This window comes from uncultured Roseobacter sp. (genome assembly GCF_947496515.1).
Lineage (GTDB): Bacteria > Pseudomonadota > Alphaproteobacteria > Rhodobacterales > Rhodobacteraceae > Roseobacter.
Genome location: NZ_CANMDB010000001.1, coordinates 108814 through 335530, shown reverse-complemented (window position 1 = coordinate 335530; position 226717 = coordinate 108814). Strand labels below are relative to the sequence as shown.

The window sequence follows — 226717 nt, the reverse complement described above, 5'->3', positions numbered from 1 at the left end:
TGTCGCGCTGGCGGCGCTGCCCCTGCAGATCAAGGGCTTCGGGCCGGTGAAGCAGGCCAATGAGATGCAGGCTGCCAAACGCCGCGAGGAATTGCTGGCCATCATCCGCGCGGGTGGGTCCGAAACGGCACAGGCAGCTGAATAGGGCGCCCGCTACGGTCATCGGACTGACATACTCGCTGGGCATACTGCCGCGTCAGAGCTACACTGCCCGCGGATTGCAGAGGACACGACGGCCATGGGTCGGCCCAACATCGCACGTGACATCAGCTATGCGTATTCGGCGCAGTCCCGCGGTGGGCGCGCCATGATCCGGGTGCTGGAGAATACCACCGGGCGGCTGCGGCTGATCAGACGTGCACGCGGTTACGAGGATGAAGTCGCCGCGGGCCGTGATTTCTTTGACGTAATGGTGGACCGATACGGGCTGAGCCTCGATGTGGTGTCGGGGTCGCTGGACCTTGTTCCGCGGCAGGGGCCGCTGATCGTGATCGCCAACCATCCTTATGGGATTCTCGATGGGCTGATGCTGGGGCATATGCTGGCGCGGACGCGGGGGGACTTCCGCATCCTCGCCAATTCGGTGTTTCGCAAGGCCGAAGATCTCAACCGCATGATCCTGCCCATCAGCTTTGACACGACCAAGGAGGCCCGCGCGCTCAACATCGAGACGCGCAAGGTGGCGCTGAAGTATCTGGGCGAGGGCGGCGCCATCGGCGTCTTTCCGGGCGGCACGGTGAGCACCGCGGCGCGGCCCTTTTCCCACCCGATGGACCCGGGTTGGCGCAGTTTCACAGCCCGCATGATCGCGAAATCACAAGCGACGGTGCTGCCCGTGTACTTCGATGGCCACACCAGTCGGCTGTTCCAGATCGCGAGCCATATGCACACGACGCTGCGCATGGGATTGCTGATCAAGGAGTTCCGCGCCCGCGTCGACACACCGGTGCGGGTTGTGATCGGCAAGCCCATCGGGCGCGACCGACTGGATCCTCTGGCGCGCGAGGGCAAAGCGATGATGGATTTCCTGCGCAAAGCAACGTATGAGCTTTCCACAAGTCCCCGAAAACGCTTTGATCTGGGGTATGAATTCGAAGAGCGGCACCGCCAGTGACCCGGTGCCAAGAAGGCACCGAAGACCATGGCAGTTGGGATTTTTGATAGCGGTTTGGGTGGGTTGACCGTGCTGGATGCGGTTCAGCAGCGTCTGCCCGACGTACCCTTTGTCTACCTCGCCGACAGTGCGCATGCGCCTTATGGGGTGCGCACTGCCGATGACATCTTTGATCTGACCTGCGCTGCGGTGACGCGCCTTTTCGAGGCGGGGTGCAATCTGGTCATTCTGGCCTGCAACACCGCCTCGGCGGCCGCGCTGCGGCGGATGCAGGAATCCTGGATACCGGGTGACAAACGGGTGCTGGGCGTCTTTGTGCCGCTGATCGAGGCAATGACGGAACGGCAATGGGGCGACAACTCCCCTCCGCGCGAGGTCGGCGTGAAGCATGTGGCGCTCTTTGCAACCCCCGCGACCGTGGCCAGCCGCGCGTTTCAGCGCGAGCTTGCCTTTCGCGCCATCGGCGTCGATGTGGAGGCGCAGGCCTGCGGCGGGGTGGTGGATGCCATCGAGGACGGCGACATGATCCTGGCGGAGGCGCTGGTGCGCAGCCATGTGGACGCGCTGCGCCGCAAGCTGCCACAGCCGGATGCGGCCATCCTCGGATGCACGCATTACCCGTTGATGCAGGACACGTTTCAGGACGCACTGGGCGCGGAGGTCCGGGTCTTCAGCCAGGCCCGGCTGGTTGCCGACAGCCTCGCGGATTATCTCGACCGGCACCCGACGATGTTGGGTGCGGGAGAGGCGGGGTTTCTCACAACGGGCGATCCGCGCCGGGTCAGCGACCGCGCGACACAGTTTCTGCGACGACGGATCGTGTTTGACGCCGCCTGACCCTTTCTCCTTTTCGACACGGGATATCCCATGACCTATTCCATCGCCATTCTTGGCGCCTCCGGCTACACCGGGGCCGAACTGATCCGGCTGCTGGCCCAGCATCCGGACATGACCATCACCGCGCTCGGCGCTCATGCCAAAGCCGGACAAACCATCGCCGAGGTCTTTCCGCATCTGCGGCACCTTGACCTGCCGACACTGGTCAAGATCGACGAGATCGACTTTTCACGCATCGACCTGTGCTTTTGCGCATTGCCCCACAAGACCAGCCAGGCTGTGATCTCCGGTCTGCCGGACACGCTGAAAATCGTGGATCTCAGCGCTGATTTCAGGCTGCGCGACCCCGACGCCTATACGGCGTGGTACGGCAATGAGCACACCGCCACGACGTTGCAGAAAGAGGCGGTCTACGGGCTGACGGAGTTCTACCGCGAGCAGATCCGCGCGGCCCGGCTTGTCGCGGGCACAGGCTGCAATGCAGCCACCGGACAATATATGCTCAGACCGCTGATCGCCGCTGGCGTCATTGATCTGGACGAGATAATTCTGGATCTGAAATGCGCGGTCTCTGGCGCCGGGCGCAGCCTCAAGGAGAACCTGCTGCACGCGGAGCTTTCGGAGGGCTACCACGCCTACGCGCTTGGCGGCACGCACCGGCATCTGGGTGAGTTCGATCAGGAATTCTCCGCATTCGCGGGGCGGCCCGTCCAGATCCAGTTTACCCCGCATCTGATCCCCGCCAACCGCGGCATCCTGGCAACCGGATACGTGAAAGGCGCGGCCGATGCAGTCCACGCGGCGCTGACGGCCGCCTATAGCACCGAACCCTTCATTGAGGTGCTGCCGCTGGGCGAGGCGCCCAGCACCCGGCACATCAGAGGCTCGAACTTCTGTCATATCGGCGTGGTGGCAGACCGGATCCCCGGGCGCACGCTGGTCGTGGGCGCCCTCGATAATCTGACGAAAGGGTCCAGCGGGCAGGCGTTGCAAAACGCCAATCTGATGCTAAATCTGGAGGAGACCACGGGGCTGATGGCCCCGCCGCTTTTTCCGTGAGGCCATATGAAATCGCTCAAGAAACAGCGCCGTATTCAGGTGATCGCCGTCGCGGCGGTGGCGCTGGCGCTGTCCACGGCCCTCATCGGCTATGCGATGCGCGACGGGATCAACTTCTTTCGCGCGCCGAGCCAGGTGCTGGCCGAACCGCCCGCGCCCTCGGAGGTGTTCCGCATCGGCGGTCTGGTCAGCGAAGGCTCCATCGTGCGGGGGCAGGGCGAGACGGTCCGGTTCAGCGTGACCGATGGCGGCGGTGTCGTGCCGGTCACCTATACCGGCGTGCTGCCGGATCTCTTTGAGGAAAATCAGGGGATGGTTGGGACCGGGCGCTACATCAACGGCGTCTTTGAAGCCTCTGAGATCCTTGCGAAACACGACGAGACCTACATGCCGGCGGAGGTTGTGGACGCGCTAAAAGAGCAGGGCGTCTACAAGGAACCGCAGGGCTGAGCGGAGCGATCCCGCCGACACGCGACCGACCATCGGCGCAACCATAGAGCACGCCGGTTTGGGCAGGCCTTTGCCGCAAGGGAGCCCCACCACCGCACGGTAGTTTTCACCAGTATTAACCCGCAGATGCGCATATCCGCCCCGATGACATGCGAGCGGAGGTCACAGCGGATGCAGACGGTCAGAGAGATTGCCACGGAGATCGTGGCGCGCGAGGGCGGGTTCGTGAACGACCCCGATGATCCGGGCGGTGCCACCAACCACGGCGTGACGATCCACACGATGCGGGCGCTCGGCATTGATCTGGACCGCGATGGGGCCGTGACGGTCTCCGACGTCCGGGCGCTCAGCCGCGAGCAGGCCATCGAGATCTTCGAAAAGCACTACTTTGAAAAGCCGCTCATCGCCTTGCTGCCGCCCGCCCTGCAGGCCTCCGTATTTGACATGTACGTCAACGCGGGGCGCAACGCGGTGAAGATCCTGCAGCGGTTGTTGCAGGATATGGGCCATGCCATCGCGGTCGACGGGGTGCTGGGCCCCCAGACCATTGCTGCCGCCCAGGCCGCCTATCTGATCGCAGCGGAGCATCTGGCCGATGCCTACGGTATCGCACGGCGGAACTACTATTTCCGCATCGCTGACCGGCGCGCGGCGTCTCGCAAATACGCGCGCACCCGCGCTGGCCGCAAGGGCGGCTGGATCAAGCGAGCGGAGGAGTTCATCTCCGAGCGCTACCACATGACAGATAGCGAATTTCAACGGAGGGTCTCCGCATGGGGTTGATTTCAGGGTTGCTCAACATCGTCTTTGGCAATGACCGCAACGTGATCATGGAGACCGCAGAGGTTTTTCGCGAGAATAGCGAGGGCGGTGCCCAGCGGGCGCAGGAAGTCAAACTGGAGGCCATGCAGCAGTTCGCCGCCGAATTCGAAGGTCAAAAGAACGGCTGGTTTGATCGTTTCATGGACGGGGTGAACCGCATCCCGCGTCCGGCGCTGGCGCTCGGCACCATGGCGCTGTTTCTCGCCGCGATGGTTGATCCGATCTGGTTTGCCGCGCGCATGCAGGGCATTGCGCTGGTGCCAGAGCCGCTGTGGTGGCTTTTGGGGGTCATCGTGTCGTTCTACTTCGGGGCACGGCATCAGGTCAAAAGCCAGCAGTTTCAGCGCTCTATCGCGCAGACCATTGCCTATGTCCCCAAGGTGGTCGAGAACCTGGCGAGCTTGCGCGCCTTGCGGGCAACCTCGCCCGGGCTGGCAGATACGGGGAGCGACGCACGCCTGTCCGCCGTCTCTCTGATGCCCGACAACAACCCCGCGCTGAGCGAGTGGCGCGCGCGCAAGGCCGAGGCCGCGACAAAGTGATCACCTGATGGCGCCGATTGCCGTTGGACCGGGCCGCAGGGCATCCTATACTGCAATCCATGATCACAGAGTTCGGACATTTCGCCCTCATCCTCGCCTTTCTGGTGGCCATCGTTCAGGCGGTGGTCCCGCTCATCGGCGCGCATAAGCGCTGGCCTGCCTGGATGGCTGTGGCAGAGCCTGCGGCCTCGGCGCAGTTCCTGCTGACGGCCTTTTCCTTCGCGGCGTTGATGTATGCCTTTATCGTGTCTGATTTCAGCCTGCGTCTGGTCACACTCAACAGCCATTCGGCCAAGCCGCTGATCTACAAGATCTCCGGCACCTGGGGCAATCACGAAGGCTCCATGCTGCTGTGGGTGCTTATCGTGACGCTCTTCGGCGCCATGGCGGCGTGGTTCGGGAGCAACCTGCCACCCACCCTGCGCGCCCGGGTGCTGGCGGTGCAATCGGCCATCGCGGTGGCGTTTTTCGCCTTTATCCTCTTTACCTCCAACCCGTTCCTGCGCCTCGCGGTGCCGCCCTTTGACGGGCAGGATCTCAACCCGCTGTTGCAGGATCCGGGCCTCGCCTTTCATCCACCCTTTCTTTATCTCGGCTACGTGGGTCTCAGCATGGCCTTCAGCTTTGCCGTCGCCGCCCTGATCGAGGGGCGCGTCGATGCCGCCTGGGGTCGCTGGGTGCGTCCCTGGACTCTGGCGGCATGGGTGTTTCTGACCATCGGCATCGCACTCGGCTCCTGGTGGGCTTATTATGAGCTCGGCTGGGGCGGGTTCTGGTTCTGGGATCCGGTCGAGAATGCTTCCTTTATGCCTTGGTTGCTGGCCGCAGCGCTCCTGCATTCCGCCATCGTGGTGGAAAAACGGGAGGCGCTGAAAAGCTGGACGATCCTGCTCGCCATCCTTGCCTTCGGCTTTTCGCTCATCGGCACATTCATCGTACGTTCGGGCCTGCTGACATCCGTCCACGCCTTTGCCAATGATCCCGAGCGCGGTGTCTTCATTCTGATGATCATGGGCTTTTTCATGGGAGGCGCGCTCATTCTCTTTGCGCTGCGCGCGAGTGCCATGGAGGCCAAGGGCGTCTTTTCCCTCGTCAGCCGGGAGAGCGGCATTCTGGTCAACAACATCCTGCTGGCGGTGTCCTGCTTTGTGGTCTTCGTGGGCACCATGTGGCCGCTGGTGGCCGAGATGTTCTTTGACCGCCGCCTGAGCGTCGGTCCGCCCTTCTTCAACATGGCGTTTTCGCCCTTCATGCTGGTGCTGGGGCTGGTGCTGCCGGTGGCCTCGGCCATGCCGTGGAAGCGGGCACGGATCGCGCGAGCCATGCGGCCCTTGCGCTATGTCTTTGTCTTGGCGCTGGCAATCGGTGGCCTGGCCTATGCGATGCAGACCGAGCGGACGCTGCTGGGGCCAATCGGGATGTTCCTGGCGGCCTGGGTGGTCATGGGAACCATGGTGGATCTGGCGCAGCGCACCGGCCGGGGGCCCGGGCGGTTGCGGCGGCTCACACGGTTGCCGCGTGCGGACTGGGGCAAGATGACCGCACACGCCGGGCTCGGCGTGACAATGATGGGGGTCTCAGGGCTCATGGCCTGGCAGCAGGAGGATATCCGCGTGGCGGAGTTCGGCGTGCCTTTCGAGGTGGGTGGCTATTCCCTGACGCTGGATCAGGTCACCAACACCGAAGGACCCAACTATTTGTCCACAACCGGCTATATCACCCTGGCGCAGGACGGACGCGAGATTGCGCAGTTGCGTCCGGAAAAGCGGATTTACCCGGTGGCTCAGATGCCAACGACCGAGGCCGCCATCGACTATGATCTCGCGCGCGATGTATATGTGGTGATCGGCGATCCGCAGGAAGGCGGCGGCTGGGCGGTGCGCACCTACATCAAACCCTTCACCAACTGGATCTGGATCGGCTCGGGTCTCATGGCGCTCGGCGGGTTGCTGAGCCTCACCGACAGGCGGTTCCGCGTGGCCGCAGGTGCGCGCAAGACCGTGGCCAGCCCGGTGCCTGCGGAATGAAGCGGCTGGCGTTGATCCTGATGCTGCTTGCGGGGCCTGCGCTGGCGCTCGATCCTTCCGAGATGCTGTCGGACCCCGCGCTGGAAGAGCGCGCGCGCGCTCTTGACCACGCGCTGCGCTGCGTGGTGTGCCAGTCGGAATCCGTGGCCTCCTCCAATGCCAACTGGGCGCAGGACGCGCGCCGCACCGTGCGCGAGCTGATCTCCGATGGGGCGAGTGATGCGGACGTAATGGCGTTCTTCGAAGAACGCTATGGCGAGTTCGTGCGCATGAACCCCAAGATGAGCGGCTCCACCTGGTTGCTCTGGGCGGCACCGGCGCTGATGCTGTTACTGGCTGCCGCGAGCGGCTACGGATATCTGCGGGGCAGGGCGGGGGCCAGCGCACCACAGGACAGGGCGCTGTCGGAGGCGGAACAGGCCCGGCTGCGTGATATCCTCAAGGAGTGACGCGCAGTTGCCCTTTTCCGGCGCGGCCAGTCTGCTAAGACGGTCAGGCGCGGCAGGAAAAGGACGCCCCCCATGGAATACCAGACGCTGATCTACGGCCTGAAAGCGGACGTGGTCACCATCACGCTCAACCGGCCCGAGAAGATGAATGCGCTAAGCACCCAGATGCGCGCGGAAATTTCCTATGCGGTCTCCGAGGCGGGCAAGAGCGCGCGGGTCGTGGTGATCACCGGCGCGGGGCGCGCGTTCTGCTCCGGTCAGGATCTGGGCGACCGGGTGAGTGCCGCCAACCTCGATATGGAGCGGACGCTGCGCGATGAATACCAGCCCATGTTGCACGCCATCACGACCTGCCCGGTGCCCACGATTGCCGCGGTAAATGGCCCCGCCGCCGGTGCCGGTGCCAACCTGGCCCTGGCTGCGGATGTGGTGATTGCGGCGGAGAGCGCCTATTTCATGCAGGCCTTCGCTCGCATCGGGCTGATCCCGGACGCGGGCGGTACCTATGTCATGCCGCGCACCATGGGCACGGCCAAAGCCATGGGGGCCGCCTTGTTTGCCGACAAGATCACCGCCCGGCAGGCCGATGACTGGGGGCTCATCTGGGAGGCGGTGGCCGATGACGCCTTTGAGGCGCATTGGCAGGCGCGCGCGGCCCATCTGGCGCAGGGGCCCACAGCCGCCTATGCGGCCATCAAGAAGGTCATTCGCGGCAGCTGGGACAATTCGCTCGAAGAACAGCTGGCGCTGGAGGCACGACAGCAAGGACAATGCGGCAAGTCCCGCGATTTCAAAGAAGGCGTCCTGGCCTTTACCGAAAAGCGCCCCGCGTCCTTCGAGGGTCGATGATCCCGCGGGAGCACGGGTGACCACGGAAAGGGCAGTATGCCGTTGTATCCTGTTAACGCCTTATAATTACTGAAAGAATATTTGACTTGGGCGGTCTGCGCATTATCCCTCCTTTCATCAACGGAGCTTTGCATGTCGCCCATCACTGATCATCCCCTGCGCTACAAACTGGCCAATGAGCTGCACGCGCGGCCTTTTCCCTCCATGCGGGCGCCCTGTTCAGCGGCCTATGTGGCCATCAAGCAGCCCGAAGATGCGGTCAACCGGGACCGCTCGCTCGATCTGGAACACCTGACGGCGCTGCTCGACCGGCACGGCGCGCCGCATCCCCAGCCCGGTGCCACGCATTACTACGGCCAGATCGGGCGCTACTGGCTCAAGTGGGAGCAGCACACCGAGTTCGTCACCTATACGGCCTTTGGCGATGGGCCGGTGGCACGGCCCTTTGATCCGCGGGAATTCGATGTTTTTCCGGCGGACTGGCTGGCCGACGCACCGGGCCAGCGGATGACGTCCGTTCTGGTCAATGTGGTGCCGATGTCACCCGGCAAGACCGACGAGATCGAGGCGTGTCTGAACGACTGGTTCGTGTCCGAAAGTCTTGCGGTGTCGTCGGTACTGGACGCATCAGCCGTGATTGCGGGCGATTTCCGCATCGACCCCAACGGTCATCTGCGTTTTGCGGTCTTTGCGGGGGGGGAGACGGGCTCGCGCCGGACAGGCCGGATTGTGCAGCGGCTCTGTGAGATCGAAACCTACAAGATCATGTCGATGCTGGGCTTTGCCCGCGTGCGCGCGTTGCAGCCCCAGCTCAATGAACTCGACACCAAGCTCACCGGGCTCATGGGGGCCATGAGCGACGATGGTGCCTCCGCCGAGACGACATTGCACGATCTGCTGGAGATCTCCGCCGATCTTGAGACGCTGGCCGCGCGCTCGTCCTTCCGCTTTGGCGCGACGGGGGCCTATGAGGCGCTGGTGGACGAACGGATCACCGCGCTGCGCGAAGTGCGTTTTCTCGGGCGTCAGCATTTCGGCGAGTTCATGATGCGTCGCTACGCGCCTGCCATGCGTACGGTCCAGTCTGCCCGGGCACGGCTGGAGGCGATGTCGGAGCGCTCGATCCGCGCGGCCAACCTTTTGCGGACCAGGGTCGACGTGGAACGCTCGGCCCAGAACCAGACCCTGCTGGAGAGCATGGACCGCCGGTCCGATCTGCAGCTCCGTCTGCAGCGCACGGTCGAGGGGTTTTCGGTGGTGGCGATCAGCTACTACGCCGTGTCGCTCGGGGGATATCTGCTCTATCCCGTTGCCGATGCGGTGGGGGTGTCGCGGGGCCTGTTGGTGGCCGCATCGGTCGTGCCCGTGGTCTTGCTTGTCTGGAGCATGATCCGGCGCCTGAGACGGTCGATCGAATAGGCCACAGAGATTCGCCTCCCATCCGCTGGATGACCGTCGGGCATTCCATGGCAGATCAACAGTTTTTCTAGCCCGACGCGAACAATAGGCGGTTTTTGACCGCTCGCTTCGACCTGCGATTGAGCCTGAACGCGAAAATTTGACAGGAAAACCTCATAACCATCTGAAACAATTACAATCTTCTGCTTTGCCTTAACCTTTTGTCAATGATTAGGATTGCGGCACAGTTTTGCTCATGGTAAAAATGCCACGTTGAATAGTAGCCGCGTCATTTCCTGACAGCGGTGTACGATAACGAGAGGGTTTTCAGGGTGAAACAGTTTTTAGCCGCTGCGGCAGTCGCAGCACTTTTTGGTGGAGCAGGCGCAGCGCAAGCTGCCAGCTTCACCGTCGATTTTTCCGGAAACACGGTCCCGGCACCGTCGCTGTCTTTCAATGACATCGGTGGAAGCGGCGTAAACGTGACCGTGACTGCAGACGATCACAACCGGTTCAACGGCGATCTCGGCGGAGAGTCCTTTGGTGTCGGCCAGTACTCTGGCGGTCTGGGCATCTGCAGCGGTACCGTCACAACGACCGGTGACTACTGCCGTCACGACGACCACCAGGTCGACGGGGGTGGCTCCGGTGCCAGCGACGAAATGGCTATTTTCACGTTCAGTGAGACAGTCACGCTGCGGTCTGTCGGATTCAGCTTCATCGGCTCGAACGATGAATTCGATTTCCGGATGTATGATCCGCTCGGGCAGTTCTTTGCCAGCCAGGAGCCGGGCGTCGGTACAGGGCCCAACAACGAAGTCGTCTACAGTTTCTCGCAGATCTGGACCGGGAGCATCTTCGGTATCGGTGCGCAGGACAAAAACGACGAATTCAAGATCAAGAGCCTGACCTTTGACTTTGACGAGCCCGATGACAACCCGTCTCCGGTGCCACTGCCCGCGGCGGCATGGATGCTGTTGGCCGGTGTCGGCGGTCTGGGCGCGATGAAGCGTCGCAACAAGAAACGCGCTGCCTGATCCATCGGCAGCGAGAACAGACAGGGCGGCTCCTCGCGGAGCCGCCCTTTTTCATGTGAGGTCGCAGTCTGAGCCTGCCCCGGCATGGACCGCCGGGACCGCGCGCTTACTCCATCACCGGGATGGAGAATTCGCCGCCCTCCTTGATGCCCGACGGCCAGCGGGCGGTCACGGTTTTGGTGCGGGTGTAGAATTTGAACGCATCCGGCCCGTGCTGGTTGAGATCACCGAAGACGGATTTCTTCCAGCCGCCAAACGTGTGATAGGCCAGCGGCACGGGGATCGGGACGTTGATGCCCACCATCCCCACATTCACCCGGTTGGCAAAGTCCCGCGCCGCATCCCCGTCCCGGGTGAAGATCGCGGTGCCGTTGCCGTATTCGTGGTCCATGGCGAGGCCAAGCGCCTCCTCGTAGCTTTGCGCGCGCACGGTGGACAGCACGGGACCAAAGATCTCGTGCTTGTAGATGTCCATGTGCTTGGTGACGTTGTCGAAGAGATGCGCACCGACAAAGAACCCGTCCTCGTAGCCCTGTAGCCGGAAATCACGCCCGTCCACGACCAGCTTGGCCCCCTGATCAATGCCGGTCTGCACCAGCCGCTCGATGTTGGCCTTCGCCGCGGCGGTCACCACCGGGCCGTAATCCACGTCATTGCCGCCCGTATAGGGGCCGACCTTCAGTTTCTCGATCCGCGGCACCAGCTTGTCGATCAACCGGTCGGCCGTGTCATCGCCCACGGGGACAGCCACGGAGATGGCCATGCAGCGCTCGCCCGCCGCGCCGTAGCCCGCGCCCACCAGCGCGTCCGCCGCCTGGTCCATATCCGCGTCTGGCATGATGATCATGTGGTTCTTGGCACCGCCGAAACACTGCACACGCTTTCCCTGCGCGCAGCCGGTGCTGTAGATATATTCCGCGATCGGGGTCGAGCCCACAAAGCCGATGGACTGAATCGTTTCGTCGTACAGGATCGCGTCCACCGCTTCCTTATCGCCATTGACCACCTGAAGGATCCCCTTGGGCAGCCCCGCTTCCTCCATCAGTTCTGCCAGCATCAACGGCACAGAGGGGTCTCGTTCGGACGGTTTGAGGATAAAGGCGTTGCCGCAGGCAATCGCCGGGGCGAACATCCACATTGGGATCATCGCAGGGAAGTTGAACGGCGTGATGCCCGCCGTCACGCCAAGCGCCTGACGCATGGAATACATGTCGATGCCGGGGCCTGCGCTGTCGGTGTATTCCCCCTTGAGCATCTGCGGCGCGGCGATGCAGTATTCCACCACTTCCAGGCCCCGCTGAACGTCGCCTGCGGCATCGGGCAGGGTCTTGCCATGCTCCCGGCTCAGCGCTTCTGCCAGCTTGCCCATGTCTCGGTTCAGCAGATCGACGAATTTCATCAGCACGCGCGCCCGACGCTGCGGGTTCACCGCGGCCCAGGCCGGTTGCGCCGCGGCGGCATGGGCGACGGCCTGCGCCACCTCATCCTTGGAGGCGAGCGGGCAGTGCGCCTGCACCTCGCCCGTGGCCGGGTTCATCACATCGGCAAAGCGACCGGAGGTGCCGTTGACGTGCGCGCCGTTGATATAGTGGGTGAGCTCTTGCATAGGGATCTCCGCCGTTGGTGTTCTGGCCCTTCGGACCTTTGCCCAACCCTAGTCGTGCAAAAACACCTCTGAAAGAGGCAAGTTGGCAAAATCATCCTGCAGAAACGCAAAGCACCAGCCAAAGGCTTCTCCCCATGCAAACCAATTGGGACGATCTGCGCCTCTTTCTTGCGGTCGCACGCGAGGCCTCGCTGTCCGGTGCCGGCAAGGTACTGCGGCTGGACCCGGCCACCGTGGGGCGGCGCATGCAGCGGTTGGAGCGCGCGCTGCAGGCGACACTCTTTGCCAAGTCCCCGCAGGGCTATGCCTTGACCGACGCGGGGCTGTCCCTGCTCGGCCGGGCGGAGGCGGCAGAGCGGGCCATGCGTAGCGCCGTGGCGGACCTGCCGCCCGACAGCGACCGGCTGAGCGGTCAGATCCGCATCGGTGCGCCCGACGGCAGCGCCAACTACCTGTTGCCGCAGGTCTGCGCCGCACTGGCCCGCGACAACCCCGATCTCGACATCCAGATCGTCGCCCTGCCGCGGGTCTTCAACCTGTCGCGGCGCGAGGCGGATACGGCCATCGCCGTCAGCGCGCCCACCGCGGGACGCCTCGTGGTGCAGAAGATCACGGACTATCACCTGCACCTTGCCGCCTCTGACGCGTACCTCGCGCGCCACGAACCGTTGCGCACCCGCGCGGATCTCAGCCGCCACCGGCTCGTGGGCTACATTCCGGATATGATCTTTGACCGGGAGCTTGACTATCTCGGGGAGCTCGGGCTCGACCGGGTGGCGCTCGCCTCCAACTCTGTCTCGGTCCAGACCAACTGGATCCGGCAGGGCGGGGGCGTGGGCATCGTCCATGACTTTGCCGTCCCAGCCATGCCGGGCGTGCGGCGTATCCTCACCCGGGAAATCAGCCTGACCCGCAGCTTTTACCTCATCCGGCACATGGACGACCGCCGCAATCTGAGGTTGAGCCGCTTTGCAGAAGCGCTGACCACAGGTTTGCGCGCAGAGGTTGCACGGCTCGAAGCGCTGGCTTGACAGAATCCGGCTTTGCGGTGACGCTGGAGAGATGATCGACGTGTCCAGGGAGGTTTGATATGTTGGTGTCCCAGATCCTGAAAACCAAGGCTTTATCGGATGTTGTCACGGTGAAACCCGGACTGTCCGTCGCCGAAGCGGCCAAGATACTGTCGGAAAAGCGGATCGGGACGGTGGTTGTCTCAAAGGATGGCACCAACGCCGAGGGCATCCTGTCGGAACGCGACATCGTACGCGAAATCGGCGCGCGGGGGGCGGGCTGTCTTGTCAATCCGGTCTCCTCGCTGATGACGACCAAGCTGGTGACCTGCGGCAGCAACGACGCCGCCGACGCGGTCCTGCAGCAGATGACGGACGGTCGCTTTCGCCACATGCCCGTGCTGGAGGGGGGGCGGCTGGTTGGCGTTATCTCTCTCGGTGACGTGGTCAAGGCCAAGCTGATGGAACTGTCGATGGAGAAAAACGCGCTCGAAGGGATGATCATGGGGCACTGACGCGGGCGGCCTTTTCGGCCCCACGCCACCCCGACCATCTGCCCCCTTGCAATCCGCGGGATCCGGTGATCGTCTGCGCGGACATTTCACGACAGGAGAGCCCGCATGCGCGTTGGTCTCTATCCCGGCACCTTTGATCCGATCACGCTGGGGCATCTCGACATTATCCGGCGCGGCGCCGTGCTTTTGGACCGTCTTGTGGTGGGGGTTGCGATCAACCGCGACAAGGGTCCGCTTTTCCCGCTGGAGGACCGCGTCCGCATGATCGAGGCGGAATGCGCGGCACTTGCGGCGCAGACCGGTGTCGAGATCGTCGTCCATCCCTTTGAGAACCTGCTGATTGATTGCGCCCGGGACGTAGGCGCGCAGGTCATTGTCCGCGGGCTGCGGGCGGTCGCGGATTTCGAATATGAATACCAGATGGTCGGCATGAACCGTCAGCTTGACGACACGATCGAGACGGTTTTTCTCATGGCGGAAGCCCAGCACCAGGCCATCGCCAGCAAGCTCGTGAAAGAGATTGCCCGGCTCGACGGGGACATCAGCAAGTTCGTCACCCCGCAGGTCCGCGAGGCGCTGCTGGCACAATTGGGCAAGAGCTAGGCTGGCTGGCACAGACTGTCAGGTGTGCCACGAGAGTCGCGCAGGGGTCGGCGCTAGCGCCAGAAGGCGACATAGTCGATCAGCGCCAGCAGTTTGCGACCCACAAAAACGACGTGGTCCATGCCAAAAACCATCACATCAATCGCCACCAGCCCCAGCAGAACGAGCCCCAGCACCAGTGCAATTCGATTTGTCATTCAGAGCCCTTCCCGCTCAGGCGCGGATGTGACGCTCCCTATGGCAGGCTGGTGGGCGCGCCGCAAGCGGGCAGGGGGGTGGTCTCGCGTCCGTGGCTCAGCCCAGATGCCCCATGCTGACCGCCACATCGGCCATCCGTGCCGAGAACGCCCATTCATTGTCATACCAGGCGAGCACGCGCACGGTGCGCCCGCCCACGACCTTGGTCTGATCGGGTGCCACGACGCAGCTGTGCTCCGTGTGATTAAAGTCGATGGAGACCTTGGCCTCGGGATCATAGGACATCACCCGCGACATGGCGCCTTCGGCCGCAGCACGCAGGGCTGCGTTGACCTGCTCGACCGTGACATCCACCTTGGCTTCAAAGGTCAGATCCACGGCGGAGACATTGGGTGTGGGCACCCGGATCGCGGTGCCGTCGAGCTTGCCCGCCAGATTGGGCAGCACCTCGCCAAGCGCCTTTGCCGCCCCGGTCGAGGTGGGGATCATCGCCATCGCCGCCGCACGCGCGCGGTAAAGATCGTCGTGCCGCCGGTCCAGCGTCGGCTGATCCCCGGTGTAAGAGTGGATCGTCGTCATGATGCCCCGCTCAATCCCGATGGCCTCGTCCAGCACCTTGGCCAGCGGTGCGAGGCAATTTGTCGTGCAGGAGCCGTTGGAGACAACCGTATCGCCCGGCAAAAGCTCCCGGTGATTGACGCCGTAGACAATGGTGCGATCAACCCGCTTGGCCGGGGCTGAAATCAGGACACGGCGCGCGCCGCGGTCCGTATGCGTCCGGGCCGCGTCACCGTCATTGAACTTGCCGGTGCATTCCAGCACCACATCCACGCCCGTCCAGTCGAGCGCATTCAGATCGTAGCTCGACATCATGCGGATGGGACCGCGGCCCAGATCGATGGAGTTCGCCCCTGTCACCACCTTGCCCGGAAACCGGCCGTGAACCGAATCGTATTTGATCAGATGCGCCGCGGTTTCCAGAGGACCCGTGGCATTGATGGCCACCACATCGATGTCGTTGCGCCCCGATGTGGCGATATGCGCCAGCGTACAGCGCCCGATCCGTCCAAACCCGTTGATGCCTACCTTGATCGTCATCGCCACTCTCCTGACACTCGCCTGATCGCTCTATAGCCCGAATTGCTGCACTGCGGAATTCTAAAAGATGTTTAATGACGGTATGTTAGCGTTAAACTCGCCGTTAGCGCCAACAGGCTCTCCTCATGCGTGTGGCATCTGCGGCATTGCCAAAGTGTCGCAGCCACCTAGCTCTGCCCCAGGATGGTTGATCAGGAGGAACCGGCCCCATGAGCGGATTGCTTGCCTTGCTGGACGATGTTGCCGCGATTGCCAAGGTGGCCGCGGCCTCGGTCGATGATGTGGTGGGGCAGGCGGCCAAAGCGGGCTCCAAAGTGGCGGGTGTCGTGATCGACGATGCCGCCGTGACACCCAAATATGTCACCGGTTTCAAGCCGGACCGCGAACTGCCGATCATCTGGAAGATCACCAAAGGGTCGCTCTTCAACAAGCTGATCGTGCTGTTGCCCGCGTTGCTGTTGCTCAACACCTTTGCCCCCTGGGTCATCACGCCCTTGCTGATGCTCGGGGGGGCGTATCTGTGTTTCGAGGGTGCCGAGAAGGTCTTTCACTGGCTGTTCCCGCATGCGGATGCCCATGTGGCAGAGGATATGTCCGTCGGCGATCCGCTCAAGCTGGAAGAAAAGCGGGTCAAAGGGGCGATCAAGACAGATTTCATCCTCTCGGCGGAGATCATGACCATCATCCTGTCGAATATCGAGGCGGACAGCTTCTGGTTCGAGGCCGCGACACTGGCTTTCGCCGGGGTGGCGGTGACGGCCTTTGTCTACGGTGCTGTCGCGCTCATCGTGAAGATGGACGATCTGGGCGTCTGGATGGCCGCCAACGGGCGCACCGGATCGGGTCAGGCCCTGGGCCGTGGTCTGGTCAAGGGGATGCCTAAACTGCTGAAACTGCTGACCATTATCGGCACAGCCGCGATGCTCTGGGTCGGCGGATCGATCATCATTCACGGGCTGGAGGTGCTGGGCCTGCCGTGGCTCTATGACAGCATCCACCACATCGCTGTGGCCGTCTCTCCGGGCTCGGGCTTTGGCGAATGGCTGGTCACGGCGATCTTTGACGGGATCTTCGGGCTGGCGCTCGGCGCGCTGTTGATCCCGGTGGTGACCCGTCTCATCGCCCCGACCGTCGCCAGCCTGACCGGCAAGGAGAGGATCCCGCACTAGCGGTCAACCGCCGCGCGACCCATCCAGCTGCACCCCGGTCGGTGCCGGGCAGGACGGTGCCGGGAAGGCGCTTCGAAGCGCCTTCACCCCCGCGGTGCCCGCGCTTCACTTGATCAGCGATTTGACCTTAGCGGCAACGGCCTCTGCGGTGATGCCGAGCTCCTTGTAGAGCGTGGCAGCGGGCGCGGAGGCCCCGAAATCGTGCATGCCCACGAAGCCCGCCTTCTCGCGCCGACCGCGCTCGCCAAAGAGCCAGCGGTCCCAGCCAAACCGAATGGCCGCCTCAACCGCCACCCGCACCGGACCGCCGGGCAGCACCCGCTTGCGGTAGGCCTCGTCCTGTTCCTCGAAGAGCTCCCAGCAGGGCATCGAGACCACCCGCGTGCCGATGCCCTCGGCCTGCAGCAGATCACGGGCGGCCAGGGCAATCTCCACTTCCGACCCGGTGGCCAGCAGGATCGCCTGGCGCTTGCCCTCTGCGTCGATCAGCGTATAGGCGCCCTGAGCTGTGAGGTTCTTTGTCTTGTGCTCGGTCCGCACCGTAGGCAGGCCCTGCCGTGTCAGCGACAGAACTGACGGCGTCTTCTTTGCCGTCAGCGCCAGCTCCCAGGCCTCCGCCGTCTCGATCGTGTCGGCAGGGCGGAAGACATAGGTGTTGGGTGTCGCCCGGCTGATCGCCAGATGCTCCACCGGCTGGTGCGTCGGGCCATCCTCGCCAAGGCCGATGCTGTCGTGGGTCATCACGAAAACCGTGGGGATCTTCATCAGCGCGGCCAGCCGCATCGCGGGGCGCGCGTAATCGGTGAAACACATGAACGTCCCGCCATAGGGCCGGATCCCGCCGTGCAGCGCCATGCCGTTCATGGCCGCAGCCATCCCGTGCTCCCGGATGCCCCAGTAGACATAGCGGCCCGCGCGGCTCTCCACATCGAAGACGCCCAGATCGGCGGTCTTGGTGTTGTTGGAGCCGGTCAGATCGGCCGAGCCGCCGACAGTCTCCGGCATCACCGGGTTGATCACCTCCAGCACCTTTTCGGAACTGGCCCGCGTGGCGAGCTTGGGTGCTGCTTCGGACATCTGTTTCTTGAAGGCCTTGATGACGGCGCTCAGCTTTTTCGGTGCCTCCAGCGCGTGGGCGCGGTTGAAGGTCTCGCGCTTGCCGCGGGGCAGGGTGTCGAACCGCTCTTCCCATGCCTTGCGCTGTGCCGCGCCGCGGGCACCGATCTCGCGCCAGGCTTTTTGCACGTCATCGGGGATCTCGAACGGCCCGGTGGTCCAGCCATAAGCCTCCTTGGCCGCGGTCAGCTGGGCGGCATCCGTCAGCGCGCCGTGACCCTTGGAGGTATCCTGAGCCGCGTGACCAAGCGCGATGTGCGTCTTGCACGCGACCATGGTGGGCTTGTTGCCCTTCTTGGCCTGGGTGAGGGCCGCGTCGATTTCCTCTGGATCGTGACCGTCGATCTCCAGCACCGCCCAGCCTGCGGATTTGAACCGCCCGATCTGATCGGTGCGGTCCGACAGGGTCACAGGCCCGTCGATGGTGATGTTGTTGTTGTCCCACAGAACAATCAGCTTGGACAGCTTGTGCCGCCCGGCGAGGGTGATGGCCTCCTGGCTCACCCCTTCCATCAGGCACCCGTCGCCGGCGATCACGTAGGTATAGTGATCCACCACCTTCTTGCCGTAGGTCGCGCGCAGGATCTCCTCGGCCATGGCAAAGCCCACCGAATTGGCGATGCCTTGCCCCAGCGGGCCGGTCGTGGTCTCGATCCCTGCCGCATGGCCGTATTCCGGGTGACCCGCCGTACGCGATCCCCATTGGCGAAAATCCTTGAGCTGCTGCAGCGTCATGTCCTCATAGCCCGTCAGGTGCAGCAGCGCATAGAGCAGCATGGAGCCGTGCCCCGCCGACAGGATGAACCGGTCGCGGTCAGGCCAGTCCGGCTGGGTGGGATCGAACCCTAGGTGCTTTTCGAAAAGCACCGTTGCCACATCCGCCATCCCCATCGGCATGCCGGAGTGTCCTGAATTGGCCGCCGCCACCGCATCAAGCGCCAGCGTCCGAATGGCGGTGGCCTTGGACCAGTGATCAGGGTTGGCAGAGGCGAGAGCTTTGAGATCCACGGGAGAGGTTTCCTTTGTCGGTTCCGATTGGCTGCCGGGTCACGAAACCGCGCCGCAAGAGCCTTTCGGCGTTGCATATCAGTCACCTCGCAAAGATCAAGGGCCGCCGCCATGGCGCGGCGCGCGGTTGGGATGAACACCGCCTGCCAAGCGCTTGATCGGAAACAAAGGTGTATTTGTTGCGCTCGGTGAATAACGTTACCTTCAGGCAAGCCGGGCGATTCGGACCCGCAAGCAAGCAGCGGACGCCAAACCCGCGGGACAGGACGAGGTGGGCATGAGCGAAATCGAAGAGCTGAACAGCCGCATCATGGCGGCGATGGACAGGATTGCCCGCGGCGTGGACGGCATGGAGGCGGGCGGTGGCGAAGAGGTCGCGGCGCTCGAACAGGCGCTGAGCGAGGAAAAAACCGCCAACGCCCAGCTCAATGAACGGATCCGGACCCTGGGCACCCGTCAGGCCGAAGCCCTTCAGGCGCTCGAAGAAAAGGCAGGCGAGACGGCCGCGCGGCTGCAGGAGTTCGAGCTGGCCCTGCAACGGCTGCGGGGCGCCAATACCCAGCTGGTGGAAAGCTGTGAGGCGCTGCGCCAGGCCAACGCCGACGGGGTGGGAGACCCGGATCTGATCAACGGTGCGCTCCAGGCCGAGCTTGACGCGCTCCGGGCCAGCCGCGCCGCGGACGTGGCCGAAACCGCCGAGATCATTGCGGCACTGACGCCGTTGCTGTCCGAAACGGCAGGCTCGGACGCTGCGTCCGGCACACCAGAGGAGGCGCGCTGATGCCAGAGGTTACCATCACCATCGGCGGACGGCAGTTCGATGTGGCCTGCCAGGTGGGAGAGGAGCACTATCTGCACACCGCCGCCAAGATGCTCGATGATGAGGCGCAGGTGCTCTCGGATCAGGTGGGCCGTATGCCCGAGGCGCGGATGCTGCTGATGGCGGGGCTGATGCTCGCGGACAAGACGGCCAGCGTGGAGGACAGCGTGGCCGAAGTGCAGGCCCAGCTGACCGCCTGCGAGGCGGAACTCGCAGCGCTCCGCGACAGCACGGCAGAGCCCGAGCGCATCGAGGTGCCCGTTGTGCCACAATCGGTGACCGACACGCTGGCCGAACTGGCCGCCCGCGCTGAAGCCTTGGCCGCGTCGGTGGAAGAGAAAAACAGCTGAAGGATGAGGTCACCCTGAAAGGGCACCCCCGACAGCGGGCCGGCGTATCTGCGGCAACGCCGCGGATGGACAGACACACCGGCTGAATTTCCCCGACAGCCGGTCGGCAATGCGACTGGCTCGCGGCAAACACGATGCCGGCATCGCTCAAGGCGCTCTGACCGATTGTCCGGCATCCGACATAGGTCTCAGCGCAGCTCATGCGATACGCCTATCGTCAGGCGCAAAAGCCTTCGAAGGCTTTTGATCCGCCCCGCCAAGACGTCGGAACTCGCGCCACCACATCTGACCCCCGCAGTGGAGAAAGGCCTTCGAAGGCCTTTCGGGCCCGGTGACAGAACGGATCGTTCAGGTCGGCTGGTTCAGCCGTTGGCTTCGCGGATCTTGTCGGCGGCTTCCTTGTCGAAGGCCACGCCATTCTCCTCGAAAAGCGTGTCCAGCTCGCCCGACAGGGTCATTTCAGTGATGATATCGCATCCGCCTACGAACTCGCCCTTGATGTAGAGCTGCGGGATCGTCGGCCAGTCCGAGAAGTCCTTGATGCCCTGCCGGATGCCCTCATCTGCCAGCACATTCACGTCCGAATAGGGCACGTTCATGTAGTTCAGCACGCCCGCCACCCGGCTGGAGAACCCGCATTGCGGCATCTCCTTGGTGCCCTTCATGAACAGGACCACGTCATGGGCTGTAATTGTCTCTTTGATCTGGGTTGCTGCATCACTCATCGGTTTGGGCCTTTTTCTGGTTGAACGCGCGGTGGTAGCGCGCGGCATAGGTTTCATCGTCTGCAAAGGCGCGGGTCTGCGTCTCTGCGTCCTCAAGCGCGTAGCGCTGTCCCGAAAAGGGGCGGAAAAAGGTCGATACCCGTTCCAGCCCGGCGTTGCGGCGGTTGACGCTCTGTATCAGGTCAAGGTCCGTGGCTTCCATCCCCAGCGGCACGGTGCGCGAGGCCGCACGACCCTCAGGCTGCCGGTGCGAGAGCGGCTGGCGGGCCTTGCGCCGAAACGGCGCCATCAGCAGGGACCACAGGCGCACGACGGTCAATCGGGCGCCTTGGTGGTCAGCGCCAAGGCATGCAATTCGCCGTTGGCGCCATCCATCTTGCCCTTGAGTGCAGCATAGACGGCACGCTGCTGTTGCACCCGGTTCTTGCCGCGAAAGCTCTCATCCACGACCATCGCCGACATATGCACACCGTCCTCGCCTTCGACCCGGATCAGCGCGTCGGGAAAGCTGGCGCGCAGCAGGTCTTCAATTTCGCGGGCGTGCATCGGCATGGTCTGGCTCCGTTAACCTCTGTCCCAGATGTAAGGGGCACGCGGCGCGGGGACAAGATGCCAATTCGCGCGCGTTTTTCGGCAGACAAGCTCCCGCAACTGGTCGATACTTGCCCCAGAGCAGGAGGTGAGGGGATGGAGATCTTTGAGGGCGCGCCCGAGCAGGCGCTGGCCTGGCACGAGGCGGGGCGCGGTGCGGTGCTGGCGACGGTGGTGGAGACCTGGGGCTCGGCCCCGCGGCGCACCGGCGCACAGCTGGTGATCGCGGGCGATGGCGAGATGCAGGGCTCCGTCTCGGGTGGCTGCGTCGAAGGTGCCGTCGTGCTGGAGGCGACCGAGGCGCTGGAGCAGGGCAGCCAACGCCTGCTCGAATACGGGGTCAGTGACGGCGATGCCTTTGCCGTCGGGCTCGCCTGTGGCGGCACCATCCGCGTCCTGGTCGAGCCCGTGGGCAGCGTCCTGCCCGAAGAGCTGCTGCGCCAGTTGACACAGGCCCGGGCAGAACGTCGCCCCGTGGCCTATGAGATCAACCTCGAAACCGGCGCGCGGCAGCTGCGCACGGACGGCTACCCGGACCGTTTCGCCATGGACCGCTCGGGGTTCGAGGCAGAAGGCGCCGTCTTTGTCGCCATCCACAACCCGCCGCTCAGACTGGCCATCGTCGGTGCCGTCCATATCGCCCAGGCGCTGGTGCCCATGGCGCGCATCGCGGGCTACGATCCTTTCATCGTCGACCCCCGCGCCGCCTTCGGGTCAGAGGCGCGGTTTCCCGGCGAGCGCATCCTGTCCGACTGGCCCGACGAGGCGCTCTCGGAGATCGGCGTTGACAGCCGCACGGCCGTCCTCCTGCTGACCCATGACCCGAAGCTGGATGACCCCGCGCTTCAGATCGCCCTCAAATCGGATACCTTCTACATCGGTGCCCTGGGCTCGACCCGCACCCATGCCGCCCGCCGGGCCCGGCTGAGCGAAGCGGGCTTCTCGGAGGCTGATCTGGCACGGATCCACGGACCCGTGGGCCTCGACATCGGCGCTGCCAGCCCGCAGGAAATCGCCGTCTCCATTCTTGCGCAGATGACCCGCGTGCTGAGGCGCGGCGCGTGAAATTCGGCCCCGTCCCGACGGAAACCGCCGTGGGCGCAGTGCTCGCGCATTCCGCGGCACTCGGTCCGGGACACCGCCTGCGCAAGGGCCGCGTTCTAAGCCCCGAGGACATTGCCGCGCTGCAGGCCGCGGGGATCACGCAGATCACGGTCGCGCAGCTTGGCCCCGACGACGTCAGCGAAGACACCGCTGCCGCCCGGCTCGCGGAGGCGCTGGTGCCGGACCCAGCCGCACACCACATCCGCATCACCAAGGCGTTTACAGGGCGTGTCAATCTGATGGCCCGGGGCCCGGGCGTGGTGGTGCTCGATGTGGCCGCTCTCGAAGCGGTCAACGCGGTCCATCCCATGATCACGCTGGCCACGGTTCCGCCGTTTCAGCAGATGGCCGACGGTGGCATGATCGCCACGATCAAGATCATCTCCTATGCGGTCCCCGACGCCGCCCTCGCCGAGGCCTGCGCGCGGGCCCGTGCCGCCATTCGTCTGGCCCCCCCGGTGCTGGGCAGTGTCGGTTTGGTCATCACGGATATTCCAGGCGGGGCAGGGGCCAAGGGCCAGCGCGCGATCGCCGACCGTGTCGCAGCCTTCGGCCTGCCCCTGACCGAGCCCCGGCTCGTACCGCATGACATCGCCCCCTTGTCAGACGCGCTGCGCGACAGCCCCGAGGACCTGCTGCTCATTCTGACAGGCTCCGCCACCTCGGACATCGAGGATGTGGCACCGGCCGCCGTCCGGGCCGCCGGCGGCACGGTGGACCGCTTCGGCATGCCGGTCGATCCCGGCAATCTGCTCTTCACCGCCCGGCTGTCGGATCGTCCTGTGATCGGGCTGCCGGGCTGCGCACGTTCGCCAGCGCTAAACGGCGCCGACTGGGTTCTGGCGCGAACGCTCTGCGGCATTGCGGTCAGCGACCGGGACATCGCGGGCATGGGCGTGGGCGGTCTGCTGAAAGAGATCCCGACACGCCCGCAACCCCGCGCAGGCAAAGCCAAGTGATCACCGCCCGCAGGGTTGATATTATATTTACATAATTCTGATTATCCGTAAAAGACTTGTACGCGCAAAGTTAAAGTGTCCCACATCTGCAAAGTAGTATCCGTGTTGATCAAGTGTGATTTTCGGACCATTTGCGGTTGTCCCTGAGAAGCGCGTTCGCAATGACGACGAGCTTTCTCATGATAGCAGTCAGCGCAACTTTGGGCGGTTTTCCTGATTTCACCAACTGATCGTATTTCCTTTTGGCGCTCAGATTGTGACGGATCACACACAGCGCAGGCATGTACATGGCACGGCGAAAGGATGCGCGCCCGCCCTGGATACGTTCTTTGCCTTGCCATTTGCCCGATTGACGCGAGATTGGTGCAAGCCCGGCGAGGCATGCGGCCTGTTTCCCCCTCATCTCCCCGAGTTCAGGCATTTCGATCAGCATCGAAAAGGCGGTGACTTTCGAGATGCCAGGAATGCTTTTCAGAATGTCGAAGCGCGCGGTCAGATCATCGTCCTGGGAAACAAGGTCCAAGATGGCCTGGTCGATTTGCTTAAGATGCTGCTCAACTTGCACCAGTCGCTCTTTCAGGTGGCGCTTCAACAGTTTCTGAGTGGTTGTCTGCATCCGCGTACGAACTGTGACGCGATCCTTGATCAAACCGCGCCTGGCCGTCATCATCTCTCTGAGACTATTGAGATATTCGGCTTTGGGTGCTTGCGGTTCGAGCTCCAGAACAGCACCCATCTTGGCCAAAATCGCGGCATCGACCTTATCGGTCTTCGCAATCTTCCCTGTCGCCTCGACAAATCGGCGGGCTTGCCGCGGATTCACCTTCGCGTAAGGAACAGCCTCTCCAGACAGGCTGTTTTCCAGGCGCCTGTGGTACACGCCCGATGCCTCGAACACGACCAAACTGGCGGTGCTGGTCTCTACCCATCGATGCAGCGCGCGCAGGCCCTTGCCATCATTGGCGAACCGCCTGTGTTCGGCGCGCACCATGCAATAAGCGTCAAGCCAGTCTTTCGACACGTCGATCCCAATGGTATCTTTCATCAGTCTTTTCCTCACCTCGTCTTGTCATGCGGGCTTTGCGCCCCTGTATCCGTTCAGGTCGATAGAAAAGACGGGGGCGATCACACTGCTTTTCGGTCCTTGCACGACCTGAAATGTCCCGATCCGTCCCCCGCCGCTGTCCGGCATATTTGAGGTGCCGGTCAGCGGCTCCAGTATCGCATGGGAGCCAGGGATCAGCCTAAGACAAGAAATGTCACACTCTGCCCCAATGAGAACAGGCAGAGGTTGCGGGCATGGGATGGGTGATGATGAGCAAACGCGAGCTGAACCGGGTCGAGGTGTTGAGCCAGGTAATCCAAGGCCGGATGACGGCGACGACTGCTGCGGACGTTTTGGCTTTGAGCCGCAGACAAGTTCATCGGCTTCTGAGGAAGTTTCAGTCAGACGGTCCGGCAGCGATCCGGCATAAAGCGCGCGGTCGCGCTTCGAACAACCGGACTGATCCGGCGGTGCGCGAGTTCGCGGTCACGCTGGTTCGGGAGAACTACATCGACTTCGGGCCGACCTTCGTAGCCGAGAAGCTCGCCGAGGAACACGGGCTGAAGGTGTCGCGCGAGACGCTGCGCAAATGGATGCAGGACGCTGGTATCTGGCTCTCGCGCAAGCAACGCCGCCAGTTCCACCAACCGCGCTTGCGTCGGGAATGCTTCGGCGAGCTGATCCAGATCGACGGGTCTGACCATCACTGGTTCGAGGATCGCGGACCGTCCTGCACCCTGCTCGTCTTCATCGACGACGCGACCAGCACACTGATGCATCTGGAGTTCGTGACGTCCGAGAGCACCTTCAGCTACTTCGGCGCGCTGGAGGCTTACCTGCATGCGCATGGGCGTCCCGTCGCGTTCTACAGCGATAAGCATTCGGTGTTCCGGGTCTCGAGCGAGGCCGCCAAGTCAGGCCACGGTATGACCCAGTTTGGCCGTGCCCTGAACGAGCTCAACATCGAGATCCTCTGCGCGAACAGCTCCCAGGTCAAGGGCCGCGTCGAACGCGCGAACCGGACGCTGCAGGATCGGCTGGTGAAGGAACTGCGGCTGGCGAGCATCTCGGATATGGACGCCGCGAACGTCTTCCTTCCGGTCTTCATGGAGCGCTACAACCCGAAGTTCGCCAAAACCCCGCGGCGCCCGGACAACCTGCACCGGCCCCTCAACACCGAGCCGGACCGGCTGGCAGACGTTCTGTGCTGGCGTGACGAGCGCTATGTCGGCAACCAGCTGGCCTTCTCCTACGACCGGCAGCGGATCATCCTCGAGGAGAACGAGATCACACGCGGCCTGCCCGGCAGATATGTCGACAGCTATGAGTACCCAGACGGGCGCTTGGAGTTCCGCTGGAAAGGTGTCGCGCTCCCCTACTCCGTCTTCGACAAGGACCAGCGCATCACCCATGCGGCGATCACCGAGAACAAGCATCTGAGCGCCGTGCTGGAGCACATCAAGGCAGAGCAGGACAAAGCCCCGCCGAAGAAACGCCGCGCGGGCAAACAGCGCTCCCGCTACAAGCCGAATGGCCGCCGCAACGACGGCTGGAACTCACTCGCCGCCCGCCGCGCCAAGGAGGCCCGCAAAGCCAGCCAGGGCTGCGATATCTGAGGTCTCCGCCCTGTCAGGCTTTGCCCCCCTCAGCGCCCAGGTAGGACATTTCTACTTTGCGGAGGAAGGGACATTTCTACTTGGTTGCAACAGCGATCGTTAGCCCGCAACGCTTGAACACGCCATGAACCATTCACGAATGTTACGTTGCCTTGAACGGCAGATGAAGACGAGCGAACGTCAGATGGATGACAATGAGCGAGCGCGAGTTGAACCGCGTGGAGGTTTTGGCGCAGGTCGATGATGGTAGGCTGAGCGTCGACAATGCAGCAAACATGCTAAACCTGACACGTCGGCAGATTTTCCGGCTTTTGAAGGTGTATCGACAGGATGGCGCGTCGGCGATCAGACACAAGGCGCGTGGCAAACCTCCGAACAACCGCATCCATCATGCCAGGCGCGACTATGCGTTATCGGTGATCAAAGAGAGTTATGCGGATTTCGGGCCGCCCCTCGTAGCGGAGATGCTGGCCAAACATCAAACAGGAACAGGAAAAGGCTGGACCGCCACCGAGGGTCAAACCCCTCAGCGCAAAGAACGGCTACAAAAAGACCGGACGCCGTCCGCCAGGACGTCCCTCAAAGATGGCAGCGTACTATGAACACAGGCGCGCTGAACGAGCTGCTGAAGCAACAGCACAACACGATGGCCAGTAGTCACATCAAAATATCCGAGAGACGAGTAGTACGACAATAAAGACAACCGTGCCGACCAAGAACGCCCACCCAAGCACGAGATACAAATCTCTCAACCTGTCAGAGAAAAGCACTCTCATCCCGTCTACATGATCTGTCGGCTTGTCGTTCCAAGCTTCAAAAATCCGAGGAAAAACAGCGGCCAAGCCGTGTGCTATCCCAAATGGTAGCAATAACACGATAACGCTCAGGCGAACGGCACTAGCCCAAACCCCACCAAGCGTCCAAGCATCCGATGACGCGTTTATGACAGTCATCACGATAATGATTGTGCAAAAAGTGGAGTTGATCGCCATCAGACCAGCTCCAAATCGCTGCATGCGCGTTTTGGGCGCTGTCCTAGCCCAGAATCGAAGAATGCGCCGAAAACTTAGGTGCACAAGCCATCCTCACCAACAAAGTAACGTCAGCATAATCGTCATCGTAAAGTATGTGACATCGTAGACCGCAAAGCTAGCCAGGGCTGCGATATCTGAGGTCTCCGCCCCGTCAGGCTTTGCTAACGTCAGCGCTGTTGGCGACACTTCTGCTTTGCAAACCCGGTGACATTTCTACTTGGTTGCAACAGACTACTGCCACTGAGCAATCCCCCCCAACGACTGAGAAACACACGGTATTCTAAGTTGCCCAGGAAGAAGACGCGCGAGGCGTGCGGATCACCCTGTCCGGCCAGGTGGCAAGGTCGCCCCTTGGGTTCGCGAGCGATGGAAAAGACCGTGAAAGCCGCATGACAGACGAAAACGACCGGAAAAAAACCCATCTTCAGCAGCGCCGCCAAGCCTCAGGAAAACTCCTGAGTGACTTCAATCCTGCCAATGATTGCATCGTTGAAAGCGCTCATTTCTTCCGCAGGAATCCAGTATTCCAAATGCGCGCGCCCGCCAGCTTCTTGAACGTCATATGCATCCAAATATGACTTCAGGACTTCGAAACGTGTCACGAACCCGGAGCCGCTCGCCTTAACATTCCAGTCTCGCGCAATTTTAACCGCGTATTCCTCCGTCAAAACCGGATAAAAAATCGGTTGCTCCGGCAGACGCGGAGGGAATTCACGCATGTCGGTTTGCCGGATCAGCGCAAGCTCCTCAGGACCAACGGGTCTCCACAAGATTACAGTTTCAGGTTCCGACGTCATCAGCTGATGTTACCGAAATTGTTTGAACCACCACAAGCATGTTTGGCTAAGCGACATCGGCCCATAAGGCTTATCAGCCCTGCGATACCTGAGGTCTCCGGGCTGCTGAAACGTGCTCTCGTCGTTCTCTTTGGTGACACTTCTGCCGTGAAAATGCCGAGGGTCACGGACCCGGTTGATCAGCAGCCAGGGCCAAGCGTGCGCCAAACTCCTACCGTTCGACGACGCTCTGTCTAAGCCCCAATGGATTACGTCGGCGCACACATGAAAAATGAACCGTAAAGTACTGTTAAACATAATAAAAACCACCTCACCCGGAAAGTGCCCCCTCAAAGCCATCCCAAGAACCGGTTTCCAAGCACCAACGGGCTCAACTATTTCTGACCGGGGCGCTGTCCCTGCTTCCCTGCGCCGCTACCTGTAAGCAAACAGCCAGACCAAGACATCATGCCAAAATCACCCCCCGGGTTCGACCATCTCGATCTCAAGCTGATCGCCGCCCTCATCGCCCTGATCGAGGAGCGCTCGACGACGCAGGCGGCACAGCGGCTCCATCTGGCACAATCCACCGTGTCGGGCCTGCTGGCACGGCTGCGCACCGTCTTCGATGATGAGTTGCTGGTCCGTCAGGGACGCGATCTGGTGCCAACGGCCCGCGCGCTCGATCTGCTGGAGGCGGTGCGCCCGCATTACGACAGGCTCGCCGCGGCGCTCGGTGCCGTGCGCGACTTCGATCCCCGGCAGGACGCACGGGTGTTTCGGCTCGGCTGCACGGACGCTTTCGCACTCGCCGCCCTGCCGCAGCTGACCGCGACGCTGCGCGCGCAGGCCCCGCACTGCGATCTGTCGGTGCGGATCGGCGACTACCGCACCCTGCCCGATATGCTCTCCACCGGTGAGGTCACAACCATCGCGGGCTATCTGCGCCACGATCCCGCCGCCACCGCAAAGATGCGCGTGCTGCGCAGCGCCTCCTGGGTTGTCCTGCGGGACGCCTCGGCCCCCGCCATCACGGGCATCGATGATTTCTGCGCCAGACCGCAGGTGTTGGTCACGCCCATGGGCGATCTGTCAGGCTTCGTCGATGATCAGCTTGCCGCCATCGGGCGCGCGCGGCGCATCGTCGTGGGGCTGTCGAGCTTTGCCCTGATCCTCGCCACACTGCCCGGGACGGATCTGATCACCACGGTGCCCGATTTCGTCGCCCAGGCCCTCGCGGGCCATGCGTGTCTCGCCCATGACCCCTGCCCTGTCGCTGTGCCGCCCGTCGAAAACACCCTCGCGTGGAGTGCCACCGCACATCGAGACCCCGCGGAAGCATGGTTCCGCGAGACCGCGCTGCGCGCCTTTGAGCCGCCCCGGGCGCCCGTCTCGTGAGCCTATCGCGCCAGCCGATTTGATCTATCGGGGGTTCCGATTTCCCGAACCCCGGCGGCGCGCCTAGATAGCAACTCAATGAAACGCAAAACAGGAGACGACCACATGAAACAGATTCTGATCGTACTGACATCGCACACCCGCCTCGGCGATACCGGTAATCCCACCGGCTTTTACTTCGAGGAGCTGGCAGCCCCCTACTGGTCACTGGTGGACGCGGGCCATGAGGTGACCATCGCCTCCATCAAAGGCGGCGCGGCGGTCCACGACCCCGGCAGCCTGCCTGACGACCCGTCTGAGCGTGCGGCCCCGGTGCAGCGGTTCCTCGACGACGCGGCAGCCATGGCCAAGCTCGCCGACACCCCCGCGATCGACACGGTGGAGGCGTCGGATTTTGACGCGATCTTCCTGCCCGGCGGTCACGGCACCGTCTGGGATTATCCTGACAACGTAGCGCTCGCGCAGGCCATCGGTCAGATCTACGCTGCGGGTGGCATCGTGGGCGCCGTCTGTCACGGGCCTGCGGGTCTGGTGAACGCGACCCGGGCGGATGGTGAACCATTGGTCAAGGGTCTGCGCGTGGCAGGCTTCACCGATGCCGAGGAAGCCGCGGTGGAGCTGACAGACGTGGTGCCGTTCCTGCTGGAGAGCCGCCTGCGCGCGCTTGGCGCCGTGTTCGAGCCTGCCCCGAACTTCACCTCTCACGCGGTGCGGGACGGTCAGTTGATCACCGGTCAGAACCCGCAGTCAAGCGAGGCCGTGGGCACGCATCTGGTCGAGGCGCTGGCCGAGGCGGAGACACGGACCCACGCCGCCTGACGGCGACACGGGCAACCCGCCAGCCGACGCGCTGGCGGGCGTGCCTGCGCAAAGATCAATCGCCGTCCGCCACACCTTCGGCACGTTTCCGGGCGATCCGCGCCCGGTAGCTCGGCAGCACCACCAAAAACACCGCCACCGCGAGCAGACCCAGCGTCATCGGCCGCTCCCAGATGAAGGACACCCCGTCATAGAGCTGCATGGAGCGGGCGAAGTTATTCTCCATCATCCCGCCAAGGATAAACCCGATGAGCAGTGGCGCCAGCGGGTAGTCCGCAAATTTGAGTGCCGTGGCACAGACCCCGAAACCCACCAGCAACAACAGCTCCGTGGCGTTGTTCTGCCCGATATAGGCCCCCATCAGCGTGAAAAACAGAATGAACGGGATCAGATAATTGCGCGGCACCGCCAGCACCTTGGCGATGTAAGGGATCAGCGGCAGGTTCAGGATCAGCAGCACCAGATTGCCGATGAACATCGACATGATCACGGCCCAGAAGATCTGCGGCTCGTCGATCATCAGCCGTGGCCCCGGTGTCACATTCAGCGCAATCAGCGCCCCCAGCAGGATCGCCGTCGTCCCCGAGCCGGGAATGCCCAGCGTCAGCAACGGCACGAAAGACCCCGTGCAGGCGGCGTTGTTGGCACTCTCCGGCGCCGCCAACCCCTTGATGGAGCCTTTGCCGAACTCCTCCTGCTCGGCCTTGGGCGCGATGTTGCGCTCGACCGCGTAGCCCAGAAAACTGGCAATCGTCGCCCCTGCCCCCGGCAACACGCCGATAAAGAACCCCTGCAAGGATTGGCGTCCGATCACCGGTGCAATCGCGCGCGCCTCGGACCGGCTGATGCGCAGGTCCTTGATATCGCCCTCACCGCCCTTCATGTCCTTGGGCTTGAGCACCAGAAACAGCGCCTCGGGCAGCGCAAACATCGCCATCGCCAGCGTGATGAACCCGAAGCCCGATTGCAGATCCATGATCCCCATGGTGAAGCGTGGCAGGTTGAACAGCGCACCCTCGCCCACGGTGGCCATGATCAGCCCCAGAATGGTCATGATCAGCGCCTTGGCCACCTGCCCCGTGCCCGCAAAGGCCGCGATGGCCGACAGGCCCACCACCATCAGCGCGAAATACTCCGCCGAATGGAACAGCAGCGCCACAGACGACAGCATCGGCGCAAAGATCATCAGCAGCAGCGCGCCGATGGTGCCGCCCGCGAAACTGGCGATGGCCGCGATGGTCAGCGCCTTGCCCGCCTTGCCCTGTCGCGCCATCGGGTAGCCGTCGAAACTCGACGCCACCGTTCCCGCGACACCCGGCGCGTTCAGCAGGATGGAAGAGGTCGAACCGCCGAAAATCGCCCCATAATAGACCCCCGCCAGCAGGATCAGCGCGGCAGAGGGATCGCCCATGGAAATCGCCACCGGGATCATGATCGCGATGATCGACATCGGCCCCAGCCCGGGCAGCATCCCGATAAACGTCCCGATGAGACATCCGCCGATGACCATCAGCAGGTTTTGAACGGAGAGGGCCGTTTGCAGACCGATCAACAGACCTTCGAGCATGTCAGCCTCCCAAAAAGCCGGGCAAGGGGCGCATGTAGATGCCCAGAACCTCTTGCACCAGATACCACACGCCACCCGCCGCGATCAGCGATACCGGCAGCATGATGTGCCACTTTCGCTCGCCCAGCAGAACCGAGCCGAGGATCAGAAATCCGGACGTGGACAAAAGGAACCCCAAAGGTCGCAGGCACAGCGCATAGCCCACCATCAGGACCAGCAGCAGCACCGCCTGACCGAGGTTGTACTCATGCAACCGGCGGTAATCGATGTCGGCGTCCTTCGGCTGGGATGTCTCGAACCCCAGCAGGATGACCGTGCAGGCGACCACCCCCATGACCGACAACACCTTGGGGAAGGTGCTGGGCCAGATCGGGTTGCGCTGCATGAAAGGGGCAAGGCTGCCGTCCATCGTGAACCAGGCCGTATAGCCGTAGGCCAGACAAATCCCCAGTAGGATCAATGCGATCCAGCGATCCAAAGCCATCATGGCGCCCCCCCCCTGTTCATCCGGCAGGGCGCCCCCGCGCCCCGCCGCTCTCCCGGTCTTTCTCAGAGAAAGCCGAGTTTTGTCATCAGATCGCCGATGGCCTTTTCCTGCGCTTCGAGGAAGCTCAGGAACTCGTCACCGGGATTGTGGATGTTCACCCAGCCATTGCGCGCACGCACCTCTTCCCACTCGGGCGTGTCGTACATCTTTTCAATGGCCTGCTGGAACTGCGCCACTTTCTCCTCGGGCATGCCCGGAGCGCCGAAGAACCCGCGCCAGTTCACAAAGGTCGTGTCGATCCCCTGCTCTTTCATGGTGGGCGCATCCGGTGCGGCCTCGACGCGCTCGTCCGAGGTGACACCGATGATTTTGACCTCGCCTGCATTGGCCAGATCGATCGCCTCTGACAGACCTGTGGACAGTGCCGCGATCTCGCCCGAGAGCAGGGCCGCCATGGCTTTGCCGCCTGCATCATAGGGGATGTATTTTACATCGAGCGCATCGCGGCCCGCAGCCTCCATCACCATCGCGGCCACCAGATGGTCCATGCTGCCCGGCACCGAGCCACCACCGATGGCTGTCGCGTTTGGATCCGCGTCAAAGGCCGCCAGGAGTTGGTCCATGGAGCTGATCTCGCTGTCCTTGCCGACCACGAGGGCCGCATAGTCACCGATGGTGCCAGACACCAGCGTCAGGTCGCGGAAGCTGTGCGGGAATACGCCCGTCAGCGACCGGATCACGATGGGTGTGGAATTCACCATCAGCGTGTCCTGGTTGCTGTCGGCGTTCTCGATCAGGAACCCGATGGCCTTGCCGCCACCGCCGCCCGACATGTTCTCGTAGGACGCGTTGCCCACCAGCCCGGATTTCGTCAGCGCCTCGCCGGTGCCACGAGCCGTGCCGTCCCAACCGCCGCCGGCGCCGCCGGGGATCAGAAAGTGAATGTTTTCGAGGACCTGATGGCCCTCGGCTGCTGCAGGCCCCGCAAGGCCCAGTGCGGCGACAGCCGCGATCAGGGCGCGGCGGCCCAGCTTCAGTTGTGACATTATGTCCTCCCGTTATTGGATCTGACCGCTTTGCGGCTCAGCTGCGACTATCTACAGCACACCACCCCGATACAAACCAGTCCCGAGAGGTGATTGCCCCCAAAAGCCTGTATCAGCCACCCGTCTGCCACGGCCCTCGCACCTCAGTAATTACATTAATAACTACCTCTACTATTATGATTTTGAAAGGTTATAATTTCTCATCACAACGGGCGTCACTTCCACGGTAAACGCGCTGCTCTCTCACACGATCACATGCCTGATCACAGCTCTCCCGAACGCCAACCACCTCACGGGGTGCAGGTCGGGTCTGCCGTCGCTGCCGCACATCGAATCGCTTCCATGCACCGTGTCTGGTGTCCTCAAAGCGGTCTGATCCCGCCCGCCTCGCCACACCCACGGGATCCAATCGGCGCTCCGGCGACGAAAGGCCTTGCAAGGCCTTTCCCCCGGCGGCACCCGCCGTGCGCGGGGTCGGACCGGGACACCGGTCGCACCGGTCACGCTTCGCTCAGGAACCACGCCGCGCGCCCTGTTACCGCACCCGGCCACCGACTTCCCACCGACACAATACCGACGTTATACCGACGTGATACCGATGCGGGTTTTTCCCGTGAAATCAGTTCTTAACGCCGCTGCCCCGACCAACCCGCCGCCACATACACCGCCGTTGCGCGCCCGCCCCGTTAACCATGATGCGGGTGCCTTTCGCTCCCGCTGGCTTTTGCGCTACGGTCCGGCCATGGTCCCGGATCTGCCCATCCTCCTGCTCGCCGCAGGCCAGTCCCGCCGGATGCGTGGACGCGACAAGCTCCTCGAGGACGTCGACGGGGAGCCTCTGCTGCGCCGTCAGGCCCGGATGGCCTGCGAGGTCACCGATGCCCCGGTGCTCGTGGCGCTTCCCCCCGCGCCGCACCCCCGGGATGCCTGCGTCAGCGATCTGCCCGTCGAGATCGTGCGGGTTCCCGACGCAGCAGAAGGGTTGAACGCCAGCCTCAGGCGCGTTTTTGCTGCCGTCCCGGACACTGCGGAGGCAGCGCTTTTGTTCCTTGCCGACCTGCCGGACCTAACAGCCAATGACTTGAAGTCCGTCCTGCATACCGTTGATCTAAAGTCGGAAAATCTTGTCTGGAGAGGTGCGACTAGCGATGGGAAGCCCGGTCACCCCATTGTCTTTGCCCGGCCGCTGTTTTCCGCCTTCGCCGGACTTGAGGGCGACGACGGCGGCCACCCCGTGATCGCCCGGGCCAAGGGGCGGGTTGTGCTCGTTCCCCTGCCGGGCACTCGTGCACGCCTCGATCTCGACACCCCCGAAGACTGGGCTGCGTGGCGTGCCACGCGCGATCCTCAACCCGGTAAAACTTCAGGAACGCCCGGCAAGGCTCTGAAATAGCGTTCTTAATAGCGCCTAAGAATGCGCTTCAGAGGCTGCGCGCCAGCAGTGCTGCTTCAAACCGCTTCAACGAACGGCGCGCGGCCGCATAGTCCCGGACCCCCGCCGGATCGGCAAATTCGGGAAAGAGATATTCCAACTCGGCCCGCTGCGCCTGCGCGATGCCAGCAAGGCTGTAGTCGCCCGGCTGAAAGCTCTCGGTCCACAGCCCGTCCGACAGGATCACCTCATGCTGCTCGAACATCACATGCACATAGGTTGTGGACCACAAATGCTGCACCACAACACCTGGTACGCCCACCAGATGTTTCGCCGCCACGAGCACCTCGCGCTCGTCGAAATAGAGCTGCGTCTGCTCGTTGGACACAAGCACCCTGTGGTTCGGGCTGACCTTGATGTCGCGCTCCGGCATCCCGGGTCCCAAAGCGTCTTTCGCAATGCGAATGGGCCGCAGATCAGGCCGCCGGGCAAAATCAGCGGTTGTCATCGGCCGCGTACCTTTCCAGCAGACCGTCTGAATGCCGTTATCGCGGGTCAGGACCCGGTCCCCCTGCTGCAGATCCTCCACCGATCTCAACCCCTGCGGTGTCGCGATCCGCACGCCGGGTGTGAAGCATATGGGGGTTGGCCCGCCGACGATCTGCTCAATCTCGCGAAAGACCAGCGTGCCTGTTTCAACCCCATCAGCGTCAAAGAACGTCAGAACACCGTCTTCGCGGTCGTCGCTGGTAAAGCGCAGCACCGCGCCGTCCAACCCCGGTGTCCCGGTCAGATCGAGCGTGTCGAAATCATCGCCACCGCTTCCACCGTCGACCCTATCCCCTTGACCGACATCAATAATCCGGTCCCGGTCCGCGCCCCCAAAGAGGACATCGCGACCCTCGCCCGGCCCACCGCTGAGCACGTCTGCGCCTGATCCGCCCGAGATCCTGTCATCGCCTTCGCCACCCAGAAGGGTGTCGTCCCCCTTGCGACCCAGCAGAATATCATCACCCAGCTCGCCGATCAGCGTGTCGTTCCCGTCGCCGCCATCGATCAGGTCATCGTAGGTAGGCGGGACGTCAAAATAGATGTCACTGACGCTGATGCCCGACGCGCCCCGCCCGCCTTGGGCGTGCTGGATGACAATGCGCGAGACGGGGCCGTCAATATCGACCAGAGCAGAGTATTCCGGACTGGCGTCGCGTCCGCCCCCGCCCAGGCTGCGCGCCGTGTCGTTGCCTGTAGCGCCACCGCTGTCGCTCAGCCCCACCCTGCTCCCGGCGCTGAGATCAATTGGCACCTGCGCACCATTTTCGTCAAAAGCCAGGATCCGCACCACGCCGGTGCTGTCGATGTCATTGACCCGAAAGCTGACATTCTCGACCGGGGTGTCAAACCGCCATTGGTAGGCGAGATTCTGGCCGTTGCCGCGGGTGGTGCTGGACAGCGCGCTTTGTGTGTTGATGCTGTCATCGCCGGTGTCGATATCGCGGACGTTCTGGCTGTTTTCGGAAAACCGGGTCTCGCCGCGGGTGCCGTCCAGCACGGAAAACCGGACAGTGGCCGACCCCGTATCCTGTTGAAACCCGGCGAGCAGGCTGTCGTCGTCCTCGATCTCGTCATCGCCATCCGGCCCGGGTGCCTCGCTCCAACGGAACGCCTCGCGTGGGGCTGGTGCGCTGCCCGGTGCAGGATCACCGCTCAGCGTCCGGTCGCCGTAGATCGTGTCATCGCCGTTGGCGCCCGCCAGCCTGTCAGAGCCGGCACCGCCGTAGATGACGTCGTTGCCCCTGCCCCCGAAGACCCGGTCATCGCCCGCGCCCGCGTCGACAATGTCATCATTCGGTCCGGCACCGGGTTGCGTGGCGTCGCCCGCGTCGATGCGGTCGCCCTCTGGATCGTCATCGTAGCCAACGTTGATCGTCTCTGCCCCGTCGGTGCCCGAGACAACCCCCGGGCCAGCGGTTTGCCCAACGATATCAGCGTCGTAGATGGCCAGCCGGGTTACGGACCCATCCTCGGGCTCAGTGTCCTCCGGCACCGACAGCTCCAGCCCTTGGGTGTCGTAACTGACAGCCTGCGTCACACCGGAGCTGAGATTTTCGACTTCAAGACGCGCACCCGTTTGTGCGGACCAGCCATATCGCACAGTAACGTCATCGCCGGGCTGAAAAAGATCCGCCGCAGTCTCGATTGTCGCGCCTGTCTCCCCGGTTCCGTGGCTGAGCAGGATTCGACCATCATCCGTTGCCTCGACACGCAGAGCGCCGGTGTCGCTCTCAGAGCCGCTGGCGAATAGGACGGTGCCAGAGCTCTCCGTTGCTCGGAAAACAAGGACAACCGCGCCTTCCATCAGCCGTCCGCCTGCGGGCATCCGCTGATGCCCCGGCGTACCATCCGCGGCCACCTGCTCCTGCTGGTCGGGGCGCTCTGAAGGCGCCCACAGCCCGATCAGATGATCCGCGTGGGGATCCATCCGTTGCTCTGACATAACATCGTACCACATTCTCATGCGAAACGGCTTTCAGGCGACCGTCGCACATCTCCCCCCGGCAGAACGCCGTGCTGATCTTTGTAGCGAAGACAACTCATTGAACAAAGAAAGAAATTCGATAGATCGTTGCAAACGGGATTATCTTGCGAATTTCCGCCGATGGCTGAGCAGAGACGGGTGGCTGAAACGGCACGTGGTTCGTCGGAGACGCGCGGGTTATCAGTGCTGATCACACCCCGCCGCTGTGTGCCCCCGGTGGCCTGAGACTGGCAGACAAACCCGATGTGATGGCCCCGGGCGACGGGACATTGTGGCTGTGGACCACACTCCTGATGCAACAATGGACGCGCAGCACCGCGTCGATCACCACTGGAGCCGGGAAAGACTGCCTTGGATCGTTGCCGAGGCATCTCGGGGGACATCCACAGCGCATCCAGAAGCACGTTCCCGGAAACTGGGCAAACATGAAAACCGCGCGAGCGCCAAATCTGCTAAGTGCCTGGTACCCAAGGCCGGACTCGAACCGGCACGGTATCACTACCGGCGGATTTTGAATCCGCTGCGTCTACCATTCCGCCACTTGGGCACGGTTGAGTGCTTATCCAAGCAAGAGCACGGCGTCCAGCCCAAAGGTTCAATTCAGCGGCACCCATGCCGCGGACACGCGTTCTGACCGGCTGATCTGGTGCGCCTGCCCGCAATTTGCTAGGCGGGGCCAAAGCGTTCATGGCGCCACCTGACGCGCCGACCAAAGGAGATACCCGCATGACGGCCCCTGCCATGACAGACGCCGCGATTTCCGACCGTCTCGACCAGTTGGCGAAAAACGCAAACGGCAGCGCGGTGACGCTGGCCTGGATTCTGGATCAGCTTCACGAGCGGGCCTTTGGCTTCTTTCTTCTGGTGCTGGCCCTGCCCTGTTGCATTCCTTTTCTGTACGGAATTCCCCAGATCGTGTCGTTGCCGCTGATGTTTGTCTCTGCGCAGATCCTGCTGGGGCGCAAAACGCCGTGGCTGCCCGCCGGGTTGGCCGCACGTACCGTTTCAAGCGAAGGGCTGCAGAGCCTTGCACGCCGGGCCGGTCCATGGCTCCACCGGATCGAGGCTGTCAGCCGACCCCGGCAAACGGGGCTGACACGCCCGCCTGTGGACCGGCTCGTGGGGCTGTCTCTGGTGCTCTTCAGCGCCTCGATCCTCGTGCCGTTGCCGGGCACCAACACAATACCCGGTGTCGCGGTCGTTCTGGTCGCGATGGGTTTTTTGCAGCGCGACGGCATTCTGGTGATCCTTGGCATGGTGCTCGGCACGGCGTGGATCGCCTCCCTGGTCTTTGCCGGGGCCACGCTGGCGAGCCTGATCAAGGGCTGGATGGGCCTTTGACCCGCCGGTGGGCTCTTTTCCTCGCGACCGGGGGATCCGCGGCGCTGCTGCTGGGCGCCTTTGCCTTTCAGCATATCGGCGGGCTGGCGCCCTGTCAGATGTGCCTCTGGCAGCGCTACCCCCATGTCGTGGCCATGGCAGCCGGTGCGCTGGCGCTGGCGCTGCCCGGCAGGCTTCTGCCGCTGATGGGCGCGCTGGCCATGGCCACAGGCGCCGGGATCGGGATCTTTCATGTCGGGGTTGAGCAAGGCTGGTGGCAGGGGCCCAGCACCTGCAGCGGCGGATCCGCAGCCGATCTCAGCGCCGACGCGCTCTTTGACCAGATCATGGCCGCCCCTCTTGTGCGCTGTGACGAAATTGCCTGGCAGCTGGCCGGGATCAGCATGGCGGGCTGGAACGCGCTGCTCTCCGTGGCGCTGATGCTGCTGTGGCTCCATGCCGCGCGCCGGGTCCAAAGCGTTTCGATGTAAGCCTCAATCGGGTATTTGCTCCCGCTCCCTTCGGTCCAACGCAAAGGGCTATACCTGATGTCTCACGTCGAAGTCGAAACGCTCTAGCTGTCCTTGCGGGTGCTGAGCAGCAGGCTCGTCTCGCTCGCTGTCACCCCCTCCAGCCGCCGGATCTGAAAGAGCACCTGGTCAAACCGTTCCAGCGTATCTGTGCCGATCTCCACGATCACATCCCAGCGGCCATTGGTGGAATGGATCCGCCGGACCTCGGTCTGGCCTTGCAATTGACGGATGATGCGGTCGGTGCCGCGCCCCTCGATGGCGATCATCATCAGGCCACGCACCGGCTCGCTCAGCATGTCCTCACGCAGCACGACCGAAAACCCGACGATCTCTCCGGTCTGCTGCAAACGGCCCAGACGCGCCCGAACGGTGGTGCGCGACCAGCCCAGATCACTCGCCAGCTGTGAGATCGACGCCCGCGCGTCGCGGCGCAAGACACCGATCAGCTGCCTATCCAATTCGTCCATTCAAGCGATCCAATGCGGTTGATATATACGCAATATGCGCAATTTGGTCCCTTGTCCATGGCCCGGACCGCGCAGTAGCCATAGATCATACCCCATCCGGAGTTTACCATGACCGACCCCACCATCCTTTTGATCGGCGCGCCTGTTGATAGCGGCAAGCGGCGCCGCGGCTGTCTGATGGGACCAGATGCGTACCGCACCGCCGGCCTGGCAGAAGCGTTGAGCGATCTTGGCCACCGGGTCGAGGATCGCGGCAATGTTGCGCCCCGCCCCTTTACGGCAGAAGCGCACCCCAAGCTGCACGCGCTGGAAGAAACCATCGCCTGGACCCATGCGCTCTCGGATGCCGCTGAGGCAGCACTGGCCGACGGGTTGCCGATCTTCATGGGCGGCGATCACGCGCTGTCGCTCGGCACCGTGCGTGGCGCGATGCAACATGCCCGTGGCGTAAACCGCCCGCTTTTTGTGCTCTGGCTCGATGCGCACAGCGATTTTCACACGCCCGACAGCACCGACAGCGGCAATCTGCACGGCACCCCGCTGGGCTATGTGACGGCCCGCGGCGCCTTCGCGGGCTTTCCGCCCATCTCCACGCCCCTGCCCCATGAGAACGTGGCGATCATCGGGCTGCGCTCCGTCGATGCCGCCGAACGCGCCGCCCTTCAGAGGACACAGATACACCGCGTCGACATGCGTGAGATCGACGAGCGTGGCATCGCCCGCCCGCTCAGCCGCTTTCTGGAGCGCGTGGCCGCCGCTGATGGCCTGCTGCATGTCTCGCTCGATGTGGATTTCCTCGACCCGTCGGTCGCCCCCGCTGTCGGCACCACCGTGCCCGGAGGCGCCACGATCCGAGAAGGCCATCTGGTGATGGAGATGCTGCACGACAGCGGCCTGATGACCTCACTCGATCTGGTGGAACTGAACCCCGCCCTCGATGAGCGGGGCCGCACCGCACGGGTGATGGTCGATCTCGCCGCCTCCGCGCTCGGGCGTCGTGTCTTTGACCGGCCCACCAACGCCTACTGATCCCGCGAAAGGAGCCACCTCATGACCTCTCTTGCCCCCTCCGACAAGGCGCTTGTGCCCTTCGTCTCCGTCGATCACATGATGCAGATCATCCACCACATCGGTATCGAAGAGATGCTGCGGGGGCTGGCCGCCGCCATCGAGACCGATTTCAAACGCTGGGAGCTGTTTGACAAGACACCGCGGGTCGCAAGCCACTCACCCGAGGGGGTGATCGAGCTCATGCCCACCTCTGACGGGGAGCTTTACGGCTTCAAATATGTGAACGGTCACCCCAAGAACACCCGCGAGGGGCTGCAGACCGTGACCGCCTTTGGTCTGCTGGCCGATGTGGCGAGCGGCTACCCCGTGCTGCTGAGCGAGATGACCCTGCTCACCGCCCTGCGCACGGCGGCCACGTCGGCGCTGGTTGCGCGTACCCTCGCACCAGAGGACGCCCGAGTGATGGCGATGATTGGCAACGGCGCGCAGGCGGAGTTTCAGAGCCTGGCGATGAAGGCCGTCTGCGGCGTGACCGAAGTGCGGCTTTATGACATCGACCCCGTCGCCACCGCGAAATGTGCGCGCAATCTGCGAGGGCACGGGCTGACCGTGACGCCCTGCCAGACCGCCGAAGATGCGATTATGGGCGCCCAGATCATCACCACCTGCACGGCTGACAAGCAATATGCGACGATCCTCACGGATAACATGGTGGGCAGCGGCGTGCACATCAACGCCATCGGGGGCGACTGCCCCGGCAAGACGGAGCTGGCCCCCGCAATCCTGCAGCGGTCGACGATTTTCGTGGAGTACCCAGAACAGACCCGCATCGAAGGCGAAATCCAGCAGTTGGAGGCCGATCATCCCGTGACCGAGATCTGGGAAGTGCTCACCGGCCAGGCCGCGGGCCGCACCGCGCCCGAGCAGATCACACTCTTTGATTCCGTGGGCTTTGCGATCGAGGACTACTCGGCCCTGCGCTACATCCACGAGCGGCTCGCTGGGACCGAGTTTTTCTACCCGCTGGATCTGCTGGCCGATCCCGATGACCCGCGCGATCTCTTTGGCATGCTGGCGCGCGCCCGACCGGTGTAGCGCCGTTTTGGGCGTATTCCGTCAAAAACTCTGTCCTGATTGACGCTTAGGTCGCTGGTTCAATTCCTCGTACGAGGAAGGGTTTGCGATGATGGTACCCAGACAGGACGCGCAAGTGGCGCTGTTCCATGAGTTCTCATTGGATGAAGACGTTCCCCAAGATCATCTGCTGCGGTCGATTGATTGGTTCGTCGATCTGAGCATCAGCTATGCGAAAAAGTGCATCCGAACCTGGCATACCGCTGGTTCTGCCGCCTCGAGTTGAACGACCGCATCCTCGATCATTCCACATGGTGTGATTTCGGCGGTCGCTCTCCGGCGGCGAAAGAGGTCCGGTATGTTGGCCTCATGGATAAAAGCCGTGAGGAGAACGACCATAAAGCACTTTGCAGGTTTAGGTGCTTATTTGAAAAAGATGTCCATACACGTTGTCGATGACGCGGGAGGTCTCGTCTTTCGTCGAAGCTTGCCCTTTTGTCCGCTGGCCGTCCGGGATGGCTTGGGCGAGCAAGAGGTGGCGCCGCACTGGATCGTGCATGAAAGCGGACAGATATCGATCTGGCTTCAGCGGCAACTTGAAGGTTTGGGGCTACCTGCCATCTGCGTCGATGCGAGGTCAGCCCACAGGATGCTTTCGGCAAAACCCAACACATCCGATCGTTCAGACGCAGAAGGATTGGCTCACTTGGCCCGGAGCGGCTGGTTTACAGCCGTCCACGTCCGCAGCGTAGATGCGGATCGCCTGCGTGTAATCATTGGGGCTCGGGATCATTTTATGCGTCTCAGAATGGAGATTGAGGCTCATATGCGGGGGATCCTGAAGACACTTACACTCGCCTGACCGCAACCGGCAATGGGCGGCAGCGACAGCGGTCAGTTGTGCGGAAATTCGACCTGGCGCTGGTTTTCGTCATTGATCGTGTTCTCCCATCGCATGAGGGAGGTATGTTCAACGGTAGCTGCACTTGAGGATGAGATCGCCGCTATTGCCAGATGCCAAGATCTGTCGCGTCGATTGATGACGATCCATTCGCCATCGTGCTTGAACCAATGGCACACTCAATGGCTCATCGCAGGCCCAGTTGTCGCCCTGAGCTTTCTGGCACTGACCGACACTACCGGGCGGTTTCCTGAAACAACAAAAGTTGGAGCGTTCCCGGGCTTGGCGCCGAGGTAACATCAGTCCGGTGAGGTCGATCATTCTCTCCGCATATCCAAGCGTGGCGATGCTACCATGCGTCGCCTTCTGTACGAAGCAGCCGGTACGCTGATCGGCCGTGTGAAGCGATATCCGCCTTTGAAATCCTGGGCTATCCGGCTCGCGGTGAGGCGCGGTTTCAAAAAGACCGCCGTGACGACCGCCCGAAAACTCACCGTTCTTACATTGACGCTCTGGAAAACCGGAAGAGAATTTCATTGGACTACGGAGGCCGCTACCTGATCTGGATGTCCACCAGAAACGGCAGGATGCGAAGTCCCTGCGGGACGGAAGGCAGATCAATCTCTTTCGAGAACATGAGGCAAAGAAAATCCCGCATTCGACATATGGAAGCGGTCAGCCCCTCAAGCCCTTATAGGGCGGCACCAGTCTACCTCGGAGAGAACAGTGCCCCTCAGGTACAACGCCGACGCCCGTTGCCATCCCCGCAATCAGAGAACGTTCTCGAAGAACCGTCATGGCCGTTTCCCTGAGAGCGAGTTGCTACGCCACTCGTTCGAGATGACCGTGGCGCGGTGCATCGACGAAGGTCTGGTCAGCGGCCAACGCAGGGCTGTCGACGCTAGCTTCATTGAAGCTGGCGCCAACAGGCAGTTCTCCGCATCCAAGGAAGAATGGGATGCTGGCAGGATAGATCAAGTCGTCGTGCCGAGGGCTGTGAAGGAGTATCTCGACACACTGGATAATGCCGCCTTCGGCGCTGCAACTTCTGTGAAGCCGAAGTTCACATCCTTTTCCGATCCCACCAGCCCATGTACCGCTACCTGCAAAAGCCCTGCATTCTTTGCCTACTCTGACAACTACCCGATCGACACGGACCATGGTGTTATCCTCGACGTCGAAGCCGCACGCTCGATCCGGCAGGCCGAAATGGGATCGACAAAAACAATGCTGGAACGGGTGAAGACGAAGTTCGAACTGCACCCGGAGCGGCTGATTGCGGATACCGCCTACGGCATCGGGCCTGCGCGTAGCTGGTAAGAGGACCGCAAGATCACGCCGCACATCCCACTCATCGATAACGCTGGACGGACAGACGGAACCCGGGCCCGTGCCGACTTCGAATGGGACGCCGAGAACAACCAATACATCTGCCCAGAGGGCGAAGCGCTCAAACAGTTCCACCGGAAAAATTTTGACCCAAACCGTGGCCCGACCGGCAATGATGTCGCCAAATACTAAGCGCTCGAACACACCTGCCTGGCATGCCCATCCAAGATCAAGTGCAATCCCAAGGCCGATTGCCGCAAAATCACCCGTGAAGAACATGAAGATGCCTGCGACGTGCCCGCGCCATCCGCGAGACAGCGCAGTACAAGGTCTCGGTGGAGCTCCGAAAGAAGGTCGAGATGCTCTTCGCGCACCTCGACCGTATCCTCCGGTTGGAACGGCTGCGATTCCGCGGGCCAAGCGGCGCAAACGACGAATTCCTCCTCGCCGCCACCGCCCAGAACCTCCGCAAACAGGCCAAGATTTTCCCTGCGCCGCGGCAAACGCGCAAAGCCTGATCAGACAGGCGCACGCATCCCTTTCAACACGTCATTTTCCGCGCCAGCAACACGCTGTTTTTCCGCAGAAACGGCACCGCCCAAAACATGACGTGCGCGTCACCGGATCAACTCTGCGAGCTTTTCGTCACGTCGTGACCGTAGAGCCAGTCGAACTGCCGCATCATCGCACCCGGTGCCACACGGCTGCCCAGGCTGAGGCCGAGATGCGCCAGCCGCCGGATGGGGCCGTCGCGCAGGTGATACTTCCACGCGTTGCCGCTGGCTGTCTCGATCACACGGATCGCGCGATCCCGTCGGATGTCCTGGTAGGTGTCCAGTTCGCCGCGCATAAGACAGCTGCTCAACACCCAGGCATCCTCCAGCGCCAGATTGGCTCCCTGTGCCAGAAACGGCAGTGTCGGATGTGCCGCATCGCCCAGTAGCGCCACATTTTCCCGTAGCCAGCACGGGGCGACCGGATGCCGAAACAGGCCCCAGACGCGCGCTGCGCGGACCTGCTCCAGCAACCTGCCCGCAGGTCCTCCGAAATCCGCAAAGACCCTGCGCAGATCAGAGGGATCCGCCGGATGTCGCCAGCCCTCCGCCGCCCATTCCGCGCGCTCCTGCACCGCGACGAGGTTCATCAGCCGACCCTGGCGCAACGGATAGCTGACAATATGGCGTCCCGGCCCCATGGTCACCCGCGCCTCAGCAGGGTCCGAGCCGTCGGCAGGCACGGTCGCGCGCCAGGCCACCTGCCCTGTGAAAAACGCCTGACCTCCGGGCGCCACCGCTTGTCTGCCCACGGAATGCAGCCCGTCCGCACAGAGGATCACCTCCGCTGAGATCGCATCACCATTGGCCAGCACCGCGCGGGGAGGCGTGCCGGGCAGCACCTCGCGCACGGGCTTCCCGAAGTCTACCGTCACGCCCGCCGCAAAGACAGCCTCGGCCAAGAGGTCGATCAGGTCGTGGCGGTGCACAAAGAAGTAGGACTGATCCGCCAGCCGCCGCAGATCCAGCCGCGCCACCTCGCGCCCGGCCTTGTAATCCGCCAGCACCACGGCCTGCGCCTTGACGGCGCCGCGCGCGACCAGCTCCTCCGCCAGACCGAGCGCGCGCAGCACCGCCAGGCCATTGGGGCTGATCTGTAGACCTGCACCGACCTCGGCAATCTCGGGCGCCTGTTCGATCACGCGAACCGCTACGCCACGCTGCGCCAGCGCCAAGGCGGCTGCCAGCCCGCCGATCCCTGCCCCGATCACAATGGCTTTCTGGATCCCCCTAGGGCTCATACGCAAAACGCCGGAGCCACGGCCCCGACGCTCTCATACCTATCCAGCAGATCCGCAGCATCGCGGGATCAATCGTCCCGGTGCACTTTCTCGCGGCGCTCATGGCGCTCCTGCGCCTCCAGGCTCATGGTGGCGATGGGTCGCGCATCAAGCCGTTTCAGCGAAATCGGCTCGCCGGTCACGGAACAATAGCCAAACTCGCCTTCCTCGATCCGGCGCAGCGCGCTGTCGATCTTGCTTACCAGCTTGCGCTGACGATCCCGGGTGCGCAGCTCCAATGCCCGGTCGGTCTCCTCGCTGGCGCGATCCGCCACATCGGGAATGTTGCGGGTGCCGTCCTGCAGACCTTCGATGGTGTCTTTGCTGCCCGCAAGCAGCTCCGCCCGCCAGGTCAAAAGCTTACGACGAAAATACTCGACTTGCCGGTCATTCATGAACGGCTCGTCCTCGGCCGGGCGGTAATCCTCCGGCAGGAACAGTTCCTGTTTCATTTGCTTCCCCTCAACGTGGCTAACGTCTCTCATGCGCGACTTGTCCTCGGCTCAAGTGACCCCCATGGCGCAGCATCTATCCCACGTCCTTTCGATTGTCACTACACAATCCTGCGCAAACACGGCTAAAAGCGTCCTGTAATAGCGCGCCACAAAGGGTTGACAGCACATGAAATTCCAGGGCACCGACGATTACATCGCCACGGAGGATTTGACGGTCGCGGTCAATGCTGCCGTGACCCTAGAACGCCCCTTGCTGGTTAAGGGCGAGCCCGGCACCGGCAAAACGGAGCTTGCGCGTCAGGTCAGCCGCGCGCTGGAGCTGCCGATGATCGAATGGCACGTAAAATCCACCACCCGCGCGCAACAGGGCTTGTACGAATATGACGCGGTCAGCCGCCTGCGCGACAGCCAGCTGGGCGAGGAGCGCGTGCATGACGTGGGCAACTACATCCGCAAGGGCAAGCTGTGGGAGGCCTTTGAGGCCGGACAAAAGACCGTCCTGCTGATTGACGAGATCGACAAGGCCGACATCGAATTTCCCAACGATCTGCTGCAGGAGCTCGATAAAATGGCGTTTTTCGTCTACGAGACCGGACAGACCATCACAGCGCGGCACCGGCCCGTCGTCATCATCACGTCCAACAACGAAAAAGAACTGCCCGATGCCTTCCTGCGCCGCTGCTTTTTCCACTACATCCGCTTTCCGGAGATCGAGACCCTGCGCGCCATCGTGGAGGTGCATTTTCCCGGCATCAAGGAGCAGCTGCTGAGCACGGCGCTGACCCAGTTCTACGAAATCCGGGATCAGGCGGGGCTGAAGAAAAAACCCTCTACCTCCGAGGTCCTGGACTGGCTCAAGCTGCTGCTGGCCGAAGATCTGACCGCCGAGGACCTCAAGGCGGGTGGAGCGGGCGCGCTGCCGAAACTGCACGGCGCCCTACTGAAGAACGAGCAGGACGTGCATCTGTTTGAACGGCTGGCCTTTCTGGCCCGCCGCGGACAATAGCGGCGAAAGGGCAAGATGATGACAGACACCACCGGGCCGACCGTCAGACCGCTGCGCCAGGAGGACAAACCGCAATGGTCCAGCCTCTGGACGGCCTATCTGGCCTTTTACGAGACCACCCGGCCCCCGGAAATCTTCGATCTCTACTTCGAGCGATTGCTGGGCGATGACCCGCAGGACTTCAACGCCCTGGTTGCCGAAGAGGACGGCAAGCTCCTTGGCCTGACGCATTACGTCTTTCACCGGCACGGCTGGTCAGAGGAGAACGTGTGTTACCTTCAGGATCTCTACGCTGACCCGGAGGTGCGCGGCACAGGGATCGGGCGGGCGCTGATCGAGGCGGTCTACGCCGCCGCAGATGCCGCCGGTGCACCGTCAGTTTACTGGCTGACCCAAGATTTCAACACGCAGGCCCGCAAGCTCTATGACCGCGTGGGCGTGCAGACCCCTTTTATCAAGTACGCCCGCCGCTGACCCTCCCGGCTGGACAGATCGCACCGGCCACGCTAGGCCAAACAGAACCGCACAAACGGAAAATATCTTCATGATCGTCATCGCAGCAGCCCTTCTCGGCGCGCTCATCGGCGGGGTGACCGCCGCCCGCCGCAAGGGCAACCGCAAGGACATCGCGCAATATGCCGCTGGCTACGCCATGGCCTTTGCCATCGTGGGCATGATCGCCACTGTGATTGTCCACCGCATGCTGGTCTAGGCCATGTTCCTGCCCTTCTTCGAGGCGCTGCGCGGTCAGCGGGTGCCGGTGTCCCTCCGGGAGTTCCTGTCCTTTCTCGAAGGGCTGCGGGCCGGGCTGGTGACCTACGACGTGGAGGCATTCTATTATCTGGCGCGGCTGACGCTGGTGAAAGACGAGCGCAACATCGACAAGTTCGACCGCGCCTTCGGACAAAGCTTCTCAGGCCTCGACGAGATCCCCGCGGAGGCGGTGATGAAGGCCGTCGATCTGCCCGCCGACTGGCTAAAGAAGATGGCCGAAAAGCACCTGACGCCGGAAGAACGAGCCGAGATCGAGGCGCTCGGCGGGTTTGAGAAACTGATGAAGACCCTGCAGGAACGGCTCAAGGAGCAGCAGGGCAGGCATCAGGGCGGCAACAAATGGATCGGGACCGCGGGCACCTCGCCTTTTGGTGCCTACGGCTACAATCCCGAAGGCGTGCGCATCGGTCAGGACCGCTCGCGCCACCAGCGCGCCACCAAGGTCTGGGACAAGCGCGAATTTCGCAATCTGGATGACACGGTAGAACTGGGCACCCGCAACATCAAAGTCGCGCTCAAACGTCTGCGCCGCTGGGCCCGCGACGGTGCCGCGCAGGAGCTGGATCTGAACGGCACCATCCGCGCCACCGCGGAGCACGGGTATCTCGACGTGAAAACCCGGCCCGAGCGGCGCAATGCGGTCAAGGTGCTGTTGTTTCTGGATGTGGGCGGCTCCATGGATCCGCATATCAGGGTGGTGGAGGAGCTTTTCTCCGCGGCCCGTGCGGAGTTCAAGCACCTTGAGCACTACTACTTTCACAACTGCATCTACGAAGGGCTCTGGCGCGACAACCGCCGCCGCTGGGACGCGCAGATCCCCACCCACGAGGTGCTGCGGACCTTCGGCCCTGACTACAAGTGCATCATCGTGGGCGATGCGTCGATGTCGCCTTATGAGATCGCCTACCCCGGCGGCGCCAATGAGCATTGGAACGCCGAGAGCGGTGCGGTCTGGCTCTCCCGGCTGCGCGACCAATGGCCCGCCACGCTCTGGATCAACCCGGTCCCCGAGCAGCACTGGCGCTACACGCAATCCATCGGCATGATCCAGGAGACCGTTGGCGCAGAGGCGATGGTGCCCATGACCCTCGCAGGGCTTGCGCGCGGCGTGAAAACACTCAGCCGTTAAGGCGCACTGCGGCGTTTTGCGCCGTGAAATGTCACCGCTGGCACTATCCAGCGCTTGCCGCAGGCCCCATGGCCGCCCATATCTACTCCATGATCAAGCTCATGCCCATCCTGCTGGCCGTGCTCTACGGGCTGGTGATGTACCGCTTTTCCGCCTGGCGCACGGCCAAGGCGCTCGATGAGCAATCGACGGAACTCGCCGATCCAAAGCTCAAGCGGCTGATGGACAGGATGGCCGCGGCGCTGGAGCTGCCGCGCATTCGCGTGCATATCTACGAGATTGATCCGGTGAACGGTCTGGCGGCCCCCGATGGGCGGATCTTCATCACCCGCGGCTTTTACAACAAGTTTCGCGCGGGCGAGGTCACCGACGAGGAGATGGCGAGCGTGATTGCCCATGAGATGGGTCATGTGGCGCTCGGCCATTCCCGCCGCCGAATGATTGATTTCTCGGGCCAGAACGCGCTGCGCACCGCCCTCGGCATGGTGCTGAGCCGGTTTATCCCGGGCATCGGCGTGTGGATTGCCGGGATGCTGACCTCGCTGCTGGCAGCAAGGCTGTCGCGCTCGGACGAATACGAGGCCGACGCCTATGCCGCTGCCCTGCTGACCAAGGCAGGGATTGGTGTCGCACCGCAGATCAGCCTCTTTGAAAAGCTCGAAGGGCTGACGCGTACCAATGGTGGCACGATGCCCGTGTGGCTGATGAGCCATCCCAAGACAGCCGACCGTATTGCCGCCCTGCGCGCGTTGGAGGCAAAGTGGATCGGTGCGCCACCCGCGCGCACCTGAGCCCCCTACCCGACGGCCTTCGCCAATCGAGGCAGACGCGCTTTCTTGAGCAGCGCCCGCATCTCCCACTCCGCGCCCGACAGCCGCCGCGCATCGGCCAGAACCGCGGCGGCGGCGGCCTCGACCGACGCCGGATCCGATTGCCAGCACTGATAGAGGTATTCATCGGGGGCCAGCCGCGCGATCCCCTCTTCGGCCAGCACGCCTTTTGGAAAATCCTTGGCGTTCAGGGTCAGGATCGCATCGCTGGAACTGGAAACCGCCGTGGCCAGAACGTGGATGTCATTGGGGTCCGGCAACCACAGCCGCGACGTCACATGGGGCGCCTCCGCGCGCTCGGCCTCCGGCCAGGCGGCGCGCAACAGCGCAATCTCCGCCCGCGCCTGTGTCTCTCCGGTGGGTCCCAGTTTGATCGCGGCCCGTGCCCATTCCTCCAGGATGCGCGGCGACCATACCGGCTCGAACGCGCCCGTCGCCGCCACGCCCAGCAGCATCGAGCGCATCACCGTTGGGTAAAGGACGCAGGCATCCAGCGTGATCCGCACCGCTCAGACCCGGAAGAAGAGCGATTTGAGATACCCGCTTTGCGCCAGTTGCGGCAGCTGCGGATGGTCCGGGCCAGCAAACCCTGTGTGGATCAGTGCCGCCGATCTGCCCGCCCGGCCGATACCGCGCAGGCTGGCGCCGCGAAACGCCTCCAGATCCGCCGCGTGGGAACACGAACACAGTCCCAGAATGCCGCCATCCACGACCAGCCCCGCAGACAGCCGCGCGATCCGCTCGTAAGCGCGCAAGCCCGCCTCCAGTGCCGGGCGCGCAGGCGCAAAGGCGGGCGGATCGCAGATTACCACGTCAAACCGCGCGCCCTCGCCCGCCAACGCCTGCAGCATGTCAAAGGCGTCACCCTGGCGGGTGGCAAAGCGCGCGGTCATCCCCATCTCTGCGGCACCCGCCTCCGCCAGATCCAGCGCGGGGCGCGCGGCATCCACGGCCAGCGCCTCCGCCGCACCGGCTGCGAGCGCGGCAAGCGAAAACCCTCCCACGTGGCTGAAGACATCCAGCACCCGCGCGCCGCGCGCGAGGGTCGCTGCAAAGGCGTGGTTGGGCCGCTGATCGTAAAAGAGCCCCGTCTTCTGACCGCCGGTCACATCCGCCCTGTAGCGGGCGCCATTCATCGGGACCGTCAGTGGACCGTCGGGTGCGGTCCCGGCCAGCACGCCGGACACATCATCGAGCCCTTCGAGCCCCCGGGTGCGGCCACCGGCATTCTTCAAGACCGTCGCGACCCCCGTGACCGTTTGCAGCGCCGCCACCAGCGCGGGCAGTTGCACCTCGACCCAGGCGGCATTCGGCTGGATCACACAGAGATCCCCGAAGCGATCGATCACGACACCCGGCAGCCCGTCCGCCTCTGCATGGATCAGCCGGTAATAGGGCGCGTCATAGAGCCGTTCGCGCAGCGCCAGCGCTCGGGCCAGCCGCGCCTCGAACCACGCGGCATCAATCGTCGCCCCCGGATCGCGGTCGAGCATGCGCGCGATGATCTTGGAGCCGGGGTTCACCGCCACCACCCCCATGTCGCGCCGGGCGTCATCCTGCAAGCGAGCGAGACTTCCCGGCGTGAGCGCCTTGGTCCGCCGGTCGGTCACCAGCTCATTGGCGTAGACCCAGGGAAACCCGTGGCGGATCGCCCGGGCATTAGCTTTGGGCCGCAGGCGAATGACCGGCAGGTCAGAGATCGTATCGGGAGAGGCTGTTGTCATGGCGCTGCTCTACCCGGTCGTGTGCCGCGGCGAAAGAGCCTATCGGCGCCGTCCGCGCCAACCACCGCGCCGGGTGGGCTGTGCGGCCTTGGCCAGACCTTCCTGCATGACGGCTGTCATGGGATGATCCGGATCGGCCTCTCCATAGCGCGCCAGCAGATCCCGCAGCGCGGCACCGGCCTCTTGTCCCTCAGGCAGGCTCAACGCCCAATCGAGAAAGATCGTCCGGCATTCCGCAAGACCGATGCCGTCAATCCGGTAGGCCTCGCGGATCAATCCCTTGGGGTCGTGCAGGTCCCCGGTCATGATCCCGTCACCGCGTCATCGATTAGCACCACCGCCCGCCGGTATCCCGCCTCCAGTCGCGTCTCAACCGCTTCCATGGTCTTCTCCTCCAATGTGCGCAACACGAACGCCCGGCCCGCGGGACCCAGATCCGCCGCCACCAAGGGCGCGTCCGACAGCAGACGGACGATCTGGTGCACCCGGCCAAGAAAGCGGGCAAGCAGGCTGAGTTCCGCGCCGTCTTCGGCGCTCAGCAGCCCGGCTGCGACTACCGCTTGCAAGCCTGCATCCGTTTCGCTGTGCGACATGCCCTGCGCCAAGGCGCCTGCCTGTGCGAGCAATTCGATCTCTTGCAGGCGGCCGGGGCCGATCTTGACCTCCCACAGGCTGCCGGGCCGTTTGGCCGCCCGGATCCGGTCCCGCATTGCCCCGACCTCTTGCCGCACCTCAGCGACGGGCCGTGCCGTGCTCAGCAACGCCGTGCGAAAACCGCTCACATCCTGCGCCAGATCGCCGGGGCCTGCGATAACAGCCGCGCGGGTCAGGGCCATGTGTTCCCACACCCAGGCCTGCGCGCGCTGGTAGTCCTGAAAGGCGGCCCAGCTGGTGGCCACCGGCCCCTGATTTCCCGAAGGGCGCAGCCGCATATCCACCTCGTAAAGCCGCCCCTGGGACATCGGCGCCGTCAGCGCGGTGATCAGCGCCTGAGTCAGACGGGCGTAATACGGGCGCGTCGCGAGCGGCTTGTCGCCGTCGGAACTTTCGGCATTCTGAGGGTCGTATATGACGATCAGATCAAGGTCAGAGCCTGCGTTGAGCTGCCCGGCCCCTAGCGAGCCCATCCCCAGCACAACAGCGCCGCGACCGGGCGGGGGGCCATGACGGCGCGCGAATTGCTCGGTGACCAACGGCCATAGCACGGCCAGAACCGCCCGGGCGAGATCCGCATACTGGTGCGCCGCCGCCTCTGACTGGATCAGCCCGCGCAGCAGGTGCACCCCGATGCGGAAATGCCACTCCTTGGACCAGCGCCGCGCGGCGTCCAGCGCCCGTTCATAGTCCGCCTCGGCGTTCACTGCGGCTTTCAGCAGCGTCTCCAACCCCGCCTGCCCCGGCCAGTCGTTAAAGAAATCCCCGGCGATCACCGCATCGAAAACGCTGGCGTTGCGCGACAGATACCGGGCCAGCGACGGCGAGGTGCCGGTGACGTCGATCAGCAGATCCATCAGCGTCGGATTGGCCTCCAGCAAGGAAAAGAGCTGCACGCCAGACGGCAGCCCCGCCAAAAAGCCGTCAAAAGCGAGCACCGTCTCCTCCGGTCGGGAGGACTGCGCGAACCGCGCCAGAAGCTCCGGGCGCAGCCGTTCAAAGAGGGTGCGGCTCCGCTCGCTCCGCAGCGCTGGATAGCTCAGCCAGCGCGTCTGCATATCGTCGCTCAGTACGTCCGGTGCGGCACTCTGCGGCTTGGACGGTGCAAAGAAGCCTTCGGTCAGCGCATGCACCTCTTGCAGCCGCGCGCTCAGATCTGCCTCCAGCGCGGCGCGCTCACAATCCATCAGGCAGGCCAGCCGATCAAAGCCTTCGTCGTTGCGCGGCAGGCTGTGGGTCTGGGCGTCCTGCACCATCTGCAACCGGTGCTCGACCGTGCGGTGGGCGGTGTAGTGTTCCGTCAGCACCGCTGCCGTTTCCGCCGGTACCCACCCTTTCCGCGCGAGTGCGGCCAGCGCGGCAACCGTTCCGCGCGGCCTGAGATCCGCGTCACGCCCACCTGCGATCAACTGGCGGGTCTGGGTAAAGAATTCGATCTCGCGGATGCCACCGCGCCCGAGCTTCATATTATGGCCCGACAGCGTAATCGGCCCGCCGAGCCCCTTGTGCGTGCGGATCGCGAGCCGCATGTCGTGGGCATCCTGAATGGCCGCGAAATCAAGGTGCTTGCGCCAAACGAAGGGTGTGAGATCCTTCAGAAAGCGTGCGCCGCCCGCCCGCGTGCCTGCCGCGACCCGCGCCTTGATGTAGGCCGCGCGCTCCCACGTCCGGCCCAGGCTTTCATAGTACCTCTCCGCCGCCTCCATCGCCATGCAGACAGGGGTCACCGCGGGGTCGGGCCGCAAGCGCAGATCCGTGCGAAAGACATAACCTTCGGCGGTATTTTCGCTGAGCGTGGCACTCATCTCGCGGGTTGCCCGGACAAAGGCGGTGCGGGCATCGTGGAAGTCCTCGGGGTCAAAACGCGTCTCGTCAAAAAGGCAAATCAGATCGATGTCGGAGGAATAGTTCAACTCGCCCGCCCCCATCTTGCCCATGGCGAGCACGCACATGCCTGCCGCGTCGTCCAGATCATCCAGCGTCTTGCCCGGCAGCTTGCCCCGGCGGATCTGGCGACCGAGTGCGGCGCGGAGTGCTGCGGTGCAGGCCGCATCAGCCAGATCCGTGAGCGCCCCCGTCACCCGTTCCAACGACCATGCGCCGCCCAGATCCGCCAGAGCCGTCAGGAGCGCAACCCGCCGCTTGGCCTGCCGCAACGTCACCGCTATGTGATCGGGCGGCGCCTCCCGCGCTTGCGAGATCTGCGCCTTGAGCGAGGTCACGGGGGTCTCGAGGGCCATCGGCAGCCACGCGGCTTCCTTGGCAATCAACCCGGCAAGATAAGGGCTGCACCCCGCCGTCCCTTCGATCAAACCGCACAGGTCGCGCGGCAATGCGGGCAGCAGATCCAGCGCTTCGCGCCCGCGGTCCGGATCGAAGGGGCGCGGGCAGCGGGTCAGGGCGGCGGCAAAGCTCATGGCGCAGCATTTGCCGCAGGGCGCGCGGAGGTCAATGGCTGTTTTCGCGACAAGACAGGGTGAAGGCGACGCAAGATTTGCACGACACCAAGGGGAATGTCAGCCGCAACCAGCTGATAAGAAACAACAAAGAAGAAATATGTGAAAAAGATTTACATTTCCTCTTGCGCAGGCCGCCCGGCATCCCAATCTAGGGTATGTGAAAGGCATTCACATAACCAAGACCCCGCAACCGAAACAGAAAGGCATCCCGATGAACACCGCGACTTCCATGACCTCCCTGCCCGCTCGGCCGAGCTGGTTCTCCCGCGCCGAAGACTGGCTCGACCGAAAAGGCAAAGGCGCCTGGATCGCAGCCATGGTGCTCGGGTTCGTCTTTTTCTGGCCCATTGGGCTCGCCCTTCTCTTCTACATGATATGGAGCAAGAACATGTTCAAATCCTGCAGCCGCAAGACCGCCGCCATGCGCACAGGCATGCGCTCCACCGGCAACGCCGCCTTCGACGCCTACAAAAGCGACACGTTGCGCAGGCTCGAAGAAGAGCAAGAGCAGTTTGAAGCTTTCCTCGAGCGTCTGCGCGAGGCAAAAGACAAGGCGGAGTTCGACCAGTTTATGGACGACCGGGCCAACAAGAGTGGCACCACCGCCGACGCCTGATGATGGATCGGTGCCGGGCACGCTCCCGGCACCGCCCTTTGACCACAGAGAAAGCAACACAGCACGATGACGATCCCCGATCCGCAGAACCAGCCCGAATTCTACAAGGACGTGCCCCTCAAGCGCCTGCTGGCCTGGGGAGTGGATGCGACACTGACCTTTGTGCTGTGTCTGCTGGTCCTGCCATTCACCTTTTTCACGGGCATCTTTGTTTTTCCCCTGATGTTCCTGATCGTCGGGTTCATGTACCGCACGGTCACGCTGGCCAATGGGTCGGCGACCTGGGGCATGCGGCTCCTTGCGATCGAGCTGCGCAGGACGGACGGCGAGCGGCTTGATGTGGGGGGAGCTTTTGCCCATACGCTGGGCTACACGGTGAGCTGGGGTGTCTTCCCGCTGCAATTGATTTCAATGGTGATGATGGCCTCTACCGAGCGCGGCCAGGGGCTCAGCGATCATGTTCTCGGCACGGTCGCCGTCAACCGCCGGGCCGCGTTCCGCTAAAGTTGTAAACTTCATCTTGGCGGCTGGGTCATCGCTTGTTATCGTGATGTGTATAATCCTTGGAATCCCATGCGCCACACGTTGCCCATCGCTCCGCAGTTCTACGTGACTGCACCGCAGCCCTGTCCGTATCTGGACGGCCGGATGGAGCGTAAGCTGTTCACCGCACTGCAGGGAGATAACGCCGACAAGCTGAACGACAGCCTGTCTCAGCAAGGGTTCAGACGCTCGCAAAACGTGCTCTACCGCCCCTCCTGTGTCGAATGCTCCGCCTGCCTCAGCGCCCGCATCGATGTGGCGGCGTTCCGGCCCTCGCGCAGCCAGCGCCGCGCCATTTCGCAAAACCGGGATCTCGAACGCCGCGCGACCTCACCCTGGGCCTCCGAAGCACAGTACGAGCTGTTCCGCGCCTATCTTGACAGCCGCCACGCCGAAGGTGGCATGGCGGACATGGACGTGTTCGAATTTGCCGCGATGATCGAAGAGACGCCAATCCGCAGCCGCGTGGTGGAATACGCGGAGACCAAGAGCGGCACGCTAACGGGCGTCAGCCTGACGGATGTGCTGTCGGATGGGTTGAGCATGGTCTACTCCTTCTACGCGCCCGATGAACCCAAGCGCTCGCTTGGTACCTATATGATCCTCGATCATGTGGAGATCGCGCGTGAAGCGGGGCTTCCTTACGTCTATCTTGGCTACTGGGTGCCCGGCAGTCAGAAGATGGGGTACAAGTCCAAGTTTTCCGGGCTGGAGGTATACTTCGGCGGTGCGTGGCAAAAGATGAAGGACCCGGAGGCGTTCAGCGCCGATACGCACCCCCTGTCCACCGATCCCATCGCAGAGCAGGTGGCCAACATCCACCTGCCTGATACCAGGCCGACCCGCTAGGCGCTGCAGATCCATCCCTGATCCAGAGAACTCTCCGTGACACAGAATACCAACGTAAGGGCGTTGCTGCTGGCAGCACTCGTGACTATACCGGGCTATGTCGCTGCTGCACCATCGCCCGAACAGACCTGCGCCAGAATGATCAGCGACGGACGCGCCAACGGGATGGATCAGGCGATTTGCCTGTGCGTATACCGTGTCGCGGAAGAGGTGCTGGACGCTAACATTCGCGCACTGCTGTTCGACTCCTGGTACACGGGCCGCGACAACATGGCTGCCGTTCAGCAATTGCCGCGTCAGGGTCGCGTCACACGGCAAATGGGCAAGATGCAACGCACGGCTGCGCGCAGCTGTCCCGGAGCATTTTGAGCACCGGCGGACCTGTCTGAACGCCTGTCTTGCGTTTTGCGACGGAATAGGTGCCGCTCAACGAAGCTCGCCGCACTCTGAGGCCCGTGCGGCCCGCAGTCGGGCCCGGATGACCTTCGCCGCAGATCGGTAGTGGCTTGGACCCGCTGCTTCGGCCCACCGCCCGGGCGTCCAGCGGTTGTTCGCGCCTTTCATGGGCTGGCTGTAAAGGGCCGCATCGGTTTTGCTCTCCATAAAGGTGACGAGCCGACCGTGAGCCTGTTCCAACCTATTCACAGCCTCGGGCCAAGGGGTGCCAGCGTGGCGCGCGCGCAGATCGGCGTTGTAGCGTTTGAGCTCGTTCCACTTGTAGCCCTTGGCCGGAAACCAAACGGTCTTGCCCGCCTGACCGTTGGCGTACCACCCCAGAAACAGATCGATCCAATGCGCCCGGTGGCAGAGGATGTCGGTGATGGAGGTATCCTCTGCATCCTTCACATCCACCATCGCCGGATCCAGCGTGGCGATGAGATCCGCGAGCTTGCGATATTCCTTTTGGGTCACTTCAAGCAACTGGGTCTTCGTCGTCGCGGCCATTGGTCCTCTCCCTCTTCAGCGGAGTGGATCACGGCGCGCCGCACCGTGCCTTGCTCTGGATCAAATTGAGCGGGATCTCCCGACACATGAAAAAGGGGGCCAGTGGCCCCCTGTCGTCACATAGATGGCGGTGATCAGTTCGGGATCAGATCCGGCACGATGGTCACGATCCCGGGGAAGGTCCACAGAAGCGCCAACCCCGCCACCTGGATCAGCACGAAGGGGATGATCCCACGGTAGATATGCCCGGTCGTGACCTCTTTGGGGGCCACGCCCCGCAGATAGAAGAGCGCGAAGCCAAAAGGTGGTGTCAGGAAGGAGGTCTGCAGGTTCACCGCGATCATGATCGTCACCCATTTGGGATCGAAGCTGCCGCCGTAGATCACGGGGCCGACGATGGGGATCACGATGTAGATGATCTCAAGGAAGTCGAGCACAAAGCCCAGCACGAAGAGCACCAGCATGACGATCAGGAAGACGGTGAACTCATCGTCAAAGCTCTTGAGGAACTGCTGGATATAATGCTCTCCGCCGAAGGAGATCACCACCATGTTCAGAAGCTGCGAGCCGATCAGAATGGTGAAGACCATGGAGGTAACCTTGGCCGTCTCCCGCACCACCGGGCTCAGCACGCCAGAGCTGTAGAGCACCCAGCAGGAGAACAGCAGCCCGAAGAGCGCGTAGAGATACGCGGCATAGGCAACGATAAAGGCGATCCATGTTTCGGCACTGACACTGTTGGCATTGACCCGCAGATCAAAATTGATGCCCACGAGAATACAGACAACGATGGCCAGCGTGGACCAGATGATTACCTTTGGCGTGCGGTCCTGATCCTTGAGCTTGCGGTAGGCGGCCAGCATGATGGCCCCGCCTGCGCCCAGAGCCGCGGCAGGTGTCGGATTGGTGATGCCGCCGAGGATAGAGCCCAGCACGGCCACGATCAGGATGAGCGGTGGAAAGACCACGCGAACCAGCTCGTTACTAGCGCACACCTTGGTCGCGTGGACCACCCCGTACATCAGCAGGACAAAGGGCAGGAACATCAGCGCGACCATGATCCCAGAGGAGGTCGCAGGCCCCACCAGCACGATGTCCACCAGGATCATCCCGATGGCACCGATGGCGCCGACAATAAGCGGTTGCGGTGATTGGGAGGGCGCAATGCCGCGGGCTGAGGTCAGAATGAGCCCTGTCAGAACAAGGATGATCGCGATGCCGGTGCCGATGGGCGCTGCATTGGCGATCTTGTCGACCCGGGCTTGCGCGAACTCTTCGTCGGTCAGCCGTTCCGAGGCCTGCACGCCACCGGCGTCAGCTATGGCCTGTTGCTCTGCGACGGCGGCATCCCAGGCGGCCTGCCCGTGCAGTTCGATCATGGAGGCCTGGCACTCGGGGCCCACATTGGTGCGCAACGAGGCCCCTTCCCCGATGTCGGAAAAACGCGAAACGGTGGTCGACTGGTCGCCGATGACGCCAAGGTTGCCGAGCAGGATGGCACCGACCACCAGCGCCACGGGGGCGCCCAGGAACCAGGTGAACGCCTCGGAGCGGGTGACCGGCTCTGCGTTGGTGCTGCCCATCTCGACGGCGGGGGCCTTGTCAGGGTTCAGCAGCGCGTAGCCAAAGGCATAGAGCGCATAGAGCAGCGCCAGCATGATGCCGGGCAACAACGCTGCTTGGAACAGCGTTCCCACCGACAGGACCGCCGGTTCACCCAGATAGGTCAGAGCGTCGGTACATCCTTCGAGCTTGGCCCGGTCCTCCTGCGCGCGCGAGTAGAGATCCCCCGCCAAAGTGCCCAGAAGAACGATCACGATGGAAGGCGGGATGATCTGCCCCAATGTACCGGAGGCGGCGATGACACCGGTCGACAGCTCCGGCGAATACCCGTTGCGCAACATGGTTGGCAAAGCCAGCAGCCCCATGGTCACGACCGTGGCGCCCACGATCCCGGTGGAGGCGGCAAGGAAGGCCCCCACGACGACGATGGAAACCGCCAGACCGCCGGGCAGCGGGCCAAAGACCCGCGCCATGGTGGTCAGCAGATCATTTGCGATCTTGGAGCGTTCGAGCGTGATCCCCATGAGCACGAACATCAGCACCGCCAGCAGTGTCTCGATGGACTGGCCCGCAAGCACCCGCTCGTTCATACGGTTGACCACGAAGGAGACATTGCGGTTCATGGCGTCTTCCCAACCACGCGGGAACACCGCTTCTTCGATCCGCGGCAACTCCGGGTATCGGAAGACGGAAATCGTGTCGGCCTTGACCCCGGAATTCACCAGATCCCGGTAGACCTGACTGCCGGTATCAATCGCCTGGTGGATGAGCAGCCCGGCGCTGTCCAGTGCTGCGATGATCCCAAAGGAGATCACCCCCGCCCCGGCAATGGCGAAAGCCACCGGAAAGCCTGACAGGATGCCGCCGAAGAGGCAGATGAAAACGATGATCAGGCCGACTTCGACGCCATCTAGTCCGAAAAACATAAACCGTCCCTCATTGCGCTGCGTGTATCGCGGCGTCTCTTAGTGTGTGCCCTCATAGGCTTCTTCGCCGTCGCCCAAGCTATCGCGGTCGAGGTATTTGTTTTCGCTCTCAGGGCCTTCTTTCCACTCCAGATAGGAGCGGAAGAGCATCGACACCGCCTGCAGGAACAGCATCGCCGTGAAGGCGCAGAGCAGGACCTTGAAGAGGAAATACGCGTTGAAGCCGTTGGGGCTGAAGCCGATGGTCTCCACGTTCCAGCGCAGGGCGCGGGACTTCATCAGCAGCCGGTCGAGCGTGTCGGAGGCAGACGGGTTGGGCACGATCAGATGGCGCCAGAGGAAGAACCAGCCGTACATCCAGATAAGCACCGCCACCGGCATCATGAAAAACACGGCGCCGAACATGTCGATCACCTTCTTGGTGCGGAACTTGACGGCGGAGTAGACCAGATCAACGCGGACATGGCCGCCCTGCACAAAGGTGTAGGCCATGCACAGGCAAACGACCAACGCATTGTAAAGCTTGAGCTCTTCGGCAAACCAGCTGATATCGAACTGCAAGGGAATGCCAAACCCGATGGAGATATCAGGCCGCGTGAAGATCCGCTGCATAAAGACGATGATGATTTGCTGGATCACCATCAACAGCCCGGCCCAGGCAAAAAAGCGCCCTGTGGTATTGGCAAAGCTTTCCAGCACGCGCACGCAGCCCCACATGAAACCGTTGCGCCACAGACCGATGCCGAACAGGACCAGCACGGTGGTCAAAACGACAAAGAAGAACTCCACCGATCCGCCGTAGTAGACGAAGCGGGTGATGGCCTCCTTGTTTGACCAGTCCAGCCAAAGCGACGGATGGGTGATCGCGTAGGCTAGATTGTAAAAGGCCATGGCGATGTTGACAAAGAACCACTGGATCCCTTCAAGGATGATCCAGACTCCGCCTGATGCTTCGGCCGCGTCATTTTCCATATATGTCCCTCACCCGATGTGCCCGCCCCGGCACTGACCAAGCCACACTGGTCAGGAACCGGCGGGTCTCGGTGTAGCGAGAGGGCAAGAGCCGTGGCCCCCTGCCCTCTCGCTGATCTTGGCAGATCGCCTAGCCGTTGGCCAGCACGCGGTTGCGTTGCTCGACGTAGAAGCCGTCGGACTTGAGCAGCCAGTCGGAGCTTTGCGCCAGCGATTCCTCGAAGGAACCCCGGATCTTAGCAAAGAGCTCGTCGCCCATGTTCTCGTCCAGCACGGTCTTGGACGCGGCACCGAAGGCATCCCAGACATCGTCGGGGAACTGCAGCGCCTTGACGCCCTGTGCCTGCAGACGCGCGAGCGCGGCGCCGTTGTTGGCGAGCGTTTCGGCCAGCTGGTAGTGGGTGGTGGCCATGGCCGCATTCTCGATGATCGCCTGATGCGCGGGTTCCAGATCGTTGAACACGTCGAGGTTCACAGCCGCTGTCAGAGCCGAGCCCGGCTCGTGGAAACCGGCGGTGTAGTAGACTTTGGCCACTTCCTGGAAGCCGGCGCGTTCGTCCGCGAAGGGACCGACCCACTCCAGACCGTCCAGCGCGCCGGAGCTCAGCGCCTGATAAAGCTCGCCGCCGGGGATGTTCTGCACGGAGGCACCAAGCTCGCCCAGCACCTTGCCACCCAGACCCGGCATGCGGAATTTCAGACCATTGAAGTCTTCGGCGGAGTTGATCTCGTTGCGGAACCAGCCACCCGACTGCGATCCGGAGTTGCCGGCGATGAAGGATTTCAGATTGAAGATCTCGCCCAGCTCATTGTGCAGCTCGTGACCGCCGCCGTGGTGGTACCAGTTGGTGACCTCCTGAGCTGTGCCGCCAAAGGGCACCGCGGTGAAATACGCGTACCCAGGGTGCTGGTTGATGAAGTAGTAATCCGCGGCGTGGTAGATGTCCGCCTGACCGGAGGAGACCGCGTCAAACACCTCAAAGGCGCCGACGAGTTCACCGGGGGCTTTCTTCTCGATTGTCAGCGAGCCGCCGGACATCGCGCCGACCATCTCTTCGAAGTAGGTCGCGGCATCGTCCAGAACCGCGAAACCGCGGGGCCAGCTTGTGACCATTGTGAGGGTCCGGTTGCCTTGGGCAATCGCGGGTGCGGCCAGAGTGGTTGCCGCAGCGGCCGAGCCGCCGAGTGCAGATGTCTTCAGAAATGAACGACGATCCATGTAGGTAGTCCTCCCAGACTATTTCGCCCACGGCGCAGATCCGCGCGCGGGTCGTTTCAAGTGGCGCCACACTAGCGATGCCTCTGCCAATTGAAATACCAACTACTGCGTAGATTTCGATCATTTTGATACACGGACGGTCGGTTGTGCGGCAGTTTGCCGAATGCAGCGGGGTGCGGCGTCCGTGTTTGACAGCCCGGTGGTGGACCGATCAAGGCTTTGATTCGCCCGGGTTTGAGCGTAACCAAAGGGCGATGAAAAAGCTTCTCAGCCCTCTGATGCGCCCCAGCTACGCGCAGAAGTTGTCCCTTGTCGCCACGGTTCCGCTGATCGTGGCGGTGGCAGCCATTGCGGTGCTGGTGGCCTATCAGTCACGGGCGCTGGCCGAGCGCGAGATCAAGCTGCTGGAAACGCAGCTGCTGGAGGCCAAGAAGGCGGAACTGCGGAATTACGTCACACAGGCCCGGAACGGTTTTTACTTCATCTACGGCTCCGCCGCCCCCGACGATCAGACCGCCAAGGATCAGGTCGCCCAGATCCTGTCGGCGATGATCTATGGCTCTGACGGGTTCTTTTTCGTCTACGACTACGACGGCACCAACCTGGTCAGCCCGCGCCAGACAGAGCGCATCAACCGCAACTGGAGCGGCGAGACCGACAGCGAAGGCACCGCCGTCGTGGATGAGCTGATCCGCATCGCGCGGCAGGGCGACGGGTATCTGACGCATCTGTGGCCAAAACCCTCCACCCGCGACGAGGCGCGGATGATCACCTATGTGACCAGCTTTCCCAGCTGGCGGTGGGCCGTGGGTACGGGGGTTTTCATTGACGATGTGCTGGCCACCGTCGCCTCCGCCCGGGCCGAGGTGGAGGAACGGGTCCAGCAGACGTTTTTCTACATCGGGCTGATCACGCTGGCGGCCCTGCTGGCGGTGTTTCTGACCGGCATGGGCCTGAACATCCGCGAGCGGCGTCTGGCGGACATCAAGCTCAAGCGGCTCACCCAACGGGTGCTCGACGCGCAGGAGGAGGAGCGTGGGCGTGTTGCGCGCGAACTCCATGACGGGATCAGCCAGTTGCTGGTCGGTGTGCGGTACGCGCTCGATACCGCGCGGCGCAAACTTGAACGCGGCGATCCGGAGGCCAAGGCGCCGCTCAACAAGGGCATCGACACGCTGGGAGAGGCCATTCACGAAGTGCGCCGGATCAGTCGCGATCTGCGACCCGGAGTTCTGGATGATCTGGGGCTTGGCCCGGCGATCAAGGCGCTGGCGGAGGATTTCTCCGACCGCACCGGGGTCGAGATCGATTTTGAGACGGTGGTTTTCCGCAACCGCCTGGACGAAGAAGCCAAGATCGCCATGTACCGCATCGCGCAGGAAGCACTGACCAATATCGAACGCCACGCCAAGGCCAGCCACGTACGCATCGACCTGCGCGGCCACAAGAAAGGCGCCACCCTGCGGATCGAGGACAACGGCTGCGGCCTGCCCGACACGCCCACGGGCGGTCTGGGGCTGCGCAACATGCAGGAGCGGATCGACCAGCTTGAGGGTCGGTTGCGCATTACACAGCCACGCCGCGGCGCCGGAACCACCATCGAAGTCACCGTGCCGCTGTCGCATCTTTTGCCGCCCGGACCGGAACGGCACCAACGCCCCGAGGTCCCCGTATGAGCACTCTGAACCAAATCCGCATCCTGATCGTGGACGATCACCCGATGGTTGCCGAAGGCATCCAATCCATCCTGGAAAGCTACGATGACATCACTGTGGTGGGCACCCGCAACTCCGCTAACGAGGCCATCGCCGATCTGAAGACCCTGGATCCGGACGTCATTCTGATGGATCTCAACATGCCGGAGATGGGCGGGCTGACCGCGACGGAGATCATCCTCGAGCAACGGCCCCAGACCCGCATTCTGGTGCTGTCGATGCACGACAGCCCCGAATATATCTCTAGTGCGCTGAGCCATGGGGCCATGGGATATGTACTCAAGGACGTGCCCACCGACGAGATCAAGCAGGCCATCGACGTGGTGATGGGAGGGGATCGGTACTTGTGTACCGGCGCGCGTGGGTCGCTGGCACCAAAAGAGGATAACGCCCGGGAGGCGCTGACGGGGCGCGAGCAGACGATCCTGTTGCAGGTGGCGCAGGGCAAATCCAACAAGGAGGTGGCTCAGGCGCTGGATATTTCGGTCCGCACGGTCGAGACGCACCGCAAGAACATCAAACGAAAACTGGGTATTTCCAGCACCGCCGGGCTGACCCGTTACGCCATGGAACATGGGGTGCTGCAAGGCACGGGGGCGCAGTTCTGATCACGGCACCGACGCTGGCCCTTTTTTGCGTTTTTTGAAGCTTCGGGTTGAGGGTTTCTTAAGCAACGCCGGGCTATTCAAACCGCATGAACATGCAAAGCCAGATCACCGCGCCCGATGCCGCGACACTCGACACCCTGCCCTACCGCAAGGCGATCGACCGGGTTGCGATGTTGCGCACTCTTTCCATGCAGATTGCACTGAATGTCAGCCAGCTCGCAGCGGACGAGACCTCGACCCGGCACGGACAGCTCACCTCCGATCTGAAGGACCTGTCCGCGAGCCTGAAGACGACGGCAGCGGTTCTGAGCGGTGAGCAGACCTTTGACGATTTGCCGGAGGCCTTGGGTCACTGGCTGGCCTCCATCGCCAAGCAGAACACCAAGGAAGCTCATGTGATCGCGCATATGGCGGACAAGGCCGACAAATTGGTTCAACAGGCGCTGAGCGGCGATGGCGTCGAAGCCACAGACCTCGCGTCCTTCATCAGCTTTGCAGAGGACGATTTTCTCAGCGCGGTCAGCCGTCTGACCGATCGGATCTGGGCCACCATTGAAGATGGCCGCGCCGAACAGTTGGAGCGGGCCATGCAGTCTGCCGCGCGCCTCAACGAAGGGCTCACCCGGCTGGAACGCATCGGTAAATACGTGCGTTCGATGTCGATCAACGCCTCCGTCGAGGCGTCGCGCGCTGGCGAGGCAGGCAAGGGCCTCGCAATCATCGCGCAGGAGTTCAAGACACTCGCCGAAGAGGTGCAGCAGCTGACCGTTTCGGCGCGCGAGGATATCGAAAGCATCGAAAGTTCCTGATCTCTCGAAACCGGCTCGATCCTGGTGTCCGGAATTGCGAAAATGTCTCGATACCGGCGCTGGCTGCAATGATCTGTCATGAAACCGCTGTCTCAGGACATATTTTTTTCTGCAGAAGGCGCTTGACGCTATCTGTACCCGCTTCTAATGTCGCCAAACATGAAGAAGGGGCGTTCCATGGCTGTTCTAGTCGTCATTGTAGGAAAGTTGCGCATGGGCCGGTAGCGGAGACCATCTTCTGACCCTTGCGCCCCCGCCAAAACCGGGGGCTTTTTTATGTCCGAAAGGTAAAAGCGGCCTGGCACAGGCCACAGCGGAGTTCAAAGATATGACACGGCAGATGTCCGGCGCAAAGATGATTGTCCAGGCCTTGATCGATCAGGGCGTTGACACCGTATTTGGATACCCCGGCGGCGCGGTCCTGCCGATCTACGACGAATTGCACCAACAAAATGCGATCCGGCACATTCTGGTGCGCCACGAGCAAGGCGCGGTGCATGCAGCAGAAGGATACGCCCGTGCGACCGGCAAACCGGGCGTCGTCATTGTGACCTCCGGGCCTGGTGCGACAAATGCCGTGACCGGCCTGACCGACGCGCTGATGGATTCCATCCCGATCGTCGTGCTGACCGGCCAGGTGCCCACGTTCATGATCGGATCGGACGCCTTTCAGGAGGCCGATACCGTCGGCATCACCCGCCCCTGCACCAAGCACAATTGGCTGGTGAAAGAAACAGAGCGCCTCGCCGGTGTTCTCCACGAGGCATTTCACGTGGCCACGCAAGGACGGCCCGGTCCGGTGCTCGTCGACATCCCCAAGGACGTGCAGTTCGCCACGGGCAGCTACGCGCCGCCGAAACCCTCCGCCTCGCGGTACCAGCCGAGGGTCAAGGGCGACATGGAGGAGATCACCGAGCTGGTGGCGGCCATGGAAAAGGCAAAGCGGCCCGTCTTTTACACAGGCGGCGGTGTGATCAATTCGGGCCCCGCCGCCAGCCAGCTGTTGCGCGAGCTGGTCAAGGCCACCGGATTTCCGATTACCTCTACACTGATGGGGCTCGGCAGCTACCCGGCGTCAGGCGAAAACTGGCTTGGCATGTTGGGGATGCACGGGCTCTACCAGGCGAATATGGCGATGCATGATTGCGATCTGATGATCAACATCGGCGCGCGCTTCGATGACCGGATCACCGGGCGCATAGATGCCTTCAGCCCCAAGTCGATCAAGGCACATATCGACATCGACCCCTCCTCCATCAACAAGGTCATCAAGACCGACATCCCCATCGTTGGCGATGTGGGCCATGTGCTGGAGGATATCCTCAAGGTTTGGAAGTCGCGCGGGCGCAAAACAAATTCCGAGGCGCTTGCCAAATGGTGGCGCCAGATCGAAGCCTGGAAAGAGGTCGATTGCCTGAAGTTCAAGCAGACCGGCAAGACCATCAAACCACAGCACGCGCTCGTGCGGCTGGAAGAGCTGACCAAGAAGCACGACCGCTACATTTGCACCGAAGTGGGCCAGCATCAAATGTGGGCGGCGCAATACCTGGGTTTTGAAGACCCCAACCGCTGGATGACCTCCGGCGGCCTGGGCACCATGGGTTACGGCTTCCCTGCCTCCATCGGCGTGCAGATGGGCCATCCGGATGCGCTGGTGATCAACGTCGCGGGCGAGGCGAGCTGGCTGATGAACATGCAGGAGATGGGCACGGCCGTTCAATACCGCCTGCCCGTCAAACAGTTCATCCTGAACAACGAACGTCTCGGCATGGTGCGCCAGTGGCAGGAGTTGCTGCACGGCGAACGTTACTCGCAAAGCTGGTCCGAAGCGCTGCCTGATTTCGTGAAGCTGGCCGAGGCCTTTGGTGCCAAGGGTATCCTGTGCTCGGATCCCGACGATCTCGACGATGCGATCATGGAGATGATCAACCACGATGGCCCGGTAATCTTTGACTGTCTGGTGGAAAAGCACGAAAACTGCTTCCCCATGATCCCGTCGGGTAAAGCGCACAACGAGATGCTGCTGGGCGAAGCGGAGACCCAGGGTGTGATCGACAGCAAGGGGAGCGTGCTGGTGTGAAGCCACGAGCGACGTTTCTCACCGGCATCGCGGTACTACTGGCCATGGGCTGCACGCCGGTTTCTGACAGCCAGTCCGGTCGTTCCCTCCAGGTATTCTCGACCATAGAGCTAGGGCCGACCGGCACGGCGCGGTTCCGAGAATTCAGGCAGAGTACCGACTTTTTCGGCGCGATGTATGTCACCGAAGACGGTCGCGGTGGCGGACGGCAGGGCGCGGCCCCAACCCTCGCAGACGCCAAAAGAGCGGCAAAAGCAACCTGCGACGACATCAGTGCCAAGCATGCAGATGGCATGGCTTGCGTGCTTTACGCGACCGTTGAACCGGTCGATCCCACCGCGACCGACGGGCTTCCGGCTGCCGCATTCCAATCCTTGGAACGTGCGCGGTCACGTACTGCCGCTGGCAGGTTCGCTGCTTTGTCCATGAATACGGACGGTGCATTCGCAACCGCCGGAAACGCAGCCTCGCAGCGCGAAGCAAATCGTACCGCACTTGAGGGGTGCAATGCGTCTGCCGGGAAAATGCGCGTGCGGGATAGTCCTGCAGGAAGGGCGACGAAAACCCGCTTCGGCGCCTATAAGTGCCGGGTGTTGGTTGAGGACAGCCTGTAAATGAACCGGTCGGATGTCTTCCTCATCTCGGCCCGCGTTCGGGTCGCGTCATCCTATTGTCGTGAGGACCAATCGTCCCACGTGCGAGCCGGCCTCGGCCGTAGAAAAGACGCATGCAATGGTCGCCTGACCAAAACCTGGGATGATCAAATGGTCAGCTCTGCACCATGTTCCTGTTTCGTAGGTGTGCTATGAGCGACCGGACTGGCGCCTCGTGTTTGGCACATACTTTGCCACCAAGACACTCACTCCACCAACACCTCGTCCAGCAAGTGGCCCACGTTCTCTACAATCGCGTCCGAAGCGTCCCAAGTGCTACCCGGCGGCACAGCCCCCGGAAAGGCCACGCAGGAAGCACCCGCACGACGGGCCGCTTGAAGGCTTTCGGGCGTGTCTTCCACCGCCACGACATCGCCCGGGCTGACGTTGAGCTCGCGCATCGCGAGACGGTAACATTCGGGGTCGGGTTTGGGGTTGTTGACCATGCTGCGGTCCACGATCAGATCAAAATCATGGGCCGAGACCTTCCCGCCCAACGCATCCAGCGCCGCATCAATGTTTTCCCGCGACGTTGTCGTCACCCACGCCAGCGGGATCCGCTGCGCTTTCGCCGATCCAATCAACTCGGCAACACCGGGGCGTGGGCTCAGCCCTTCGCGCCGCATGCGTGTTTGGAAAATCTCGGATTTAGCGGCGTGCAACGCTGCCACATCAACGTCTTGCCCACGTTCCTGCGCATAGGCCGCGATGCGGTTCTTGCCGCCCACCACCGCCAGCAATTTTTCGTAAACAGGCCAATCCCACGACCAGTCCAAGCCCGCGCGCTCAAAGGCTGCGTTGAATGCCTGACGCTGCAGATCAGAGGTGTCGACAACGGTGCCGATGGCGCCCAGAAAAATTGCTTTCGGTTTCATGAGGTTTCCCGTTCAAAGGCCGCGCCGCGCGGCAGTTGCGTTCAACCTCTCCAACGTCTCAGCTTCAAAAAGGTTCGCCATGTCCCCGCTAAAAATCAAAAAAGGTGCTACCAGCCATTCCGCCTACAACCTGCGCCCCACATTCTCGGATGTGGTGGAGCGGCACACACTTGCGGTGCTGGTCGAGAACGAGCCGGGGGTTCTGGCGCGAGTGATCGGTCTGTTTTCCGGGCGTGGGTACAACATCGACAGCCTGACCGTCGCCGAAGTTGATCACACGGGGCATCTGAGCCGGATCACCATCGTGACGTCCGGCACACCGCAAGTGATCGAGCAAATCAAGGCGCAGCTGGGCCGAATTGTCAGCGTGCACGATGTTCATGACCTGACCGTCGAGGGCGCCAGCGTCGAGCGTGAGCTTGCCATGTTCAAGGTGACCGGCACCGGTGACAAACGGGTCGAAGCCCTGCGGTTGGCCGACATCTTCCGGGCGAGCGTCGTGGATAGCACGCTCGAAAGCTTCATCTTCGAGATCACCGGCGCGCCGGAAAAGGTCGACGCTTTTGCGGATCTCATGCGCCCGCTGGGCCTGACCGACGTGGCACGCACCGGTGTCGCGGCACTTTCGCGCGGAGAGTAGCCGCCTTAGGCCTTTGATGCCTGACGGTAGGGCGCAACACTCTCAGCACAGCGCGGTTTGAACGGGATCACCTTTGCCCCGAAACCGTCGGGCGCGGGCGGCTGTGAAGTCCCCCGCTGCCGCAGTGTCTCTGGCAGTTCGCATCCCACCTGCTCCAACACGAGGCGCGGATTGCGCGCCCGTCGCATGGACGCATGTACCTCCATCTCGAACTGCACCATGTCTCCTGCATCAAAGAATGACCCGGAGTGCCACGCATCGTCGCCGGCGTTCAGAAACGCCAAGTCGCCTTGGTCTTCGCACCAAATGACCGCCTTGCGGTCAGATGGGTCGCTCCAGAGAACAACGCCCATCATAGTCGTACCCACTTATTTTTTTTCTACTCTCAAGCGTACCAAGAAGTTAACCTCCCAGCCCATCATAAAAACAGGAGCGTACGCTTGGAATTTGTGTCGCGGATGGGTATAATTGACACAAAGTTGAGCGATTTTTGACGCTGTTTCGCGTCACATCGGTGCTAAACCTTTCGGATAAATGGCGCAGGACCTGTTTCTGCCACAAAATGAAGTGCCAGCAAGATGGCTGAAGGAACAGAATTGCTTTGACGGCAAGATCACCCTCTGAATTGCGCAACATGTTCGGTGCCAACCTGCGGGTCCTTTCATCGGACTACCCGTCGGTCTCCGCGCTTGCGCGGGACCTTGGCATCAACAGAACGCAGTACAATCGCTATCTCAGCGGCGAGAGCTTTCCGCGCCCGGACGTGCTGGCGCGTATCTGTGATTTTTTCTCGGTGGACGCCCGTGTGCTGCTGGAATCGGTGGATGACATCCGCGCGGGCAATGACCCTGCCGCCAGCGCCTACATGAGCGAATTCATGGGGACCGGCGTTCAAGTCGTCTCCGAAGAAGCATTGCCGAGCGGTTTTTACCAGTTTGCCCGCCGCAGTTTTGTCAACAACGACGAATACGCGCGCGGCGTTGTCCTGATCAAACGCCAGGGCGAGAACACGTTTCTGCGTGGTTTTGAGCCCAAGATCGCCATGGCCATGCAAGGTATTCCGGCCGATGCAAAGGCCCGGGAATACCGCGGTTTTGTCATGAATATCGAAGACGGCTTTGCGGTAACTGTGGCGCGGCGCAATGCGATGACGGCATCTTTCAACTATCTCAGCCGCGTCACCTCGTTTCAGAATAACTTCTGGGTTGGATATGTGGCGCGCACCGTCCGCGAGAACTCCGCCAGTGTCCGCATGACCCGGCTGGTCTATGAATACATCGGTACGGAAATAGCGCGGATATTGCCGCTCGCCCGGCGATCGGGCTTCTGCAAGCTCGAAGACTTGATGCCGTTTCATCAGCGTCTGCTTCAGCCCGAGGACAGCTTTCGTTAGGACACGGACCCGTTGGCGCGGCTAAACCCCCAGGTATTGATCGGCGATCTCATGCGTCACCGCATCCATGGCGCCGGACCAGACCACGCTGCCGCGCTCCAGAATAACGCCGCGATCCGCGATCTGCCGCAGTTCCGTCAGAGATTTGTCGACCAAAAGGATGGTCATATCGCCTCTGGTTTTGAGCGCTCGGATCGCGGCCCAGATCTCCTGGCGGACAACCGGCGCGAGACCTTCGGTGGCCTCATCCAACAGCAAAAGCCGCGGGTTGGTCATCAGCGCCCGTCCGATCGACAGCATCTGCTGCTCCCCACCGGACAGAGAGGCGGCAGACTGGCCTTGCCGCTCCTCCAGCCGCGGAAACAGTCGCGCCACTGCCGCAAAATCCCACGACCCAGGCCGCGCCGCGGCAATCAGGTTCTCAAACACCGTCAGATTTGCAAAACAACGCCGCCCCTCGGGCACCAGCCCCAAACCGGCGCGCGCGGCCTTGTGGGCCGGAAGGGCGCCAAGGTCTTGTCCTGCAAAGCTGACCTCTCCTCGGTCATGTTTCAGCAAGCGGCAGATCACCTTGATCGTGGTGGATTTGCCCATGCCGTTGCGGCCCATCAACGCACAGACCTCGCCTTCGGCCATGTCCAGATCCACACCGAAAAGGGTCTGTGACGCACCATAGGAGGCCTCAACGCCCCGCAGCGTCAGAAAGCTCATGCGGGATCCTCCTCCCCCAGATAAGCAGCGCGCACATGCTCATTGGCGCGGATTTCAGCAGCGGTCCCCGTGGCAATGATCTGACCGTAAACCAGCACCGAAATACGGTCCGCCAGCGCAAAAACCGCATCCATGTCATGTTCCACCAACAGGATCGGGGCTTGCGCGCGCAGCGTGTCCAGAAACGCCGTCATCCGTTTGGAGCCCCGGGTGCCCAATCCCGCCATGGGTTCATCCATCAGGAACGCGCGGGGCTTGAGGGTCAGCGCCACCGCAACCTCCAGCAGCCGTCGCTGACCGTGGCTCAGCTCTGCGGCGCGGGTGGTCGCCTGTGCCTCCAGCCCGACGCGGGCCAGCGCATCAAGCGCGGTTTGGCGCAGATCCGCATCGCCCATGACCGGTCGAAAGAACCGCCAGACGGTGCCCCGCGCCCCGAGCGCGCCGAGCATCGCGTTCTGCAGTGCGGTATACTCCATCGCCAGCGAGGAAATCTGAAATGTCCGCCCCAGCCCTGCTCGCGCGCGCGCCACCGTCCCCATGGCAGTCACATCCCGACCGTCGAACCAGATGCTGCCCGCGTCGGGTGCCAGCCCGCCCGCGATCTGCTTGATCAGGGTGGATTTTCCGGCGCCGTTCGGTCCGATCAACGCGTGGATCTCACCTGGATGCAGCGTCAGCGACACCGCGTCCGTTGCCCTGAGTGCGCCAAAGGACTTGACCAACCCCCGCGTCTCCAGAAGCGCTTCAGTCATGGGCCACGTCCCGCCCGGCCAACGCTCCGATCAGACCGCCACGGGCAAAAAGCACCACACCGAGCAGCAGCAATCCCAGATAAACGTGCCAGAAATCGCTCAACCCGCCCAGCACATGCTCCAACAGGATAAAGAGCGCGGCCCCTGCCACAGGGCCAAAGAGCCGCCCGACCCCGCCCAATATGACAAAGATCATGATCTCGCCCGACATGTGCCAGCTGAGCATCGTCGGGCTGACAAAGCGGTTCAGATCGGCAAAGAGCGCGCCTGCCAGCGCCGTGATCGCCCCCGAGATCACGAACGCCAGAAGCCGCAGCCCGTAAGGCGACAGGCCTATCGTCTCCACCCGTTCGGGATTTTGCCGCGCCGCTTGCAAAGCGAGCCCGAAAGGCGATGCAGCCAGTCGCCCCGCGATCAGCAACACAACGCTGAGTACAGCGAACGCAATGACGAAGAACTGGATGGGATCGAGCGTGTTCATCCCGGGAAAGCCGTTGCGGACGTAGATGGACAACCCATCCTCCCCTCCGTAGGCGGGCCAGCCGACAGCAAAGTAGTAAAGCATCTGCCCGAACGCGAGCGTGATCATGATGAAGTAAACACCCGTGGTGCGCAGGCTCAACGCTCCGATCGCAAGGGCTGCAAGCGCCCCCGCAACCACCGCCACAAGCCAGATGATGGGCATCGACTTGGTCCCTTCGATAACGACGGGCACCTGCATCAGGGGTGTGAAACTCTGCGCGTGTGATGCGAGAATGCCCATGGCATAGCCACCGATCCCGAAGAACGCCGCATGCCCCAGGCTGACCAGCCCACCAAGGCCGAGCGCGATGTTAAGCCCCACCGCCGCCAGCGCCAGGATCGCGGCCTTGGTCGCCAGCGTGATGATAAACGGCTCATCCAGCAGCAGGGCAGCCACCGCCGTGACCGGCAGCATCACGAAAAGAAGGATGTTCAGCAGTCCTGCGCGGGTCATCTCAGGCCCGCCCGTAGAGGCCCGTGGGCCGAAAGATCAGCACCGCGGCCATGAGGATATAGATCGCCATCGAGGCGAGCGACGCGCCTACCGCTGTAGCCGCAGCAGGGTCCATGAAGGTCGCGAAAAGGCCGGGCAGAAGAACACCGCCCAGCGTATCCGTCAGCCCCACCAGCAGCGCACCGACCAGCGCTCCCTTGACCGACCCGATGCCACCGATGACGATGACGACAAAGGCCAGGATCAAAACCGGCTCTCCCATGCCGACCTGTACGGACTGGATCGCGCCGACCAGCGCGCCCGCGAGCCCCGCCAGCGCGGCGCCAAGCGCAAAGACAGCCGTGTAGAGACGCCAGATGTCAACGCCGAGCGCTGCGATCATCTCCCGGTCACTCTCGCCCGCGCGAATACGGATGCCCAGACGGGTTCGGCTGATCAGCAGGAACAGCCCCACAGCGACCGCGAGACCAATGGCGATGATCAGCAGCCGGTACGCCGGATACTGGATCCCGCCAGGCAGGCTGACCGGGCCGGCAAGCGCCGCAGGAATGTCGAGAAACAGAGGAAAAGACCCAAAGATCCAGCGGGTCCCTTCGGAAAAAATCAAGATGAGCGCAAAGGTCGCCAGAACCTGATCCAGATGGTCGCGGTCATAAAGCCTGCGGATCACCACAAGCTCGATCAGCGCACCCGCCGCTGCAGCCGCCGCAAGGCTCGCCACGAGCGCCAGCAGGAACGATCCCGTCGCGCCCGCCACCGCCGCCGCCGCGAAGGCGCCGATCATGTAAAGCGAGCCATGTGCCAGGTTGATCAGCCCCATCACGCCAAAGATCAGCGTCAGCCCGGCCGCCATCAGAAACAGCATGACACCGAATTGCAGACCATTGAGGATCTGCTCGATCAGCAAAAGCGTGGTCATGTGCGAACGGCTCCGCAGGCAGGTCGGGCAGGCTGCCGCCCCTGAAACGGGACGGCCGCAGGAAGGATCAGTAGCTGCACTCTGCCGCGTAGACATCACCGTGATCGGTCAGGCTGGCGCCGATGATCTTGTTGGTGAAGACGTCGCCTTCCTGAATGACCTCGCGCACGTAGTAGTCCTGGATCGGATGCTGGTTGGGGCCGAAGCTGAAATCACCGCGAACACTGTCGAAATCGGCCTCGGCCAGTGCCGCACGGAAGGCGTCGGTATCTGTCACCTCAGCCTTGGCCATGGCACTCAGGATCAGATTGGCCGCGTCATATCCCTGGCTTGCGTAGAGCGACGGCAGGCGGCCATATTCGGCCTGAAACGCCTCGACAAAGGCCGCATTGGCCGGGTTGTCGATGTCCTTGTTCCATTGCGAGGTGTTCTTGATCCCCAGGGCCGCCGCGCCTACCGCTTGCAGGATCCCCTGGTCAAAGCTGAAGGCAGGCCCCACCACGGGCAGATCAATCCCGGAGCCCGCGTATTGCTTGAGAAAGGAAATGCCCATGCCGCCAGGCAGGAAGAAAAAGACGGAGTCCGCCCCGCTCGCCCGGATCTGCGCAAGCTCCGCCGCATAGTCGGTCTGTCCCAGCGACGTATAAAGCTCGCCTGCCAGCTCGCCCTCATACATCCGCTTGTAGCCGGTCAGCGCATCCTGGCCTGCCGGATAGTTGGGCGCGAGGATAAAGGAATTGCTGTAGCCCGCGTCATTGGCATAGGCCCCTGCGGCCTCGTGCAGATTGTCGTTCTGCCAGGCCACGTTGAAGTAGAGCGGATGACACCCCCGACCGGCAAGAGCGGACGGACCTGCATTTGGCGAGATATAGAACTTGCCCTGCGCCGTTGCCGCGGGGATCACGGCCATGGCGAGGTTGGAAAAGATGATGCCGGTCATGATGTCCACCTTTTCGGATTGGATCATCTTGTCGGCCAGTTGCACGGCGATCTCGGGTTTGCGCTGATCGTCCTCGATCACGACGTCCAGCTTGTCGTTTCCGGCCATCTTCGCGGCCAGCATGAAACCATCGCGCACATCGATGCCAAGACCCGCGCCACCACCTGACAGGGTGGTGATCATACCGACCTTGACGGACCCCGCATGTTCGTCCGCGATGCCTGACGTGGCCGTGGCGGCCAGTGCCGTCGCGAGGATCAATGATTTGAAGTGCATGTGGTCTCTCCCTTTGTCTCCGGGTGTCTTGGTCACCCTTCGGATTCTTTTGCGCAAGTTTGAACAGCCGAGCCTGGATTGTCCATCGTGCACTGAAGTCCTCTCCCCGACCCGCGCTACCTTGGCTTTCAACAGGTTGATTGTTTGCCCTTACGCTGGAGTATGTGGGGTTGGTGCCGTGCAACGACCGGGCCAGCTGTGTGGAGGCACCTCGGTCACGGGCCGTCGTGTGCGACCTGTGCTGAAATCCAGAGCATTTAGCGACCTGTCCATCAGCACAGGTACGATGTCTTCGCCAATGAGAACGGTTGCCACGCCAACATTGCCGGTTTTATGCGCGTTTCACACCGCTTGAACGCATTTTCCGCGGTCCAATACTCTCAGGGTGTGATTTTAGGGCGCCCATAGCACACCGCGATCACAGGGACCATTTGGAACGCGACCTGCCGGGCGCGGCGCGAGATCGTCATCGGCCGCGTCGGGAACCTATTGCACCCGGCCCTTGCCAAAGACGCTCTTTGAAATCGATGGTGCACCCAAACAGGCAAATCAGTCCGGCTGGACAGCCACGTGATCGGTTGTCACCGTGAAAAAGGCCGTGGAACTATCCAGGGCCTTTTGCCATGAGGCTGCTCGCCGTTTACTTTGCGAACAGTTCGGTCAGCGTTACTCTGCAGCACTCGGGACGGCAGCCTGCGCTTCCAATTCCTCGGCCTTACGCTCCACCTGTTCGACGATGTGCTCGATCATCTCGTCATTGCCCATCTTGTGGCTCTGCTTGCCCGCAAGATAGACCATCCCGGATCCCGCGCCCCCCCCGGTAAACCCGACATCTGTCATCAACGCCTCGCCTGGGCCATTCACCACACAGCCGATAATGCTGAGGCTCATGGGCGTCTTGATATGCTCCAGCCGCTTTTCCAGAGCCTCGACCGTCTTGATGACATCAAAGCCCTGACGGGCGCAGCTGGGGCAGCTGATGATGTTGACACCGCGGTGGCGAAGACCAAGCGATTTCAGGATCTCGTAGCCTACCTTGACCTCCTCAACCGGATCGGCAGAGAGGCTCACACGGATGGTATCACCGATGCCCATCCAGAGAAGATTTCCCAGCCCGATGGCCGATTTGATCGTGCCCGACATCAGGCCTCCCGCCTCGGTGATGCCCAGATGAATGGGCGCATCCGTTGCCTCGGCCAGTTGCTGATAGGCCGCGGCGGCCATGAAGACATCCGATGCCTTGCAGCTGATCTTGAACTCGTGAAAATCGTTGTCCTGCAGGATCTTGATGTGATCCAGACCGGATTCCACCATCGCGTCCGGGCATGGCTCACCATATTTGTCGAGCAGATGCTTTTCCAGGCTGCCCGCATTGACCCCAATGCGCATCGAACAATTATGATCCCGTGCCGCCTTGATGACCTCGCGAACGCGCTTTTCGTCGCCGATGTTCCCGGGATTGATGCGCAGACACGCGGCGCCAGCTTCTGCTGCCTCGATCCCGCGCTTGTAGTGGAAATGGATGTCAGCGACGATCGGCACCGATACCTCGGCCACGATCTCCCGAAGGGCCTTTGACGAGGCCTCGTCCGGGACCGAGACGCGCACGATGTCCGCTCCCGCGTCTGTCGCCGCCTGGATCTGAGCAATCGTCGCCGGCACATCTGTGGTCAGCGTGTTGGTCATGGTCTGCACGGTGATGGGCGCATCCCCCCCAACCGGGACATTGCCAACCATGATCTGCCGGGAGGTCCGCCGGTAGATGTTGCGCCACGGGCGGACATGGTTGAGGGACATCGTGGCAATCCTATGCAGTAAAGGTGCTGCTAGGATAGAGGCTCCGGCGGGGGGTCGCAATGGCTTCATCGCGTCAGGTGGTCGCGGTAGACTGGCGCGCAAATCGGGCGGTTGGCTTGGGATGTCAAAAGCGATGCACAGTCAAAGATCGGGAGGAAGTCTAACCGCCGGTTCCGAAACCATCTCAGTATGGGTCGGCAAATGCCCATGACACAGACCAGCACATGTGCTGGGCAGTTGATATCAAGGGAGATGATCGCCACACACTGCCAGCGCGTACCTTTTGATCACGCACTCGGTTGGGCCTTCCCACCGATGAAATAGCCTTAGCGCTACTCCGATGGGGTAGCGGCAGGTGTCTGCAACTCCACCACTGTTGTCGCAAGGGCTTCGTCGGAGGCCAAATCTGCAACAGTGTAGCGGGACTTCAGCGTCTCCACATCAAGCGCCAGGCGGGATGTGACCGTACCGGTTTCGCCGACGGGTCCGTAGTACTCGCCGCTCATGGAGAAATAGATCGCACCGCTTTCGCCGGTGCGCAGGGTGGCTGGCGCCTCCGAAGCAGGAGCGTCCCATACTTCACCGGGTTCCATAATTGTTTCGTAAATGACGGTGCCATCGGCCGCCGTGATCCGGACCCAGGAAGGGCGGACAGCAACCATGCGCAACGCAGGACCTCTATCCTTGACCACCTGCGGCACCACGCCGGGTGCCTCTGCCAGAGACTGCGACACAGCGTGATCAATGGCGCCCGCAAAGCTTTGCTCGGCTGGCACGTCGGGCTCGGGCGTCTCTGCGCGCGCAAAAAGGCCAGAGGAGCGAGGATCAATGGTCGAGATCGGCGCATCACGCGCCACCAGCACCGGCACATCAAGGGCTTGTGGGCGGTAGAGCCTGTCCAGCGCCTCGGCCCGGGGTTGATCCATGGCGGTGGGGGCTGCTGTGCTGGTCGCATCCGGTGCGGCCGACAGAACGCCGTCCAAAGGATCAAGGTCCGACAGCACGATCGGCGCCTGCTCAACCGGTGCGACCTGCACCCGCTGCACCTCTTGCAGGACGGAATAGCTGCCAAAGCCAATCGCGCCAATCAGGGCGAGCAAGACCAGCGACGATCCAATCGCGCTTGGCTCGATCCCGGCAAAGAACCCTTCTCGCGTGGGCACAAAAGGCGTGCCGGGCCTGTTGAACATGTCTGCGTCCATAGAGCGCCCCCGCGCCTCCTCTCGACCCGATTTCTTAATGACCGACGCCTTGGAAGACATTCCATGGGCGACGGCAAAATTACTCTCAGCGCAGAAGGTCTCGAAGGCCTCGTCAGGATCCATGCCCAGATAACGCGCATAGGATCTGACGTAGCCGGCGATGAAACCGGGGGTATCAAAAGCATCGGGATCGCAGTTTTCAATGGCAGCGATATAGGCGGCCTTGATCCGCAGCTCGCGTTGCACATCCAGGAGCGATTTGCCCATGGTGGCCCGTTCACCGCGCATGACGTCACCAAGCCGAAGTTCGAAGTCATCGAACCCCTTACGCTCAACATCGTCCTTGACACTCTTGGAGTGCTTGCGCCCAATCATAGTCTTGCCCTATGTCCCCGAAGCTGCCTAACGCCTCCGTCAGGCTGAGAATCGTCCCCACGATTCGTACCTGACCTGTTGTTTATGCTAGGTTAACACAAGACAACTGCAAATTCATCCCGCGGGATGCTAGCCAACCGCTTCGGCGCGATTTAGCGCACAATGCGACCACAGCGCGTCCATTGCTTGCACCAAAGCATCCATTTCCCGCGGACCGTGTACCGGCGACGGGGTAAACCGAAGCCGTTCCGTGCCTCTTGGTACGGTCGGGAAGTTGATGGGCTGGACGTAAATTCCGTGATCTTCCAAGAGCATATCGCTCAGCATCTTGGTATGGACCGGATCACCGACCATCACGGGAACGATATGGCTGCCATGATCAATGATCGGCAAACCCAACCCTTTGAGCCGCATTTTGAGAATGCGCGCCTGGGTCTGATGCGCCTCGCGCAGGTCGGGCGCCGTCTTCAGAAAAGCAACCGATGCAGCAGCCCCGGCGGCCACCGAAGGCGGTAAAGAAGTCGTAAAGATGAACCCCGGCGCATAGGAGCGGATGGCGTCGCACATCTTGGCCGATGCGGCGATATAGCCACCCATGACACCGTAGGCCTTGGCCAGCGTGCCGTTGATGATGTCCAGGCGGTGCATCAACCGGTCCCGTTCCGCGACCCCTGCCCCGCGCGGGCCATACATGCCGACGGCATGCACCTCATCGATATAGGTCAGCGCGTTGAACTCGTCTGCCAGATCGCAGATCGCCTGGATCGGGCCGAAATCACCGTCCATCGAATAAATCGATTCAAAAGCGATGATCTTTGGCACCGCCGGATCATCCGCCGCCAGCAACTCTCTGAGGTGCTCCACGTCGTTGTGTTGAAAGATCCGCTTGGCACCGCCGTTGCGCCGCACGCCCTCGATCATGGACGCGTGATTGAGCGCGTCCGAATAGATGATGAGACCGGGAAAGAGCTTCGGCAACGTGGACAGGGTGGCATCATTGGCGATGTAGGCAGAGGTGAACAGCAGTGCCGCTTCCTTGCCGTGGAGATCTGCCAGCTCCGCCTCCAACCGTTTGTGATAGACCGTGGTGCCCGAGATGTTCCGGGTGCCGCCGGAGCCTGCGCCAGTGGCATCCAGCGCCTCGTGCATGGCGGAGAGCACGACCGGATGCTGGCCCATACCCAGGTAATCATTGCCGCACCAGACCGTGACCGACTGACGGCTGCCATCGGGGCGTGTCCGGGTCGCGTGCGGGTAATGGCCCTTGTGCCGTTCGATATCGATAAAGGTCCGGTAGCGGCCTTCATCGTGCAAACGTGCCAAGGCCTGATCCAGCTTGTCGTCGTAGCTCACCCGAATTCTCCTCGCCGTGATCCCGGGCCGCGGGACCACAATTGGAATCTTTCTAAACCCAATATAGGCGCAGGAATTAAGGTTCAATGACCCTGCGCTGCGCACCATGTCGCAGGCTAACGCTCGGTCGGGTATTTTCAGCGTTTTTCCCAAGGTCGCAGCACTGGGATCCAGCGCTTGCCCTCACCCGCGCCGCTGCTAGGCTGCGGCAAAATTCAAAGGAGCCGCCCCATGTCCATCGACGCAGTCCTCGCCCGCATTGATGCCGATCTGCCCGCTGCCATGGCGCGACTGATGGCGCTGCTGCGGATCCCGTCGATCTCGACCGATCCGGCCTATGAGGAGGCCTGTGACCGTGCCGCGGACTGGCTGGTTGCCGATCTGCAAAGCCTCGGGGTCCACGCGGAAAAACGCACCACCCCCGGGCATCCGATGGTCGTCGGTCAAACGGACGGCACCGGGCCACATCTGCTGTTTTACGGGCACTATGACGTCCAACCGGTTGATCCAATTAAGTTATGGGAGAGCGATCCGTTTGATCCCAAAGTGGAGGAAACCGCCAATGGCCGGGTGATCCGGGGGCGCGGGTCCTCTGACGACAAAGGCCAGCTGATGACGTTTATCGAGGCTTGCCGAGCCTGGAAGGATGTCTATGGCAGCCTGCCGTGCAAGATCACGTTCTTCTTCGAGGGAGAGGAGGAGAGCGGCTCGCCCTCTCTGGTGCCCTTCATGAAAGAGAACGCGGACGAGCTGAAATCCGATCTTGCGCTGATCTGCGATACCGGGCTTTTTGAAAGCCGCACCCCCGCCATCGTGACCATGCTGCGCGGGCTGCTCGGTGAGCAGATCACCATCACCGGACCGCGTATCGACCTCCATTCGGGGATGTACGGTGGCATCGCCATAAACCCCGCACGGGTGATGGCCAAGGTGCTGGGCGCACTGCATGATGAGCAAGGCCGGGTGACGGTTCCGGGCTTCTACGACGGCGTGCCGGACCTGCCCGACGACATCGAGGCGCAGTGGCAGGGGCTCGCATTTGATCATGCGAATTTTCTCGAGACCGTAGGTTTGGCGGATCCTGCGGGCGAGCAGGACCGCACGCCGCTGGAGATGATCTGGTCCCGGCCCACCTGCGAGATCAACGGCATGTGGAGCGGCTATACAGGCGAAGGGTTCAAGACGGTGCTGCCGTCAAAAGCACAGGCCAAGGTGTCGTTCCGGCTGGTGGGGGATCAGGACCCGCTGGCCATCCGTGACAGCTTTCGCACCATGGTCCGCGACATGCTGCCCGCCGATTGCGAGGTCAGCTTTGATGACCACGGGGCCAGCCGGGCGTCGGTCACCTCCACGCAAGATCCCGCGTTTGACGCCGCGCGCCGCGCGCTCAGCGCAGAATGGGAGGTGCCAGCGGCCTATGTCGGCTGCGGCGGCTCCATCCCCATTGCAGGCCATTTCCACAACATTCTCGGCACGACACCGATGCTGATCGGCTTTGCCAAGGACGACGACGCGATCCATTCACCCAATGAGAAATACGACGTGGAAAGCTTTCACAAGGGCATTCGCAGCTGGGCCCGGATCCTCGCGGCACTGGCACAGGACGGCGCCGGTGACTGACCCGTTCACCCCGCAGGTTCTGGAGGCCGCGGGGCAGCGGATCTGCTATGCGCAAACAGGCAAGGGGCCGCCACTGATCCTGTTGCACGGGTTCCCGCAGACCCATGCGATGTGGCGCGCGGTGGCGGGCAGCTTAAGCACGGATTTCACGGTCGTTGCACCGGACCTGCGCGGCTACGGTGACAGCGGCAAGCCCGAGGGCACCGATGCCTACAGCTTTCGGCACATGGCGGAAGATGTCTGAAGGCTGATAGACGCGCTCGGTCACGACAGGTTCCACCTGGCGGGACACGACCGCGGCGGGCGGGTGGCGCACCGGCTCGCGCTGGACGCACCGGAGCGGGTCGAGACCCTGACTGTCATGGACATCGTGCCCACGCATCTTTTGCTGAATGATCTGTCGCGCGAGGTTGCCGCCGCCTATTATCACTGGTTTTTCCTCGCCCAACCCTACCCCTTCCCGGAACGGATGATTGTGGCGGATCCGGACAGCTACTTTGAACGCTGCCTGCTGGGGTGGGGTGCCGCGACGCTGGAGGATTTCGACCCGGACGCGCTGGCAGCCTACCGGCATGCCTGGCGCCAGCCCGAAACGATCCGCGGCATGTGTGCCGATTACCGTGCGGCGCTCACGCTGGATTTCGATCTGGATGCGGCGGATCTGGGGCGGCAGGTCACCTGCCCCGCGCTTGTGCTCTACGGTGCGCAGGGCGTGATGGCGGATCACTACGATGTGCCCGCCACCTGGGCCCAGCGGCTCAGCCAGATGGAAAGCGCCGCGATCTCAGGCGGGCATTTTTTCGTGGATCAGTCGCCGGACGAGACCGTGGCGACACTGAAGGATTTTCTGATGCGCCACTCTCAGACGCGCGGCTGAGCACCGGCCAAAAACTGAAAAAGGGACCCGAGAGGATCCCTTTTCAAGCAGCGGTGGCGCGGTTGACGGGGCTCGAACCCGCGACCCCCGGCGTGACAGGCCGGTACTCTAACCAACTGAGCTACAACCGCCCACTGCACGCGCCACAGCACTCTGCGCCGCGTTGGGACGTCTTAGGCGGCGTCCGTGGGCACGTCAAGCAGATTGGCGCCTCGTTCCGTCACTTTTTTGGTGTGCGGTGGCCACGCGTGCTGTCAACGGACCACGGGCCCGTCCCGCAGGATCTGCTGTGCCAGCGACTGGCCCCAGCGGGCGTAGATCGCAGCACCGGGGTGAAAGCCGTCGCGCGCCATCTGAGCGCTGTCCAGCCCCCAGTCCGGCACGAACAACCGCACCGAAGGGTCATCGGCACAGTCCGACCGCAATGCCTCCCACATGGCCCTCGCCTGAGCACCGAGCAGGTTGGCCAAGGGTTGTGGCAAAGCGGGAAACGCGTCCAGAGGCGGCATGGCGGTGACATAGATCCGCTGCACACCAAAACGGCTCCGCAGCACGTGGTGCAGCGCTCGCGTTTGCGCGACCCAGCGGCGCGGGGCAACCAGCCGCGTGGCGTCATTGACACCTAGAGCCGTCACCGCGATCACGGCCTCTTCGGGGGCGGATCGGTCCAGATAATCTACCATGCGCGCGGTCGTCATCCCGGTGCGGGCCACCAATTGCCAACGTACCGAATAGTGATCGGCGAGACCTCGGGTCAACTGCCCCGACAAGGCGCTTTCTTGGTCGGAGACACCAACCCCGGCAGCCGAGGAATCCCCGACAACCAGCAAAGAAAGCGGCTCTCCGGTACCAACCTCTCCGCTGCGGGGACCCGCCGCCTCCGGCAGCCGTGGCGTGCGCCGGATCACCTGCACCGCTTGAGCGCCAAGCACCGGAGCCAGCAATATCTGGCGGACCCGCTGGATCATGCCGGGGCTCTGGGTTCCAGAGCACCCGAAATCACGGTCAGCACAGGTATTCGGCTTGCTTCACGTACATCGTGGCCAGCCTGTCTCAGCGCGTTGGCAGCGGGATGAATTCATCCTCATCCCCCAGTGGCAGTTGAAACCGCCCGTGCGCCCAGTCGCCCGCCCGCCATGCTTCCTTGGCGGCGTCAATACGGTCCTTTGAGGAGGCCACGAAATTCCACCAGATGTGACGCGGCCCCTCCAACGTCGCCCCGCCCAGCAGCATCAGCCGGGCACCTGCGTCGCCCGCCACAAGCGTTATGCCGTCGCCCGGGCGAAAGACCATCATCTGCCCGGCCTCGAACCGCTCTCCCGCGACCGTGATTTCGCCGGAGACGACATAGACGCCCCTGTCCTCGTGATCGTCCGGCAGGGGAATGCGGGCGCCCGGCTGCAACAGCGCGTCGGCATAGAACATCTCCGAATAGGTCTTGACCGGGGCCGTTTCGCCGTAGGCCGTCCCGAGGATCAGACGCACCTGTTTGCCCTCCCCGTCGAGCATTGGCAGGCTGTCCTTGGGCGCATGCTCGAACGCGGCGGCATCATCCTCCGCCGCCTCGGGCAGCGCCACCCAGGTCTGGATCCCGAAAAGATCATGCGGGCGCGTGCGAATGTCACCATCGGTCCGTTCGGAATGCGTAATGCCGTGGCCCGCCACCATCCAGTTCACCGCGCCCGGTTCGATCCACTGATCCGTGCCAAGACTGTCACGGTGATGGATCTTGCCCGTGTAAAGATAGGTGACAGTCGCCAGCCCGATATGCGGATGCGGACGCACGTCAATCCCCTTGCCGGTCACGAATTCCGCGGGGCCCATCTGGTCAAAAAAGATGAAGGGACCGACCATCTGCCGTTTCGGTGCAGGCAAAGCGCGCCGCACCTCAAAGCCACCGAGATCACGCGCCCGGGGCACGATGACCGTCTCAATCGCATCCACGGCATCGCCTGTCGGGCAATCGGGATCAAGCGCGGGGTTCCAGCTCACCGGGTTTCTCCTCTGCCAGCCTCCTTGAAAACATACCGGACGCAGCAGCCAGCGCAACGTCGCACTCACATCTTGTGCATCGCCGATCCTTGATGGGCGAGCGCTGTCGCCCGCTCGATCCGGCGCGCGGCCTGGTCCAGCTTGGCTGCCATATGGATAATCTCGGACACGTCGCAGGCGCCCTGTTCCAACGCCATCTCGAAGGCCGCGTATTCAAGAAACTGTGCTGCGATCTGCATGGACAGCCGCACCCTGTCCCTGTTGGGCAAGCCATCGAGAGCGGCCAGCGCCGCGTTCAGGTCCACAACCTCGGAGGAAATGTCAGCCGTCGGCACGGTCATATCGTGTCCGCTCTCAACTCTTATCCGAAGGTGCCGCCACGATCTCGCGGTGTGCACATCCGCCTCACAAATGAACTGTGGGGAACATAACGACGCGGAAAGGCACCAAATGACCGCCCGCCATAGCTCGTTGCATTCCTAGGACTTGTCCACAGGCCTGAGTGTCAATGGAAGCTGGGCATCTGTCAACCCACGGTATAACGCTCACGCGCATTTGCATCTGCAGAGATAAAGGCTGCGCGCGGACCCCGCACAAGGCATGGTGGGTCGTGAGAGGCTCGAACTCCCGACATCTTCGGTGTAAACGAAGCGCTCTACCAACTGAGCTAACGACCCGCTGCGATGGGGTTTAGCCAAAGCCGTGCCGCGCTTCAAGCCCCCATCGACAGCCGCTGCATCGTGCCACGGTTCAGATGATAGATCACGCCCTGCCCCCCCGGCAGGGCCCCGATTTCTCTGATGTCCATGTTCAGGGCAATGACGCGCAGCATGCGCGAGGTGATACCATGGGTGACAAGCACCGTCGGGCCAGAGAGACTATTCATGAACGACGCACAGCGCGCCCGCAGCGCTACAAATCCCTCTCCGCCCGGTGCCCGATCATAAAGATCAAGCGCACTCTCCTCGCTTTCATCAACCACGCGATCCAGTGTCAACTCGGTCCGCTGCAAGCCCTCCCAGGCACCAACCCCGATCTCGGCAAGCCGCGCGTCCGTCTCGATGTGGGTAAAAAGGCCCTCCAACGCGATCGCTGCGGTCTGAAAGGCACGCCCTTGGGGGCTGCAAAGGGCGCGATAGCCTTCCAGGTCACAGTCTTGCAGCAGCTTGCGCTGCGTCCGGGCCTGGGCGCGTCCCAGCTCGGTCAGAGGCGAATCCAAGCTACCTTGAATCCTGTGCTGCGCATTCCATTCGGTCTGCCCATGGCGCATGATGTAGAGTGGGGGAAACACGGGCTGAAGTCAGGCCTTCGGTGCGCCGACCACCTGCGCCTGTTCAGCGCGTGGCAGCGGTGGAAAATGGTGGGTGATAAGAGATTTGAACTCCTGACATCTTCGATGTGAACGAAGCGCTCTACCACTGAGCTAATCACCCGTGGCGCGTGATTTAACCGTGCGGGCGCGGCCTTTCAAGGGGAAAACGCACGGTATGAAGGCTTGCGCGGGTTTTGAAAAGGTGAGGCGTCGATAGACACAGGAGCGCGCCGATGATCGCGAGACGGCGCGGGATCCGGCGTTCGAGACCATGCAATTCGTCGCCGTGACCCGGCGGAGGCTTCACACCCTGCCAGAGCATAAGCGGCAAAAGAAACCCCCCGTCCGATTTTCGAACGGGGGCTATGCTTTCAGGAGAGGTTTGGATCAGTGTGCGGTGGCCGGATCGCCGGTTCCCGACTTGGCTGCCAAAGCCGCGGCGGCCGCTGCGTCTTCGGCCTCCTGATCCCACTCAATGGGGTCGGGCCGACGGGTCAGCGCATGCTCGAGCACTTCCGACACATGACTGACCGGAATGATCTCCAACCCCTCTTTCACGTTGTCGGGGATCTCGGCCAGATCCTTGGCGTTTTCCCGTGGAATCAACACTTTGGTGATCCCACCCCGCAGAGCTGCCAGCAGCTTCTCCTTCAATCCGCCGATGGGCATCGCATTGCCGCGCAGACTGACCTCGCCGGTCATCGCGATATCCTTGCGCACCGGGATCTTGGTCAGCACCGACACGATGGAAGTCACCATGGCCAGCCCCGCACTTGGTCCGTCCTTGGGCGTGGCGCCATCGGGGACGTGGACGTGGATGTCCAACTGATCGAACTGAGGCGGTTTCACGCCGATCTGAGGGCTAATCGAGCGGACATAGGAAGCGGCCGCATCGATGCTCTCCTTCATGACATCACCCAGCTTGCCGGTGGTCTTCATCCGACCCTTACCGGGCAGGCGCAGCGCCTCGATGCTCAGCAACTCACCTCCCACGGAGGTATAGGCGAGCCCCGTGACAACACCGATCTGGTCTTCCTTCTCGGCCAGACCGTAGCGATACTTTTTGACGCCCAGAAAATCATCGAGGTTCTCGTCGGTCACCACGACCGCGTCGGCCTCTTTCTTGATGATCTTGGTCAGCGACTTGCGCGCGACCTTGGCGATCTCGCGCTCAAGGTTCCGCACACCCGCCTCACGCGTGTAGGTACGGATCATCTCCGTCAGCGCGCTTTCCTGCAGGTCAAATTCCTTGGCTTTCAGCCCGTGGTTCTTGATCTGCTTGGGCACCAGATGCTGCCGCGCAATCTCGCGCTTTTCGTCCTCGGTGTAGCCTGCCAGCGGAATGATCTCCATCCGGTCGAGCAGCGGACCGGGCATGTTGTAGCTGTTCGACGTGGTCAGGAACATCACGTTGCTGAGATCGTATTCCACCTCCAGATAGTGGTCCACAAAGCTGCCGTTTTGCTCCGGATCCAGCACTTCGAGCATGGCGGAGGCAGGATCCCCCCGGAAATCCTGACCCATCTTGTCGATCTCGTCGAGCAGGATCAGCGGGTTCGTGGTCTTGGCCTTTTTCAGCGCCTGGATGATCTTGCCCGGCATCGAGCCGATATACGTGCGCCGGTGACCGCGGATCTCGCTCTCATCACGCACACCGCCGAGGCTGATGCGGATGAACTCGCGTCCCGTGGCCTTGGCCACCGATTTACCCAGGCTCGTCTTGCCCACGCCGGGAGGGCCGACGAGGCACATGATGGGACCTTTCAGCTTGGTCGAGCGCTGCTGCACCGCCAGATACTCGACGATCCGCTCCTTGACCTTTTCAAGTCCGTAGTGGTCGTCATCGAGCACTTTCTGCGCGCGGCCAAGGTCCTTTTTCACGCGGGATTTCACGCCCCAAGGGATCGACAGCATCCAGTCGAGGTAGTTGCGCACGACCGTCGCTTCAGCGGACATCGGGCTCATGTTCTTGAGCTTCTTGATCTCGGCGTCTGCCTTCTCGCGCGCTTCCTTGCTGAGCTTGGTCTCGGCGATCTTGGCTTCCAGCTCGGCAACCTCGTTCTTGCCGTCCTCGCCATCGCCCAGTTCCTGCTGGATCGCCTTCATCTGCTCATTCAGGTAGTACTCGCGCTGCGTCCGCTCCATCTGGCTCTTGACGCGGGTCTTGATCTTTTTTTCCACCTGCAGCACGGACATCTCGCCCTGCATCAGGCCATAGACCTTCTCCAGCCGCTCGCTCACGCTGAGCGTTTCGAGCAGATCCTGCTTCTGGTGCACTTCAATACCCAGATGGCCCGCAACCAGATCGGCGAGTTTCGCGGCTTCGGTGCTCTCGCCCACGGCGGAAAGCGCCTCATCGGGGACGTTCTTTTTGACCTTGGCGTAGCGCTCAAACTCATCGGACACGGTCCGCAGCAGCGCCTCCGTGGTGGCGACATCGCCGGGCATCTCTGTCAGATACTCGGCACGGGCCTCGAAAAAGCTGTCATTCTCTAGGTATTCCGTGATGCGGACCCGCGCCTGACCTTCGACCAGCACCTTTACCGTGCCGTCCGGCAACTTCAGAAGCTGCAGCACATTCGCGAGCACGCCCGCCTTGTAGATCCCGTCACTGTCGGGATCGTCCACGCCCGGGTCAATCTGGCTGGACAGCAGGATCTGCTTGTCATCGGCCATGACCTCTTCGAGGGCGCGGACGGATTTGTCGCGGCCGACGAACAAGGGCACGATCATATGGGGAAAAACGACGATATCGCGCAGTGGCAACACCGGGTAGGACGCATTCAGAGGCTCTTGCATGCTCTTTCCTTATTTTGGCAAGATGGCACCGGTCCCGCTCTTGCAGCAACGCTCGACCATCTCCGACTTGGACGTCACAGGTGGGGCGACTGCCGCCTGAAATCAACCTTGTCATTCTCTTTGCTGGCGCCAACATGGCCAGAGCCACCGGAAATCACAAGCCTCCAATTACCCAAAAACGGTGCCGCGGCCCTCTAGTTTCGGGCGTTCCGTTCCGTCAGCGAGACCGACAGCGATGATACGCGCGACGACAATGCCTTGACCTCATCGGCGATCACGGTGAAGCCCTTGCCAGCGTCGCCCACCCGCGCCGCCTCAATCGAGGCGTTGGTGGCGACCATATTGATGACCCGACCGATCTTGCCGATTTCCATCGCGATGGAGCTGGTATGATCCAGCGCGTCTGCCCTGCCCTTGTCATTGAGTTCCAGGAAAAAATACCCTAGCTCGGTGCTGAAATCACTGACGCCATTGGCCACGCGCAGGCAGCACAGGTCATACATCTTGGCCGACGGATTGAACCCTTTCACCTTCTTGTCGTCCAGAGAACATCGTGAGGTGATCCGCACCAGTTCCTGCAAGGCCTCCGTCAGATCCGCCAGCTTTTCCGCCAGGACAGTCGGCAGCGTCAGATCATGGGGGGCGAAGTATTCAGCCTCCAGCGCACGGGCCGCTGCACATCCGGCATCAAGGCTCGCGGCGGCGGCCATGAATTCTTCGTCCGTGACGTGCCGGTCTTCCTCGTCCGGCCCCTCGATGTGATAGATCAGAATCTGCAGCGCGGCGACGCGCAATGGCGCGAACTGCCCGAGTATCTGGTGCAAGGTATGCTCCAGCGATCCCTCTTGATCGACCTCAGCGCGTTTCGCATTTGCAGACATCCAGACACCTCTAACTTCCGATGCCTTGATGTATGCGTGACCGGGTTAAGCCCTTCTTAATGTGGCCGGACAAAACGCAAAAAATTGCAAAACCGGATCCGTCACAGAGGGTCGATGTCGCCCTGCGCGCGCACCGCGTGAAAGTCGCGCATCCACGGCACAAACCGCGCAGCCGCGATCGCGTCGCGCATCTGCTGCATGATATCCTGATAGTAGGTCAGGTTATGCCACGTCAGCAACATCGACGAGATGATCTCTTGACTGCGGAACACATGGTGCAGGTAGGCGCGGCTGTAGTCGCGGCAGGCCGGACAATGGCAGTCCTCGTCCAGCGGGCGTGGATCATCCATATGCCGCGCGTTCTTGATGTTGAGCACACCGCGCCGAGTAAAGACCTGCCCCGTACGCCCCGATCTGCTGGGCAGCACGCAATCCATCATGTCGATGCCGCGGGCCACGGCGCCGACGATGTCATCGGGCTTGCCCACACCCATCAGGTAGCGTGGCCTGTCCTGCGGCAGATGCGCGGTCGCATGATCGAGACAGCCGAACATCGCTTCCTGCCCCTCGCCCACGGCAAGCCCGCCGACCGCGTAGCCGTCAAAGCCGATCTCCACCAGCGCCTGCGCACTTTCGGCGCGCAGATCAGGCTCCAGCCCGCCCTGTTGGATGCCAAAGAGCGCGTGTCCGGGCCTGTCGCCAAAGGCCTCCCGCGACCGCTGCGCCCACCGCATCGACAGCGCCATGCTCTCGGCAATCCGGTCGCGGTCCGCGGGCAGGGCGGGACATTCGTCAAAACACATCACGATGTCAGAGCCCAACAGCGCTTGGATCTCCATGGACCGCTCCGGCGTGATCTCGTGTTTTGACCCGTCGATGTGGCTTTTGAATGTGACCCCCCGCTCCGTCAGCTTGCGCAAGGCGGCAAGGCTCATCACCTGAAACCCGCCGGAGTCGGTCAGGATCGGCCTGTCCCAATTCATAAAGCTGTGCAGCCCGCCCAGCCGGTCGATGCGCTCTGCCGTGGGCCGCAGCATCAGATGATAGGTATTGCCCAGGATCACATCCGCCCCGGTTTCCCGGACCGATCCCGGCATCATCGCCTTGACCGTCGCGGCGGTGCCCACCGGCATGAACGCGGGCGTGCGAATATCTCCGCGTTGGGTGTGGATAACCCCGGTCCGCGCACCGCCATCCGTGGCCTTAAGATCGAAACGAACACTCATGACGCCCCCTTCGCCCAAATCGCGGGTCATTCCAAGACCCTTGATCGGTTTTCGACCCTGCGCCAGACTTCAAGTATTGCAACTAAGAGTTATTACATGACGGATGACACAAGGCTTTCCCGCGTACAGGCGCTTACCGCCAACGCCCGCAATACCTGGTTCATCCTGCTGGCGGTGCTGATCTTTGTGGGCGTCACCATGCTGGGCGTGCGGCCCATTGACTTCTACGGCGTTAGCCGCGACACGGAGCTGCCACTGGTCGGTGTCTCGGTGCCCACGCGGCTTTTCTTCTACACGGCCCCCATCCTGACGGTCGCGGTCTACGGCTACTTCCACCTCTACCTGGTCCGTTTGTGGGACGCTTTGGGAGAGCTGCCGGAGAGCATCAAAGACCGCCGCTTGGGCGATGCGGTCACACCCTGGCTGATAACCGACACGGCGCTGACCCTCCGCCGCCACCTGCGTAAGGATGGCTGCTGCCAACCGCGCGCGCTAGAGTTCCCATCGGTCTTCTGGAACATCGTCTTTGCCTGGCTCGCAGGCCCTGTCGTGCTGCTCTACGTCTGGTTTCAATCCCTGCCAGCCCGTGATCTGGCGCTGACCGGGGTTGCGGCCGCCATGTTTGTCTTTTCCCTTATATTCGGATTGGGCTCGGCCATGATGATCTTCTACCGGATGCGCGGCGGGGCGGGCGATCCGGCCCATCAGGTGAAAAAAGCGGGATTTTTGAGTGCTCTGATCGGGACTTTGGCGGCCCTGCCGATCGGCGCGCTAAGCTGGTTAGTGACCGAAAGACCGGGACATTATCTCGCCCGTCTCGACCTGACAGCGGAGAACATCGTCGAACGCCCCGCGGGTTGGTTGCCCTATGAGATCGCGCGCAATGAGTTTCTGGTGGTTTGGTGCAAGCGCGAAGAAGAAACACCTTGCACATTGATAGGTTTGGACGAGCCGCAACGCAAAGCCTTCAACAACGAATGGTGGGCTCGGCATAGAACCCTGTTAGCAGATATGAACAGGCCACTCTGGGAAAGGGAGGGAGCAGATAGGCCAAACTTCAACAATGCTATTCTGCGTTTGGTTTTCCTCGCAGGCGCAAACATGAGAGGAGAGGACTATTTGCTGCGAGGAACGATACTGACACGGGCGCAGTTGGAAGGTGCAAACTTGCGCAAAGTAACCATGAAAGACGTGGTACTGCGAGGAGTTCGAATGGCAAGGGCCAATATGACCCGTTCAACTCTGGAGGATGTCGATCTGCAGGGGGCACTTTTAGATGACGCGATCTTCCGCAACGCTGAAATGGTAAGGGTGCAACTGAGAGGGGCATTCATGAATGGGACCGATCTGAACGGAAGTGTAAACAACGGTGGCCTGCTTAGAAATATTGATCTGACCGCAGTGGTTTTCGACAAAAGGACAGATTTCCGGAACGTTTTTCTCGACGGAACCGTCCAACTGCCCGAAGGCTTCCAAAACCAGATGGGCCACCCCTGCCAATGGGTTGATCAGGACTTGGACGACGAAGCGTTTTTTGGGCGCTGGCGCGGGTGGATTGAAGCGGCACCGCCAGAGTATGCGCCTCCTGCTTGGGAACAGATTGCTCCCGACGATTATAAGGACACCTCCGCCATCCCTCCGCCCCCGGGCTGCACATGGAAGACCGGGCCGCTACCACAGTGACCCGCTTGTGAGGCCGGGTCCCGCCTGTTACCCATGCAAGCCAGCGAGGGGGCGATATGGACGGAAAACTCACATTTGGTTGGGAGGAATGGGTGGCCCTGCCCGACCTCGGTCTGCCCGCGATCAAGGCCAAGGTGGACACCGGTGCGCGCACCTCGGCGCTGCACGCCCACGACATCGAGGTCTTCGGCCCCGCCAAACAGCCCAAGGTCCGCTTCAACGTCCACCCCATCGCAGGCCGCGCGGACATGGCCATCACCTGCTCGGCCCCGCTGGTCGACCGGCGCGAGGTGACCTCGTCCAACGGCGAGACAGAACAGCGTTTCGTCATCTCCTCCACCCTCGCCGTCGCAGGCCAGAGCTGGCCCATCGAGATCACGCTGACCAACCGCCAGCAAATGTCCTCGCGGATGCTGCTGGGCCGGCAGGCCCTGACCGATCACATCTCCATCTCGCCCACGGAGAAAAATCTCCAGCCCGAACTCAGCTACGACGACTATCACACCGCCGCCCTCAAGCAACGCGCCCCCAAACGCGCACTCCGCATCGCGGTGCTCAGCCGGGAAGACAACTATTCCACCCGCCGCCTCGTCGAGGTGGGCGAGGCGCGCGGTCACGCGGTGGAGGTCATCGACACCACCCGCTGCTACATGGCGATCAACGCCATGGCGCCCGAGGTTCACTACGACGGCAAACGCCTGCCGCGCTATGACGCGGTGATCCCGCGCATCGGTGCATCCGTCACCGCCTATGGCACCGCGGTCATCCGTCAGTTCGAGACCATCGGCACCTACTGCGTCAACGGCTCCGCCGGTATCACCGCGAGCCGCGACAAGCTGCACGCCCACCAGATCCTCGCCTCCAAAAAGATCGGCATGCCCACCACCGCCTTTGCCGCCTCGCCCAAGGACACGTCGAACCTGATGGGGCTGGTGGGCAGCGCACCGGTGATCGTCAAGCTGCTGGAATCCACTCAGGGCAAGGGTGTGGTGCTGGCCGAGACGAAAAAGGCCGCAGAGAGCGTGATCGACGCCTTCCGCGGGCTCAAGGCGAACTTCCTCGTGCAGGATTTCGTCAAGGAAGCGGCGGGCGAGGACATCCGCTGTCTCGTCATCGCGGGCAAGGTCGTGGCGGCCATGAAACGCACCGGGGCGGAGGGGGACTTTCGGTCCAATCTGCACCGGGGCGGCTCCGCCAAGGTGGTACGCATCACCAAGGAGGAACGCGACACGGCAGTGCGTGCCGCCCGCGCCTTCGGTCTGGGCAAGGCCGGGGTCGATCTGTTGCGATCAGAAGCAGGCCCCAAAGTGCTGGAGGTCAACTCCTCTCCGGGCTTCGAAGGGATCGAAAAGGCAACGAACAAGGACATCGTCGGCAAACTCTACGACGAGATCGAGGCCCGCGTAAAACCGCAGCCTGCCCGCAAACGCGCCCGGGGCTGATAGGCCAAGCGTCCCGCGCGCGGACCCGACCCGTTCGCGCGACGAAGGTCGTGCCGAAAGGCTCCCGACGGACCAGGACGGCACCAATGAAGAGACACGACCGCCGAGATCATTAACCTTGGCTGCTGTCGGCGCTTTATAGGGACGTATGCCGTTGATAAGGGCCCGGTCCACGCAGGGTGGACGACCCCGAGCGGACCCATACCCGTACCCAAGGAGTATTGAATTGAGACCGATCATTGAAAAACTCGCTCTTTTGCTGTCGGTCGCCATCCTGGCAGGCTGCGCCTCGGGTGCGAGCCCCATCGCGATGAAACCCACCTCCATCGCGCCCGTATCCACCTCGAGCATTTACGCCAAGCAGATCGGATCGACCGACGTGACCGGCGGCCGCGAAACGTCGCCGCTCTGGACGTCCGAAATCTCGGATACCGCGTTCCAATCCGCACTCGACAGCGCCCTACTGGAAGGCGGCTACATTCGCGATGGTGGCCCGCTGCGGGTCGCGGCCGACCTGATCGCGGTGGAACAGCCGCTCTTCGGCGCCTCCATGACGGTCGAGATGACCGTCCGCTACAGGGTGTTGAACAGCGCTGGCCGCGCGCTCTTTGACCAGACGATCCGCACACCCCACACCGCCGCCTATAATGAGGCCTTTCTGGGCGTCGAGCGGCTGAGACTCGCGAATGAAGGAGCTGCCAGAGCCAACCTCGCCGCATTTCTGACGGCGTTGCGCGGTGCCCGTCCAAGCTGACCCTTCGGATCGGTCCGCAGTGGTCTTCACGGATGACTGCGTGACCGGCCCAATGCGACGTCCAGCAGGCTGAAAGATCGCCGAACCAGCGGGGTGTTGTGCGCCGCGTCCGGCGCACCCGACAGGCCAGGCGCGACATTGGCAAGCTCATCGGGATCGCGGTCACCAAACCTTGGCTGGCCCGCAGCCGCCCGTCGCGGGCGGAGAGCGTGCGGGACCGGTCCGATCGCATCTTGTGCTGCGCCAGAGGCTGCATAGATGAACCTCACCGGAATCATCATTCCAGCGGAGGGGCAGTCTTGTGAAGAACATCGTGATCGCCAGTGATTTGTCGGAGCGGTCGCGCCCGGCGCTCCGCCGGGCCGTGGACATGGCCGCCGAGACAGGCGCGCAGCTGACCGTGCTGCATATCGTCGATGCCGCGTTGCCTGAACCGCTGTCCCAGCCCGTGGAGGTCGGCGCCCGGACGATGCTCTCGGGTCAGGTGGCAGAGGACGCAGGCAAACGCCCCCTATCGGTCGAGATCACCGTGGCCAAGGGCGACGCAATCCAGCAGATCACCGAGACGGTGGCCCGCGTCGAGGCGGATCTGCTGATCGTCGGGCTGCACCGCCGCCGCGCGTTCCTTGACCAGATCCGCGAAACCACCATGGAGCACCTGATCCGCTCCAGCACCGTCCCGGTACTGCTCGTGACCGGCAGCGCTGAGCAGGCATATACCCGGGTCCTCGCAGGTGTCGCACTCTCGGACGTCTGCGCCGCTGCACTCGGTCATATTGCCGCCCTCGCCCCCGGCGCTGATCTGACCGTCTTTACCGCCCATGAGGTTTCTTTCCGCGAGGAGGCGGAGCGTGATTACGAGACCTGGAAGGCGATGCACCCGCTGCCGCAGGACCTGCCCTATCCTGTCTTTATCGAGGCACGGCCGGAGGAGGCGCTGCAGGACATCATGGCGGATCAGAGTTTTGATCTGCTGGTCATCGGCGGGCACACCCGCTCGGGCGCAGGCCGCTATATCCTGGGCAGCCTGTCCGCCACACTGATCCGTAAACCACCCTGCGATCTGCTGATCGCGAAATAAGCACGAGGCTCCTTCCCGGCGTCGACTTGCGGTCCGGCTTGGGGCACGCGTCCTCCAGCCATCTCCGACAACGCATGTGGTGCAGACCGTAGGCGAGCGGACGCTTGCCTTGGCTTCACGATTGGCCAAGCCCGATCAAACGACGCTGGAAGCTGGCATGTCCATGACCGGTCGCTGGCGGCAGGCTGACAGCAGGTCGTATGCTCCCGGGCACAACCTCATCTTCTCACCCGGCGGCTTTCGGCAACCGGCGGTTGTCTTTGACCTTGACCTGACAGTGCGCAAGCGATGAAGACCGCGCGACGGCGTTAACTTTTCACTGGGATTTCGGGCGCCTCGAAATATAATGTAACAAATGTATGACAGTCACCCATCCGACCTTGGCACCCGAGCGGAGTTAAGCCCGCCAAAGACGCTGCGGCTGACCCAGAGCCCGTTTATCGAAATCCTGATAACCGCAGGCGTGCTGGTCATCGCCATTGCTCTTTTGATGGCCATTCACCTGCGCGGTGGCGATGTCGCCGTTGCGCTGAGTGACCCCGCGACCTACGCGGGTGGCCCGTTCTTTCTTGGCGCAATCTCCAACGGCGGGATCGTGGTGCTGATCATCGCCGCGACGACCACGATGATGGCCACCGCCCTGCGCGCGCCTCGGGCAAGGTTACTGGGTTGGGTGTCGCTGCTCTCCGCGCTGCTGGCTCTGGACGATCTCTTTTTGCTCCACGACGGGCCGATCCGCGACCTGTTGCCGTGGTTCGAGATGGTCATGTTTGCCCTCTATGGCTGCGCGGCGACGGCGATACTATGGATGCAGCGCGCTTATCTTGCGCAGGTGCGACATCTGCCGCTGGTGCTTAGCGTCCTGTGTCTGGCGCTGTCCGTGACGCTGGATGCCATGCCCGCCGCGATTGCCGTCCCGAACGCAACCGAGGACCTTTGCAAATTCGCGGGTTTCCTGCTGTGGTCGAGCTACTGGAGCAAGCTATCCTTTGAAGCCATCACATTGCGGTTCTAGCCGAGGCGACAGACCCCAATCGCTATGACGAGGCGCCCGTCCTCAAGAGGACCGATACGCATCATCTACCGGCTACGAAGCCGCTCCGCCGGCGCAAAGCGCCATCTCGCCAAGCCCACGCATCATCTGCCGATGGGCCCCTGTGTGACGTAGGCCGGAGCAGCGCACCCGCTCCAGCCTATTGAGAGACGACAGGCTCAGCGGCCCGAGTGATGCACCTCCTGCAGACCGTAGACGGGCGTGTCGATCCCTTCCATCCGCGCCTTGATCTGCAAGGACAGGAACTGCGAATAGTGCCGCGACTGGTGCAGGTTGCCGCCGTGCATCCAGAGGTTCTCCACCTGCGTCGGCTTCCACATGTTGCGCTGTTCGCCTTCCCAGGGGCCCGGATCCTTGGGCGTGTCAGAGCCCAGACCCCAGACCTTGCCGACGCGGTCTGCCGTCTCCTGCCCCACCAGATCCGCGACCCAACCGTTCATGGAGCCATAGCCGGTGGCATAGACGATCACATCCGCCTCCAGCTTTGTGCCATCATCGAGGATCACACCGTCTTCGACCACTTCGGTCGCCTGACCGGCCTTCAGCTTGATCTTGCCGTCGATGATCAGCTGACTGGCGCCCACATCAATGTAGTAGCCCGACCCGCGCCGCAGGTATTTCATGAAGAGCCCGGAGTCGTCCGCCCCCCAGTCCAGCTGGAAGCCCGCCTTCTCAAGTCCTGCGTAGAACTCCGCATCGACCTCCTTGATCTTGTCATACACCGGGATCTGGAACTCATGCAAGATCCGGTAGGGCAGCGAGGCAAAGATCAGATCCGCCTTGTGATGGCTCACGCCCGCCTCCACCGCGCGCTCGGAATAAAGATCCCCGAGCCCGTATTCCATCAGCGGCTCTGACCGCACGATATGGGTGGAGGAGCGCTGCACCATGGTCACATCGACGTCATGCTCCCACAGGGCAGCACAGATGTCATGGGCGGAGTTGTTCGACCCGATGACCACCGCCTTCTTGCCCTTGTAGGCATCGGGGCCGGGGTGTTTCGACGAATGATGCTGGTCGCCCTTGAAGCGCTCCATCCCGGGAAAGTCCGGCACATTGGCCTTGCCCGACATGCCGGTGGCAAAGACCAGCTGCGTCGGCCGCAGCGTCACCTCTTCGCCGTCGCGGTTCACCTTGACGATCCAGGTGCCCGCATCTGCGTCCCATTCCGCTTTCTGCACCTCCGAGCGGGTCCAGTAGTTCAGCTCCATGATCCGCGTGTACATCTCCAACCAGTCGCCCAGCTTGTCCTTGGGGGCAAAGACGGGCCAGTTGGGCGGAAACGGCAGATAGGGCAGGTGATCGTACCACACCGGGTCATGCAGGCAGAGCGATTTGTACCGGTTGCGCCAGCTGTCGCCCGCGCGCTCGTTCTTCTCCACGATGATGGTGGGGACCCCCAGCTGCCGCAGCCGCGCGCCAAGGGCAATGCCCCCCTGTCCACCGCCGATGATGACCGTGTAAGGCTGGGTGGTATAGCCAAGCTCGGTGCGCTCCTTCTCGATCTCCTCAGCCCAGCTGAGACGATGCTTGCCCGCCCCGTGTTTGGTACCCAGAGGCCGTTCGTAGCCCAGCGGTTCCTCGTGGCCCTTCAGCTCCACCATGGTGGTGAGCAGCGTCCAGATGAGCCCGTCCTTGAGCCGCACCAGCCCGTAGCCTCGCGCCGCCTTTGTCTCAAAGGTGATCCAGGCGGTGACGATGCCGCCCTCTTCGGTGGGCAGCTCGCCCTCGGCCAGCTGCCAGGCGGTGGGTTTGGTGCTGCCCAGCTGCGCCTCCAGCATGTCGCGAACGGCGTCGCGGCCTTCCATCGTCTTGATGTTCCAGGTAAAGCTCACCAGATCGCGCCAGTAGCAATCGGTCTGGAACATCTCTACAACCGCGTCGATGTCCCCCGCCTCGAGCGCTGCGCCAAAGCGATCGAGAAACGCGCTCATCTGATCGTTGGTTACTGTGTCAAGCATCATCTACCTCCCGTTAGACGGTACCACTGTGGCAGAAGAAGCGCCGCCGCGCGACACCTTCCTTGGTCTGCCCCCTCCTCCACCGGCGCCGCGGCGACCCAAGGGGCCGCGCGGCCCCTTTTTACGTCGCACCAGGAACCCCGCACCCGCCCCGCTGCGGGCGCCACCGTTGCCAGCCCCCCGCCCCGGGGTGCCGCCCGGGCACCAAGGGGCCGCGCGGCCCCTTTAACTGCGGCACCAAATGACCTATGTAAAAACTCAGGAAGCGACCGAGAGGCCCGATGATGAACAATGCACCCGAACCGCTCGAAGGCACGCCGCTGATCGCGCCCTCCTCGACCGATCACCCGCTCTATGAGCAGGTGGTCGAGGCCTGTCGCACCGTGTTCGACCCGGAGATCCCGGTCAATATCTACGAGCTCGGGCTGATCTACACGATTGCCATCAACGAGGCCAACGAAGTCGACATCAAGATGTCGTTGACCGCACCGGGCTGCCCCGTGGCGGGCGAGATGCCCGGATGGGTCGCCGATGCGGTGGAGCCCCTGCCCGGCGTCAAGCACGTGGATGTGGCGCTGGTGTGGGAGCCCCCCTGGGGCATGGACATGATGTCGGACGAGGCGCGTCTCGAACTGGGCTTCATGTAGACACACGCCGTGCCGACCGAAAAACAAAAGATGATCGCCGGAGAGCTCTACCGCGCGGGCGATCCGGCACTGGTGCAGGAACGCGCGGCAAGCCAGGCGCTCCAGCAACGGTACAACGCCACGACCGTCTCGGACGTCGAGGACCGAACCGCGATCCTGGATCAGTGGATCGGCAGCCGCGGTACGGGCTGCGCGCTGCGATCACCGTTCTATGCGGATTACGGCTACAACATTCATCTGGGCCGGGACGTGTTTTTCAACTACGGGTGCGTGCTGCTCGATGTCTGTCCGATCCACATCGGCGATATGACTCAGGTGGGCCCTTACGTGCAGATCCTGACCGCCGACCACCCACGCGACGCCAAAACGCGCGATACCGGGCTGGAGTTCGGCCGCCCCATCACTATCGGACGCAATGTCTGGATCGGCGGTGGCGCATTGATCCTGCCCGGGGTCAGCATCGGAGAGGATGCAGTGATCGGTGCAGGCGCCGTTGTCACCCGCAGTGTTGCAGCAGGTGCGACGGTCGCGGGAAATCCCGCGCGCCCGCTTGTCTCACCGGCTTCCAGCGCTTAAATTGGCGGTCAAAGGAGAGCATACATGTTCGGCATCCCCGGCAAGCAAGCCGTCACCCTGACCCCCAAGGCCGCCGCCCAGGTGGCCAAGCTCATGACCTCCGCCGGTCACGCGGGCCTGCGCATCGGTGTCAAGAAAGGCGGCTGCGCGGGCATGGAATACACCATGGAGTATGTCGAGGCGACCGATCCCAATGACGAGATCGTCGAGCAGGACGGCGCCCGCGTGATGATCGCCCCCATGGCGCAGATGTTCCTCTTTGGCACGGAGATCGACTACGAGACATCGCTGCTCGAGAGCTGTTTCAAGTTCCGCAATCCCAATGTGACCGAGGCCTGCGGCTGCGGCGAATCTATCAAGTTCGGCTGACCGCCTCAGAAACCTAGGCAGAAGCACGCATGACCGCCGGTTGATTTACCGCCTTGGAAGACAGGTCGCCCCGCTGCATTCGTTTGTAGAGCCGCCCGCAGCTTGCTAACAAGATCGCATTCAACAACGGGAGAACACGATGCGGCGCAAACTGGCAGCAGGCAACTGGAAGATGAACGGGTCGATCCCCGCGCTGGACATGATCCGCAAGCTCAACCTCGCGCATCCTGAATGCCCCGTTGACGTGGTGCTGTGCCCGCCAGCCCCCCTTCTGGGCCACGCGCTGCAAAACACTGCTGGCAGCCCCGTGATGATCGGCGCACAGGATTGCCACGCTGAGGAAAAAGGTGCGCACACCGGTGACACTGCCGCACCCCTGATCGCGGAAATCGGTGCCACCCACGTCATCGTCGGCCATTCCGAACGCCGCGCGGCCTACGGTGAGACGGACGCACAGGTCGCCGCAAAAGCCGCCGCGGCCCAGGCCGCAGGGCTCATCGCCATCGTCTGCATCGGCGAAAGCCTCGACGAACGCGAAGACGGCCGCGCCCTCGACGTCATCGAGACACAGCTCGCAGGCTCCATCCCCAGCGGCAGTGCACCGGAGACACTCGTCGTCGCCTATGAGCCGATCTGGGCCATCGGCACCGGCAAGACCCCCACCATGGACGAGATCGCCGATGTGCACGCGCGGATGCGGGCCAAGCTCTCCGACCGCTTCGGCGCGGCCGGAGAGAGCATGCGCCTGCTCTACGGCGGGTCCGTCAAACCGGACAACGCTGACAATATCTTTGCGCTGGATAACGTTGACGGTGCGCTTGTGGGCGGCGCAAGCCTCTCGGCGGAGGATTTCTCCCCCATCATCACCGCACTGTCGGAAAGCTGACCGCGCAACCGGCGATGAAGACGCTGCACCAGTCCCCGCTGGATCCTGCCTTCGTGCAGGAACCCTACGCGCTCTATGCAGATGTGCTGGCCGAGGATCCGGTGCAATACTGGGACGACTACGGCATGGTCGCCGTGTTCGACGCGGCAACGGTCGATGCTCTTCTGCGCGACCGCAGACTGGGCCGCGCCACCCTCGATGACCAGCGCAGCCCCCCGGAACCGCATCTGACGAATTTCGCCGCCCTCGAACGCCATTCGCTGCTCGAACTGGAACCGCCCAGCCACACCCGCCTGCGCGGGCTCATTCTGCGCGCCTTCACCTCGCGCAGGATCAAATCCCTGACCCCGGATATCGAAGAGATCTGCGCCGAGCTGCTGTCGGATCTGCCGACCGGCCCTTTCGATCTGATCCCCGCCTTCTGCACCGCCCTGCCCGTCCGGGTCATCGCCCGGCTCCTCGGTGTCCCGGAGAGCATGTGGCCGCAGCTTCTGAACTGGTCCAACACCATGGTCGCTATGTATCAGGCGGGCCGCACCCGCGCGACGGAGGAGGCCGCGGACGCCGCCGCCGCCGCTTTCACCGCCTATCTCAGCGATCACATCGAAGCCAAGCGCCGCGACCCGCAGGATGATCTGATCACCCATCTGATCGCCGCAGAAGCCGAGGGCGAAAAACTCACCCGCGCGGAGATGATCGCCACCTGCGTGCTGCTGCTCAACGCGGGGCACGAGGCCACGGTCCATACGCTCGGCAATGCGGTGAAGGCCCTCACCACCCTGCCCGATCCCGCCCGCGCCCTGACGCCTGAGGCCATCGCAGGCACGGTCGAGGAAATCCTCCGCTTTGACCCGCCGCTGCACATGTTCACCCGCACCGCCTACGAAGAGGTGCAGATCGGTCCGCACAGGCTGCCCAAAGGGGCCGAAGTGGCGCTGATGCTCGGATCCGCTGGCCGCGATCCCGCCCGCACAGCAAATCCCGACCGTTTCGACCCGTTCCGTCCCGCACCAAGCCACGCTGCCTTCGGTGCAGGGCTGCACTTCTGCGTCGGTGCACCGCTCGCCCGGCTGGAGCTGCAAATGGGCCTGCAGGCCCTCTTTGCCCGCGCACCGGATCTGACGATCACGGCGCCGCCCGTCTACGCGGACACCTACCACTTCCACGGCCTGACCGCGCTGATGGTGCAAACGCGGGCATGATTGGCTCACGGACCAGCCAGCACCCAGCATAGGCATGCGGCGCCAGCCGCACCTTCGGATCAAGCCCCTAGAGTGGCAGCATGGTGGTGGATTTGATCTCTTCCATGGAAAGCAGCGCCGTGACGTTGTGCACCCGCACCTCCGCGATCAGCGCCTGATAGAAGGCATCATAGGCGCGCGCATTCGCCACGCGTACCTTCAGGATATAGTCGATATCTCCAGCCAGACGATGCGCCTCCTGCACCTCCGCCCGGTCCTGCAATGCCTTCAGAAACGCCGCCTGCCACTCCGCCTCATGCTCTGAGGTGCGGATCAGCACAAAGAAACACGCCTCGAACCCGAGCGCATCCGCATCCAGCACCACCGTCTGCTGACCGATCACCCCCGCCTCCCGCAATTTGCGGATCCGGTTCCACACCGGCGTCTTGGAAGAGCCCACTTCGGCGGCAATTTCCTCCAGCGACTGGCTTGCATCCCGCTGCAGCGCACCAAGAATTTTCCGGTCAGTCTCGTCAATGCGAACGCTCATTCTGTCTCTGCCTCATCACAGGGGTATCTGTTCTATCCTCCAGTTAAATCAGAACGAACGTCCTTTTCAATGCTCAATACTGGTCAATATACAGAACTATTTCCTATATTACCTTCAGGAATTTGCAAAGGCGTTGACACCATGGACCACTTCCCGATCTTTCTGCACCTGGCAGGCCGCCGTGTCGTGCTCTCCGGTGGGGGCGAGGCTGCCCTTGCTAAACTGCGCCTGCTGCTCAAGACCACGGCCCATATCACCGTCTTCAGCGCTGATCCCGCGCCTCAGATCACCGCCTATGCGGAGGCGGGCAAGCTCACCCTGATCCGCCGCGCCATGGCCCCCGGTGATGCGCTCTGTGCCGCTCTTTTCTACGCCGCAGATGAGGATGACGCCGAAGACGCCCGCACCGCCGCCCTCGCCCATGCCGACGGCGCGCTCGTCAATGTGGTCGACAATCTTGAGGACAGCCAGTTCATTACCCCCGCCATCGTGGACCGCGATCCCGTGACCGTCGCCATCGGAACCGAAGGTGCCGCCCCCGTGCTCGCCCGCGCGATCAAGGCCGATCTGGAAGCGCGCCTGCCCGCAACCCTCGGCCCCCTCGCCCGCATCGGCAAGGCGTTCCGCAAAGCAGCCGAAGCGCTGCCCTTTGGCCGCGCGCGCCGCGATTTCTGGCGCGATTATTACTTCTCGGCGGGCCCGGCTGCGATCAAAGGCGGCGAGGCCGCCGTTAAAGGCGCGCTGGACACCCTGCTCACCGAGCATCTTTCCCGCCAGGCCCGCCCGGGCCATGTGCATTTTGTCGGCGGCGGTCCGGGCGATCCCGATCTTTTGACCCTGAAGGCGCGCCGCCTGCTGGATGAAGCGGATGTGGTCATCTACGACCGGCTCATCAGCCAGCCCATTCTGGAACTTGCCCGCCGCGAAGCGGTCATGATCGACGTCGGCAAGGAGGCCTACGGCCCTGCCACCGCGCAGGAAACCATCAACGATCTGATCGTTCAGCACGCAAAGAACGGTGCCCAGGTGGTCCGTCTCAAATCCGGCGACGCCACCGTTTTCGGCCGCCTCGACGAGGAGATCGAGGCGCTCGACACCCACGCCATTGACTGGAGCATCGTACCCGGGATCACCGCCGCCTCCGCCGCTGTCGCAGGCATTGGTCAGAGTCTGACACGCCGCGGCCGCAACGCCTCCGCCCGGCTGCTGACCGGCCATGACATGAAAGGTTTTGCAGATCACGACTGGGCGGCCCTTGCGCGCCCGGGCGAAGTCGCCGCCATCTACATGGGCAAGAGATCAGCCCGCTTTATCCAGGGCCGTCTGATCATGCACGGTGCGGATCGTCAAACGCCTGTCACCGTGGTGGAGAACGCCTCGCGCCCCAATGAGCGCATCCTCGCCACGACCCTCGACGCGCTGCCCGCCGCCCTCTCTGCGGCGGAAATGTCGGGCCCTGCGCTCACGATCCTCGGTCTCGCCCCCCGCGCGGCCACCGACGCCGCGCACCGACGTAATACCGATGTAATACCGACGTTGTACCGACACGCTGAATCCCTACAGGAGGCCCGCTGACATGGCCCGTGTTTTCACTCCCAAAGTCGTGACCGCCAACGCCCTGTTGGAAGGTGACGTGATCTACCAGACCGCCACCGGCTGGACCGGTGATCTGGCCGAGGCCGAAGTGCTCACCGATGAGGCCGACGCCGATCTGCGCCTGATCGAGGCGGCCCAGCAAACCGGTCATGTGGTCGGCGCCTACCTGATGGACGTGGATCTCTCGACCGAGAGCCCACAGCCGGCCCACTTCCGCGAAGCCTTTCGCGCCCGCGGCCCCTCCAATTACATCCATGGAAAACAAGAGGTTGCGCGCAATGTATAGCTATACCGACTTCGATGCCGCCTTCCTGAAGGAACGCAACGCCCAATTCCGCGCCCAGGTCGAACGCCGCATCGACGGGTCGCTGACCGAAGATGAGTTCAAACCCCTGCGCCTGATGAACGGTCTCTACCTTCAGCTGCACGCCTACATGCTGCGCGTCGCGATCCCTTATGGCACGCTCAACAGCCGCCAGATGCACAAGCTCGCGGACATCGCGGACAAGTGGGACAAGGGCTACGGCCATTTCACCACCCGCCAGAACATCCAGTACAACTGGCCCAAGCTGCGCGACGTGCCCGATATGCTCGATGCGCTGGCCGAGGTGGACATGCACGCCATCCAGACCTCCGGCAACACCATCCGCAACGTCACCGCCGACCATTTCGCTGGCGCCGCGGCGGATGAGATCGCCGACCCGCGCCCCGTGGCCGAGCTCATCCGGCAGTGGTCCACCGACCATCCGGAATTCCAGTTCCTGCCGCGCAAGTTCAAGGTTGCCGTCACCGGCAGCCCCAACGACCGCGCCGTCACCCGCGCGCATGACATCGGGTTGCGCATGGTGACTCGTGACGGTGAAGCAGGTTTCGAAGTCATCGTTGGCGGCGGTCTGGGCCGCACCCCGATGATCGGCAAGGTCATCCGCGAGTTCCTGCCCCGCGCCGACCTGCTGCCCTATCTGGAAGCCATCGTCAGCGTCTATAACCTATTGGGAAGACGCGACAACAAGTACAAGGCCCGGATCAAGATCACCGTTCACGAAAACGGGCTCGATGACTTCCGAGCCCGGGTGGAAGAGCGCTTTGCCCTGATCCGGCCCCAGTTCACGGGCGTCGATCAGCAGATGCTGAGCGCGATTGAGGCCGAGTTTGCCCCACCTGTCTTTCGCGACGCGCCGGTCACCGCGTTTGAGGACGCGCGGCGTCACTATCCCGCCTTCCGCAGCTGGGCTGATACCAACCTGACCGAGCACCGCGCGGCGGGCTACGCCATTGTTACCGTCAGTCTCAAGGCTCATGGTGCGACGCCCGGTGATGCCACATCCGCGCAGATGCGCCTGATGGCCGATCTCGCGAAACGATACGGCCATGACGAGCTGCGCATCAGCCACGAACAGAACGTGATCCTGCCCCATGTGCACAAAAGCGACCTGCCGTCCGTCTACTCAGCTCTCGCAGCGGCGGGTCTGGGCACAGCCAACGTGGGGCTGATCTCCGACATCATCGCGTGCCCTGGCATGGATTATTGCGCGCTGGCCACGGCCCGCTCGATCCCGATCGCGCAGGAGATCGCAACCCGCTTCGAAGAATTGAAGCTCGAGCACGATATAGGCCCGCTCAAAATCAAGATATCGGGCTGCATCAACGCCTGCGGTCACCACCACGTCGGCCATATCGGCATTCTCGGGCTCGACCGCGCGGGGGTGGAGAACTACCAGATCACCCTGGGCGGCGACAGCACCGAGGACGCCGCCATCGGCACCCGTGCAGGGCCCGGTTTCTCTGCCGAGGACATCATCCCCGCCATCGAACGCCTTGTCCGCGCCTATCTTGAGTTGCGTTCCGAGCCTGCGGAAACCTTCCTGCAAACCTATCGCCGCCTCGGGCTCGAGCCCTTCAAGGCTGCCCTTTACCCGGAAGCCCGCGCCAATGCTGCCTGACAGCCTCCCCCGTCATCTTGCCAGGAAAACTCCCCCCGGACGGCCCGTCAGCCAAAGGGCCGGCACGTCAAGTACCGCACGTCGCGTCAAGCAGTCAACGCCGCGCGCGCGGCGTTCGCCCGGCTCCGCCGCCATCATCCGCAGCACACCTCTCGCCTATCACCGCCCCCACCTCGGAGGTTTTCAATGAGCATTCTGGTCACCGACACAGGCTTCGCACCCGATAACTGGGCCGAGCCGATCGTTACCCTGGGCGTTGCCAATGACGCCACCGCCCTTGATGTGCCGTCCGACGCGGATCCCGCGACCATTCCCCTGTGCGATGGCCTGCAATTGATCCGTGTCGATTTCCCCTCGTCCGCAGACGGTCGCGGCTTCACCATCGCCCGCCAGCTTCGATTGCGCGGCTTCACAGGTCGGCTGCGCGCGCGGGGTCACGTGCTCGCCGATCAATACGCCATGGCCCGGCGGAGCGGGTTCGACGAGGTCGAGATCTCAAAGGAACTCGCCGCCCGTCAGCCCGAAGATCAGTGGCGCTTTCGTGCGAACTGGCGCGAAAACGATTATCAAACTCGTTTGCGTACACATAAACCTGCCAAAGCCTGACACTCCTCTTGTCTTTGCCCTACCGCTCCTTTTAACTCTGGCCCAGAAGGCGCAGACCCCCTCTGCGACACCATCATGACCGAGCACCTACCCGTGACCGAAGCCTCCGCTGTCAAAGTCCCTACTCTGCCCGATGCACAGACCGTGACCGCCGTTCAGCACTGGACTGACCGTCTGTTCTCCTTCCGGGTCACGCGACCGGCCTCCTTGCGCTTTCGCTCCGGCGAATTCGTGATGATCGGGCTGATGGGCGACCCTGATCCCAAGACCGGTCGGCAAAAGCCGCTGCTGCGCGCCTATTCCATCGCCTCCCCCTCTTGGGACGAGGAACTTGAGTTCTATTCCATCAAGGTACAGGACGGCCCGCTCACCTCGAAACTTCAACATATTCAGCCCGGGGACGAAATCATCCTGCGGCCCAAACCTGTTGGCACGCTGGTGCATGACGCGCTGCTGCCCGGCAAGCGGCTTTGGTTCTTTGCCACAGGTACCGGCTTTGCCCCCTTCGCCTCCCTGCTGCGCGATCCTCAGACCTACGAGGATTACGATCAGATCATCGTCACCCATACCTGCCGCGATGTGGCCGAACTGGCCTACGGTCGCCAGTTGATCGACGATTTGCGCGGGGATGAGATGATGCTCGAACTGCTGGGCGAAGAGAACCTCGCAAAGCTCACCTATTACCCCACGACCACCCGCGAAGAGAGCCCCAAGATGGGCCGCATCACCACATTGCTTGAGGATGGGACGGTCTTTGCGGACCTCGGCATAGACCACATCTCGCCAGAGACCGACCGCGCGATGGTCTGCGGATCAATGGGGCTCAACACGGATCTCAAGAGAATTTTGGAAGGCTTCGGTCTGGAAGAAGGGGCGAACTCCGATCCTAAACACTACGTGGTAGAGAAGGCGTTCGTTGGATAACGCCCAAGAGTGTCTTTCAATATCGACGTGATAGACGGGGTTTCCGCAATCATATCCGGTGATGATGCCCGCGCGACGAACGCGCGGGCACTCCACAGTCAGGGCGTACCGAGTGCATCGCGCAAGCGGGTCAGCGCGGCTTCCAGCAAGGCCGGATTATCCTGAGCCTGCTGCACCGCTGTTGCCAGCAGCGTTTTCTGGGTCTCACCAAGATCGGAGTTCTCGATCATTTCCTGGACCCTGCTCAGATCGAACCCTTCAACCGTGAGCGCCTCGGGCGTCTGCTCCGTCACCGCGCCGTCTTCCGCCGCAGCAACCTCGGCTGTTGTATCTTCCGTAACCGGCGTCTCCGCCGTCGGATCAGTGTCAACGGTTGCCTCCGCGGCGCTGTCAGCACTGTCGGCCGCGGGTGCTTCGCTTGTCGCCGACGTGGCATCAGCTTCGGACGTTTCAGCGGCGGGCGCCTCATCGGTCACCGCACCCGTTACCTCCGCCGCCGTATCATCGGCATCCTCGACCAGATTGGCGGCCCCGTCCTGAACGCTGTCCACCGCGTCACCGGCCAGATCACCGGCAGCCTCTACCGTGTCTGCAACCGCGTCCGCCGCATCGTCCAGCATCTCGCCCGCTGCCTCGGTTGCATCGCTGGCGGCATCCGTCGCCGCAGCCCCGAGCGCGGCGGCACCTTCCGCCACATCGTCGACCGTTTCCTCGGCGAGAGCCGCCGCATCTTCCGCAACCTGTCCGGCAGTATCGACGACTTCTTCAACGACATCACCAACCACCTCGGCGGCATCGCTGGCCGCTTCCGTCGTTGCCTCCGCAGCTGCTTCCGCTGCCTCCGGTGCCCCGCTCTGATCAACGGCGTCAACGACATCCTGCACGACCTCCGCCGGTTGCCGACCGGAAAACAATAGATACCCCCCGCCAACGATGACCAAGGCCAGGACAATCCAGATCAGATTTTTCATGCTACACCCTCTTTCAATTCAATCGGTTACCTGCGCCGCCGATGTCACATCTTTTTTCAATAGATACAACGGTTGCGGGAAAAAACCAATTGGATTGCCCTGCTCCGGCCCATTTTGCGGCTTGAAGTGATACCGCTCTGACGTTACTTTTGCCAATCGAGATTATCAACAAATTAAGGAAGATCACCATCGCTCGCAGACCTCACAACGCACCGCCACAAAGAGATACTGGCCCACGCGTGAACGACAAGATCCGAAGCTCTGAAATTCGCCTGATTGGCGCCGACGGCGAAAATGTGGGCGTCGTGACGCCCGATCGCGCCATGGCCATGGCAGATGATGCAGGGCTCGATCTGGTCGAAATCTCGCCCAACGCCAATCCGCCGGTGTGCAAGATCATGGATTTCGGCAAATTCAAATACGAGCAGCAGAAACGCGAGAGCGAAGCGCGCAAGAAGCAGAAGATCATCGAGATCAAGGAGGTCAAGTTCCGCCCGAACACCGACACCAACGACTACGATGTCAAGATGCGCAATGTGTTCAAGTTCCTTGAGAATGGCGACAAGGTGAAAGTTACGCTGCGGTTCAGAGGACGCGAGATGGCGCACCAGAACCTCGGGCGCGAACTGCTGGAGCGGGTGGCGGCTGACACGAAAGAAGCCGGCCGGGTCGAGAACTTTCCCAAGATGGAAGGTCGTCAGATGGTCATGCTGATTGGGCCGCTGCCGAAATAAGCGCGCTTCATGCGATGTGACCGGTTCTGGCTCTGCGCTTTGCCGGTCACAGCAGGTCCAGATCCGACGTCGCCTGACAGAAGAGAAATCAAAAAATGACTTCAATGTCCGGTACACCGTTCGTGTGTCCCCCGCCGTCGCTCAGCACCTTGTCCGTTGACGGGACGGATGCCCGGTTTCCGGTCCGCCGGGTGTATTGCGTCGGTCGGAATTACGCTGCCCACGCGGTGGAGATGGGCCACGATCCTGATCAGGAGCCGCCCTTTTTCTTTCAGAAAAATCCGGACAACCTGATCGCTGACGCCACGCATTTCCCCTATCCCAAAGCCAGCAAAGATGTGCATCACGAGGTGGAATTGCTGGTCGCACTGCAGACCGGTGGCGATGACATTGCCGTCGAGAATGCATTCGAGTGTGTCTTCGGCTACGGTGTCGCGCTCGATATGACTCGGCGCGACCTGCAAGGTCAGATGAAACAGATGGGACGACCGTGGGAGGTCGGCAAGGCCTTTGAGATGTCCGCACCTGCCGGGCCGCTGGTCCCCAGCACGCAGATCGGCCACCCCAGTGCGGGCGAGATATGGCTCAAGGTCAACGATGATATGCGCCAGTCCGGAGACCTCAACCAGATGCTTTGGAAGACATCGGAGGTCATCTCGATCCTGTCGGGCTTGTTTACCCTGCAACCCGGTGATGTGATCCTGACCGGGACGCCCGCAGGTGTCGGGCCAGTGGTGCGCGGCGACAGGCTGCACGCGCATGTGGAAGGTGTTGGCGATTTGCAGATCACGGTTACCTGACGCCACATCGACCGGTGCAGTTAGGGTGCGCAATCGGTCTTCGTGGGCCGGGCGTTCGGGCATGCGGCAGACATCTATGGCGGACCTGCTCCGGCGGAAAGGATGCGACATCCACGGTGTCCTGCAACTGACCTGGCTTTTTCTGCGCAAACTCATGTCCGGGCTTCATCGACCAGATACCTGCGCGGGGCTCTTAGGGTAGATGCGCGTGCGCCCGCGATGAAAAGGCTCGGTTTTTTGTCCGATTATGTACGGCGGTGTCCCTACGGACGTCGAAACGACACTGTAAGTCTGCATCAGGAGCCGAGCGTGATAAACGCTCAGTTCCACATTGCCAATCCCGGACGAAGACGCAAACGTTTTAGGATCCAAGGTGTGCATGCTGAAGCTGATGTCCACAGATCAACGCCGTTGTCAGTCCGGACAGGCGGACCAACCTCACTTGCCACGGTGGCGCGCCTTTTCGCGTAAACGATCCCCCGATTGTCATCTCTGGCACATGCGGTTGATCGCATTATCCCGACAGGGCACCGGGCAAGGACATCTGAAGATCCGGCAGCAACGCGTTGGCCAACGATGCCGTCGACGAGACGGCATTGGCACCGGCAGGCAGTCCTGTAGCGGATTCCGACTGACCAATCGAAACACCGGGCCGGCGGAGACAAGATCCCCACTGGCGAACGGAAAAACTCTTCTTTTGCCGCCTTGTTGCTGGCAAGCATTTTGGCACGAAAACAGTGGTCAACCGCCCGTATCAGGGCAGCTACCAGGGTGATCGGACGGCAGTCACGACGCAAAACATCCCAGGGAAAGCCGCCCTATCGCTGGACCTGGTCAGATCAACGGCAGTCGGCCTCAGACAGCGCCTTATCAGCGGAAGGCGATCTGTCCCAAATCACCGCATGCCGCGATTGTACACTTAGAGCGTTGGGAAACGCCATCAGCGCTCCCCTTCTCTTGGCTCGGGGCTGCGGATCCTTCCCCGTGTCCATTGGATCCCCGTCCGGCATCAGCCAGGCCATGACAGCAGGCCCCAAGGCTAAAAAAGCTCGAGGTCGTTGCCCTTGGTTGTTGGTGCTTTGACGTCGGCCACCTTCTCTTCGACCACGCTCTCGCTGCGGACCTTTTGCATAACGCGCCCCGTCGCGGGCCAGAACCTCAACTGACGCGCTGTTTCACCGCCCAGCGAGTGGCCCTCGCAGACGATGCCCTCCTGTTCGAGAAACTTCAGAATGAAGGCGCTGTTTTGCTTGCCGATCTCACTCAGCCCCGCGACCATGCGCGCGCCACCGAATGCCTTTGCCCGCAATCGGTTACGCTGGCCACCCTGCTTGAGGATTTCGTTGATCAACAGCTCCATCGCGTTGACACCGGCGAAATTTGCCACACCGCTTGCGTCGCTACCGGAGGTCAACAACATATGGTTCATACCGCCTACACCCGCGTCCGGATCCCATAGACAACACGACACGCACGATCCCAGCAGCGTCGAAATGACCATGTCCGGATCGGAGCCCACCGCCTGTTGTCCTTGGGTGATCAATACCCGCTGATCGCTCATCCCTAGCGCTCCGCAGCCTGGGCGGCACCGGCCCGCGTCGTGCTGCTGACGCGACTGTCGCGGATGGCGGCACCGATCCGGTCAACCGACATCTCCTTTTGCACGGCGCCGAGCGCTTTGGCAGCGCGCGGCATCCCGTAGACCACGCAGGTATCCTCATTCTGGCCGAAGGTTGCCGCGCCACCTTCGGACAGCTTCAGAAGACCGTCGGCACCATCCCGCCCCAGACCGGTCAACAAAGCAGCGGAGATCTGTTTCGCCTGAGCGACAGCGGACAGAAACATCACGTCGACCGACGGACAGTGCAGCGCCGGAGGATCATTGGGCACGAACTGACAGAACCACTGTCCGCCGCGATAGCGCAGCTCTGTATGCCGCCCGTTGCCCGGCGCCAGCACGATATCGCCTTGCTCGAGCGGTTTGCCCTCTTCGGCCAGATAGACATTCTGGGCCAGTTGCCGGTTGAGCCGCTCCGCAAAACTGGTGAGGAAATTACCCGGCATATGCTGAACGACCATCACCGGTGGGCCCTGCGGATCCAGCGTCGGCAGGACCGTTTCAAGCGCGGCCACACCACCGGTGGACGCGCCGATCAGGATGATGGCGCCGCGGCGATAGACGGCACGAGTGGTCGGGGCGGTAGCGGTCGGTGCGGGCGGCGGCGTGTTCGGGCAGGACTGCGCGCGCATCTGCAATTGGGACGGCCGTGTGCAGGCCGCATGATAGACCCGTTCGCAGATATCGTGCGTCACATCCTCATTATAGCCATCGGTCGGTTTGACCATGCAGTCGATGGCACCGCGCGACAGTGCCTGAATGGCGGCTTCACTGCCCTCTGCCGTCAGGCTGGACATCATCACCACCGGCATCGGACGGGCGCGCATCAGCCGCGTCAGGAATTCCAGGCCGCTCATCCCCGGCATCTCGATGTCCAGGGTCACAACATCCGCCGGCGCACGTTTGATGAAGTCGCGCGCTTCGACCGCGTCAGCGGCCTCGCCTACCACCTCCAGCCGTGGATCTGCCGACAGAACCGACCTGAGCCAGGCACGCATCACCCGGGAATCGTCAACAATGAGTACTTTTTTCGCAGCGGCTGAGTTGATGCCTGTCACCCTACCATCCTATGCCATCCTGTGGCAGACCCTCCCCGGATCCGCCTGCCTTCGCTCTTCGTATGGCAAGGAAATATGAAGCGAGACTTAATGGGCGGGAATTTCCCGGATCAACGGGCCGCCTGCTCGGCGATCATCTGGCGCGAGACGATGACCCGCATGATCTCGTTGGTGCCTTCGAGGATCTGGTGCACCCGCAGATCCCGCACGATCTTTTCCACGCCGTAGTCCGCCAGATAGCCGTAGCCACCGTGGATCTGCAGCGCGTCATTGGCCACGGCAAAGGCAACATCGGTGACGTAAACCTTTGCCATGGCACAGTATTTGGTGGCATCGGGCGCGCAGGCATCCAGCTTCCAGGCCGCCTGTCGCAAAAAGACGCGCGCCGCCTGCAGCCGGATCTCCATATCCGCCAGCTTGAACTGCAGTGACTGAAACTGGTCGATGGATTTGCCGAACGCCCGGCGCTCACCCGCATAGGCCAGTGCTGCCTCCAGCGCCGCCTGAGCGCCACCCAAGGCAGAGGCCGCGATGTTGAGCCGACCACCGTCGAGCCCGGCCATGGCGTAGCTGAACCCGCGGCCTTCCTCGCCGATCAGGTTCTCACCGGGCACGGCGCAGTCATCGAATTGCACCTGCGCGGTGGGCTGCGCGCGCCAGCCCATCTTGTCCTCCAGCCCGCCAAAGGACAGCCCCACGCTGCCGTCCTCGACCACCATGGCGGAGATGCCCTTGGGCCCCTCCTCACCGGTGCGGACCATGGCGATATAGGCATCAGAATAGCCGCCGCCTGAGATAAAGGCCTTGGTGCCGTTCAGCACATAGCCTGCGTTGCTGCGCGCGGCCCGGGTCCGCAAGGCGGCGGCGTCCGAGCCCGATCCCGGCTCCGTCAGGCAGTAGGAGAATACCGTCTCCATCGTGCAGATGCGTGGCAACCATCTGTCGCGCAAGGCATCAGAGCCAAAGCTGTCGATCATCCCGCCGCACATATTGTGGATCGACAAAAAGGACGCCACGGACGGGCAGGCCATGGACAGCGCCTCAAAGACCAGCGTGGCATCCAGACGGCTCAGCCCCGAGCCGCCGTGCGCCTCACCTACGTAGATGCCTGCCAGCCCCAGCTCCGCCACCTTGGGCCACAGATCCCTGGGAATGGTACCCTGAACCTCCCAGTCGCGCGCGAAAGGGGCGATATGCTCCTGCCCAAAGGCGTGGGCCATCTCAAAGATGGCCTGCTGCTCCTCGCTGAGTGCAAAATCCATGGCGCTTTCCTCCCTTTGGGTCTTGGATAGCACCCTCCGCGGCACCTGCAAGGCCGGTCAGTAACCCGTCATCTCCAAATAGCCGCGGCCCGCGTGACTGCCGGTGATGGTGACGGGTCCTTCCCAATAGGGGATCGACGTCGCCATCCAGGCCTGCGGATTGATCGCCTCGACGGTGACGTCCACGCCTTTCTCAGGCAGGTAGGCCCGCCAGCGGGTGGGCACGCTGCGGCCCGCCACATCGCTTTGGGTCAGCGGCTCGGCAGTAAAGGCACCGTCGGCAAAGGCCGTGGTTTCGCCCTCCGCAGTGATCCATGTGGCGGCGGTGTAGTCGGGCCCGGCGCTGTCCCTCAGCGTAAAGCCCATGAGCCGATTGCCATCCTCGAATGCCATCGAAAACCAATCCCAGCTGACCTGCGAGGCACCCAAGGGTTGCGATGCCCACTCCCGGTCAAGCCACGCGTTGCCACTGACCTCGATATCCCCTTGCGGCAGGCTGAGCGTGCCCGTGATCTCGAAGAACGGCAAAGAATAGTAATAGCTCGCCCGACCGGAGGCGGACTTCTGGGAGTAGCCCGCCTCACCGTGAAAAATCAGCGGGCCAGTAGCGATCAGCTGCATGTCATAGGAGAAATCATCGCCACTGGCGGTCATGCGCATCTGCTGCATATCCGCGCCCGCCATCTGCCAGTCGTCGATCCATGCCTCAAAAGGGTCCGCAATCACCCCAGCCTGCCCGATGCCGCCCCGCGCCCGCCGCTCTGCCACGAAATGCGCGTCTTGGGTCGTCACCGCCGCGTGGCCGAGCCACAGCTGCGGGCTCTCCCAGCCGGGGCGTTCTTCGGGCGCCATGGCGCTGCGAAAGAGCGTCCACTGGAGACCGTAGGGGGTGCCGTCCTCAGCTTGCAGATTGGCCGTGAGGTACCACCATTCAATGCGGTACTGCGGGTGTGCGCCATGATCGGCAGGGAAATCGAAGACGTAGCCGCGCTCCGGCTGCGCAAACCCCTCTGCATCGCTGCCAAGGCCTGCGAAGCTTTGCGCGGCGACCGGAGAGCCCACAACTGCCAAAAATAGTACCGAGATCACGCGCGACAGCAGAAATTTGAACCGGTGCCACAAAACAGAAAGGGCATCCCCCGACCGCGGGTGGGGGAGAAGCCCCGGCCCATCTAACCCAAGGTTTGTCTTCGGCAAAACGGGGCGGGCGGGGGCTGCCCGGCGTTGCCGCCAGGCACGCCAACTGCATCTCAAGCGCTCTCGCGTTCTAACGCTCATTGCTAAACACCCTCAAAAGCCGGTCGGGCGGCGTCCGCGCCAGCCGCACCGCGGGCCAGAGCGCCGCGAGAAACGCCGCCAGCAGCGTCAGCACCCCAAGCCGCAGGTAGTCCAGCGGAAAGAGGAACATGGGCAGCCGCCAGCCGAAGGCTTCCACATTCACCACCGCCAGCAGGACCCATGCCAGCGCCAGACCCAGCGGCACCGCCAGCACCGCCGTTAACACCGCCAGCGCCAACGCGCGCAAAAGCTCCAGCACCGCCAGATGCCGCCGCGTCAGCCCAAGGGCCCAGACCGGTGCGAGCTGCGGCAGCCGCAGGCTCGCCAGCGTCAGCAACCCGATCAGCAGCGCCAACCCCGCCACCGACAGCGTCAGCACATTGAGCGCCGTGGTCACCGCAAAGGTGCGCTCGAAGACCGAGAGCGAGAACGCCTTGAGGTCCGCCTGATTGATGAGCGCGTCGCCATCGAGCGAGAACCGCTCCCGCAGCGCCTCGGCCACCGCCCCGGGATCCTCCGTTCTCAACCCGAACTGTCGGGGCTCGATACCCGGATACCGCGCCTCGAAGACCGCAAGCGCGATAATCACCTGTCCCGCGGGGTTGCCGTAATCGCCGTAGACGCCCAGCACCCTCTCACCGGTCTCCAGCCTGTCGCCGGGCGCCAGCCCACCCCGGCGGGCAAGCTGCTCGTTGATCAGCGCACCGTCGCCCGCGGCAAGCTGATCCCACACGCCCGGTACCGCCTCCAGCAGCGGCCAGTTCTCGCGGTAGGTAGCGTGATCCCGGATCCCGAAGACCTCCGCTGGCAAGCCGCCGATGCGCAGATCCTGCGAGACGATTGGCAGGACGGTCACGCCCCGGTCGTCAAGAAACGCCGTCACCTCTGCTGCTTGCTGTGCCGTGGCAGCCCTCAGATAGAGCTCCGAGGAGAGCCGCTGATCGAGATAGCCGGTAAAGGTCAGCCGGAAGCTCGACACCATGGTGGACACGCCGATATTCGCCGCCATGGCGAGCAGGAGTGCCATCAGCGCCATCGACAGACCCGGCAGTTGCTGGCGGCTGTCGGCCCAGAACCACTCCGTCAGCGGCCCGCGTGCACCCCGCCCCGCCAGCCGCAGGATCGCCGAGAGCACCAGCGGCAGACAAAACGCGGCCCCGATCAGCAGGCAGGCAAGCAGCGCGAACCCCGCGAGCAGCCCCTGCCCCAGCAGCGCCAGCGCCGCCCCTACGGCGAAAAGGCCCGCAGCCGCCAGCGCCATCCAGCGGGCGGCCCGGTCCGCCTGCATCCGCATGGCGCGCGGGTGGTTGAAGGACAAAAGCGGCATCCGCGCCAGTTTGATCAGCGCGGCCGTCCCGGCCACCGCGGTGCCCGCCAGCGCCATGCCCAGCCCCGACAGCCACCACACCGGACGCAGCTGCAGCTGCCCGGTGATCTGCGCGCCGTAGAGCCCGCGCAGGGTCGCCGCCACATCCGGCAGCAGTGCCGCGGCAATCACATACCCCAGCCCCACACCGAGCGCCCCCGCCAGCAGCGCAAAGCTCCCCAGCTCCAGCGCCAGCAGCACCAACAGGCGATTCAACGGCATACCCAGAGCCCGCAGCGTCCGGAACATCGCCCGGCGCTGCTCAAAGGCGAGACCGACCGCGCCGTAGACGATAAAGATGCCGACCGCGAAGGACAAAAGACCAAAGGCCGTGAGGTTGAGATGAAAGCTCGCCGTCAACCGCGCCACATCGGTCTGCGGCGCGGGTGTGGCAATCCGGTAGGCGTCGGGCAGCGATCCGATGCCTTTCGGCTGGGCCTCCGCCACCAGCAGCCGGGTGATCCGGTCCTGTGCGTCCAGCAGCCGCGCAGCGGTGGCGATATCAGCCAGCACCGTGCCCGGCGCGCGCGCCGCATCCGTGCGCACCGTCACGTTCAGACCTTCGAGCAGCGCCGCGTCCTCGGGGTTGGCCACCACCACGTCACCGCCACCGACGAGCCCCTCCTGTTCCTCGTCATCAAAGAGCCCGCCCGCGCCCGCAGCCTCCACCGTCTGCGCAGGCAGGGTCAGCGGTTCGATCCCGAGAAGGCGCAGATCCCCGCTGTCGCGCGTCAACCGACCCTCCAGCACGGGGCTGACCTGCCAACCCAACCGGCGCAGGGCGACGTATTCAGCGACGCTCAGATCCGCGCCATCGGCCCGCGTCAACTGGCCCAGACCCGCGCCGGTGACCACGTCCGCGGCCTGATCATAGCTCGCCCGGGCTTCGGCGTTGATCGCCTGCACCCCCGACCACAGCGCGGTGGCCAGCGCCAGCCCCGCCACCAGCGTCACGCATTGCCACGGGTTGCGACGCCAATGCGACAGCAACGCGCGCAGCCCGGCACCCATCATGCGGCAGCCTCCGGGCGGGCAATCATCCCGTGCGACAGGTGCAACTGCCGCTGCATCTTGGCCGCCTGCCGGGCCGAATGCGTCACCATCAGGATCGCCGTGCCCGCCTGCGAGGCAGCAGTCAGCATCAGATCCAGCACCGCGTCCGCCGTGCTTTCATCAAGGTTCCCCGTGGGCTCGTCCGCCAGCAACAGCCGGGGCCGTGCCGCCAGCGCCCGGGCGATGGCCACGCGTTGCTGCTGCCCGCCCGAGAGCGCTTCAGGGTATTTCGCGAGATGCGGCGCGAGGCCGATGACCTCTGCCAGATGCGCGGCCCAATCGGCATCCTCGCGCCCTGCCAGACGCGCGTGCAAGGCGATGTTGCGCGCGACGCTGAGGCTGGGGATCAGGTTGAACTGCTGAAAAATCAGGCCCACGTCGCGCCGCCGCATCGCCGCCGATTGCGCATCCGAATAGCCGGTGATCTCCGCGCCGGCGACCTCGATACTCCCCGAAGACGCCGCATCAAGCCCCGCTATCAGGTGCAACAGCGTGCTCTTGCCGCTACCGGATTCGCCCGTCAGCGCAAGGGTCTCCGCCGCCGCCATCTGCAGCGAGACATCCCTCAGCACAGGCGCGCCGCCCGGCGTGTAGACCTTTGCCAGATTGGTGATCTTCAGAACCATTGCGCGCCTATCCGTTGCAGGTCCTTGGATAGATGGCGCGCCATCGCCGCAGCGCAAGGCGGAATGAGCGCTGCGGCGTCAGGCCGCGCTAGCCGCCGTAGAGCCCGGCTGATCTGCCGCGCAACTGGATCAGCGCCAGCACCGTGTCGATGGTCGGCGTCGGTGTCTGCGTGATCCGCCCCAGTTCCTGCACGGAGCCCACCAGCGCGTCGATCTCCATCGGTCTGCCAGCGTCCAGATCCTGCAACATGGAGGTGCGATGCGCACCCACGGCGGCCCCGCCTTCAATCCGGCGATCCACGTCGATGGGGAATTTGACGCCCAGTTTCTCGGCCACCGTCTGCGCCTCCACCATCATGCCGCGCGCCACGGCCCGCGTGCCCGGGTCAGTGCACAGCACATCGAGCGTCGCATGGGTCAGGGCCGAGATGGGGTTGAAGCTCAGATTGCCCCAAAGCTTGATCCAGATCTCATCGCGCAAGCGCGGCCGCACCGGCGCCTTGAGCCCCGCGGCCATCAACGCCTTGGAGAGCGCCACCGCGCGCTCCGATTTGGACCCGTCGGGCTCGCCCAGGCTGAACCGGTTGCCCTCGATATGGCGGATCGTCCCGGGCTCGGACACCTCCGCTGCCGGGTAGACCACACAGCCCAGCACCCGGTCGGGGCCAAAGCCCTCCCATTGCGCATTCCCGGGATCGACGGTTTCCAGCCGCGTGCCCTCCAGATCGCCGCCCGTCTTGTGAAAATACCACCAGGGTACCCCGTTCACACCGCTGACGATCGTGGTGTTGTCCCCCATCAGAGGCTGCATCTTGGGCACCACCGGCGGCACCGAATGCGCCTTGAGCGTGACGATCACATAGTCCTGGGGTCCCAGATCCGCCGGGTCATCGCTTGCGGTCACGGGCACCGTCACCGGGTCTGCGTCCTCCTCGATCAGGGTCAGCCCCTTGTCCTTCATCGCTGCCAGATGCGGGCCGCGCGCCACGAGGCTGACATCCGCACCCGCCTGTGCCAGCTTGACGCCCATATATCCACCGATGGCGCCAGCGCCGAAAATACAGATCTTCATGGGTCAGGCTTTCTCAACAAGGCCGAGTTTCTCGGCCAGACCGATGCGCTGCATCTTGCCCGTGGCGCCCTTGGGTATTTCGTCGAGGATGATCACCTTGCGCGGCACCTTGAAATCAGCCATCCGCTCAGTTGCGAAGGCGCGGATGTCCTTTTCGGTCGCCTGCGATCCTTCTGTCAGCACGATGGCCGCTGCCACCTCCTCGCCCAGCTTGGGATGCGGCAGGGCAAAGGTGACCACCTGCGCCACCTCCGGATGATCGAGCAGCACGCCGTCCACCTCCAGCGGGCTGATCTTTTCGCCGCCCCGGTTGATGATCTCCTTGAGCCTGCCGGTCAGATGCAGATAGCCGTCGTCGTCGAAGGCGCCCTGGTCACCGGTGCGAAACCAGCGTGCACCCTCTGCCTCGAAAAAGCTCTTAGCGTTGGCTTGCGGGTTCCCTTCGTAACCCGGTGTGACGTTGGGACCGGAGATCACGACCTCTCCGGTGCCCTCCATCAGATGGTCCTCGGTCTCATGCGCGATGCGCACCTTGGGGCCCGCTTCGACCCCCACGGCCCCCGGTTTCTGCGCCCGTGGCGGCAGGGGGTTGGAGGCCATCTGATGCGCGGCCTCCGTCATGCCATAGCCTTCGATCACCGGCGCGCCAAAAGTCTCCTGCAGCTTGACCATCACCTGAGCGGGCAGCGACGCGGAAGACGACCGCAGGAAGCGCAGGTTCGCCGCCTCGATCACCTCCGCGTTGCGGCCCGCCCGGCTAAGGATCGCCTGATGCATGGTCGGCACGGCGGTGTACCAGGTGGGCTCGGCTTCCTTCATCCAGGTGAAGAACCGCAGCGCGTCGAACCCCGGCGCGCACCAAACCGACGCCCCTGCCGCCAGCGACGCCGAGACGGCGGCGAGCAACCCGTGGATGTGAAAGAGCGGCATCACATTCATGCAACGATCCCCGGGCGACAGCTCCAGCGAGGCGCGGATATGCTCCGCGGAGGCTGCCACATTGGACTGCAGCAGCGGCACGATCTTGGGCCGCGACGTGGTGCCGGAGGTGTGCAGGATCAGCGCCACATCATCAGCGCCGGGCGCAACCGAGGCCGTGCCGGACAACTCAGAGGTCAGCGTGAAATGCCCTGCGGGGGCATTTTCGGCGACTGACAGCCGGATGATACCCATGCCAAGGCTTTGGGCGGCTGCAAGTGCCGGGCCGTCATAGCCCTCCTCTATCAGCAGGGCCTTGGCTTTCAGATCCTCCAGATAGAACTTGTATTCTTCCTCGCGGTAGGCCGGGTTCAGCGGTGCCGTGGTCGCCACCTGCGCCACCGTGACAAAGGCCGCCGCCATCTCGGGCCCGTTGGGCAGAACGATGGCCACACGGTCCGCCGCACCGATGCCCATGCCGTGCAGCGCGTCCGCCACCGCTTCCGACAGATCCCGCAGACCGCCGTAGGTCAGCCAATCGCGTCCGGGTGCGCCGATGGCCTTTGCCTCGACCGCGTGTTGCTGCAACAGGGCGTTCATTGTCGTCTGCATGGGATGTCCTTTGTCTTACCGGCGCGTCAATTTGTCTTGATATACCTAGTCCACAGCACCGCAACCGCCAGTTTGCGCGTGCTCAGCGCTGCTCCAGTGTCGCCAACAGCCGCGTGCCAAGCGCCTGCGCACTGTCGAACGCCGCCTCGACCTTGCCCGCGCCGCACCAGTCTCCCCCGGCGGCAAGCCCTTGTGCGGCATCGATCAGAAAGGGGGCGCCAGCGGGCGTGGCCACACTGGCATAGCGCCAGCGATGGAGGCTCGCGTAGGTGGCCGCGCGCCCGTCCACGCCGGTCAGGTCGATGAAGGCCGCCAGCAAATCCTGGTGGACCGCGTCCTGATCCCGTTCCAGATGTGCCTCCGCCCAGTCGTTGGTGCTTTGCACCAGCACGCTGCAGCCCGTGTCCCTGCCCGGTTTGCTGTGGTTCAGGGCGATCCAGCCCAGCGGCGGTTCGGTCACCTGTGCTGCGTCCCAGTCGAGGCCCGGGTCCTGCTCGAACCCGAGCATCAGCGCATAGCACCCCTGTTGCCGGGCTACCGCCAGCGCGGACCTGTCCGCGAAATCCTGCGGCAGCAGCCGCGCCGTCTGCTCTGCGGGCGCGGTGCTGATCACCCAGTCAAACCCTTCCTCCCGGCCAGCCTCACCGTCGATCAGGGTCCAGCCGGATCCCGTGCGGGCGATCTCCGCGATCTGACGGCCACCGTCGATCTCAAGCCCTGCGGCCAGAGCCTTGGCCAGTGCGGTCATTCCCGGCACGGCAACGTAGCGCGGCTGGGACCACCGTGTGATCTCCGGCTCAGCCCCCGGCAATTGAGCCAGCCGCGGCGACCAGCGCGCAACAGTCCCCTCGGCGATAAAGGGCGCCAGAAACGCCGCGAAGTCGTCGCCCTTGGCAGAGAAGTACTGCGCCCCGTGATCGAAAGCGAAAGGGGCCGCGCGCCGGTTGGACATGCGCCCGCCCAGACCACGCGATTTTTCAAATACCCGGACATGGGCGCGCCCGCTCAGCCGACGCGCCAGCACCAGACCACACAGCCCCGCGCCGATGATTGCGATTTTCGCCCTGCCCGCCATGTCCGCCCCCGCCGCTCGTTTCGGCTAAGCTAGCGGGGGGCGGGCGTTGCGCAAGCGCTTTTCATGAAAGCACCAAGCCGCGGGCGCGCTAGGCCCGCCGCGCCTGCCATACCGCTACGAGACCGGCGGCAGCGATGCAGAACGCCGCAACGCCAAGGCTCCCCCAGAGCGAGGAGGCACCGTGGATGGGTTCGCCCGGCACATGGTGGGCAAGGGCGGGCTGGGCAAGAACGGTCAGCAGACCCGCGGAGAGGAGACGTGTCATAGATCAAGATCCTTTTTCTTGGAGAGGAGGAATTCACGAATGTCGAGGGAGGATTTCTCCTCCATCGACACGTAGATGAGCGACATATTTGTGCGCTCGGACACCATCTCGCCTGGGAAGGGCAGATAGCTGAGCTCGCGCGTGCCGAAAGACGGTGAGGCCGTGCCCACCTGCCAGTCGGTGCTGAGCCGCACATCCACGAGCTTGAGCGCCTTGGCCCCGCCTGCGCCCGGCCGCTCGAAGGGGACGCCGGCGAGGCGCAGGTAGGCGGTCTTGTCGGCGGCCTGCACGAAACCGTCGATGAACTGAGTGGCGAGAACGGCGATTTCCGCCGCCCCTTCCGCCGGGTCCATGTGGCTGTGCAGATGCTCGCCGTGGCTGTGGTTGTGGCCGATGTGGCCGTCGACGATATCATGGGGCATGGGATGGCTCCTTGTGGCATGATCTCACGACTATCTGCGGGCTGAGCCCCAGCCATCCGCAGGATGGCCACGCGCCGACCGCTCCCGTTTCGCCGTAGGCGGACATCTGCGTCGACGGCGGCGCGTTCCGCGCCACCCTCGGTCGGCTTATGCTAAGCTCAAGCCTGTCGCCAATGAGTTTACGGTCAGAGAGAACGAGTGAACCACGGTGATAGAAATGATCACTCCGCATTGGACCACCTCTTCCCCTCGAACTCCCCGTGCGGGATGCTGACGGGCTTATCGATCATCGGCTTATGCGCGCCCATCTTGCCCGCGGCCACGAGGCTGCCCAGCACATCCACGATCACCCGCGTTCCCATCAGCGCCGTGATGTCGGAGGTATCATAGGGCGGCGAGACCTCCACCAACTCCATCCCGCAGATGCCCTCTGCAGCAACCTTGGAGGCGAGCGCCAGCGCCTCGCGCGGCAGGAAACCCCCGGGTTCGGGCCAGCCCGTCCCGGGCACGAAACCGCAATCGATGCTGTCGATATCGAAGGACATATAGACCATATCGACCCCGTCCCAGGCCATCTCCAGCGCCATCTCGGCGGTCTTGTCGATCCCCATCTTTTCCATATCGCCCATGGTGATGATATTGGTCTCGCGCTCCCGCGCGACCTTGACCGCCTCGCGCGGGACCTGCCAGCCGCCGATGCCCACCTGCACCAGGTTCTTGGCGGGCACATTCGGCAGGTTCGTGGAGTGGAACCAGGGCGTCGTATGCATCCGCTCGTCCAGATCCTTTTCCTGAATGTCAGCGTGCCGGTCGAAATGCACGATCCCGATCTTCTTGGAGGTACATTCCGCGATCCCGCGCACGCAGGGAAAACCAATGGAATGATCCCCGCCGATCATGATGGGCAGAGAGCCGGAGGAGAACACGTGAGACACCGCCCGGCTGATCTGGTCAAAGCTCTTTTCGATATTGGCCGGAATAGTAAAGACATCCCCCGCATCACAGAGCGTCATCTGCTCGCGCAAATCCACACCGAGTTCGTAGTTATAGGGCGTATAAAGCGCCGAGATCTTGCGCAGCCCCTGCGGACCGAACCGTGTGCCGGGCCGGTAGGTGGTGCCCCCGTCAAAGGGGATGCCCAGCACGGTGGCGTCGTAGTCCTTCACCTCCGTCACGTCCTCCGCGTAGGGCGCCTTGAGGAAGGTGTTAATCCCAGCGTAATGCGGCAGCTCGCCCCGCGCGAATGTGGGGATGGATTTATCCTCGATCGTGTCGGCACCCGTGAGCCCCATGCGCAGCGCCCAGCGGCGCTCCTCATCCCAACGGCCTTCGGGGATGTCGGCCTCCGCCTGCATGGCCTTCCAGCCGCGCAGCTTGGTCAGATCAGGATGGTGCGGGCGCCGGTCGGGCAGCGCCCTGTCCCGGGGATGATGGCTTCGGCTAAGGTCTCGCATGGGTGGGATCCTTCATGAGGGGGGTAAAATCGGTGCTGCCGCGCCCCGGGCTTGACCCGGGGCCTCCTGCAGCGTCGGGGAGAGGTCCCGGGTCAGGCCCGGGACACCGCCCGCCTGGGAGGACTGTTGGAAAGGGATGCCGCCGTCACGGGCATCGAAATCATAGGTGATGGTGGCGCCATAGGCGTCGGGGTAGTCCGGGTCCCAACGGGGCTTGTCAAAGACCAGCACCCGGTCGCCCAGCTTGAACCCTTCCTCCAGATCATGGGTGACCATGAAGACGGTCATGCCCGTCTCGGCCCTGAGCTCCATCAGGAAGTCATGCATCGCGACCCGCGTGCCGGGGTCCAGCGCGCCAAAGGGCTCATCGAGCAGTAGGACGCGCGGTTTGGCCGTCAGGGCCTGCCCGATAGCCAAGCGTTGCTGCATGCCACCAGACAGAGTAGCCGGATACTGTTCCGCCACATGACCCAGCCCACAGCGCGCCAGCGTTTCATCTGCCCGCGCGCGGGCCGCCCGCGCCTCGGCGCCGAAGAACCGGCCCCAGGGGCGCTGGAAGGCTTCGCCCGCCACGATATTCTCGCGGACGGTGAGATGCGGGAAGACCGAATAGCGCTGAAACACGACGCCGCGCTCCAACCCCGGCTCCCGCGCGGGCGGGGTGCCATTGATGCGGATCTCGCCCTTGGTCGGTTGCTCTTGCGCTAGCAAGAGCCGCAGGAAGGTGGATTTGCCGCAGCCCGAGGCACCGACGATGGAGATGAAAGCACCTTCCTCAGCCTCCAGATTGACCCGTTCGAGGATCGGTCGCGTGCCGTAGCTCTGGAATATGTTGCGGACGGTGACGAAGTTCATGATGCCACCTCGAAAACATGTTTATATCGGCCTGCCGCTCCTCGCTGCCGCCGAAGTAAGCCCTCGGTGAGGAATGGGCTTGTTCGGCCCGAAGCATTCCGCCCGGCGGCAACGCCGGGCAGCGGTCGCCATAAAGCGCCATTGGTCCGAGCGAAAATGGCGACGCCGCCCCCGTCAAACCATTGGTTTGCCTTTGGCAAAACGGCGGGCGCTTCGCGCGACGCCCACGGCCGGTCGCTGCCCTCGCACTCCAATACAAAGGTTCGGCACATCACACCCCCGCCTCCGACCATGGATAGGCCCGCCGCGCCAAAGTTCGCAGCGCCCAATCCATCAGAAAGGCCAGCAGGGTGATCCACAGCACGTAGGTCAGGATCACATCCATCGCCAGATACCGCCGCACCAGAAAGATCCGGTAGCCCAGCCCCTGATCGCTGGCAATCGCCTCCGCCGCGATCAGAAACAGCCACGCAGGCCCCAGCGACAGCCGCACCGCCTGAACGAGCCGCGGCATCATCTGCGGCAGGCCCACCCGCAGCAGGATCACGAGAGTGGAGGCTCCCAACGTCTCCGCCTTCACGATCTGCTCCGACGGGATCTCCAGCACCCGCCCGCTCAGATCGCGGATCAGAAACGGCAGGATCCCCACCACGATCAGCACCACCTTTGACAATTCTCCCAACCCGAAAACGATGAACAGGATCGGCAGCACGGCCAATGGCGGGATCATCGAGACCACGGCGACAAACCCCGCCAGCGTGGTCCGCACGTAAGGCAGCAACCCGATCAACAACCCCACCACCAACGCCACAAAGGCCGACAGCCCCACCCCGATGGCCAGCCGCCGCAGGCTCGCCGCCGTGTCGTGCCAGAGCAGGATGCGGCCCGTGCGCCGGTCTCCTTGGGTAAAGAGCCGCTCCGCCGTCTCCAGGATCGTGGCAGGCGCAGGCAACAGCTTGTCCGAAGGGTTCTCCAGCAGCCGGTAGTGCGAGGCGACCGCATAGGCGACAAACGCCGCCAGAAAGGGGGCCGCGCGCAACAGCGCAGCCCCCGCCCTGCCCGGTGTTCTGTTGATCAGCCGCACGGGTCCGCGCCTTAGAGCGCGCCGTCCGCCGCCATCTGCATATAGGTGGTGTCAAAGCGAAACTGCACGTTGCCCTCATCGCCGGTCACGCTGTCGTCCGGATACGCGACGCCGACAAAATCCGCCGAGGGCGCGCCCTCGCCCAAAATGCCCTTGTCGAACAGAAACTCCGCCACATTGACCATCGTGCTGGGCAGTTCCGAACTCTGGGTAAAGGCCACCGCATCGGCGGGATCATAGAACATCTCGGTGCTGTCCAACTGCGCTTGATAGCCCGCCAGATCGGTGCCCGAGGCCTCCGCCATGGCAGTCAGCACCTCCGCGTCACCGGCGGCCATCAGACCCATGACCTCATACCACGCCCCCACCAACGCCTTGCCGAAACCCGGGTTGGCCGCCAGCGTCTCGGTGTTCACAACCATCAGGTCGATGATCTCACCGGGGATGTCGGAGCTGTCAAAGAGCTTGTTGGCCTCCGGTTCCTCCAGAATGGCCGAGACCAGCGGGTTCCATGTCACCACCGCCTCCACATCATCAGTGGCAAAGGCCGCGATCATATCCGCATCGGATGTGTTGATCACCCCGTCCAGATCCGCCTCGCTCAGCCCGACACTGTCGAGCCCCCGCGCCAGCAGGTAATGCGACACCGACAGCTCCACAAGATTGACCGGCTTGCCCGCGAGGCTGCTGAGATCGCCCTCGCCCTTCAGGATCACCGCGTCATTGCCGTTGGAGAAATCCCCCACGATCAGCGCCGTGGTGTCCACACCGCCACCCGAGGGGATCGACAGCGTGTCCATATTGGTGGCCGAGACACCGTCGAAGGCACCCGCCGTGTACTGGTTGATCGACTCCACGTAATCGTTGATCTGCACGATCTCCACGTCGATCCCGTATTTCTCGGCCCATTTGTCCATGATGCCGCTGTCTTCGAGATACCCCCAGGGCATCCACCCCACGTAGATCGACCAGGCAACGCGAAAGTCGGTCTTCTCCTGCGCGGCCACGGGCAGCATGCCACTGGCCAAAACGGTCCCGGCCAGAGCGGCGATCTTGAGCATTTGACGTTTCTTCATGGGTCATCCCCCTGTTGGCCCCGCCATCTACAACAAATGACCCAACCGCTGGCGGAACACGACAAGAAGGAGCGCGGTTGAAACCTGCGCAGGAAGCCTCCCGGGATTTTGTCCCGCCGTGTACCCGTGCAGAATTTGCTGCACAGGCGGCATTTCTCGGACCAGACCCTCACGATGGGAGGCGGAACCCTAAATACCCTGCGTCTTCATAGGGCACGCATCAGCACCCGGCCCCAAGATATAACCGGCCTCAAAGATGCTCTCAGGCCAGACATCGCACAAAAATGAGGCAATCGCTTCCGGTCTCGGGGCCAGAGGACGGACGACTAGCCCGCCGCTGCCCCTGACAGGAACGCCCACAACGCCTCCAACACCACCTCCGGTGCTTCGAGCTGAGGCAGATGGCCGAGCCCCGGGAGCGTCACGAAACGATCCTGACCAATCAGCCCGGCCAGCGCCCGCCCGCGCGCGAGCGGGATCCAAGGATCCTCCGCCCCCCAGAGCACCTGCGCTGGGCAGCGGATCTGCCCGAACATCGGCTCGACCTCCGCTGTGTAGCGCTCATCGGCCTGCGCGAACTGCCGGTAAAAACTGCCAGCCCCCGCCTCCGTCAGCCAGGGAGCCACCAGCGCGTCCACGTCCTCTCCCTCAAGCGGCTGCACCAATGCACCGCCGATGTAGGCCCGCACGATGGCAGCATGAATATGCGGCGGCAGACCGTCAAAGGCCGCCCCATGCCGCCCCACATGGTCAAAGAAATCCGATCCCCAGGGCCGCATCGCCACCACATTCATCAGCACGTAGCGTTCGAAATCGCAGCCCTCCAGCAGATGCGCGCGCAGGGTCGTGGCACCGCCAAAGTCATGCGCAATTACCGTGGGCCTCGTCAGCCCCCAGTGCCGCAGCATTTCGGCAAAGACCGCACCCTGCACATCGAGGGACGTGCGCTGATCGGCGCGCATCTCCGACTGACCATAGCCCGGCATGTCGTACCAATGAACGGTGAACCGCGCGGCCAGCGCGGGGATGACCCGGTGCCAGCTGTAGGACGACCATGGCCAGCCATGGGCGAGCACCAGCGCAGGCCCCTGCCCCGCACGCCCCGCCGCGACCGGACCTGCGGACGTCCCAAACCTCTCGTCCACCTGCCACATCCGCACACTCCCCGTCAGATCCAAAGCCCCACAAAAACAATGCCTGCCCCGGCGGCCACGAGCAACAGCCGGAGCGCGACTGAGCCGCGCCCGATCAGCCCGTAGGACAGGCAGCTCAGCCCCACCGCCATCCGCGCAAAGGCCAGCAAGGCTCCGCCGGGATCGCCCTCCAGCCGAATGAGCGCTGTGTTGGCGATCATCCCCAGCGGGATCACGTAGAGCCCTACGCCAAGCGCCATCGCCGTCAGTGCGACCCGCAGCCAGTTCTCGCCAATCATGCCCGCCGCGATGAATACAGCGCCACAGACCGGCGGCGTAATCGTCGAGAGCAGCGCGAACCAGAAGACGAAAAGATGCGCCTGCAGCGGTGCGAGCCCAAGCTCAATCAGCGCAGGCCCCGCGACCGAGACGCAGATCACATAGGCCGCCGTCGTCGGCACCTCCATGCCCAGCAGCAGGCACGCCAGCGCCGTCAGCAGCAGCGCCGGCCAGAGCGCCCCACCCGAGCCGGAGAGGATCACGGAGGTGATCTTGACCCCCAGCCCGGTGATCCCCAGCACGCCAATGACGATCGAGGCACAGAGGATGATCGTGGCGATCATCGCCACCTGTCGGCCCGCGCTCAGCAGCGCCTCCCCGCTGCGCGCCAGCCCCTGCCGCAGATCAATCCGCGGTGTCGCATCGACAAACAGCGCCGCCGCCCCCGCAAAGATCGCCAGAGCGGCAGCGTATTGCGGGGTGAAGCCCGCCCCGAACATCGCCCCCAGCAGCACTGAGAACGGCACCATGAAAAAGGCCGAGGTGACCCAGACCGCGCGGCGCGACGGGCGCTCCTCCTCGGGCACGCCACGCAGATCGTAGCGCTGAGCGTAGGCGTTGATGCCCATCCAGACCGTCAGGAAATAGAGCACCGCAGGCAGGAGCGCCGCTGCCATGATCTGCGCATAGGGCACCCCGGTCAGTTCCACCATCACGAAAGCGCCCGCCCCCATCAAGGGCGGCATGATCTGCCCGCCCGAAGAGGCCACCGCCTCCACCGCCGCCGCCAAGCGCTTGGGATATCCCAGCCGCGTCATGGCAGGCAGCGTGATGGCGCCGGTGGAGGCCACATTGGCCGAGGCAGAGCCCGAGATGGAGCCAAAGAGCGCCGAGGATAGAACCGAGACCTTCGCCGCCCCGCCCTTTAGCCGCCCCGCGGCAGCCGAGGCCACATTCATGAACCCCTGCCCCGCTTCGCCCGCGTTCAGCACCGCGCCGAAGATCACGAAAATCGCCACGACGCCGACCGAAACACCCGTCAGGCTGCCCCAGAGCCCGCCTTCGGCCACCACCAGCGTGCCCAGAAAACTGCGCAGCGGCGTGCCCGCGTGGCCGAACTCACCGGGGATATGCTGGCCGTAAAGCCCGTAGAGCAGCGCGGCCCCCGCCACGGCAGGCAAGGGCCAGCCGATCATCCGCCGTGCGCCCTCGATCACGATGACCAGCAACACCACCGCCAGCGCCACCTGAAAGCCGTCCTCCAGAAACCCGTACTGGTTCCGCAGCATCCGGTGGTTTACCGCGATCCACAGACAGCCCGTGATGCCGATGACCGCAATCGCAGCCCCCATCAGCAGACGCCACCCCGACACCCCGAAACAGAACACCCACGGCAGCACCAGCGCCATATGCAGCGGGCGGGCCACCAGATTGGGCACCAGCCCGGAAAAGATGAGCCCGATGTGAAACACCACGCTCAGCGCGCCGAGCGCAATCCAAAACCCGCGCGTCGCCCGCGCGGGCTCTGCCTGTAACACCTGCGCCATCGCGCTCTACATATCCGGGTTGCCGACGACCCATCCCATTTCCGCGTAGTACTGCATCGCACCTGCATGGACCGTGCCGGTGATATTGGCCAGCAACCCTTCGTCGACACCGCCCCACCAGGCCGCATCGCCCGCCATCTCGGCCTTGGTTTCCCAATAGGTCTTGGTCAACTGATAGGCCGTGTCATCATCCATCTTGGTGGTCGTGTAGGCTACCACGGGCAACGACGTGGTGGTGATGTCGGTCTCCTGCCCGGCATAGGTGCCCGCAGGGATCGTCAGCTCGGTGCGCTTCGACGCCGCGATCTGTTCGGCATTCAGGGACAGCACCGTGACACCGGTGGAGGCCGCCGCCTCGATCACGTTAGGCGCTGGCCAGGACCCCGCCGTCACGAACCCGTCGATCTGACCGTTCTTCAACGCGCCCACCGCATTCGACAGCTCCACATCGGCGATCTCAACCTTGCCCTCCAGACCAAAGAGCCCAAGGTATTTCGCCCCTTCGCGCGCGCCAAAGCTGCCACTGCCAAGCAGAATGGTCTTGCCTTCCAGATCCTCGAAAGAGGTCGCCCCGCTGGCCTCCGACATCACGAAATGCATGGTCAGCGACGGGATCGGAAAGAGCGCGCGGATCTCGTCAAAAGCCGGATCGCCCTTGCCCTCGAACATGGCCTTGCCACCCTGCGCCAGTCCGATCAGCGCGGGCGGCGTGGTGAACACATAGTCCCCGCCCCGCGCGCGCACCTCCATCACGTTCTGCACCGAGCCCTGGCTTTCCTCCACCGTGACGGAAATGGCCCCCTCGCTGCCCGCCTTCATGGCCTCCGCGATCTGCACCGCCATCTGGTAGTAGGACGAACCCACCTTGGCTGATTTATAGGTCACCCGGGTCTCCGCCCAACCGGATGTGGCGGCCAGAACCGCCGCCGCGGCCCCGAGGCCGATGGATTTCAACAAGGTCATAACGCCTCCCCTTTTTTCTGGGGCCGAGCATGTCCTGTCGCCGCAGCCGACGCAAGCCGGTCACGCCCCGGCCTCCGAGAAAATACTTGCAATGCCGCCAAAGCTGTCCTTCAATTGTCTTACATTTAAAGCACGCGCCCACGAACGAGGAAAAACCCGACGAATTGACCGGATAACGAAAGCACTGGGAGGAGATTTCGTGAACCTAAGACCTGACCCCACATTCCACGCAACACCGCAGCTTGCCATGCAGGCCCCGGTGGAGAATTTTGCCTTTACCGTCATGCTCAGCCCCGACGGCAGCCAGTCAGATGGCATCGCCGTGGTGGATGTGAACCCCAAATCCGACACCTATGGCCAGATCGTCCATCAGGTCATTGTCCCCTATCAGGGCGACGAATTTCATCATTTCGGCTGGAACGCCTGTTCCTCATCGCTGTCCCCGTTGACCGGGCACGCGTTCCTGGAACGGCGCTACCTGATCGTGCCGGGCATCCGCTCCAGCCGGATCTACATCATCGACGTCAAGGAACCGCTGGAGGCCAAGATCCACAAGATCATCGAGCCGGAGGAGATCTTTGCCAAAACCGGCTACTCGCGCCCCCACACGATCCACTGCGGGCCCGAAGGCATCTATGTCTCCACCCTGGGCGGTGGCGGGGAGGACGGCACCGACGGCCCGCCCGGCATCTTCATCATGGACTGCCAGACCTTCGAGATCGTGGGCCAGTACGAGATGGACCGCGGCCCGCAGGACAAACACTATGATTTCTGGTGGAATCTGCCGCAGGATTACATGGTCAGTTCCGAATGGGGTCTGCCGCCGCAGTTCGAAAACGGCATCGTCGCTGAGGATCTTCTGTCCAACAAATATGGCCATTCCATCCACTTCTGGGATCTGCGCGCGCGCAAGAACGTGCAGACCATCGACTTGGGCGAAAACCACCAGATGGCGCTGGAAATCCGGCCCGCCCACGATCCGGTGAAATCCTACGGCTTCTGCGGCGTGGTGGTGGATACCACCAACCTGCAAGGCTCGATCTTCACGTGGTGGCGCGGAGATGACGGCACGTGGCAGGCGAAAAAGACTATCACCATCGACCCGCGCCCCGAGGATGCCGAGAACCTGCCGGAATTGCTCAAGGGCTTCGGCGCCGTGCCGCCCCTGGTGACGGACATCGACCTCAGCCTTGACGACAAATACCTTTATGTCGCCTGCTGGGGTCTGGGCGAGATGCACCAATACGACGTCACCGACCCGATGAACCCCGTGCTTGCGGGCAAGGTGGAGCTCGGCGGCATCGCCCGCGGCACCAAGCATCCCAACGGCAAGCCCTTTGCCTACGGTCCCCAGATGGTGGAGATCAGCCGCGACGGCAAGCGCGTCTACTGGACCAACTCGCTCTATTCCACCTGGGACGATCAGTTCTACCCCGATGACGAGGGCGGGCAGATGGTCATGGCCAATGTGGGCGAGAACGGCGGTCTGGCCCTGGCGGAAGATTTCTACATCGACTTCCCAAAGGGCCTGCGCGCGCATCAGATCCGGCTCGAAGGGGGCGATTGCTCCACTGACAGCTTCTGCTACCCGAACGTCTGACGCGATGGATCCCACAACGCTGGCGGCCCTCTGGGGGGCCGTCATCCTCTCCGGTCTCTACCACGGGCTGAACCCCGGCATGGGCTGGCCGCTCGCGGTCTCGGCGGCGCTGTTTGAGCGGAGCGCCCGCGCCATGCCCCGCGCGCTCACAGCGCTCGCGGGCGGGCATCTGCTGGCCATGGCCGCAATGCTGCTGCCGTTCTCGTTGATGGTGGCGCTGGTGCGGTGGGAGATCGAGATCCGCATCGGCGCAGGCCTTCTGGTCATTGCTCTGGGCGTCTTCCTGCTGATCTACCGCCGTCACCCGCGGTTCCTCGCACGGGTCAAACCGACCCGTCTGGGCCTGTGGTCCTTTCTGGCCGCCGTGGCCCATGGCGCGGGGCTGATGCTGGTGCCGATCTATCTGGGGATCTGTGCCACGCTGGAAACCGATGCTGGCCACGCCGCCGCCGGCGCGCTGATGGCGCAGAACTTCACGCTGGCACTGCTGGTCGCACTCGCACATACGGCCGCCATGACACTGGCAGGGGGTGCGCTGGCGGTGGGCATGTATTTCTGGCTGGGGCTGAAGTTCCTGTCAAAGACGTGGTTCAACCTCGACATTGTCTGGGCGCTGAGCCTGGTACTGGTCGGCGTGATCGCCGTGGCCGAGGCGCTTTGATCTCTCCGGGGCGCCACTGACCCTTCGAACCTGAAGCACGGCCAGTCTAACGGATCACCATCCAGCCTCTCAGGCCCGCACGCCAACGCAGGTCCTGAACCACATGCCCGTGGCCGTTTCGTGCCGGGGTCACGGATCCTTTCACGATCAGCACCGCAGCCCTTTAAACACGGTTTAACGACCCTCGACTAGGATCGGCCCTGTCAATCCGACGACCCTGCCATGCTCACCCCTGTCAATGTCGCGCCCGCGGCGCCGGTGAACGCGCCCCAATCACCAGCTGCCCAGCAACAGGATCCGTCTCAGGTCGGAAAAAGAGAGTTTCGCTTCGTCATGGATCACGTCGTCGAAGATGGGAGAGTCGTCCGGATCGACGAGTCCGACCCATGGTACAACGTGCTGATCGCCCACGAGGTATCGGCGGAGGACGTCCCTGGCCTCAGTGACATGATCGCCAGAATGAACGAGACACATCTGCGATTGGAGTGGGAGGCATCGCCCGACGGGGTGGCCTGGCGGGCGGCGCAACTGGCCGAGCAGAATGCCCGTCCGGTGGAGCTTGCCGTCTACAAGGGCGACAGCATGGTCGCGTTCAAATCGGGCGGCTTCGCGTCGCGCGATGCGCTCAGCGGCATCCTGCCCGACAACTGGGACAAGATGGCGATCGACGACCTGAAAGACGCGCTCTACGCGCACCTCAGCTCTCCCGGCGCCTACAGGATCGTGACCAGCACCGATGGGTTGACCATGACCCACGGCGAGGCCGCCGAGATCTTCAATCGTGGATAGACGGCACTCATGACGGCACGAATGGCCCCGCCGGTGGCGCCTGTCCCCGTCTCAGGGCCGCAAACGCCAGATCCGGACCGGGCACAGAGACACCGCAGGCGCCACGGGCCCGGCTACTCCGTCACCACGTTCCACTCCGTCAACTCCTCCGCCGTCAGAATGTAGATCTCATCTGCGGGGGTGCCGAGCGCGGGCCCCATGATCCGCAGATCCACCCCCATCGCATCGAAATGCGCCAGCACCTCCGCCTGACCGCGCTGAATGTCCTCCACGGCGAGAAAGGCGGGCAACACCGTCGAGGTACCAAAGCTGTGCTGATGCACCCCCAGCCGCGCATCCCCCGCCACCGCTCGCGCGGAGCCTCCCACGAAGACATAAGGACAGGCGGACAGGCACACCGCCGCTGCCTCCAGCCGCGTCTGCACCTCCATCTCGCGCAGCACCCTGCCGATCTCCAGCGCGTCGGACACTGAACCGCCGGGGCTGTCGAGTGTCACGATCTGAGCGCTGGCGGCCCGCAGTTCCTCGACAATGCGCGCACCGTCACCCGGCGTGATCGCCCCGCGCAGGCGCAGGCCTGGCGCCCCGTCGATCTCGGCCCGTTCCGCCACCAGACGGCGCGGCATATCCGGCGACACGCCCGGTCCCGGGTTCGCCGGATCGCGCGGGCGATAGCGGCGCGTCTGGTCCCCGGGGCGCGTGGGCTGGTCCAGTTCCGGCTGGCTGGAGGGGTTCAGCAGGCGCGGAATGCTGGGCCCGATGTCGATGATGATCAGGCCGAGCGCCAGCACGATCTGAGCGCCCAGCAGCCAGCGCAGCACCCGCCCCGTGCTGGTGCCGTTCTTTTCCGGCGTGGCCGTCTCGCTCATTCCGCCGCGGCCCGGGGCGGAGCGGGCGGCTCCCGCTGGTCCTCCGGCCCGTCCTGCAGATCGCCGCCCGCCAGGCGCACGGCTTCGCCCAGTTCCGCGGCCTCCACCTCGCGCAGCGCCACCACCGCCGCGCGCAACTCCGCCACGGTCATGGCATCCGCGGGGCTGGCGGGTTCCCGCCCTGCGCGCACCGCCGCCTGTGCAACCGCGACGATCAGCACCAGCACCGCGGGCAGCAAATCAATCGCAATCGCGCCCGCCCAGGAGGGCACAAAGTTGCCCGCATACCGTATCACCGCATCCGCTGTGGAAATCGGCGTGTAGACGACCTCCGCCGCGGGCTCCAGCGCGCGCACCTCGGCGGCAGCAGCCCGCAAGGTCTCGGCCCGCTGCGCCAGCACTTCGAGCAGCGAGGTGATCGTCGCCTGCTGTGCCGCCTGCCCGCCCGCATTGCCCGCATCCAACCGGGGCAGCACCACCGATTGCGCCAGATCCCGCGCCGCGCGGTCCACCAGCGGTGCCACGGAGAGTTGCCGCAGCTCGGTGATCACCCCCGCCAAGCGCACTGATTCTTCGGAAAACTCCACCGCGCGCTCGTCCACCGGGCCGGAGGCCACGGTCAGAGCGCGCATCCGGCTGAGGATCGCATTGCCCTCGCCAAAGGCCGCCGTCACCAGAGGTTCCTGCTGACCGATCAGCTCTTCGAGCGCTGCCAACTCGTCGGATTTCTGCGTCAGCACCCGAAAGACCGCGCCCCGCCCGGCAAGCCCGGACAGACCGCCCACCGCCTCCTGTTGGGACAGATCCTCGAACCCCTGTCGCGTGCGGCCCACATCGAGCCGCAAGGCCTGAGCCTGCAACGTGATCTCATGGGTCCGTTCCAGCGACGCCTGATAGTCCTGCACCGTGCGCGCCAGATGCTGCTCAACCGCCGCAGACCCCGCGAGGGCGGCGGCATTCAGCCAGGACGACATGGCGATGATCGCACCGGAGCCAAGCGCCATGGCCAGCACAAGCCACAACCGCGTGGCCGCCGTGCGCATCGCAGGCACCAACCGCATCAGATACGACCAGAAAACGAAAATACCTGTGGAAACCGCCGCACTATAGGCCACCGCCGCAAAGAGCGACAAAGCCCCGCCGTCATCCAGCAGCCCCCGCACGCCCAGATAGGTGTAGATGCCCGAGGCCACCGCCAGCACGCCAAGCGCCGCAGAGGTGAACCCGTCCAGCCAGCCGAGATGTTCCTCGACCTCCCGCGCGTGACGCAGGCCCTTGGTATCTTTACCCATTCAAAACCCTCCACACCGTAGGATGGGCATCGCGACCGGGGAACGCAAGGGCGCGTGCTTGCGAACAACGCCTTCCGCCGCATAGACATGAACCGGCACTTGCCCACCCCGCAGCCACGCGCCACCAAAGGACCCGCCCGCCCGTGCACAGAACCGCGCAAAAGACCGTGCAAGAGGGCCTGCAAATCAGGCTGCCGAGGCCTGATACGGTGAACATCTACCACAGCGGCGCGCGTAATATCGGGGACCGGATGTGCGGCCCGGCACAGTATCTCTGGCCGGACCGTGTGGCCAATGTCACCTTCCGTCATCGCCTGTCGGCGGGGCAGCCCGCCATCATCGGCGGCGGTCAGGTCTGGGCCCAGACCCGCGAGATCGTGGAGAAGCATCACCGCACGCCCGGCACCACGCTGGTCGCCTGGGGGATCGCCCTGCCACCGCCCGGCAATCGGGACACAGAGGTGGCGGATGCGCGCGCGGGTCTCGCCCTGCTGGGCACCCGCAATCATCAATGGCACCGGACGGTGCGCTTTGTGCCCTGCGCCAGCTGTCTGTCACCGGTGTTCGACGACCTGCCCGCACCGCAGCATGACGTGGTCTGCTACCTGCACGCGCGGAAATCCCCGCTCGCCCCCACGGAGACGGACGCCCCGACCCTGACCAACGACACGCTGGATGCCGCCCGCGTCGCCCGCTTCCTCGCCTCGGGCGACACGGTCGTGACAAGCTCCTATCACGGGGTCTACTGGGCGCAGCTTCTGGGCCGACGCGTTGTCTGCCTGCCCTACAGTCGCAAGTTCGACACCTTCGAGCATCCTCCCACCATGGCCTGCGCTCGGACGTGGCGCGATGCTCTCAAGGACGCAACCGCCACGCCGCCGCTGCTGACGCGCTACAGGGAGATCAACCGCGCCTTTGCCCGGGATGTGGCGGAGGTTCTGTCGCGCCATGGCTGATCCCGCGCGCAAGACCGTCTGGGTGCATATCGGTCCGCATAAAACCGGCACGACCGCGCTCCAGTCCTATCTGCGCACGCAGGAGGCACATCTGGCAAAATCGGGCGTAGCCTATGTCAGCACGGATGAGACGCTTGCCGCGGCCCGCGATCTGGCCCATGGCCACTTTGCGGACGCTGAACGCAGGCTGGCTGGGATCGCCGCCCGCCTCACCGATATTCCCGTGCCGCAGGTGCTGCTCAGCCACGAGGATCTGGCAGGCAACCTGCCCGGGCGCGACGGCGGGCGTCGCATCTACCCGCGGCTGACCAAGAACCTGCGCATCCTGCGGCGTGCCCTGCGCCCCCACCGGGTAGAGGTCGTGTTTTTCACCCGGACCGAAACCGACTGGCTGCGCAGCTGCTACCATCAGCATCTGCGCTTCCGCACCCGCTTTGCCGATTTCGCCGCGTTCAAGGCCCGCTACGACGACAATTTCCAATGGGAACGAGCCCTCGCAAAGCCCCGGGAGTTGCTGGGCAAACGGCTCCACATTCTGCCCTATGGCACAACATCTGATGCGGGCACGCGAGCACTCCTGCAGCTGATGAAGGTCGAGCCGCCGCCCGGCGGGCCCGCGACCGCGCGGCGCAACGCAGCCCCCGCGCCCGAGGAAATCCGCGCGCTGGAGCGTATCAACGCGCTGTCGAGCTTTCCTGCCACGGCCTGGTTTGCCAAGACATTGATCGGGCGGCACCCTCCCGCCGCCGCTGCGCCTCGCTATCCGCCCTGGCCGCCTGATCCACCCGCCGCGCCCGCAACCGCCCTGCCTGCGCTGGCAGGGCGCGTGGGCGTCCGCGTCCGGTTCCAGGACTGCCCCGACATCCTGCCCGCGCCCAATGTGGATCTGGCCACGCTGGCCGACCGGCGCCTGCCCGACATGTCCCAGGCGCCCGAGATCAGCCGCCGCGACATCCGCGATCAGGCAGAGATCCTGCGCTATCATCTGCGCCGCAAGTCAGAGCTTGCGCATCTGACAGCGCTCACCATCAGCTATCTGCGCCGCGCCACACCGCATACCGACAAGGCGCGTGCCCTGTTTCACCGCATCTGGCACGAGCAGGGCCACAGGCTGATCAATGAGCTGTCGACGCGCTGGCTGCTCTCCACGCTGCAGACCTTCCTCGACCACGGTCAGACCGAAGCGCAGCGCGCCATCGGCACGGCGGGGTATTTCTACGGCAACATGCTCAAGACCTACGAGGCCGAACGCGCGATTGAGGGCCGCCCCGCCGATGCTCCCTACGAGGCGCTGACACCGCAGACCGACAACCGCTTTCGCGGGCTGGACAGATACCCCGTCGGCGGCTCGGATCTGATGCTCAACATGAACGCCCTGGCGCTGGAGCTTGCACAGCGCGACGACACAGCGGGCCTGGTGCTGCAGGAGTTCCTGCTCAGGGTCAAAACGGCTGAAACCGTTTTTTCGCGCCACGACCGTACCCGCTGGGTGCAACAGGTGAGCGTGGCCGGGTTCGAGGATGTCTGGGCCTTTTTCGACCCCTGGACCGCCTGAGCACCCGGCGATGCCCCCGCCTCCACTGCACGACAGATCTCACCAACAAGTCCGACCACAAAAACATACCTCATCGTATGGAAAGGCTGATCGACGACGGGCTTCGCCACCCAGACCGTCAGCACATCACCCGACCACCCATGCGTGGCGACCTACATCAGTGCCGACACCATCGATCATGGGACCCAACCCAACGCTGACACTGCGCATGGCACAGGTACAAACCGCGCTGAGACCTCCGCCCCTGACCTGCCGCAATCGTACCGACCATATTGCGGCTGCGAGGATGCGCATCACGGTCGCTCACCTCCAACCCGGTCTCTCGACAGGCTGAGCCAAGCCGCTACACGTCAAGACCGCGCGCCGACGCTCTGGCTGGGTGCGCCCTCGGCACCATGCAGACCGATTTTGATCGGGTCGCCAGCCCGACATGGCACAACGAAGAACCGACGATCTTGCGGCACCGGGGATCGGCGCGCCCAAAATTCTTGCAAGAATTTTGCCAAATTCCTTCCAAGGAATTTGCGCCCTGCACAAAACACCCGCCCTGTCGCCGACGTAACGCGCCGTCATCTGACGCCCGTGCAAGGGTCGGTCAAGGCGGCAGCGCTTCGCACCGTGCAACACCGTCCATTTGCCGACACCGCATGGCCACATCCATCCTCAAAAAACCCGGTCATCGCCAGCCGCAGGGGATCACAGCCCCCAACCGTCTCCACCTGACCTCGGGCACATCACCGCATCGCGCGGCCCGGTCAGCCCACCGGGACATCCTTGTTCTCCGGTCTGGAATGCCGCAAACTGGCCACCGGCGCGACAGAGGACACACGGCACCCGCCGCGCAACACTCGCCTTTCACAACGGAAAATCCGGATCACCCATCCCATGTTCACATTCGACGGCGCGCAGGTCTATCTGCCCCATGAAATCGCCCGAACCACCGTCACCGTCAGCGACGGTCAGATCGCACAGATCGGCGGACCGCCCCAGGGCACCGTGATCGACGCGCGCGGCCTGATCCTGGCGCCGGCCCTCATCGACGTGCACGGTGATGCGTTCGAACGTCAGCTGATGCCCCGGCCCGGGGTCTTCTTTCCCACCGATACCGCCGTCATCGACACCGACCGCCAGCTTGCCGCCAATGGCATCGCCACCGCCTACCACGCCATCACCCTCGGGTGGGAGCCCGGCCTGCGCGAGGCATCGCACGGCCGCGCGTTGATGCAGACGATGCGCGATCTGGCCCCCCGCCTCACGGTGGAGAACCGCGTGCAGCTGCGGTGGGAGACCTTTGCCTTCGAGGCGCTGGAGGTGATCGACTGGGCGCTCGGCGGCCCGCTGCTGCCATCGCTGGCCTTCAACGACCACACCTCCATGACAATGCGCGCCTACGATGTGACGGTGCAGCAGCGAGGCTTTGAGCTGTCGCCAGACTTTCCCACCGCATCGTTGACGGATGCGCGCATGACGGCCCGCGTGCGCACAAAGGCGCACCGCGCAGGTCTCAGCGTGGATGACTACATCACCCTGCTCGGTCAGGTCTGGGAGAGGCGCAGCGAGGTGCCGCAAACCATCGCCAAAGTGGCAGAGATGGGTCGCACCGCGGGCGCGCCGATGCTCAGCCACGACGACACCCGCGCCGAGACCCGGGCGTATTTCCGCAACCTGGGCGCGAATGTTGCCGAATTCCCCATGGTGCGGGAGGCCGTGGACGCCGCCCGGGCAAACGCAGAGCCGATCATCTTCGGCGCGCCCAATGCGGCCCGCGGCGGCAGTCACATCGGATCGTTGAACGCAGGCGACATGGTCGAAGACGGGCTCTGCGATGCGCTGGCGTCGGACTACTTCTACCCCGCCATGCTGGCCGCCATCGCCCGGCTCGCAGCGGAGCGTCGCGCGGAGAGGCACGCGCTCTGGTCGCTCGTCTCTGCCGGACCCGCCCGCGCCATGAATCTGCTGGACCGGGGCGAGATCGCTGTGGGCAAGCGCGCGGATCTCGTGCTGGTGGACTGGCCCGAGGATGCGGTGCCGTCAATCCTGGGCACATGGGTGGCTGGCCGCTGCGCCTACCGGGGGATGCCCGCGGGCTAACGACATCAAAGCACGGCACGCCCGCATCCCGGACGGGGCCCAAGGTGCCGCCAACGTATCCCATCCGCTGTGACACCGCCGGAAGATCGCCGGCCCAGATCCTCATTCCTGCGGCGTTGGCACGACGCACGGAAGGCAACCCTCACGACTGGCGTGACCGATACGTCATGAATCGCGACAGATCGCAACCGGAAATGATGGCGCATCAAAATCTCCGGAGGCGACCCTACGGCATCTTCACCTGCGCGCGGCACGGGTTGTCAAAGACAGCCCCGTGCACCGGGTGGCGCAGACCCGCCTCATTCAGCGGACGCCATCATCTGATCCGCCGTCGCGCCGCCGATCAAGACCGTATTTTCCAACTGCGCGATCTCTTCCAGATCCTGTGCGTACCGGCTTTGTAGCAGGCCTGTCAGCTCGGCACTGAACCGCTCGCGTACGAACATCCGCTCCAGCGTATCTTCCTGCAGGACGATCTGATCCACCGGTCTGGTGATCGCGCCGCGCCACGCCTCCCGGGCGTGCAGCAGGGTCATGGTAAAGGGCAGGGCCACCCGCGCCGGGTCCGAGAAATCCCACACCACCAGACGAAAAGCCTCCGACGCCTCGCGGATCCGCCGCACCGCCTCGGACCAGCTGGGGATACTGCCCGACACGTATTCAGACAGGCTGCCGGATCTGTGGGCGGCGTGCAGGCTGTGCAGATAGCGCGTCAGCCCGGTGATCGTCAGATGCAGCTCCAGCGGGCTTTTCTGAAAGGCCGACGCCAGCCGCTCCACCCGCGCCTCGGCGCCCGGCAGGATGATCCCGTCGCGGATCGTCGATTTCGCATGCGATAACATCACGTGCTGGCTGGCGCTGAGGTATTTGTACTGTCCCAGCCTGGCGCGAAACTTGTCCTGCTTGCGCCGCTCCGCCAGCGTGAGGTTGAAGTTCTCCTCACCGGTATTGACGAAGGATCTGAGATGCTGGCGGTATTTGTCGGTGGGCAGCACATGCAGATCACCATCGCCGCCGATCTCGGGCAGATCCGAGGCACGTTTGACCAGATTTGCGGCAAGACAGGGTGCGCCAATGTGAAACTTCACCTGCTCAAACTGCACGTCAATGATCATCGGCACTCCTTGCGGTCCGGACGACGGGGCCACCGCGCCCCGAATGCCTAGCGCAGTGCCGCGCCCGTGGGAACCGATCTTTGCGCCGGGCAGCGTCCGCCGGGGCGCAGAAAGCCTTAAGACATCTTGCCATCCGGTGACGAAACAGGCGGTTCCGGGGGAAGACCGACCCGCGCACCGACGCAATACCGACGTGTTACCGACACGATACCGATGCGCGCCGGGCCTTGAAACACTGGCTCTGCCGGGCCCGGGGTCAAGGGCGCTGGGCGCGCCCTTACCACCGTTGCGCGATCGGTGCGGTAACCTGTCGCTCACCCCGCGGCGCGGACGATTTCGACTTGATCCCGGTGTCGCTTTCGGGCTCCCTAGGGGTATGTGTCGAACACTGCTCTTTCTGCTCGTGGCGACGATGGGGCTGGCAGGCTGCGGCCGCCCCCTGACGCCGACCGAGACCGCCTTTGCCCGGACCATCCACGGGGGCACGCTCGATGTGTCCCGGGTGCGACTTTTGGATGGGGCACCGACCCGCGCCGTCACCTTTCAGCGCCCGGCCCGCCCCCGCACCACCTGCCGCGAGCGCATCCTGCCTCCGATCACCGACGCGGTGGTCACATCGAAACCTGCGGCTGTAACCGTCTGGAATCGCGTCTATTTTGACCGCGACTGGTATCTGGATGACTATCTGCCCGACTACCCCGACCAGATCGGGCTGATCGCAGCGATGCTTTTCGCGCATGAACTGGTGCACGTCTGGCAATGGCAAAACCGCAAGGTTACCGGCTACACGCCACTGCGCGCCGCGTTCGAGCACCGGGGCGCGGGCGATCCGTATTTGTTCGATCTGGAGACAGAACCTGTCTTTGGCGATTTCGGCTTTGAGCAGCAGGGGGCGATCATGGAGGAGTATGTCTGTTGTCGCGCACTCGACCCTCAGGCGCCGCGAACCGCGCGGCTGCACGCGCTGATCTCTCAGGCGATGCCCGTCTCGGAGCTGCCGCAAACCCGTGAGTTCGCCGTCGGGCTGCCCTGGGAGGGCGTCGAGATTGATGGCATCTGCCAGTGACGAATCATACCTATGTACATGATATATAGTATTTTTTCTAAAACGAAATGAGACGCCAGCCCCGCCTTACCGGATCTGCTGACTGTCGAGATATAGCAAAAGCGCTGCCATCGGCTCGGATGGTCGGAGCCGCACATCGCCGATCTTGATCCGCCGCCGCCGCTCACTTTCCAGACTCTGAAACCCGGCCATCCGGCGTCCGGGCTGGCCGCCCTTGTGATAGCCATTCAGCACCGCCAGCACCTCCCGCGCGGGAAAGGTGCCGCCCGCGTTGAGGGCAAGCACGCGCAAATCAGGCGGCGTCTTGCTCAGGCCCGGCACACTCGCACCGCCGCCCCCGCTGGCATCGCCGCCGTGACAGACGGCGCAATTGCCCAGGTAGAGCGCCGCACCCTCAGCCGTGAGCGACCGTTCGCCCCGGCCACAGGCAGCGAGCGCCAGCGCAATCGCCAGAAACATCACACAGACCCGGCCCGCCATCGCCTTCCCCGTCTCATACTGAACCACCGCGCCCGATCCCGCTTGCAGGAGGGCGGCGCGCCCGTCATGGTCACGCTGCAGGCACAATAGACCAGAGGTATGAATGGCCCCTTACGCCCTGACGATGTTGCTGGCCGGGATCGGCATCCCGGTGCTGGCAGCCCTCAACGCCGCCCTTGGCGCCCGCATCGGCTCGCCGGCGGTTGCAGCCACGGTGCTCTTTGCGGTGGCCTTTCTCAGCTGCGCGGTCGTGATGCTGGCGACCGGGTTTCACGCGCTCGGCAAGGTGACGGCCGCGCCAAAGCACCTGTTGTTCGCAGGCGTGCTCATCGCCTTCTATGTCTTGTCGATCACCTTCGTGGCACCCCGCTTTGGTGTTGGAAACGCAGTGTTTTTCGTGCTTCTGGGCCAGTTGATCAGTGCGGCACTCATTGACCATTTTGGCCTCTTTGGCGCGCGGCTCGCCCCTTTCGACGCCAGCCGTGCCCTGGGGATCGGGCTGATGGCGGCAGGCGTTTTCGTCGCTCAGAAAGTCTAGGCCGGAGGCCGTCGCCCCGCCCGGCGCGTCACCCCTCCGCCTCTGCCAGCTCCTGCAGCCGGGACCAGGTGCGCGGATCCACCTCCACCGTCTCGGCCATGGTCCGGTTCTGTCCCGGCAGCCGCGCACCGGGATCCAGCGCGACCGATTGGGCCAGGCTCTCCATCCTGCGGGCGAACTCAGGCGCTGTACCGGGGTCGATCAACAGGTAGAACTGGCCCAGATCGTGGTGCGGCCCGTCCGGTGTCTTGAGCGGACGCACATCCCGCGAGAGCGCCGAGCCCGTCATGCCAGCCGCCAGGATCTCTGCCATCAGGCCAAAGCCCCAGCCCTTGTAGCCGCCCACTGACACCAAGGCACCCGACAGTGCCGCCTCGGGGTCGGTGGTGGGGGCTCCGTCCTTGTCCACAGCCCAGCCCGGCGGGATCTGCTGACCCAGAGCCTTGGCCATGGTGATCTTCCCCAGTGCCACCGTGCTGGTCGACTGATCCACATGCATGGCAAGCCCCCCGGCACCGTCCGGGACGGAAAAGGCGATGGGGTTGGTACCGATCACCCGGGTCTTGCCCCCGGGAGGCGCGACGATCGGCGATGCGTTGGTAAAGCCCAGACCGATGCAGCCTTCGCGCGCGATCTGTTCCGTGAAATAGCCGAGCGACGTACAGGTGTGGGCGTGGGCAACCGCGAGACTGGCAGTTCCGTTCTGCTGCGCGGCCTCCAACGCCAGCCCGAGCCCCGCGTCAAAGGCCGGTTGCGCAAAGCCAAAGCCTGCATCCACGTGGATCGCACCGGCGCGCCGCGTGGACACCCGCGGCGTGACGTCTCCCAGCACCCGACCGCTCTGCAGCTGCAGGCAGTAGCTTTCCACGTAGTAGAGACCGCAGATCTTGTTGCCATGCCCCTCGGCGTCCCGCACCGCCCGTGCGACAGCCTTGGCCGCCGGGGGGGCAGCCCCTTGGGCCAACAGCGCCCGACGCGTCAGCGCCTCGATCTCATCCAGGGTATGATGGCTCATCTCTTTGTCCCGCAATGATCTTTTGCCGCTCAGGTTGGACGCAACGCGGTCGCGGCGTCAAGCATCATGCAGCGATCAGGCGGCCCGCCTCCAGCCGGATCTGGCGATCCATGCGGGCGGCGAGATCCATGTTATGCGTGGCGATCAGCGCCGATAGCCCGGTGCCCCGTGCCAGCCCCATCAGCGCCGCGAAGACCTGATCAGAGGTTGCCGGATCCAGGTTGCCGGTGGGCTCATCGGCGAGCAGCAGACGCGGCTGGTTGGCAAGTGCCCGGCAAAAGGCGACCCGCTGTTGCTCGCCACCGGACATGGCCGCAGGCCGGTGCTCGGCCCGGGCCTCCAGCCCCACATCGGACAAAAGGCTGCGGGCCCGCGTCTCCGCCGTGCGACGGGCCACACCATTGGCCAGCTGCGGCAACAGGATGTTTTCCATCGCAGAGAACTCGGGCAGCAAGTGGTGAAACTGGTAGACAAAGCCCACGTCCGTGCGCCGCGCCGCAGTGCGCTTTCCGTCCCCCAGATCGGTCATGTCGGTGCCGCCCATCGCGACACGCCCGGCATCCGCCCGGTCCAGCAGCCCCGCGATATGCAGCAACGTGGATTTGCCTGCACCCGAGGGGGCGACCAGCGCCACGATCTCGCCCGCTGCGATTTGCAGGTCAATGCCCTGCAACACGGTGACTTCTCCGGGCGTGCCACGGTTGTAGGACTTGGCAATCCCGCTGAGCTGCAGCACCGGCTCACTCATAGCGCAGCGCCTCCACCGGGTTCAGACGTGCCGCGCGCCGGGCCGGAAAGATCGTCACGATGAAAGACAGGCCCAGTGACAGGCCAACGGCGGCCAGCACGTCGCGCAGATGCAGCTCTGCGGGCAGCGCGTAGATCCCGCGGATCGACGGATCCCAGACGCCACCGCCCATGGCCACATTCACAAAGGCAAAAATGGGGTCGATATAAAGCGCGAAGAGCGCGCCGAGGATCACCCCCAACAGCGTGCCGATCAGCCCGGTGGCCGCGCCGCAGATGAAAAACACCCGCATGACGGATCCCTGGCTCAGCCCCATGGTGCGCAGGATGCCGATGTCGCGCCCCTTGTTCTTGACCAGCATGATCAGGCCAGAGACGATGTTCATCGCGGCAATCAGCACCAGAATGGAGAGGATGATGAACATCACGTTGTCCTCCACCTCCAGCGCGCGCAGAAATCCGCCCGAGGCGTCCTGCCAGGTCCAGACCTGCGCGCGATCCCCCGCAGCTTGCAACAGCGTCGGCGTGTAGGCCCTCACCTCTTCCGGCTCCTCAACCATCACTTCAATTTCGTCCGCTATCCCTTCGCGATTAAAGTAGGATTGCGCCTCTTCGAAGGGCAGATAGGCGCGGGTCTGGTCGATGTCATAGCGCCCGGCGCTGAAGATATAGGTGACGTCATAGCCGTTGATGCGCGGCGAGGTGCCAAAGGCTGTCTTGACCCCGTCGGGGGAGATCAGGCGGATCCGGTCTCCGACACCCACCCCCAGCGTGCGCGCCACACCGGAGCCGAGGGCGATGCCATTCGCAAAATCCCCGATGTCGCCCTGCGCCGTCTGCGGGTCGGCGATACGCGGCAGGCCAGCGAGGTTGTCGGCGCTGATCCCGAGCACTTCGACCCCCGCGTTCCGGCCCTGGTAGGCGGCCATGACCTGCCCCCGGATCAGCGGAGCCGCGCGCGTCACGCCCGGCACGGCGGCCAGCGCCTCCGCCCAGGTCGCATATTCGGGGATGGAGCGGTCGATCTGGCCGTTCGGGCTCACCTCGCCCAGAGAGTACACCGTGACATGCGCATTGGCGCCCAGAATGGTGTCCACGAACTCCGCGCGAAAGCCCGAGCGGACCGCCAGCGTCGCGATCAGCGCAAAGACCGCCAGCGTAATGCCGATCACGCTGATCCAGGTCATGGTGCTGACACCGCCTTCGGCGCGGCGCGCGCGCAGGTAGCGCCAGGCGATCATCCACTCGAACGGGGCAAAAGGGGCGGTCGCTTGAGCCATGAGGTATCCTGTCCGGTGGGCTTGCGCGCAACCTGATGCTTTGCCGGGGGAGGGTCAAGCAGGCTGTCTGCGCCGGGGTCTGCGCAGCACCGCCGCAGCCAGCCCGACACCAAAACAGCCGAGCGCGAAGCCGCCGATGGCAAAGAGAGCTGACGCCGTCGTCAGCGGCACCGCAGGCTCAAAGGCCTGCCAGGTGCGCAGCGCGATCTCCCGGTCGCTGAGGTGTGTGATCCGGGTGGCGCGCATGAACGGCCCCTGCCCCTTGAGCGCGGCCAGATCGGCGCGCAACCGGCTGTGCCGCGCGATGCTGCGGGCCATATCCGCGCGCCTGCGGTCGAGAAAATCGCTGCCCTTAAGCTGAGCCAGCGCCTGATCGCGGCTGAGCCCTTCGGCTGCGGCGGAGCGGTCGAAATCCGCCACCACCTGATGCAGCGCATCCACAGCACCGCCCAGCCGTTGCAGATACTGTTGCGAAAAGCTGGGGAACTGGGCTGCTGCAAAAGCACCTGTCAGCCCCGCTGCCAGCGTGATGGCGCGCAGGATCATGGCGAAACTCCTCGTCGCCCCCAAGGCAGCACCGTCAGCTTAGCAAACCCCGCGCCGCCGCGCAAAGGCTCAGATATAGGTGTGGAACGCGCGGCCGCCCATCATCTCCACGTGCTCGACACCGTGATGGCCGCTGTAGATCGCGGCTACCTTCTTGACCGCCTCTTCGGGCGGCAGTTCCTCGCTCTCGCCCGTGCGGCGGCTGGTCAGCTCCACCACGCCGTTCTTGAGGCCCCGCGGCCCCACGGTGATGCGCCAGGGCAAGCCAATCAGATCCATCGTGGCAAACTTCGCCCCTGCCCGTTCGCTGCGGTCATCGTAGAGCGGCTCCAGCCCCAGAGCGGTCAGGCTCCGGTAGAGACTGTCGCAGGCCGCGTCGGCTTCCGCATCGCCCTGTTTCAGGTTGACGATCCCGCAGTGAAAGGGCGTGACACCCTCGGGCCAGATGATGCCCTTGTCATCGTGGCTCGCCTCGATGATGGCGCCGACCAGACGGCTCACACCGATGCCGTGGCTGCCCATATGCACGGGCACGGGCTTGCCATCGGGACCTTGCACGGTCGCCCCAAGGGGTTCGGAGTATTTGGTGCCGAAGTAAAAGATCTGACCCACCTCGATGCCACGGGCGACCTTGCGGCGCTCCTCGGGCACCTGCTCAAAAAGCGCAGGGTCGTGGGTTTCATCGGTGCGGGCATAGCGGGAGGTGAACTCCTCCAACACGCCCGCGCATTGCGCCACGTCGTCATAGTCGATCTCGCGGTCGCCGAAGCTCAGATCGGTCACGGCGCTGTCGTAGAAGACCTCCGATTCGCCCGTCTCCGCCAGCACCAGGAATTCATGCGTATCATCCCCGCCGATGGGGCCGCTGTCCGCCCGCATCGGGATCGCCTGCAGCCCCATACGCTCGTAGGTGCGCAGGTAGCTGACCAGATGACGGTTGTAGGCGTGCAGCGCGTCTTCCTTAGTCAGATCGAAGTTATAGCCGTCCTTCATCAGGAATTCGCGGCCCCGCATCACGCCGAACCGAGGACGCATCTCGTCACGGAATTTCCACTGGATGTGGTAGAGCGTCATGGGCAGGTCCTTGTAGCTGCCCACGTGGCTGCGGAAGATGTCCGTGATCATCTCCTCATTGGTGGGACCAAAGAGCATATCCCGGTCCTGACGGTCCCGGATGCGCAGCATCTCGGGGCCGTAGGCATCATAGCGCCCGCTTTCGCGCCACAGATCAGCGGGCTGCAGCGTCGGCATCAGCATCGGGATATGGCCTGCGCGGACCTGCTCTTCGTGCACGATGTTCTCGATCTTGCGCAGCACCTTGAAGCCCATGGGCAGCCAGGAATAGATGCCTGCCGCGCTCTGTTTGATCATGCCCGCGCGCAGCATCAGGCGGTGGCTGACGATCTGCGCCTCGGCAGGATTTTCGCGCAGCACGGGCAGGAAATAGCGGGACAGGCGCATGAGAGATCCTCTGGCAGGTGATTGGCCCCCTGATTAGGCCAAAGCGCTGAGGCCCGCAATCGTGAAACCGGGCTGTCATCAGCGCCCAAACCCGCCAATCTGCCGCACTGACCTTGCAAGACCGGCCCGCATGCGCAATGTGGAAAGAAACGCCGGAGCGGAGCACCACATGGCCCTGCCAGTTCACAAACAACTGCTTTACTGGGGCATCGCTGCGGCGGTCTTTGTCGGGCTGCTCTGGGCGCTTGGTCAGGTGCTGCTGCCATTCATTCTGGGCGGGGCCATCGCCTATTTCCTCGATCCCGTGGCCGACCGGTTCGAACGGCTGGGGTTGAGCCGGGTGGCCGCGACCGCGATCATCACCATCGCAGGGTTGCTGGTGTTCGTGCTGATGGCGCTGCTGGTGGTGCCGATGCTGACCAATCAGGCGCTGCAACTCGTCAACGTGGCCCCTGAGTATGCTAAGAGCATCACCACCTTTCTGACCGAGCGCGTGCCCTCGCTGCTCGACGCAGGATCGACCCTGCGGCAGTCCATCGGGCAGTTGGGCGAGACGATCCAGAGCCGCGGTGCGCAGCTGCTGGAGACGGCACTGGGCTCGGTGGCGTCGCTGCTCAATGTGGTCGTTCTGCTGGTGATCGTGCCGGTCGTCTCCGTCTATCTGCTGCTCGACTGGGACCGCATGGTGGCCCGCATCGACGAGTTGCTGCCCCGCGATCATGCGGACACCATCCGCCAGCTGGCCCGTGACATCGACGCCACGCTGGCGTCCTTTATCCGCGGCATGGGCACGGTCTGCCTGATCCTTGGCACCTACTATGCCATCGCGCTGATGATCGTTGGCCTGCAATTCGGCCTCGTGGTGGGATTCATCGCGGGGCTCGTGACCTTCATTCCCTATCTGGGCGCGCTCATCGGCGGCGCCCTGGCGATTGGCCTCGCGCTCTTTCAGTTCTGGGGGGATTGGGTCTCCATCGGGCTGGTGGCAGGGATCTTCGTCGTGGGTCAGGTGGTCGAAGGCAACATCCTGACGCCCAAGCTGGTCGGCGATTCCGTGGGTCTGCACCCGGTCTGGCTGATTCTGGCGCTGTCGGTCTTCGGGGCCGCCTTTGGCTTTGTGGGCATGCTGGTCGCCGTACCTGTCGCCGCGGCCCTGGGAGTGATCGCCCGGTTCGGCGTGACACAGTACAAACACTCCCTGCTCTACCGCGGCACCTCCGAGGCGGACGGGGACTAACATGCCCGAACAGCTTGGTTTTGACCTGCCGGGCATCCCTGCCCTGGGCCGCGCCGATTTCCTCGTCGCCCCCTCCAACGCCGTCGCCGTGGCGATGATCGACAGCGATGATGCCGACCGGCTGGTGCTGATCGGACCAGAGGGCGCGGGCAAGACCCATCTCACCCATGTCTGGGCCGCGCGGACCGGCGCAGGGATCGTCGCGGCGCACAGCCTGCAGAACGCGGATGTGCCCGCGCTGGCCGACGGCTGCGTCGCGGTCGAAGATGTACCGGGGATCTCCGCCGAGGCTCAGACAGCGCTCTTTCACCTCCACAACCTCGTGCTGGCCAACGGCAACCGGCTGCTGATGACCGGCGAAGGCGCCCCGCGCGACTGGGGGCTGACCCTGCCCGATCTCGCCAGCCGGATCGCCGCCGCCCAGATGGCCGCGCTGGAGCCGCCGGATGATACACTGCTCGCTGCCGTGCTGGCCAAACTCTTCGCCGACCGGCAGCTGACGCCCAAGGCGGATGTGATCCCCTATCTCACGGCCCGCATGGACCGATCGTTCGCCGCTGCACGTGATCTGGTGGCGCGGCTTGATGCGGCATCGCTCGCCCAAAAGCGCCCGGTGACCCGTCAATTGGCCGCCCCGCTGCTGGACAAGGTGAAGCCCGCCGCGCGATAGTGTCACGACACCGTTACACACCCCGAGCAGAAGGGCCGACATGACCCAAGCCGATTTCCTCGCCGCCGACTTTCCTGCCGCCACCGACATGCCCGACCTGGACGCCAGCGGGCCCGGTCGGTTTTTCAACCGCGAACTCAGCTGGTTGGGGTTCAACTGGCGCGTGGTCGAAGAGGCCGAGAACCCGCGCGTGCCCCTGCTGGAACGGCTGCGGTTTCTGTCGATCTCGGCGGCGAACCTGGATGAATTCTACACCGTAAGGGTCGCGGGTCTGCGCGAGCTGGCCCATGCAGGCAACACGACCCCCGCCGCCGACGGGCTGAGCCCCGCCGAGCAACTGACCCTGATCAACGACAACGCCCGCAGCCTGCTGGAGACCCAGCAGCGCGTGCTGGTGACACTCCTCAAGGAGATGGAGGCGGAGAATATCTGCGTCCTGCGCGGCCCCGATCTGACGCCGGAAGATCGCCGCTATCTGGAGGAGGTCTTTCTGACACAGGTCTTTGCCGTGCTGTCGCCGCTGGCCATTGATCCGGCGCATCCCTTCCCCTTCATTCCCAACACCGGCTATGCGCTGGCCCTGCAGCTGGAGCGCATCAAGGACAAACGCCCCCTGCAGGCACTGCTGCCCATTCCCGCGCAGATCGAACGCTTCGTGGCCCTGCCTGCGCCCGACGGGCATCACCGTTTTCTGCCGCTCGAAGAGCTCTTGCTGCTCAACATCGGCAGCCTTTTTCCGGGCTACAAGCTCAAGGCGCATTTCGAATTTCGCGTGTTGCGGGACAGCGATCTGGAGGTGGAAGAAGAGGCCGAGGATCTGGTGCGCGAATTCGAGGTCGCCCTGAAACGCCGCCGCCGCGGCGAGGTCGTGCGGCTGACCCATTCGGCGGGGGCGCCCAAGGCGCTCAAATCGGTGATCATGGAAGAGCTAGACGTGGGCCCCGAGGAAGTGATCGAGATCAACGGCATGATCGGGGCCGCGGATCTCAAGGAGCTGGTGCTCGATGCCCGGCCAGATCTGCTCTGGCCCAACTTCACCCCGCGCGTGCCGGAGCGTGTGACCGACCACGATGGCGATATGCTCGCCGCAATCCGCTCCAAAGACATGCTGCTGCACCACCCTTACGAGACCTTCGACATGGTGATCCGGTTTCTGCAGCAGGCGGCACGCGACCCGCAGGTGGTGGCGATCAAGCAGACGCTATACCGCACCTCGCGCGACAGCCCGATCGTGGAGGCGCTCTGCGAGGCGGCGGAAGACGGCAAATCCGTGACCGCCCTGGTCGAGCTCAAGGCGCGCTTCGATGAGGCCGCCAACATCCGTCAGTCGCGCAGACTGGAACGCGCGGGCGCGCATGTGGTCTACGGCTTTCTGGACCTCAAGACCCACGCCAAGATCTCCACCATTGTCCGGCGCGAGGGCAACCAGCTGGTGACCTATACCCATTATGGCACCGGCAATTATCATCCCATCACCGCGCGCATCTACACCGACCTGTCGCTCTTTACCTCCGATCCCAATCTCGGGCGCGACGCTACCAAGGTGTTCAACTACCTCTCCGGCTATGCCCAGCCCGACAGCCTGAGCAATCTCGCCATCTCTCCCACCACGCTGAAACCCCGCCTGCTGGAACTGATCGCGGCAGAAGCGCAGCACGCGCTTGATGGCAAACCCGCCGCGATCTGGGCCAAGATGAATTCGCTGATCGACAGCGAGGTGATCGACGCGCTTTACGCCGCCAGCCAGGCGGGCGTCGCCATCAGCCTCGTCATTCGCGGCATCTGCGGGCTGCGGCCCGGCATCAAGGGGCTCAGCGACAATATCCGCGTCAAATCCATCGTGGGCCGGTTTCTGGAGCATTCGCGCATCGTTTGTTTCGGCAATGGCCACGGGCTGCCGCACAAGAAATCGCGCGTCTTCATCTCGTCGGCCGACTGGATGGGCCGCAACCTCAACCGCCGGGTGGAGACGCTGGTGGAGATCGAGAACGCCACCGTCAAGGCCCAGATCGTCAGCCAGATCATGGCGGCCAACCTCGCTGATGTTGCCCAAAGCTGGGTCATGGGCCCTGACGGGACCTTCACCCGCCCCCCGCTGGAGGAGGGCACCTTTGCTTTCAACTGCCACCGGTTCTTCATGGAAAACCCGTCGCTGTCCGGGCGCGGATCCGCTGGTGCGGGTGACGTGCCCAAGCTGACCCACACCGAGGATTGAGCCCGTACCAGCAGTTGACGGAGGTGTGTTTCTTCAACAGGGTGACGCCAGCACAGCTGCGGAAGATGCCATGAACCACGGAACGAACCTGCCCGCCGAGGAGATGGCGCAGATCGAGACGCCCGACGCCGGGCTCTTTGGCAGGCCGCTCTTTGAGGACCCGAGCGCGCGGGCGCTGGCGCGGGTCGGCGTGGTGGATGTGGGGTCGAACTCGGTCCGGCTGGTTGTGTTCGATGGCGCGGCGCGCTCGCCTGCCTATTTCTACAACGAAAAGATCATGTGCGCCCTGGGAGCGGGGCTGTCGGAAAGCGGGTGTCTGAACCCCAAGGGACGCGTGCGCGCCCTCAGCGCCCTGCGCCGGTTTCAGCATCTGGCGCGGGGCATGGGCCTGCCGGAGCTCACCGTGGTGGCCACGGCAGCGGTACGCGACGCCCGCGACGGCCAGGAGTTTCGCGAAGAGGTCCTGCGCGAAACCGGCCTGCGCATCTGGGTGATTGACGGTGAAGAGGAGGCCCGGCTTTCTGCCCAGGGCGTGCTGTTGGGCTGGCCGGGCTCTTACGGGCTGGTTTGCGATATCGGCGGCTCCTCCATGGAGCTGGCGGAGATCTCGGACGGCCGCGTGGGCCGCCGCGTCACCTCCTCTCTCGGGCCGCTGAAGCTGCAGGAGATCAAGGGCGGCAAGAAGGCCCGCAAGGCGCATATCAAGGACGTCATGCAAGACCTCAAGGACAGCCTGGGCAAACAGCGCGACCGGCTGTTTCTGGTCGGCGGGTCGTGGCGGGCCATCGCGCGCATCGACATGTACCGGCGCAGCTATCCGCTGCACGTGCTGCACGAATACCGCATGACCGCCCGCAGCGTCAGCGCCACGGCCAAGTTCATCGAAAACGCGGATCTCGACGAATTGCGCGCCGCCTGCGGGATCTCGGCCGCACGCATGTCGCTCGTACCACTCGCCGCGGAGGTGCTCAGCCGTCTGGTCAACACCTTCCGCCCAAAGGACATCGCCATTTCCAGCTACGGCATCCGCGAGGGCATGCTCTACGAGCAGATGCCGCAGCGCCTGCGCGACCGCGATCCGCTGATCGAAGCCTGCCGCTTTGCCGAGGCCAAGGATGCGCGGATGCCGGGGTTTGGCAAGCTGCTCTACGCCTTCATCCACCCCATCTTCCGCACTGTGCCCGAACCCCAGCGGCGGCTGATCAAGGCCGCCTGTCTCTTGCACGACGTCAGCTGGCGCGCGCATCCCGACTACCGGGCGGAGACCTGTTTTGACAATGCAACCCGCGCGAACCTCGGCGGGCTGAAGCATTCGGAACGGATATTTCTGGGCCTCGCCCTGCTGCACCGCTACTCCAACAAGCGTGAAGGCACCCGGTTCGAGGATCTCTACGGGCTGATCGACGAGCCCAGCCAGCGACAGGCGGAAATCCTCGGCAAGGCGATGCGCTTTGGCTCGATGCTGTGGATGACACAGGACGCGGAACGCGGGACCCTGCGGTGGTTCCCCAAAAAGAAGGAACTGCACCTGCGGCTAACACCCGACATGATCCCGCTCTTCGGAGAGGTGGCCGAAGCACGGCTCGCCTCGCTGGCCTCCTCGCTGGAGGCAGAGCTTCACGTTAAAAGGGTCCGTGCGCGCCAGTGACAGCCAGCGCCCCTGTTGGTTCAATGCTGAGGGCCGGTTCGAGCGGGCTTTCGCATTCGGCCTCTGACCTTGGGCCGCAGCTCTGACCATTGAGCGCCTCTCGTGTCGGGTATCGGCAGTGGTCAGGTCGTGGGTCCCGTGCCAGCACATCAACTCCGACCTATCGACAGCTCACTGAGGGCCTTCCACTCAAGCGTACACTCGGCACAGCGCTCAACAAGGCTGCGCCCTGCGGAACCGGATTTCTCTCGCATCACACAACCGCCCAAACAGGGCCGGGGGCGAAGGCGGCTTGGAATCGGACACCGACGCGCGCCGGATCAATGTAGGACGAGGCTCAATCCAGAGCGCCCGCCAAGGCCCCCCTATCCGGAGGCCAACCGGCATTTGTCTTAACCAATGCAAAGCATGTGGGGATCGGCGTATTCCGCCGACCGCGGTCACCGATTGCGCGGATGTCCCAATCGACGCCATCGGGGCCATATCCCAAGCCGACCCCGCCGACCTCAACCAACCCAACAGTCACCTGACCGGCAGCTCAGTCCTTCGGGCCCAGCATGTGGTTCATGGAAATCGACGGCTGATCGCAGCCGGCCTCGCCGACGATCCGCGCCGGGATCCCCGCCACCGTCTTGCACGGCGGCACCGGCTCCAGCACGACCGATCCCGCAGCGATGCGGCTGCAATGCCCGACCGTGATGTTTCCCAGCACCTTCGCCCCTGCTCCGATCAGCACACCATCGCCGATCTTCGGGTGACGGTCCTCTTCTTCCTTGCCGGTTCCACCCAGCGTCACGGAATGCAGCATCGAGACATTGTCACCCACCACCGCCGTTTCGCCAATCACGACGGAATGAGCGTGATCGATCATGATCCCCTTGCCGATTCGTGCGGCCGGATGAATGTCCATCCCGAAAATCTCCGACACCCGCATCTGCACGAAATAGGCCAGGTCGCGGTGACCGTGCTTCCAAAGATGATGCCCGACCCGGTAGGCCTGCATCGCCTGATATCCCTTGAAGTAGAGGATCGGCTGCAGCAACCGGTGGCAGGCAGGATCCCGCTCGAAAATCGCCATCAGATCCGCCCGCGCCGCCTGTACCAATGCAGGATCCTGGGCGTAGGCCTCCTCGACCATCTCGCGCACCACCACCATCGACATCTCGTTGGAGGCTAGCTTGGCCGCGATCCGGTAGGACAGTGCCTTTTCGATGCTCTTGTGATGCAGGATACAGGCGTGCAAAAACCCGCCCATCAAGGGCTCATCCTGTGCCGCCTGACGCGCTTCGGTGCAAATCTGGTCCCAGACAGGGTCAATTTCCGCGATACGGGGTTTGAGTTCAGCCATGGCGATCATCCTTTCATCGCCTGTCTAGCGCAACTCCCGCCCGAAAACCAAACGCAAACCTGTGATGGGGTGAATGACGATCCGGAATAGGACCGGAACCCCGCCTTATCGGACCGCGACAGACACTCTCACCGGACAAAGCGAGGCGCACCCTTCGGCTCCCGCGCCCCGGCCCCCCGGGCCGGACAGCCTCCGATCCTCCTCGATGGAGGTGAGGAGGCTTCCCCCCTCCCGTTCCTGCCCCTAGACCATCACCATCATGCGGCGCCACAGACCTGCCCCAAAGACAGACGAAAGCTGCGCCACCTCGATTTCGATGTTCCCATCCGCGCTATCCGCCAGCTGTGCTTCGGAGCCGTAGCGCCAGCCCGGCGCAGTCACGGTCACCTCCCGCAGCACGGCATCTCCCCGGACCACGCGCAGCAGATACTGCTCGCTTTCCTCCGCCAGCGGCACATCCGGCACGTCCCAGCCATCTCCGTCCAGCCGCGTCCGCCGCACCCAGGAAATCGCCAGTGTCCCGTCCGTCTCCCGCGCGCAACGCAGATGTACCGGCGCATAGGGCCGCTCGCCATTGCCGTTGAACGCATGGCTCTCCTGCACGTAGGAGATATCATCGACCGGCCTGCGCGCAGGACCGATCCGGTAGGTCTGATCGACACGGCGCAGGTTGCGGCTCAGGTCCAGCTGCTCGGGAAACCCATTGAGCAGCACGAACCACGACCCCTCCGGCCAGACGTCGGGCATCAGCCCGTCGCTGCCCAGCTGTCCGCGCAGCCGCGTGTGCAGCCGGTAGGTATCCTGCGCCACCAGTTCCGCACCGGCGAACTGGATGATCTCCCAGTTGTCCGGCGTACCATCGCCAATCGCGGCCAGATTGGCGCCCGCCAGCATCGTACTCAGCTCAACGGAACTGAGCGCACCGCTCACCAGCTTGACCTGCAGCGGCGCCCCCCGATCCAGACGGCCCATGGGTGCGGCAGCCAAAGTCGATTGCGTCACGCCGATTGTCGAACGCGCGGAGATCTGGCCCACCAGCCGGAAATCACTATCGGCGGGGGACTGGTAGATCGCGACCGACCCCTGCCAGGGCTGCGAGGTCACGGCCACATGGGGCGCGTGCGGAGTTTCGTCCCCGGTCATCAGCGGCAGGTCGAGAAACAGCGTCGACACCGGCACCGACGGCAAAAAGGCACGCGGGCTCGGCAGATCGTCGATCATCTCGGCGGAGGTATAGACATCGGGCTCCATGCGGATGGCCTCGACAATCTGCAATGCGCCCTGCTCCACCCGGTCGATCCGGTAGAGGGAACGCCCCTCGCTCTGATCACCGCTGAGTTCGACCACATCCCCCGCGCCCAGCGTCAGACAGGACGGCGGCAGCGCAAAGCGAATGGCCTCACGCGCGATCCGTGCCTCGGTCAGCCACCGCTCGGCCACCTGGCGCCCCTCCCCGCGCGTCAGCGCCATGGGCACCTCCGATGTCGACACCGAATGGGTCCGCTCGTCGGCCAGAACCGCCTCCTCGGCCAACACATCGAACTCCGCATCCGCCTGAACGAACCGCAACCGCACGCGTCCGGCCATCTCTGCCTCGGAGGAGCGGGCCTGCTCCAGCGTCCCGTCCAGCTCATCACTCAGCGCCAGCATATCGCGGGTGAGCGGCACCGGTGTCTTGCCATCGCGCATGGTAAAGATCAGCTGCCCGTCCCGTTCCACCGCATCGAAGGCGTAGCGCAGCATCAGGGGCTGCAAGGCCGCCCGCGCGTTGTTCACATCGCCCACGGTATAGCCGCGCACCGATCCATAGAGCTTGCTGGTATCAAAGGCTGGCACCCCGGCACGGGTACAGATCTCGGCAACAACCGATGCCAGCGACTGCGCCGAGGTCCGCCCGTTGATCCAATGCCCCCGCGCGTAGTTCTCCGAATCGCTCCAGAGACCGGCATTGTTGGGAAAATACGGATAGGGCCGCGCGTCCCAGGCCCAGACGAAGGCCCGGTCCATATCGACCATCGGCCCGCCATAGATCTCCGAAACCGGGTTATTCTCAACCTCTCCCCAAAAGCTGACCATTGCCCGCAGATACTGCGCCTGAATGAAGTCATCGCGCGCACCGTTGGAATACTTCGGCAAGCTGCTCTCCGAGGATTTCAGATCAAGGAACTTGTTGGGCTGATTGGTCCCCTTGTCAATGGAAGCGCACCCCATCTCGGTGAACCACACGGGCTTGGAACCCGGCACCCAGGCGGTCGGCTGGGCCGCACGCTCACCGCCGATACGTTCGTGGTGCGCGTTGGACCACCAGTTCTTGATGTCCTTGTAACGATAGATCCAGGGCTCATCATGGGCACCATCCTCAATCGGCGTGCGCTCCTGAGCTGCCGCGGCCTCTTCGGACGCGTAGTACCAGTCATACCCCTCGCCCCCGGCGATGTTCCCGCGCAGGTAGTCCAGATCATAAATGGAGCCCACCTTGGCATCGAGATGGCTGTCCCCCTCACGCCAGTCGGACATCGGCATGTAATTGTCGATCCCGATGAAATCGATGTTCGGATCGGCCCAGAGCGGATCCAGGTGAAAATACCGATCCCCCGAGCCATCCTGAGGCTGATAGCCAAAGTACTCGCTCCAGTCGGCAGCGTATGTGATCTTGGTCTGCGGTCCGAGGATCGCGCGCACGTCGGCGGCGACACTGCGCAAACGCTCGACTGCGACGAAGCGGTTTTCAGCGCCGCGGATCTGTGTGAGCCCGCGCATCTCGGTGCCGATGCAAAAGGCCTCAACCCCGCCCGCGGCTTTGCACAGCGCTGCGTAATGCAGGATGAAGCGCGAAAACGACCACTCCGCGGGTCCGCCGTAGACGACGGAACTGCCCGAGACGCTGAAATGCGCCGCGCGCGCTGCTCCAAAGAAGGCGGCGACTTGCGTATCCGCTTCCGCCGTCCCGTCCGGCGAGCCGTCGAGGCCCGGTGCGACCGACAAGGTAATCCGTCCGCGCCAAGGCAGACTCGGTTGCATCTCGCCCGGAGCGTAGGGGCTGGGCAGGGTGTTATCGCCGAGTTGGTCCATCAGGATGAACGGGTAGAACAACACCTCCTGCCCCGCCGCCTTGATCGCCCGGATCGCCTGCACGACAGACTGGTCCGTGGGTGTGCCGCCATAGATCGGGCGGCCGTCATCCTGTGGCATCGCCAGGGCGCTCGCCCGCGTCAGCCCGCTGACAGACCAGGGCATGTTCTCACCGTCGAACTGCTTTTTTTCGACCCGAGGCCTCACTGCACAGGAGCCGCAGCGCAGGTCATCACCAAACCAGGACACGACAAGCGAAGACGCCTGACAATTCGGAAGCTCTTCGACCAGTGCGTCCAGCGAAGCGGAAAAATCTGTCTTGGCGGCGGGTGTGTTGACGTTTGCACTCCACCGGCTACCGGGACCGCTGGTGTAATGCACCGCCGTTGTGGCCAGCGAATACTCACCCGTGCCCGGGATCATTGCGACACTCTTGATGGCGTAGGTCAGCGCCAGTTCCGCCGTCTCTTGATCCAGCTGTTCGGGTCGCGAGATCTCAAAGGAGAACTGCGGGATCCGGTTGCCGAATTGCTCCAGCGCAAGGTTCTCGAAAACCACATAGGCGGTGCCGCGATAGGCCGGCACCGACCCGCTGCCCTCGATCGCCTCGATCACGGGATCAGGCAGTTGATCGCCACGCCCCTTGTAGATCCGCATATTGAGATCATCGGGCGCGATTTCCTCGCCATTGGCCCAGATGCGCCCGATGCGCGTGATCTCACCCTCGCAGATGGCAACGGCCAGGTTGACCGAATAGCTATAGCTGCGCGTCTTGCTCTTGGGTTGGCTCGGGCTGCCCTTGCCGCCGCCGCCGCCACTGCTGGAGACCGTCACGGTCTCCGCAAAATCGGACGCCCAGATGACCTGACCTCCCAACCGCATCCGCCCGTAAACCTGCGCCAGCGCCTCGCCCTCGCCGACGCTGGAAATGCGAAAGCGGTCGACCTTGCCGGTCTCCACAACTTCGGAGCCCTGCCCCATCAGCTTCTGGTCGATGACCCGACCGATGGTCGCCCCTACCGCGCGCCCGATGACCGCCGTGGACAGGCCCGCAAAGCTGCCACCAATGGCGCCGCCGGCAGCAGCACCCGCTGCGGATAAAACAATCGTTGCCATCAGACAGCCCCCCCGGGGAATTGAAACCGTGCGACGATCCGGCGCCGCCACGGCACGCTCAACGCGCTTTCGACGACGCCATAGCGTGCGTAGGCGTGGATAAAGCTGGGGTGTGCGCCCACATTTGCGACCACACCCAGATGCTTGGCCACCGCGTTGTGGCGCATGCGGAAAAGGATCACATCGCCCGGCGCCTCCTCCTCCAGCGGCTTCGGCTCGAAATGCCGCAACGCCGCATCCCACAGACGTTCTTCGCCCTGCGGCTCGGACCAGTCCATCGAATAGGCCGGCACCGGCTCGGGCTCAGCACCGTAAAGCGTGCGCCACAGCCCTCTGACCAGACCCAGACAATCGGTCCCGGCCCCTTTGACCGCGAACTGATGGACATAAGGCGTGCCGATCCAACTGCGCGCTTCTGCGATGAGCGCTTGCTGCTGTGGTGTCATCTCAGGCTCCCGCCGCTGTTGGTCCCGGTGGATTTCGGCACCGCGAGCATCCAGTCCTCACCCGGCACATCGGGAAAGCCCTGGAAGTTCACGAGATTGGCGAATTTCAACCGGCAGGTCTCACTGCGCTTGTCACACCCGGCGATCACCCGGACGATGTCACCCGCTGCCAAGGGCGCCCGCACGGCCTCCCACAACTCGATCACCCGGTCGTTCCCTTCGAAACGGTCCTGCTTGACCATTCCCCAAAGCCCGGCGGCGGCCCCGCTCAGCACTTCCATACGTCCGCGGGCAAACCAGCCGGTCTCGAACCCGCCAAATCCGGCCCAGCGGAACACCCGTGACTGGCTCAGACCCTCAATGGGCAACTCAATGGAAAACCCCGGCGCACTCAGGTCAAAACCGCAGGCCTTGTCGCCGAGAACCGCTGTGCAGGGTTTCTGATAGACCCGACCCAAGGGCTGGTTCAGCGTTTCTGTCAGCCCGCGCAACTCGGCCTGAAATCCACCATCGGCCCGGCGCAACTCACCGATGGTACCGCGAAACTGCATCCACCGCTGGCTCACGTCCTGCCAGTTCACCAGCCACGCCCGCACCTCGGCGTCATCGAAACGCCCCTGCTCGATCTCATCCTCCCGGATCGCCAGATCGCTCAGCGCGCCGAGCGCTTCGGTATTGTCCACCGACAGCCCTGTGCTCTGGCTCAGCGCCAACGCACTCAGTCCGGTGTCGGCCCGAAAACGGATCCCGTCGAAACTCAGATCGCGATCGTGATCGGTAAAGCCCAGCACCACGCCATCCTTGCGCGTAATCGACCAGGCATGCGCGACGGTGGTTAACCCACCCTCAAGATGCGCCTTCAGCTCTGCATTCATCTCGGCCATCAGATGCGCACCTCTACAATCGGCACATTGGGCACTTCACCTGCCTGAAAGCTCGCAATGCTGGTCTGGATGCGGTCCGTGTCGAAGCGGACCGGCACGTCAAACTCAAATCCGGCAGTGACCTCGGCGCCGGCAGCGGGCGGCACCGCAAAACTGATCTCGCCCGTGGCATAATCCACCGCGAAATCCGCGGTTTCCACCAGTTCACTGCCCGCGACGCCAACCTTCACCGTGCCCTCAACGGGCTTGCTGATCGGGCGCGCGTAGCCATGCTCACCGGAACGGTAGGTCTTGACCAGCGCGAACCGCGTCGCGCTCCCGTCGCCCTGCCCCAAGACCTGATCCAGCCCGGAGATCGGTACTGACGGCTTGGAAGAGCGGTAATCGGACCAATCCTTCCAGCGAAACCCAAAGAGCTGCCCGAACCGCGCTTCAAAAAACGCAATCAGCGCCTCGATATCGTCGAGCGAGCGCATGCCCATGCCCGCATCATACCGGCGCCGCGAATGGGCCCAGGGCGAATTGCGCTCCTCATACCCGTTGCTGATCGTCACCACATCGGTGCGCCGCTCCGGCCCGCCGACCGAGCCGAAACTCAGCGTCGCGGGAAATCTCACTTCATGGAACTGCATGAACCTGCTCCCTTTTTCCTAGCGATTGCGTTGCCCGCGCCCAAGCGCCCGGCTCATCTGTGCAGCGATCTGACCCTGGCTGCGCTGGAACCCCTGCACATCAGGGGTCGTGATGTTCATCACGATGGACTGCCCGCCACCGCCAGCGCCCCGCACACCCAGCTTGCCATCGGGCCCGCGCGCCAGCGGCATGATCGCCTCGGGTCCCGCCTCGCCCATGATCCCCATACCGCCGCGCATGCCGAAAGGCGTGGCACCGCTGACAATCCCGCCGGTGGCAAAGGGCATCACACGGCCCTGGCTAAAGGGCGCCCCGTCAGCAAAGGGCAGGATACCGCCCAGCAGACCGTCCACGCCCTGCGCCAGCAGTCCGCCGACCTGTTTGGTCACCGGGCTGATGGCAGCATTGTAGGCGGTGTTCACAAGACTGTTGGCCAGCGTGTCGAGCGCGCCGGACAAGCTCAGCCCGTCAAAGACGACACCGTCAAACGCCTTGCGCAACCCGCTCGTCAACCCGCGCTCCAGCACGGCGATGTCACGTCCGGTGGCCTGCAGCGAAGTCTGCATCCGCTTGAGTTCGGTGTCGAACCCCGAGACGAGCACACCGGTCTGACCCAAAGTATCGTTCAACCCTTCCGCGCGCCCTTCCAGATCGTCAAATCCGCTGTCATCTGTCATAGCTGTCATCCTTCTTGTCTTGATCCGGGTAGGCTGCCATCAGCGCATCGAGCCCGGTGCTCAGCAGCGGCGCCCCCGCCTGTGGATCGGCCAGCATCACCTGCAGCTCCGCGGGCGTCAGCGACCAGAACACCTCCGGTTCCAGCGCCAGCCCCCGCAGACCGAGCCGCATCAGCGCGGGCCAATCCAGGCGGCTCACGCCTCCGGCACCGTAAAGGCGCGGGCTAGCAGCTCCGCGGCCGCCCGTGCCGCCGCAATCGGCCCACCCGCAATCTCCGCGTGGTACAGCGCGTCCTCGCTCACCCCGCATTTACCGCCGCGCAAACCGGCGCCAAGCAGGGCGAGCACGTCCCGGCTGGTAAAGTTACTGCTCTCGAACCGCTCGACCATGGCCATCAGACTGTCCGCAGCCATGCCCGCCTCCAGCTCCGCCAGCGCTCCGAGCGTCAGCCGCATCACGCAGCTTTCGCCATCAATGACCAAGGCCACATCACCCCTCCAAGGATTTGCCATGCTCAGATCGCCGAAAAGCTCAGCGCACCGGCACTCGCCAGTGACACCTCATAGGTCGCCTCGCCGTTGTGGCTGCCGCCATATTCGATGGCGGTGATCTGGAACGGACCTTCGACGACACCAAAATCCGGGATCACGACCTGAAATGCCGGGGCTTCGCCGTCAAAGAACAGCTGCCGCGCCCGTTCATCAGTGTCCGCATCGCGAAACACGCCCGATCCGCTGATCGAAACGGAACGCATGCCCGCCCCTGCCAACAGCTCACGCCAGCCGCCCTGGCTCTCCAGGCTGGTCACATCAATCGTCTCGGCGTTGAAGCTGACACGTGTCGCCCGCAGCCCTGCCAGCGTCGCGTAGCTGCCGCTGCCTGTCATATCGACCTTGATCAGAAGGTCTTTTCCGTTCTGAGCACCCATGGGGTCTCTCCTCTATGAGTATGGAAATCTATCTGTCCTCGACCCGCGCGCGGAAGCGCATCCGGATCTCGCGGGTACTGTTGCGCTCGATCCGCCGGGCCTCGGCACGCTGGAACCGCAGGAACACCAGCCGACCGCGCGCGAGCGCCAGATCTGCATCGTGCAAGGCATCTGACACCGCCGCCGCGACTGCCTTGGCGCCCGCAAATCCGGGCTGTGTGGTGATCACCAGCACCTCAACCGTGTGCAGCGCCCCGTCGCCCGTCTGATCGGAGGCATCACGTGCCTGCTCCCGTCCGAGGCTCACATAGGTCTCCGGCAGTGCGCCGGTGGGGATCGCGTCGTAAATCTGAGCACCGACGAGGCCGCCCAGGGTCTCATCCGCGATCAGCGCATCGTATAGGGCGGCCTGCAGCGCGCCTGACATGGCATAGCTCATACCGCAGTCTCCTCGCTCGCAAAGCAGGTGAGATACCGTCCGCGGATGTCATGCTCCGCCACGGCGCGAATGTAGAAAAGCCGCGTGCCTTCCCGAAACCGCTGCTCGGGCGCGGGTCGCTGCGCATCACCAAAGGGCGCACCGCGCACGATGATCCGGTAGCTCAGGGTCGAGACGGGTGCGTCTCCGCGCGCGGTCTCGCGGCCCGTGCGCGCGTCGACCCGGGCCCAGACCGTGCCGAGCGCCTGCCAGCTTTCGATGTAGCCACCAGCGCCGTCCGACAGCCGCTGCGGCGCCTCCAGCACCAGTTTGCGGTTCAGATGCGGCGTGCTCATCTCAGCGCTCCCGAGCCCAGCCGCACCAGCTTGTACCGTTCGATCAGGCTGCTCACGCCGAACGGCATGCAACCCTCGCTCAGCGATGTCTCATCGCGGTACTCATAGTAATGCGCCGCCAGCAACAGCATCGCCTGGCGCAGATCGGGGGGCAGGTCGGTCCAGCCTGGACCGTAGCCTGCCTCAAAACCCACCAGCGCAGATCCACCCGGCGGGATCGTCGGCAAGGCAGAACCGGCCGCGCGTAGAAAGGGCCGTTGCCCGTCCCGCTCCAGCCAGTAGGCCGCCGGATCAACCTCTTCTTGCGTGCCGTCCCGCGCCGTCAACACCACCCGGCTCAGCACCGAAATCGGTGCCACAGGCAGCAGCTGACGATCCCGGTCGCGCCAGAAATTCAGCGTCCACGCAAAGGGTCGGCTCATCAGCACCTTACCAGTCCGCGCCTCGATGGCCGCCATGGCAGCGCGCAGAAATCCGGCCAGCACTTCATCCTGGGCGCTCTCCTGACCGAAGCTGGTCCCCAGCCGCAGATGCGCCTTGAACTCCTCGACTGGCAGCGCTGCATCCCGCAGCGTCGTTTCTTCGATCAACATCATCGAAAATCTCCAATTCCTTGCTCCCGGCCCACCTCGAACCGGGCGTGCACCATCCGCATTGCTCGGTCGGAGGGGAGCAGCTAGACAACACGGGATATCGCGGCACACGCCCGGCCCGGCGCGAGAGATCACCCCCGCGCCGGTATCGTCATCTCCTTTAGGAGACGCCGAATTTCAGCAGCTTGATCGCGGCATAGTCGCTCACCGCACCACCAACGCGCTTGGTCGCATAGAACAGCACGTGCGGCTTGGCGCTGAAGGGATCGCGCAGCACGCGCAGGTCGGGACGCTCTGCGATGGTGTAGCCCACGGCGAAATCACCAAAGGCAATCGCCATGGCATTATTTTCCGCGTCCGGCATGTCCTCGGCGATCAGCACAGGGTAGCCCATCAGACGCGCAGGCTCCGCGGCCGCCAGACCGTCGGACCACAGGAAGCGCCCGTCGTTATCCTTGAGCTTGCGCACAAGACCAGCTGTCTTGGAGTTCATCACGAAGGTCGCATTGGCGCGGTATTCCGCCCCAAGGGCGTAGACCAGATCGATGATCGCATCCGCGTTCACGTCGCCTGCTTCGCCGCTGGCCACATAGCCCAGCCGCTCCCAACGCCAGTTGTCGTTGGCGATGGTGTCGCTACGCAGGAAACCGCGGGGCTTGTCGTTGCCGTTGCCGTTGACAAAGGCTTCTGCCTCGGCACGAGCAAATCTGTCCGCAATCCGCGAGGCCAGCCAGCCTTCGATGTCAAATGCAGCATCGTCCAGCAACCGCTGCGACGCTTTCGGCAGCGCGCTCAGCTCATGCAGGGGGATGGTGATCCGGTCGATCAGCGGTGTATCGCTCTCGGTGAGCGTCCCGTCTTCGGTCGCCCAGCCGCTGCCCACGTCGCTGTGATCGACCAGCACGTCGTAGGACGTGGCCTCGACGTTGACCACGGACGCAATGGACCGGATCGACGCGGTGGCGTTCAGCACCGATTTGACCGAGTCCGATGTCTGAGGATCGACCAGATAGCCACCGTCGGAATTCACGGCCGTGGACAGCGATTTGATGTCCATCTCCAGCCCGCGCAGCCCGTCATCCTCACCCGTCCGAACATAGGCGTTGAACGCCTTCTGATGGGGTGCGCCCGCGTCGATGGCACCACCCAGAGGGGTACGTTGGGGGCTCTGTGTCTTTCGGTCCAGCATGGTCACTCGCTCTTCTGTCTGTTGAAGTTTCGTCTCGATGTCTGTTTGGAAGGTCTTGAAATCAGTGACAAAGCCGCTCACGGCCTGCCTGACATCCTCGGCCGGGGACAACGCATCCCCCGCTTTGCTCTCGGTCTTGCTCATGGCAAATCCTCTAAAAAGGGTATGTAAGGGTCGCTCAGGGGTGTCCCGCACGACCGCGATGACAGATGCGCGTCAGCGGCGCGCCAGATCGGCGCGCGCGTCTGCAAAGACGGACGCCATGTCACGCAGGCAACGGTCCACATCGGTCTCACCCGATTTGCCCGCAACCCGCGCACTGGGAAGCATCGGAAAGGTCACCAGCGACACTTCCCACAGCTCCAGTTCCTGCAAGAGCCTCTGGCCCTTGGAATTCTTGGTGGCCTTCCGGGTCCGGTAGCCGATGGACAGACCATCGATGGCGCCCGCCTCAATCAGCGCTGCCGCCTCGCGACCCTTCGCCACCGTATCGAGCAACCGGCCCTTGACCCACAGGCCCCGCGCGTCCTCGCGCACTTCCTCCCAGATCCCGATGGGCTGGGTGGCGTCATGCTGCCATAGCATCTTGACCTTGCCGCCACGTGCGTGAAGCGAGGTCAACGAGGCTGCGTAAGCCCCCGCGGCGACCACGTCATTGCCCTGATCAACGGCCCCGAAAAGGCTCGCATAGCCGCTGATCATGCACCCGTCCTCGACCGCGAGCGCATCACCGAAACGGGCGAACTTGCGCTCCAGTTTCCTGTCTTCGTCCATTCGAATTCTCCTCATATGCCTGATTGATGAGTGCTCAGGGCACCGCCACCAACACCGATTGCAGCGCTTCCCCGAGGATCATCGCGACGATCCCGTAGACCGTCAGCCAAAGCCTCTTTTCCAGCCGCTCCATCATTTCCTCGACCCGGTCGAGCCGCCGGATGATGTGATCATGCTGGATCTCCACGACCCGCTCATGTGCCTGCAGCCGCAGCCCCGGTGCGCATTCAAACCGCTCCATACCGGGCTCAGTCATCCGCACTCACCGCCGGCAACCCCAGCAGCGCGCGCTTTTCCGCCTCTGTCAGAAACTCGGCCTCCGCCACCCGGCGCCACTGCGCATCGCGTTCTGCCGCGAGGGCGGGCACCTGATCCAGATCAGGCTTCAGCACCAGCGGTGTGCCGGTATACCCCGCAATCCACTGCGCCAGCGCCGCAGTGACCCGGGTCGCAAGTGGCAGCACCGTCAGCCGGTAGAACGCCCGGTGCGCCTCCTGATAGTTGGAGTATGTCGCATCGCCCTGGATCCCCAGCAGCATCGGCGGCACCCCAAAGGCCAGTGCGATCTCGCGCGCCGCCGCTTCCTTGGTTTTCTGAAACTCCATGTCAGAGGGCGAGAACCCCATGGGTTTCCAGTCGAGCCCACCTTCCAGCAGCATCGGGCGGCCTGCATTCCGTGCGCCCTGATGATGGCTCTCCATCTCGCTCACGAGGCGCTCGTATTGATCGTGCGCCATGGTCCCCTGGCCTTCGGCCCCGCGGTAGACAATCGCCCCGGACGGGCGCGCCGCGTTGTCGAGCAGCGCCTTGGACCAGCGGCTGGCGGAGTTATGGACATCAACCGCCATCGCCGCCGCCTGCATCGGGCTGAACCCGTAGTGGTCATCCTGGGGGTGAAAGCTCTTGATATGGCAGATCGGTACCTGCAGCCCGGTGACATCAAAGCGGTGCTTGCGCCCGCCCAAGGCGTATTCATAGGCAATGGGCCAGCCATCGGCGCCGGGCACCACGCTCATCCGGTCCGAGCGCAGCACGTGCAGCTCCAACGGCATTTCCCCGTCCTGAGCCACCGCCTCCATGTACCCGTTGCCGGTCAGCAGCAACTGCGCGTAAAGCGCCTCGAGCAGCTCCGCGCGCCCCTGCATTGGGTTGGGCCGTGTCACCAGATCCAGCACCGGGTGGACGTCAAACCGCTGCTCGGCATCCTGCAGTACCAGCGGCAGCGCCGCCGCCGCCTCCGCGATCAGCTTGACCGACCGGAACCCAACCGGATTGCCCGAAAACCCCGTGCGGGTCAGCGACACCGCATCCCGCGGGCTCCAGGCCACGCGGCCGGAGGTCTGATAGGTCACCACGGGCCCGGTCGCGCTCGCTTTCTGCTCGGCCACCTTCGCGGCGCTGCCTTGCTTCAGAAAGTCAAAAACCATGTGTTCTGCTCCTCATGTGATCGCCCGCACGGCGTGGGACCTGCGCCCCGGCTTCTCGCCGCGGGGCTGATCTTGCTTGGGGGCAATACTGTGTGATTGGGATTGCAAAGGTGACAAGGTACCGTGCGGTGCGTCATCTCTTTGACTTTATGTGGAAAAACAGGGTTTTCCGCGAACCGTTAAAGCGATCTTACACGCGGCGCGCGCCACTTCGTTGCCGGTTCGATCATCAATTCATGCAAGGCCCAGACCAGCGCATCCACCCGGTCGGGCGAGCCTTTGCCCTCGTAGCCCTGCAGCGTCATGCGGCACATCTGGTCCTCAAGACCGTCCAGCCCCGGCAGATGCCGCACGCGGCCCTGTTCGTAGAGCGCTGCCACAGGTTCCGCGCGCGCGACCTTGCCGCGGCTGGCGTGCACCCCTTTGTAGGGGACCAGCGGATCAATCTGCCGCAATACCTCCGACACCATCTGCCCGCCCTGGTTGACCTCGGCCACCAGACGGTCGGCACCGTATTCCGCCATCGCATTGATCGCTGCATGCGCCCAGCCCGCGGGCGTCGCGCCTGCCACCGTGCAATCGGCCAGCACATAGGCGCGCCAGTCCTGCGGCGGCCCGCTCATCTGCACGCCCGCCACTACGATGCCGCATTCGTCCGAACTGCTGCCCGATGTCACCGAAGGATCCAAAGCCACCACGATCCGGTCCAGCTTTGGCGCCTCGCGCACCCGGGTGGCTTCAATGGCCGACGTTGTCCAGAGCGCGCCTTCCACATCCTCCAGCAACACCCCGTCCAACTCCTGCCGACCCAGACGCGTGCCCTTGTAGCGCGCGCGCACCTCCTCCAGAAAAGATGCCGCCAGATTGGCCGCGTTCGCCTCCGTCGGTGCCTGCGTCAGCACGGTCGAGGGGGCGGCCAGCAGTGCCTTCAGCACCGCCACATTCCGCGGGGTCGTGGTCACACAAACTCGAGGATCATCACCCAGCCGCAACGCGAACTGCAGCATGTCCCATGTCTCTTCGGCCTTTTTCCACTTCGCCATCTCGTCAACCCAGGCCGCATCGAACTGAGGCCCGCGCAACCCCTCGGGGTCATAGGCTGAATGCACCGTGGCAATCGCCCCGTTGGGCCAGACCAGCCGCTTGCGCCCGGCCTCCCACCTGGGCATCCGGTCGGGTGGCGAACAGGCCAGAATGCCACTGTCGCCGAAAATCATCACCTCGCGAACCTGATCAAAGGTCTCGCCGACAAGGGCCACGCGTCGCGCGCGGCCCTCATCCAAAGGCCGCGCACCCTCTACCTGTGCGCGCACCCATTCGGCCCCGGCGCGCGTCTTGCCCGCGCCGCGCCCGCCCATGATTACCCAGGACCGCCAGTCCCCCTCTGGCGGCAGCTGGTGTTCCATCGCCCAAAACTCGAACAAAAAAGGGAGAGCCAGAAGCTCTCCCTCGTCGAGGTCATTCAGAAATTGGTCCTGTAGGTCGCGTGCAGCGGAGCCGAGCCAGCTTGCACCCAATCGAAGCCCGTGCTCTTTCGAGATCGAGGGCGTAGCCCCCGTGGGCAATACCTGCGGATTTTGTGCGGCATTCGACAAGGCGGTTCTCCACTTTCTGACAGGTCTCCAGCAGCGTCACGGCGTGCGACACGGTCTTGGAGCCCTGGGCTGTCACTGCATCATCCGACGCGCGGACCCGTTCTCTGAGGGCCTCGATGTCTTTGCGCAAATCGCGAATGGTACCGATGACCGAGTTCAACAGGTCTTCGGTTTGCAACTCTACGTGCTCTGGGGTGATCAAAGTCATTCAGGTCTATACCTCTCATGCGCGTAGTCTCCGGCACGAGAGAAACGAAAAAACGACCCATCGGGTTATCCCCGGGGTCGTCTGCCCACTTCTTCTAGCATGTCACAAGTTATACGTGTAACCGTTCGCAGAGTCAAGAAATTTCGGTTCAGCATCAACGCCTTACCGTACGGTGCCATTAACCTTTCTTACCGAAAGTCTCTCCGCTTCGGCCGAACTCTACCGACCTTTGTCCTTAAGCAATCCGAGGGGCACCACCGGCGGGTCGGCAAATGACGGCTGAGCCAGGAGCAAGGTTTTTCCAAAAACCTTGCGGCCCGCGGGCAGACGGGCGGATCTCCCGGCAGACCAGCGAGGCCCCGTCAAACCGCTAGTTCCCCTCGCTCTGTTCCCGGCGTTCCGCCTCAATCTCCCGCCAGACCGCCACATTGCGGTTATGCTCCTCCAGCGTCTCCGCAAAGGCATGTCCGCCCGTGCCATCGGCCACAAAGAAGACATAGTCTGTCTCCAAAGGCCGGGCGGCCGCTTGCAGGCTTGCCGTGCCGGGGTTGGCAATGGGCGTCGGCGGCAGCCCCTCGATCACATAGGTGTTCCAGGGCGTCGCCGCGCGCAACTCGCTGCGTCGAAGCCCTCGGCCCAGCACGCCGCGCCCCTCGGTCACGCCATAGATCACGGTGGGGTCGGTCTGCAGCCGCATTCCCCGGTTCAACCGGTTGACGAAAACGCTCGCCACCTGCCCGCGCTCCTCGGCGACACCGGTTTCCTTCTCGATGATCGAGGCCAGGACCAGCAGTTCCTCGGGGGTCTCGATGGGCAGGCCCTCGTCGCGGTTCTGCCAGGCCTGGGCCACGCGCAACTCCTGCGCCTGCTGCATCCGTGCCACGATCTCTGCCCGGTCATCGCCCGGACGCACCTCGTAGCTATCGGGTGCCAGCGAGCCTTCGGGCGGCAGATCCTCGACCGCCCCGTCCAGCACATCCATCGCCTTGAGGCTCTCGACCACCTGCCAGCTCGTCACACCTTCGGCCAGCGCCACACGAAACCGCGTATCTCCTTGCGCCTTTTTCTCCTCATAAAGAGCGGGGGTCTCCTCCTCGCCAGGCTCAAAGGCCACCTGTTCCTCGAAACGGTTGGTCGCCGGATCCAGCTCGCGCACCTGCACGCCCAGCCGGTTCACCCCGATGCGGTAGACGACTTCAGTGCCGCAGGTGCTGGCCCCGCCACGCGTCACCACATCGACGATCTCGGCCATGGACGCGCCCGGCTCCACGAGGAAATTCCCCGCCTTCAGCTCCCCGGTCTTCTCCGCATAATCCGCGCCCAGCCGGAATATCGCGCCAGAGCTGACCGCGCCGCGGTCCTCCAGATTCTCACTCACCCGGCGCATGTTGCTGCCGCGTTCGACCTGCAGACAGATCGCCTCCTCCAACGGGCCAGCACTTTGATACTGACCTCGCCCCCACAACACCACACCGCCCGCCAGAAACAGCAGCACGATCAGCATGGTCACGGCATTGGAAGCGATGTGACGCCACATCAGCGCGGCTTCCCGACGATCAGGCTGGCGTTGGTGCCGCCAAACCCGAAGGAGTTCGACAGTGCCACATTGATCTCGCGCTCCCGCTTGGCGTTGGGTGCCAGATCAATCGGCGTCTCCACGGCCGGATTGTCCAGGTTGATAGTCGGCGGTGCGACCTGATCGCGGATCGCGAGGATCGAGAAGATCGCCTCGATCGCGCCTGCAGCGCCCAGCAAATGCCCTGTCGCGGATTTGGTCGAGGACATGGTGACAGTGCCTGCGTGATCGCCCAAGAGCCGCTCCACCGCGCCAAGCTCGATGGTGTCAGCCATGGTCGAGGTACCATGCGCGTTGATATAATCCAGATCAGACGGCGCCAGCCCTGCGTTCTTCAACGCCGCGCGCATCGAGCGCTCACCGCCCTCACCGTCCTCTGACGGCGCCGTGATGTGATAGGCATCGCCCGACAACCCGTAGCCCAGCACTTCCGCGTAGATCTTCGCGCCCCGGGCCTTGGCGTGCTCATATTCCTCCAGCACCACGATGCCCGCGCCTTCGCCCATGACGAAACCGTCGCGATCTGCATCATAGGGTCGGCTGGCGGATTTCGGATCATCGCCCCGCTTGGTGCTGAGCGCCTTGCAGGCGTTGAACCCGGCGATACCGATCTCGCAAATGGCCGCCTCGGCCCCGCCCGCGATCATCACGTCCGCATCACCGACCCCGATCAGACGGCTCGCATCACCGATGGCGTGCGCGCCCGTGGAACAGGCCGTCACGACGGAATGATTGGGCCCCTTGAACCCGTATTTGATCGACACCTGACCCGAGATCAGGTTGATCAGCGCGCCCGGCACAAAGAAGGGCGAGACACGGCGCGGCCCTTTTTCCTTCATCGTGATGGCCGTGTTGGCAATCGAATTCAGACCACCGATGCCCGACCCGATCAGAACGCCGGTGCGCTCAAGGCTCTCGGTGTCCTCGGGTTGCCAGCCTGCGTCCTCCACCGCCTGTTGGGCGGCGGCCATCCCGAACAGGATAAAGGTATCGATCTTGCGCTGATCCTTGGGCGCCATATAGGCATCGGCGTTAAAGGTGCTGTCGGTACCATCGCCCAGAGGCACTTCGCAGGCGTATTGTGTGACCAGATCGCTCGCGTCAAACCCGGTGATCGGCCCTGCGCCAGAATGTCCGTCCAGCAACCGCGACCAGCTTGCCTCAACCCCGTCCGCCAATGGCGTGACCAGACCAAGCCCCGTGACAACTACTCTGCGCATCGCAATGCCCCTTCCAATTCAGTGCCTTCCCATACAGTGCCGCGCGGTTTTGATGCAAGAGCACTCCGCGCGCCCGTCGCGTCAAGACGGCGGGCCCTTGCGCACCATCAACTGCACCGGTTTGTCGTTGTATTGCGCCTCGCGCAGCAGCCGGTAGCCGAGGGCATCCGCGATGCGCAGCGATGCGGCGTGATCAGGGGCGATCATGCACACCAACCGACCCGTCACCACCCGGTCAAACCAGTCGTGTGCGGCGCGCGCCGCCTCCATCCCCAGCCCCTTACCATGCGCCTCGGGCGCCAGCACCCAGCCTGCTTCGGGATCGTTGTCGAAATCCTCGCCCAGCTCACGCTTGCCGTAAAAGAAACCGGCCTGTCCGGCCATCTCAGGTGCACGGTGCTGATGGATCGCCCATTGCCCGAAACCTGTGATCTGCCAATGGCCCGCATTGCGCAAAAACGCATCCCATGCCTTCGCCCCGGACCGCGGCACACCGTCGATATGCGCCACCACCTCGGGCATGGCCCAGAGCTGCGCGTAGCGGCGAAAATCTTCCGGTCGCATCCCGCGCAACGTCAGCCGCTGCGTGTTGATCGTGGGTATTGTGCGCGACATACCGCTGCCTCTGTTCTCCGTCACCGTGGCTTGGCGCCCTCTCGGGCAAGACTTGCGCAGGAGCATGCCTCAATTCAACCCCCGAGAGAGAGCCCCCAACGAGAAAAGGCGTCTTCCTCACGGAAAGACGCCCTCTGTCTCGCGATGCCGGGCCAGCGGCCCGATGCGTCGCTCAGGATGCTTCGGAGATGAACTTCACCGCATCGCCGAACGTCTGGATGGTCTCGGCCGCGTCATCCGGGATCTCGATACCGAACTCTTCTTCGAAAGCCATCACCAGTTCGACGGTATCGAGGCTGTCTGCCCCCAGATCGTCGATGAACGAGGCATTCTCGGTGACCTTCTCTTCTTCGACACCCAGGTGCTCCACAACGATTTTCTTCACGCGATCAGCGATGTCGCTCATAATAGTCCCTCATTCATTCGGGCCGGTTGATCGGCCCCTTTCGGTTGCCCGCTGTTCCGCATGTGCGATGCAGCGTGCCTGTGCCCCAAAGGGGCGGCTCTGCCCGTGTCAGCCCTGCAATCGCAGAACTGTTTCTGAGCTGTCCACAGGTCCTTGTGACCTGCGGGGTCTGGATTCTGCGCCCCCTTTAGCACAAGCGCCACAGATGGCAAACGCATTGTGCACGTCTGGGTTGGGGGCCTCAGCGGTGTCCTACAACATGGCCATACCGCCGTTTACATGCAAGGTGGTCCCGGTGATGTAGCCCGCCTCGTCGCTCGCCAGATAGCGCACGGCGGCGGCAATATCACCCGGCGTGCCCATGCGGCCCGCAGGGATCTGGCCCATGATCGCGGCCTTCTGATCATCGGTCAGCTTGTCCGTCATCGCCGTCTCGATAAACCCAGGCGCCACGGCGTTCACGGTGATCCCGCGGCTCGCCACTTCATAGGCAAGGCTTTTGGACATGCCGACCATCCCCGCCTTGGAGGCCGCGTAATTCGCCTGGCCCGGGTTGCCGGTCGCGCCCACCACGGAGGAGATATTGATGATCCGGCCCCAGCGGGCCTTCATCATGCCGCGCATCACGCCCTTGCACAGTTTGAACGTCGCGGTCAGGTTTACCTCCAGCACCTGGCTCCATTCCTCATCGGACATGCGCATGAAGAGGTTGTCGCGGGTCACGCCTGCGTTGTTCACCAGAATATCGACCGATCCCATCGCTTCTGCGGCCTTTTTGGGCAGGGCGGCAACCGCCTCCGCATCCCCGAGGTTGCAGGGCAGCACATGCGCGCGATCCCCCAGCTCACCGGCCAGCGCCTCCAGCGGTTCGACCCGCGTCCCCGACAGGCCCACCACGGCACCCGCGGCATGCAGCGCGCGCGCGATCTCTGCTCCAATGCCGCCCGATGCGCCGGTGATCAGCGCGTTCTTTCCTGTCAGATCGGTCATGCCTGTCCCTCTTGCTCTTTCAGTGCCGCAATATCATCCGGCGTTCCGATGGCCCGGGTGCCGGCTTCCTTGGCGATGCGGCGGATCATGCCGCTCAGCGCCTTGCCGGCCCCGATTTCCCAAAAGTCGCTGATGCCATGGGCGACCATCCAGCCCACGGAGGTTTTCCAGCGCACCTGTCCTGTGACCTGCTGGATGAGCAGCGCCTTGATCTCCGGGGGTGTGCTGACAGCTTCTGCCGTGACGTTGGCGACCAGCGGGACCTGCGGTACCTTCAGATCCACCTCTGCCAGTGCCTCGGCCATGACCTCCGCCGCGGGTGCCATCAGCGGGCAATGAAACGGCGCGGACACAGGCAGCATCAGCGCGCGCTTGGCCCCTTTCTCCTTGGCAAGGGCGCAGGCGCGTTCAACGGCATCCTTATGGCCAGAGACCACGTTTTGCGCGGGATCATTCTCGTTGGCGACCGCGCAGACCTGATCGCCCGCTGCCTCCGCCGCCAGTGCCGAGACGGTGTCGATGTCGAGCCCGAGGATCGCCGCCATGGCTCCCTCGCCCACCGGTACGGCGGCCTGCATCGCCTGACCGCGCGTCCGCAAAAGCCGGGCTGCGTCGGTCACCGACAGGCTGCCCGCCGCTGCCAGTGCGGAATATTCACCCAGCGAGTGCCCAGCCACATAGCCTGCCCGATCCAGTCCCAGCCCTTCGGCCTCCAGCGCGCGCAGCGCGGCGAGAGATGTGGCCATCAGCGCCGGTTGCGCGTTCTGCGTCAGCGTCAACTCTTCCAGATCGCCTTCCCAGATCAGCTTGCTCAGCGCCACGCCGAGCGCAGCGTCCACTTCCTCGAAAACCGCACGCGCGTCCGGATAGGCCCGAGCGAGCGCGTAGCCCATCCCAATGGCCTGCGCGCCCTGCCCCGGAAAAACAAATGCGATGCTCATGACATGCCCCCCGTTTCTTGCTCTGCCACAGGGCTTAGCCTGCCCGCGCCGGGGAGGCAACACGAGCGCGCCAGCGCACACAGAGCGTGCGACGGCTGCCATTGCGTCTGCAAGGTCTTAAGCTATCTTTCCCGGAAAAGCTGGGCTGGGCGCGCGGTCAAATCATCACGGTCGCCTTTCGCAGCCGCCGCAATGAACCTTTTGGGGCCGACACGGGCACACAGCATCGAGACACCGCGGTTGCGCGACGCGCGCGACCGTACCACACACGAAATCAAACCGGGGGAGCCTCGCCATGGCGCTCAGCAATACCGCCACGCATTACGGCGCCGTCACAAAGAGCTTTCACTGGCTGACGGCCCTGTTGATAGTGACGCTAATCCCTCTGGGGGTCGTGGCCAACTGGTTGCCCTACGAGACGTCGGAGCAACTGGCGCGCAAAGCCTGGCTGTTTTCCCTGCACAAAACTCTTGGTGTCACCGTCTTTTTCGTGGCGCTCGCCCGGATCGGCTGGGCCTTGAGCCAGCCCAAACCCGGCCTGCTGCACCCGGATCGCAAGCTGGAAAGCTTCGCCGCCGAGACGGTGCACTGGCTGCTTTATGGCTCGCTTTTGCTGGTGCCGCTGTCGGGCTGGGTACATCACGCCGCCACCACCGGTTTCGCACCGATCTGGTGGCCGCTGGGCCAGAACCTGCCGTTTGTGCCAAAATCCGAAGAGCTCGCCTCCGCCGCCGCCGGGCTGCATGTGGTGTTCGAGCGGGTCTTGCTGGTCTCGCTGCTGTTGCACGCGGCAGGCGCGATGAAACACCACGTGATCGACAAGGACGCGACGCTGCGGCGGATGCTGCCCGGGCGACCAGAGGTGGCGCGCGCGGCCAGCGGTCACCGGGTCGCCCTGCCGCTGGTCGCGGCCATCGCCGCCTGGGGCGGGGCGCTAGCAATCGGCAGCACCCTGGGTCTTTACGAAAAGCACACCACCGCGGGCGCCGCCGCAGAGCTTGCCGCGGTGCAGTCCGAGTGGGTTGTGCAAGAAGGTGAGATCGGCATCAGCATCACCCAGATGGGATCGGAGGTCGCGGGCAGCTTCACGAACTGGACCGCTGCCATCAGCTTTGACGAGACCGTAACCGACGGTGTGGCAGGCGATGTGGAGGTCACGATTGCGATCGGCTCACTCAGCCTCGGGTCGGTAACCGGTCAGGCGATGGGCGCTGACTTCTTCAATGCCCAAGCCCATCCAACGGCGCAATTTACCGCTGACCTCATCCGGCAGGGCGATGGGTATGTGGCCGACGGCACCCTGACCATCAAGGATCAGTCGCTGCCTCTGAGCTTCCCCTTCACCCTCGATATCACCGGGGGCATCGCCACGGTCGCGGCCGATACCCGGCTTGACCGGCGCGACTACAACATCGGCGACGGGCAGACCGACGAAGGCTCGCTCGGCTTCGGGGTGGACGTGGCAATCTCGCTCACGGCAGCGCAGGGCGGCTAGGAACAAGGGGAAGACGGCGCTGCGCAGGCCATCTCGGCTGCATCCCGAAAAGGGTTCTTCGAAAAACCCTTGCGCGCGGCGAACAAGGCGAGACGTCTGCCAGCGTTTCCAGGCATTCCATCCGCCGGGGCACCGACGATACCGGTTCTGACTGGCCAGAGCGCCGGCATTTAGGCCGGTTTTCGCCGGAAATTGGCAGCGAATGTGATCATCGCGCCATCGCGGGGCGCAAGGTTTTTCGAAAAACCTTGCGGCGCAGAATTGGCAGGGCAGCGTCGGATCGGCAAGACTTGGCGTTCTCGGTCGGACAGCCCGCCCGCGCTACAAAAAAGGGCCGCGCATCCGCACGGCCCGCCTCACTATCACATACGTCAGGTCTACTCCGCCTTGGACGCCTCGATGGAGATCCTCACGTCCACCTCATCGCTCACCGCCGGCGCAAACGCACCCACGCCAAAGTCCGAGCGCAGCAGCGTCGTGGTGGCATCGAAACCGGCCCACTCCTTATTGGCCATCGGATGGGTGCCCGTCTGGTTCAGCACCGCGTCCAGCACGACTTCCTTTGTCGTGTCATTCATCGTCAGATCGCCGGTAATCTTGGCCGTATCCTCGCCCGTCACCTCGATGGAAGTGGAGGTGAAAGTGATCATGTCATCTTCTTCGGCACCGAAGAAATCCGCCCCCATGAAATGGTCTTCGCGCTTTTCCCAGCCGGTGAACATGCTCATGACGGGCATCGACACGGTGACAGAGGAGGCGGCGGGATCGTCCGCATCGAACATGATCTCGCCTTCAAAGCCCGAAAACATGCCAAAGGTGGTGGAATAACCAAGGTGATTGTAGCTGAACAGAACCTGGCTGTGGCTGCTGTCGAGCACGTATTTCTCTGCCGAGGCGGTGGCCATACCGGCGGTGGCGGTGAGTGCGGCCGCAAGGACGAGAGCTTTCATATGAGATGTCTCCTGTGTTGGATCAAGGTACCTCTATAAATGGGATCAATTGCGCCCGCGGCAATTGCGCGGCATCAAACAACTCGTGCGCGGCAATGAACAGCAACATGCGGTCTCGCGCGGCGGTGAACAGACCTCCAAGGGCCTGTACCACGACCAACACGCACACGCGGGCTTGCGCGCCGCGACAAAGCGTGTATACGAGCCGCTGCCTTGCTTACCAACCAACCGCGCAGTCTCTCGTGACGGGGCCGCAGGGCACTCAGGCCCCCTCTTTGAAATGCGCCTTGATAGAAATGAGGAACGCACATGCCTTTGTACGAGCATGTTATGATCGCGCGCCAGGACCTGTCCAACACGCAGGCCGAAGGGCTGATCGAACATTTTGGAACCGTCCTGTCCGATAACGGTGGATCGCTGGTCGATCACGAGTATTGGGGCGTCAAGACGATGGCCTACAAGATCAACAAGAACCGCAAGGGGCACTATGCCTTTTTGCGCTCGGACGCGCCCGCACCTGCCGTGCAGGAGATGGAGCGCCTGATGCGGCTGCACGACGACGTGATGCGTGTGCTGACCATCAAGGTCGACACCCACGCCGAGCTGCCATCCGTGCAGATGCAAAAGCGCGATGAGCGCGAAGGCCGCCGCGAGCGCCGTTGATCCCGTAGATAGGAAGGACCTAACCCATGGCCGCAAAACCATTTTTCCGCCGTCGCAAAGTCTGCCCCTTCTCGGGCGACAACGCACCCAAGATCGACTACAAAGACACCCGGCTGCTGCAGCGCTACATCTCCGAGCGGGGCAAGATCGTGCCCAGCCGGATCACCGCTGTCTCCGCCAAGAAGCAACGCGAACTGGCCCGCGCCATCAAACGCGCGCGTTTCCTCGCCCTGCTGCCCTACGCCGTGAAGTAAGGAGAAAGACATGCAAGTTATCCTTCTCGAACGTGTCGCAAAGCTGGGTCAGATGGGCGAAGTCGTCGATGTGAAGCCCGGCTACGCGCGTAACTTCCTGCTGCCACAGGGCAAGGCGCTCAGCGCATCCAAGGCCAATATCGAAGCCTTCGAAGAGCAGAAAGCCCAGCTTGAGGCGCGCAACCTGGAGACCAAGAAAGAAGCGGAGGCGCTGGCCGCCAAGCTCGACGGTCAACAGTTCATCGTGATCCGCTCTGCCTCCGATTCCGGTGCGCTCTACGGCTCCGTGACCACCCGCGATGCCGCTGATGCAGCGACAGAGGCCGGGTTCTCGGTGGACCGCAAACAGGTCGTGCTGCAACCCATCAAGGAATTGGGCCTGCACGATGTGCAGGTCGTACTCCACCCCGAGGTGGATGCAAACATCGAACTGAACGTGGCCCGCTCCCCCGAGGAAGCGGAACTGCAGGCCGCCGGTAAATCCATCCAGGAACTGGCCGCCGAGGAAGAAGCCGCAGCAGAGTTCGAAATCTCCGAGCTCTTCGAGGATATCGGTGCTGCGACCTCCGACGATGACGACCTGGCAGAGGCCGTCTCTGACGAGACCCCCGCCTCGGGCGATCAGGAAGACACTGCCGGTCGGTAATCTGACCTGCAAGATGATTGAAAGCCGGGCGCATCGCGTCCGGTTTTTTTTATGTCTCTAAATCAAGGCGGTAGAGATAGTCATCGCGCGGGATACCGTCGATGCGCACCTCATCCGGCTTCAGCGCCAACCGCCGAAAGCCCGCGCGTTCGTAAAAGCGGATTGCCCGGAAATTGGCGGTATCAACGGACAGATCCAGATAGCAGACGCCCGCGCTGCGCGCTTCGTCCGAGACCGCGCGCAGCATCGCCAGCGCCGCCCCCTGCCGGTGAGACGCTGCACGGACGAAAAACGGCCCCAGCTCAGCACGATGCGCCAGCCTTGCCCGCGGCGATCTGCGGTAGCCGCAAAATCCGATGAGGCTGGTGCTGTCAAAAACACCGCGAAAATTTCCATGCTTGAGGATGTCTTGAGCATCGGTTTCGGTTGTCTCGGCGGCTTCCTCCGCGCTTGTCAGGAACCCGAGCGGAAAGGCCCGTGTGCCCTCTCGCAACAGGTACAACCAAGCCATTGCGTGGTTAGGGGTAAGGGTCGACACCGTGAATGCCATGCGGTCTCCTTTCGTGCGCAGTGTCAACCTATGTCACCACGCCGGGGCCTGCAGCAGCAAAGGGCACGGCGACAGTGGCTCGGCGAAGAACGGCTGCGGCGGCCCACCGCCGATCCCGCGCCACGCCGCTTGCCAAGGTATGCCGGTCGGGCGATAGCCAGCAGCGTTTCAGAACAGGATGCCCCCGATGATACCGCGCCGCATGTTTCTTTTGACCGCCACCGGCTGGCTGGCCGCCTGCGCCCGAACGCCTGCGCAAGTTGAACCGCCGCTCTATCCCAATGAGACGCCCGCGCTGCGGCGCTCGATCAACCATTACGCGGATCTTTATGAACTGCCGCGCCCGCTGGTGCACAAGCTCGCCATCCGGGAAAGCACGCACCGGCCCGGGGCGCGCAACGGGCCTTATTACGGGTTGCTGCAGATCCTGCCGAAGACGGCCCGCACCATGGGGTTCCGAGGGCGCCCGCGCGAGCTGCTGGATGCGGATACCAACTTGAAATACGCGGGGAAATACCTGCGCGGCGCCTGGCTTTTGTCGGACGGCGATCATGATACGGCGATACAATGGTACGCACGCGGCTATTACTACGAGGCCAAGCGCCGCGGCATGCTGGTCGAGACCGGCTTGCGCCAAGGGTAGAGCAGCCCGCGGTCAAGCTACCCGACATAGAACCTACCAGGCACCCAGAGTTTTTCGAAAAACTCTGGGCCAGCGCCGGGCCTTCAATGATATGAGACAATCTGTCGGGCGCTGACTTGCGCGAGACAGTGTCAGAAGCGCGGGAAAAGGGTTTTCGAAAACCCTTTTTGCCCAGCTGGCGGCAAAGACTTACTCGTCTTCCAGCGCCTCGACGGCCTTTTGCAGATCGTCCTTGGAGACTTCTTTCTCGGTGATCTCGGCCTGCTCAAAGACGTGGTCCACAACCTTGTCCTCGAAGAGCGGCGCGCGCAGCTGCTGCTGCATCTGCTGGTTCTGCTGCACGAACTCAAAGAACTGACGCTCCTGCCCGGGATACTGGCGCGCCTGCGCCATGATCGCCTGGCTCATCTCGGCGTCTGTCACCTCGACATCGGCCTTCTGACCGATCTCGGCCAGCAAGAGACCCAGACGCACGCGGCGTGTCGCCAAGGCGGTGTGCTCCTCCGTCGTCTCGATCTCAGGGTGGTCGTGGCCCTCAACCTCGGGGTTTTCCTCGTGCCAGAGGTGATGCGCGATCTGCTTGGCCTCCGCCTCCACCAGCGAGGGCGGCAGGTCGAAATCCATCATCTCGTCCAAACGGTCGAGCAACCCGCGCTTCATCACGGCGCGCGCGGCGCCGGCGTATTCGGCCTCCAGCCGCTCGGCGATCTGACCTTTGAGCGCGGCCAGATCCTCTGCGCCGAACTTCTTGGCCAGCTCATCGTTGATCTCGGCAGCGACGGGTTGCTTCACGTCCTTGATGGTGCAATCGAAGGTCGCTTCCTTGCCCTTGAGGTTCTCGGCCTGATAATCCTCGGGGAAGGTGACGGTCACCTGCATCTCCTCACCGGCCTTCGCGCCGACGAGCTGTTCCTCGAAACCGGGAATGAAGGAATTCGATCCCAGCACCAGCGGATAATCCTCGGCCGCGCCGCCTTCGAAAGCTTCGCCGTCGACCTTGCCCACGAAATCCATGACCACCTGATCGCCATCCTTGGCCTTGGTGCCCTTCTTGCGAGATTTGAAATCCTGCGCGGTCTCCGCGAGGCTTCCCAGAGCCTCGTCAATGGCGGCATCCTCTGCCTTGACCACGAGCTTTTCCAGCTTAATCTCGCTGAAATCGGCCTCGGGGATCTGGGGCAGCGCCTCGTAGGACATGGAGACCTCGACGTCGTCGCCCTCTTTCCAGTCCTCATTGGTCATCTTGACCTCGGGCTGCAGCGCGGGGCGGTCCCCTGTTTCCTCGAAATGCGAGGACATGGCGCCATCAATGCTTTCCTGCATGGCTTCGCCCATCACGCGCTGGCCGAACTGTTTTTTCAAGAGCGCCATGGGCACCTTGCCCTTGCGAAAGCCCTTCATCTCGACGTCGGGCTGCGCCTCGGCCAGCTTCTCGTTGACCTTCGCCTCCAGTTCTTCGGCGGTAAGCGTGATGGCATAGCCGCGTTTCAGACCTTCGTTCAGCGTCTCGGTGACCTGCATGTGTGCTCCATATAAGCAAGGCGCGCGAGAGGCGCGCGGGCGTCAAATTTCCGCTCTTCTATGTGGCCGGGATGAAAGGTGCAAGAGGGCGTGCCGCGCAATCGCGTGGGCACCCCAAACGGATGCCGGGCGCTTACTGCAGGTAGCTTTGGACGGCGCTTTCCATCTCTTGCAGAACGAGGTTGCCAAGTTCGGCGATCTGCAGGCGTTCATCCGGGCCGATGTCCGGGTTCTCCTCGATCCTGCGCGCGAGCGCCTTGAACTCGGCCCATGTCGTGTTGGTCTTCTCGAGCAGGCTGCGCACATCCTCCAAAGGCGGCGGCAGGATGCCGTCCTGGGGCGCGCCTGCGAGCAGCTTGGCCATGGCCGCGTCGAATTGGGCGATGGTCTCCTCGATCAGCTCAACGGATCCTTCGCGTTCGAGACCGATGGTCCGAAAACACAGCTCCTTCGACAGCTTCTGGCTCAGCATGCGCTGGCGCCCGGCGGTGGCCAAGGTGGTCACCATCTCGGGCGAGACGTTCTCATTGGCATAATGGGTGCCCATCTGCAGCACGGTGGCGTGCATGCGTTTCAGCGTCTCGATGTTCAGCTGGATGAGCTGCTGCATGGGGACGGAGTGCAGATCTCCTGCCGCGATCTGCCGGGCCGCGGGGCCCAGCTCTGCCCAGAGCGTCTCGACCTCGCTCAGGTTATCGAGCACGTCCTGATGGATTTCCGGCAGCATGCCCAGTTCGGGATCCCCCTCGCGGATGGCGAGCAGCACCTGGTTGAACCGGTGAAAGGTCTCATCCGTATGGGCGGCATAGGTATCGGGCTCGATCCCCGCCATCACGAAACAGGCGTTCTTGGCGAGCCGCTGGGTCAGCATCCGTTGCCTGCCCGCGTTGTCCACACGGTTGCGCGCATTGGTCTCTTCCGAGACCTGCGCGGTCTCATCCGCATGAAGCATGGACGCGGGCAAGGTGAAAGAAACAGGCGCCAGGGTCAGGCTCAGGAGCAAACGGCCGGGTATCAGAAAACGCATCACACACCACTCAACACAAGCCCACCCGGGTCCGGCCTACGAGTGGAGTGTTAACATCCGGTTACCGCGGCTCCCCCGCCCACGGGATCTAGCCCGCGCGGTAGTTGGGCGCCTCGCGGGTGATCTGGACGTCGTGGACGTGGCTTTCCTTGAGGCCTGCGCCGGTGATCTTGACGAATTTGCAACCGGTGCGCATCGCGTCCACCGTGGCGCAGCCGGTATAGCCCATGGCCGCACGCAACCCGCCCACAAGCTGGTGGATCACCGCGCCCGCGCTGCCCTTGTAGGCCACCTGCCCCTCGATCCCTTCGGGCACCAGCTTGTCGGAGGCAGCGTCCTTCTGGAAGTACCGATCCGCCGAGCCACTGGCCATGGCGCCGAGGCTGCCCATGCCTCTATAACTCTTGAAGCTGCGGCCCTGGTAGAGGATGACCTCGCCGGGGGACTCATCCGTGCCCGCGATCATGGAGCCCACCATGGCGCAGGAGGCCCCCGCCGCGATCGCCTTGGCGAAATCGCCGGAGAACTTGATGCCACCGTCCGCAATCACCGGCACGTCGCCCGCGGCGGCCGCGCAATCCATGATCGCTGTCAACTGCGGCACGCCCACGCCCGCCACCATCCGCGTGGTGCAGATGGACCCCGGGCCGATCCCGACCTTGACCGCATCCGCACCGGCGTCGATCAGCGCCCGCGTGGCCTCGCCCGTGGCCACGTTGCCTGCGACGATCTGCACCTCGTTGGACAGCGCCTTGGCCCGCCGCACCGCAGCCGCCACCCCTTCGGAATGGCCATGGGCCGTGTCGATGACGATCATGTCCGCGCCCGCGTCCACCAGTGCTTCGGAGCGTTCAAAGCCCGCGTCACCCACGGTCGTCGCTGCCGCCACGCGCAGACGTCCGAGCGCATCCTTGCAGGCGGTGGGGTTTAGCACGGCCTGCTCGGTGTCCTTGAGCGTCAGAAGCCCCGTCAGCTTGCCTTGTGCATCGGTGATCAGCAGCTTTTCGATGCGCCGCGCCTTCATCAGGCTGATGGCTTCTTCGCGGTCCGCGGGCTCATGCAGGATGGCAAGGTTATCGGTCGTCATCATGACGGACACGGGCGTCGCATCATCGCTGGCAAAGCGCATGTCGCGGTTGGTGACGATCCCCACGACGCGGCCCTGCGCGTCCACGACCGGAAAGCCAGTCACGCGGTAGCGCTCCTGCAGATCCTTGGCATCAGCCAGTGTCTGGTTGGCCTTGAGCGTGATGGGGTTGTAGACGATCCCGCTCTCGAACCGTTTGACGCGGCGGATCTCGCGGGCCTGTTCGTCGATGCTCAGGTTGCGGTGGACGACACCGATGCCGCCCGCCTGCGCCATGGCGATGGCCATGCGCCCTTCGGTGACCGTATCCATGGCAGAACTCAGCAGCGGGATGTTCATGGCGATGTCGCGCGTCACGCGGGTGCGCGTGTCGGCGGTGGACGGCAGGACCGAGGACGCCCCCGGTACAAGCAACACATCATCAAAGGTGAGAGCCTCACGAATCTCCATTGCTACCTCGCTATGGGATGTTCATTTGGCAGTTTCCTATTTCACGGGCAGGCTGAAATGGAAAGGCTTAAAAACCCGCAGCGCTGTGGTCTCGGCCATTGCCAGCCCACGCCCGCGCGGCAACACTCCGGCGCAATGAACAAGGAGACGATGCATGGCGGGACACGGGTATGAGAGCGGGAGGCTGGATCTGCCGTTTGTGGGGATTTCGACCTTTGGCAAACGGCCGTACGTGGCGGACTGGCAGGCGATTGACGCGGATGTCGCCGTGTTGGGCGCGCCCTTTGATGCAGGCACCCAGTGGCGGTCGGGCGCGCGCTTCGGGCCGCGCGGGGTGCGCGAGGCCTCGACCCTCTTCAGTTTCGGACATGCAGGCGCCTATGATCACGAGGATGACGCGACCTATCTCGGCGCAGATGTGCGCATCGTGGACATCGGTGATGCGGATATCGTGCATACGGACACCGACGCCAGCCACGCCAATATCGAAGCAGGCGTACGCGCGATCCTCGCCTCTGGGGCGCTGCCGGTTGTGATCGGCGGCGATCATTCGGTCAATATTCCCTGCATCCGCGCTTTTGACGGGTGCGCAAACCCTTTCCACATCCTGCAGATCGACGCTCACTTGGATTTCGTGGACGAACGCCACGGGGTGCGCCACGGCCACGGTAACCCCATGCGCCGCGCGGCAGAGCAGCCTTTTGTCAGTGGCCTCACGCAAGTGGGCATCCGCAACGTCAGCTCCACCGCGCGCGAAGGCTACGCCGATGCACGCGCCATGGGCTCGACCATCCTGTCGGTGCGGCAGGCGCGCGCCATGGGACCGCAGGCGCTGGCCGCGACCCTGCCCGATGGCATGCCGCTCTATATCACCATCGACATTGACGCCTTCTGCCCCTCCATCGCGCCCGGCACCGGCACGCCGAGCCACGGCGGATTTCTCTACTATGATGTGCTGGAGATCCTGCAGCAAGTCACCCGCAGGCACCCGGTCATCGGCATCGACCTGGTAGAGGTCGCCCCCGACTACGATCCCACTGGCAGCACCGCGATCCTCGGCGCACAAGTGCTGCTGAACCTGCTCGGCTTTATCTTTCACGCGCGCGCGGGTGATCCCGCCCTGCGCCCCTGAAAGGTGCCATCCCCGCGCGCGTCATACTCGGGCCTGACCCGAGTATCTCCCGCCACAGCACAGAGCGCCCTCACCCGCTCCTGCGTCCCACGACAAACCCCTTTCATGATCATCATGACAATTCCGGGCGGGCAATGGCGCGGCTGATGTATTACATGCCGCAGATCAGCATCAGACCCGCGCCGCCGGGCGGTAGGGTCCGGATATGACAGTGCACCGAGGGAGCAAAGATAGATGAACAGCGATCCCCTTGTGGTCTTCACCCCCTCGGGCAAGCGGGGCCGGTTTCCGGTGGGCACGCCCGTCCTGACGGCAGCGCGGCAGCTGGGCGTCGATCTCGATTCCGTCTGCGGCGGTCGTGGTATCTGTTCGCGCTGCCAGATCACCCCCGGCTATGGCGAATTTTCCAAACACGGCGTCACCGTGCGTGACGGCGCGTTGACCGAGTGGAACACGGTTGAGCAACGCTACAAGGACAAACGCGGGCTGACGGAAGGCCGACGTCTGGGCTGTCAGGCTCAGGTCCAGGGCGACGTCGTCATCGACGTGCCCGCCGAAAGCCAGGTGCACAAGCAGGTGGTCCGCAAGCGCGCAGAGGCGCGCGATATCACGCTCGACCCGGCAGTTCGGCTTTATACCGTGCAGGTGGCGGAGCCCGACATGCACGACCCGACCGGCGATCTGGAGCGGCTGCGCGCCGCACTCAGCGCTCAACATCAAGTCGACGGTGTCACTGCGGATCTCACGATGCTGCAGCAGATGCAGCCCCTTTTGCGCAAAGGCGGCTGGACAGTGACCGTCGCTGTGCATTGTGGCGATGCGGAAAGCCCGCCGCGTGTGGTGCACATCTGGCCGGGGCAGCATGACGGCACCATCTACGGTCTGGCGGTTGATCTCGGCTCCACCACCATCGCGGCACATCTGTGCGACCTGCAGACCGGCGCGGTGCTGGCCTCCTCCGGGTTGATGAACCCGCAGATCCGCTTTGGCGAGGATCTGATGAGCCGGGTCAGCTACGCGATGATGAACGACGGCGGGGCGGCCGAGATGACGCGCGCGGTGCGCGCGGGCATGCGGGACCTCTTTACCCAGATCGCGGAGGAGGCCGGGGTGGACGCGGGCCTGATCGTCGATGCGGTCTTCGTCTGCAACCCGGTGATGCACCATCTGCTGCTGGGGATCGACCCGTTCGAGCTGGGCCAGGCGCCCTTTGCGCTCGCAACCAATGGCGCGCTCTCACTGCACAGCGCGGAATTGGAGTTGAACATCCACCCTGCGGCCCGCGTCTATCTGCTGCCCTGTATCGCCGGTCACGTAGGCGCGGATGCCGCCGCCGTGGCGCTGTCCGAGGCACCGGATAAATCCGACGATCTGGTGCTGGTGGTGGATGTGGGCACCAACGCGGAGATCCTGCTGGGCAACCGGGACCGGGTGCTCGCCTGCTCCTCGCCCACGGGTCCCGCCTTTGAGGGCGCGCAGATCAGCGCGGGCCAACGCGCGGCCCCCGGTGCCATCGAACGGGTCGAGATCGACCCCGAGAGCAAGGTCCCCCGGTTCAAGGTCATCGGCAGCGATCTGTGGTCGGATGACCCGCGCTTTGCCGATGAGATCGGCACCACCGGCATCACGGGCATCTGCGGCTCGGGCATCATCGAAATGGTGGCAGAGATGCGCGTACACGGGATCGTGGACGCCGCGGGGCTCATCGGCGGGCCCGAGCAAACCGGAACCGACCGATGTTTTCTCGACGGGCGGACCTATTCCTATCTGGTGCATGACGCGTCAGATACGGGCGGCCCCCGGATCACCGTCACCAACCGCGACATCCGCGAGATCCAGATGGCCAAGGCAGCGCTCTATTCCGGGGCGCGGCTGCTGATGGACAAGTTCGACGTCGATGCCGTGGACCGGGTGGTGCTGGCGGGCGCCTTTGGCGCGCATATCTCGCCCAAACACGCCATGGTGCTGGGCATGATCCCGGATGCGCCACTGGACAAGGTCACCTCTGCCGGGAATGCGGCGGGCACCGGGGCGCGCATCGCCCTGCTGAACCATGCCGCCCGGGCCGAGATCGAGGCGACGGTGCGCGCTATCCACAAGATCGAAACGGCGATCGAGCCACGGTTTCAGGAGCATTTCGTCAATGCCTCCGCCATGCCCAACGCGGTCGACCCCTTCCCCATCCTCAACGGTCTGGTCAGCCTGCCGCACGTCAGCTTCAACACCGGTGGTGGCGGTGTCGGCGAGAGCGGCGGACGCAGACGGAGACGCCGCGCATGACCATGGACAACAGCGATCAGGCGGAATTCTGGACCGAGGCTGGCGGGGCAAAATGGGTCGCTCAACAGCAAGCGCTCGATACCTTCATGGCGCCAGTACTGGAGGCTGTGCTGACACGCGCGGATCTGCGGCCGGGTCAGCGCGTGCTCGACATCGGCTGCGGCACCGGTGCCAGCAGCCTGCGCGCGGCAGAAGCGGTGGGCGCGTCGGGCAGCGTGCTGGGGCTGGACATCTCTCCCACCATGCTGGCGCGCGCACGGATGCGCGGCGAAGGTCAGCCAAACTTGGCCTTTCTGCAAGCCGACGCGGCAGAGCACCGGTTTGAGCCGGGCGCATTCGATGCGCTGATCTCCCGCTTTGGGGTGATGTTCTTTGCCGACCCGGTCACAGCCTTCGGCAACATCCGCAAAGCCCTGGCACCCGGCGCCCCGCTGACCTTTGCCGCTTGGGGACGGATCGAGGCCAACCCGTGGTTCACCACCGCGGCCCAGGCGGCGAAAGCCCGTCTGGGCGCACCACCCGCGGTTGATCCCGATGCACCGGGGCCGTTTGCCTTTCGCGACCCGGCACGGATTTCTGCACTGCTGACAAAAGCCGGGTTCACGGATGTAGATATCGAGGTGGCCGCGCTACAACTGACCCCGCCCGGTACCCCTGAAGAGGTTGCGCGCATGGCCACCAGCATCGGCCCCGCGGCCCGCACGCTCGATCACTTCGGCGGAGATGCGGCCGATTTGGAGGCCATCGCTGCGGGCATCCAGCAGGCATTCCGCGCCTTTGAGACCGACGAAGGTGTCCGCGTTCCGGCAGAAATCAATTTCACCCGCGCGCGCTGCCCCACCGGGTGACAGGGCTTGACCCAGTGCTGCGAAATCACTAACCCACCCGCACGGATGCGGGTATGGTGAAAAGGTATCACGCGAGCTTCCCAAGCTTAAGTTACGAGTTCGATTCTCGTTACCCGCTCCAGCATGGTCTCCGCTGAACCGTCGCCCTAAAGGGCCTCCAAGACGCACGTCTATCGTCTAGATTATGATTTGCGGACAGCGCGCACCAACCAGGACATTCGAGCGCCGACCCTAAACAACGAACATAGTTTTGATGTTGTTCGTCTTTTGATCTACTTATGATCCAATTGTTTTAGGACTTTCGCGTGCGTCAAATACCAGCTGTCTGTCAATCCTGTGGTTTCGTCCATCCCTCCGGCTACGGCTACAATCGAGGCGGAAACTTCTGGTGCAACAGGACGAACTGTCCTTGTTGTGGTGGGCCGTCCAATGCCCTCGACGGATACGGCGCGCTGATCGACGGTCTCGTCGTTTTCGTTGTCTCGCCGGACTACACTCGTCAACAAAAGGTGGAGTTTTTCCAACTTGCGCAGGATGTCGCAAACAAAAAACTGTCTGTCGAGGCTACTGAGAAAAAACTGGGCGGCCATCGAAGTGATCGCACCCGTCTGCTTCGTGAATGGATGGTAGCTGGAGGAACTGTGCTTGCTGCTCTGGCGACGACTGGGCTTCTTTTATTAGCCGCCGCTGATCGCGGCGCCAATACGCCGCTCGAAGAAATTGCGATGGATGAACTGGAATCTGAGATAGCAAGGCGACAGGCAGTCAAATACCCCACTGTCTTAAGGCCACAGACCCGGCCAGCTGTTAGCCCACAAACGAACAATAGTCATAGCGCTGGCACCAAAAAAAACACCCCAAATGAAAACCGAAAAATGCGTCGGGCCAGAGCGAAAAAAGAGCGCTCGAAACCGAGCCACAACTAACCTTCTTGAATTGTAGATCTCCATAGCACTTCAATTCCATTTCTGGTCGCGCGCTCCATTGCTCGGAGCCACCTAGCTTGGTTAGCCATCGGTTATCGCACGGGGGACCGATCGGAAACGCATACTACTCGAGTCCGCAAGATGTTGCTCAAGGCTGCGTTGGGCCGCACGCAGCGCAATACTCTTGGTAAGCATACACTGCTGCTTCAGTGCTCGGGAGGCGCGCCCGTTTAGTCCAGCGCGAAGGTCAGCCCAAAGGTCAGAACCCCGTCGGTCGACTGGCCATCGGCTGGCAGCGCCTGGACAAAGACATTCCGGTACCGCGCCTGAAGACCCAAAAGCGGGATCACATCGCCCGCAGAAGTATCGAAACGGTCACCCTCGCCGGGGTAGACCGCCAGGCCGATGAACCCACCTACTTCGAATTCCGGTGCCACTTCAACATCGTAGCCGATGGAGACCAGAGGCGAGACGTTGGAATAGCTGTTCTGGAACAGCCCCACGCTATAGTCGAACGTAGGCCCTTCCCAGGTCAGAAACAGACCCGGATTGAACTCGCGAAAGTCCTCGGTCGCGTTGATATGTTCTGAGCCCAGCAGGATCGACACACGGTCTGGCCCGGCAAGGGCTGCCCCCGGCAACGCGGCGGCAAGGATCAGGGCGGACAGTTTCATCTCACAACTCCCAGGCAAGAACCATCTGTGGTTGAGAGCCTTACGCGGTTTCGCGTAACCTGTCTGTGGAAATCCCCGGCCTCATTGCAGGATATCCGCGAAAGTGTCCCGCAAGTCACGTTTCAGCACTTTGCCGGTGGCGTTGCGTGGCAGCGTGTCGACAAAGGTCACGCGGTCCGGGATCTGCCATTTGGCGATCTTGCCGTCGTAGATGTCGAGGATTTCCTGCTCTGACGGGTCGTGGTCCGGCGCCCTGACCGCCACCAGTACGGGGCGTTCGTCCCATTTGGGATGCGGCGCGCCGATCACGGCAGCGTCGCTGAGCGCGGGGTGGGCAATGGCGATGTTTTCCAGCTCGACCGAGCTGATCCATTCGCCGCCCGACTTGATGATGTCCTTGGCACGGTCGCGGATGTTCAGATAGCCGTCGGCATCCAGCGTGGCGATATCGCCGGTGTCGAACCAACCCTCCTGCAGCGTGTTCTCCTGGCTCATCCGGAAATAGGCATCGAGCACGAAGTGACCGCGCACCAGCAAGCGGCCCTCGGTTCTGCCGTCATGCGGCAAGGGCGCGCCAGCGGCGTCCACGATCTTCAGCTCGACACCCCAGGGCGGGCGGCCCTGGTTCTCGCGCAGTTGGGCCAGCGCGTCCGGCGCCAGATCGCGGTGGCTGGCCGTGGGCTGGTTGACGGATCCGATGGGTGACATCTCCGTCATGCCCCAGGCGTGGATCGTCTCCACCCCGTAGCGGTCCCGAAAGGCGGTCATCATCGAGGGCGGGCAGGCGGACCCGCCGACAATGGTGCGCTTGAGGCTGGAGAGGGTGCTGCCTGCCGCCTCTGCCGCGCCCAGCAACCCCAGCCAGATGGTCGGCACACCGAGCGCGACCGACACGCCATACCGGTCGATCAGCGCCACGAGCGAGGCACCATCGAGCCCGGGCCCCGGCAGCACCATCCGCGCGCCCACCATGGCGGCGGCATAGGGCGACCCCCAGGCATTGACGTGGAACATCGGCACCACGGGCAGCACGGTGTCCATGGCCGAGAGGTTCAGGCTGTCCGCGAGGTTGCACGCGAGGCTGTGCAGGACAGTGGAGCGGTGAGAGAACAGCACTCCCTTTGGGTTGCCCGTGGTCCCGGAAGTATAGCAAAGGCTGGAGGCGGTTTGCTCGTCAAAGACCGGCCATGGGTCATCCGCGCTGCCGCCTGACAGCAGATCATCGTAGGCAATCAGGCCCGGAAGGGTGCCGGCGTGATCGCCGATGTCCGGCTCCAGCAGCACCAGATGCCGCACGGTTTTCAGCCGGTCGCGGATGCTGGCCACCAGCGGCACGAAACTCGTATCGAGAAAGAGCACCTCATCTTCGGCGTGGTTGATGATATAGACCAGCTGATCGGGAAAAAGCCGCGGGTTGATCGTATGACACACCAAACCGCCGCCCGAGGCGCCAAAATAGATCTCCAGATGACGGCGGTTGTTCCAGGCGATGGTGGCACATCGTGTCTGCGGATCCAGCCGGAGCGCCGTGAGGGCCGCAGCGAGCTGGCGGGCATTTCGCCCGACGGTGGCCCAGTCGGTGATCTCGACGCTGCCGTCCGTACTGACAGAGATGATCTCGGTCGCGCTGTGGTAGCGGGCCGCGTGGGCGATCTGCGACGAAATCAGCAGCGGCGCGGTCATCATCTGGCCCAGCATATCGGCCCCTCCCCTTGGTCTTGTCCGCGGGCGCCCGCGGGTCGTGCCACCCTGCCGGGCCGGACGCGCGCTGGCAAGTCTTGGCAAGCGGGGGACGAGGGCGTAAGGCTCCGCCTATGACCATGCCCTATATCACCCCGCTGACCGCCGCCCAGCAGACCGAGCTTGGGATCGCGCCCCCTGCCCCTCTGGCCATGGCGGACCGCGTCCGGTTTTCCGAGCTCGACGCGCTGCACCACGTCAACAATGCGGTCTATATGGAGTGGTTCGAACGCGCCCGGATCCGATATGTGCAAGACTATGGGCTGTCGGCATACGATGAGGCGGGCGACGCTCCGCGGATCGTGATCCGCTCGGGCGAGATCCACTACCGGCGCGAGATGTTGATGGATGAGGACTACGTGGTGACCTGCGGCTGTACCGGTTTTCGCAGGACGTCGTTTTCGCTGGCGCAGACTCTTTGGGCCGGTGGCAGCCTGCGGGCCAGTTTCACCTGTGTGCTGGTGCTGCTGACGCAGGATGGATCCGGTCGGTTTCCGATCCCGGACGAGGTCCGGCAGCGCTTTGTCGAGCGGGATGGCGCAACGCAGGACGGATGATCGCAACCGGCACCCTTTCAGCGGGGCTGGGAGGGAGAAAGCCGCCTCCCCTCCATCGAGGAGGGTCGGCGGCTGCCCGGCCAGGGGCCGGGGGCGTCGGACGGCCGTGGCTGGGAAAAAGGATCATCCGCACGCGCTCCGCCGCCGCTGGGAGAATGGCTTTCGAAAGCCATTCACGGTGGTGACCCGCAACGCTGGCGAGCGCTATCCCCGGTGCCGGTGAACGAAATCGACAAGTGCGGCAGTGGAACCGTCCTTGTCCTGCGCGCCCTCGCTTCCTTCCACGATGGGTTGCAAAGAGGTGGCAAGTTCCTTGCCCAGTTCCACCCCCCATTGATCGAAAGAGTTGATGCCCAGCACGACCCCTTCGACAAAGACACGGTGTTCGTAAAGTGCCACGATGGCGCCCAGCGTAAAGGGATCAAGCTGCGGGTAGATCAGCGTGGTGGAGGGGCGGTTGCCCTCGAACACCCGGTGGCGCGCCTGGCGTTCGCATTCATCGCCCGTAAACCCCGCCTCCGCCATACGGTCGCGCGCCACATCGAGGTTACGACCGCGCATCAGTGCTTCGGATTGCGCAAGGCAATTGGCGATGAGCAACTGGTGGTGATGCGCCAGATCAGCTTCGTGACCTTGTGCGGCTACCATGAATTCGCAAGGCACCACGCGCGTGCCCTGATGGATCAGCTGGTAGAAGGCGTGCTGACCGTTGGTGCCCGCCGCCCCCCAGACCACCGGCCCGCTGGAGACCGTCACGGCGCTGCCGTCCATCTGCACGCCCTTGCCGTTCGATTCCATCTCCAGCTGTTGCAGGTAGTCAGGCAGTTGTGACAGGCGCTGATCGTAGGGCAGCACGGCCCGGCTCTCGTACCCGCAGACCTGCGCGTGCCAGATGCCTACCAGCGCCAGCAGCGCGGGCAGGTTCTCCGCCCAGTCCGCATGGCGGAAATGCTGATCCATCGCCTGACCGCCGCGCAGGAAAGCATCGAACCCCTTGGGCCCGATGGCGATCATCAGCGACAAGCCAATGGGACCCCAGACCGAGTAGCGCCCGCCCACCCAATCCTCAAAGCCAAAGACCCGTTCCGCCGGGATGCCGAAGGCGGCGGTCTTGTCGGCTGCCGTGCTCAGCGCGGCAAACTGCGTGCCCGGGTTGCCGCCTTCCTCCTGCATCCACGCCTTGGCGGTGCGCGCGTTGGTCATCGTCTCGATGGTGGTAAAGGTCTTGGAGGCCACAATCACCAGCGTGGTCTTCGCCTCCAGTCCGCGCAGCGTATCGGCAATATGCGCGCCATCCACGTTGGAGACGAAATGGCAGCGAGGCCCGTCGTGGTAGGGCGAGAGCGCCTGAACCGCCATGGCAGGCCCCAGATCCGAGCCCCCGATGCCGATGTTGACCACGTCGGTGATGTCACTGTCGCGGATGTGGTTGGCAAAGACGCGCATGCGCTCCAGCGTCTCCAGCACGCCGGGCATCACGTCCTGACCGTCCACCAGCACCGGCCCGCCATCCAGGTTTCGCAGCGCGGTGTGCAGAACGGCGCGGCCTTCGGTCTCGTTGATGGGCTGGCCTGCGAACATCGCGGCGCGGCGGCCAGCGACATCCGCGGCCTCCAACAGATCAATCAGCGCGGCGCGCGTTTCCGCATCAATATTGGTCTTTGCATAGTCAAAGAGCATATCGCCGGTTTGCGCACTGAACGCCTCGGCCCGGCCAGCGGTGTCGAACAACGACAGGATCGTGCGGTCTCGGGTTTCACTGTGGCGCGCGCGCAGCGCGGCCCACGCATCATTCATGCGGCCCAATGAATCGTTCCTTCTGACATGACAGCACCGATCGGCGCTTTTTCGGGAGGAAGGCTTTGTGCCCGGTCCCAGGCGGCGCGCTTGTCGTCACCGAAGATGACCAGATGCTTGGACATCGCGCCATCCAGGATCGGCGCGCTGAGCGTAATGCGCGCCTCGGGCTGATCCGCGGGGTGCACGGCACAGACCACTGGCGCCCCGCGCGCCATCGCAGCGGCGAGCCCCGGCGCGTCCGGGAACAGAGACGCGGTGTGCATATCCGCGCCCATCCCCAGCAGCAGCACGGAAATGGGCACCTCTCCCTGCAGCTCGGCGGAGAGCTGAGGTGCGGCGTCATCGGCGCTCATCCCATCACGGTAAAAGGGGATGAAGCGCGCAGCTGCCGCCCGCCCCGTCAGCAGCCGTGCCTTGACCAGACCTGCGTTGGACCGGTCGTGATCCTCGGGCACCCAGCGTTCGTCGGTCAGCATGACGTGCACGCGGCTCCAGTCGATATCGACCGAGCTCATGGCGTCGAAAATCGGCCCCGGCGTGGTGCCACCCGGCACCGCAAAGCTGGCAAACTCATGCCGCAACAGGCACTTGCGCAGATCGCTGGTCAACGCATGGGCAATGTTCATCACCGCCATGTCCCGGTCTGCGTTCTCATTGAAGATCATGGGGTCACCTCCCGCCATTCCCGGCCATCGCGGCGCATGAGCTGCATGGCCGCATCAGGCCCCGCGCTGTGGCTGTCGTAGGGTTTGGGCACGTCGCCGCGGTTTGTCCACCCCTCGATCAGAGGATCGGTCCAGGCCCAGGCGGCCTCCACCTCGTCGCCGCGCATAAAAAGGGTCTGATTGCCCCGGATCACATCCATCACCAGCCGCTCGTAGGCGTCCACGTTTTCCGCCCCGCTGGGGCCAAGCGCATCGGCAAAGGTCATATCGAGCGGCACGTCGATGAGCCGCATGCCGCCCGGTCCCGGTTCCTTGATGGTGACGCCCAGCTGGATCCCCTCATTCGGTTGCAGCCGGATCGACAGCACATTGCGGTGCCGCCCTGCCTCTTCGCCAAAGATAGAATGGGGGGTATCCTTGAACATGATCGAGATCTCCGACGACCGCGCGCAGAGCCGTTTGCCGGTGCGCAGATAGAACGGGGTGCCCGCCCATCGCCAGTTGGCGATGTGGGTCTTCATGGCGATAAAGCTCTCCGTTCTCGATTTGGGATCTTCCACCGCGGTGCGGTAATCAGGCAGGTTTTCGGGATCGTCGGGGTCTGCATCGTACTGGCCACGTACGATGTGGTGCGGCTCGACCTCCTCTAGCGCGCGAATGACCTTGAGCTTTTCGTCGCGCACCGCGTCCGGGTCAAACCGCGCGGGCGGCTCCATCGCGATCAGGCACAAAAGCTGCATCAGGTGGTTCTGCACCATATCGCGCATAGCCCCGGATTTGTCATAGTAGTCGCCGCGCCCGCCGACGCCCACGGTCTCAGCCACGGTGATCTGGATGTGATCGACGAACTGGCTGTTCCAGAGCGGCTCAAACAGCATGTTACCGAAACGCACCGCCATCAGGTTCTGCACGGTCTCCTTGCCCAGGTAGTGGTCGATCCGGTAGATCTGGCTTTCGTCAAAGAAGGCCGCGAGATCCCCGTTGAGCTGGCGGGCGGAGGCGAGATCGCGACCAAAGGGTTTTTCCACCACGATGCGGCTGTCGTTGTCGGTCAGGCCGTGGTTGTTCAGCCGTTCTGCAAGATCGCCGAAGAGGCTGGGCGCGACGGAGAAATAGAACGCGCGGATGACCCGGTGCCGCAAGAGACCCGCCAGATCGCGCCAGCCGCCCTCGTCCCGCGCGTCGATTGCCACATAATGCAGCCGTTCCAGAAAGGCGCCCAGCTTGGTGTCATCCGATCCTTCATCGCCGCCGAATTCGTGGATCGCCTCGCGCACCATGTCGCGGTAGCCATCCGCGCCCAGCTCGGCCCGCGCCGCGCCGATCACTCGCGCCTCCTGCGGCATCTGGCCTGCACAGAATCGCCGGAAAAGCCCCGGCAGGATCTTGCGCCGCGCCAGATCGCCGGTGCCGCCAAAAATAACGAGATCGAAAGGATCTACGGGAATAACACGCGAAACCATGAGAGCTTGTCCTTCGCATCAGGGTCATCGGCCCCGGTGATCGTTAGCGCAAACATGCCTTGCCACGCGCCAGATCACAAGAGCGTGCCCAGAAAAGAAAACCGGGTTTCCTGCCTTTGTTTACCCGCTAAAAGAGTGCCACTGCAACACGAGCCGCAAGGACGATCAACGTTATGAAAGATCTCGCGCTGGCGAATGCCGGAAAATTCACCGACCCCGACCGCACGGCCGACGGTGCGGCGCGCGCAACAGTGGCGCTGACCCGGCCCAAGACGCTGTGGTTCAACACCGGGACCCTGTGCAACATCGCATGCGTAAACTGCTACATCGAGAGCAGCCCATCCAACGATCGGCTCGTCTATATCACGGCAGATGAGGTCAGCGCCTATCTGGATCAGATCGCGGCGCGCGGCTGGCCTGTCCACGAGATCGCCTTTACCGGCGGCGAGCCCTTTATAAACCCTCAGATGATCGAGATGGCGGACCGCGCTCTGGCGCGGGGGTTCGAGGTGCTGATCCTGACCAATGCCATGCGCCCGATGATGCGCAAATCCATGCAGGACGGGCTGGTGCGGTTGAACGAGACCTATCCGGGCAAGCTGACGCTGCGCATATCGGTCGATCACTACGATGCGGATCTGCACGATGCAGAACGCGGCGCGGGAGCCTTCGACAAGACCCTGCTGGGCATGCAGTGGCTGCGCGATGCGGGCATCCGAATGGCCGTTGCGGGCCGGTCGATCATGGCGCACAGCGAGGCGGAGAGTCGGGCAGGCTATGCTACGTTCTTTGCGGAGCACGGGTTCCCCATAGACGCGCAGGATCCCGCTATGACGGTGCTGTTCCCCGAGATGGACGAGAGCGTCGAAGTGCCCGAGATCACGACAGCCTGCTGGGGTATTCTGAACAAGTCGCCCGATGCGCTGATGTGTGCGTCGTCGCGGATGGTGGTCAAGCGCAAGGGGGCCGCGGGGCCGTCGGTGCTGGCCTGCACGCTGCTGCCCTATAGCCCCGAGTTCGAGCTCGGCGCGACCTTGGCCGAGGCGGAAGGGGACGTAGCCCTCAACCACCCCCATTGCGCAAAGTTCTGTGTGCTGGGCGGGGCCAGCTGTTCGGCCTGAGGCCCGCCGCTACGCCGCTCACCGCCCCTCGTTGCGACTGCGCAACCGCGCAACAAGGTTTTTCGAAAAACCTTGGCGCCCGGGCCAACAGGCGCTGCAGACTGATCAGAGACAGCCACCGCCGCTGAGCGTCGATTGATAGACGATCCCGCAGCCTGTCACGACCCGGCGGAAAGAGGCGCAACCCCTTTTTGATCCGCCATATCGCTTGGGCCCGCGCCTTTCAGGGTTTTTCGAAAAACCCTGGTCGCGGCAGGCTCAGTGCAGGGTAAACTCCCCCGTCACGTTGCGCCATTCGCCGGGGCTGATCATCTTGCGGTGAGTGAAGCGGACCGAGTGCAGGGGGCCCTCGATCTCCGACTGCCAGAATTCCACGAACTCAAAGAGACGCGGATGATCCGGTGCCAGATCATACTCCTGCCAGACAAAGGTGTTCAGCACATGGGCATAATCCGGCATATGGTAGAAGAATTCCGCCGTGGTCAGCCCGTACCCTTTCAGCATCAGTTCGGTTTCCGTTCGGGGCAATTTTTCATCCTCTTGACTGCTTGATCACATCAGAATGCCAGCAACGAATTACTTTTCAATGAAAACAGTCTGTTATCACTTCAAAGCGCTGGCTGCCAAGACCGGATGATCTGAGGCATTGCACTCTATGTGCTGGCTCTGATACGCTAAAACCACTAGATATAGACCTGCGGAAAAATTGGGCAGCCAGCGTGAGCGACACACCACAACCTCCTGAAAACGATGATGAAATGAGACCGGAGCGCCCGGCCTACGATGGCCCGTCCGTCAGCATCGAGCATGAGATGCGCACGTCCTATCTGGACTATGCCATGTCGGTCATCGTCAGCCGCGCCATCCCGGATCTGCGCGACGGGTTGAAACCGGTGCACCGGCGGATCCTCTTTGCCATGCACGAGACGGGCAACACCCATGACAAGGCCTACCGCAAATCCGCCCGTCCCGTAGGCGATGTGATGGGTCAGTATCACCCCCATGGGGACTCAGCGATCTATGATGCGCTGGTGCGCATGGCGCAGGATTTCTCCATGTCGCTGCCGCTGCTCGATGGTCAGGGCAACTTCGGCTCGATGGACGGCGATAACCCCGCCGCCATGCGCTATACCGAGGTGCGCATGGACAAGCCCGCCGCCTACCTGCTGGCGGATATCGACAAGGACACGGTTGATTTTCAGGACAACTACGACGGCAAGCAGCAGGAGCCCACGGTCCTGCCCGCCCGCTTTCCCAACATGCTGGTCAATGGTGCAGGCGGCATTGCCGTGGGCATGGCCACGAACATCCCACCCCACAACCTGGGCGAGGTGGTGGATGCCACGCTGGCGCTGATCGAGGACCCGGACCTGACCTCAGAGCAGCTGATCGAGCATGTGCCCGGGCCCGATTTCCCCACCGGCGGCATCATGCTCGGCCGCTCCGGCGCGCGCAAAGCCTATCTGGAGGGGCGCGGATCGGTCATCGTGCGGGCGCGCACGCGGATCGAAGAGATCCGCAAGGACCGCTGGGCCATCATCGTCGATGAGATCCCCTATCAGGTGAATAAATCCACCATGATCGAGCGGATCGCCGAGCAGGCACGCGAAAAGAAGATCGACGGCATTGCCCATGTGCAGGACGAAAGCGACCGCAACGGCGTGCGCGTTGTCGTTGAGCTGAAACGCGACGCCACGGCAGAGGTGGTGCTGAACCAGCTCTACCGGTTCACCCCCATGCAGACCTATTTCGGCTGCAACATGCTGGCGCTGAACGGTGGACGGCCTGAGCAGCTGACCCTGCGCAAGTTCCTGACCTCCTTCATCGACTTCCGCGAGGATGTGGTGGCGCGGCGCACCGCATATCTCTTGCGCAAGGCGCGCGAGCGCAGCCATATCCTCTGTGGTCTGGCAGTCGCAGTCACCAATATCGACGAGATTGTGGCCACTATCCGCGCCTCCGCTGACGCCGCCGAGGCGCGCGAAAAGCTGATGACCCGGCGCTGGCCCGCAGCGGACATCCTGCCCTATATCGCGCTGATTGATGACCCGACCCACACTGCCAATGACGACGGCACCTATAACCTCTCCGAAGCGCAGGCCCGTGCGATCCTCGAATTACGGCTCCAGCGCCTCACCCAGATCGGTGTGAAGGAAGTCACCGACGAGCTCGAAGAGCTGGCGGGTAAGATCAAGGAATACCTCGAAATTCTTGGGAGCCGCGACCGGATCATGGGCATTATCGCCGATGAGCTGCGCGAGGTGCGCGACCTTTTCGCCGTGCCACGCCGGACGGAGATCGTGGACTGGTCCGGCGACATGGAGGATGAGGACCTCATCGCGCGTGAGGATATGGTCGTGACCGTGACCGCGGGTGGTTACATCAAACGCACTCCGCTGGCCGATTTCCGCAGCCAGAAGCGCGGCGGCAAGGGGCTGTCGGGTGGCACGCTGAAAGAAGACGACGTGGTCACCACGCTCTTCGTGGCCAACACCCATACGCAGCTTTTGTTTTTCACCACCGACGGGATGGCCTACAAGCTCAAGACCTGGCGGCTGCCGCAGGGCGGACGCACCTCCAAAGGCAAGGCCATCGTCAATATCCTGCCGATCCCCACGGGTGTCTCGATTGCGGCGATCCTGCCCATCGACCGGGAGGAGAAGGACTGGTCCGAGCTGCAGATTGTCTTTGCCACCTCTGCCGGAACGGTCCGGCGCAATGCGCTGAGTGATTTCACCAACGTGATGCGTAACGGCAAGATCGCCATGAAGTTCGAGGACGAGCATGCCGAGACCACGCTGATCAACGCGCGCATCGCCTCGCCGGACGATGATGTGATGCTGGTGACGGCCTCTGGGCGCGCGATCCGCTTTCCGTCCACGGATGTGCGGGTCTTTAATTCGCGCAGTTCGGTGGGCGTGCGCGGCGTCAAACTCAGCGGCCAGGACAAGGTCGTCTCCATGTCCGTGATCCGGCACTTCGATGCGACCTCGGATGAGCGCGCGGCCTACCTGAAAATGCGCCGAGCCATGGCAGGTCTCGCAGACGATGCGGATGCGACCTCCGACGAGGAGGAAACCGATGCCAACGCGACGATCAGCCAGGAGCGCTACGCCGAGATGTCGGCGGCGGAGAACCTCATTCTGACGCTGACAACCGGCGGCGCGGGCAAGCTCAGCTCCAGCCATGACTACCCTGTGCGCGGGCGCGGCGGCATGGGCGTTCAGGCCATGGACAAGGCGATGCGCAGCGGTGCGCTGGTCGCGTCTTTCCCTGTTGAGATGGATGATCAGATCATGCTCGCCACCTCCAAGGGTCAGTCAATCCGGGTACCGGTTGACGGCATCTCGTTCCGGTCCCGGTCCGCTGGCGGGGTCAAGGTGTTCAACACGGGCAAAGGTGAGGAAGTCGTCAGCGTCGCCTGGATCGCCGATCAGGGTGAGGACGCGGAAGGCACGCCCGAGGAATAGGGGCGCGGTCTGGCAGGGCGCATTTTAACCGCACTTCAAGCATTTTGGGCCACCATGGCTGCAAAGATGTGTGCGAGGTGCCTGCCGATGAACCTGTATTGCTCGATGATTACGCTGAAAGACGACGCCAAGGCTTTGCTCTTTGCCAAAGCACTGGAAGACTGGATGGGCCATCTGCAGTCCGAGGGTGTGATCGGTGACTGGCGGCTTTTGCGGCGCAAACTCAATCTGGCGGCGGACTGCTACCGGGATTTCCTGCTGGAGATCGAAGTAGACGGGCTGGAACAGCTGGAGCAAGCCTTTCGCCTGACCGGCCAGCACGACGACGATGTTGAACAGATGCACCGCGCAGTGAACGACCTGATCCAGAAGGCGGAATTCGCGCTCTATCGTCCCTACCCCGATATGGAGCGCGCGGAACGCATGGCGCTGCTCTGACCGGTTTGCCGTCCCGGATCCCCCTTCGCCAGCTTTGAGTGACACCGACACGAATATGGTGACGTGATCAAGGGAGGGGGCCGGTGGACGGATATCACCGCTCTTCTGGCGACAAATCTGGCGGCGAGTGTCCCGGAGGCGGAGACCCGATGTCACCGGTAAGCACCTTGCAACGATACATGGCGGTTCAGACCCGCCCCCATGGTGATACCTGCCGAGCAACTGAACCGCCCGCTGGCGGAAAGCAAGGTATCTACGGGAGACGTCCTACCCTCCGGAAGTGGAGCTAGAGCCGGTTTGAAGGTCTTTTTTTGCTAGGTTACGGGTACGTGTCTTCGCTTCACCCCGAAGCCAAACCGACTGGACCTCGAGAAGTTCGCTTCGGAGAGTGAGCGTTCAATCTGGTGATCAGTCCTGCGTAGGCGCGACCCTCATGCAACGAAACCGCATGATAGATGATGCCCGGCGTTAATCACCCGGGTTAGCGGCCGGACACCTCACTCAGGCGGCCGTCTGCACCCCCGCCGTCATGTCTCACAACCCGTAGATCGCGCTAAACTTCTCATGCAGGTAGGCCAGCAAGGGCGCCTCGCTTGGCGCTTTCCCGCAGGCGCGGGTGATCAGATCCCGCGGCTCATAGAGGCCTCCGTGAGTCTGCACCCGCGCGCCCAACCATGCCGTCGCGGGCGATGTGTCGCCTTGCGCCAGCGCATCATCCAGATCCGGCAGATCGGCGCGCATCGCCGCATTCAGACACCCGGCGTAGACATTGCCCAGCGTGTAGGTCGGAAAATACCCGAAGAGCCCGACGGACCAATGCACATCCTGCAATACCCCGTTTGAGGGTTTGTCCACGTGATAGCCGAAATCCGCTGCGAAACGGTCGTTCCAGGCCGCTTCCAGATCGCTCACCGCCAGATCACCGCTGATCAGCGCCTGCTCCAGATCAAAGCGGATCAGGACGTGCAGGTTATATTGCAGCTCGTCCGCTTCCGTCCGGATGCAGCCATCGGCAACGCGGTTGACCGTCCGGTAAAAGCTCTCCTCATCCGCAATGCCAAAATCCCCGAAGGCATCGCGCATCTGGCCATAGAGCCACCCGGTAAAGGCCCGGCTACGGCCGATCTGGTTCTCATAGATGCGGCTCTGGCTTTCGTGCACACCCATGGAGACACCGCCGCCCAGCGGGGTCAGCAGATAGCGCCGGTCGATATTCTGTTCATAGGCAGCGTGGCCGACCTCGTGGATTGTCGAATAAAAACAGTTAAACGGATCGTCCGCTTGGGTACGCGTGGTGATCCGCACGTCCAGACCGGAGCCCGAGCTGAAAGGATGCACGGCGGTGTCGATGCGACCGTGGGCCGTGTCGTAGCCAAAGACCTCCGCCAGCCGTTGCGAAAGCTGCAACTGCGCCGCCTCATCAAAGGTACCGGAAAGGGGCGGTGGCGCATCTGCGGCACGCACCGCGGCGCGCAGCTCGGCAAGTGCGGGACGCAGGGCCCCGAACAGTGCCGTCAACTCCTCCGCGCTGGTACCCGGCTCGTAGTCCTCCAGCAGGGCATCATATGGTGACGCGCCCTGCGCGATGGCCGCGGCCTCTTCGCGGCGCAGCGCGATGACCTCGCCGAGCACCGGCAGGAAGGCCGCCACGTCTTCGGCCTGGCGCGCGTCGGCCCAGATCCCTTGGGCCTGCGAGGTCGTCGCGGCGAGCTTTGCGGCCAGAGCGCCGGGCACCTTGCGCGCGCGGTCGTGGGTCCGGCGAATATGGCGAAGCTGTGCCGTGGCTGTGTCGTCCAGCGCCGTGCCTTCAAGCGCGGCCAGCCAGTCGGTGACGCGCGGGTCGGTCTGGCGGGTGTGCAGCACCTCTGCCATTGCGGCACATTCCTCGCCCCGCTGGGCGACAGCGCCGCGCGGCATCATCGTTTCCTGATCCCAATCAAGCCGCCCGGAGACCCGCGCCAGCGCCTCGGTCGTGCGGGTGAAGGCCATCAGCGCGTCATAGTCGGTCATGCCCGCGCCCCCCGGATCGACGCCGCCACCGGATAGCCGCTGAGGAACCGCGCGCGCAGGATCAGGACCCAGAGCACGACCGCCATCAGCTGATGGACCAGCGCGATGTGGACAGGGGCGGCGTAGAGCACGGTGACGATGCCGATGGCGATTTGCAGCGCCGTGCCGGCCATCACCGCGTTGAAGGCAAAGCGCGTCGCGGGATGCGCTGATTTGCGCCCGCGCAACCAGACGACAACGGCAACGATCGCCAGCAGATAGCCCGTCACCCGGTGGATGAACTGCACCAGCCCCGGGCTCTCGAAGAAGTTGCGCCACACGGGCTCCAGCGCAAAGGCGGTGCCCGGCAGGATCTGCCCGCCCATCATCGGCCAGTCGGTGTAGCTACGGCCTGCGTCGATCCCGGCCACGAGCGCGCCGATGAGGATCTGCACAAACGTCAGATGCAACAAGCCGGTGGACAGGCCCCATTGCCTGGCCTCCCTAGCGCGGCGCGCCTGCATGAGATCAGAGGCTGAGCGACCCAATTGCAGCACATACCAGGTGATCAGCCCGAGGATCACAAAGGCGAGCCCCAGATGCGTGGCCAGCCGGTAGCTGGCGACATCGGTCATCCCCTCGCCCTGGGTGACGCCAGACGCGACCATCCACCAGCCGATCGCCCCCTGCGCCCCGCCAAGCGCGCCGAGCAACAGCAGCTTGGGTGTCCACCCCGCGGGGATCTTGCGGCGCAGGGCAAACCAGCCGAAACCCGCAGCCCACACCAGACCGATCACCCGGCCAAGCTGCCGGTGCCCCCATTCCCACCAATAGATGACCTTGAAGTCCGCCATCTCCATCCATTGGTTCTGAATGCGAAACTCGTCGATGGCCTGATACTTGGCGAATTCCGATTCCCATTCGGCGGCAGATAGCGGTGGCAGCGCGCCGGTGATCGGTCGCCATTCAGTGATGCTGAGCCCGCTGTCGGTCAGCCGGGTCAGCCCACCGACGGCGATCATGACAACGACCAGCGCAAAGAGCATCATGAGCCAGACGCGGATCGCACCGCGGGCGCCGCCGCGGGCCTGATCAATGGCGCCCGGGCGCGCTGCGGGGCGTACCGCAGTAGGGCTGCCCACTTCCTCGAAAAGCTTGCGTTTGCTGGCCATGCCACCGGGATCCTTGCCTGACTGTCTTGCCAATCTTCCTAGAGTTTCCGGCAGTCGGGGTCCAGCGCGTCGCGTCGTCGCGCTCGGCGCGCGCTCTTAGTAGTCGTCGCGCTCGGCGCGCGCTCTTAGTAGTCGTCGCGCTCGGCGCGCGCTCTTAGTAGTCGTCGCGCTCGGCGCCCGCTCAAAGGTCGTCGCGCTCGGCACGCGTTGGGGGTGTCGCACTCTGCGCCGGGTCAGACATCATCTTGCGCAGGACGGCCTCCACCCCGGAACCACACCACCCTCACCGGCAGGTCGGGTCACTCGCCATCGCGGGTCTTCCAACGGACAAGCTGGCGCAGCATCCCGTGCAGCATCTGAACATCGGCCCGTGTCAGCGGCATGCGGCTCCACATGTTGCGCAAATTGGTCCGCATCGACTGCGCCTTATGCTCGGGAAAGAAGAAGCCCGCGGTCTCCATCCGGTCCTCGTAATGCTGCGCCAGATGCTCGATCTCTGCACCATTGGCCCAGTCGGTGCCCGCCATATGGGTCTCTTGGGGGGCCGCATCACTGGTGGCCCGGCGCCATTCATAGGCCGTGAGCAGCACGCATTGCGCCAGATTGAGCGAGGGGAAGTCAGGGTTCACCGGGACCGAGATGATGGCATTTGCGCGCGCGATCTCCGCGTTCTCCAGCCCCGCGCGCTCCGGCCCGAAGAGCACGGCGACGCGCTGCCCCTCGGCGATCTTTTCAGCGGCCAGCCGCATCGCCGCCTCGGGGCTGAAGACCGGCTTTGTCAGGTCCCGCGACCGCGCGGTCGTGGCAAAGACAAAGCTGCTGTCGGCCACGGCAGTGGGTAGATCCGGGCACAGCATGGCCTGATCCAGCAGACGCCCCGCACCGCTGGCCATGGCCACCGCGTTCTGATTGGGCCAGCCGTCGCGCGGGGCCATCACGCGCATCGCATCGAGGCCAAAGTTCCACATCGCCCGCGCGGCGGCTCCGATGTTTTCGCCCATCTGGGGGCGCACGAGGACAAAGGCGGGCTGGGTCGGCGGGGCAACAGGATCTGACATGGCGGCCTGATACGCGGCCAGCCCCCGACCCGCAAGCGGCGGCTGAGCCAAATCCGGCGGGCGACATTTCCATTCCGCACGGCTTGCGCTACTGCTCGGCCAAGGATCACCGAAGGACCGACCATGACCACGCCCGAGCAGCCGCAACTCTACCTGATCAGCCCGCCCGAGTTTGAACTGAGCCGGTTCCCGGATGTGCTTGCCACGGTGCTGGACCGCCATGAGGTGGCCTGCGTGCGGCTGGACCTTGCCAGCCGGGACGAAGACCGGCTGAGCCGCGCGGCGGATGCCCTGCGGGAGGTGACCCACGCCCGCGATGTGGCCCTGGTGATCAATGATCACTGGATGCTGGCGGAGCGGTTGGGCCTCGACGGGGTGCATCTGACCAGCGGCGCGCGCTCCGTGCGTGAGGCGCGCAAGGCACTGGGCGCGGATGCCATCGTCGGCAGCTTTTGCGGCGGGTCGCGCCACAACGGCATCTCGGCGGGCGAAGCGGGCGCGGACTATGTGAGCTTTGGGCCCGTGCGCGCGTCGTCGCTGGGCGACGGCGCCCATGCCGAGGCAGAACTGTTCGAGTGGTGGTCCGAGATGATCGAGATCCCGGTCGTCGCCGAAGGCGCGCTTGATGCGGCCAGCATCACCAGCCTGCGCCCCGTGACCGACTTCTTCGGCATCGGCGAGGAAATCTGGGCCGCCGACGATCCTGCGAAGGCCCTGGCGTCACTGCTGGCGGGCTGAGCGGTCAGAGAAAGACGCGCTCCACGCACCAGTAGGCACCGACGGCGGCAATGACGCAGGACGCAGGTACGGCGATCCGTGCGCGGTACCAGTCCCGTTTGGCAAACCAGCCGACCGCAAGGAATGCCAGCGCGATGACGGTCAGCTGACCCAGTTCAACCCCGATGTTGAACCCGATCAGCGCCGCGATGAACTGACCCGGCGGTAGACCGAACTCCCCCAGCACGGAGGCAAAGCCCAGCCCGTGCAGCAGGCCAAACGCAAAGATCACCACCGGACGCCAAGGGTTGAGGCCCTTGGCAAAGATATTCTCCACCGCGACATAGACGATGGAAAGAGCAATCAACGGCTCGACGATGCTGCCGGGTACATTGACGATCCCCAGAGCACCGAGCGCCAGCGTGACCGTGTGGGCGAGCGTAAAGGCGCTGACCTGCCAGACCAGCGGCCCCAGCCGGGTGCTGAGAAAGAAGAGCCCCAGCACGAACAGGATGTGATCGAGCCCCTTTGGCAGGATATGATCGAAACCAACCGGGATATAGCCGATGAAGGTCTCCATCGCGCTGCCCGCCCCGCCACCTGCGAGGGCAATCGCGGGGCTGCTCCGACCACCGTCGAGATAGCCCGTATAGGGTGCCTCAACCCCCTGCTGGCGCAGCACCAGCGGACCGGATCCCACGGGCCAGTTCAGGGTGACCGTCTCGGCGCCGGCGGGCAGGTCCGCCACCAGACGCAGTTGCGAAATGCGCGGCACCTCCAAGCCCAGATCATCGGGAATATTGAGCGTATCCTGCACGAGGACGAGCGGCTCACCGGCGACAAGCACAGGATGCGCGGACCACCGGGCGACAAGCTCGGGCACCTGCGACGCCAGATCCTGCGGCGCCATGGCGCGCAGTTCGGTGTAGTCGGGGCCTGCATCATCATCGTTGGTATTCTCCACCGCATCAAGATCGATGCCCGCCAGAAACGCCTCCAGGTTGATCTGCAGCTCCAGCGCTACCTCACCGGCCTCCGTCACTTCGACATCGGCAATCGTCGGCAACAGTTCATGCGCGCCCAGCCGTGCGCCCGCGCTCAGCAGCAGGGCAGTTGACAAGAGCGTCAGAAACAACAGCTTGAGCCGGGTGGTGATAGGAAAGACGGTCATGGGATTCTCGCGTTTTTTGGTCTTGGCTTTAGTGCTAGCTGCTCGGCCCGTTGTTGGCCATGAGTTTTGGATCGACCCCACAGACTACACGGTCGCACCGGGCGCGCCGCTGGTGGCGGACCTGCGCAACGGCGAGGCTTTCGAGGGGATGGCGCTGGCGCGGATCGACAACCGGTTTACCCGGTTCGAGATCGTGTTCGACGGTCAGGCCCGCGCCGCCGAAGGGCGCATGGGCGACCGGCCCGCGCTGCAGATCACCGTGCCAGAGAGGCCCGGCCTGCTGGTGATCCTGCATGAGACGACGCCCTCGACCTTGACTTACCGCGACTGGGAGAAGTTCCTGAAGTTCGCCAAACACAAGAATTTCACCAAGGCAGCGGCCGCTCACGATGCGGCAGGCTGGCCGCGGGAAGGTTTTCGCGAAAGCTACACACGCCACGCCAAGGCGTTGATTGCGGTGGGCGACGGGGCGGGAGAGGATCGTGCCTTTGGTCTGGCGACAGAATTCGTTGCGCTGTCCAATCCTTATGCGGCTGATCCGGACGGGCGGATGCGGGTGCGCCTGCTCTATGACGGTGCACCGAGGGCCGACGCGCAGGTGGAGGTGTTTGACCGGGCGCCGGACGGCGCGGTCAGCGTGCGCCTGACCCGAACTGATGCGGCAGGCGAAGCGGTGATCGACATCACCCCCGGCCATGACTACCTGCTGGATGCGGTGGTTTTGCGCCCGGCGGCAGACGCCGGTACATCCGACCACGCGCCCGTCTGGGAAACTCTCTGGGCCGCGCTCAGCTTTGCGGTGCCGGAGTAAGGCCCGCTGCTTTTGAAAAGAACCTACCCGAATGATCTCAGGCCTGTGCGTGGAGGACGGGGCGGTCCATGTTGTGCCCGGTCTGATACGGCCCCCAGCGCGCCCTTGAACCTTGCGCCGTTCCCGGCCACAACACGTCCATGAGCGTCTCGCCAGACATTTTGTGCATCGGTTCCGTTCTCTGGGACATCATCGGCCGGTCCGGCAGCGCCATGCGCAAGGGCTCGGACGTGCCGGGCCGGATCACGCGGATCCCCGGCGGTGTGGCCATGAACATCGCCATGACACTGGCCCGGTTCGGGCTGAGACCGGCGCTGCTGACGGCCATTGGCCGCGATGCGGAAGGCAATGAGCTGATCACCGCCTGCGCCGCGCGCGGCATGGACACCACGATGGTCTACCGCTCCGACGATCTGCCCACGGACGTCTACATGGCCGTGGAGGGCGCCAACGGATTGATCGCCGCTATCGCGGACGCGCACTCACTGGAGGCGGCGGGTGACAAGATCCTCGACCCCTTGTCCGATGGCAGGCTGGCCACGAGAGATTCGCCTTATGCGGGGCGCATCGCGCTTGACGGTAACCTGACACGCGAATTGCTCAGCGACATGGCCAGCAGCCCGCTGCTGGCATCTGCGGATTTGCGGGTCGCGCCCGCCTCACCCGGCAAGGCGGAACGGCTGATCCCCTTTGTCGCCCACGGACGTGGAACGCTTTATGTGAACCTCGAAGAGGCCGGGCTGATCTGCAACCAGAGTTTCGAGAGCACGGGTGATGCCGCACGTGGCCTGCTGGATCGCGGCGCGGCCCGGGTGCTGGTGACCAACGGCGGCGTTGATGTCACCGACGGGCGCCGCGAGGGGTTGCTGACGCGGACCCCGCCGCAGGTTCTGGTCGCCCGGGTGACCGGTGCGGGCGATACCTTCATGGCAGCCCATATCGCGTCCGAAGCGGCAGGTGCCGCGCCCGACGATGCCCTGACCCGCGCGCTTCAAGCCGCAGCCACCTATGTGTCCGGAGAGACCGCCCCATGACCGCCCTGCCCCTGTTACACGCCACCGAAGTCGCCGCCGCCCGCACCGCTGGGCGGCCCATTGTCGCGCTGGAAAGCACGATTATTACCCACGGCATGCCCTATCCCCAGAACCTCGACGTGGCGCGCAAGGTCGAGGATGACATCCGCGCCGCAGGCGTCACCCCTGCCACCATCGCGGTGTTGGAGGGGACGCTTCACATCGGTCTGGAGCCGGAGCAATTGGAGACGCTGGCGCAGTCGAAATCGGTGGCAAAGCTGTCGCGCGCCGATCTTGCCGCCTGCATGGCGTCCGGCGGCACCGGTGCAACCACGGTAGCCGCCACCATGATCGCGGCCCGTCTGGCGGGGATTGAGGTCTTTGCCACAGGCGGCATCGGCGGGGTTCACCGCGGGGCGGAGAACAGTTTTGACATCTCCGCCGATCTGATGGAGTTGGCGCAGACCCCGGTCACGGTCGTGGCCGCCGGGGCCAAGGCAATCCTCGATGTGGACAAGACACTCGAAGTACTTGAGACGCAAGGCGTACCGGTCATCGCCATGGGACAGGACAGCTTTCCCGCGTTCTGGAGTGCGACCTCACCGCTTAAGGCGCCTCTGCGGATGGACACTGCCGCAGAGATCGCGCGCGCGCAGTACACGCGCGGCCTGCTGGGCCTGCCCGGTGGCCAGCTGGTGGCCAACCCAATCCCGGTGGATGCCGAAATCCCCGCGAAAACGCTGGCGCCGATCATCGCGCAGGCGCAGGCCGATGCCACACGGCACGGCATCCGCGGCAAGGCGGTCACCCCCTACCTGCTGCAGCGGATCTTTGAATTGACCGAAGGCCGCTCGCTCACCGCCAATATCGCCCTGGTGCGCAACAACGCCCGGCTCGCCGCGGCAATTGCATCGGAATTGGTCAGCCTTACCCGCGAGGCGGGAAGTTGAGCCCGACCGCGCGGTATTGCGTTGTCGCTGCAGCCGCTTGTGCCTAGGTAGCAGGGATGCCAGTTAGAGTAAGTTTATGAATACGCCCTTTGATCCTGATCCCCCCGGTGTCCGCCGTACTCTCTTTGGCAGCCTGCGCGCCTCCTTCCTGACCGGGCTTGTCGTCATTGCCCCGGTGGGTCTGACGATCTGGCTGATCTGGTCCGTGGTCGGATGGATCGACGGCTTTGTGCTGCCGCTGGTGCCCGGCCCCTATCAGCCCGACCGGCTGCTGCAGACCTGGCTGGGGCTCGACCCGGAGATCCAGATCAACATCCGCGGCATCGGGGTGGTGATCTTCCTGATCTTTACGATCATCGTAGGCTGGATGGCCAAAGGGTTGATCGGGCGCTCCTTGATCCGCTTTGCCGAAAGCCTGGTGGAACGCACGCCGGTGGTCCGCAGCATCTACTCTGGGATCAAGCAGATCTCGGAGACGGTGTTCGCGCAGTCCGAACGCTCGTTCGAGAAAGCCTGCCTGATCGAATACCCCCGCCGCGGGATCTGGGCCATCGGCTTCATCTCAACCGATACGAAGGGCGAAGTGGCGATGCGGGCCAATGACGGTGCACCGATGCTCAGCATTTTCGTGCCCACGACGCCCAACCCGACCTCCGGGTTTCTGCTGTTCTTTCCCAAGGACGATATCATCGAGCTTGATATGAGCGTGGAGGAAGCGGCCAAACTGGTGATCTCCGCCGGGCTAGTCTACCCCAACGGCAAAGACCCGACCGAACCGCCGGGCCAGATCTAGAGCGTCTGACGACATACTTGGAACACTGGGTATCACGCAACGCGTTGAAATATTCGGTTTCAGGCAGCGTTGCGTTTCTCAGATTATTTCCATGACGCGGTCCAAGGTCGGATGCTTCAGGATGCCTTTAACAGTCGCTTCTCTCTAGACCGCCGCGCTGATCCGCATCGACGATCGCCAGCAGCATCCACAGGTGCTGCGTCCGCCCGGCGTCCGTGATGCGCTTTCGCCGGATCATCGCACAGCAAGCACAGAGCGACCCCCCGCCCGTGTTGCCCGATCTCCTGACCGCAACCATCGCCCACGCAAGCAGACCGGCGCTACTGAAACATCTCCACCAGATCGACGGAACTGCGAACATTCAGATGCTGCTTGCTCTGGGCCAGAAAACCATCCGCCGCCAGTTGTCCCGCTGCCTTCAACCGCGCGAGCGTATAGGGCGTGGGCACCAGTTTCGTGGCCACCGACAGCTCGTTCATCAGCGCGTCATCGGCGACCATATGCACCAGCACGCGGGATTTCTGATCGGTGCTGAGCGTGCCGTCATTCAGTAACCGCTGGACGAACTCGATAGCGCGCAGCTCCCGCAACAGCGATGAGTTGAAGCTGATCTCGTTGATGCGGTTCTGAATGGCCTGTGCCGTGCGCGGCAATTCCGTGCGTTCCAGCGGGTTGATGTTGATGATCACGATGTCATCGGGCAGCGACGGGTTGAAAAGCGGAAAGAGCGCGGGATTGCCGGTGTAGCCACCGTCCCAGAACGCCTCGCGCTGACCGGTTTCCGCGTCATCGACCTCCACCGCCTGAAACAGCGTCGGCAGACAGGCGGAGGCGAGGATCGCGTCGGTGCTGATCTCGCTGTCCTTGAAGACGCGCACCTTGCCGTTGCGTACCCTTGTGGCGCAGATGAAGAGGCACGGACCGCTGCCGCCTTCGGCGCAGACCTTGTCGAAGTCGAACTGCGTCACGATCGGGCGCAACGGATTGCTGTAAAACGGTCCGTAGGCGTAGGGCGACACCGCGCGCGACCAGGCATCGGCTGCCATCACAGGCCAGGAATATTCCAGCGAACGGCTTAGATCCGAGAGTGAAAAGGGCAGCATCCATTGCGGCAGATGCAGATCGGGCCGCGCGCCCACCTCCTGCCACAACCAATCCAACCGGTCCCTCGCGCCCTGCCGGCCGCCTTCGATCATACCGGCCTTCAGTGCGGCGCCATTGAGAGCCCCCGCCGAGGTGCCAGAGATCGCCGCGACCTCCACGTCCTCCTCCTGCAGCAGCCGGTCGAGCACGCCCCAGGTAAAAGCACCATGAGCGCCGCCGCCCTGCAGGGCCAGATTGATCCGTTTCATCGCCACCTATCCGCCTTCTGCACCATCGGGCCGTTACGGCTCCCGGTGAAAGCAACTATCCTCAAAGTGCCGTCCAGCCGCCATCGACGCTGATCGTGGTGCCGGTGATCTGTGCCGCCGCATCCGAGCACAAGAAGGCCGTCGTGCCGCCTAGCTGTTCAACGGTCGCGAATTCCTTGGATGGCTGGCGTTCGAGGATCACCTGCTTTTTCACCTCTTCCTCGGACATATCGTACTTCTTGGCCGTATCGGGGATCTGCGCCTCCACCAGCGGGGTCAGCACGTAGCCGGGACAGATCGCATTGGCGGTGATCGGCTCTTGTGCTGTTTCCAGTGCGACGGTCTTGGTCATGCCGACGATGCCGTGCTTGGCGGCGATATAGGCGGATTTATAGGGCGACGCGGTAAGACCGTGGGCGGAGGCGATATTGACCACCCGCCCCCAGCCCGCCTGTCGCATGACAGGCAAGGCAGCCGCGGTCGTGTGAAAGGCGGAACTGAGGTTGATCGCAATGATCGCGTCCCATTTTTCCACCGGAAATTCGTCGATGGGTGCCACATGCTGGATGCCCGCGTTGTTGATCAGGATATCGCAGGCGCCCGCGTCCGCGATCAGGCGGCGGCACTGGTCGCCCTTTGACATGTCGGCCTGGATATAGCGGGCGTTGGTTCCGGTCTCCGCGGATATCTTTTTGGCCAGCGCGTGATCATCTTCGCTGTCGGTGAAGGAGTTCAGCACCACGTCAGCGCCCGCCCGTGCCAGCTCCCACGCGATGCCCAGCCCGATGCCGGAATTGGACCCTGTGATCACAGCCGTCTTGCCCTTCAGCGAAATCTCGAATGCCATGGCGCTGTCCTTTGTCTGCTACGGGAATAGGATGGTGTTGCCGCCATCATGCCGTGCTGCGACTGCAAAGGAAATGGGTTTCGCACCTGCAGCGTGCGATCAGCACATCCCGGCAAATCAGCACACCGACATGCTCAAAAAAAAACGCCTGCGCGAGGCAGGCGTTAAGTTATTGAGGCAGGTTTCATACAGGCAAGAAACCTATCGAGCAGTGCATCTGTTATAAGCAATCTCGCGCCGCGGGCCAAGCTAAAAGTTTGATATGATGTAAATACCTCGGTAGTCTGAGACCCAAGAAAACAAGGGCAGCACAGGATTATCGGTAGAATGATCAGGGATTTTTTGCGGCCGATTTTCCGGATCGTCGCCGCAGGTGGTGTGATTCTCGCAAGCCATCAGGCGCTGGCGGAGCCCGCGCACGGGATATCTATGTATGGCACCCCCGCCCTGCCACCTGATTTTGTGTCCCTCCCCTATGCGCGCGCGGATGCGCCCAAGGGTGGCGACATCACGCTTGGCAACACGGGCGGCTTTGACAGCCTCAACCCGTTTGTGCGTAAGGGCACCGTGCCGTGGCAGTTGCGGTTTCTCACTCATGAAAGCCTGATGGGCCGGTCCTGGGACGAACCGTTCACCCTCTACGGTCTGCTGGCCGAATCGGTCGAGGTGCCTGAGGACCGCTCTTGGGTCGCTTTCACCCTGCGCAAGGAGGCCGCGTTCTCGGATGGCACGCCTGTCACTGTCGCAGATGTGATCTTCAGCTACGAGGTCTTGGGGCGCGAGGGGCACCCGCGCTATCTGGGTCTGGCCAACCAGATCGAGAGTATCACCCAGACCGGGCCGCGCAGCCTGAGGATCGATTTCAATGCCGACAACCGCGAGCTTGCGCTGCTGGCGGGCATGCGGCCTATCCTCAGCCGCGCGCAATGGGAGGGCCGCGATTTCGCCAACGCGCCGCTGGCGGAAATCCCCTTGGGCACGGGACCTTACCGGATCGGCGATTATGAGGCGGGCCGCTATGTGACGCTCATTCGCAATCCCGACTACTGGGGCGCTGATCTGCCCTTGCGCCGGGGCACGTTCAACTTTGACAGCATCAAGCTGGATTTCTACGGCGATGCCTCGGTGATGTTCGAGGCCTTCAAGGCCGGCGACATCTCTGCCTTGCGCGAATTCAACGCCGAGAAGTGGCAAAGCCAGTATGATTTTCCCGCCGTCACCCGTGGCGACGTGGTGAAATCCGAATTCCCGCACCAAAAGCCCTCGGGCATGACGGGCTTTGTGATGAACACCCGCCGCGCGCCCTTTGACGACTGGCGCGTACGGGCCGCGATGATCCAGGCATTCAACTTCGAGTATATCAACGACACGCTGACGGGTGGCGCGCAACCCCGCATCACCTCATATTTCTCCAACTCTGCACTGGCCATGCAGGAAGGACGCGCGACCGGTGCCGTGGCCGACCTGCTGCAACCTTTCGCGCAGGACATGCCCCCCGGTGCGCTAGAGGGCTACGCGCTGCCGGTGAGCGACAGCTCCCTGCGCAACCGGCGCGGCATCCGCGCGGCGATGAAACTGCTGGCCGAGGCGGGCTGGACGCCACAGGAAGGGGTGATGCGCAACGCGGCAGGTGATCCGCTACGCTTTACCCTGCTGCTCCAGCAGAACGATACGGAGTCCCTCGCCATCGCGGATCTTTATACCCAGGCCTTGCAGCGGCTGGGGGTGGACGTGCGGATAGAGACGACCGACAGCGCGCAGTTCACCGAACGCGAAGCGGAATTTGACTTCGACATGACGACCTACCGCCGGGCGCTGTCGCTGTCACCGGGCAACGAGCAACGGTTTTACTGGGGCTCCGGGACCGCCGCGCAACCGGGGTCGCGCAACCTGATGGGGGTGCGCTCTCCTGCGGTGGATGCGATGATCGACGCGATGCTCAGTGCGGAAGACGAGGCAGATTTTACCGCCGCCGTGCGTGCGCTGGACCGGGCGCTGATGTCAGGTCGCTACGTGATCCCGTTCTGGCAGTTCACGACCGGGCGCATCGCGCATGTCGCCGAGATGGCATATCCCGACACGCTGCCCCTTTACGGCGACGGGCCGGAGTATATGCCGCAGGTCTGGTGGTACGAGGCGGAGTAGGAGCGCGTACCCTGATACGGCATCGCCCGGGACGACCGGCGGGATATTGAGTTTATTTGGCAAGATGAAAGAGCAGGTTTGCACCTGAGTGGGGTGTGCCACGGCGGTCGTTTTGCGGGCGGGGGGTCCGGTTTCAGACCAGCGACGTGACCCAGAGGATATTGGCGTCTTCGGCACTGACCGACACCACGTTGTGGCCCATGGCCGCGTCATAGTAGGCGCTGTCACCGCGGCGCATCTCGACCGGTTCATAGAACTCCGTATAGAGCCGCACGACGCCTGTCAGCACGTAGAGGAATTCTTCGCCGTCATGGCGCACCCAGCCGTCGAATTCCTCCATGGTGCGGGCACGGACCCGGGCGCGGTAGGGCAGCATCTGCTTTTTGGTCAGCGTATCTGCCAGCAGCTCATGCTCGTAGGTGACGGTCGCCTGCGCCGTGCCCTGCCCTGACTTCGTCACCGCCATGCGCCCGTTGACCTGACCCGCGCGCGGGGGCGTGAAGAGCTGGGGCACCGTGATCTCCAGCCCGGTGGCCAGTTTTTTCAGCGCGTCATACGTGGGCGACATCTGCCCGTTCTCGATCTTGCTGAGGGTCGAGCGGGCGAGCCCCGCCTGGCTCGCCGCCTGTTCCAGCGTCCAGGCGCGGGCCTTGCGCAACTCGCGCACGCGCTGGCCGAGATCGACGGGGGCGGCCTGTTCGGTGCTGCCGTTTTCCCGCGCAATCTTGATGAGGGTTCTGGGATCGCTGTCAGACATGGCAGAGCTATAGGCGCTGGCGGGCGGGCTTGCAACGTGTCGGTCGCCGGTCTAGCACCCTGCCCATGCTGTCGGTCTTTGATCAAGGGGCGTGCCCGCCCTGCCCTGCGCCTTTCAACATGGCTGACTATGTGCTGACCTCTGGCGCGCGGCATCCCGACAAGACCGCTCTCACGGTGATCGGTACGCAGGAGGCGGAAAGCTGGTCCTTTGCCGATCTTCTAAGGGCCGTTCAGGGCACCGCCCGCGGCTTGATGCAGTCGGGTCTGGCCTGCGGTGACAGGGTTCTGATGCGGCTGGGCAATACGGTTGATTTTCCAGTCTGTTATCTCGGCGCACTTTGGGCCGGGATGGTGCCCGTGCCCACCTCCGCCGCGCTCACGTTGGGGGAGGTCGCCCGGATCATCGCGGATGTTGACCCCGCGCTGGTCCTGCAGGCCCCCGGCGTCGCCTGCCCTGCGCACCCCCGGATCGTCCCATTGGACGGCCTGCGCCACTGGCGCAGCCTGCCGTCCGGTCCGCCACAGATGGGGGATCCCAACCGGCTTGGCTATATCGTCTACACCTCGGGCACCTCCGGCGTGCCGCGTGCCGTCGGTCACGCGCACCGGGCGATCTGGGCGCGGCGGATGATGTTTGACGGTTGGTACGGTCTCACCCCGCAGGACCGGATGCTGCACGCAGGTGCCTTCAACTGGACCTACACGCTGGGCACCGGTCTGATGGACCCCTGGACGGTGGGCGCAAGCGCTCTGATACCCGCCGCGGGCACGGCCGCGACAGCCTTGCCGGATCTGGCGGCAGCGCATGGTGCCACGCTTTTTGCCGCGGCTCCGGGGGTCTACCGCCAGATGCTGAAACGCGACGGCCTGTGGCCCCGGCACCGCTTGCGCCATGGGCTGAGCGCGGGCGAAAAGCTCTCCCCCCGGTTGGCGCAGGCGTGGCAGGCGGCAACCGGCACCCCGATCTTTGAAGCCTTTGGCATGTCCGAGTGCTCCACCTTCATCTCCGGCGCGCCCGCGCGGCCTGTGCCCGCGGACGTCATCGGGCGCCCGCAGCCCGGTCGCCGTGTCGCGCTGCTGGGTGCAGATGGCCCGGTGCCCCTCGGCACCGAAGGCACCATCGCAGTGCACCGCAGCGACCCCGGCCTCATGCTGGGCTACATAGATGCGCCCGAAGAAACCAAGACCCGCATGCAGGGCGACTGGTTCCTGACCGGCGACCAGGGCACCATGACCGAGGACCACCAGATCCGCTATCTCGGGCGCGCCGATGATATGATGAACGCGGGCGGCTTTCGCGTCTCTCCGCTGGAGGTCGAAGCCGTGCTGGCCACGATGCCCGGCGTCACAGCCGTGGGAGTGACGGAGGTGGAAGTGAAGGCCGACGCCCGCGTGATCGCGGCTTTCTATACCGGGCCCGCCCCACTGGACCCCGGCGCGCTGGCCGATTATGTCTCCGACAAGCTGGCGCGGTACAAGCACCCGCGCCTTTATGTTCACTTGGCCGACCTGCCCACGGGCGCCAACGGTAAAATCCGGCGCAGCGACCTGCGCGCCCAATTCGAGGCTCCGTCATGACCCAGACCATCAAGCTCGACATCATGTCCGATCCGATCTGCCCCTGGTGCTACATCGGCAAGGCGCATCTGGACCGGGCATTGGCCGATCATCCTGACCATCCGTTCGAGATCGAATGGCATCCGTTCCAGCTCAACCCCGATATGCCGCGCGAAGGAATGGACCGCCGCGCCTATCTGGAGGGGAAGTTCGGCGGCAAGGAAGGCGCCGTGCGCGCCTATGCGCCGGTGGTGGAGCATGCGCAGGCGGCAGGTCTCAAGATCGACTTCGAAGGGATGACGCGCACGCCCAATACGCTGGATGCGCACCGTCTCATCCATTGGGCGGGGATCGAGGGGCGGCAAATGGCGGCGGTTGCCGCACTGTTCCGCGCCTTCTTTGTCGAGACGCGCGACATCAGTGATCACGACGTACTGGCCGATGTGGCAGACGGAATCGAGATGGACGCCGCCGTTGTGCGCAAACTGTTGCAGTCAGATGCGGATGTCGATGACATCAGCAAACGCGATGCCCACAGCCGGCAGATGGGCGTGCAATCGGTGCCGACCTTCATCGTGGCGGGCAAGCACGCGGTGCCGGGTGCCCAGCCGCCGGAGCTCTGGTCCAAGGTGATTGCGGAACTGACCGCTGCCGCCTGACGCCGCACAAAATCGCGCGTTGTGACGGGTAGCATCCTGAGTTAGATAATCGGTAACGCTAGTTTGCGTCAGGCCATTATCCGGCGGCGCAGGAGTATCCACGTGCCGCAGCCCTTGTCGCAGCCGCCCATCGGGCGGGTCGAATTCATCGCGTTGATCGCCATGATCAGCGCGACAGTGGCCTTTTCCATCGACGCGATGCTGCCCGCCCTGCCGCAGATCAAGGCCGAACTGACCGCGGATGCGCCCGAGCGTGCGACGCTGGTGATCACCAGTTTCGTCTTTGGCATGGGGGTGGGCACGCTTTTCGCCGGGCCGCTGTCGGATGCGGTGGGGCGCAGACCGGTGATTTTCTCCGGCTTTGCGCTTTACTGCGTGGGGTCCCTGCTGGCTATTCAGGCACAAACGCTGGAGCTGTTGCTGGCCGCGCGAGTCATTCAAGGCATCGGCGTGGCCGGGCCGCGCATCGGTGCGCTTGCCATGGTGCGCGATCTCTATGCGGGCCGTGAAATGGCGCAGCTAATGTCCTTTGTGCTGCTCGTCTTTTCGCTGGTGCCCGCCATCGCGCCCGCGCTTGGCGCGGTCATCATCTGGAGCATTGGCTGGCGCGGGATCTTTGGGGCGTTCGTGGTGTTTTCGCTGGTGATGGGCGGATGGTACGCTTGGAGAATGACGGAGACGCTGCCCCCCACCGCACGGCGACCCATCCGGATGTCGCTGCTCTGGGCGGCGCTGATCGAGATGCTGAGCATCCCGATGGTGCGGCTGTCGATGCTGACGCAGGCGCTGTGCTTTGGCATGCTCTTTGCGGTGCTCTCCACGACCCATCAGATGTTCGATCTGACCTTTGATATGGCGCGCAGCTTTCCCGCCTGGTTCGCGCTGATCGCCGTGCTGGCCGCGACGGCGAGCCTGGTGAATGCACGGCTGGTGCTGCGGCTGGGCATGCGCAAGCTGATCTCGACCATCCTGCTGGTGCAGATCGTGATCTCCGGCGGTGCGCTGACCGCCTTTGGCACGCTGGACACCGGGCTCGCGCTCTTTGGCGTTTTCCTCTTCTGGATCACGTCGCTGTTTTTCATGGCGGGCATGACGCTGGGCAATCTCAATGCGCTGGCGATGGAGCCGGTGGGCCATATCGCGGGCCTCGCCGCGTCGCTGATGAGCTCGGTTGCGACCATCGGTGCGGTCTTTGTCGCCGTGCCCATCGGTCTGGCGTTCACCGGCAGCCCGACGCCCGTGGCCGTGGGAACGCTGGTCTGTGCAATCCTTGCCTTTGCCCTGACCCTGCGCATGCGCAGCCTGGAACGCGTTGTCAGCGCAGCCTAGACCGATCCGAAAAACAGCGCCGTCATACTGTGGCACCCGGCTCGGCAAAGACTCAGGCGTCGCGCCACGTTGGATCGATTCTGTCAGGACTTCAGGCGTGCGCCTTTTTGCGCGCCTTCTTTTCCGCCACGACCTTCTCAGCCAGATCGCGCGCGATGGCAAAGGCACCCTTGATCTTGTCGCCGTCGCCTTTCCAGTCGCGGCGGATGACGATCTTGTTGTCCTTGACCTTGGCCAGCCCGCGCTGATCCTGAATGAATTCGACCAACCCCTGGGGAGAGGCAAACTTGTCGTTGTGAAACTGGATCGTGGCCCCTTTGGGTCCTGCATCCAGCTTGGCAATCCCTGCGCGTTTGCACATAGCCTTGATCCGCACCACGAGCATCAGCGTGTTGACCTCACGCGGCAATTTGCCAAAGCGGTCGATCAGCTCGGCGGCGAAGCCTTCCAGCTCCACCTTGGTGGTCAGGCTGCTGAGACGCCGGTAGAGCCCCAGCCGCACATCCAGATCGGGCACGTAGTCTTCGGGGATTAGCACTGGCACGCCCAGATTGATCTGCGGCGCCCATTGATCGTCCGCCTCGCTCAGGCCCTCCAGCTCGCCGGTGCGGATCTTGGCAATCGCCTCCTCCAGCATCGACTGGTAGAGCTCAAAGCCCACATCGCGCATCTGGCCCGACTGCTCCTCGCCCAGCAGATTGCCCGCGCCGCGGATGTCGAGATCCTGACTGGCCAGCGTGAACCCCGCCCCCAGCGTATCGAGGCTGGAGAGCACACGCAGGCGCTTTTCCGCGGCGGGTGTCAGCTTGGTACGTGGTTTCGTCGTGAGATAGGCGTAGGCGCGGGTCTTGGAGCGACCTACGCGGCCCCGGATCTGGTAAAGCTGTGCGAGGCCGAACATATCCGCCCGGTGCACCACCATGGTATTCGCCGTGGGGATGTCCAGACCCGATTCCACAATCGTCGTGGCCAGCAGAATGTCATATTTGCCGTCGTAAAAGGCGTTCATCCGGTCATCGAGCTCTCCCGCCGCCATCTGGCCATGGGCGACCACATAGGTGAGTTCGGGCAGCTGATCTTTCAGGAATTCCTCGATCTTCGGCAGGTCCGAGATCCGCGGTACCACGTAAAAGGACTGCCCGCCGCGATAGTGCTCGCGCAGCAGCGCCTCGCGCAGGGTCACCGTGTCGAATTCGCTGACGTAGGTGCGGATCGCCAACCGGTCCACCGGTGGCGTCCCGATGATCGACAGATCGCGCACACCGGTCAGGCTCAGCTGCAGGGTCCGCGGGATCGGCGTCGCGGTCAGTGTCAGCACATGCACGTCACTGCGCAGCTGCTTGAGGCGTTCCTTGTGGGTCACGCCAAAGTGCTGTTCCTCGTCGATGACCAGCAGGCCGAGGTTCTGGAACCGGATCCCCTTGGCGAGCAGCGCATGGGTACCGATCACGATATCGACGGTGCCCCGTGCCATGCCGTCCTTTGTCGTCGCTGCCTCCTTGGCGGAGACAAAGCGGCTGAGCGGGCGCACATCGATGGGAAAGCCGCGGAACCGCTCCGCAAAGCTCTTGTAATGCTGCCGGGCGAGCAGCGTGGTGGGCGCGATCACCGCCACCTGCACGCCGGACATGGCCGCCACGAAGGCCGCGCGCATGGCCACTTCCGTCTTGCCAAAGCCCACATCGCCGCACACCAGCCGATCCATCGGATTGCCAGAGGTCAGATCGCCGATGACATCCTCGATAGCGCCGAGTTGGTCGTCCGTCTCCTGATAGGGGAAGCGCGCGGCGAACGCATCCCATGCACCGGTCGGCGGCTCCAGCACCGGCGCGCGGCGCAGCGCCCGCTCTGCAGCGATGCGGATGAGCTTGTCGGCCATCTCGCGGATGCGCTCTTTGAGCCGGGCTTTCTTGGCCTGCCACGCCCCGCCGCCCAGCCGGTCCAGCAGCCCCTCGTCATGGCCGTACTTCGACAGCAGCTCGATGTTCTCCACCGGCAGGTAGAGCTTTGCATCCTCGGCGTATTCCAGCAGGATGCACTCATGCGCGGCCCCTGCCGCCGTGACCACCTCCAGCCCCTTGTACCGCCCGATCCCGTGATCCACATGCACGATCAGATCGCCCGGGCTGAGAGACTGGGTCTCTGTCAGGAAGTTCTCCGCGCGCCGTTTGCGTTTGGGCCGGCGAATGAGCCTGTCCCCGAGGACGTCTTGCTCGGACACGACAGTGATCCGAGCATCTCCTGACTTCCTCGCGACTCCCCCGGACGTAACCCGAGCACCACCGGAATTTTGATGCGCACCCGCTTCGCTGCTTGAGCGCGCTGTTTCAAGCGCTACCGCTTCGCTGCTTGAGCGCGCTGTTTCATGCGCTATCGCTTCGCTGCTTGAGCGCGGGGTCCAAGGCGCCTCGAACCCGTGCTCCAGCGCCCAGACAGCCAGATGCAACCCGCGTTTGCCGATACGCGTGGCATCGGACACCGGGATCGCCTCGGCCAGCCCTTCATCCTCGATCAGACCCGTCAACCGCTCGCGCGCACCTTCGGAATAGCTGGCGATCACCACCGGGCCCTCGTCCATCCTCGTACGGATATGATCCGCGAGCGCGCCAAAAAGGCTCAGCTGCTCCTGCTGCCGCTCCGGTGCAAAGTTCCGGCCCGGTCGCGCACCGGCATCCAGAACACCCAACCCCGTGGGCTGGGGCAGCGGTGCCAGTTGCAGGACCCGGCGGTCGGCCAGCGCCGCCTCCCAGGCGGCATCGGTCAGATACAGCCCTTCCGGCGGGCTCGGCTTATAGACCGTATCCATCCTGGAGCGGTTGGCCATGGCGAGACGTCGCGTCTCATATTGATCTGCGATGCTGTCCCAGCGGGCAAGCCGCATGGCCGTCACCTGATCATCGAGGCTGACGGTGGCGCCCGGCAGATAGTCGAACAGCGTCTCCAGTGTCTCGTGAAAGAACGGCAGCCAATGCTCCGCGCCCTGATGCTTGCGCCCGGCGCTGATCGCTTCATAGAGGGGGTCATCTGTCCCGGCCGCGCCGAATTCAATGCGGTAGTTCTGACGAAAGCGACGGATGGCCGCCTCGTCCAGGATCACTTCCGACACCGGCGCAAGCTCAACTTGATTGAGCTTCTCCGTTGTCCGCTGGCTTGCCGGGTCGAACCGCCGCGCGCCATCCAGCACATCACCGAAGAAATCGAGCCTGACGGGCCCCAGATCCCCCGGCGGGTAGATATCGACGATGCCGCCACGGACTGCATAGTCGCCCGGCTCTGTCACCGTGGGGCTTTGCACAAAGCCCATGCGCACGAGAAACTCGCGCAGACCCGTCTCGTCCACCCGGTCACCCACCCGGGCGCTGAAGGCCGCATCGCGCAGCAAGGCGCGCGCGGGCAACCGCTGGGTCGCGGCATTGAGCGTGGTGAGCAGGACGAACTGCTCCGGCATCCCGTGCACCAGCCCCGCCAGTGTCGCCATGCGCTGCGCGGAGATGTCCGCGTTGGGAGAGACGCGATCGTAGGGCAGGCAGTCCCAGCCGGGAAAGACCACCACCGGCATATCGGGCGCAAAGAACCGCAGCGCAGCGCGCATCGCCGCCAGCCGCTTGTCATCGCGTGCCACATGCACCACAGGCCCGGTGCCGCGCGCCACCTCATCCAGCAGCACACGCGCGTCGAAACCTTCGGGCACGCCGGACAAGGTGATATGTGAGGGATCCGCCATAGGCCGCTCTACTTGGCGCGCGCACCCTACCCTGTCAACCGGATAGCGGGCTCACGGACAGGTTTTGGTACATCCCCCACAGCGAGGTGACAAAGATCGACACGATCCCGATCATCTGCACGTAAAGCCGGTGCCGCGCCAGCCGCGCGCAGAGCGCTTCGCCCATGGGTTCTTCATCGTAGATCAGCCGCGCGGTGGACAGCGACAACAGGCTGACCAATGCCATCGGCAGTCCCAGCAGAAACAGCGCCTGGGCAAACTCCACCCGGTAAAACAGCCCCAGCACGAAAAGCCCGGTAAGCAGGAAACACCCAAAGCCAAGCAGCCACAGCCCGGACACCTGCGCGATATAAAGCAGCCTGCTGACGTTGACGCGCACCATATCCGTCAGGTCTTCTTCGGCCTGCCCGCCGTGGCGACGCGCGCGCTGGACCATGTCATAGGGCACACCTAGCACCCAATGGCTGGCGCTTGACCACATCACGGCCAGCACGATCCAGAACCACAGGTTCGAGAAAGACCGCAGGTCGATCAGATCAAAGACGTTCTGGTAAAAGCTCAAAGAGGGTCGGCTCTGGTTACTCGGTTCGCCTCTCTTAGCGGTGCCGCCTGCCGCTGCCTACCCCTTGGCTTGCACAAAAAACCGTGGCAGTCATGCGGTGTCACTCAAACTGGACAGTTTTCATGCGCCCGACACAAGCTCCGTTTCCCGCAACACGCCTGCGCCGCGCCCGGCAAAGCACGGCGATCCGCGCCCTGACGCGCCAGAATACGCTCAGCGTGGATGATCTCATCTGGCCCGTCTTCGTGCGCGCCGGTGAGGGGATCGAAGAGCCGATACCGTCCATGCCGGGGGTCTTTCGCCGCTCGGTCGACAAAGTGGTGGAGGCCGCGCGCGAGGCGGCCGATCTGGGTATCCCTGCGATTTGTCTCTTTCCCTACACCGGTCTGCAAGAGCGCACCGAGGATTGCGCCGGCGCCTGGGATCCCGAGAACCACGCCAACCGGGCCATCCGCGCCATCAAAGCCGCTGTGCCCGAGATCGCGGTGATGACCGACGTGGCCCTCGATACCTACAACATCAACGGCCATGACGGCTTTGTGGAGAACGGCGAGATCGTCAATGACCGCTCCGTGGAGGCGCTGGTCAAGATGACACTGGCGCAGGCCGAGGCGGGTGCCGACAT

Annotated in this window: 216 protein-coding genes, 5 tRNA genes, 3 pseudogenes and 1 riboswitch (2 of these 225 running past the window's edge); of the genes and pseudogenes, 104 read left to right on the top strand and 120 right to left on the bottom strand. The window is 63.5% G+C overall.

Annotated elements, in window-relative coordinates:
- From Q1A53_RS01710 to Q1A53_RS01655, 12 genes are all read left to right on the top strand, one after another.
- A protein-coding gene (locus tag Q1A53_RS01710) for an indolepyruvate ferredoxin oxidoreductase family protein (protein WP_299962316.1) crosses the window boundary here: on the top strand, positions 1–145 show its end. 3275 nt of this gene lie to the left of the window's left edge; the window shows 145 of its 3420 coding nt (coding positions 3276–3420); its start codon lies off the left edge, out of view; its stop codon occupies positions 143–145.
- Between the two features lie 93 nt (positions 146–238).
- Positions 239–1114 (top strand): lysophospholipid acyltransferase family protein, encoded by an 876-nt coding sequence (locus Q1A53_RS01705; RefSeq protein ID WP_299962314.1) that lies wholly within the window; start codon positions 239–241, stop codon positions 1112–1114.
- Positions 1115–1141: 27 nt separating this feature from the next.
- Positions 1142–1951 carry an aspartate/glutamate racemase family protein gene (locus tag Q1A53_RS01700; RefSeq protein WP_299962312.1) on the top strand — a complete coding sequence of 270 codons (810 nt, stop codon included), beginning with the start codon at positions 1142–1144 and terminating at the stop codon, positions 1949–1951.
- Between the two features lie 30 nt (positions 1952–1981).
- Positions 1982–3010 carry an N-acetyl-gamma-glutamyl-phosphate reductase gene (argC, locus tag Q1A53_RS01695; protein ID WP_299962310.1) on the top strand — a complete coding sequence of 343 codons (1029 nt, stop codon included), beginning with the start codon at positions 1982–1984 and terminating at the stop codon, positions 3008–3010.
- Positions 3011–3016: 6 nt separating this feature from the next.
- Positions 3017–3460 (top strand): cytochrome c maturation protein CcmE, encoded by a 444-nt coding sequence (ccmE, locus tag Q1A53_RS01690; RefSeq protein ID WP_299962309.1) that lies wholly within the window; start codon positions 3017–3019, stop codon positions 3458–3460.
- 171 nt (positions 3461–3631) lie between these two features.
- Positions 3632–4243: a holin-associated N-acetylmuramidase gene (locus tag Q1A53_RS01685; protein WP_299962307.1), complete on the top strand. Its 612-nt coding sequence runs from the start codon at positions 3632–3634 to the stop codon at positions 4241–4243.
- Positions 4234–4824, top strand: coding sequence for a holin family protein (locus Q1A53_RS01680; protein ID WP_299962305.1), 591 nt, complete (start codon positions 4234–4236; stop codon positions 4822–4824). The genes Q1A53_RS01685 and Q1A53_RS01680 overlap by 10 nt, the downstream gene beginning before the upstream one ends.
- A 59-nt stretch (positions 4825–4883) precedes the next feature.
- Positions 4884–6851 carry a heme lyase CcmF/NrfE family subunit gene (locus Q1A53_RS01675; RefSeq protein WP_299962303.1) on the top strand — a complete coding sequence of 656 codons (1968 nt, stop codon included), beginning with the start codon at positions 4884–4886 and terminating at the stop codon, positions 6849–6851.
- Positions 6848–7300 (top strand): cytochrome c-type biogenesis protein, encoded by a 453-nt coding sequence (locus Q1A53_RS01670; protein ID WP_299962302.1) that lies wholly within the window; start codon positions 6848–6850, stop codon positions 7298–7300. Before Q1A53_RS01675 ends, Q1A53_RS01670 begins: the two co-directional genes overlap by 4 nt.
- Positions 7301–7372: 72 nt before the next feature.
- Entirely contained in the window at positions 7373–8149 is a 777-nt protein-coding gene (locus Q1A53_RS01665; RefSeq protein ID WP_299962300.1) for an enoyl-CoA hydratase-related protein, read from the top strand.
- A gap of 132 nt (positions 8150–8281) precedes the next feature.
- Positions 8282–9568, top strand: coding sequence for a DUF3422 family protein (locus Q1A53_RS01660; RefSeq protein WP_299962298.1), 1287 nt, complete (start codon positions 8282–8284; stop codon positions 9566–9568).
- Positions 9569–9879: 311 nt separating this feature from the next.
- On the top strand, positions 9880–10584 hold the full coding sequence (locus tag Q1A53_RS01655) for a VPLPA-CTERM sorting domain-containing protein (protein WP_299962296.1): 705 nt from the start codon (positions 9880–9882) through the stop codon (positions 10582–10584).
- A gap of 106 nt (positions 10585–10690) precedes the next feature.
- Here the strand turns inward: Q1A53_RS01655 and Q1A53_RS01650 are convergent, their stop codons facing one another.
- Positions 10691–12190, bottom strand: a complete 1500-nt coding sequence (locus tag Q1A53_RS01650; RefSeq protein WP_299962294.1) for a CoA-acylating methylmalonate-semialdehyde dehydrogenase — start codon at positions 12188–12190, stop codon at positions 10691–10693.
- 134 nt (positions 12191–12324) lie between these two features.
- On the opposite strand from Q1A53_RS01650, the gene Q1A53_RS01645 reads away from it, so the two are divergent.
- From Q1A53_RS01645 to coaD, 3 genes are all read left to right on the top strand, one after another.
- Positions 12325–13221 carry a LysR family transcriptional regulator gene (locus tag Q1A53_RS01645; RefSeq protein ID WP_299962292.1) on the top strand — a complete coding sequence of 299 codons (897 nt, stop codon included), beginning with the start codon at positions 12325–12327 and terminating at the stop codon, positions 13219–13221.
- Positions 13222–13280: 59 nt separating this feature from the next.
- A complete protein-coding gene (locus Q1A53_RS01640; RefSeq protein WP_299962290.1) occupies positions 13281–13715 on the top strand; it encodes a CBS domain-containing protein in 435 nt (144 codons plus the stop codon).
- A gap of 105 nt (positions 13716–13820) precedes the next feature.
- A complete protein-coding gene (gene coaD / locus Q1A53_RS01635; protein WP_299962288.1) occupies positions 13821–14318 on the top strand; it encodes a pantetheine-phosphate adenylyltransferase in 498 nt (165 codons plus the stop codon).
- A 53-nt stretch (positions 14319–14371) separates the two neighbouring features.
- Here the strand turns inward: coaD and Q1A53_RS01630 are convergent, their stop codons facing one another.
- Both Q1A53_RS01630 and gap read right to left on the bottom strand, forming a co-directional pair.
- Positions 14372–14515 (bottom strand): hypothetical protein, encoded by a 144-nt coding sequence (locus Q1A53_RS01630; protein ID WP_299962286.1) that lies wholly within the window; start codon positions 14513–14515, stop codon positions 14372–14374.
- 97 nt (positions 14516–14612) lie between these two features.
- On the bottom strand, positions 14613–15614 hold the full coding sequence (gene gap, locus Q1A53_RS01625; protein ID WP_299962284.1) for a type I glyceraldehyde-3-phosphate dehydrogenase: 1002 nt from the start codon (positions 15612–15614) through the stop codon (positions 14613–14615).
- Positions 15615–15823: 209 nt separating this feature from the next.
- Between gap and Q1A53_RS01620 the strand changes: the two genes are divergently transcribed.
- On the top strand, positions 15824–16783 hold the full coding sequence (locus Q1A53_RS01620; RefSeq protein ID WP_299962282.1) for a DUF808 domain-containing protein: 960 nt from the start codon (positions 15824–15826) through the stop codon (positions 16781–16783).
- Positions 16784–16888: 105 nt separating this feature from the next.
- Here the strand turns inward: Q1A53_RS01620 and tkt are convergent, their stop codons facing one another.
- Positions 16889–18907 carry a transketolase gene (gene tkt / locus Q1A53_RS01615; RefSeq protein WP_299962280.1) on the bottom strand — a complete coding sequence of 673 codons (2019 nt, stop codon included), beginning with the start codon at positions 18905–18907 and terminating at the stop codon, positions 16889–16891.
- Between the two features lie 277 nt (positions 18908–19184).
- Between tkt and Q1A53_RS01610 the strand changes: the two genes are divergently transcribed.
- Positions 19185–19688 (top strand): hypothetical protein, encoded by a 504-nt coding sequence (locus Q1A53_RS01610; RefSeq protein WP_299962277.1) that lies wholly within the window; start codon positions 19185–19187, stop codon positions 19686–19688.
- Positions 19688–20077, top strand: a complete 390-nt coding sequence (locus Q1A53_RS01605) for a cell division protein ZapA (protein WP_299962275.1) — start codon at positions 19688–19690, stop codon at positions 20075–20077. Before Q1A53_RS01610 ends, Q1A53_RS01605 begins: the two co-directional genes overlap by 1 nt.
- A gap of 362 nt (positions 20078–20439) precedes the next feature.
- Here Q1A53_RS01605 and grxD read toward each other — a convergent pair whose 3' ends face one another.
- The 3 genes from grxD to Q1A53_RS01590 are packed head-to-tail and all read right to left on the bottom strand — an operon-like array spanning position 20440 to position 21354.
- The gene (grxD, locus tag Q1A53_RS01600) at positions 20440–20802 is read right to left on the bottom strand and encodes a Grx4 family monothiol glutaredoxin (RefSeq protein ID WP_299962273.1); all 363 of its coding nucleotides are present in this window, start codon (positions 20800–20802) and stop codon (positions 20440–20442) included.
- Positions 20795–21112, bottom strand: a complete 318-nt coding sequence (locus Q1A53_RS01595) for a hypothetical protein (RefSeq protein WP_299963042.1) — start codon at positions 21110–21112, stop codon at positions 20795–20797. Before Q1A53_RS01595 ends, grxD begins: the two co-directional genes overlap by 8 nt.
- A gap of 5 nt (positions 21113–21117) precedes the next feature.
- Complete coding sequence (locus Q1A53_RS01590; RefSeq protein WP_299962271.1) at positions 21118–21354, bottom strand: BolA/IbaG family iron-sulfur metabolism protein; 237 nt, start codon at positions 21352–21354, stop codon at positions 21118–21120.
- A 135-nt stretch (positions 21355–21489) separates the two neighbouring features.
- On the opposite strand from Q1A53_RS01590, the gene Q1A53_RS01585 reads away from it, so the two are divergent.
- Positions 21490–22458 carry an XdhC/CoxI family protein gene (locus Q1A53_RS01585; RefSeq protein ID WP_299962269.1) on the top strand — a complete coding sequence of 323 codons (969 nt, stop codon included), beginning with the start codon at positions 21490–21492 and terminating at the stop codon, positions 22456–22458.
- Positions 22455–23456 (top strand): molybdopterin-binding protein, encoded by a 1002-nt coding sequence (locus Q1A53_RS01580; RefSeq protein ID WP_299962267.1) that lies wholly within the window; start codon positions 22455–22457, stop codon positions 23454–23456. Before Q1A53_RS01585 ends, Q1A53_RS01580 begins: the two co-directional genes overlap by 4 nt.
- Positions 23457–23565: 109 nt before the next feature.
- On the opposite strand, the gene Q1A53_RS01575 is transcribed toward Q1A53_RS01580, so the two are convergent.
- The gene (locus Q1A53_RS01575; RefSeq protein WP_299962265.1) at positions 23566–24501 is read right to left on the bottom strand and encodes an IS110 family transposase; all 936 of its coding nucleotides are present in this window, start codon (positions 24499–24501) and stop codon (positions 23566–23568) included.
- Between the two features lie 254 nt (positions 24502–24755).
- On the opposite strand from Q1A53_RS01575, the gene Q1A53_RS01570 reads away from it, so the two are divergent.
- Positions 24756–26117, top strand: coding sequence for an ISNCY family transposase (locus tag Q1A53_RS01570; protein WP_299962263.1), 1362 nt, complete (start codon positions 24756–24758; stop codon positions 26115–26117).
- A 188-nt stretch (positions 26118–26305) separates the two neighbouring features.
- Positions 26306–26719 carry a helix-turn-helix domain-containing protein gene (locus Q1A53_RS01565; RefSeq protein WP_299962261.1) on the top strand — a complete coding sequence of 138 codons (414 nt, stop codon included), beginning with the start codon at positions 26306–26308 and terminating at the stop codon, positions 26717–26719.
- Between the two features lie 60 nt (positions 26720–26779).
- Here Q1A53_RS01565 and Q1A53_RS01560 read toward each other — a convergent pair whose 3' ends face one another.
- Positions 26780–27109 carry a hypothetical protein gene (locus Q1A53_RS01560; RefSeq protein ID WP_299962259.1) on the bottom strand — a complete coding sequence of 110 codons (330 nt, stop codon included), beginning with the start codon at positions 27107–27109 and terminating at the stop codon, positions 26780–26782.
- A gap of 485 nt (positions 27110–27594) precedes the next feature.
- Positions 27595–27948, bottom strand: a complete 354-nt coding sequence (locus tag Q1A53_RS01555) for an ADP-ribosylation/crystallin J1 (RefSeq protein WP_299962257.1) — start codon at positions 27946–27948, stop codon at positions 27595–27597.
- A gap of 447 nt (positions 27949–28395) precedes the next feature.
- Between Q1A53_RS01555 and Q1A53_RS01550 the strand changes: the two genes are divergently transcribed.
- Positions 28396–29325 (top strand): LysR substrate-binding domain-containing protein, encoded by a 930-nt coding sequence (locus tag Q1A53_RS01550; protein WP_299962255.1) that lies wholly within the window; start codon positions 28396–28398, stop codon positions 29323–29325.
- Between the two features lie 105 nt (positions 29326–29430).
- A complete protein-coding gene (locus Q1A53_RS01545) occupies positions 29431–30144 on the top strand; it encodes a type 1 glutamine amidotransferase domain-containing protein (protein ID WP_299962253.1) in 714 nt (237 codons plus the stop codon).
- Positions 30145–30199: 55 nt separating this feature from the next.
- On the opposite strand, the gene Q1A53_RS01540 is transcribed toward Q1A53_RS01545, so the two are convergent.
- The 3 genes from Q1A53_RS01540 to Q1A53_RS01530 form a co-directional block, all read right to left on the bottom strand.
- Positions 30200–31711 (bottom strand): tripartite tricarboxylate transporter permease, encoded by a 1512-nt coding sequence (locus Q1A53_RS01540; protein ID WP_299962251.1) that lies wholly within the window; start codon positions 31709–31711, stop codon positions 30200–30202.
- Between the two features lies 1 nt (position 31712).
- Positions 31713–32195 (bottom strand): tripartite tricarboxylate transporter TctB family protein, encoded by a 483-nt coding sequence (locus Q1A53_RS01535; protein ID WP_299963040.1) that lies wholly within the window; start codon positions 32193–32195, stop codon positions 31713–31715.
- Positions 32196–32260: 65 nt separating this feature from the next.
- Positions 32261–33244 (bottom strand): tripartite tricarboxylate transporter substrate-binding protein, encoded by a 984-nt coding sequence (locus Q1A53_RS01530; RefSeq protein WP_299962250.1) that lies wholly within the window; start codon positions 33242–33244, stop codon positions 32261–32263.
- A gap of 742 nt (positions 33245–33986) precedes the next feature.
- Between Q1A53_RS01530 and Q1A53_RS01525 the strand changes: the two genes are divergently transcribed.
- Entirely contained in the window at positions 33987–34637 is a 651-nt protein-coding gene (locus tag Q1A53_RS01525) for a nucleotidyltransferase family protein (RefSeq protein ID WP_299963038.1), read from the top strand.
- Positions 34638–34665: 28 nt separating this feature from the next.
- On the opposite strand, the gene Q1A53_RS01520 is transcribed toward Q1A53_RS01525, so the two are convergent.
- Together Q1A53_RS01520 and Q1A53_RS01515 are read right to left on the bottom strand one after the other, a co-directional pair.
- Positions 34666–37095 (bottom strand): Hint domain-containing protein, encoded by a 2430-nt coding sequence (locus Q1A53_RS01520; protein WP_299962248.1) that lies wholly within the window; start codon positions 37093–37095, stop codon positions 34666–34668.
- A gap of 518 nt (positions 37096–37613) precedes the next feature.
- Positions 37614–37699: transfer RNA gene (locus Q1A53_RS01515), tRNA-Leu, on the bottom strand.
- Positions 37700–37878: 179 nt separating this feature from the next.
- Here Q1A53_RS01515 and Q1A53_RS01510 point away from each other — a divergent pair.
- A complete protein-coding gene (locus Q1A53_RS01510; protein ID WP_299962246.1) occupies positions 37879–38493 on the top strand; it encodes an exopolysaccharide biosynthesis protein in 615 nt (204 codons plus the stop codon).
- Entirely contained in the window at positions 38490–38963 is a 474-nt protein-coding gene (locus Q1A53_RS01505) for a disulfide bond formation protein B (RefSeq protein WP_299962244.1), read from the top strand. Before Q1A53_RS01510 ends, Q1A53_RS01505 begins: the two co-directional genes overlap by 4 nt.
- Before the next feature lie 83 nt (positions 38964–39046).
- Here Q1A53_RS01505 and Q1A53_RS01500 read toward each other — a convergent pair whose 3' ends face one another.
- Positions 39047–39472 carry an Lrp/AsnC family transcriptional regulator gene (locus Q1A53_RS01500; protein WP_299962242.1) on the bottom strand — a complete coding sequence of 142 codons (426 nt, stop codon included), beginning with the start codon at positions 39470–39472 and terminating at the stop codon, positions 39047–39049.
- Between the two features lie 108 nt (positions 39473–39580).
- On the opposite strand from Q1A53_RS01500, the gene rocF reads away from it, so the two are divergent.
- The 6 genes and pseudogenes from rocF to Q1A53_RS01470 form a co-directional block, all read left to right on the top strand.
- Positions 39581–40501, top strand: a complete 921-nt coding sequence (gene rocF, locus Q1A53_RS01495; RefSeq protein WP_299962240.1) for an arginase — start codon at positions 39581–39583, stop codon at positions 40499–40501.
- Between the two features lie 21 nt (positions 40502–40522).
- Positions 40523–41578, top strand: a complete 1056-nt coding sequence (locus tag Q1A53_RS01490) for an ornithine cyclodeaminase (RefSeq protein ID WP_299962238.1) — start codon at positions 40523–40525, stop codon at positions 41576–41578.
- A gap of 88 nt (positions 41579–41666) precedes the next feature.
- A pseudogene (locus Q1A53_RS01485) lies at positions 41667–41872 on the top strand (transposase); the annotation flags it as partial.
- A 67-nt stretch (positions 41873–41939) separates the two neighbouring features.
- Positions 41940–42419, top strand: a complete 480-nt coding sequence (locus tag Q1A53_RS01480; RefSeq protein WP_299963076.1) for a transposase — start codon at positions 41940–41942, stop codon at positions 42417–42419.
- A gap of 369 nt (positions 42420–42788) precedes the next feature.
- Entirely contained in the window at positions 42789–43019 is a 231-nt protein-coding gene (locus Q1A53_RS23375) for a hypothetical protein (RefSeq protein ID WP_366872312.1), read from the top strand.
- Positions 43020–43235: 216 nt separating this feature from the next.
- Positions 43236–44305, top strand: a pseudogene (locus Q1A53_RS01470) (transposase); the annotation flags it as partial.
- A 107-nt stretch (positions 44306–44412) separates the two neighbouring features.
- On the opposite strand, the gene Q1A53_RS01465 reads toward Q1A53_RS01470, so the two are convergent.
- Both Q1A53_RS01465 and dksA read right to left on the bottom strand, forming a co-directional pair.
- Positions 44413–45582: an FAD-dependent monooxygenase gene (locus Q1A53_RS01465; protein ID WP_299962235.1), complete on the bottom strand. Its 1170-nt coding sequence runs from the start codon at positions 45580–45582 to the stop codon at positions 44413–44415.
- A gap of 68 nt (positions 45583–45650) precedes the next feature.
- Positions 45651–46106, bottom strand: coding sequence for an RNA polymerase-binding protein DksA (gene dksA / locus Q1A53_RS01460; RefSeq protein WP_299962233.1), 456 nt, complete (start codon positions 46104–46106; stop codon positions 45651–45653).
- Positions 46107–46242: 136 nt separating this feature from the next.
- Between dksA and Q1A53_RS01455 the strand changes: the two genes are divergently transcribed.
- The 5 genes from Q1A53_RS01455 (at position 46243) to Q1A53_RS01435 (ending at position 49776) form a co-directional block, all read left to right on the top strand.
- On the top strand, positions 46243–47082 hold the full coding sequence (locus Q1A53_RS01455) for a MoxR family ATPase (protein ID WP_299962232.1): 840 nt from the start codon (positions 46243–46245) through the stop codon (positions 47080–47082).
- A gap of 18 nt (positions 47083–47100) precedes the next feature.
- Positions 47101–47556, top strand: coding sequence for a GNAT family N-acetyltransferase (locus Q1A53_RS01450; protein WP_299962230.1), 456 nt, complete (start codon positions 47101–47103; stop codon positions 47554–47556).
- 70 nt (positions 47557–47626) lie between these two features.
- On the top strand, positions 47627–47794 hold the full coding sequence (locus tag Q1A53_RS01445) for an apolipoprotein acyltransferase (RefSeq protein WP_299962228.1): 168 nt from the start codon (positions 47627–47629) through the stop codon (positions 47792–47794).
- 3 nt (positions 47795–47797) lie between these two features.
- Positions 47798–48985: a VWA domain-containing protein gene (locus tag Q1A53_RS01440; protein ID WP_299962226.1), complete on the top strand. Its 1188-nt coding sequence runs from the start codon at positions 47798–47800 to the stop codon at positions 48983–48985.
- Between the two features lie 89 nt (positions 48986–49074).
- A complete protein-coding gene (locus Q1A53_RS01435) occupies positions 49075–49776 on the top strand; it encodes a M48 family metallopeptidase (protein ID WP_299963036.1) in 702 nt (233 codons plus the stop codon).
- Positions 49777–49781: 5 nt separating this feature from the next.
- Here Q1A53_RS01435 and Q1A53_RS01430 read toward each other — a convergent pair whose 3' ends face one another.
- Genes Q1A53_RS01430 through Q1A53_RS01415 form a run of 4 tightly spaced genes read right to left on the bottom strand, consistent with a single transcriptional unit; the run spans position 49782 to position 54610 of the window.
- Positions 49782–50321, bottom strand: coding sequence for an RSP_2648 family PIN domain-containing protein (locus tag Q1A53_RS01430; protein WP_299962224.1), 540 nt, complete (start codon positions 50319–50321; stop codon positions 49782–49784).
- Between the two features lie 3 nt (positions 50322–50324).
- Positions 50325–51539 carry an RSP_2647 family RNA methyltransferase gene (locus Q1A53_RS01425; RefSeq protein WP_299962222.1) on the bottom strand — a complete coding sequence of 405 codons (1215 nt, stop codon included), beginning with the start codon at positions 51537–51539 and terminating at the stop codon, positions 50325–50327.
- A 39-nt stretch (positions 51540–51578) separates the two neighbouring features.
- On the bottom strand, positions 51579–51845 hold the full coding sequence (locus Q1A53_RS01420) for a hypothetical protein (protein ID WP_299962221.1): 267 nt from the start codon (positions 51843–51845) through the stop codon (positions 51579–51581).
- Positions 51842–54610, bottom strand: coding sequence for a glutamine-synthetase adenylyltransferase (locus tag Q1A53_RS01415; protein ID WP_299962220.1), 2769 nt, complete (start codon positions 54608–54610; stop codon positions 51842–51844). Before Q1A53_RS01415 ends, Q1A53_RS01420 begins: the two co-directional genes overlap by 4 nt.
- A gap of 253 nt (positions 54611–54863) precedes the next feature.
- Between Q1A53_RS01415 and Q1A53_RS01410 the strand changes: the two genes are divergently transcribed.
- From Q1A53_RS01410 to Q1A53_RS01395, 4 genes are all read left to right on the top strand, one after another.
- Entirely contained in the window at positions 54864–55268 is a 405-nt protein-coding gene (locus tag Q1A53_RS01410; protein WP_299962218.1) for a DUF2852 domain-containing protein, read from the top strand.
- 66 nt (positions 55269–55334) lie between these two features.
- Positions 55335–55772 carry an RDD family protein gene (locus tag Q1A53_RS01405; protein WP_299962216.1) on the top strand — a complete coding sequence of 146 codons (438 nt, stop codon included), beginning with the start codon at positions 55335–55337 and terminating at the stop codon, positions 55770–55772.
- A gap of 69 nt (positions 55773–55841) precedes the next feature.
- Positions 55842–56660, top strand: coding sequence for an arginyltransferase (locus Q1A53_RS01400; protein ID WP_299962214.1), 819 nt, complete (start codon positions 55842–55844; stop codon positions 56658–56660).
- 36 nt (positions 56661–56696) lie between these two features.
- Positions 56697–57029: a hypothetical protein gene (locus tag Q1A53_RS01395; protein ID WP_299962212.1), complete on the top strand. Its 333-nt coding sequence runs from the start codon at positions 56697–56699 to the stop codon at positions 57027–57029.
- Between the two features lie 57 nt (positions 57030–57086).
- Here Q1A53_RS01395 and Q1A53_RS01390 read toward each other — a convergent pair whose 3' ends face one another.
- The 4 genes from Q1A53_RS01390 to Q1A53_RS01375 all read right to left on the bottom strand — a co-directional run bounded on the left by Q1A53_RS01390 (position 57087) and on the right by Q1A53_RS01375 (position 62285).
- Entirely contained in the window at positions 57087–57605 is a 519-nt protein-coding gene (locus Q1A53_RS01390) for a ClbS/DfsB family four-helix bundle protein (protein ID WP_299962211.1), read from the bottom strand.
- Positions 57606–57739: 134 nt separating this feature from the next.
- Positions 57740–60094, bottom strand: a complete 2355-nt coding sequence (locus Q1A53_RS01385) for a TRAP transporter large permease subunit (protein WP_299962209.1) — start codon at positions 60092–60094, stop codon at positions 57740–57742.
- 39 nt (positions 60095–60133) lie between these two features.
- Complete coding sequence (locus Q1A53_RS01380) at positions 60134–61066, bottom strand: TRAP transporter small permease subunit (RefSeq protein ID WP_299962207.1); 933 nt, start codon at positions 61064–61066, stop codon at positions 60134–60136.
- 130 nt (positions 61067–61196) lie between these two features.
- On the bottom strand, positions 61197–62285 hold the full coding sequence (locus Q1A53_RS01375) for a TRAP transporter substrate-binding protein (RefSeq protein ID WP_299962205.1): 1089 nt from the start codon (positions 62283–62285) through the stop codon (positions 61197–61199).
- Positions 62286–62539: 254 nt separating this feature from the next.
- On the opposite strand from Q1A53_RS01375, the gene Q1A53_RS01370 reads away from it, so the two are divergent.
- From Q1A53_RS01370 to Q1A53_RS01350, 5 genes are all read left to right on the top strand, one after another.
- Positions 62540–63961, top strand: a complete 1422-nt coding sequence (locus Q1A53_RS01370; RefSeq protein ID WP_299962204.1) for a cache domain-containing protein — start codon at positions 62540–62542, stop codon at positions 63959–63961.
- Positions 63958–64608 carry a response regulator transcription factor gene (locus Q1A53_RS01365; RefSeq protein ID WP_299962202.1) on the top strand — a complete coding sequence of 217 codons (651 nt, stop codon included), beginning with the start codon at positions 63958–63960 and terminating at the stop codon, positions 64606–64608. The genes Q1A53_RS01370 and Q1A53_RS01365 overlap by 4 nt, the downstream gene beginning before the upstream one ends.
- Positions 64609–64694: 86 nt before the next feature.
- Entirely contained in the window at positions 64695–65417 is a 723-nt protein-coding gene (locus tag Q1A53_RS01360) for a methyl-accepting chemotaxis protein (protein WP_299962200.1), read from the top strand.
- 328 nt (positions 65418–65745) lie between these two features.
- Positions 65746–67497 carry an acetolactate synthase 3 large subunit gene (locus Q1A53_RS01355; RefSeq protein ID WP_299962198.1) on the top strand — a complete coding sequence of 584 codons (1752 nt, stop codon included), beginning with the start codon at positions 65746–65748 and terminating at the stop codon, positions 67495–67497.
- Entirely contained in the window at positions 67494–68111 is a 618-nt protein-coding gene (locus Q1A53_RS01350; RefSeq protein ID WP_299962196.1) for a hypothetical protein, read from the top strand. The genes Q1A53_RS01355 and Q1A53_RS01350 overlap by 4 nt, the downstream gene beginning before the upstream one ends.
- 245 nt (positions 68112–68356) lie before the next feature.
- Here the strand turns inward: Q1A53_RS01350 and Q1A53_RS01345 are convergent, their stop codons facing one another.
- Positions 68357–69025, bottom strand: coding sequence for an HAD-IA family hydrolase (locus Q1A53_RS01345; RefSeq protein WP_299962194.1), 669 nt, complete (start codon positions 69023–69025; stop codon positions 68357–68359).
- 79 nt (positions 69026–69104) lie between these two features.
- Here Q1A53_RS01345 and ilvN point away from each other — a divergent pair, with 79 nt between their 5' ends.
- Positions 69105–69665, top strand: a complete 561-nt coding sequence (gene ilvN, locus Q1A53_RS01340) for an acetolactate synthase small subunit (RefSeq protein WP_299962192.1) — start codon at positions 69105–69107, stop codon at positions 69663–69665.
- Between the two features lie 5 nt (positions 69666–69670).
- On the opposite strand, the gene Q1A53_RS01335 is transcribed toward ilvN, so the two are convergent.
- On the bottom strand, positions 69671–70018 hold the full coding sequence (locus Q1A53_RS01335; protein ID WP_299962190.1) for a hypothetical protein: 348 nt from the start codon (positions 70016–70018) through the stop codon (positions 69671–69673).
- Between the two features lie 281 nt (positions 70019–70299).
- Here Q1A53_RS01335 and Q1A53_RS01330 point away from each other — a divergent pair, with 281 nt between their 5' ends.
- Positions 70300–71058, top strand: a complete 759-nt coding sequence (locus Q1A53_RS01330; RefSeq protein WP_299962188.1) for a helix-turn-helix transcriptional regulator — start codon at positions 70300–70302, stop codon at positions 71056–71058.
- 21 nt (positions 71059–71079) lie between these two features.
- On the opposite strand, the gene Q1A53_RS01325 is transcribed toward Q1A53_RS01330, so the two are convergent.
- The 8 genes from Q1A53_RS01325 to hemA all read right to left on the bottom strand — a co-directional run bounded on the left by Q1A53_RS01325 (position 71080) and on the right by hemA (position 80359).
- The gene (locus Q1A53_RS01325) at positions 71080–71769 is read right to left on the bottom strand and encodes an ABC transporter ATP-binding protein (protein ID WP_299962186.1); all 690 of its coding nucleotides are present in this window, start codon (positions 71767–71769) and stop codon (positions 71080–71082) included.
- Complete coding sequence (locus Q1A53_RS01320; RefSeq protein ID WP_299962184.1) at positions 71766–72521, bottom strand: ABC transporter ATP-binding protein; 756 nt, start codon at positions 72519–72521, stop codon at positions 71766–71768. Before Q1A53_RS01320 ends, Q1A53_RS01325 begins: the two co-directional genes overlap by 4 nt.
- Positions 72514–73497: a branched-chain amino acid ABC transporter permease gene (locus tag Q1A53_RS01315; protein WP_299962182.1), complete on the bottom strand. Its 984-nt coding sequence runs from the start codon at positions 73495–73497 to the stop codon at positions 72514–72516. The genes Q1A53_RS01320 and Q1A53_RS01315 overlap by 8 nt, the downstream gene beginning before the upstream one ends.
- A gap of 1 nt (position 73498) precedes the next feature.
- Positions 73499–74416, bottom strand: a complete 918-nt coding sequence (locus tag Q1A53_RS01310; RefSeq protein ID WP_299962180.1) for a branched-chain amino acid ABC transporter permease — start codon at positions 74414–74416, stop codon at positions 73499–73501.
- Positions 74417–74483: 67 nt separating this feature from the next.
- A complete protein-coding gene (locus Q1A53_RS01305) occupies positions 74484–75632 on the bottom strand; it encodes an ABC transporter substrate-binding protein (RefSeq protein ID WP_299962178.1) in 1149 nt (382 codons plus the stop codon).
- A gap of 666 nt (positions 75633–76298) precedes the next feature.
- Positions 76299–77429 carry a flavodoxin-dependent (E)-4-hydroxy-3-methylbut-2-enyl-diphosphate synthase gene (gene ispG / locus Q1A53_RS01300; protein ID WP_299962176.1) on the bottom strand — a complete coding sequence of 377 codons (1131 nt, stop codon included), beginning with the start codon at positions 77427–77429 and terminating at the stop codon, positions 76299–76301.
- 332 nt (positions 77430–77761) lie between these two features.
- On the bottom strand, positions 77762–79006 hold the full coding sequence (locus Q1A53_RS01295; RefSeq protein ID WP_299962174.1) for a helix-turn-helix domain-containing protein: 1245 nt from the start codon (positions 79004–79006) through the stop codon (positions 77762–77764).
- 129 nt (positions 79007–79135) lie between these two features.
- Positions 79136–80359 (bottom strand): 5-aminolevulinate synthase, encoded by a 1224-nt coding sequence (hemA, locus tag Q1A53_RS01290; RefSeq protein ID WP_299962172.1) that lies wholly within the window; start codon positions 80357–80359, stop codon positions 79136–79138.
- 231 nt (positions 80360–80590) lie between these two features.
- Between hemA and Q1A53_RS01285 the strand changes: the two genes are divergently transcribed.
- Positions 80591–81979, top strand: a complete 1389-nt coding sequence (locus tag Q1A53_RS01285; protein WP_299962170.1) for a M20/M25/M40 family metallo-hydrolase — start codon at positions 80591–80593, stop codon at positions 81977–81979.
- A pseudogene (locus Q1A53_RS01280) lies at positions 81888–82856 on the top strand (alpha/beta hydrolase). Before Q1A53_RS01285 ends, Q1A53_RS01280 begins: the two are co-directional and overlap by 92 nt.
- A 54-nt stretch (positions 82857–82910) precedes the next feature.
- Here the strand turns inward: Q1A53_RS01280 and Q1A53_RS01275 are convergent.
- From Q1A53_RS01275 to tgt, 10 genes are all read right to left on the bottom strand, one after another.
- A tRNA-Asp gene (locus Q1A53_RS01275) sits at positions 82911–82987 on the bottom strand.
- 123 nt (positions 82988–83110) lie between these two features.
- A complete protein-coding gene (locus tag Q1A53_RS01270; RefSeq protein ID WP_299962168.1) occupies positions 83111–83824 on the bottom strand; it encodes an SGNH/GDSL hydrolase family protein in 714 nt (237 codons plus the stop codon).
- An 85-nt stretch (positions 83825–83909) separates the two neighbouring features.
- The gene (locus tag Q1A53_RS01265; protein WP_299962167.1) at positions 83910–84848 is read right to left on the bottom strand and encodes a pirin family protein; all 939 of its coding nucleotides are present in this window, start codon (positions 84846–84848) and stop codon (positions 83910–83912) included.
- A gap of 65 nt (positions 84849–84913) precedes the next feature.
- Positions 84914–85189 (bottom strand): hypothetical protein, encoded by a 276-nt coding sequence (locus Q1A53_RS01260; RefSeq protein ID WP_299962164.1) that lies wholly within the window; start codon positions 85187–85189, stop codon positions 84914–84916.
- A gap of 260 nt (positions 85190–85449) precedes the next feature.
- A tRNA-Val gene (locus Q1A53_RS01255) sits at positions 85450–85525 on the bottom strand.
- Positions 85526–85560: 35 nt separating this feature from the next.
- A complete protein-coding gene (locus tag Q1A53_RS01250) occupies positions 85561–86118 on the bottom strand; it encodes a histidine phosphatase family protein (protein ID WP_299963034.1) in 558 nt (185 codons plus the stop codon).
- A gap of 88 nt (positions 86119–86206) precedes the next feature.
- Positions 86207–86281 (bottom strand) — tRNA-Val (locus tag Q1A53_RS01245).
- 266 nt (positions 86282–86547) lie between these two features.
- Positions 86548–88959 carry an endopeptidase La gene (gene lon / locus Q1A53_RS01240; protein ID WP_299962162.1) on the bottom strand — a complete coding sequence of 804 codons (2412 nt, stop codon included), beginning with the start codon at positions 88957–88959 and terminating at the stop codon, positions 86548–86550.
- A gap of 194 nt (positions 88960–89153) precedes the next feature.
- Positions 89154–89840: a methyl-accepting chemotaxis protein gene (locus tag Q1A53_RS01235; protein ID WP_299962160.1), complete on the bottom strand. Its 687-nt coding sequence runs from the start codon at positions 89838–89840 to the stop codon at positions 89154–89156.
- A gap of 101 nt (positions 89841–89941) precedes the next feature.
- Positions 89942–91066, bottom strand: a complete 1125-nt coding sequence (gene tgt / locus Q1A53_RS01230) for a tRNA guanosine(34) transglycosylase Tgt (protein ID WP_299963032.1) — start codon at positions 91064–91066, stop codon at positions 89942–89944.
- 96 nt (positions 91067–91162) lie between these two features.
- Between tgt and Q1A53_RS01225 the strand changes: the two genes are divergently transcribed.
- The 5 genes from Q1A53_RS01225 (at position 91163) to Q1A53_RS01205 (ending at position 97041) form a co-directional block, all read left to right on the top strand.
- Positions 91163–92749, top strand: a complete 1587-nt coding sequence (locus Q1A53_RS01225) for a pentapeptide repeat-containing protein (RefSeq protein WP_299962158.1) — start codon at positions 91163–91165, stop codon at positions 92747–92749.
- A 56-nt stretch (positions 92750–92805) separates the two neighbouring features.
- Complete coding sequence (rimK, locus tag Q1A53_RS01220; protein ID WP_299962157.1) at positions 92806–94191, top strand: 30S ribosomal protein S6--L-glutamate ligase; 1386 nt, start codon at positions 92806–92808, stop codon at positions 94189–94191.
- Between the two features lie 226 nt (positions 94192–94417).
- Positions 94418–94945 (top strand): hypothetical protein, encoded by a 528-nt coding sequence (locus tag Q1A53_RS01215; protein ID WP_299962156.1) that lies wholly within the window; start codon positions 94418–94420, stop codon positions 94943–94945.
- Positions 94946–95246: 301 nt separating this feature from the next.
- Entirely contained in the window at positions 95247–96026 is a 780-nt protein-coding gene (locus Q1A53_RS01210; protein ID WP_299962154.1) for a universal stress protein, read from the top strand.
- Positions 96027–96381: 355 nt separating this feature from the next.
- On the top strand, positions 96382–97041 hold the full coding sequence (locus Q1A53_RS01205) for a hypothetical protein (RefSeq protein WP_299962152.1): 660 nt from the start codon (positions 96382–96384) through the stop codon (positions 97039–97041).
- Positions 97042–97238: 197 nt separating this feature from the next.
- Here Q1A53_RS01205 and Q1A53_RS01200 read toward each other — a convergent pair whose 3' ends face one another.
- Entirely contained in the window at positions 97239–99041 is a 1803-nt protein-coding gene (locus tag Q1A53_RS01200) for an NAD(P)/FAD-dependent oxidoreductase (RefSeq protein ID WP_299962150.1), read from the bottom strand.
- Positions 99042–99325: 284 nt separating this feature from the next.
- Here Q1A53_RS01200 and Q1A53_RS01195 point away from each other — a divergent pair, with 284 nt between their 5' ends.
- From Q1A53_RS01195 to Q1A53_RS01175, 5 genes are all read left to right on the top strand, one after another.
- Positions 99326–99688 carry an SUF system Fe-S cluster assembly protein gene (locus Q1A53_RS01195; RefSeq protein WP_299962149.1) on the top strand — a complete coding sequence of 121 codons (363 nt, stop codon included), beginning with the start codon at positions 99326–99328 and terminating at the stop codon, positions 99686–99688.
- Between the two features lie 9 nt (positions 99689–99697).
- Positions 99698–100264 carry a sugar O-acetyltransferase gene (locus Q1A53_RS01190; RefSeq protein WP_299962147.1) on the top strand — a complete coding sequence of 189 codons (567 nt, stop codon included), beginning with the start codon at positions 99698–99700 and terminating at the stop codon, positions 100262–100264.
- 24 nt (positions 100265–100288) lie between these two features.
- Positions 100289–100633 carry an iron-sulfur cluster assembly accessory protein gene (locus Q1A53_RS01185; protein ID WP_299962145.1) on the top strand — a complete coding sequence of 115 codons (345 nt, stop codon included), beginning with the start codon at positions 100289–100291 and terminating at the stop codon, positions 100631–100633.
- Between the two features lie 139 nt (positions 100634–100772).
- The gene (gene tpiA / locus Q1A53_RS01180) at positions 100773–101519 is read left to right on the top strand and encodes a triose-phosphate isomerase (protein WP_299962143.1); all 747 of its coding nucleotides are present in this window, start codon (positions 100773–100775) and stop codon (positions 101517–101519) included.
- 14 nt (positions 101520–101533) lie between these two features.
- Complete coding sequence (locus tag Q1A53_RS01175; protein ID WP_299962141.1) at positions 101534–102721, top strand: cytochrome P450; 1188 nt, start codon at positions 101534–101536, stop codon at positions 102719–102721.
- Between the two features lie 67 nt (positions 102722–102788).
- Here Q1A53_RS01175 and Q1A53_RS01170 read toward each other — a convergent pair whose 3' ends face one another.
- The gene (locus Q1A53_RS01170; RefSeq protein WP_299962139.1) at positions 102789–103250 is read right to left on the bottom strand and encodes an Lrp/AsnC family transcriptional regulator; all 462 of its coding nucleotides are present in this window, start codon (positions 103248–103250) and stop codon (positions 102789–102791) included.
- Positions 103251–103391: 141 nt separating this feature from the next.
- On the opposite strand from Q1A53_RS01170, the gene cysG reads away from it, so the two are divergent.
- The 5 genes from cysG to Q1A53_RS01145 all read left to right on the top strand — a co-directional run bounded on the left by cysG (position 103392) and on the right by Q1A53_RS01145 (position 108319).
- Positions 103392–104825, top strand: coding sequence for a siroheme synthase CysG (gene cysG, locus Q1A53_RS01165; RefSeq protein WP_299962137.1), 1434 nt, complete (start codon positions 103392–103394; stop codon positions 104823–104825).
- A gap of 1 nt (position 104826) precedes the next feature.
- Positions 104827–105132, top strand: a complete 306-nt coding sequence (locus Q1A53_RS01160; protein ID WP_299962136.1) for a DUF2849 domain-containing protein — start codon at positions 104827–104829, stop codon at positions 105130–105132.
- Complete coding sequence (locus Q1A53_RS01155; RefSeq protein WP_299962134.1) at positions 105125–106789, top strand: nitrite/sulfite reductase; 1665 nt, start codon at positions 105125–105127, stop codon at positions 106787–106789. Before Q1A53_RS01160 ends, Q1A53_RS01155 begins: the two co-directional genes overlap by 8 nt.
- A 186-nt stretch (positions 106790–106975) precedes the next feature.
- Positions 106976–107395, top strand: coding sequence for a DUF934 domain-containing protein (locus Q1A53_RS01150; protein ID WP_299962132.1), 420 nt, complete (start codon positions 106976–106978; stop codon positions 107393–107395).
- Positions 107396–107470: 75 nt separating this feature from the next.
- Positions 107471–108319 carry a ferredoxin--NADP reductase gene (locus Q1A53_RS01145; RefSeq protein WP_299962131.1) on the top strand — a complete coding sequence of 283 codons (849 nt, stop codon included), beginning with the start codon at positions 107471–107473 and terminating at the stop codon, positions 108317–108319.
- A gap of 98 nt (positions 108320–108417) precedes the next feature.
- Here Q1A53_RS01145 and Q1A53_RS01140 read toward each other — a convergent pair whose 3' ends face one another.
- Positions 108418–109290: a translation initiation factor 3 gene (locus tag Q1A53_RS01140; protein WP_299962129.1), complete on the bottom strand. Its 873-nt coding sequence runs from the start codon at positions 109288–109290 to the stop codon at positions 108418–108420.
- Between the two features lie 188 nt (positions 109291–109478).
- Here Q1A53_RS01140 and infC point away from each other — a divergent pair, with 188 nt between their 5' ends.
- Both infC and Q1A53_RS01130 read left to right on the top strand, forming a co-directional pair.
- Positions 109479–110024: a translation initiation factor IF-3 gene (gene infC, locus Q1A53_RS01135; RefSeq protein WP_366872310.1), complete on the top strand. Its 546-nt coding sequence runs from the start codon at positions 109479–109481 to the stop codon at positions 110022–110024.
- Between the two features lie 104 nt (positions 110025–110128).
- On the top strand, positions 110129–110824 hold the full coding sequence (locus Q1A53_RS01130) for a fumarylacetoacetate hydrolase family protein (RefSeq protein WP_299962125.1): 696 nt from the start codon (positions 110129–110131) through the stop codon (positions 110822–110824).
- Positions 110825–111863: 1039 nt separating this feature from the next.
- Here the strand turns inward: Q1A53_RS01130 and Q1A53_RS01125 are convergent.
- The 18 genes from Q1A53_RS01125 to Q1A53_RS01040 form a co-directional block, all read right to left on the bottom strand.
- Complete coding sequence (locus Q1A53_RS01125) at positions 111864–112385, bottom strand: chemotaxis protein CheD (RefSeq protein WP_299962123.1); 522 nt, start codon at positions 112383–112385, stop codon at positions 111864–111866.
- Between the two features lie 2 nt (positions 112386–112387).
- The gene (gene cheB / locus Q1A53_RS01120) at positions 112388–113500 is read right to left on the bottom strand and encodes a chemotaxis-specific protein-glutamate methyltransferase CheB (protein WP_299962121.1); all 1113 of its coding nucleotides are present in this window, start codon (positions 113498–113500) and stop codon (positions 112388–112390) included.
- 110 nt (positions 113501–113610) lie between these two features.
- The gene (locus Q1A53_RS01115) at positions 113611–114762 is read right to left on the bottom strand and encodes an acyl-CoA dehydrogenase family protein (RefSeq protein WP_299962119.1); all 1152 of its coding nucleotides are present in this window, start codon (positions 114760–114762) and stop codon (positions 113611–113613) included.
- Between the two features lie 57 nt (positions 114763–114819).
- The gene (locus tag Q1A53_RS01110; RefSeq protein ID WP_299963030.1) at positions 114820–115848 is read right to left on the bottom strand and encodes a lipocalin-like domain-containing protein; all 1029 of its coding nucleotides are present in this window, start codon (positions 115846–115848) and stop codon (positions 114820–114822) included.
- 181 nt (positions 115849–116029) lie between these two features.
- Positions 116030–118417, bottom strand: a complete 2388-nt coding sequence (locus Q1A53_RS01105) for an ABC transporter permease (RefSeq protein WP_299963028.1) — start codon at positions 118415–118417, stop codon at positions 116030–116032.
- On the bottom strand, positions 118417–119085 hold the full coding sequence (locus tag Q1A53_RS01100) for an ABC transporter ATP-binding protein (RefSeq protein WP_299962117.1): 669 nt from the start codon (positions 119083–119085) through the stop codon (positions 118417–118419). Before Q1A53_RS01100 ends, Q1A53_RS01105 begins: the two co-directional genes overlap by 1 nt.
- An 88-nt stretch (positions 119086–119173) precedes the next feature.
- A complete protein-coding gene (locus Q1A53_RS01095) occupies positions 119174–120157 on the bottom strand; it encodes a 2-dehydropantoate 2-reductase (protein ID WP_299962115.1) in 984 nt (327 codons plus the stop codon).
- 3 nt (positions 120158–120160) lie between these two features.
- Entirely contained in the window at positions 120161–121687 is a 1527-nt protein-coding gene (locus Q1A53_RS01090; RefSeq protein ID WP_299962113.1) for an acyl--CoA ligase, read from the bottom strand.
- Between the two features lie 82 nt (positions 121688–121769).
- A complete protein-coding gene (locus Q1A53_RS01085; protein ID WP_299962111.1) occupies positions 121770–122762 on the bottom strand; it encodes an NAD(P)-binding protein in 993 nt (330 codons plus the stop codon).
- A gap of 88 nt (positions 122763–122850) precedes the next feature.
- Positions 122851–123027 (bottom strand): hypothetical protein, encoded by a 177-nt coding sequence (locus Q1A53_RS01080; RefSeq protein ID WP_299962110.1) that lies wholly within the window; start codon positions 123025–123027, stop codon positions 122851–122853.
- The gene (locus tag Q1A53_RS01075) at positions 123024–123449 is read right to left on the bottom strand and encodes a hypothetical protein (protein ID WP_299962108.1); all 426 of its coding nucleotides are present in this window, start codon (positions 123447–123449) and stop codon (positions 123024–123026) included. The genes Q1A53_RS01080 and Q1A53_RS01075 overlap by 4 nt, the downstream gene beginning before the upstream one ends.
- 221 nt (positions 123450–123670) lie before the next feature.
- Entirely contained in the window at positions 123671–124903 is a 1233-nt protein-coding gene (locus Q1A53_RS01070; RefSeq protein WP_299962106.1) for an agmatinase family protein, read from the bottom strand.
- Positions 124904–124915: 12 nt separating this feature from the next.
- The gene (locus Q1A53_RS01065) at positions 124916–125758 is read right to left on the bottom strand and encodes an ATP-binding cassette domain-containing protein (protein ID WP_299962104.1); all 843 of its coding nucleotides are present in this window, start codon (positions 125756–125758) and stop codon (positions 124916–124918) included.
- 271 nt (positions 125759–126029) lie between these two features.
- The gene (locus Q1A53_RS01060; RefSeq protein WP_299962102.1) at positions 126030–126842 is read right to left on the bottom strand and encodes an ABC transporter permease subunit; all 813 of its coding nucleotides are present in this window, start codon (positions 126840–126842) and stop codon (positions 126030–126032) included.
- 11 nt (positions 126843–126853) lie between these two features.
- Positions 126854–127918 (bottom strand): putative urea ABC transporter substrate-binding protein, encoded by a 1065-nt coding sequence (locus Q1A53_RS01055; RefSeq protein ID WP_299962100.1) that lies wholly within the window; start codon positions 127916–127918, stop codon positions 126854–126856.
- A gap of 95 nt (positions 127919–128013) precedes the next feature.
- A riboswitch (guanidine-I (ykkC/yxkD leader) is annotated at positions 128014–128122 on the bottom strand.
- Positions 128123–128244: 122 nt separating this feature from the next.
- Complete coding sequence (locus tag Q1A53_RS01050; RefSeq protein ID WP_299962099.1) at positions 128245–129072, bottom strand: alpha/beta fold hydrolase; 828 nt, start codon at positions 129070–129072, stop codon at positions 128245–128247.
- Positions 129073–129086: 14 nt separating this feature from the next.
- Complete coding sequence (locus Q1A53_RS01045; protein ID WP_299962097.1) at positions 129087–130877, bottom strand: TRAP transporter fused permease subunit; 1791 nt, start codon at positions 130875–130877, stop codon at positions 129087–129089.
- A gap of 6 nt (positions 130878–130883) precedes the next feature.
- Complete coding sequence (locus Q1A53_RS01040; RefSeq protein ID WP_299962095.1) at positions 130884–131840, bottom strand: TAXI family TRAP transporter solute-binding subunit; 957 nt, start codon at positions 131838–131840, stop codon at positions 130884–130886.
- Between the two features lie 199 nt (positions 131841–132039).
- Between Q1A53_RS01040 and Q1A53_RS01035 the strand changes: the two genes are divergently transcribed.
- The 3 genes from Q1A53_RS01035 (at position 132040) to Q1A53_RS01025 (ending at position 134890) form a co-directional block, all read left to right on the top strand.
- Positions 132040–133440, top strand: coding sequence for a selenium-binding protein SBP56-related protein (locus tag Q1A53_RS01035; RefSeq protein ID WP_299962093.1), 1401 nt, complete (start codon positions 132040–132042; stop codon positions 133438–133440).
- Between the two features lie 4 nt (positions 133441–133444).
- A complete protein-coding gene (locus Q1A53_RS01030) occupies positions 133445–134101 on the top strand; it encodes a hypothetical protein (protein WP_299962092.1) in 657 nt (218 codons plus the stop codon).
- Positions 134102–134434: 333 nt separating this feature from the next.
- Positions 134435–134890, top strand: a complete 456-nt coding sequence (locus tag Q1A53_RS01025) for a hypothetical protein (RefSeq protein ID WP_299962090.1) — start codon at positions 134435–134437, stop codon at positions 134888–134890.
- A gap of 113 nt (positions 134891–135003) precedes the next feature.
- Here Q1A53_RS01025 and Q1A53_RS01020 read toward each other — a convergent pair whose 3' ends face one another.
- Together Q1A53_RS01020 and Q1A53_RS01015 are read right to left on the bottom strand one after the other, a co-directional pair.
- Positions 135004–135759 carry a hypothetical protein gene (locus Q1A53_RS01020; RefSeq protein ID WP_299962089.1) on the bottom strand — a complete coding sequence of 252 codons (756 nt, stop codon included), beginning with the start codon at positions 135757–135759 and terminating at the stop codon, positions 135004–135006.
- Positions 135756–137051: a hypothetical protein gene (locus Q1A53_RS01015; RefSeq protein ID WP_299962087.1), complete on the bottom strand. Its 1296-nt coding sequence runs from the start codon at positions 137049–137051 to the stop codon at positions 135756–135758. Before Q1A53_RS01015 ends, Q1A53_RS01020 begins: the two co-directional genes overlap by 4 nt.
- Before the next feature lie 209 nt (positions 137052–137260).
- On the opposite strand from Q1A53_RS01015, the gene Q1A53_RS01010 reads away from it, so the two are divergent.
- The 3 genes from Q1A53_RS01010 (at position 137261) to Q1A53_RS01000 (ending at position 141653) form a co-directional block, all read left to right on the top strand.
- Entirely contained in the window at positions 137261–138007 is a 747-nt protein-coding gene (locus Q1A53_RS01010) for a hypothetical protein (protein ID WP_299962086.1), read from the top strand.
- Positions 138000–139562, top strand: coding sequence for a hypothetical protein (locus tag Q1A53_RS01005; RefSeq protein ID WP_299962084.1), 1563 nt, complete (start codon positions 138000–138002; stop codon positions 139560–139562). Before Q1A53_RS01010 ends, Q1A53_RS01005 begins: the two co-directional genes overlap by 8 nt.
- An 885-nt stretch (positions 139563–140447) precedes the next feature.
- Complete coding sequence (locus Q1A53_RS01000) at positions 140448–141653, top strand: alpha-D-ribose 1-methylphosphonate 5-triphosphate diphosphatase (RefSeq protein WP_299962082.1); 1206 nt, start codon at positions 140448–140450, stop codon at positions 141651–141653.
- A gap of 299 nt (positions 141654–141952) precedes the next feature.
- Here Q1A53_RS01000 and Q1A53_RS00995 read toward each other — a convergent pair whose 3' ends face one another.
- Positions 141953–142768 (bottom strand): hypothetical protein, encoded by an 816-nt coding sequence (locus Q1A53_RS00995; RefSeq protein ID WP_299962081.1) that lies wholly within the window; start codon positions 142766–142768, stop codon positions 141953–141955.
- A 376-nt stretch (positions 142769–143144) separates the two neighbouring features.
- On the opposite strand from Q1A53_RS00995, the gene Q1A53_RS00990 reads away from it, so the two are divergent.
- A complete protein-coding gene (locus Q1A53_RS00990; protein WP_299962080.1) occupies positions 143145–143834 on the top strand; it encodes a hypothetical protein in 690 nt (229 codons plus the stop codon).
- Positions 143835–143900: 66 nt separating this feature from the next.
- Here Q1A53_RS00990 and Q1A53_RS00985 read toward each other — a convergent pair whose 3' ends face one another.
- Positions 143901–144401 carry a c-type cytochrome gene (locus tag Q1A53_RS00985; RefSeq protein ID WP_299962078.1) on the bottom strand — a complete coding sequence of 167 codons (501 nt, stop codon included), beginning with the start codon at positions 144399–144401 and terminating at the stop codon, positions 143901–143903.
- Positions 144402–144417: 16 nt separating this feature from the next.
- Here Q1A53_RS00985 and Q1A53_RS00980 point away from each other — a divergent pair, with 16 nt between their 5' ends.
- Positions 144418–144852 (top strand): DMT family transporter, encoded by a 435-nt coding sequence (locus Q1A53_RS00980; RefSeq protein WP_299962076.1) that lies wholly within the window; start codon positions 144418–144420, stop codon positions 144850–144852.
- Positions 144853–144880: 28 nt separating this feature from the next.
- On the opposite strand, the gene Q1A53_RS00975 is transcribed toward Q1A53_RS00980, so the two are convergent.
- From Q1A53_RS00975 to proS, 5 genes are all read right to left on the bottom strand, one after another.
- Positions 144881–145867 carry an Ldh family oxidoreductase gene (locus tag Q1A53_RS00975; RefSeq protein WP_299962074.1) on the bottom strand — a complete coding sequence of 329 codons (987 nt, stop codon included), beginning with the start codon at positions 145865–145867 and terminating at the stop codon, positions 144881–144883.
- 64 nt (positions 145868–145931) lie between these two features.
- On the bottom strand, positions 145932–146615 hold the full coding sequence (locus tag Q1A53_RS00970; protein WP_299962072.1) for an ABC transporter ATP-binding protein: 684 nt from the start codon (positions 146613–146615) through the stop codon (positions 145932–145934).
- A complete protein-coding gene (locus Q1A53_RS00965) occupies positions 146608–147894 on the bottom strand; it encodes a lipoprotein-releasing ABC transporter permease subunit (protein WP_299962070.1) in 1287 nt (428 codons plus the stop codon). Before Q1A53_RS00965 ends, Q1A53_RS00970 begins: the two co-directional genes overlap by 8 nt.
- A gap of 54 nt (positions 147895–147948) precedes the next feature.
- Positions 147949–148440: a DUF2937 family protein gene (locus Q1A53_RS00960; RefSeq protein WP_299962068.1), complete on the bottom strand. Its 492-nt coding sequence runs from the start codon at positions 148438–148440 to the stop codon at positions 147949–147951.
- 69 nt (positions 148441–148509) lie between these two features.
- Positions 148510–149901 carry a proline--tRNA ligase gene (gene proS / locus Q1A53_RS00955; RefSeq protein WP_299962067.1) on the bottom strand — a complete coding sequence of 464 codons (1392 nt, stop codon included), beginning with the start codon at positions 149899–149901 and terminating at the stop codon, positions 148510–148512.
- 169 nt (positions 149902–150070) lie between these two features.
- Between proS and Q1A53_RS00950 the strand changes: the two genes are divergently transcribed.
- The 4 genes from Q1A53_RS00950 (at position 150071) to Q1A53_RS00935 (ending at position 155671) form a co-directional block, all read left to right on the top strand.
- A complete protein-coding gene (locus Q1A53_RS00950; protein ID WP_299962065.1) occupies positions 150071–151138 on the top strand; it encodes an AI-2E family transporter in 1068 nt (355 codons plus the stop codon).
- A gap of 1 nt (position 151139) precedes the next feature.
- A complete protein-coding gene (locus Q1A53_RS00945) occupies positions 151140–151808 on the top strand; it encodes a DnaA/Hda family protein (protein WP_299962063.1) in 669 nt (222 codons plus the stop codon).
- Positions 151809–151848: 40 nt separating this feature from the next.
- Complete coding sequence (locus Q1A53_RS00940) at positions 151849–154023, top strand: RNA degradosome polyphosphate kinase (protein ID WP_299962061.1); 2175 nt, start codon at positions 151849–151851, stop codon at positions 154021–154023.
- Positions 154024–154126: 103 nt separating this feature from the next.
- Positions 154127–155671, top strand: a complete 1545-nt coding sequence (locus Q1A53_RS00935) for a Ppx/GppA family phosphatase (protein WP_299963026.1) — start codon at positions 154127–154129, stop codon at positions 155669–155671.
- A 538-nt stretch (positions 155672–156209) separates the two neighbouring features.
- On the opposite strand, the gene cysE is transcribed toward Q1A53_RS00935, so the two are convergent.
- The 24 genes from cysE to fabD form a co-directional block, all read right to left on the bottom strand.
- Positions 156210–157019: a serine O-acetyltransferase gene (gene cysE, locus Q1A53_RS00930; RefSeq protein ID WP_299962059.1), complete on the bottom strand. Its 810-nt coding sequence runs from the start codon at positions 157017–157019 to the stop codon at positions 156210–156212.
- A gap of 243 nt (positions 157020–157262) precedes the next feature.
- Positions 157263–161207, bottom strand: coding sequence for a glycoside hydrolase TIM-barrel-like domain-containing protein (locus Q1A53_RS00925; protein WP_299962057.1), 3945 nt, complete (start codon positions 161205–161207; stop codon positions 157263–157265).
- Positions 161207–161653: a peptidase gene (locus Q1A53_RS00920; protein WP_299962056.1), complete on the bottom strand. Its 447-nt coding sequence runs from the start codon at positions 161651–161653 to the stop codon at positions 161207–161209. Before Q1A53_RS00920 ends, Q1A53_RS00925 begins: the two co-directional genes overlap by 1 nt.
- Positions 161650–162537 carry a DUF2163 domain-containing protein gene (locus Q1A53_RS00915; protein ID WP_299962054.1) on the bottom strand — a complete coding sequence of 296 codons (888 nt, stop codon included), beginning with the start codon at positions 162535–162537 and terminating at the stop codon, positions 161650–161652. Before Q1A53_RS00915 ends, Q1A53_RS00920 begins: the two co-directional genes overlap by 4 nt.
- Complete coding sequence (locus Q1A53_RS00910) at positions 162537–163169, bottom strand: DUF2460 domain-containing protein (protein WP_299962052.1); 633 nt, start codon at positions 163167–163169, stop codon at positions 162537–162539. Before Q1A53_RS00910 ends, Q1A53_RS00915 begins: the two co-directional genes overlap by 1 nt.
- An 18-nt stretch (positions 163170–163187) precedes the next feature.
- Complete coding sequence (locus tag Q1A53_RS00905; RefSeq protein ID WP_299962050.1) at positions 163188–163847, bottom strand: phage tail tape measure protein; 660 nt, start codon at positions 163845–163847, stop codon at positions 163188–163190.
- Positions 163837–164046, bottom strand: a complete 210-nt coding sequence (locus tag Q1A53_RS00900; protein ID WP_299962048.1) for a rcc01693 family protein — start codon at positions 164044–164046, stop codon at positions 163837–163839. The genes Q1A53_RS00905 and Q1A53_RS00900 overlap by 11 nt, the downstream gene beginning before the upstream one ends.
- Complete coding sequence (locus Q1A53_RS00895) at positions 164043–164360, bottom strand: gene transfer agent family protein (protein ID WP_299962046.1); 318 nt, start codon at positions 164358–164360, stop codon at positions 164043–164045. Before Q1A53_RS00895 ends, Q1A53_RS00900 begins: the two co-directional genes overlap by 4 nt.
- Before the next feature lie 2 nt (positions 164361–164362).
- Positions 164363–164776, bottom strand: a complete 414-nt coding sequence (locus Q1A53_RS00890; protein WP_299962044.1) for a phage major tail protein, TP901-1 family — start codon at positions 164774–164776, stop codon at positions 164363–164365.
- Positions 164777–164804: 28 nt separating this feature from the next.
- Positions 164805–165215, bottom strand: coding sequence for a DUF3168 domain-containing protein (locus Q1A53_RS00885; protein WP_299962042.1), 411 nt, complete (start codon positions 165213–165215; stop codon positions 164805–164807).
- Entirely contained in the window at positions 165212–165550 is a 339-nt protein-coding gene (locus Q1A53_RS00880) for a head-tail adaptor protein (protein WP_299962040.1), read from the bottom strand. Before Q1A53_RS00880 ends, Q1A53_RS00885 begins: the two co-directional genes overlap by 4 nt.
- Positions 165547–166146, bottom strand: a complete 600-nt coding sequence (locus tag Q1A53_RS00875) for a head-tail connector protein (RefSeq protein ID WP_299962038.1) — start codon at positions 166144–166146, stop codon at positions 165547–165549. The genes Q1A53_RS00880 and Q1A53_RS00875 overlap by 4 nt, the downstream gene beginning before the upstream one ends.
- Before the next feature lie 157 nt (positions 166147–166303).
- The gene (locus tag Q1A53_RS00870) at positions 166304–167476 is read right to left on the bottom strand and encodes a phage major capsid protein (protein ID WP_299962036.1); all 1173 of its coding nucleotides are present in this window, start codon (positions 167474–167476) and stop codon (positions 166304–166306) included.
- A 72-nt stretch (positions 167477–167548) separates the two neighbouring features.
- Positions 167549–168106, bottom strand: a complete 558-nt coding sequence (locus Q1A53_RS00865) for an HK97 family phage prohead protease (RefSeq protein WP_299962034.1) — start codon at positions 168104–168106, stop codon at positions 167549–167551.
- Positions 168107–168140: 34 nt separating this feature from the next.
- Positions 168141–168362: a hypothetical protein gene (locus tag Q1A53_RS00860; RefSeq protein WP_299962033.1), complete on the bottom strand. Its 222-nt coding sequence runs from the start codon at positions 168360–168362 to the stop codon at positions 168141–168143.
- Positions 168355–169533 carry a phage portal protein gene (locus tag Q1A53_RS00855; protein ID WP_299962031.1) on the bottom strand — a complete coding sequence of 393 codons (1179 nt, stop codon included), beginning with the start codon at positions 169531–169533 and terminating at the stop codon, positions 168355–168357. The genes Q1A53_RS00860 and Q1A53_RS00855 overlap by 8 nt, the downstream gene beginning before the upstream one ends.
- A gap of 179 nt (positions 169534–169712) precedes the next feature.
- Complete coding sequence (locus Q1A53_RS00850; protein WP_299962029.1) at positions 169713–170939, bottom strand: terminase family protein; 1227 nt, start codon at positions 170937–170939, stop codon at positions 169713–169715.
- A 52-nt stretch (positions 170940–170991) separates the two neighbouring features.
- Positions 170992–171336: a hypothetical protein gene (locus Q1A53_RS00845; RefSeq protein WP_299962027.1), complete on the bottom strand. Its 345-nt coding sequence runs from the start codon at positions 171334–171336 to the stop codon at positions 170992–170994.
- 370 nt (positions 171337–171706) lie between these two features.
- Positions 171707–172873 (bottom strand): endolytic transglycosylase MltG, encoded by a 1167-nt coding sequence (mltG, locus tag Q1A53_RS00840; protein WP_299962026.1) that lies wholly within the window; start codon positions 172871–172873, stop codon positions 171707–171709.
- Positions 172873–174132 carry a beta-ketoacyl-ACP synthase II gene (gene fabF, locus Q1A53_RS00835; RefSeq protein WP_299962024.1) on the bottom strand — a complete coding sequence of 420 codons (1260 nt, stop codon included), beginning with the start codon at positions 174130–174132 and terminating at the stop codon, positions 172873–172875. The genes mltG and fabF overlap by 1 nt, the downstream gene beginning before the upstream one ends.
- 81 nt (positions 174133–174213) lie before the next feature.
- Positions 174214–174747 (bottom strand): GNAT family N-acetyltransferase, encoded by a 534-nt coding sequence (locus Q1A53_RS00830; protein WP_299962022.1) that lies wholly within the window; start codon positions 174745–174747, stop codon positions 174214–174216.
- A 172-nt stretch (positions 174748–174919) separates the two neighbouring features.
- Positions 174920–175153, bottom strand: coding sequence for an acyl carrier protein (locus tag Q1A53_RS00825; RefSeq protein ID WP_226781008.1), 234 nt, complete (start codon positions 175151–175153; stop codon positions 174920–174922).
- A gap of 252 nt (positions 175154–175405) precedes the next feature.
- A complete protein-coding gene (gene fabG / locus Q1A53_RS00820) occupies positions 175406–176143 on the bottom strand; it encodes a 3-oxoacyl-[acyl-carrier-protein] reductase (protein ID WP_299962017.1) in 738 nt (245 codons plus the stop codon).
- Entirely contained in the window at positions 176140–177084 is a 945-nt protein-coding gene (gene fabD, locus Q1A53_RS00815) for an ACP S-malonyltransferase (protein WP_299962015.1), read from the bottom strand. The genes fabG and fabD overlap by 4 nt, the downstream gene beginning before the upstream one ends.
- A gap of 295 nt (positions 177085–177379) precedes the next feature.
- Here fabD and Q1A53_RS00810 point away from each other — a divergent pair, with 295 nt between their 5' ends.
- Positions 177380–178579 (top strand): cytochrome b/b6 domain-containing protein, encoded by a 1200-nt coding sequence (locus Q1A53_RS00810; RefSeq protein WP_299962013.1) that lies wholly within the window; start codon positions 177380–177382, stop codon positions 178577–178579.
- Between the two features lie 377 nt (positions 178580–178956).
- On the opposite strand, the gene Q1A53_RS00805 is transcribed toward Q1A53_RS00810, so the two are convergent.
- On the bottom strand, positions 178957–179529 hold the full coding sequence (locus Q1A53_RS00805; RefSeq protein WP_299962011.1) for a YceI family protein: 573 nt from the start codon (positions 179527–179529) through the stop codon (positions 178957–178959).
- A gap of 309 nt (positions 179530–179838) precedes the next feature.
- Between Q1A53_RS00805 and rpsF the strand changes: the two genes are divergently transcribed.
- From rpsF to rplI, 3 genes are read left to right on the top strand one after another with little or no spacing between them, the layout of a single operon-like run.
- Entirely contained in the window at positions 179839–180192 is a 354-nt protein-coding gene (rpsF, locus tag Q1A53_RS00800) for a 30S ribosomal protein S6 (protein WP_299962009.1), read from the top strand.
- 26 nt (positions 180193–180218) lie between these two features.
- Positions 180219–180446 (top strand): 30S ribosomal protein S18, encoded by a 228-nt coding sequence (rpsR, locus tag Q1A53_RS00795; protein ID WP_005982441.1) that lies wholly within the window; start codon positions 180219–180221, stop codon positions 180444–180446.
- Positions 180447–180456: 10 nt separating this feature from the next.
- On the top strand, positions 180457–181092 hold the full coding sequence (gene rplI / locus Q1A53_RS00790; protein ID WP_299962007.1) for a 50S ribosomal protein L9: 636 nt from the start codon (positions 180457–180459) through the stop codon (positions 181090–181092).
- A gap of 49 nt (positions 181093–181141) precedes the next feature.
- On the opposite strand, the gene Q1A53_RS00785 is transcribed toward rplI, so the two are convergent.
- Entirely contained in the window at positions 181142–181642 is a 501-nt protein-coding gene (locus Q1A53_RS00785) for a GNAT family N-acetyltransferase (protein ID WP_299962005.1), read from the bottom strand.
- Positions 181643–181844: 202 nt separating this feature from the next.
- On the opposite strand from Q1A53_RS00785, the gene Q1A53_RS00780 reads away from it, so the two are divergent.
- On the top strand, positions 181845–182285 hold the full coding sequence (locus tag Q1A53_RS00780) for a lytic transglycosylase domain-containing protein (protein WP_299962003.1): 441 nt from the start codon (positions 181845–181847) through the stop codon (positions 182283–182285).
- A 189-nt stretch (positions 182286–182474) separates the two neighbouring features.
- On the opposite strand, the gene tig is transcribed toward Q1A53_RS00780, so the two are convergent.
- From tig to guaB, 3 genes are all read right to left on the bottom strand, one after another.
- A complete protein-coding gene (tig, locus tag Q1A53_RS00775; protein ID WP_299962001.1) occupies positions 182475–183806 on the bottom strand; it encodes a trigger factor in 1332 nt (443 codons plus the stop codon).
- Positions 183807–183939: 133 nt separating this feature from the next.
- Complete coding sequence (locus Q1A53_RS00770) at positions 183940–184758, bottom strand: type IV pili methyl-accepting chemotaxis transducer N-terminal domain-containing protein (RefSeq protein WP_299961999.1); 819 nt, start codon at positions 184756–184758, stop codon at positions 183940–183942.
- 163 nt (positions 184759–184921) lie between these two features.
- A complete protein-coding gene (guaB, locus tag Q1A53_RS00765; protein ID WP_299961998.1) occupies positions 184922–186370 on the bottom strand; it encodes an IMP dehydrogenase in 1449 nt (482 codons plus the stop codon).
- A 154-nt stretch (positions 186371–186524) separates the two neighbouring features.
- Between guaB and speB the strand changes: the two genes are divergently transcribed.
- The 5 genes from speB (at position 186525) to Q1A53_RS00740 (ending at position 191556) form a co-directional block, all read left to right on the top strand.
- Positions 186525–187502 carry an agmatinase gene (speB, locus tag Q1A53_RS00760; protein WP_299961996.1) on the top strand — a complete coding sequence of 326 codons (978 nt, stop codon included), beginning with the start codon at positions 186525–186527 and terminating at the stop codon, positions 187500–187502.
- A 234-nt stretch (positions 187503–187736) separates the two neighbouring features.
- Positions 187737–189782, top strand: coding sequence for an ASKHA domain-containing protein (locus Q1A53_RS00755; protein ID WP_299961994.1), 2046 nt, complete (start codon positions 187737–187739; stop codon positions 189780–189782).
- On the top strand, positions 189779–190630 hold the full coding sequence (locus Q1A53_RS00750; RefSeq protein ID WP_299961993.1) for a class I SAM-dependent methyltransferase: 852 nt from the start codon (positions 189779–189781) through the stop codon (positions 190628–190630). Before Q1A53_RS00755 ends, Q1A53_RS00750 begins: the two co-directional genes overlap by 4 nt.
- Before the next feature lie 47 nt (positions 190631–190677).
- Positions 190678–190751: transfer RNA gene (locus Q1A53_RS00745), tRNA-Gly, on the top strand.
- A gap of 184 nt (positions 190752–190935) precedes the next feature.
- A complete protein-coding gene (locus Q1A53_RS00740) occupies positions 190936–191556 on the top strand; it encodes a hypothetical protein (protein WP_299961991.1) in 621 nt (206 codons plus the stop codon).
- Positions 191557–191786: 230 nt separating this feature from the next.
- Here Q1A53_RS00740 and Q1A53_RS00735 read toward each other — a convergent pair whose 3' ends face one another.
- Both Q1A53_RS00735 and Q1A53_RS00730 read right to left on the bottom strand, forming a co-directional pair.
- Positions 191787–192230, bottom strand: coding sequence for a hypothetical protein (locus Q1A53_RS00735; RefSeq protein WP_299961989.1), 444 nt, complete (start codon positions 192228–192230; stop codon positions 191787–191789).
- An 81-nt stretch (positions 192231–192311) separates the two neighbouring features.
- Entirely contained in the window at positions 192312–193928 is a 1617-nt protein-coding gene (locus Q1A53_RS00730; RefSeq protein WP_299961987.1) for a long-chain fatty acid--CoA ligase, read from the bottom strand.
- Positions 193929–194044: 116 nt separating this feature from the next.
- On the opposite strand from Q1A53_RS00730, the gene Q1A53_RS00725 reads away from it, so the two are divergent.
- Complete coding sequence (locus Q1A53_RS00725; protein ID WP_299961985.1) at positions 194045–194527, top strand: thioesterase family protein; 483 nt, start codon at positions 194045–194047, stop codon at positions 194525–194527.
- Positions 194528–194731: 204 nt separating this feature from the next.
- Here Q1A53_RS00725 and pgi read toward each other — a convergent pair whose 3' ends face one another.
- From pgi to zwf, 3 genes are read right to left on the bottom strand one after another with little or no spacing between them, the layout of a single operon-like run.
- Positions 194732–196324, bottom strand: coding sequence for a glucose-6-phosphate isomerase (gene pgi / locus Q1A53_RS00720; protein ID WP_299961983.1), 1593 nt, complete (start codon positions 196322–196324; stop codon positions 194732–194734).
- Entirely contained in the window at positions 196321–196992 is a 672-nt protein-coding gene (gene pgl, locus Q1A53_RS00715; RefSeq protein WP_299961981.1) for a 6-phosphogluconolactonase, read from the bottom strand. The genes pgi and pgl overlap by 4 nt, the downstream gene beginning before the upstream one ends.
- Positions 196989–198455, bottom strand: coding sequence for a glucose-6-phosphate dehydrogenase (zwf, locus tag Q1A53_RS00710; protein ID WP_299961979.1), 1467 nt, complete (start codon positions 198453–198455; stop codon positions 196989–196991). Before zwf ends, pgl begins: the two co-directional genes overlap by 4 nt.
- A 173-nt stretch (positions 198456–198628) precedes the next feature.
- Here zwf and Q1A53_RS00705 point away from each other — a divergent pair, with 173 nt between their 5' ends.
- Positions 198629–199576 (top strand): radical SAM protein, encoded by a 948-nt coding sequence (locus tag Q1A53_RS00705; protein WP_299961977.1) that lies wholly within the window; start codon positions 198629–198631, stop codon positions 199574–199576.
- Between the two features lie 258 nt (positions 199577–199834).
- On the opposite strand, the gene Q1A53_RS00700 is transcribed toward Q1A53_RS00705, so the two are convergent.
- Complete coding sequence (locus Q1A53_RS00700) at positions 199835–200104, bottom strand: usg protein (RefSeq protein WP_299961975.1); 270 nt, start codon at positions 200102–200104, stop codon at positions 199835–199837.
- A gap of 230 nt (positions 200105–200334) precedes the next feature.
- Between Q1A53_RS00700 and gyrA the strand changes: the two genes are divergently transcribed.
- Positions 200335–203046: a DNA gyrase subunit A gene (gene gyrA / locus Q1A53_RS00695; protein WP_299961973.1), complete on the top strand. Its 2712-nt coding sequence runs from the start codon at positions 200335–200337 to the stop codon at positions 203044–203046.
- A gap of 87 nt (positions 203047–203133) precedes the next feature.
- The gene (locus tag Q1A53_RS00690) at positions 203134–203484 is read left to right on the top strand and encodes a DUF6614 family protein (protein ID WP_299961971.1); all 351 of its coding nucleotides are present in this window, start codon (positions 203134–203136) and stop codon (positions 203482–203484) included.
- A 534-nt stretch (positions 203485–204018) separates the two neighbouring features.
- On the opposite strand, the gene Q1A53_RS00685 is transcribed toward Q1A53_RS00690, so the two are convergent.
- The 3 genes from Q1A53_RS00685 to Q1A53_RS00675 all read right to left on the bottom strand — a co-directional run bounded on the left by Q1A53_RS00685 (position 204019) and on the right by Q1A53_RS00675 (position 207703).
- Positions 204019–205494 carry a carboxypeptidase M32 gene (locus Q1A53_RS00685; protein WP_299961969.1) on the bottom strand — a complete coding sequence of 492 codons (1476 nt, stop codon included), beginning with the start codon at positions 205492–205494 and terminating at the stop codon, positions 204019–204021.
- Positions 205491–206645 carry a heme A synthase gene (ctaA, locus tag Q1A53_RS00680; protein ID WP_299961967.1) on the bottom strand — a complete coding sequence of 385 codons (1155 nt, stop codon included), beginning with the start codon at positions 206643–206645 and terminating at the stop codon, positions 205491–205493. Before ctaA ends, Q1A53_RS00685 begins: the two co-directional genes overlap by 4 nt.
- A gap of 299 nt (positions 206646–206944) precedes the next feature.
- Positions 206945–207703: an RNA methyltransferase gene (locus Q1A53_RS00675; RefSeq protein WP_299961965.1), complete on the bottom strand. Its 759-nt coding sequence runs from the start codon at positions 207701–207703 to the stop codon at positions 206945–206947.
- 123 nt (positions 207704–207826) lie between these two features.
- Here Q1A53_RS00675 and Q1A53_RS00670 point away from each other — a divergent pair, with 123 nt between their 5' ends.
- Positions 207827–208441 (top strand): thiamine phosphate synthase, encoded by a 615-nt coding sequence (locus Q1A53_RS00670; protein WP_299961963.1) that lies wholly within the window; start codon positions 207827–207829, stop codon positions 208439–208441.
- 4 nt (positions 208442–208445) lie between these two features.
- Here Q1A53_RS00670 and Q1A53_RS00665 read toward each other — a convergent pair whose 3' ends face one another.
- Positions 208446–209591, bottom strand: coding sequence for a HupE/UreJ family protein (locus Q1A53_RS00665; RefSeq protein ID WP_299961961.1), 1146 nt, complete (start codon positions 209589–209591; stop codon positions 208446–208448).
- On the opposite strand from Q1A53_RS00665, the gene Q1A53_RS00660 reads away from it, so the two are divergent.
- The 4 genes from Q1A53_RS00660 to Q1A53_RS00645 all read left to right on the top strand — a co-directional run bounded on the left by Q1A53_RS00660 (position 209590) and on the right by Q1A53_RS00645 (position 213158).
- Positions 209590–210402, top strand: a complete 813-nt coding sequence (locus Q1A53_RS00660; RefSeq protein WP_299961959.1) for a DUF4198 domain-containing protein — start codon at positions 209590–209592, stop codon at positions 210400–210402. The genes Q1A53_RS00665 and Q1A53_RS00660 overlap by 2 nt on opposite strands.
- A gap of 140 nt (positions 210403–210542) precedes the next feature.
- Complete coding sequence (locus Q1A53_RS00655) at positions 210543–211436, top strand: PfkB family carbohydrate kinase (protein ID WP_299961957.1); 894 nt, start codon at positions 210543–210545, stop codon at positions 211434–211436.
- A complete protein-coding gene (locus Q1A53_RS00650) occupies positions 211433–212365 on the top strand; it encodes a pseudouridine-5'-phosphate glycosidase (RefSeq protein WP_299961955.1) in 933 nt (310 codons plus the stop codon). Before Q1A53_RS00655 ends, Q1A53_RS00650 begins: the two co-directional genes overlap by 4 nt.
- Positions 212366–212441: 76 nt before the next feature.
- On the top strand, positions 212442–213158 hold the full coding sequence (locus Q1A53_RS00645; protein ID WP_299961953.1) for a DUF502 domain-containing protein: 717 nt from the start codon (positions 212442–212444) through the stop codon (positions 213156–213158).
- 320 nt (positions 213159–213478) lie between these two features.
- Here the strand turns inward: Q1A53_RS00645 and Q1A53_RS00640 are convergent, their stop codons facing one another.
- Both Q1A53_RS00640 and Q1A53_RS00635 read right to left on the bottom strand, forming a co-directional pair.
- A complete protein-coding gene (locus Q1A53_RS00640) occupies positions 213479–214510 on the bottom strand; it encodes a patatin-like phospholipase family protein (protein WP_299961951.1) in 1032 nt (343 codons plus the stop codon).
- Positions 214511–214571: 61 nt separating this feature from the next.
- Positions 214572–215345 (bottom strand): 3-hydroxybutyrate dehydrogenase, encoded by a 774-nt coding sequence (locus Q1A53_RS00635; protein ID WP_366872308.1) that lies wholly within the window; start codon positions 215343–215345, stop codon positions 214572–214574.
- Between the two features lie 441 nt (positions 215346–215786).
- Here Q1A53_RS00635 and Q1A53_RS00630 point away from each other — a divergent pair, with 441 nt between their 5' ends.
- On the top strand, positions 215787–217502 hold the full coding sequence (locus Q1A53_RS00630; RefSeq protein WP_299963024.1) for an extracellular solute-binding protein: 1716 nt from the start codon (positions 215787–215789) through the stop codon (positions 217500–217502).
- A 133-nt stretch (positions 217503–217635) separates the two neighbouring features.
- On the opposite strand, the gene Q1A53_RS00625 is transcribed toward Q1A53_RS00630, so the two are convergent.
- Positions 217636–218259 (bottom strand): XRE family transcriptional regulator, encoded by a 624-nt coding sequence (locus Q1A53_RS00625; RefSeq protein ID WP_299961947.1) that lies wholly within the window; start codon positions 218257–218259, stop codon positions 217636–217638.
- Positions 218260–218324: 65 nt separating this feature from the next.
- On the opposite strand from Q1A53_RS00625, the gene Q1A53_RS00620 reads away from it, so the two are divergent.
- The 3 genes from Q1A53_RS00620 (at position 218325) to Q1A53_RS00610 (ending at position 221806) form a co-directional block, all read left to right on the top strand.
- Entirely contained in the window at positions 218325–219839 is a 1515-nt protein-coding gene (locus Q1A53_RS00620) for a class I adenylate-forming enzyme family protein (protein ID WP_299961945.1), read from the top strand.
- Complete coding sequence (locus tag Q1A53_RS00615) at positions 219836–220477, top strand: DsbA family oxidoreductase (RefSeq protein WP_299961943.1); 642 nt, start codon at positions 219836–219838, stop codon at positions 220475–220477. The genes Q1A53_RS00620 and Q1A53_RS00615 overlap by 4 nt, the downstream gene beginning before the upstream one ends.
- A 102-nt stretch (positions 220478–220579) precedes the next feature.
- The gene (locus Q1A53_RS00610) at positions 220580–221806 is read left to right on the top strand and encodes an MFS transporter (RefSeq protein ID WP_366872213.1); all 1227 of its coding nucleotides are present in this window, start codon (positions 220580–220582) and stop codon (positions 221804–221806) included.
- Between the two features lie 91 nt (positions 221807–221897).
- On the opposite strand, the gene mfd is transcribed toward Q1A53_RS00610, so the two are convergent.
- Together mfd and Q1A53_RS00600 are read right to left on the bottom strand one after the other, a co-directional pair.
- Complete coding sequence (gene mfd, locus Q1A53_RS00605) at positions 221898–225530, bottom strand: transcription-repair coupling factor (protein WP_299961941.1); 3633 nt, start codon at positions 225528–225530, stop codon at positions 221898–221900.
- Between the two features lie 34 nt (positions 225531–225564).
- Positions 225565–226092 (bottom strand): component of SufBCD complex, encoded by a 528-nt coding sequence (locus Q1A53_RS00600; RefSeq protein ID WP_299961939.1) that lies wholly within the window; start codon positions 226090–226092, stop codon positions 225565–225567.
- A 122-nt stretch (positions 226093–226214) separates the two neighbouring features.
- Between Q1A53_RS00600 and hemB the strand changes: the two genes are divergently transcribed.
- Positions 226215–226717, top strand: partial view of a porphobilinogen synthase gene (hemB, locus tag Q1A53_RS00595; RefSeq protein ID WP_299961937.1) — the 5' portion only. 502 nt of this gene lie beyond the right edge of the window; the window shows 503 of its 1005 coding nt (coding positions 1–503); the start codon lies at positions 226215–226217; the stop codon falls past the right edge of the window.

Bases quoted from the DNA above. Each gene is read 5' to 3' on its own strand.
- Q1A53_RS01705 (WP_299962314.1), top strand. From the start codon at position 239: ATGGGTCGGCCCAACATCGCACGTGACATCAGCTATGCGTATTCGGCG.
- Q1A53_RS01700 (WP_299962312.1), top strand. From the start codon at position 1,142: ATGGCAGTTGGGATTTTTGATAGCGGTTTGGGTGGGTTGACCGTGCTG.
- argC (WP_299962310.1), top strand. From the start codon at position 1,982: ATGACCTATTCCATCGCCATTCTTGGCGCCTCCGGCTACACCGGGGCC.
- ccmE (WP_299962309.1), top strand. From the start codon at position 3,017: ATGAAATCGCTCAAGAAACAGCGCCGTATTCAGGTGATCGCCGTCGCG.
- Q1A53_RS01685 (WP_299962307.1), top strand. From the start codon at position 3,632: ATGCAGACGGTCAGAGAGATTGCCACGGAGATCGTGGCGCGCGAGGGC.
- Q1A53_RS01680 (WP_299962305.1), top strand. From the start codon at position 4,234: ATGGGGTTGATTTCAGGGTTGCTCAACATCGTCTTTGGCAATGACCGC.
- Q1A53_RS01675 (WP_299962303.1), top strand. From the start codon at position 4,884: ATGATCACAGAGTTCGGACATTTCGCCCTCATCCTCGCCTTTCTGGTG.
- Q1A53_RS01670 (WP_299962302.1), top strand. From the start codon at position 6,848: ATGAAGCGGCTGGCGTTGATCCTGATGCTGCTTGCGGGGCCTGCGCTG.
- Q1A53_RS01665 (WP_299962300.1), top strand. From the start codon at position 7,373: ATGGAATACCAGACGCTGATCTACGGCCTGAAAGCGGACGTGGTCACC.
- Q1A53_RS01660 (WP_299962298.1), top strand. From the start codon at position 8,282: ATGTCGCCCATCACTGATCATCCCCTGCGCTACAAACTGGCCAATGAG.
- Q1A53_RS01650 (WP_299962294.1), bottom strand. From the start codon at position 12,190: ATGCAAGAGCTCACCCACTATATCAACGGCGCGCACGTCAACGGCACC.
- Q1A53_RS01645 (WP_299962292.1), top strand. From the start codon at position 12,325: ATGCAAACCAATTGGGACGATCTGCGCCTCTTTCTTGCGGTCGCACGC.
- Q1A53_RS01640 (WP_299962290.1), top strand. From the start codon at position 13,281: ATGTTGGTGTCCCAGATCCTGAAAACCAAGGCTTTATCGGATGTTGTC.
- coaD (WP_299962288.1), top strand. From the start codon at position 13,821: ATGCGCGTTGGTCTCTATCCCGGCACCTTTGATCCGATCACGCTGGGG.
- Q1A53_RS01630 (WP_299962286.1), bottom strand. From the start codon at position 14,515: ATGACAAATCGAATTGCACTGGTGCTGGGGCTCGTTCTGCTGGGGCTG.
- gap (WP_299962284.1), bottom strand. From the start codon at position 15,614: ATGACGATCAAGGTAGGCATCAACGGGTTTGGACGGATCGGGCGCTGT.
- Q1A53_RS01620 (WP_299962282.1), top strand. From the start codon at position 15,824: ATGAGCGGATTGCTTGCCTTGCTGGACGATGTTGCCGCGATTGCCAAG.
- Q1A53_RS01610 (WP_299962277.1), top strand. From the start codon at position 19,185: ATGAGCGAAATCGAAGAGCTGAACAGCCGCATCATGGCGGCGATGGAC.
- Q1A53_RS01605 (WP_299962275.1), top strand. From the start codon at position 19,688: ATGCCAGAGGTTACCATCACCATCGGCGGACGGCAGTTCGATGTGGCC.
- grxD (WP_299962273.1), bottom strand. From the start codon at position 20,802: ATGAGTGATGCAGCAACCCAGATCAAAGAGACAATTACAGCCCATGAC.
- Q1A53_RS01590 (WP_299962271.1), bottom strand. From the start codon at position 21,354: ATGCCGATGCACGCCCGCGAAATTGAAGACCTGCTGCGCGCCAGCTTT.
- Q1A53_RS01585 (WP_299962269.1), top strand. From the start codon at position 21,490: ATGGAGATCTTTGAGGGCGCGCCCGAGCAGGCGCTGGCCTGGCACGAG.
- Q1A53_RS01575 (WP_299962265.1), bottom strand. From the start codon at position 24,501: ATGAAAGATACCATTGGGATCGACGTGTCGAAAGACTGGCTTGACGCT.
- Q1A53_RS01570 (WP_299962263.1), top strand. From the start codon at position 24,756: ATGGGATGGGTGATGATGAGCAAACGCGAGCTGAACCGGGTCGAGGTG.
- Q1A53_RS01565 (WP_299962261.1), top strand. From the start codon at position 26,306: ATGACAATGAGCGAGCGCGAGTTGAACCGCGTGGAGGTTTTGGCGCAG.
- Q1A53_RS01560 (WP_299962259.1), bottom strand. From the start codon at position 27,109: ATGGCGATCAACTCCACTTTTTGCACAATCATTATCGTGATGACTGTC.
- Q1A53_RS01555 (WP_299962257.1), bottom strand. From the start codon at position 27,948: ATGACGTCGGAACCTGAAACTGTAATCTTGTGGAGACCCGTTGGTCCT.
- Q1A53_RS01550 (WP_299962255.1), top strand. From the start codon at position 28,396: ATGCCAAAATCACCCCCCGGGTTCGACCATCTCGATCTCAAGCTGATC.
- Q1A53_RS01545 (WP_299962253.1), top strand. From the start codon at position 29,431: ATGAAACAGATTCTGATCGTACTGACATCGCACACCCGCCTCGGCGAT.
- Q1A53_RS01540 (WP_299962251.1), bottom strand. From the start codon at position 31,711: ATGCTCGAAGGTCTGTTGATCGGTCTGCAAACGGCCCTCTCCGTTCAA.
- Q1A53_RS01535 (WP_299963040.1), bottom strand. From the start codon at position 32,195: ATGGCTTTGGATCGCTGGATCGCATTGATCCTACTGGGGATTTGTCTG.
- Q1A53_RS01530 (WP_299962250.1), bottom strand. From the start codon at position 33,244: ATGTCACAACTGAAGCTGGGCCGCCGCGCCCTGATCGCGGCTGTCGCC.
- Q1A53_RS01525 (WP_299963038.1), top strand. From the start codon at position 33,987: ATGGTCCCGGATCTGCCCATCCTCCTGCTCGCCGCAGGCCAGTCCCGC.
- Q1A53_RS01520 (WP_299962248.1), bottom strand. From the start codon at position 37,095: ATGGATCCCCACGCGGATCATCTGATCGGGCTGTGGGCGCCTTCAGAG.
- Q1A53_RS01510 (WP_299962246.1), top strand. From the start codon at position 37,879: ATGACGGCCCCTGCCATGACAGACGCCGCGATTTCCGACCGTCTCGAC.
- Q1A53_RS01500 (WP_299962242.1), bottom strand. From the start codon at position 39,472: ATGGACGAATTGGATAGGCAGCTGATCGGTGTCTTGCGCCGCGACGCG.
- rocF (WP_299962240.1), top strand. From the start codon at position 39,581: ATGACCGACCCCACCATCCTTTTGATCGGCGCGCCTGTTGATAGCGGC.
- Q1A53_RS01490 (WP_299962238.1), top strand. From the start codon at position 40,523: ATGACCTCTCTTGCCCCCTCCGACAAGGCGCTTGTGCCCTTCGTCTCC.
- Q1A53_RS01465 (WP_299962235.1), bottom strand. From the start codon at position 45,582: ATGAGCCCTAGGGGGATCCAGAAAGCCATTGTGATCGGGGCAGGGATC.
- dksA (WP_299962233.1), bottom strand. From the start codon at position 46,106: ATGAGAGACGTTAGCCACGTTGAGGGGAAGCAAATGAAACAGGAACTG.
- Q1A53_RS01455 (WP_299962232.1), top strand. From the start codon at position 46,243: ATGAAATTCCAGGGCACCGACGATTACATCGCCACGGAGGATTTGACG.
- Q1A53_RS01450 (WP_299962230.1), top strand. From the start codon at position 47,101: ATGACAGACACCACCGGGCCGACCGTCAGACCGCTGCGCCAGGAGGAC.
- Q1A53_RS01445 (WP_299962228.1), top strand. From the start codon at position 47,627: ATGATCGTCATCGCAGCAGCCCTTCTCGGCGCGCTCATCGGCGGGGTG.
- Q1A53_RS01440 (WP_299962226.1), top strand. From the start codon at position 47,798: ATGTTCCTGCCCTTCTTCGAGGCGCTGCGCGGTCAGCGGGTGCCGGTG.
- Q1A53_RS01435 (WP_299963036.1), top strand. From the start codon at position 49,075: ATGATCAAGCTCATGCCCATCCTGCTGGCCGTGCTCTACGGGCTGGTG.
- Q1A53_RS01425 (WP_299962222.1), bottom strand. From the start codon at position 51,539: ATGACAACAGCCTCTCCCGATACGATCTCTGACCTGCCGGTCATTCGC.
- Q1A53_RS01420 (WP_299962221.1), bottom strand. From the start codon at position 51,845: ATGACCGGGGACCTGCACGACCCCAAGGGATTGATCCGCGAGGCCTAC.
- Q1A53_RS01415 (WP_299962220.1), bottom strand. From the start codon at position 54,610: ATGAGCTTTGCCGCCGCCCTGACCCGCTGCCCGCGCCCCTTCGATCCG.
- Q1A53_RS01410 (WP_299962218.1), top strand. From the start codon at position 54,864: ATGAACACCGCGACTTCCATGACCTCCCTGCCCGCTCGGCCGAGCTGG.
- Q1A53_RS01405 (WP_299962216.1), top strand. From the start codon at position 55,335: ATGACGATCCCCGATCCGCAGAACCAGCCCGAATTCTACAAGGACGTG.
- Q1A53_RS01400 (WP_299962214.1), top strand. From the start codon at position 55,842: ATGCGCCACACGTTGCCCATCGCTCCGCAGTTCTACGTGACTGCACCG.
- Q1A53_RS01390 (WP_299962211.1), bottom strand. From the start codon at position 57,605: ATGGCCGCGACGACGAAGACCCAGTTGCTTGAAGTGACCCAAAAGGAA.
- Q1A53_RS01385 (WP_299962209.1), bottom strand. From the start codon at position 60,094: ATGTTTTTCGGACTAGATGGCGTCGAAGTCGGCCTGATCATCGTTTTC.
- Q1A53_RS01380 (WP_299962207.1), bottom strand. From the start codon at position 61,066: ATGGAAAATGACGCGGCCGAAGCATCAGGCGGAGTCTGGATCATCCTT.
- Q1A53_RS01375 (WP_299962205.1), bottom strand. From the start codon at position 62,285: ATGGATCGTCGTTCATTTCTGAAGACATCTGCACTCGGCGGCTCGGCC.
- Q1A53_RS01370 (WP_299962204.1), top strand. From the start codon at position 62,540: ATGAAAAAGCTTCTCAGCCCTCTGATGCGCCCCAGCTACGCGCAGAAG.
- Q1A53_RS01365 (WP_299962202.1), top strand. From the start codon at position 63,958: ATGAGCACTCTGAACCAAATCCGCATCCTGATCGTGGACGATCACCCG.
- Q1A53_RS01360 (WP_299962200.1), top strand. From the start codon at position 64,695: ATGAACATGCAAAGCCAGATCACCGCGCCCGATGCCGCGACACTCGAC.
- Q1A53_RS01355 (WP_299962198.1), top strand. From the start codon at position 65,746: ATGACACGGCAGATGTCCGGCGCAAAGATGATTGTCCAGGCCTTGATC.
- Q1A53_RS01345 (WP_299962194.1), bottom strand. From the start codon at position 69,025: ATGAAACCGAAAGCAATTTTTCTGGGCGCCATCGGCACCGTTGTCGAC.
- ilvN (WP_299962192.1), top strand. From the start codon at position 69,105: ATGTCCCCGCTAAAAATCAAAAAAGGTGCTACCAGCCATTCCGCCTAC.
- Q1A53_RS01335 (WP_299962190.1), bottom strand. From the start codon at position 70,018: ATGGGCGTTGTTCTCTGGAGCGACCCATCTGACCGCAAGGCGGTCATT.
- Q1A53_RS01330 (WP_299962188.1), top strand. From the start codon at position 70,300: ATGTTCGGTGCCAACCTGCGGGTCCTTTCATCGGACTACCCGTCGGTC.
- Q1A53_RS01325 (WP_299962186.1), bottom strand. From the start codon at position 71,769: ATGAGCTTTCTGACGCTGCGGGGCGTTGAGGCCTCCTATGGTGCGTCA.
- Q1A53_RS01320 (WP_299962184.1), bottom strand. From the start codon at position 72,521: ATGACTGAAGCGCTTCTGGAGACGCGGGGGTTGGTCAAGTCCTTTGGC.
- Q1A53_RS01315 (WP_299962182.1), bottom strand. From the start codon at position 73,497: ATGACCCGCGCAGGACTGCTGAACATCCTTCTTTTCGTGATGCTGCCG.
- Q1A53_RS01310 (WP_299962180.1), bottom strand. From the start codon at position 74,416: ATGACCACGCTTTTGCTGATCGAGCAGATCCTCAATGGTCTGCAATTC.
- Q1A53_RS01305 (WP_299962178.1), bottom strand. From the start codon at position 75,632: ATGCACTTCAAATCATTGATCCTCGCGACGGCACTGGCCGCCACGGCC.
- ispG (WP_299962176.1), bottom strand. From the start codon at position 77,429: ATGTCCCTCAACCATGTCCGCCCGTGGCGCAACATCTACCGGCGGACC.
- Q1A53_RS01295 (WP_299962174.1), bottom strand. From the start codon at position 79,006: ATGATTGGGCGCAAGCACTCCAAGAGTGTCAAGGACGATGTTGAGCGT.
- Q1A53_RS01285 (WP_299962170.1), top strand. From the start codon at position 80,591: ATGTCCATCGACGCAGTCCTCGCCCGCATTGATGCCGATCTGCCCGCT.
- Q1A53_RS01270 (WP_299962168.1), bottom strand. From the start codon at position 83,824: ATGATCCAGCGGGTCCGCCAGATATTGCTGGCTCCGGTGCTTGGCGCT.
- Q1A53_RS01260 (WP_299962164.1), bottom strand. From the start codon at position 85,189: ATGACCGTGCCGACGGCTGACATTTCCTCCGAGGTTGTGGACCTGAAC.
- Q1A53_RS01250 (WP_299963034.1), bottom strand. From the start codon at position 86,118: ATGCGCCATGGGCAGACCGAATGGAATGCGCAGCACAGGATTCAAGGT.
- lon (WP_299962162.1), bottom strand. From the start codon at position 88,959: ATGCAAGAGCCTCTGAATGCGTCCTACCCGGTGTTGCCACTGCGCGAT.
- Q1A53_RS01235 (WP_299962160.1), bottom strand. From the start codon at position 89,840: ATGTCTGCAAATGCGAAACGCGCTGAGGTCGATCAAGAGGGATCGCTG.
- tgt (WP_299963032.1), bottom strand. From the start codon at position 91,066: ATGAGTGTTCGTTTCGATCTTAAGGCCACGGATGGCGGTGCGCGGACC.
- Q1A53_RS01225 (WP_299962158.1), top strand. From the start codon at position 91,163: ATGACGGATGACACAAGGCTTTCCCGCGTACAGGCGCTTACCGCCAAC.
- rimK (WP_299962157.1), top strand. From the start codon at position 92,806: ATGGACGGAAAACTCACATTTGGTTGGGAGGAATGGGTGGCCCTGCCC.
- Q1A53_RS01205 (WP_299962152.1), top strand. From the start codon at position 96,382: ATGTATGACAGTCACCCATCCGACCTTGGCACCCGAGCGGAGTTAAGC.
- Q1A53_RS01200 (WP_299962150.1), bottom strand. From the start codon at position 99,041: ATGCTTGACACAGTAACCAACGATCAGATGAGCGCGTTTCTCGATCGC.
- Q1A53_RS01195 (WP_299962149.1), top strand. From the start codon at position 99,326: ATGAACAATGCACCCGAACCGCTCGAAGGCACGCCGCTGATCGCGCCC.
- Q1A53_RS01185 (WP_299962145.1), top strand. From the start codon at position 100,289: ATGTTCGGCATCCCCGGCAAGCAAGCCGTCACCCTGACCCCCAAGGCC.
- tpiA (WP_299962143.1), top strand. From the start codon at position 100,773: ATGCGGCGCAAACTGGCAGCAGGCAACTGGAAGATGAACGGGTCGATC.
- Q1A53_RS01175 (WP_299962141.1), top strand. From the start codon at position 101,534: ATGAAGACGCTGCACCAGTCCCCGCTGGATCCTGCCTTCGTGCAGGAA.
- Q1A53_RS01170 (WP_299962139.1), bottom strand. From the start codon at position 103,250: ATGAGCGTTCGCATTGACGAGACTGACCGGAAAATTCTTGGTGCGCTG.
- cysG (WP_299962137.1), top strand. From the start codon at position 103,392: ATGGACCACTTCCCGATCTTTCTGCACCTGGCAGGCCGCCGTGTCGTG.
- Q1A53_RS01160 (WP_299962136.1), top strand. From the start codon at position 104,827: ATGGCCCGTGTTTTCACTCCCAAAGTCGTGACCGCCAACGCCCTGTTG.
- Q1A53_RS01155 (WP_299962134.1), top strand. From the start codon at position 105,125: ATGTATAGCTATACCGACTTCGATGCCGCCTTCCTGAAGGAACGCAAC.
- Q1A53_RS01150 (WP_299962132.1), top strand. From the start codon at position 106,976: ATGAGCATTCTGGTCACCGACACAGGCTTCGCACCCGATAACTGGGCC.
- Q1A53_RS01145 (WP_299962131.1), top strand. From the start codon at position 107,471: ATGACCGAGCACCTACCCGTGACCGAAGCCTCCGCTGTCAAAGTCCCT.
- Q1A53_RS01140 (WP_299962129.1), bottom strand. From the start codon at position 109,290: ATGAAAAATCTGATCTGGATTGTCCTGGCCTTGGTCATCGTTGGCGGG.
- Q1A53_RS01130 (WP_299962125.1), top strand. From the start codon at position 110,129: ATGTCCGGTACACCGTTCGTGTGTCCCCCGCCGTCGCTCAGCACCTTG.
- Q1A53_RS01125 (WP_299962123.1), bottom strand. From the start codon at position 112,385: ATGAGCGATCAGCGGGTATTGATCACCCAAGGACAACAGGCGGTGGGC.
- Q1A53_RS01115 (WP_299962119.1), bottom strand. From the start codon at position 114,762: ATGGATTTTGCACTCAGCGAGGAGCAGCAGGCCATCTTTGAGATGGCC.
- Q1A53_RS01105 (WP_299963028.1), bottom strand. From the start codon at position 118,417: ATGGGTGCCGGGCTGCGCGCGTTGCTGTCGCATTGGCGTCGCAACCCG.
- Q1A53_RS01100 (WP_299962117.1), bottom strand. From the start codon at position 119,085: ATGGTTCTGAAGATCACCAATCTGGCAAAGGTCTACACGCCGGGCGGC.
- Q1A53_RS01095 (WP_299962115.1), bottom strand. From the start codon at position 120,157: ATGAAGATCTGTATTTTCGGCGCTGGCGCCATCGGTGGATATATGGGC.
- Q1A53_RS01090 (WP_299962113.1), bottom strand. From the start codon at position 121,687: ATGCAGACGACAATGAACGCCCTGTTGCAGCAACACGCGGTCGAGGCA.
- Q1A53_RS01085 (WP_299962111.1), bottom strand. From the start codon at position 122,762: ATGGCGGGCAGGGCGAAAATCGCAATCATCGGCGCGGGGCTGTGTGGT.
- Q1A53_RS01080 (WP_299962110.1), bottom strand. From the start codon at position 123,027: ATGACACGTCTCCTCTCCGCGGGTCTGCTGACCGTTCTTGCCCAGCCC.
- Q1A53_RS01075 (WP_299962108.1), bottom strand. From the start codon at position 123,449: ATGCCCCATGATATCGTCGACGGCCACATCGGCCACAACCACAGCCAC.
- Q1A53_RS01070 (WP_299962106.1), bottom strand. From the start codon at position 124,903: ATGCGAGACCTTAGCCGAAGCCATCATCCCCGGGACAGGGCGCTGCCC.
- Q1A53_RS01065 (WP_299962104.1), bottom strand. From the start codon at position 125,758: ATGAACTTCGTCACCGTCCGCAACATATTCCAGAGCTACGGCACGCGA.
- Q1A53_RS01055 (WP_299962100.1), bottom strand. From the start codon at position 127,918: ATGAAGAAACGTCAAATGCTCAAGATCGCCGCTCTGGCCGGGACCGTT.
- Q1A53_RS01050 (WP_299962099.1), bottom strand. From the start codon at position 129,072: ATGTGGCAGGTGGACGAGAGGTTTGGGACGTCCGCAGGTCCGGTCGCG.
- Q1A53_RS01045 (WP_299962097.1), bottom strand. From the start codon at position 130,877: ATGGCGCAGGTGTTACAGGCAGAGCCCGCGCGGGCGACGCGCGGGTTT.
- Q1A53_RS01040 (WP_299962095.1), bottom strand. From the start codon at position 131,840: ATGACCTTGTTGAAATCCATCGGCCTCGGGGCCGCGGCGGCGGTTCTG.
- Q1A53_RS01030 (WP_299962092.1), top strand. From the start codon at position 133,445: ATGGATCCCACAACGCTGGCGGCCCTCTGGGGGGCCGTCATCCTCTCC.
- Q1A53_RS01025 (WP_299962090.1), top strand. From the start codon at position 134,435: ATGGATCACGTCGTCGAAGATGGGAGAGTCGTCCGGATCGACGAGTCC.
- Q1A53_RS01020 (WP_299962089.1), bottom strand. From the start codon at position 135,759: ATGAGCGAGACGGCCACGCCGGAAAAGAACGGCACCAGCACGGGGCGG.
- Q1A53_RS01015 (WP_299962087.1), bottom strand. From the start codon at position 137,051: ATGGGTAAAGATACCAAGGGCCTGCGTCACGCGCGGGAGGTCGAGGAA.
- Q1A53_RS01005 (WP_299962084.1), top strand. From the start codon at position 138,000: ATGGCTGATCCCGCGCGCAAGACCGTCTGGGTGCATATCGGTCCGCAT.
- Q1A53_RS01000 (WP_299962082.1), top strand. From the start codon at position 140,448: ATGTTCACATTCGACGGCGCGCAGGTCTATCTGCCCCATGAAATCGCC.
- Q1A53_RS00995 (WP_299962081.1), bottom strand. From the start codon at position 142,768: ATGATCATTGACGTGCAGTTTGAGCAGGTGAAGTTTCACATTGGCGCA.
- Q1A53_RS00990 (WP_299962080.1), top strand. From the start codon at position 143,145: ATGTGTCGAACACTGCTCTTTCTGCTCGTGGCGACGATGGGGCTGGCA.
- Q1A53_RS00980 (WP_299962076.1), top strand. From the start codon at position 144,418: ATGGCCCCTTACGCCCTGACGATGTTGCTGGCCGGGATCGGCATCCCG.
- Q1A53_RS00975 (WP_299962074.1), bottom strand. From the start codon at position 145,867: ATGAGCCATCATACCCTGGATGAGATCGAGGCGCTGACGCGTCGGGCG.
- Q1A53_RS00970 (WP_299962072.1), bottom strand. From the start codon at position 146,615: ATGAGTGAGCCGGTGCTGCAGCTCAGCGGGATTGCCAAGTCCTACAAC.
- Q1A53_RS00965 (WP_299962070.1), bottom strand. From the start codon at position 147,894: ATGGCTCAAGCGACCGCCCCTTTTGCCCCGTTCGAGTGGATGATCGCC.
- Q1A53_RS00960 (WP_299962068.1), bottom strand. From the start codon at position 148,440: ATGATCCTGCGCGCCATCACGCTGGCAGCGGGGCTGACAGGTGCTTTT.
- proS (WP_299962067.1), bottom strand. From the start codon at position 149,901: ATGCGCCTGTCCCGCTATTTCCTGCCCGTGCTGCGCGAAAATCCTGCC.
- Q1A53_RS00950 (WP_299962065.1), top strand. From the start codon at position 150,071: ATGGCCCTGCCAGTTCACAAACAACTGCTTTACTGGGGCATCGCTGCG.
- Q1A53_RS00945 (WP_299962063.1), top strand. From the start codon at position 151,140: ATGCCCGAACAGCTTGGTTTTGACCTGCCGGGCATCCCTGCCCTGGGC.
- Q1A53_RS00940 (WP_299962061.1), top strand. From the start codon at position 151,849: ATGACCCAAGCCGATTTCCTCGCCGCCGACTTTCCTGCCGCCACCGAC.
- Q1A53_RS00935 (WP_299963026.1), top strand. From the start codon at position 154,127: ATGGCGCAGATCGAGACGCCCGACGCCGGGCTCTTTGGCAGGCCGCTC.
- cysE (WP_299962059.1), bottom strand. From the start codon at position 157,019: ATGGCTGAACTCAAACCCCGTATCGCGGAAATTGACCCTGTCTGGGAC.
- Q1A53_RS00925 (WP_299962057.1), bottom strand. From the start codon at position 161,207: ATGGCAACGATTGTTTTATCCGCAGCGGGTGCTGCTGCCGGCGGCGCC.
- Q1A53_RS00920 (WP_299962056.1), bottom strand. From the start codon at position 161,653: ATGACACCACAGCAGCAAGCGCTCATCGCAGAAGCGCGCAGTTGGATC.
- Q1A53_RS00915 (WP_299962054.1), bottom strand. From the start codon at position 162,537: ATGGCCGAGATGAATGCAGAGCTGAAGGCGCATCTTGAGGGTGGGTTA.
- Q1A53_RS00910 (WP_299962052.1), bottom strand. From the start codon at position 163,169: ATGCAGTTCCATGAAGTGAGATTTCCCGCGACGCTGAGTTTCGGCTCG.
- Q1A53_RS00905 (WP_299962050.1), bottom strand. From the start codon at position 163,847: ATGACAGATGACAGCGGATTTGACGATCTGGAAGGGCGCGCGGAAGGG.
- Q1A53_RS00895 (WP_299962046.1), bottom strand. From the start codon at position 164,360: ATGGCAAATCCTTGGAGGGGTGATGTGGCCTTGGTCATTGATGGCGAA.
- Q1A53_RS00890 (WP_299962044.1), bottom strand. From the start codon at position 164,776: ATGGGTGCTCAGAACGGAAAAGACCTTCTGATCAAGGTCGATATGACA.
- Q1A53_RS00885 (WP_299962042.1), bottom strand. From the start codon at position 165,215: ATGAGCTATGCCATGTCAGGCGCGCTGCAGGCCGCCCTATACGATGCG.
- Q1A53_RS00880 (WP_299962040.1), bottom strand. From the start codon at position 165,550: ATGAGCACGCCGCATCTGAACCGCAAACTGGTGCTGGAGGCGCCGCAG.
- Q1A53_RS00875 (WP_299962038.1), bottom strand. From the start codon at position 166,146: ATGATGTTGATCGAAGAAACGACGCTGCGGGATGCAGCGCTGCCAGTC.
- Q1A53_RS00870 (WP_299962036.1), bottom strand. From the start codon at position 167,476: ATGAGCAAGACCGAGAGCAAAGCGGGGGATGCGTTGTCCCCGGCCGAG.
- Q1A53_RS00865 (WP_299962034.1), bottom strand. From the start codon at position 168,106: ATGGACGAAGACAGGAAACTGGAGCGCAAGTTCGCCCGTTTCGGTGAT.
- Q1A53_RS00860 (WP_299962033.1), bottom strand. From the start codon at position 168,362: ATGACTGAGCCCGGTATGGAGCGGTTTGAATGCGCACCGGGGCTGCGG.
- Q1A53_RS00855 (WP_299962031.1), bottom strand. From the start codon at position 169,533: ATGGTTTTTGACTTTCTGAAGCAAGGCAGCGCCGCGAAGGTGGCCGAG.
- Q1A53_RS00850 (WP_299962029.1), bottom strand. From the start codon at position 170,939: ATGGAACACCAGCTGCCGCCAGAGGGGGACTGGCGGTCCTGGGTAATC.
- Q1A53_RS00845 (WP_299962027.1), bottom strand. From the start codon at position 171,336: ATGACTTTGATCACCCCAGAGCACGTAGAGTTGCAAACCGAAGACCTG.
- mltG (WP_299962026.1), bottom strand. From the start codon at position 172,873: ATGTGGCGTCACATCGCTTCCAATGCCGTGACCATGCTGATCGTGCTG.
- fabF (WP_299962024.1), bottom strand. From the start codon at position 174,132: ATGCGCAGAGTAGTTGTCACGGGGCTTGGTCTGGTCACGCCATTGGCG.
- Q1A53_RS00830 (WP_299962022.1), bottom strand. From the start codon at position 174,747: ATGTCGCGCACAATACCCACGATCAACACGCAGCGGCTGACGTTGCGC.
- Q1A53_RS00825 (WP_226781008.1), bottom strand. From the start codon at position 175,153: ATGAGCGACATCGCTGATCGCGTGAAGAAAATCGTTGTGGAGCACCTG.
- fabG (WP_299962017.1), bottom strand. From the start codon at position 176,143: ATGACCGATCTGACAGGAAAGAACGCGCTGATCACCGGCGCATCGGGC.
- fabD (WP_299962015.1), bottom strand. From the start codon at position 177,084: ATGAGCATCGCATTTGTTTTTCCGGGGCAGGGCGCGCAGGCCATTGGG.
- Q1A53_RS00810 (WP_299962013.1), top strand. From the start codon at position 177,380: ATGGCGCTCAGCAATACCGCCACGCATTACGGCGCCGTCACAAAGAGC.
- Q1A53_RS00805 (WP_299962011.1), bottom strand. From the start codon at position 179,529: ATGAAAGCTCTCGTCCTTGCGGCCGCACTCACCGCCACCGCCGGTATG.
- rpsF (WP_299962009.1), top strand. From the start codon at position 179,839: ATGCCTTTGTACGAGCATGTTATGATCGCGCGCCAGGACCTGTCCAAC.
- rpsR (WP_005982441.1), top strand. From the start codon at position 180,219: ATGGCCGCAAAACCATTTTTCCGCCGTCGCAAAGTCTGCCCCTTCTCG.
- rplI (WP_299962007.1), top strand. From the start codon at position 180,457: ATGCAAGTTATCCTTCTCGAACGTGTCGCAAAGCTGGGTCAGATGGGC.
- Q1A53_RS00785 (WP_299962005.1), bottom strand. From the start codon at position 181,642: ATGGCATTCACGGTGTCGACCCTTACCCCTAACCACGCAATGGCTTGG.
- Q1A53_RS00780 (WP_299962003.1), top strand. From the start codon at position 181,845: ATGTTTCTTTTGACCGCCACCGGCTGGCTGGCCGCCTGCGCCCGAACG.
- tig (WP_299962001.1), bottom strand. From the start codon at position 183,806: ATGCAGGTCACCGAGACGCTGAACGAAGGTCTGAAACGCGGCTATGCC.
- Q1A53_RS00770 (WP_299961999.1), bottom strand. From the start codon at position 184,758: ATGCTTCATGCGGATGAGACCGCGCAGGTCTCGGAAGAGACCAATGCG.
- guaB (WP_299961998.1), bottom strand. From the start codon at position 186,370: ATGGAGATTCGTGAGGCTCTCACCTTTGATGATGTGTTGCTTGTACCG.
- speB (WP_299961996.1), top strand. From the start codon at position 186,525: ATGGCGGGACACGGGTATGAGAGCGGGAGGCTGGATCTGCCGTTTGTG.
- Q1A53_RS00755 (WP_299961994.1), top strand. From the start codon at position 187,737: ATGAACAGCGATCCCCTTGTGGTCTTCACCCCCTCGGGCAAGCGGGGC.
- Q1A53_RS00750 (WP_299961993.1), top strand. From the start codon at position 189,779: ATGACCATGGACAACAGCGATCAGGCGGAATTCTGGACCGAGGCTGGC.
- Q1A53_RS00735 (WP_299961989.1), bottom strand. From the start codon at position 192,230: ATGAAACTGTCCGCCCTGATCCTTGCCGCCGCGTTGCCGGGGGCAGCC.
- Q1A53_RS00730 (WP_299961987.1), bottom strand. From the start codon at position 193,928: ATGCTGGGCCAGATGATGACCGCGCCGCTGCTGATTTCGTCGCAGATC.
- Q1A53_RS00725 (WP_299961985.1), top strand. From the start codon at position 194,045: ATGACCATGCCCTATATCACCCCGCTGACCGCCGCCCAGCAGACCGAG.
- pgi (WP_299961983.1), bottom strand. From the start codon at position 196,324: ATGAATGATGCGTGGGCCGCGCTGCGCGCGCGCCACAGTGAAACCCGA.
- pgl (WP_299961981.1), bottom strand. From the start codon at position 196,992: ATGATCTTCAATGAGAACGCAGACCGGGACATGGCGGTGATGAACATT.
- zwf (WP_299961979.1), bottom strand. From the start codon at position 198,455: ATGGTTTCGCGTGTTATTCCCGTAGATCCTTTCGATCTCGTTATTTTT.
- Q1A53_RS00705 (WP_299961977.1), top strand. From the start codon at position 198,629: ATGAAAGATCTCGCGCTGGCGAATGCCGGAAAATTCACCGACCCCGAC.
- gyrA (WP_299961973.1), top strand. From the start codon at position 200,335: ATGAGACCGGAGCGCCCGGCCTACGATGGCCCGTCCGTCAGCATCGAG.
- Q1A53_RS00690 (WP_299961971.1), top strand. From the start codon at position 203,134: ATGAACCTGTATTGCTCGATGATTACGCTGAAAGACGACGCCAAGGCT.
- Q1A53_RS00685 (WP_299961969.1), bottom strand. From the start codon at position 205,494: ATGACCGACTATGACGCGCTGATGGCCTTCACCCGCACGACCGAGGCG.
- ctaA (WP_299961967.1), bottom strand. From the start codon at position 206,645: ATGGCCAGCAAACGCAAGCTTTTCGAGGAAGTGGGCAGCCCTACTGCG.
- Q1A53_RS00675 (WP_299961965.1), bottom strand. From the start codon at position 207,703: ATGTCAGATCCTGTTGCCCCGCCGACCCAGCCCGCCTTTGTCCTCGTG.
- Q1A53_RS00670 (WP_299961963.1), top strand. From the start codon at position 207,827: ATGACCACGCCCGAGCAGCCGCAACTCTACCTGATCAGCCCGCCCGAG.
- Q1A53_RS00660 (WP_299961959.1), top strand. From the start codon at position 209,590: ATGGGATTCTCGCGTTTTTTGGTCTTGGCTTTAGTGCTAGCTGCTCGG.
- Q1A53_RS00665 (WP_299961961.1), bottom strand. From the start codon at position 209,591: ATGACCGTCTTTCCTATCACCACCCGGCTCAAGCTGTTGTTTCTGACG.
- Q1A53_RS00655 (WP_299961957.1), top strand. From the start codon at position 210,543: ATGAGCGTCTCGCCAGACATTTTGTGCATCGGTTCCGTTCTCTGGGAC.
- Q1A53_RS00650 (WP_299961955.1), top strand. From the start codon at position 211,433: ATGACCGCCCTGCCCCTGTTACACGCCACCGAAGTCGCCGCCGCCCGC.
- Q1A53_RS00645 (WP_299961953.1), top strand. From the start codon at position 212,442: ATGAATACGCCCTTTGATCCTGATCCCCCCGGTGTCCGCCGTACTCTC.
- Q1A53_RS00640 (WP_299961951.1), bottom strand. From the start codon at position 214,510: ATGAAACGGATCAATCTGGCCCTGCAGGGCGGCGGCGCTCATGGTGCT.
- Q1A53_RS00630 (WP_299963024.1), top strand. From the start codon at position 215,787: ATGTATGGCACCCCCGCCCTGCCACCTGATTTTGTGTCCCTCCCCTAT.
- Q1A53_RS00625 (WP_299961947.1), bottom strand. From the start codon at position 218,259: ATGTCTGACAGCGATCCCAGAACCCTCATCAAGATTGCGCGGGAAAAC.
- Q1A53_RS00620 (WP_299961945.1), top strand. From the start codon at position 218,325: ATGCTGTCGGTCTTTGATCAAGGGGCGTGCCCGCCCTGCCCTGCGCCT.
- Q1A53_RS00615 (WP_299961943.1), top strand. From the start codon at position 219,836: ATGACCCAGACCATCAAGCTCGACATCATGTCCGATCCGATCTGCCCC.
- mfd (WP_299961941.1), bottom strand. From the start codon at position 225,530: ATGGCGGATCCCTCACATATCACCTTGTCCGGCGTGCCCGAAGGTTTC.